Annotated in this window: 209 protein-coding genes, 2 tRNA genes and 3 pseudogenes (2 of these 214 running past the window's edge); 137 read left to right on the plus strand and 77 right to left on the minus strand. The window is 71.3% G+C overall.

The genetic code is table 11. The features are described from left to right. Together AMK11_RS12845 and AMK11_RS12850 are read right to left on the minus strand one after the other, a co-directional pair. On the minus strand, nt 1-192 hold the 5' end (the start) of the coding sequence (locus AMK11_RS12845) for a helix-turn-helix transcriptional regulator (protein WP_073726391.1). Its footprint begins 792 nt before the window's first position; 192 of the gene's 984 nt are visible here — the first part of the coding sequence; the start codon lies at nt 190-192; its stop codon lies beyond the left edge, outside the window. Nucleotides 193-217: 25 nt separating this feature from the next. Then, complete coding sequence (locus AMK11_RS12850; RefSeq protein WP_073726393.1) at nt 218-1228, minus strand: helix-turn-helix transcriptional regulator; 1011 nt, start codon at nt 1226-1228, stop codon at nt 218-220. A 277-nt stretch (nt 1229-1505) separates the two neighbouring features. On the opposite strand from AMK11_RS12850, the gene AMK11_RS12860 reads away from it, so the two are divergent. Next, on the plus strand, nt 1506-1841 hold the full coding sequence (locus AMK11_RS12860; RefSeq protein WP_073726397.1) for a hypothetical protein: 336 nt from the start codon (nt 1506-1508) through the stop codon (nt 1839-1841). 324 nt (nt 1842-2165) lie between these two features. Continuing rightward, nucleotides 2166-4766: an ATP-dependent chaperone ClpB gene (clpB, locus tag AMK11_RS12865; protein ID WP_073726399.1), complete on the plus strand. Its 2601-nt coding sequence runs from the start codon at nt 2166-2168 to the stop codon at nt 4764-4766. Nucleotides 4767-4811: 45 nt separating this feature from the next. On the opposite strand, the gene AMK11_RS12870 is transcribed toward clpB, so the two are convergent. Further along, nucleotides 4812-5348 (minus strand): hypothetical protein, encoded by a 537-nt coding sequence (locus AMK11_RS12870; RefSeq protein ID WP_073726401.1) that lies wholly within the window; start codon nt 5346-5348, stop codon nt 4812-4814. A gap of 147 nt (nt 5349-5495) precedes the next feature. On the opposite strand from AMK11_RS12870, the gene AMK11_RS12875 reads away from it, so the two are divergent. After that, nucleotides 5496-6032, plus strand: coding sequence for a YbjN domain-containing protein (locus tag AMK11_RS12875; RefSeq protein ID WP_073726403.1), 537 nt, complete (start codon nt 5496-5498; stop codon nt 6030-6032). A 77-nt stretch (nt 6033-6109) separates the two neighbouring features. On the opposite strand, the gene AMK11_RS12880 is transcribed toward AMK11_RS12875, so the two are convergent. Continuing rightward, nucleotides 6110-7333, minus strand: a complete 1224-nt coding sequence (locus AMK11_RS12880) for a pyridoxal phosphate-dependent aminotransferase (RefSeq protein WP_383579964.1) — start codon at nt 7331-7333, stop codon at nt 6110-6112. A gap of 918 nt (nt 7334-8251) precedes the next feature. Here AMK11_RS12880 and AMK11_RS12890 point away from each other — a divergent pair. The 21 genes from AMK11_RS12890 (at nt 8252) to AMK11_RS12990 (ending at nt 29743) form a co-directional block, all read left to right on the plus strand. Continuing rightward, nucleotides 8252-8788 carry a DUF2617 family protein gene (locus AMK11_RS12890; RefSeq protein ID WP_073726405.1) on the plus strand — a complete coding sequence of 179 codons (537 nt, stop codon included), beginning with the start codon at nt 8252-8254 and terminating at the stop codon, nt 8786-8788. 119 nt (nt 8789-8907) lie between these two features. After that, a complete protein-coding gene (locus AMK11_RS12895; protein ID WP_073726407.1) occupies nt 8908-10596 on the plus strand; it encodes a polyamine aminopropyltransferase in 1689 nt (562 codons plus the stop codon). Nucleotides 10597-10848: 252 nt separating this feature from the next. After that, nucleotides 10849-12021, plus strand: coding sequence for a sensor histidine kinase (locus AMK11_RS12900; RefSeq protein WP_073726409.1), 1173 nt, complete (start codon nt 10849-10851; stop codon nt 12019-12021). Beyond that, on the plus strand, nt 12018-12725 hold the full coding sequence (locus AMK11_RS12905; RefSeq protein WP_073726410.1) for a response regulator: 708 nt from the start codon (nt 12018-12020) through the stop codon (nt 12723-12725). Before AMK11_RS12900 ends, AMK11_RS12905 begins: the two co-directional genes overlap by 4 nt. A 64-nt stretch (nt 12726-12789) precedes the next feature. After that, nucleotides 12790-13644 (plus strand): SRPBCC family protein, encoded by an 855-nt coding sequence (locus tag AMK11_RS12910; protein WP_073726412.1) that lies wholly within the window; start codon nt 12790-12792, stop codon nt 13642-13644. Nucleotides 13645-13695: 51 nt separating this feature from the next. Beyond that, complete coding sequence (locus tag AMK11_RS12915; protein WP_073726414.1) at nt 13696-14484, plus strand: aldose epimerase family protein; 789 nt, start codon at nt 13696-13698, stop codon at nt 14482-14484. A gap of 10 nt (nt 14485-14494) precedes the next feature. Continuing rightward, nucleotides 14495-15043, plus strand: coding sequence for an orotate phosphoribosyltransferase (pyrE, locus tag AMK11_RS12920; protein WP_073726416.1), 549 nt, complete (start codon nt 14495-14497; stop codon nt 15041-15043). Nucleotides 15044-15178: 135 nt separating this feature from the next. Next, nucleotides 15179-16210 (plus strand): class II fructose-bisphosphate aldolase, encoded by a 1032-nt coding sequence (gene fbaA / locus AMK11_RS12925; RefSeq protein ID WP_073726418.1) that lies wholly within the window; start codon nt 15179-15181, stop codon nt 16208-16210. A 70-nt stretch (nt 16211-16280) separates the two neighbouring features. After that, nucleotides 16281-17741 carry an MFS transporter gene (locus AMK11_RS12930; protein ID WP_073726420.1) on the plus strand — a complete coding sequence of 487 codons (1461 nt, stop codon included), beginning with the start codon at nt 16281-16283 and terminating at the stop codon, nt 17739-17741. Nucleotides 17742-17797: 56 nt separating this feature from the next. Next, complete coding sequence (locus AMK11_RS12935) at nt 17798-18211, plus strand: DUF3151 domain-containing protein (protein ID WP_073726422.1); 414 nt, start codon at nt 17798-17800, stop codon at nt 18209-18211. Nucleotides 18212-18362: 151 nt separating this feature from the next. Further along, nucleotides 18363-19178 carry a tryptophan 2,3-dioxygenase family protein gene (locus AMK11_RS12940; protein ID WP_073726424.1) on the plus strand — a complete coding sequence of 272 codons (816 nt, stop codon included), beginning with the start codon at nt 18363-18365 and terminating at the stop codon, nt 19176-19178. Between the two features lie 28 nt (nt 19179-19206). Next, entirely contained in the window at nt 19207-20442 is a 1236-nt protein-coding gene (gene kynU / locus AMK11_RS12945; RefSeq protein WP_073726426.1) for a kynureninase, read from the plus strand. A 45-nt stretch (nt 20443-20487) separates the two neighbouring features. Beyond that, nucleotides 20488-20829 (plus strand): hypothetical protein, encoded by a 342-nt coding sequence (locus AMK11_RS12950; RefSeq protein ID WP_073726428.1) that lies wholly within the window; start codon nt 20488-20490, stop codon nt 20827-20829. A gap of 152 nt (nt 20830-20981) precedes the next feature. Then, complete coding sequence (locus AMK11_RS12955) at nt 20982-21890, plus strand: alpha/beta hydrolase (protein WP_073726430.1); 909 nt, start codon at nt 20982-20984, stop codon at nt 21888-21890. Nucleotides 21891-22065: 175 nt separating this feature from the next. Then, nucleotides 22066-23055, plus strand: coding sequence for an alpha/beta hydrolase (locus AMK11_RS12960; RefSeq protein WP_073726432.1), 990 nt, complete (start codon nt 22066-22068; stop codon nt 23053-23055). Further along, nucleotides 23048-24253: an acyltransferase family protein gene (locus AMK11_RS12965; RefSeq protein ID WP_073726434.1), complete on the plus strand. Its 1206-nt coding sequence runs from the start codon at nt 23048-23050 to the stop codon at nt 24251-24253. Before AMK11_RS12960 ends, AMK11_RS12965 begins: the two co-directional genes overlap by 8 nt. Continuing rightward, nucleotides 24246-25640 (plus strand): sensor histidine kinase, encoded by a 1395-nt coding sequence (locus AMK11_RS12970; protein ID WP_073726435.1) that lies wholly within the window; start codon nt 24246-24248, stop codon nt 25638-25640. The genes AMK11_RS12965 and AMK11_RS12970 overlap by 8 nt, the downstream gene beginning before the upstream one ends. After that, nucleotides 25637-26326, plus strand: coding sequence for a response regulator (locus tag AMK11_RS12975; RefSeq protein ID WP_073726437.1), 690 nt, complete (start codon nt 25637-25639; stop codon nt 26324-26326). The genes AMK11_RS12970 and AMK11_RS12975 overlap by 4 nt, the downstream gene beginning before the upstream one ends. A gap of 14 nt (nt 26327-26340) precedes the next feature. After that, nucleotides 26341-27768: a sensor histidine kinase gene (locus tag AMK11_RS12980; protein ID WP_073726439.1), complete on the plus strand. Its 1428-nt coding sequence runs from the start codon at nt 26341-26343 to the stop codon at nt 27766-27768. Then, nucleotides 27765-28439, plus strand: a complete 675-nt coding sequence (locus tag AMK11_RS12985) for a response regulator (RefSeq protein ID WP_073726441.1) — start codon at nt 27765-27767, stop codon at nt 28437-28439. The genes AMK11_RS12980 and AMK11_RS12985 overlap by 4 nt, the downstream gene beginning before the upstream one ends. A 74-nt stretch (nt 28440-28513) precedes the next feature. Further along, a complete protein-coding gene (locus tag AMK11_RS12990) occupies nt 28514-29743 on the plus strand; it encodes a cytochrome P450 (RefSeq protein WP_073726443.1) in 1230 nt (409 codons plus the stop codon). 25 nt (nt 29744-29768) lie between these two features. Here the strand turns inward: AMK11_RS12990 and AMK11_RS12995 are convergent, their stop codons facing one another. Continuing rightward, nucleotides 29769-31442, minus strand: coding sequence for an ABC transporter permease (locus AMK11_RS12995; protein ID WP_073726445.1), 1674 nt, complete (start codon nt 31440-31442; stop codon nt 29769-29771). Beyond that, nucleotides 31439-32356: an ABC transporter ATP-binding protein gene (locus tag AMK11_RS13000; RefSeq protein WP_073726447.1), complete on the minus strand. Its 918-nt coding sequence runs from the start codon at nt 32354-32356 to the stop codon at nt 31439-31441. The genes AMK11_RS12995 and AMK11_RS13000 overlap by 4 nt, the downstream gene beginning before the upstream one ends. Before the next feature lie 73 nt (nt 32357-32429). On the opposite strand from AMK11_RS13000, the gene AMK11_RS13005 reads away from it, so the two are divergent. Together AMK11_RS13005 and AMK11_RS13010 are read left to right on the plus strand one after the other, a co-directional pair. Next, nucleotides 32430-32936: a GbsR/MarR family transcriptional regulator gene (locus tag AMK11_RS13005; RefSeq protein WP_198941346.1), complete on the plus strand. Its 507-nt coding sequence runs from the start codon at nt 32430-32432 to the stop codon at nt 32934-32936. Between the two features lie 52 nt (nt 32937-32988). Beyond that, nucleotides 32989-33579: a Uma2 family endonuclease gene (locus tag AMK11_RS13010; RefSeq protein WP_073726449.1), complete on the plus strand. Its 591-nt coding sequence runs from the start codon at nt 32989-32991 to the stop codon at nt 33577-33579. A 9-nt stretch (nt 33580-33588) separates the two neighbouring features. Here AMK11_RS13010 and AMK11_RS13015 read toward each other — a convergent pair whose 3' ends face one another. Further along, entirely contained in the window at nt 33589-34515 is a 927-nt protein-coding gene (locus AMK11_RS13015) for a diacylglycerol kinase (RefSeq protein WP_073726451.1), read from the minus strand. 185 nt (nt 34516-34700) lie between these two features. On the opposite strand from AMK11_RS13015, the gene AMK11_RS13020 reads away from it, so the two are divergent. The 5 genes from AMK11_RS13020 to AMK11_RS13040 all read left to right on the plus strand — a co-directional run bounded on the left by AMK11_RS13020 (nt 34701) and on the right by AMK11_RS13040 (nt 38172). Continuing rightward, nucleotides 34701-35984 (plus strand): adenylosuccinate synthase, encoded by a 1284-nt coding sequence (locus tag AMK11_RS13020; RefSeq protein WP_073726453.1) that lies wholly within the window; start codon nt 34701-34703, stop codon nt 35982-35984. Between the two features lie 141 nt (nt 35985-36125). Continuing rightward, nucleotides 36126-36617: a DUF3515 family protein gene (locus tag AMK11_RS13025; RefSeq protein ID WP_073726828.1), complete on the plus strand. Its 492-nt coding sequence runs from the start codon at nt 36126-36128 to the stop codon at nt 36615-36617. A gap of 70 nt (nt 36618-36687) precedes the next feature. Next, the gene (locus AMK11_RS13030; protein WP_073726455.1) at nt 36688-36906 is read left to right on the plus strand and encodes a hypothetical protein; all 219 of its coding nucleotides are present in this window, start codon (nt 36688-36690) and stop codon (nt 36904-36906) included. 85 nt (nt 36907-36991) lie between these two features. Further along, nucleotides 36992-37843: a sigma-70 family RNA polymerase sigma factor gene (locus AMK11_RS13035; RefSeq protein ID WP_198941361.1), complete on the plus strand. Its 852-nt coding sequence runs from the start codon at nt 36992-36994 to the stop codon at nt 37841-37843. Nucleotides 37844-37881: 38 nt separating this feature from the next. After that, a complete protein-coding gene (locus AMK11_RS13040) occupies nt 37882-38172 on the plus strand; it encodes a hypothetical protein (protein WP_073726459.1) in 291 nt (96 codons plus the stop codon). A gap of 15 nt (nt 38173-38187) precedes the next feature. On the opposite strand, the gene AMK11_RS13045 is transcribed toward AMK11_RS13040, so the two are convergent. From AMK11_RS13045 to AMK11_RS13055, 3 genes are all read right to left on the minus strand, one after another. Then, nucleotides 38188-38838, minus strand: a complete 651-nt coding sequence (locus AMK11_RS13045; RefSeq protein WP_073726461.1) for a hypothetical protein — start codon at nt 38836-38838, stop codon at nt 38188-38190. A gap of 139 nt (nt 38839-38977) precedes the next feature. Further along, entirely contained in the window at nt 38978-39679 is a 702-nt protein-coding gene (locus tag AMK11_RS13050; RefSeq protein WP_073726463.1) for a GntR family transcriptional regulator, read from the minus strand. 127 nt (nt 39680-39806) lie between these two features. Continuing rightward, the gene (locus tag AMK11_RS13055) at nt 39807-41162 is read right to left on the minus strand and encodes an aspartate aminotransferase family protein (protein ID WP_073726465.1); all 1356 of its coding nucleotides are present in this window, start codon (nt 41160-41162) and stop codon (nt 39807-39809) included. Nucleotides 41163-41390: 228 nt separating this feature from the next. On the opposite strand from AMK11_RS13055, the gene AMK11_RS13060 reads away from it, so the two are divergent. Next, the gene (locus tag AMK11_RS13060; protein WP_073726467.1) at nt 41391-43118 is read left to right on the plus strand and encodes a serine/threonine-protein kinase; all 1728 of its coding nucleotides are present in this window, start codon (nt 41391-41393) and stop codon (nt 43116-43118) included. 113 nt (nt 43119-43231) lie between these two features. Here AMK11_RS13060 and AMK11_RS13065 read toward each other — a convergent pair whose 3' ends face one another. Further along, complete coding sequence (locus AMK11_RS13065; protein ID WP_073726469.1) at nt 43232-43990, minus strand: SLATT domain-containing protein; 759 nt, start codon at nt 43988-43990, stop codon at nt 43232-43234. 247 nt (nt 43991-44237) lie between these two features. Here AMK11_RS13065 and AMK11_RS13070 point away from each other — a divergent pair, with 247 nt between their 5' ends. The 3 genes from AMK11_RS13070 to AMK11_RS13080 all read left to right on the plus strand — a co-directional run bounded on the left by AMK11_RS13070 (nt 44238) and on the right by AMK11_RS13080 (nt 45918). Then, nucleotides 44238-44579 (plus strand): YbaB/EbfC family nucleoid-associated protein, encoded by a 342-nt coding sequence (locus AMK11_RS13070; RefSeq protein ID WP_073726471.1) that lies wholly within the window; start codon nt 44238-44240, stop codon nt 44577-44579. An 87-nt stretch (nt 44580-44666) separates the two neighbouring features. Beyond that, nucleotides 44667-45266, plus strand: coding sequence for a recombination mediator RecR (recR, locus tag AMK11_RS13075; protein ID WP_073726473.1), 600 nt, complete (start codon nt 44667-44669; stop codon nt 45264-45266). Then, nucleotides 45259-45918: a DUF5063 domain-containing protein gene (locus AMK11_RS13080; protein WP_073726475.1), complete on the plus strand. Its 660-nt coding sequence runs from the start codon at nt 45259-45261 to the stop codon at nt 45916-45918. Before recR ends, AMK11_RS13080 begins: the two co-directional genes overlap by 8 nt. Here the strand turns inward: AMK11_RS13080 and AMK11_RS13085 are convergent. Then, nucleotides 45911-46546 carry an ankyrin repeat domain-containing protein gene (locus tag AMK11_RS13085; RefSeq protein WP_073726477.1) on the minus strand — a complete coding sequence of 212 codons (636 nt, stop codon included), beginning with the start codon at nt 46544-46546 and terminating at the stop codon, nt 45911-45913. The two genes, AMK11_RS13080 and AMK11_RS13085, sit on opposite strands and share 8 nt — an antisense overlap. Before the next feature lie 363 nt (nt 46547-46909). Between AMK11_RS13085 and AMK11_RS13090 the strand changes: the two genes are divergently transcribed. From AMK11_RS13090 to AMK11_RS13115, 6 genes are all read left to right on the plus strand, one after another. Beyond that, a complete protein-coding gene (locus AMK11_RS13090; RefSeq protein WP_073726479.1) occupies nt 46910-47899 on the plus strand; it encodes a hypothetical protein in 990 nt (329 codons plus the stop codon). A 50-nt stretch (nt 47900-47949) separates the two neighbouring features. Then, nucleotides 47950-48528 (plus strand): Uma2 family endonuclease, encoded by a 579-nt coding sequence (locus tag AMK11_RS13095; RefSeq protein WP_073726481.1) that lies wholly within the window; start codon nt 47950-47952, stop codon nt 48526-48528. A 198-nt stretch (nt 48529-48726) separates the two neighbouring features. Then, a complete protein-coding gene (locus AMK11_RS13100; RefSeq protein ID WP_073726483.1) occupies nt 48727-50004 on the plus strand; it encodes an aspartate kinase in 1278 nt (425 codons plus the stop codon). Further along, entirely contained in the window at nt 50004-51080 is a 1077-nt protein-coding gene (locus AMK11_RS13105) for an aspartate-semialdehyde dehydrogenase (RefSeq protein ID WP_073726485.1), read from the plus strand. The genes AMK11_RS13100 and AMK11_RS13105 overlap by 1 nt, the downstream gene beginning before the upstream one ends. 410 nt (nt 51081-51490) lie before the next feature. Further along, nucleotides 51491-52063: a SigE family RNA polymerase sigma factor gene (locus tag AMK11_RS13110; protein ID WP_073726487.1), complete on the plus strand. Its 573-nt coding sequence runs from the start codon at nt 51491-51493 to the stop codon at nt 52061-52063. Next, a complete protein-coding gene (locus AMK11_RS13115) occupies nt 52060-53199 on the plus strand; it encodes a hypothetical protein (RefSeq protein WP_241846958.1) in 1140 nt (379 codons plus the stop codon). Before AMK11_RS13110 ends, AMK11_RS13115 begins: the two co-directional genes overlap by 4 nt. Before the next feature lie 40 nt (nt 53200-53239). On the opposite strand, the gene AMK11_RS13120 is transcribed toward AMK11_RS13115, so the two are convergent. Continuing rightward, the gene (locus tag AMK11_RS13120) at nt 53240-54058 is read right to left on the minus strand and encodes an SURF1 family protein (RefSeq protein WP_338012645.1); all 819 of its coding nucleotides are present in this window, start codon (nt 54056-54058) and stop codon (nt 53240-53242) included. A gap of 143 nt (nt 54059-54201) precedes the next feature. Between AMK11_RS13120 and AMK11_RS13125 the strand changes: the two genes are divergently transcribed. Beyond that, a complete protein-coding gene (locus AMK11_RS13125; RefSeq protein WP_073726491.1) occupies nt 54202-56061 on the plus strand; it encodes a S9 family peptidase in 1860 nt (619 codons plus the stop codon). A gap of 64 nt (nt 56062-56125) precedes the next feature. On the opposite strand, the gene AMK11_RS13130 is transcribed toward AMK11_RS13125, so the two are convergent. Continuing rightward, nucleotides 56126-58015, minus strand: coding sequence for an NAD-binding protein (locus AMK11_RS13130; protein WP_073726493.1), 1890 nt, complete (start codon nt 58013-58015; stop codon nt 56126-56128). 254 nt (nt 58016-58269) lie between these two features. Between AMK11_RS13130 and AMK11_RS13135 the strand changes: the two genes are divergently transcribed. Continuing rightward, nucleotides 58270-58779: an NfeD family protein gene (locus AMK11_RS13135; protein ID WP_073726495.1), complete on the plus strand. Its 510-nt coding sequence runs from the start codon at nt 58270-58272 to the stop codon at nt 58777-58779. A 65-nt stretch (nt 58780-58844) separates the two neighbouring features. Further along, nucleotides 58845-60377, plus strand: coding sequence for a flotillin family protein (locus tag AMK11_RS13140; protein ID WP_073726497.1), 1533 nt, complete (start codon nt 58845-58847; stop codon nt 60375-60377). Nucleotides 60378-60407: 30 nt separating this feature from the next. Here AMK11_RS13140 and AMK11_RS13145 read toward each other — a convergent pair whose 3' ends face one another. The 4 genes from AMK11_RS13145 to AMK11_RS13160 form a co-directional block, all read right to left on the minus strand. Further along, the gene (locus AMK11_RS13145; protein ID WP_073726499.1) at nt 60408-61535 is read right to left on the minus strand and encodes a PucR family transcriptional regulator; all 1128 of its coding nucleotides are present in this window, start codon (nt 61533-61535) and stop codon (nt 60408-60410) included. A gap of 122 nt (nt 61536-61657) precedes the next feature. Next, nucleotides 61658-61963 (minus strand): zinc-ribbon domain-containing protein, encoded by a 306-nt coding sequence (locus AMK11_RS13150; protein WP_073726831.1) that lies wholly within the window; start codon nt 61961-61963, stop codon nt 61658-61660. Between the two features lie 110 nt (nt 61964-62073). Next, on the minus strand, nt 62074-62322 hold the full coding sequence (locus AMK11_RS13155) for a helix-turn-helix domain-containing protein (RefSeq protein ID WP_073726501.1): 249 nt from the start codon (nt 62320-62322) through the stop codon (nt 62074-62076). Beyond that, on the minus strand, nt 62322-62819 hold the full coding sequence (locus AMK11_RS13160) for a DUF2975 domain-containing protein (RefSeq protein ID WP_073726503.1): 498 nt from the start codon (nt 62817-62819) through the stop codon (nt 62322-62324). Before AMK11_RS13160 ends, AMK11_RS13155 begins: the two co-directional genes overlap by 1 nt. A 142-nt stretch (nt 62820-62961) precedes the next feature. Between AMK11_RS13160 and AMK11_RS13165 the strand changes: the two genes are divergently transcribed. The 5 genes from AMK11_RS13165 to AMK11_RS13185 all read left to right on the plus strand — a co-directional run bounded on the left by AMK11_RS13165 (nt 62962) and on the right by AMK11_RS13185 (nt 73872). Beyond that, nucleotides 62962-64092 (plus strand): amidinotransferase, encoded by a 1131-nt coding sequence (locus tag AMK11_RS13165; protein ID WP_073726505.1) that lies wholly within the window; start codon nt 62962-62964, stop codon nt 64090-64092. Between the two features lie 265 nt (nt 64093-64357). Then, nucleotides 64358-64657 (plus strand): DUF3040 domain-containing protein, encoded by a 300-nt coding sequence (locus AMK11_RS13170; protein WP_073726507.1) that lies wholly within the window; start codon nt 64358-64360, stop codon nt 64655-64657. 198 nt (nt 64658-64855) lie between these two features. Next, complete coding sequence (locus tag AMK11_RS13175; protein WP_073726509.1) at nt 64856-66376, plus strand: potassium/proton antiporter; 1521 nt, start codon at nt 64856-64858, stop codon at nt 66374-66376. Between the two features lie 452 nt (nt 66377-66828). Then, a complete protein-coding gene (locus AMK11_RS13180) occupies nt 66829-68868 on the plus strand; it encodes an SPFH domain-containing protein (RefSeq protein WP_073726511.1) in 2040 nt (679 codons plus the stop codon). A gap of 120 nt (nt 68869-68988) precedes the next feature. After that, entirely contained in the window at nt 68989-73872 is a 4884-nt protein-coding gene (locus AMK11_RS13185) for a DNA repair ATPase (RefSeq protein WP_107429675.1), read from the plus strand. 98 nt (nt 73873-73970) lie between these two features. Here AMK11_RS13185 and AMK11_RS13190 read toward each other — a convergent pair whose 3' ends face one another. Continuing rightward, complete coding sequence (locus AMK11_RS13190) at nt 73971-75509, minus strand: alanine/glycine:cation symporter family protein (protein WP_073726512.1); 1539 nt, start codon at nt 75507-75509, stop codon at nt 73971-73973. Nucleotides 75510-76256: 747 nt separating this feature from the next. On the opposite strand from AMK11_RS13190, the gene AMK11_RS13195 reads away from it, so the two are divergent. Continuing rightward, nucleotides 76257-76715: an ATP-binding protein gene (locus AMK11_RS13195; RefSeq protein ID WP_073726513.1), complete on the plus strand. Its 459-nt coding sequence runs from the start codon at nt 76257-76259 to the stop codon at nt 76713-76715. Nucleotides 76716-76779: 64 nt separating this feature from the next. Further along, complete coding sequence (locus AMK11_RS13200; protein ID WP_198941347.1) at nt 76780-77592, plus strand: hypothetical protein; 813 nt, start codon at nt 76780-76782, stop codon at nt 77590-77592. A 47-nt stretch (nt 77593-77639) separates the two neighbouring features. Here the strand turns inward: AMK11_RS13200 and AMK11_RS13205 are convergent, their stop codons facing one another. From AMK11_RS13205 to AMK11_RS37795, 5 genes are all read right to left on the minus strand, one after another. Then, nucleotides 77640-78881 (minus strand): MFS transporter, encoded by a 1242-nt coding sequence (locus AMK11_RS13205; RefSeq protein ID WP_073726515.1) that lies wholly within the window; start codon nt 78879-78881, stop codon nt 77640-77642. Between the two features lie 99 nt (nt 78882-78980). Continuing rightward, nucleotides 78981-79583 carry a TetR/AcrR family transcriptional regulator gene (locus tag AMK11_RS13210; RefSeq protein WP_073726516.1) on the minus strand — a complete coding sequence of 201 codons (603 nt, stop codon included), beginning with the start codon at nt 79581-79583 and terminating at the stop codon, nt 78981-78983. An 85-nt stretch (nt 79584-79668) separates the two neighbouring features. Next, nucleotides 79669-80373 (minus strand): nucleotidyltransferase domain-containing protein, encoded by a 705-nt coding sequence (locus AMK11_RS13215; RefSeq protein ID WP_073726517.1) that lies wholly within the window; start codon nt 80371-80373, stop codon nt 79669-79671. A 339-nt stretch (nt 80374-80712) separates the two neighbouring features. Continuing rightward, nucleotides 80713-80961 (minus strand): hypothetical protein, encoded by a 249-nt coding sequence (locus AMK11_RS13220; RefSeq protein ID WP_073726518.1) that lies wholly within the window; start codon nt 80959-80961, stop codon nt 80713-80715. 189 nt (nt 80962-81150) lie between these two features. Beyond that, nucleotides 81151-81609 (minus strand): hypothetical protein, encoded by a 459-nt coding sequence (locus tag AMK11_RS37795; RefSeq protein ID WP_143194574.1) that lies wholly within the window; start codon nt 81607-81609, stop codon nt 81151-81153. A 494-nt stretch (nt 81610-82103) separates the two neighbouring features. Between AMK11_RS37795 and AMK11_RS13230 the strand changes: the two genes are divergently transcribed. From AMK11_RS13230 to AMK11_RS13240, 3 genes are all read left to right on the plus strand, one after another. Further along, a complete protein-coding gene (locus AMK11_RS13230) occupies nt 82104-82793 on the plus strand; it encodes a hypothetical protein (protein ID WP_073726520.1) in 690 nt (229 codons plus the stop codon). Between the two features lie 61 nt (nt 82794-82854). After that, complete coding sequence (locus tag AMK11_RS13235; RefSeq protein WP_073726521.1) at nt 82855-84279, plus strand: transcriptional regulator; 1425 nt, start codon at nt 82855-82857, stop codon at nt 84277-84279. Beyond that, nucleotides 84280-86106, plus strand: coding sequence for a DEAD/DEAH box helicase (locus tag AMK11_RS13240; protein ID WP_073726522.1), 1827 nt, complete (start codon nt 84280-84282; stop codon nt 86104-86106). It abuts the gene before it with no gap. A 9-nt stretch (nt 86107-86115) separates the two neighbouring features. Here the strand turns inward: AMK11_RS13240 and AMK11_RS13245 are convergent, their stop codons facing one another. Next, entirely contained in the window at nt 86116-86304 is a 189-nt protein-coding gene (locus AMK11_RS13245) for a hypothetical protein (RefSeq protein ID WP_073726833.1), read from the minus strand. A gap of 69 nt (nt 86305-86373) precedes the next feature. On the opposite strand from AMK11_RS13245, the gene AMK11_RS13250 reads away from it, so the two are divergent. Beyond that, entirely contained in the window at nt 86374-87342 is a 969-nt protein-coding gene (locus AMK11_RS13250) for a NaeI family type II restriction endonuclease (protein WP_073726523.1), read from the plus strand. Then, a complete protein-coding gene (locus AMK11_RS13255) occupies nt 87339-87878 on the plus strand; it encodes a very short patch repair endonuclease (protein WP_073726524.1) in 540 nt (179 codons plus the stop codon). The genes AMK11_RS13250 and AMK11_RS13255 overlap by 4 nt, the downstream gene beginning before the upstream one ends. Here AMK11_RS13255 and AMK11_RS13260 read toward each other — a convergent pair. The 3 genes from AMK11_RS13260 to AMK11_RS13270 form a co-directional block, all read right to left on the minus strand. Next, nucleotides 87871-89160, minus strand: coding sequence for a DNA cytosine methyltransferase (locus AMK11_RS13260; RefSeq protein ID WP_073726526.1), 1290 nt, complete (start codon nt 89158-89160; stop codon nt 87871-87873). The two genes, AMK11_RS13255 and AMK11_RS13260, sit on opposite strands and share 8 nt — an antisense overlap. Nucleotides 89161-89627: 467 nt before the next feature. Beyond that, complete coding sequence (locus AMK11_RS13265; protein ID WP_073726528.1) at nt 89628-90326, minus strand: 8-oxoguanine DNA glycosylase OGG fold protein; 699 nt, start codon at nt 90324-90326, stop codon at nt 89628-89630. A 250-nt stretch (nt 90327-90576) separates the two neighbouring features. After that, entirely contained in the window at nt 90577-91932 is a 1356-nt protein-coding gene (locus AMK11_RS13270) for a hypothetical protein (protein ID WP_073726530.1), read from the minus strand. 297 nt (nt 91933-92229) lie between these two features. On the opposite strand from AMK11_RS13270, the gene AMK11_RS38475 reads away from it, so the two are divergent. Together AMK11_RS38475 and AMK11_RS13280 are read left to right on the plus strand one after the other, a co-directional pair. Next, nucleotides 92230-92931, plus strand: a complete 702-nt coding sequence (locus AMK11_RS38475) for a hypothetical protein (protein ID WP_241846959.1) — start codon at nt 92230-92232, stop codon at nt 92929-92931. A 54-nt stretch (nt 92932-92985) separates the two neighbouring features. After that, nucleotides 92986-93549, plus strand: a complete 564-nt coding sequence (locus tag AMK11_RS13280; protein WP_073726837.1) for an HD domain-containing protein — start codon at nt 92986-92988, stop codon at nt 93547-93549. On the opposite strand, the gene AMK11_RS13285 is transcribed toward AMK11_RS13280, so the two are convergent. Next, nucleotides 93537-94004 carry an NUDIX hydrolase gene (locus AMK11_RS13285; protein WP_073726534.1) on the minus strand — a complete coding sequence of 156 codons (468 nt, stop codon included), beginning with the start codon at nt 94002-94004 and terminating at the stop codon, nt 93537-93539. The genes AMK11_RS13280 and AMK11_RS13285 overlap by 13 nt on opposite strands. Beyond that, nucleotides 93991-94764 (minus strand): XRE family transcriptional regulator, encoded by a 774-nt coding sequence (locus AMK11_RS13290; RefSeq protein ID WP_198941348.1) that lies wholly within the window; start codon nt 94762-94764, stop codon nt 93991-93993. The genes AMK11_RS13285 and AMK11_RS13290 overlap by 14 nt, the downstream gene beginning before the upstream one ends. Before the next feature lie 98 nt (nt 94765-94862). Here AMK11_RS13290 and AMK11_RS13295 point away from each other — a divergent pair, with 98 nt between their 5' ends. From AMK11_RS13295 to AMK11_RS13325, 6 genes and pseudogenes are all read left to right on the plus strand, one after another. Beyond that, entirely contained in the window at nt 94863-95588 is a 726-nt protein-coding gene (locus tag AMK11_RS13295) for an HAD family hydrolase (protein ID WP_073726835.1), read from the plus strand. A gap of 72 nt (nt 95589-95660) precedes the next feature. Beyond that, nucleotides 95661-96563, plus strand: a complete 903-nt coding sequence (locus AMK11_RS13300; protein ID WP_073726537.1) for a radical SAM protein — start codon at nt 95661-95663, stop codon at nt 96561-96563. 61 nt (nt 96564-96624) lie between these two features. Continuing rightward, nucleotides 96625-97197: a hypothetical protein gene (locus tag AMK11_RS13305; RefSeq protein ID WP_073726839.1), complete on the plus strand. Its 573-nt coding sequence runs from the start codon at nt 96625-96627 to the stop codon at nt 97195-97197. Beyond that, entirely contained in the window at nt 97115-97777 is a 663-nt protein-coding gene (locus AMK11_RS13310) for a class I SAM-dependent methyltransferase (protein WP_073726539.1), read from the plus strand. Before AMK11_RS13305 ends, AMK11_RS13310 begins: the two co-directional genes overlap by 83 nt. An 11-nt stretch (nt 97778-97788) precedes the next feature. Further along, the gene (locus AMK11_RS13315; protein ID WP_073726541.1) at nt 97789-98376 is read left to right on the plus strand and encodes a class IV adenylate cyclase; all 588 of its coding nucleotides are present in this window, start codon (nt 97789-97791) and stop codon (nt 98374-98376) included. A 582-nt stretch (nt 98377-98958) separates the two neighbouring features. Next, nucleotides 98959-99911 (plus strand): annotated as a pseudogene (locus AMK11_RS13325) (FAD-dependent oxidoreductase). Between the two features lie 48 nt (nt 99912-99959). Here AMK11_RS13325 and AMK11_RS13330 read toward each other — a convergent pair. Further along, nucleotides 99960-100664: a nucleotidyltransferase domain-containing protein gene (locus AMK11_RS13330; RefSeq protein ID WP_073726545.1), complete on the minus strand. Its 705-nt coding sequence runs from the start codon at nt 100662-100664 to the stop codon at nt 99960-99962. Between the two features lie 182 nt (nt 100665-100846). Between AMK11_RS13330 and AMK11_RS13335 the strand changes: the two genes are divergently transcribed. Together AMK11_RS13335 and AMK11_RS13340 are read left to right on the plus strand one after the other, a co-directional pair. Further along, entirely contained in the window at nt 100847-101209 is a 363-nt protein-coding gene (locus tag AMK11_RS13335) for a DUF317 domain-containing protein (protein ID WP_073726547.1), read from the plus strand. A 164-nt stretch (nt 101210-101373) separates the two neighbouring features. Beyond that, nucleotides 101374-102195 (plus strand): DUF317 domain-containing protein, encoded by an 822-nt coding sequence (locus AMK11_RS13340; RefSeq protein WP_073726549.1) that lies wholly within the window; start codon nt 101374-101376, stop codon nt 102193-102195. Between the two features lie 92 nt (nt 102196-102287). Here the strand turns inward: AMK11_RS13340 and AMK11_RS13345 are convergent, their stop codons facing one another. From AMK11_RS13345 to AMK11_RS13370, 6 genes are all read right to left on the minus strand, one after another. After that, complete coding sequence (locus AMK11_RS13345) at nt 102288-102677, minus strand: hypothetical protein (protein WP_073726551.1); 390 nt, start codon at nt 102675-102677, stop codon at nt 102288-102290. Between the two features lie 230 nt (nt 102678-102907). Next, nucleotides 102908-104644 carry a relaxase/mobilization nuclease domain-containing protein gene (locus AMK11_RS13350; protein ID WP_073726553.1) on the minus strand — a complete coding sequence of 579 codons (1737 nt, stop codon included), beginning with the start codon at nt 104642-104644 and terminating at the stop codon, nt 102908-102910. Then, complete coding sequence (locus AMK11_RS13355; RefSeq protein WP_073726555.1) at nt 104641-105132, minus strand: plasmid mobilization protein; 492 nt, start codon at nt 105130-105132, stop codon at nt 104641-104643. The genes AMK11_RS13350 and AMK11_RS13355 overlap by 4 nt, the downstream gene beginning before the upstream one ends. Nucleotides 105133-105314: 182 nt before the next feature. Next, entirely contained in the window at nt 105315-106604 is a 1290-nt protein-coding gene (locus AMK11_RS13360; RefSeq protein ID WP_073726557.1) for a hypothetical protein, read from the minus strand. Nucleotides 106605-106832: 228 nt separating this feature from the next. Next, the gene (locus AMK11_RS13365; RefSeq protein WP_073726559.1) at nt 106833-107534 is read right to left on the minus strand and encodes an ATP-binding protein; all 702 of its coding nucleotides are present in this window, start codon (nt 107532-107534) and stop codon (nt 106833-106835) included. Then, nucleotides 107531-108463 (minus strand): hypothetical protein, encoded by a 933-nt coding sequence (locus AMK11_RS13370; protein WP_073726561.1) that lies wholly within the window; start codon nt 108461-108463, stop codon nt 107531-107533. Before AMK11_RS13370 ends, AMK11_RS13365 begins: the two co-directional genes overlap by 4 nt. Before the next feature lie 511 nt (nt 108464-108974). Here AMK11_RS13370 and AMK11_RS13375 point away from each other — a divergent pair. From AMK11_RS13375 to AMK11_RS13385, 3 genes are all read left to right on the plus strand, one after another. After that, entirely contained in the window at nt 108975-109232 is a 258-nt protein-coding gene (locus AMK11_RS13375) for a helix-turn-helix domain-containing protein (RefSeq protein ID WP_041824705.1), read from the plus strand. A 71-nt stretch (nt 109233-109303) separates the two neighbouring features. Then, nucleotides 109304-109660: a helix-turn-helix domain-containing protein gene (locus AMK11_RS13380; protein WP_073726563.1), complete on the plus strand. Its 357-nt coding sequence runs from the start codon at nt 109304-109306 to the stop codon at nt 109658-109660. Between the two features lie 51 nt (nt 109661-109711). Further along, nucleotides 109712-111229: a LacI family DNA-binding transcriptional regulator gene (locus tag AMK11_RS13385; RefSeq protein ID WP_073726565.1), complete on the plus strand. Its 1518-nt coding sequence runs from the start codon at nt 109712-109714 to the stop codon at nt 111227-111229. An 85-nt stretch (nt 111230-111314) separates the two neighbouring features. On the opposite strand, the gene AMK11_RS13390 is transcribed toward AMK11_RS13385, so the two are convergent. Next, entirely contained in the window at nt 111315-112340 is a 1026-nt protein-coding gene (locus tag AMK11_RS13390) for a helix-turn-helix domain-containing protein (protein WP_073726567.1), read from the minus strand. Nucleotides 112341-112535: 195 nt separating this feature from the next. Between AMK11_RS13390 and AMK11_RS13395 the strand changes: the two genes are divergently transcribed. From AMK11_RS13395 to AMK11_RS13405, 3 genes are read left to right on the plus strand one after another with little or no spacing between them, the layout of a single operon-like run. Next, a complete protein-coding gene (locus AMK11_RS13395) occupies nt 112536-113504 on the plus strand; it encodes a CBASS cGAMP-activated phospholipase (RefSeq protein ID WP_206745202.1) in 969 nt (322 codons plus the stop codon). Between the two features lies 1 nt (nt 113505). Further along, the gene (locus tag AMK11_RS13400) at nt 113506-114642 is read left to right on the plus strand and encodes a nucleotidyltransferase domain-containing protein (RefSeq protein ID WP_241846960.1); all 1137 of its coding nucleotides are present in this window, start codon (nt 113506-113508) and stop codon (nt 114640-114642) included. Continuing rightward, nucleotides 114614-115051, plus strand: coding sequence for a hypothetical protein (locus AMK11_RS13405; protein ID WP_073726571.1), 438 nt, complete (start codon nt 114614-114616; stop codon nt 115049-115051). Before AMK11_RS13400 ends, AMK11_RS13405 begins: the two co-directional genes overlap by 29 nt. Before the next feature lie 152 nt (nt 115052-115203). On the opposite strand, the gene AMK11_RS13410 is transcribed toward AMK11_RS13405, so the two are convergent. The 3 genes and pseudogenes from AMK11_RS13410 to AMK11_RS13420 form a co-directional block, all read right to left on the minus strand. Next, a tRNA-Pro gene (locus AMK11_RS13410) sits at nt 115204-115277 on the minus strand. 33 nt (nt 115278-115310) lie between these two features. Continuing rightward, a pseudogene (locus AMK11_RS13415) lies at nt 115311-116073 on the minus strand (Pr6Pr family membrane protein). Nucleotides 116074-116171: 98 nt separating this feature from the next. Further along, nucleotides 116172-117098 carry a metallophosphoesterase gene (locus tag AMK11_RS13420; protein ID WP_073726575.1) on the minus strand — a complete coding sequence of 309 codons (927 nt, stop codon included), beginning with the start codon at nt 117096-117098 and terminating at the stop codon, nt 116172-116174. A 121-nt stretch (nt 117099-117219) separates the two neighbouring features. On the opposite strand from AMK11_RS13420, the gene AMK11_RS13425 reads away from it, so the two are divergent. After that, entirely contained in the window at nt 117220-117684 is a 465-nt protein-coding gene (locus tag AMK11_RS13425) for a GatB/YqeY domain-containing protein (RefSeq protein WP_073726577.1), read from the plus strand. A 91-nt stretch (nt 117685-117775) separates the two neighbouring features. Here AMK11_RS13425 and AMK11_RS13430 read toward each other — a convergent pair whose 3' ends face one another. After that, nucleotides 117776-120058 (minus strand): transglycosylase domain-containing protein, encoded by a 2283-nt coding sequence (locus AMK11_RS13430; RefSeq protein ID WP_073726579.1) that lies wholly within the window; start codon nt 120056-120058, stop codon nt 117776-117778. 460 nt (nt 120059-120518) lie between these two features. Between AMK11_RS13430 and wblA the strand changes: the two genes are divergently transcribed. After that, a complete protein-coding gene (gene wblA / locus AMK11_RS13440; protein WP_019329806.1) occupies nt 120519-120857 on the plus strand; it encodes a transcriptional regulator WblA in 339 nt (112 codons plus the stop codon). A gap of 61 nt (nt 120858-120918) precedes the next feature. Here the strand turns inward: wblA and AMK11_RS13445 are convergent, their stop codons facing one another. After that, nucleotides 120919-122283 (minus strand): ArsA family ATPase, encoded by a 1365-nt coding sequence (locus AMK11_RS13445; protein ID WP_073726581.1) that lies wholly within the window; start codon nt 122281-122283, stop codon nt 120919-120921. Beyond that, nucleotides 122280-123257, minus strand: a complete 978-nt coding sequence (locus AMK11_RS13450; RefSeq protein ID WP_073726583.1) for an ArsA-related P-loop ATPase — start codon at nt 123255-123257, stop codon at nt 122280-122282. The genes AMK11_RS13445 and AMK11_RS13450 overlap by 4 nt, the downstream gene beginning before the upstream one ends. Before the next feature lie 106 nt (nt 123258-123363). Between AMK11_RS13450 and AMK11_RS36815 the strand changes: the two genes are divergently transcribed. The 5 genes from AMK11_RS36815 to AMK11_RS13470 all read left to right on the plus strand — a co-directional run bounded on the left by AMK11_RS36815 (nt 123364) and on the right by AMK11_RS13470 (nt 127393). Beyond that, nucleotides 123364-123525 carry a DUF4177 domain-containing protein gene (locus AMK11_RS36815; RefSeq protein ID WP_003975360.1) on the plus strand — a complete coding sequence of 54 codons (162 nt, stop codon included), beginning with the start codon at nt 123364-123366 and terminating at the stop codon, nt 123523-123525. Further along, nucleotides 123522-123989 (plus strand): RidA family protein, encoded by a 468-nt coding sequence (locus AMK11_RS13455; protein WP_073726585.1) that lies wholly within the window; start codon nt 123522-123524, stop codon nt 123987-123989. Before AMK11_RS36815 ends, AMK11_RS13455 begins: the two co-directional genes overlap by 4 nt. A 547-nt stretch (nt 123990-124536) precedes the next feature. Then, nucleotides 124537-125550, plus strand: a complete 1014-nt coding sequence (locus tag AMK11_RS13460; RefSeq protein ID WP_073726587.1) for an alpha/beta fold hydrolase — start codon at nt 124537-124539, stop codon at nt 125548-125550. An 80-nt stretch (nt 125551-125630) separates the two neighbouring features. After that, complete coding sequence (locus AMK11_RS13465; RefSeq protein ID WP_073726589.1) at nt 125631-126566, plus strand: NUDIX hydrolase; 936 nt, start codon at nt 125631-125633, stop codon at nt 126564-126566. Next, nucleotides 126563-127393: an MBL fold metallo-hydrolase gene (locus AMK11_RS13470; RefSeq protein ID WP_073726591.1), complete on the plus strand. Its 831-nt coding sequence runs from the start codon at nt 126563-126565 to the stop codon at nt 127391-127393. The genes AMK11_RS13465 and AMK11_RS13470 overlap by 4 nt, the downstream gene beginning before the upstream one ends. Before the next feature lie 20 nt (nt 127394-127413). Here the strand turns inward: AMK11_RS13470 and AMK11_RS13475 are convergent, their stop codons facing one another. Continuing rightward, the gene (locus AMK11_RS13475; RefSeq protein WP_073726592.1) at nt 127414-128088 is read right to left on the minus strand and encodes a Crp/Fnr family transcriptional regulator; all 675 of its coding nucleotides are present in this window, start codon (nt 128086-128088) and stop codon (nt 127414-127416) included. 252 nt (nt 128089-128340) lie between these two features. On the opposite strand from AMK11_RS13475, the gene nth reads away from it, so the two are divergent. The 3 genes from nth to AMK11_RS13490 are packed head-to-tail and all read left to right on the plus strand — an operon-like array spanning nt 128341 to nt 131388. Beyond that, nucleotides 128341-129381 (plus strand): endonuclease III, encoded by a 1041-nt coding sequence (gene nth / locus AMK11_RS13480; RefSeq protein WP_383582580.1) that lies wholly within the window; start codon nt 128341-128343, stop codon nt 129379-129381. Between the two features lie 52 nt (nt 129382-129433). Continuing rightward, a complete protein-coding gene (locus tag AMK11_RS13485; protein WP_073726842.1) occupies nt 129434-130141 on the plus strand; it encodes an NUDIX hydrolase in 708 nt (235 codons plus the stop codon). 47 nt (nt 130142-130188) lie between these two features. After that, nucleotides 130189-131388 (plus strand): MarP family serine protease, encoded by a 1200-nt coding sequence (locus AMK11_RS13490; protein WP_073726596.1) that lies wholly within the window; start codon nt 130189-130191, stop codon nt 131386-131388. Nucleotides 131389-131439: 51 nt separating this feature from the next. Here the strand turns inward: AMK11_RS13490 and AMK11_RS13495 are convergent, their stop codons facing one another. The 6 genes from AMK11_RS13495 to AMK11_RS13520 all read right to left on the minus strand — a co-directional run bounded on the left by AMK11_RS13495 (nt 131440) and on the right by AMK11_RS13520 (nt 139697). Further along, entirely contained in the window at nt 131440-131631 is a 192-nt protein-coding gene (locus tag AMK11_RS13495) for a hypothetical protein (protein WP_073726598.1), read from the minus strand. A 127-nt stretch (nt 131632-131758) separates the two neighbouring features. Continuing rightward, nucleotides 131759-132727: an alpha/beta fold hydrolase gene (locus AMK11_RS13500; RefSeq protein ID WP_073726600.1), complete on the minus strand. Its 969-nt coding sequence runs from the start codon at nt 132725-132727 to the stop codon at nt 131759-131761. Continuing rightward, the gene (locus tag AMK11_RS13505) at nt 132724-133212 is read right to left on the minus strand and encodes a phage holin family protein (protein WP_073726602.1); all 489 of its coding nucleotides are present in this window, start codon (nt 133210-133212) and stop codon (nt 132724-132726) included. Before AMK11_RS13505 ends, AMK11_RS13500 begins: the two co-directional genes overlap by 4 nt. A gap of 114 nt (nt 133213-133326) precedes the next feature. Further along, on the minus strand, nt 133327-134751 hold the full coding sequence (gene nhaA / locus AMK11_RS13510) for a Na+/H+ antiporter NhaA (protein WP_073726604.1): 1425 nt from the start codon (nt 134749-134751) through the stop codon (nt 133327-133329). Between the two features lie 215 nt (nt 134752-134966). Then, on the minus strand, nt 134967-136922 hold the full coding sequence (gene acs / locus AMK11_RS13515; RefSeq protein ID WP_073726844.1) for an acetate--CoA ligase: 1956 nt from the start codon (nt 136920-136922) through the stop codon (nt 134967-134969). Nucleotides 136923-137138: 216 nt separating this feature from the next. Continuing rightward, nucleotides 137139-139697, minus strand: coding sequence for a SulP family inorganic anion transporter (locus tag AMK11_RS13520; RefSeq protein WP_073726606.1), 2559 nt, complete (start codon nt 139695-139697; stop codon nt 137139-137141). A gap of 336 nt (nt 139698-140033) precedes the next feature. On the opposite strand from AMK11_RS13520, the gene AMK11_RS13525 reads away from it, so the two are divergent. Further along, entirely contained in the window at nt 140034-141317 is a 1284-nt protein-coding gene (locus tag AMK11_RS13525; protein ID WP_073726607.1) for a polysaccharide deacetylase family protein, read from the plus strand. A gap of 59 nt (nt 141318-141376) precedes the next feature. Here AMK11_RS13525 and AMK11_RS13530 read toward each other — a convergent pair whose 3' ends face one another. Continuing rightward, nucleotides 141377-142357 (minus strand): ATP-binding protein, encoded by a 981-nt coding sequence (locus AMK11_RS13530; RefSeq protein ID WP_073726608.1) that lies wholly within the window; start codon nt 142355-142357, stop codon nt 141377-141379. A gap of 111 nt (nt 142358-142468) precedes the next feature. On the opposite strand from AMK11_RS13530, the gene AMK11_RS13535 reads away from it, so the two are divergent. Beyond that, on the plus strand, nt 142469-143293 hold the full coding sequence (locus AMK11_RS13535) for an oxidoreductase (RefSeq protein ID WP_073726609.1): 825 nt from the start codon (nt 142469-142471) through the stop codon (nt 143291-143293). A 327-nt stretch (nt 143294-143620) separates the two neighbouring features. On the opposite strand, the gene AMK11_RS13540 is transcribed toward AMK11_RS13535, so the two are convergent. Then, a complete protein-coding gene (locus AMK11_RS13540; protein WP_198941350.1) occupies nt 143621-144481 on the minus strand; it encodes an HAD family hydrolase in 861 nt (286 codons plus the stop codon). A gap of 608 nt (nt 144482-145089) precedes the next feature. Here AMK11_RS13540 and ssd point away from each other — a divergent pair. The 12 genes from ssd to AMK11_RS39210 all read left to right on the plus strand — a co-directional run bounded on the left by ssd (nt 145090) and on the right by AMK11_RS39210 (nt 157118). Next, nucleotides 145090-146262 (plus strand): septum site-determining protein Ssd, encoded by a 1173-nt coding sequence (gene ssd / locus AMK11_RS13545; RefSeq protein ID WP_073726611.1) that lies wholly within the window; start codon nt 145090-145092, stop codon nt 146260-146262. Nucleotides 146263-146732: 470 nt separating this feature from the next. Then, on the plus strand, nt 146733-147914 hold the full coding sequence (locus AMK11_RS13550; protein ID WP_073726613.1) for a TadA family conjugal transfer-associated ATPase: 1182 nt from the start codon (nt 146733-146735) through the stop codon (nt 147912-147914). Beyond that, the gene (locus AMK11_RS13555; RefSeq protein WP_073726615.1) at nt 147898-148776 is read left to right on the plus strand and encodes a type II secretion system F family protein; all 879 of its coding nucleotides are present in this window, start codon (nt 147898-147900) and stop codon (nt 148774-148776) included. The genes AMK11_RS13550 and AMK11_RS13555 overlap by 17 nt, the downstream gene beginning before the upstream one ends. Continuing rightward, nucleotides 148773-149570, plus strand: a complete 798-nt coding sequence (locus tag AMK11_RS13560; protein WP_073726617.1) for a type II secretion system F family protein — start codon at nt 148773-148775, stop codon at nt 149568-149570. The genes AMK11_RS13555 and AMK11_RS13560 overlap by 4 nt, the downstream gene beginning before the upstream one ends. A gap of 325 nt (nt 149571-149895) precedes the next feature. Continuing rightward, complete coding sequence (locus tag AMK11_RS13565) at nt 149896-151473, plus strand: recombinase family protein (RefSeq protein WP_241846962.1); 1578 nt, start codon at nt 149896-149898, stop codon at nt 151471-151473. Then, on the plus strand, nt 151470-151649 hold the full coding sequence (locus AMK11_RS38480; protein WP_241846963.1) for a hypothetical protein: 180 nt from the start codon (nt 151470-151472) through the stop codon (nt 151647-151649). The genes AMK11_RS13565 and AMK11_RS38480 overlap by 4 nt, the downstream gene beginning before the upstream one ends. Before the next feature lie 951 nt (nt 151650-152600). Further along, nucleotides 152601-152852 (plus strand): hypothetical protein, encoded by a 252-nt coding sequence (locus tag AMK11_RS13570; protein WP_073726619.1) that lies wholly within the window; start codon nt 152601-152603, stop codon nt 152850-152852. Further along, entirely contained in the window at nt 152852-153346 is a 495-nt protein-coding gene (locus AMK11_RS37800) for a hypothetical protein (RefSeq protein WP_143194575.1), read from the plus strand. Before AMK11_RS13570 ends, AMK11_RS37800 begins: the two co-directional genes overlap by 1 nt. A 397-nt stretch (nt 153347-153743) precedes the next feature. Continuing rightward, nucleotides 153744-153986, plus strand: a complete 243-nt coding sequence (locus tag AMK11_RS37805; RefSeq protein ID WP_143194576.1) for a hypothetical protein — start codon at nt 153744-153746, stop codon at nt 153984-153986. After that, nucleotides 153983-154285, plus strand: a complete 303-nt coding sequence (locus AMK11_RS37810; protein ID WP_143194577.1) for a hypothetical protein — start codon at nt 153983-153985, stop codon at nt 154283-154285. Before AMK11_RS37805 ends, AMK11_RS37810 begins: the two co-directional genes overlap by 4 nt. A gap of 136 nt (nt 154286-154421) precedes the next feature. Beyond that, nucleotides 154422-156050, plus strand: coding sequence for an HK97 family phage prohead protease (locus AMK11_RS37945; protein WP_073726621.1), 1629 nt, complete (start codon nt 154422-154424; stop codon nt 156048-156050). Nucleotides 156051-156893: 843 nt separating this feature from the next. After that, the gene (locus AMK11_RS39210) at nt 156894-157118 is read left to right on the plus strand and encodes an HNH endonuclease (RefSeq protein WP_073726623.1); all 225 of its coding nucleotides are present in this window, start codon (nt 156894-156896) and stop codon (nt 157116-157118) included. 283 nt (nt 157119-157401) lie between these two features. Here AMK11_RS39210 and AMK11_RS13585 read toward each other — a convergent pair whose 3' ends face one another. Then, the gene (locus tag AMK11_RS13585; RefSeq protein WP_073726625.1) at nt 157402-158616 is read right to left on the minus strand and encodes a helix-turn-helix domain-containing protein; all 1215 of its coding nucleotides are present in this window, start codon (nt 158614-158616) and stop codon (nt 157402-157404) included. An 836-nt stretch (nt 158617-159452) separates the two neighbouring features. Between AMK11_RS13585 and AMK11_RS13595 the strand changes: the two are divergent. The 3 genes and pseudogenes from AMK11_RS13595 to AMK11_RS13605 form a co-directional block, all read left to right on the plus strand. Further along, nucleotides 159453-159575: pseudogene (locus AMK11_RS13595) on the plus strand (DUF4244 domain-containing protein); the annotation flags it as partial. Continuing rightward, on the plus strand, nt 159562-159948 hold the full coding sequence (locus AMK11_RS13600; RefSeq protein WP_073726631.1) for a TadE family type IV pilus minor pilin: 387 nt from the start codon (nt 159562-159564) through the stop codon (nt 159946-159948). The pseudogene AMK11_RS13595 and the gene AMK11_RS13600, both read left to right, overlap by 14 nt. Next, nucleotides 159945-160391, plus strand: a complete 447-nt coding sequence (locus AMK11_RS13605) for an Rv3654c family TadE-like protein (RefSeq protein ID WP_073726633.1) — start codon at nt 159945-159947, stop codon at nt 160389-160391. The genes AMK11_RS13600 and AMK11_RS13605 overlap by 4 nt, the downstream gene beginning before the upstream one ends. A 2-nt stretch (nt 160392-160393) precedes the next feature. Here the strand turns inward: AMK11_RS13605 and AMK11_RS13610 are convergent, their stop codons facing one another. Continuing rightward, the gene (locus AMK11_RS13610; protein ID WP_241846964.1) at nt 160394-162940 is read right to left on the minus strand and encodes a DEAD/DEAH box helicase; all 2547 of its coding nucleotides are present in this window, start codon (nt 162938-162940) and stop codon (nt 160394-160396) included. Between the two features lie 82 nt (nt 162941-163022). Between AMK11_RS13610 and bldG the strand changes: the two genes are divergently transcribed. The 12 genes from bldG (at nt 163023) to AMK11_RS13670 (ending at nt 180478) form a co-directional block, all read left to right on the plus strand. Continuing rightward, nucleotides 163023-163364: an anti-sigma factor antagonist BldG gene (bldG, locus tag AMK11_RS13615; protein WP_003975386.1), complete on the plus strand. Its 342-nt coding sequence runs from the start codon at nt 163023-163025 to the stop codon at nt 163362-163364. A gap of 113 nt (nt 163365-163477) precedes the next feature. After that, nucleotides 163478-163909 (plus strand): ATP-binding protein, encoded by a 432-nt coding sequence (locus tag AMK11_RS13620; RefSeq protein ID WP_073726637.1) that lies wholly within the window; start codon nt 163478-163480, stop codon nt 163907-163909. A 292-nt stretch (nt 163910-164201) separates the two neighbouring features. Further along, entirely contained in the window at nt 164202-166607 is a 2406-nt protein-coding gene (locus AMK11_RS13625) for a sodium-translocating pyrophosphatase (RefSeq protein WP_073726639.1), read from the plus strand. Between the two features lie 206 nt (nt 166608-166813). Then, complete coding sequence (locus AMK11_RS13630) at nt 166814-167404, plus strand: small secreted protein (protein WP_073726641.1); 591 nt, start codon at nt 166814-166816, stop codon at nt 167402-167404. 46 nt (nt 167405-167450) lie between these two features. Further along, a complete protein-coding gene (locus tag AMK11_RS13635; protein ID WP_073726643.1) occupies nt 167451-168968 on the plus strand; it encodes a DUF7059 domain-containing protein in 1518 nt (505 codons plus the stop codon). A 181-nt stretch (nt 168969-169149) separates the two neighbouring features. Continuing rightward, complete coding sequence (locus tag AMK11_RS13640) at nt 169150-169347, plus strand: hypothetical protein (RefSeq protein WP_073726645.1); 198 nt, start codon at nt 169150-169152, stop codon at nt 169345-169347. A 270-nt stretch (nt 169348-169617) separates the two neighbouring features. Then, on the plus strand, nt 169618-172473 hold the full coding sequence (gene topA / locus AMK11_RS13645) for a type I DNA topoisomerase (RefSeq protein WP_073726647.1): 2856 nt from the start codon (nt 169618-169620) through the stop codon (nt 172471-172473). A gap of 134 nt (nt 172474-172607) precedes the next feature. Further along, complete coding sequence (tmk, locus tag AMK11_RS13650) at nt 172608-175928, plus strand: dTMP kinase (protein WP_073726648.1); 3321 nt, start codon at nt 172608-172610, stop codon at nt 175926-175928. A 130-nt stretch (nt 175929-176058) separates the two neighbouring features. Further along, a complete protein-coding gene (locus AMK11_RS13655) occupies nt 176059-177264 on the plus strand; it encodes a DNA polymerase III subunit delta' (protein WP_073726649.1) in 1206 nt (401 codons plus the stop codon). A gap of 109 nt (nt 177265-177373) precedes the next feature. Continuing rightward, nucleotides 177374-178993, plus strand: coding sequence for an alpha/beta hydrolase (locus tag AMK11_RS13660; protein ID WP_073726650.1), 1620 nt, complete (start codon nt 177374-177376; stop codon nt 178991-178993). 119 nt (nt 178994-179112) lie between these two features. Further along, a tRNA-Thr gene (locus AMK11_RS13665) sits at nt 179113-179189 on the plus strand. Nucleotides 179190-179341: 152 nt separating this feature from the next. Beyond that, entirely contained in the window at nt 179342-180478 is a 1137-nt protein-coding gene (locus AMK11_RS13670; protein WP_073726651.1) for a hypothetical protein, read from the plus strand. On the opposite strand, the gene AMK11_RS13675 is transcribed toward AMK11_RS13670, so the two are convergent. Then, the gene (locus AMK11_RS13675) at nt 180463-181041 is read right to left on the minus strand and encodes a hypothetical protein (RefSeq protein WP_073726652.1); all 579 of its coding nucleotides are present in this window, start codon (nt 181039-181041) and stop codon (nt 180463-180465) included. The two genes, AMK11_RS13670 and AMK11_RS13675, sit on opposite strands and share 16 nt — an antisense overlap. 201 nt (nt 181042-181242) lie before the next feature. On the opposite strand from AMK11_RS13675, the gene AMK11_RS13680 reads away from it, so the two are divergent. Further along, a complete protein-coding gene (locus AMK11_RS13680) occupies nt 181243-182160 on the plus strand; it encodes a glycosyltransferase family 2 protein (RefSeq protein WP_073726653.1) in 918 nt (305 codons plus the stop codon). A gap of 24 nt (nt 182161-182184) precedes the next feature. On the opposite strand, the gene AMK11_RS13685 is transcribed toward AMK11_RS13680, so the two are convergent. Together AMK11_RS13685 and AMK11_RS13690 are read right to left on the minus strand one after the other, a co-directional pair. Beyond that, nucleotides 182185-183879, minus strand: coding sequence for a bifunctional 3'-5' exonuclease/DNA polymerase (locus tag AMK11_RS13685; protein WP_073726654.1), 1695 nt, complete (start codon nt 183877-183879; stop codon nt 182185-182187). Between the two features lie 61 nt (nt 183880-183940). Continuing rightward, a complete protein-coding gene (locus AMK11_RS13690; protein ID WP_073726655.1) occupies nt 183941-184702 on the minus strand; it encodes a Clp protease N-terminal domain-containing protein in 762 nt (253 codons plus the stop codon). Between the two features lie 83 nt (nt 184703-184785). Here AMK11_RS13690 and AMK11_RS13695 point away from each other — a divergent pair, with 83 nt between their 5' ends. Continuing rightward, nucleotides 184786-185925 carry a DUF2786 domain-containing protein gene (locus tag AMK11_RS13695; protein WP_073726656.1) on the plus strand — a complete coding sequence of 380 codons (1140 nt, stop codon included), beginning with the start codon at nt 184786-184788 and terminating at the stop codon, nt 185923-185925. 24 nt (nt 185926-185949) lie between these two features. Here AMK11_RS13695 and AMK11_RS13700 read toward each other — a convergent pair whose 3' ends face one another. The 3 genes from AMK11_RS13700 to rpmB all read right to left on the minus strand — a co-directional run bounded on the left by AMK11_RS13700 (nt 185950) and on the right by rpmB (nt 187204). Continuing rightward, complete coding sequence (locus tag AMK11_RS13700; RefSeq protein WP_383582577.1) at nt 185950-186444, minus strand: hypothetical protein; 495 nt, start codon at nt 186442-186444, stop codon at nt 185950-185952. 218 nt (nt 186445-186662) lie between these two features. Then, nucleotides 186663-186968, minus strand: coding sequence for a 30S ribosomal protein S14 (gene rpsN / locus AMK11_RS13705; protein WP_073726657.1), 306 nt, complete (start codon nt 186966-186968; stop codon nt 186663-186665). Beyond that, the gene (gene rpmB / locus AMK11_RS13710; RefSeq protein WP_073726658.1) at nt 186968-187204 is read right to left on the minus strand and encodes a 50S ribosomal protein L28; all 237 of its coding nucleotides are present in this window, start codon (nt 187202-187204) and stop codon (nt 186968-186970) included. Before rpmB ends, rpsN begins: the two co-directional genes overlap by 1 nt. A 73-nt stretch (nt 187205-187277) precedes the next feature. Between rpmB and rpmG the strand changes: the two genes are divergently transcribed. From rpmG to AMK11_RS13735, 5 genes are all read left to right on the plus strand, one after another. Then, nucleotides 187278-187442, plus strand: coding sequence for a 50S ribosomal protein L33 (gene rpmG, locus AMK11_RS13715; RefSeq protein ID WP_019329852.1), 165 nt, complete (start codon nt 187278-187280; stop codon nt 187440-187442). Nucleotides 187443-187447: 5 nt separating this feature from the next. Then, entirely contained in the window at nt 187448-187702 is a 255-nt protein-coding gene (locus AMK11_RS13720; protein WP_073726659.1) for a type B 50S ribosomal protein L31, read from the plus strand. Further along, nucleotides 187699-188886: a CobW family GTP-binding protein gene (locus tag AMK11_RS13725; protein ID WP_073726660.1), complete on the plus strand. Its 1188-nt coding sequence runs from the start codon at nt 187699-187701 to the stop codon at nt 188884-188886. The genes AMK11_RS13720 and AMK11_RS13725 overlap by 4 nt, the downstream gene beginning before the upstream one ends. A gap of 6 nt (nt 188887-188892) precedes the next feature. Then, nucleotides 188893-189126 carry a 30S ribosomal protein S18 gene (gene rpsR, locus AMK11_RS13730; RefSeq protein WP_073726661.1) on the plus strand — a complete coding sequence of 78 codons (234 nt, stop codon included), beginning with the start codon at nt 188893-188895 and terminating at the stop codon, nt 189124-189126. A 306-nt stretch (nt 189127-189432) separates the two neighbouring features. Further along, entirely contained in the window at nt 189433-189711 is a 279-nt protein-coding gene (locus AMK11_RS13735; RefSeq protein WP_073726662.1) for a DUF397 domain-containing protein, read from the plus strand. 84 nt (nt 189712-189795) lie between these two features. Here the strand turns inward: AMK11_RS13735 and AMK11_RS13740 are convergent, their stop codons facing one another. After that, nucleotides 189796-190275: an ATP-binding protein gene (locus AMK11_RS13740; protein WP_073726663.1), complete on the minus strand. Its 480-nt coding sequence runs from the start codon at nt 190273-190275 to the stop codon at nt 189796-189798. Nucleotides 190276-190652: 377 nt separating this feature from the next. On the opposite strand from AMK11_RS13740, the gene AMK11_RS13750 reads away from it, so the two are divergent. The 5 genes from AMK11_RS13750 (at nt 190653) to AMK11_RS13770 (ending at nt 195494) form a co-directional block, all read left to right on the plus strand. Further along, nucleotides 190653-191477 (plus strand): helix-turn-helix domain-containing protein, encoded by an 825-nt coding sequence (locus tag AMK11_RS13750; protein ID WP_073726850.1) that lies wholly within the window; start codon nt 190653-190655, stop codon nt 191475-191477. An 82-nt stretch (nt 191478-191559) separates the two neighbouring features. Continuing rightward, complete coding sequence (locus AMK11_RS13755; RefSeq protein ID WP_073726665.1) at nt 191560-193020, plus strand: aldehyde dehydrogenase family protein; 1461 nt, start codon at nt 191560-191562, stop codon at nt 193018-193020. A gap of 31 nt (nt 193021-193051) precedes the next feature. Continuing rightward, nucleotides 193052-193693, plus strand: coding sequence for a PadR family transcriptional regulator (locus tag AMK11_RS13760; RefSeq protein ID WP_073726667.1), 642 nt, complete (start codon nt 193052-193054; stop codon nt 193691-193693). A 92-nt stretch (nt 193694-193785) separates the two neighbouring features. After that, entirely contained in the window at nt 193786-194736 is a 951-nt protein-coding gene (locus AMK11_RS13765; RefSeq protein WP_073726669.1) for an ATP-binding cassette domain-containing protein, read from the plus strand. Continuing rightward, nucleotides 194733-195494, plus strand: coding sequence for an ABC transporter permease (locus AMK11_RS13770; RefSeq protein ID WP_073726671.1), 762 nt, complete (start codon nt 194733-194735; stop codon nt 195492-195494). The genes AMK11_RS13765 and AMK11_RS13770 overlap by 4 nt, the downstream gene beginning before the upstream one ends. 6 nt (nt 195495-195500) lie before the next feature. Here the strand turns inward: AMK11_RS13770 and AMK11_RS13775 are convergent, their stop codons facing one another. Next, entirely contained in the window at nt 195501-196928 is a 1428-nt protein-coding gene (locus AMK11_RS13775) for a glutamate decarboxylase (protein WP_073726673.1), read from the minus strand. Between the two features lie 99 nt (nt 196929-197027). On the opposite strand from AMK11_RS13775, the gene AMK11_RS13780 reads away from it, so the two are divergent. Next, complete coding sequence (locus AMK11_RS13780; RefSeq protein ID WP_073726675.1) at nt 197028-197789, plus strand: MerR family transcriptional regulator; 762 nt, start codon at nt 197028-197030, stop codon at nt 197787-197789. Nucleotides 197790-197810: 21 nt separating this feature from the next. Here AMK11_RS13780 and AMK11_RS13785 read toward each other — a convergent pair whose 3' ends face one another. Next, nucleotides 197811-198176 (minus strand): YbjQ family protein, encoded by a 366-nt coding sequence (locus tag AMK11_RS13785; protein ID WP_073726677.1) that lies wholly within the window; start codon nt 198174-198176, stop codon nt 197811-197813. 132 nt (nt 198177-198308) lie between these two features. Here AMK11_RS13785 and AMK11_RS13790 point away from each other — a divergent pair, with 132 nt between their 5' ends. After that, nucleotides 198309-199160, plus strand: a complete 852-nt coding sequence (locus tag AMK11_RS13790; RefSeq protein WP_073726679.1) for a DedA family protein — start codon at nt 198309-198311, stop codon at nt 199158-199160. Nucleotides 199161-199200: 40 nt separating this feature from the next. Here the strand turns inward: AMK11_RS13790 and AMK11_RS13795 are convergent, their stop codons facing one another. Together AMK11_RS13795 and AMK11_RS13800 are read right to left on the minus strand one after the other, a co-directional pair. Further along, on the minus strand, nt 199201-200907 hold the full coding sequence (locus AMK11_RS13795) for a threonine/serine ThrE exporter family protein (protein ID WP_073726681.1): 1707 nt from the start codon (nt 200905-200907) through the stop codon (nt 199201-199203). A 126-nt stretch (nt 200908-201033) separates the two neighbouring features. Then, nucleotides 201034-201525, minus strand: coding sequence for an inorganic diphosphatase (locus AMK11_RS13800; protein ID WP_007452023.1), 492 nt, complete (start codon nt 201523-201525; stop codon nt 201034-201036). Between the two features lie 79 nt (nt 201526-201604). On the opposite strand from AMK11_RS13800, the gene dacB reads away from it, so the two are divergent. The 6 genes from dacB to folE all read left to right on the plus strand — a co-directional run bounded on the left by dacB (nt 201605) and on the right by folE (nt 209233). Continuing rightward, nucleotides 201605-203176 carry a D-alanyl-D-alanine carboxypeptidase/D-alanyl-D-alanine endopeptidase gene (gene dacB / locus AMK11_RS13805; RefSeq protein ID WP_198941352.1) on the plus strand — a complete coding sequence of 524 codons (1572 nt, stop codon included), beginning with the start codon at nt 201605-201607 and terminating at the stop codon, nt 203174-203176. A gap of 94 nt (nt 203177-203270) precedes the next feature. Next, nucleotides 203271-204398 (plus strand): zinc-dependent metalloprotease, encoded by a 1128-nt coding sequence (locus AMK11_RS13810; RefSeq protein ID WP_073726683.1) that lies wholly within the window; start codon nt 203271-203273, stop codon nt 204396-204398. Between the two features lie 191 nt (nt 204399-204589). After that, entirely contained in the window at nt 204590-205636 is a 1047-nt protein-coding gene (tilS, locus tag AMK11_RS13815) for a tRNA lysidine(34) synthetase TilS (RefSeq protein ID WP_073726685.1), read from the plus strand. Nucleotides 205637-205732: 96 nt separating this feature from the next. Further along, entirely contained in the window at nt 205733-206272 is a 540-nt protein-coding gene (gene hpt / locus AMK11_RS13820) for a hypoxanthine phosphoribosyltransferase (protein ID WP_229831030.1), read from the plus strand. 194 nt (nt 206273-206466) lie between these two features. Next, on the plus strand, nt 206467-208506 hold the full coding sequence (gene ftsH, locus AMK11_RS13825) for an ATP-dependent zinc metalloprotease FtsH (RefSeq protein WP_073726687.1): 2040 nt from the start codon (nt 206467-206469) through the stop codon (nt 208504-208506). 121 nt (nt 208507-208627) lie between these two features. Then, nucleotides 208628-209233, plus strand: coding sequence for a GTP cyclohydrolase I FolE (folE, locus tag AMK11_RS13830; RefSeq protein WP_073726689.1), 606 nt, complete (start codon nt 208628-208630; stop codon nt 209231-209233). 31 nt (nt 209234-209264) lie between these two features. On the opposite strand, the gene AMK11_RS13835 is transcribed toward folE, so the two are convergent. The 6 genes from AMK11_RS13835 to AMK11_RS13860 form a co-directional block, all read right to left on the minus strand. Further along, the gene (locus tag AMK11_RS13835; RefSeq protein ID WP_073726691.1) at nt 209265-209753 is read right to left on the minus strand and encodes a DUF3180 domain-containing protein; all 489 of its coding nucleotides are present in this window, start codon (nt 209751-209753) and stop codon (nt 209265-209267) included. A gap of 87 nt (nt 209754-209840) precedes the next feature. Next, nucleotides 209841-210452 (minus strand): 2-amino-4-hydroxy-6-hydroxymethyldihydropteridine diphosphokinase, encoded by a 612-nt coding sequence (folK, locus tag AMK11_RS13840; RefSeq protein WP_073726693.1) that lies wholly within the window; start codon nt 210450-210452, stop codon nt 209841-209843. After that, entirely contained in the window at nt 210449-210808 is a 360-nt protein-coding gene (gene folB / locus AMK11_RS13845; protein WP_011028954.1) for a dihydroneopterin aldolase, read from the minus strand. Before folB ends, folK begins: the two co-directional genes overlap by 4 nt. A 228-nt stretch (nt 210809-211036) precedes the next feature. Further along, nucleotides 211037-211573 (minus strand): nuclear transport factor 2 family protein, encoded by a 537-nt coding sequence (locus AMK11_RS13850; protein WP_073726695.1) that lies wholly within the window; start codon nt 211571-211573, stop codon nt 211037-211039. Further along, nucleotides 211570-212433, minus strand: coding sequence for a dihydropteroate synthase (gene folP, locus AMK11_RS13855; protein ID WP_073726697.1), 864 nt, complete (start codon nt 212431-212433; stop codon nt 211570-211572). The genes AMK11_RS13850 and folP overlap by 4 nt, the downstream gene beginning before the upstream one ends. A gap of 347 nt (nt 212434-212780) precedes the next feature. Further along, nucleotides 212781-214586, minus strand: a complete 1806-nt coding sequence (locus AMK11_RS13860) for a phosphatidylglycerol lysyltransferase domain-containing protein (protein WP_073726699.1) — start codon at nt 214584-214586, stop codon at nt 212781-212783. Between the two features lie 169 nt (nt 214587-214755). Here AMK11_RS13860 and AMK11_RS13865 point away from each other — a divergent pair, with 169 nt between their 5' ends. Then, complete coding sequence (locus tag AMK11_RS13865) at nt 214756-215880, plus strand: alpha/beta hydrolase (RefSeq protein WP_073726701.1); 1125 nt, start codon at nt 214756-214758, stop codon at nt 215878-215880. A 129-nt stretch (nt 215881-216009) separates the two neighbouring features. Then, the gene (locus tag AMK11_RS13870) at nt 216010-217233 is read left to right on the plus strand and encodes a hypothetical protein (protein ID WP_073726703.1); all 1224 of its coding nucleotides are present in this window, start codon (nt 216010-216012) and stop codon (nt 217231-217233) included. Between the two features lie 48 nt (nt 217234-217281). Here AMK11_RS13870 and AMK11_RS13875 read toward each other — a convergent pair whose 3' ends face one another. Both AMK11_RS13875 and AMK11_RS13880 read right to left on the minus strand, forming a co-directional pair. Next, nucleotides 217282-218607 (minus strand): PH domain-containing protein, encoded by a 1326-nt coding sequence (locus AMK11_RS13875; protein ID WP_073726704.1) that lies wholly within the window; start codon nt 218605-218607, stop codon nt 217282-217284. A gap of 299 nt (nt 218608-218906) precedes the next feature. Then, nucleotides 218907-219428, minus strand: a complete 522-nt coding sequence (locus tag AMK11_RS13880) for a PH domain-containing protein (protein ID WP_073726705.1) — start codon at nt 219426-219428, stop codon at nt 218907-218909. Nucleotides 219429-219459: 31 nt separating this feature from the next. Between AMK11_RS13880 and AMK11_RS13885 the strand changes: the two genes are divergently transcribed. Further along, nucleotides 219460-220611 (plus strand): NADH-quinone oxidoreductase subunit D, encoded by a 1152-nt coding sequence (locus AMK11_RS13885; protein ID WP_073726706.1) that lies wholly within the window; start codon nt 219460-219462, stop codon nt 220609-220611. Here AMK11_RS13885 and AMK11_RS13890 read toward each other — a convergent pair. Then, nucleotides 220576-221697 carry an SAM-dependent methyltransferase gene (locus AMK11_RS13890; protein ID WP_073726707.1) on the minus strand — a complete coding sequence of 374 codons (1122 nt, stop codon included), beginning with the start codon at nt 221695-221697 and terminating at the stop codon, nt 220576-220578. The genes AMK11_RS13885 and AMK11_RS13890 overlap by 36 nt on opposite strands. A 118-nt stretch (nt 221698-221815) precedes the next feature. On the opposite strand from AMK11_RS13890, the gene AMK11_RS13895 reads away from it, so the two are divergent. Both AMK11_RS13895 and AMK11_RS13900 read left to right on the plus strand, forming a co-directional pair. Next, nucleotides 221816-223021: a sensor histidine kinase gene (locus AMK11_RS13895; protein WP_073726708.1), complete on the plus strand. Its 1206-nt coding sequence runs from the start codon at nt 221816-221818 to the stop codon at nt 223019-223021. 71 nt (nt 223022-223092) lie between these two features. Next, the gene (locus AMK11_RS13900; protein ID WP_073726709.1) at nt 223093-223767 is read left to right on the plus strand and encodes a response regulator; all 675 of its coding nucleotides are present in this window, start codon (nt 223093-223095) and stop codon (nt 223765-223767) included. A 49-nt stretch (nt 223768-223816) separates the two neighbouring features. Here AMK11_RS13900 and AMK11_RS13905 read toward each other — a convergent pair whose 3' ends face one another. Beyond that, nucleotides 223817-224923: a DUF5937 family protein gene (locus AMK11_RS13905; protein ID WP_073726710.1), complete on the minus strand. Its 1107-nt coding sequence runs from the start codon at nt 224921-224923 to the stop codon at nt 223817-223819. Between the two features lie 158 nt (nt 224924-225081). On the opposite strand from AMK11_RS13905, the gene AMK11_RS13910 reads away from it, so the two are divergent. Continuing rightward, nucleotides 225082-225297 (plus strand): hypothetical protein, encoded by a 216-nt coding sequence (locus AMK11_RS13910; protein WP_073726711.1) that lies wholly within the window; start codon nt 225082-225084, stop codon nt 225295-225297. A gap of 499 nt (nt 225298-225796) precedes the next feature. Here the strand turns inward: AMK11_RS13910 and AMK11_RS13915 are convergent, their stop codons facing one another. Further along, nucleotides 225797-226725 carry the 3' portion of a threonine aldolase family protein gene (locus AMK11_RS13915; RefSeq protein ID WP_073726712.1) on the minus strand. 238 nt of this gene lie beyond the right edge of the window, so only the last 929 of its 1167 coding nucleotides appear in the window; its start codon lies beyond the right edge, outside the window; its stop codon occupies nt 225797-225799.

Raw genomic sequence — 226725 nt, forward strand, 5'->3', positions numbered from 1 at the left:
GACAGTCGGAGCGACGGGCTCCAGCCGGTCCAGGTCATCGATCGCGGGCTGGAGGATGCCGTTGTCGATCAGGCAGGGTGCCGTCGCCGCCTCGGCGCTGGGGAGGTGCCCGTCTCGTAGTGCGCGGGCGTAAAGCTCCAGGCCCGCATCACACAACTCCTCCGCTCCATGGTGGTGGACCTGTGGGGTCACGCGTGACTCTCTTCGTCGGTTGAGATCAGTGATCCTTTTCCAGGATCCCGGACTGGGCTATGAGGTAGCCGAGCTGGGCGCGGCTGCCGCTGCCCAAGGCCAAGGCCAGTTTCGCGATGTGCGCTCGGCACGTGCGGACGTTCATGCCGAGACGCCGGGCGATGGCTTCGTCGACGTGGCCCTCCACCAGGAGCTTGGCAATCGAGTGCTGAATGTCGGTAATGCCGTCCGAGGCGGTCTCGTAGGGTGTCCCCACCTTGAGTGGCACGGCGCGGGACCACATGAATTCGAAGACTTTGATCAGGTACCTGACCAGCCCTGGGTGGCGCAGCTCCAAGGCGACCTGGCGATCTTCCCGGGTCGGGATGAAGGCCACCGACTCGTCGCAGATGATGAGTCGCTCGACGAGTTCGTCAATGGTGCGCACTTCGACCTTGCCGTCAGCAATCTGGTCCACGTAGGCGAGGGTCTCGGGGCTGTGGCGGGCTGTGTGCTGGTACAGGGTGCGTAGCCGTACGCCTCGCTCGATCAGAGGTTTGTCGCGCTCCAGGCCTTTGAGGAGGTTGCTCTCCAGGCGTCGACCCCCGGGTTGCACGGTGAGTACCTCTGCCTGGCACTCCGAGGTGGCGAGGTTCAGCGCCGAGTTGATCCGGTCTCTGCCCTCCAGCACAGTGATGGCGTGAGTCGACGCGGTGCCCTGGGCGCTCGCAGCCATGAACGGCTCGAAGGCGTCGGCCAACTGGACGGAGAGGCGCCGACGCTCCGTGATCTCCCGTTCGATCGGATGGAGGCGCTGTGCGAGGGCGACCGTTGGCGGGACGGGACGCAGCCACGTGGCATCGTCGGGGTCGGGGTGGAGAAGTGCGAACTCCATCAGGCAGGGGGCCGACTCGACATCCGCGCGGGCGATGCGGCCGGCGCGCAGCGCGCTGACGTAGATTCGGCTGCCTTCGTCACACAGTTCGGTTATGGCGTGGGGATGTGCCGCTTGTGTCTCGTTTGTCCCCAATTTTCCACCCCCCAGGGTCCTGAACATGCAGGAACATGATGCACCGATTGTGTGGCCATGACGTGCCCGAATGAGCCATCGTCTTATTCGACGGGGGAAGAGGAGACCATCGAGTGAGGACGAAGCCGACTATGAGTAAGAGAATGCTTCGCTCGGTACTTGCCGCTGCTCTTTCCGCCGTCGTGGTGTTTGGGGCCGCGAGCGGCCTGGCCGGCAAGTCGAGCGACGTTCGTGCGGGCACCGGGGCGACCGAGGTTGTCGCGGGTGCGGATGGCACCGACGACACCTCCTGGAACTGATCGCGATGACGACGCCACCTGACGACCGCTCCTTCCGCCGGGAAATGGCCACCGCCTACCGCTCCGGCTGGCACTTCATCGACCTGGTCACCGCGATCCCCCACCCCGGTGACTCCCTGATGGTGACCGTCTTCGGCGAGCCGGTCGTCGTCACGCTGGACGAGGACGGCGACGTGCGGGCGTACCGGTGCCTGCGGCGGCCTCGGGGGGCGCCGCAGCCCGTGCGGTGCGCCATCCGTTACGGAATGATCTTTGTGAACCTGGACCAGAGGGACCACCGGCTCGCGCAGCCGGCGGACCCCGAAGTGAGGACCATCTCGGCCACCCCCCGCAGTGCCTGACGCGATTCCCCCGTCGTAACAGATCGCTCAGGTGCTTCCCCCCGGCAGCGGCGTCACCGTGACCTGAACACGGTGACGCCGCTGTCGTGCGTGTGGCGACATTTCGGGGTACCGACCCGTATCGCTTCCGACCCGGCGTGGCCGAAAAGGCTCGCGTGACGGTACTCACCGCGCGAGGTGACCGGCGGACCGGGAACCTGGTGCCATCCGGAGAACCGTCTGCAACCCTTGAGCGGAATAGACTCAACTTTGTGTACGTTGGATGAGTCAGCACCGGGAGACACGGCCGCCCGCCACGGCCGACGCTAGGAGGAGAGCCAGAACGTGGACGCCGAGCTGACCAACCGGAGCCGGGACGCGATCAACGCGGCCAGCAACCGGGCCGTGACCGAGGGGCACGCCGACCTCACCCCCGCCCACCTGCTCCTCGCCCTGCTCCAGGGGCAGGACAACGAGAACGTCACCGACCTGCTCGCCGCCGTCGAGGCCGACCTCGCGGCGGTACGGTCCGGCGCCGAGCGCATCCTCGCCGGGCTGCCCAGCGTCACGGGGGCCACCGTGGCACCGCCACAGCCCAACCGTGAGATGCTCGCCGTGGTCGCCGACGCCCAGGCTCGCGCCAAGGAACTCGGGGACGAGTACCTCTCCACCGAGCACCTGCTCCTCGGCATCGCCGCGAAGGGCGGCGCGGCCGGTGAGGTACTGGAGGGGCAGGGAGCCAGTGCGAAGAAGCTGCAGGAAGCCTTCCGCAAGGCCAGGGGAGGGCGCCGCGTGACCACGGCCGACCCCGAGGGCCAGTACAAGGCGCTGGAGAAGTTCGGCACCGACCTCACCGCCTCCGCCCGGGAGGGCAGGCTCGACCCGGTCATCGGGCGGGACCAGGAGATCCGGCGGGTCGTGCAGGTGCTCAGCCGGCGGACGAAGAACAACCCCGTCCTCATCGGTGAGCCGGGTGTCGGCAAGACCGCCGTCGTGGAAGGGCTCGCCCAGCGGATCGTCAAGGGGGACGTGCCCGAGTCGCTGAAGGACAAGCGGCTGGTGGCGCTGGACCTCGGGGCGATGGTCGCCGGGGCGAAGTACCGCGGTGAGTTCGAGGAGCGGCTGAAGACCGTCCTCGCCGAGATCAAGGACTCCGACGGACAGATCGTCACCTTTATCGACGAGCTGCACACCGTCGTCGGCGCCGGGGCCGGCGGCGACTCGGCCATGGACGCCGGGAACATGCTCAAGCCGATGCTCGCGCGCGGTGAGCTGCGCATGGTGGGTGCCACGACCCTCGACGAGTACCGGGAGCGGATCGAGAAGGACCCCGCCCTGGAGCGGCGCTTCCAGCAGGTGCTGGTCGCCGAGCCGACCGTCGAGGACTCCATCGCCATCCTGCGCGGGCTCAAGGGGCGGTACGAGGCGCACCACAAGGTGCAGATCGCGGACAGCGCGCTGGTGGCCGCCGCCAGTCTGTCCGACCGGTACATCACCTCCCGGTTCCTGCCCGACAAGGCCATCGACCTCGTCGACGAGGCCGCGTCCCGGCTGCGCATGGAGATCGACTCCTCGCCCGTCGAGATCGACGAGCTCCAGCGCGCCGTCGACCGCCTGAAGATGGAGGAGCTGGCGATCGGCAAGGAGACCGACGCCGCCTCCCTGGAACGGCTGGAGCGGCTGCGGCGCGACCTCGCCGACAAGGAGGAGGAGCTGCGCGGCCTCACCGCCCGCTGGGAGAAGGAGAAGCAGTCCCTCAACCGGGTCGGCGAGCTGAAGGAGAAGCTCGACGAACTGCGCGGGCAGGCGGAGAGGGCCCAGCGCGACGGTGACTTCGACACCGCCAGCAAGCTGCTCTACGGGGAGATCCCGACCTTGGAGCGGGACCTGGAGGCCGCCTCCGAGGCCGAGGAGGAGGTGGCCAGGGACACCATGGTCAAGGAGGAGGTCGGCGCCGACGACATCGCCGACGTCGTCGCCTCCTGGACCGGCATCCCCGCCGGGCGGCTGATGGAGGGCGAGACGCAGAAGCTGCTGCGCATGGAGGACGAGCTCGGCAGGCGGCTGATCGGGCAGACCGAGGCCGTGCGGGCCGTCTCCGACGCCGTACGGCGGAGCAGGGCCGGGATCGCCGACCCCGACCGGCCGACCGGGTCGTTCCTCTTCCTCGGGCCGACCGGTGTCGGAAAGACCGAGCTGGCCAAGGCGCTCGCCGACTTCCTCTTCGACGACGAGCGGGCGATGGTCCGCATCGACATGAGCGAGTACAGCGAGAAGCACAGCGTCGCCCGGCTGGTCGGCGCCCCGCCCGGATACGTCGGGTACGAGGAGGGCGGCCAGCTCACCGAGGCCGTGCGGCGGCGGCCGTACACCGTCGTGCTGCTGGACGAGGTGGAGAAGGCGCACCCGGAGGTCTTCGACATCCTGCTCCAGGTGCTGGACGACGGGCGTCTCACCGACGGGCAGGGCCGCACGGTCGACTTCCGCAACACCATCCTGGTCCTCACCTCCAACCTCGGCAGCCAGTACCTGGTCGACCCGGTGACCACCGAGGCCGAGAAGAAGGAGCAGGTCCTGGAGGTGGTCCGGGCCTCCTTCAAGCCGGAGTTCCTCAACCGCCTCGACGACCTCGTGGTCTTCTCGGCGCTCAGCAAGGAGGAGCTGAGCCGGATCGCGCGGCTCCAGATCGACGCGCTCGCCCGGCGCCTCGCCGAGCGCCGCCTCACCCTGGACGTCACCGACGACGCCCTGACCTGGCTGGCCGACGAGGGCAACGATCCGGCCTACGGTGCCCGGCCGCTGCGCCGCCTCGTCCAGACCGCCATCGGCGACCGGCTCGCCCGGGAGATCCTCTCCGGCGAGATCAAGGACGGCGACACGGTCCGTGTGGACCGCTTCGGCGACGAGCTCATCGTGGGCCCGGCGGCGGGCGGCAAGACGCTGTAGCCCCACCTGCGCGCGGCCCCTCGCCCCTGGGGGGCCGCGCGCGTGTCAGAGGGTGAACGCGGCGAACCGCACCAAGGCGGTGCCGGCGTCCTCGTACTCCACGCTCACCTGGACGGCGTGGGCGTTCACACCGTCCGGCAGGCCCTGCGCGTAGTCCAGATCCAGACACAGGTCCACGGCGGCGTCCCCGCAGAACTCCGTCTCGGGCGCGGGTGCGTCCGGGTAGGTGTGCGCGAGCCACTCGGCGACCCCGGCGCGCGGCATCCGGAAGACCGCGCTGTAGTGGACGTCCTGCCATCCCTGCATCGTGCAGGCCCCCACCGGCTCGGCGCCGTCCGGCAGCGCCGCCCCGCCGAAGCCCAGCGCCTCCGGGCAGGGACGCTGTTCGGGGCCGCCGCCGAGCGGGTACTCGGAATCGGACGCCACGAGGCCCACGGCGGCCACGAGGACGACGAGGACGGGGAGCAGCACCAGCGCGGCCAGGGCCACGAGGACCGCGGTCGGCCACCACTTGGTCCGCCCGCGCGGCACCTCCTCGCCCCTGCCGGCGTCCCCCGCGACCGTGCCCCGTGCCCGTCTCATGGCCCCGCCTCCGTCTGCCACACGTCCCACCCGTCCACCCGACCGGCCGGATCATGTCAGCCGAAGGCTGACAGGCCTCCGGCGGGCTTGCCACCCCCCTCCCCGCATGGGGGAGGATGGCCAGATCCGTACGAAGGGAAAATCACGGTGAGCATCGACCCGTCCTCGATTCCGAACTTCGGGGGCAAGCAGCCCGAGCCGCAGCCCCAAGGACCGGCGGGCCCCGTCGTCCCGGATCAGGATCTTGTGAAGCAGCTCCTCGAACAGATGGAGCTCAAGTACGTCGTCGACGACGAGGGTGACCTCGCGGCGCCGTGGGAGCAGTTCCGTACGTACTTCATGTTCCGCGGTGAGGGTGACCAGCAGGTCTTCTCGGTGCGGACGTTCTACGACCGGCCCCACCAGATCGACGAGAAGCCGCAGCTGCTCGAGTCGATCGACGACTGGAACCGGCGCACCCTGTGGCCGAAGGTGTACTCCCACACCCACGACGACGGCACCGTCCGCCTGATCGGCGAGGCGCAGATGCTGATCGGCATGGGCGTCAGCCTGGAGCACTTCGTCTCCTCGACGGTCAGCTGGGTGCGCGCCGCCATCGAGTTCGACCGGTGGCTCGTGGAGCAGCTCGGCCTGGAGCAGGAGGTCAACGAGGCGGAGAAGCCCAAGGAGGAGGGCGAGGAGTAGTCCGCCCCCCGCCAGCTGGGGAGCCCGGCCCGGACAGTGATGTCCGGCCGGGCTCTTCCTCGTTCCGTCCGGTACGTTCAGGCCTTCCGGCCCGCCGCCCCCAGTGCCTTCAGCCGGCCGACCGCTTCCTCCAGCACCTGGGTCCGCTTGCAGAACGCGAACCGGACGAAGGGGGCGCCCTCCTCCCGGTGGTCGTAGAAGACCGCGTTGGGTACGGCGACGACGCCCGCGCGCTCGGGCAGGGCGCGGCAGAAGGCGAAGCCGTCCTCCTCGCCGAGGGGGCGGATGTCGGTGGTGACGAAGTACGTGCCGGAGGGCCGGTAGACGCCGAAGCCCGCCTCTTCCAGCCCCGTCGCCAGCAGGTCCCGCTTGGCGCGCATGTCCTCCCGGTAGGCCGTGAAGTACGACTCGGGAAGGGCCAGGGCCTCGGCGATCGCGTACTGGAAGGGTCCGGCCGACACGTACGTCAGGTACTGCTTGGCCGAGCGGACCGCCGTGAGCAGGGCGGGCGCGGCGGTGATCCAGCCGACCTTCCAGCCGGTGAAGGAAAAAGTTTTGCCGGCCGAACCGATGGTCACCGTGCGCTCGCGCATGCCGGGGAACGTGGCGAGCGGGATGTGCTCGGCCTCGTCGAAGACCAGGTGCTCGTAAACCTCGTCGGTCACCACCAGCAGGTCCCGTTCGACGGCCAGCTCCGCGATCGCCGCCAGTTCGGCGCGGGTGAGGACCGTGCCCGTCGGGTTGTGCGGGGTGTTCAGCAGCAGCAGGCGGGTGCGGTCGGTGACCGCGTCGCGCAGCTCGTCGAGGTCGAGGCGGAAGGCGCCCTCGTGCGGGCGCAGGGTCACCGGTACGCGGGTGCCGCCGGCCATGGCGATGCAGGCCGCGTACGAGTCGTAGTACGGCTCCAGCGCGACGACCTCGTCGCCGGGCTCCAGCAGGGCCAGCAGGGAGGCGGCGATAGCCTCCGTGGCGCCGGCGGTGACCAGGACCTCGGTGTCGGGGTCGTAGGACAGGCCGTAGCGGCGGTGCTGGTGGGCGGTGACGGCGCCGCGCAGCTCGGGGACGCCCGGGCCCGGCGGGTACTGGTTGCCGCGTCCGTCGCGCAGCGCCCGTACGGCGGCCTCCCGGACCTCCTCGGGGCCGTCGGTGTCCGGGAAGCCCTGGCCCAGGTTGATCGCGCCGGTCCGCACGGCCAGGGCGGACATCTCGGCGAAGATCGTCGTCCCGAACTCGGCGAGCCGGCGATTGAGGAAGGGGCGGGCGCTGGAGCCCATGGGCGGCGTGGAGGTCATGGCGGCCATCCTGCGCCGAAGCTCTGAGCTTCCTCAACTCTGCTTTGGGGCGTGGCGGCGAGGGGCATCTCCCGAGCACACAACGAGAGCTTCACGCCGAGGACGTCGAGAACATCGAGAAGCCGAGTACGTGGCGCACGCCGGGTACGTCCTGGGCGCAGACAGCGAGGCACCCACGGGGGGTTGCTTCGGGGGACCTTCCGGGCGCGAGCCCGGACAGTGGAAGGAGGGTGACGCCATGGTCATCGGCCTCATCCTGATCGTGTTCGCCGCCCTGCTGATCGCCGGGCTCACGGCCGGAGCGCGCAGCGGCTCGTCCGCCGGAGGCGTCCGGCGCGGGAGCACGCGGTCGTCCGGCAGGGGCAGTTGGTGGGCCGGGGACGGCGGCTCGTCCCCGGGCGGACACGGCTCGAGCCACTCCTGCGGTGGCGGCTCGTCCTGCGGAGGCGGGTCGTCCTGCGGGGGCGGGGGAGGGGGCGGCGGCGGATGCGGTGGAGGCGGCGGCTGACACGGGGCAGCCGAGCTCCAGCAGGGGGAACCGCATCCGCGCCACGGGGCCCGCACCCGGGTCCCGCCACGGGGCCCGCGCCTGGGACCGGGCCCCGCCCCTCACCAGCGCCCGCCGGGGAACACACCCGGCGGGCGCTCCCACACACCGGCGCGCGCCGCGCGGGCGGAGCGTACGCCCTGGTTGAACAGTTGAGCTGAGGAGCCCCCTGAGGGATGGAAACCCCACGAAGTTGGGTAAAAACGCTGTGGCGGCGCCACAGTTCATGATTCGCTCTCCCTCACCAACGCAGCTCCTCGGACGACCTGTTGACCCCCCTCCTGACCGGCCGACTGGGCTGAGCGGGCCGCATCCCCGGCAGTGGCCGGGGTGCGCAGGCCCCACACCTTCCCTTCCTTGTGTGCTTGCGGAGCCGATCCATGCTCACCACCCTGACAACCGCCTACACCGACACGCGCGCCGCCGACCTGGCCTGGGCCCTGGGGCGCGAGCCGCTGCCCGCGCTCGCCAGTCTCGATGTCGAACTGACGGGAGCGAAAATGCAGTTGAGACTCCTGGGGGCCTCACACCAAGTGCTGCTCGAGGAGGAGCGGGGCACCTGCTCGGAGACGGTGGCGTGCATCCCGGGCAGCAGCACCCCTCTGCCCCTCGGCGTCGCCAAGCGGGTGGGCGACTGGGAGTACGAGTTCGCCGCCCGCGTGGAACGGCTGACGCCGGGCTCCTTCGCGGGGCGGGCGCAGGAGCTGCTGGCCCTGGTCTCCGACCACCCGCACGGTCTGGCCGGTGTCTTCCCCGGCAGTCCGCACGCCTTCACGGCGCTGCTGGCCCAGCGGTGCGAGGGGCAGGTGCACTGGCGGACCTGGCACGCCTATCCGCAGGACGGCCAACTGGTGGCGACCCGGACCCGGGTGGGTGTGCGGGTGCCGGCGTCCCGGCTCGCCCCGTCCACGGGGTGAGCCGCCGCGGTCCGGGCGGACGACGGGACGAACGGGATAAACCTGTGGTGCCCGACGGAACGCCGGTTTCACACGTGTGGGTGACGAACCGCAGTGCGGGAGTGACGTAACGTCACCCCGTGATCGAACCGCACGCGCCCGCCCCACCCGGCTCTCCGCCGTCCTGGGGCGGCTCCGGCGGCCCCGGCACGCCGTCCTTGCCGCCCACCCGGGGCGCGCCGGCGCGGCTGCCCGTCCGGCCGGCCACCGGGCGGTTCCTGGTGCTGGCGGGTGTGTTCGTCTGCGCGGCCTGCGGGCTCGTGTACGAACTCGAACTCGTCGCCCTCGCCTCGTACCTGATCGGCGACTCGGTCACCCAGGCGTCCGTCGTGCTGTCCGTCATGGTCTTCGCCATGGGCCTCGGTTCGCTCGCCGCCAAGCGGCTGCGCCGGTTCGCGGCGGCGGGCTTCGGCGCGGTCGAGGCCGCCCTCGCCCTCGTCGGCGGCTCCAGCGCGATGGTGCTCTACGCCGTCTTCGCCTGGACCGGCGGCTGGGGCGGGATGTGGGCCGACGGCCCGCGCTTCCTCCTGGTCGCCTTCTCGCTCGTCATCGGCGTGCTGATCGGCGCCGAGGTGCCGCTGCTGATGGAGCTGATCCAGCGGGTACGCCGCCAGGACGCGGGCGGTGCCGTCGCCGACCTGTTCGCCGCGGACTACGTCGGTGCGCTCGTCGGCGGCCTCGCCTTTCCTTTCGTACTGCTCCCGTTTCTCGGCCAGTTGACCGGCGCGCTGCTCACCGGCACCGTCAACGCGGTGGTCGGCGCCGCCCTGGTCCTCGGCCTGTTCCGCCGGGACATGTCCCGCAGGGCCCGCTGGCTGCTGCTGACCGCCAACGCCGTCGTCCTCGCCCTCCTCGCCACCGCGACCCTCCTCGCCGACGACTTCGAACGCGCCGCCCGGCACGCCGTCTACGGCCAGGACGTCCGCGTGGCCGTCCGGACCGGCGTACAGGAGGTGATCCTCACCGGCGACACCGACGGCCGGCCCCTCGCCCTGTTCCTGGACGGCCGGCTGCGGGTCGGGGCCGACGACGGGCGGCGCTACCACGAGGCGCTGGTGCACCCCGCCATGAGCGGGGAGCGCGCCCGCGTGCTGGTCCTGGGCGGCGGCGACGGCCTCGCCGTGCGGGAGGTGCTGCGCCACCGCGAAGTTCGCCGCGTGGACGTCATCGAGTTCGACCCGGAGCTGACCCGGCTGGCCCGGCACGACCCCGGCCTGTCAGCGCTGAACGAGCACGCCTACGGCGACGCCCGGGTCCGCGTCGTCGGGGCCGACGCCTTCCGCCGGCTGCGCACGACGCCCACCGGGACGTACGACGTGGTGATCTCGGACCTGCCCGACCCGGGCATCACGGCGGGCACCAAGCTGTACTCGCAGGAGTTCTACGGCCTGCTGCGCCGGGTGCTCGCCCCCGACGGGCGGCTCGCGGTGCACGCCGGGCCCGTGTCCGCCCGCCCCCGGACCTTCTGGACGGTGGACGCGACACTGCGGGCGGCCGGCCTGCGGACCGCCCCCTACCGCGTCGACGCCACAGCCACGGCCACCGGCGACGCGGCAGGCCCGGACCGCAGGACCGCCGTCGGCGGGCACGCCCCCCGCGACTGGGGTTTCCTCCTGGCCGCCCGCAGACCCCCCGGACCGCGCCTCGACCCGGCGGCTCCCCGCCCGCACACCCTCACGAACGAGTCCCTGGCCCGGGACGCCCGCGCCGCCTCCCGCACCCGCATCGCGGACCTGCCGCCGTCGACGCTGGTGCATCCCCGCTACTGACCCCGGCCCCCCGCTCCAGCGCGAACACCGCTCGTGCGACGGCCCGTCCCTCCCCCGGGCCACGGGACGGACCGCCACACCCCCCTGCGGATCGTTCGCACCGAGAACCTACGGCCGCCCCGCCCGTACCCGAATCCCGCAGCGGGTGGACATGGGGGTCGTCCCAGCGCGGTAGGCCGCGGGTTCCTGCAACTTCCGCGGTACGGCGAAAGGATGACGCCGCCGCCGGGCGGGCGGATCTACGCTGCGGCAATGCGCCTGCACCCCCTGGCCGCCGACGGCCTGATCGCCGCGGCGCTCACGACCGTGGCCGTACTGCTCGGCACCGAGGCCGTCGCCCAGGGGTGGCCCGCGCTCGACCCGGTCGCCTGGACCCTCGTCGCCCTGGTCACCCTCCCGCTCGCCCTGCGCCCCCGCGCCCCCGTCACCGTCTGCCTCGCCGCTCACGCCTGCTGGGCGCTCTACGTGACCCTCGGCTACTGGCCCGTGGTCGGCTCCTTCGGCCCCATGCTCGCCGTCTACACCGTCGCCTCCCTCCGCCCCACCCGCACCGCCGCAGTCTGCGCCGCACTGCTCGCGGGTGTCTGGATCTACGCCGGGGTGGTCAGCGACGCCGAGGCGATGGCGTCGGTCGTGGGGCAGGCCGTGGGCTTCCCGCTGGTGCTGTGGCGGTTCGGGTACGTCGCCCGGCGCACCGCCGAACTCACCCGGCAGCTGCGGGCCGAACAGGCCGACCGGGCCCGCCGTGAGGTGGCCGGGGAACGCGTGCGCATCGCGCGGGAACTGCACGACGTGGTCGCCCACCACATCGCCGTCATCAACGTCCAGGCCGGCCTCGCCCGTTTCGTCTTCCTCACCGACGCTCGCACCGCCCGCGACGCCCTCGACACCATCGAGGGGGCCAGCGGCGAGGCCCTCGCCGAACTGCGCCGCATGCTGGGCCTGTTGCGGGCCGACGGCGTCCAGGGCGCGGACGGCGCCCCCGCTCCCGGCCTCGACCAGCTCGACGAGATGGTCACCCGGGTGCGCAGCGGCGGCGTCGGCGTCGACCTGCGCGTCACGGGCACCCCGCGCCCCCTGCCGCCCGGCGTCCAGCTGTGCGTCTACCGGGTGGTGCAGGAGGCCCTCACCAACGTGCTCAAGCACGCGCCCGGCGCGCACGCCGCCGTCGAACTCGCCTACCGCGCGGGCGAGGTGACGGTGTCGGTGACCGACGACGGGCGCGGTGGGACGGGCCGGGAGGGGGTGGATTCGGACACAATCCCCGAGCGCGGCGGCCACGGCTTGATCGGGATGCGGGAGCGGGCCAAGCTCTACGGCGGGACGATCTCCGTCGGCCCGCGCAGCGAGGGGGGATTCGGCGTGCGCCTGACCCTGCCGACGCCGGTACAGACCGCACGCCGGGGAGACGTCGTCCACGAATGACCGAACCGGACCCGATCAGGCTGCTCGTCGTGGACGACCAGTTCCTCGTCCGCAGCGGACTCGCCGCGCTGCTGCGTGCGGCCCCCGGCATGGAGGTCGTCGGCGAGGCCTCCGACGGGGCCGAGGCGGTGGCGCTGGCCGCGCGGACCCGGCCGGACGTCGTCCTCATGGACATCCGCATGCCCGGCATGACCGGCATCCGGGCGACCGAGCACATCCTCGCCGAGGCGGTGGACCCCGCCCCCCGCGTCCTGGTCCTGACCACCTTCGACCTCGACGAGTACGTGTACGGCGCCCTGCGCGCCGGCGCCTCCGGCTTCCTGCTCAAGGACGCCGGCCCCGAACGGCTGCTCGCGGCCGTCACCGCGGTGCACGGCGGCGACGCGCTGTTCGCCCCCGCGGTCACCCGGCGCCTGGTGGAGGCGTTCACGCGGATGCCGGACACCGGACCGCGGAGTGCGCCGGACACCGCCCCGCCGCCCGGGCTGACGGCGCTGACCGGACGCGAGGCCGAGGTCCTGAAGCTGGTCGCCCGCGGCCTGACCAACGCCGAGGCCGCCGACCGGCTCTTCATCAGCGAGGCCACGGTCAAGACCCACCTCAACCGCACGATGACCAAGCTGGGCCTGACCAGCAGGGCCCAGGCGGTGGTGGTGGCGTACGAGACGGGACTGGTGACGCCCGGGGGCACGGGAGGTACGTGAGGCGGCGGACGACTTTGTGCCGACGGGGGGTGCGCCGGGCGCCCGCTGGGTAGGGTGCCGTGACATGGAGCATGAGGTGTTCGTTCCGGTTCCGGCCGAGCGGCTCGGGGACGTGCTGGCCGACCCCGCCCGGGTGGCGCGGGCCCTTCCGGGGCTCCAGCAGGACGCCGGTGCCGAGCCCGTCACGGGACGGCTGAAGGTGCGCGTCGGCAGCCACTCCATCACCTACCGGGGCGCGCTGCGCCTGACCGCCCGGGACGACGGCACGTACGCCGTCGAGGGCGACGCCACCGAGTCGCGCGGCACCGGCACGGTCACGCTCGCGCTCACGCTGCGGGTGGCGGACGCGGACGGCGGCTGCACCCTGGTGATCGCCGGTACGGCCACGGCGGACGGACGGGTCACGGAGCTCCCGGCGGACGCGGTGACGTCGGCGACGACGAGGCTGCTCACCCGGTTCGCGGAGAACCTGGGCAGGGCGGCGGAGCAGGAGGCGGCGAAGGCCGGGCAGGAGTCCGAGGCCGAGGCCCGGCCGGGGCAGGAGCCCGAGCGGCCCGAACACGTCTCCGTCTTCGACACCGACGTCCCTCCGTCCTCCCTCGCGGACGAGGCAGAGGCGGACGAGGCAGAGGCCGACGCCGACGCCCAGGCCGACACCGACGCCGTGGGCGGACGGCGGGCGCCCGGCCCCCCGCAAGCCGACGAGCCGCCCCCCGCCGAGGCCGCGCACGCGCGCCGCACGATGATCGGCCGCAGCGCCGAGGAAGTGGACCACGCCCCGCCGCGCGGCCGGTACGCCCCCGTCCCCGCGCCCCAGGCGGGCGTGGCCGGCACTTCCCTGCGCTGGGCCGCACCGGCGGCGGCGCTGGTGGTGGCGTCGGCGATCGTCGTGGGCCGCGCGCTGCGCAGGCGCCGCTGAACGGGCGCCGACCGGGTGGGGCGCCCTTGATCGCCCCAGTAGGGTCATGGCGTGAGCAACGAACCCATCACGCTGACCGCGGGTGACGCGGAGGCGACCGTGCTGCCGGGCAACGGCGGCCGGATCGGCGGGCTGCGCGTCGGCGGCACGGAACTGCTCCGCCAGGGCGAGCGCTACGGCTGCTTCCCGATGGTCCCCTGGTGCGGCCGCATCCGCGAGGGCCGCTTCCGGGACGGCGCCGTCGTCCACCAGATGCCGCTGAACTCCCCGCCGCACGCCATCCACGGCACCGCCCGCGACGCCGCCTGGCGCACCGCCCGCGTCACCGACGGCGAGGCGGTCCTCACGTACGACCTCACCGACCCCTGGCCCTACCCCGGCCGCGTCACCCAGGTGATCGCCCTCACCGGGGACGCGCTGTCGCTGACGATGTCGGTCGAGACGTACGAGTCGTCCTTCCCGGCGCAGCTCGGCTGGCACCCCTGGTTCAACCGCGCCCTCGACGGCACCGGCGTGCAGATCGCCTTCGACCCCGCCTGGCAGGAGGAGCGCGGCGACGACCACCTGCCCACCGGCAACCGGACCGACCCGAAGCCGGGACCCTGGGACGACTGCTTCGGCATGCCCGACGGAGTCGACGTCACCCTCACCTGGCCGGGCCGGCTGGAGCTGAGGGTGACCAGCCCCGAGCAGTGGGCCGTGGTCTACGACGAGCAGGAGGCCGCCGTCTGCGTGGAGCCGCAGACCGGCCCGCCCGACGGCCTGAACACCCTCCCGCGCCTGGTCACGCCGCTGGAGCCGCTGGAGGCCACCACGACCTGGCGCTGGACCCGGCTCTAAGCTGGTGGGCATGACGGACGTACGCGGCGAGCTGCTGCAGCAGATCAAGGACAAGGCCGTGGTGCACGGCAAGGTGACCCTCTCCTCGGGTCTCGAGGCCGACTACTACGTGGACCTGCGCCGCATCACCCTGGACGGCGAGGCCGCGCCGCTGGTCGGGCAGGTGCTGCTGGACCTGACGGCCGACCTGGAGTTCGACGCGGTCGGCGGGCTGACCATGGGCGCCGACCCGGTCGCCGCGAGCATGCTGCACGCCGCCGCCGCGCGCGGCCGGAAGCTGGACGCGTTCGTCGTCCGCAAGGCCGCCAAGGCGCACGGGCTGCAGCGCCGCGTCGAGGGCCCGGACATCAAGGGCCGCCGCGTCCTGGTCGTCGAGGACACCTCCACCACCGGCGGCTCCCCGCTCACCGCCGTCGAGGCGGTGCGCGAGGCCGGTGCCGAGGTCGTCGCCGTCGCCACGATCGTCGACCGGGCGACGGGTGCCGCCGAGAAGATCGAGCAGGGCGCCTCGGTGCCGTACCGGTACGCGTACGACAAGGACGAGCTGGGCCTCGACTGAGCCCCTTCCAGGACGTCCACTCGGAGTATCCCGGTTCGTCTGGAAGGATGGGGCCGACGATGACGTCGCCCCCCATGGTCTAGGTCAGGGCCGAAGCACGTATCAAGCCCACCCGCACATACAAGGAGCGGACAGATGCCCATCGCAACTCCCGAGGTCTACAACGAGATGCTGGACCGGGCGAAGGCAGGAAAGTTCGCCTACCCGGCCATCAACGTGACCTCCTCCCAGACGCTGCACGCGGCCCTGCGCGGTTTCGCGGAGGCGGAGAGCGACGGCATCGTCCAGATCTCCACCGGCGGCGCCGAGTTCCTGGGCGGCCAGCACAACAAGGACATGGTGACCGGCGCCGTCGCCCTCGCCGAGTTCGCGCACATCGTCGCCGAGAAGTACGACGTCACCGTCGCGCTGCACACCGACCACTGCCCGAAGGACAAGCTCGACGGGTACGTGCGTCCGCTGCTCGCGGTCTCCGAGGAGCGCGTCAAGGCCGGCCGCAACCCGCTCTTCCAGTCGCACATGTGGGACGGCTCCGCCGAGACCCTGTCCGACAACCTCTCCATCGCCCAGGAGCTCCTGGAGCGCGCCCGCGCCGCCAGGATCGTCCTCGAGGTCGAGATCACCCCGACCGGCGGCGAGGAGGACGGCGTCTCGCACGAGATCAACGACTCCCTCTACACGACGGTCGACGACGCGGTCCGCACCGTCGAGGCCCTGGGCCTGGGCGAGAAGGGCCGCTACCTGCTCGCCGCCTCCTTCGGCAACGTGCACGGCGTGTACAAGCCGGGCAACGTCGTGCTCCGCCCCGAGCTGCTCAAGGAGCTGAACGAGGGCATCGCGTCGAAGTACGGTCAGCCGGCCGGCAGCAAGCCGTTCGACTTCGTCTTCCACGGCGGTTCCGGCTCCTCCGCCGAGGAGATCGCGACCGCGCTGGAGAACGGCGTGGTCAAGATGAACATCGACACGGACACCCAGTACGCGTTCACGCGTCCGGTCGCCGACCACATGTTCCGCAACTACGACGGCGTCCTGAAGGTCGACGGCGAGGTCGGCAACAAGAAGACCTACGACCCGCGCACCTGGGGCAAGCTGGCCGAGGCCGGCATGGCCGCGCGCGTCGTCGAGGCCTGCGGGCACCTGCGCTCGGCGGGCCAGAAGATCAAGTAACACCCGGCCTGCACGGCCGTGTGCGGCGAGCCCGGCGCCCGAGCGCCGGGCTCGCTGTATACCTGGGACCATGCCCGACGTCCGGCTGGCCGCACCGCAAGGCAGATGGATTCTGCTGACCACCGTCCTCGGCTCCGGCATGGCGATGCTGGACTCGACCGTCGTCAACGTCGCGCTGCCCCGCATCGGCCGGGACCTCGACACGGACCTCGCCGCGCTCCAGTGGACCGTCAACGCCTACATGGTCACGCTGGCCGGGCTGATCCTCCTCGGCGGGGCGCTCGGCGACCGGTTCGGGCGGCGCCGGATCTTCGTGCTCGGCGTGCTCTGGTTCGCCGCCGCGTCCCTGCTGTGCGGTCTCGCTCCGAACGCCGGCGTCCTGATCGCCGCCCGCGCCCTCCAGGGTATCGGCGGCGCCCTGCTCACCCCCGGGTCGCTGGCCCTCATCCAGGCGTCCTTCCACCCGGACGACCGGGGCCGGGCGGTGGGCCTGTGGTCGGGGTTCGGGGGCGTCGGCGCGGCGGTGGGCCCGTTCGTCGGGGGCTGGCTGGTGGACGGTCCGGGCTGGCGCTGGGTGTTCCTCCTCAACGTCCCCCTGGCCCTGCTCTGCGCGCCGATCGCCGTGCGCCACGTGCCCGAGTCGTCGGACGAGCGCGCCCACGGCCGCTTCGACGTGCTCGGCGCCGTCCTCGGCGCCGCGGCTCTCGGGCTGCTCACGTACGCGCTGATCGAGGCGCGCACGGCGTCCTGGGCGGTGGCGGCCAGTGCCCTGGCGGGGGTGGCCGCGGCGGTGGCGTTCGTCGTCGTCGAGCGGCGCCGTCCCGATCCGATGATGCCGCCGGACATCTTCGCCTCCCGCCAGTTCACCGCGGTCAACCTGGTCACGCTGTGCGTCTACGCGGCCTTCGGCGGCTTCTTCTTCCTGGCCGCCCTCCAGCTCCAGGTGGTCGTCGGCTGGTCGGCGCTGGCCGCCGGTACGGCGCTGCTGCCCACCACCCTGCTGATGCTGCTGCTCTCCGCGCGCTCCGGCGAACTCGGCGAGCGCGTCGGCCCGCGCCTCCAGCTCACGGTCGGCCCGCTGCTGTGCGCGGCCGGGATGCTGCTGATGCTGCGGGTCGGTCCGGGCGCCTCGTACCTCGCCGACGTGCTGCCCGCGCTGCTGGTGCTCGGCCTGGGCATGGTCACCCTGGTGGCACCGCTGACGGCGACCGTGCTGGCCTCCGTGGACACCGCCCGCGCGGGGCTCGCCAGCGGCGTCAACAACGCGGCGGCCCGTGCCGCCGGGCTTGTCGCGGTGGCCGCGCTGCCGCTGCTCACCGGGATGGGGGAGGAGGCGTACCGGAGGCCGGACGCCTTCGACGACGCGTTCGGCCGGGCCATGCTGATCTGCGCGGGCGTGCTGGTGGCGGGCTCCCTCGTCGCCGTCACCACCGTGCGCCGCCCGGCCCCGGACTGCCGCAGGCCCGAGTGCCGCACGCACGGCTCGGTGGCGGTGCCGCCACTGGAGGGGGAGCGGGACGGTCGTCCCTGACCGGAACGTGCGCGACCGGCTCCGGCGTCCGCGCGGCCATGCCGCAGACTTGTGCCATGGCCATTCACGAGAACCTCCTCGGGGGACCGCCCCCGACCCACCTCCCCGACGACCCCGGTCCGCGCGAGCTGCTGGCCGGCGGGACCTCCGCCGCCGACGTCGCCGCGAAGTACCCGACGTCCTCGCTGGCCTGGGCCCGGCTGGCCGACGAGGCGTACGAGCGGGGCGGCGTCGTGGAGTCGTACGCGTACGCCCGTACGGGCTACCACCGCGGCCTGGACTCCCTGCGCCGCAACGGCTGGAAGGGCCACGGACCGGTCCCCTGGAGCCACGAGCCGAACCGCGGCTTCCTGCGCGCCCTGCACGCCCTCGCCCGCGCCGCCCAGGCGATCGGCGAGAAGGAGGAGTACGAGCGCTGCAGCCAGTTCCTGAAGGACTCCTCGCCGGAGGCGGCCGAGGTCCTGGGCTGAACCCGCGCCTGTGCCGGGAGGCCCGTCCGCCGTGCGCGGGCGGGCCTTGCGGTTTCCTGCGACGATTGCGGAGGATGCCGTGTGGGGACCGGGGCCCCGTGCCGGTAACGGCAGGGCGGACCGCTACCCGTAGTGCCATCAGGAGACAGAAATGTCCCACGACGCCCCGAATCTCGACTTCGAGGGCAGCACGCCGTACGAGGACTACGTCAAGGCGGACGTGCTCACCCATCTCCAGCACACCCTCTCCGACGATCCCGGAGAGATGGTCTTCCTGGTCACGACCCAGGTCATGGAGCTGTGGTTCACCGTCATCGTCCACGAGTGGGAGACCGCGGCCCGCGCCCTGCGCGAGGACCGGACCGACGTGGCGAGGGACGCGCTGAAGCGTTCGGTGCGGGAGCTGGAGGCGCTGAACGCCTCCTGGACGCCGCTCGCGGGCCTCACGCCCGCCCAGTTCAACTCCTACCGCAGCGCCCTCGGCGAGGGTTCCGGCTTCCAGTCGGCCATGTACCGCCGCCTGGAGTTCCTGCTCGGCGACAAGTCCGCGTCCATGCTCGTCCCGCACCGCGGCGCCCCGCGCGTCCACGCCGAGCTGGAGAAGGCGCTGCACGAGCCGAGCCTGTACGACGAGGTGGTCCGGCTGCTCGCCCGGCACGGGTACGACATCCCCGACGCCGTGCTCCAGCGCGACGTCACCAAGAAGTACGAGGCGGCGCCCGAGGTGGAGGCCGCCTGGACGGCCGTCTACTCCGGTGACCAGAACGGCGAGCTGGCCCGCCTCGGCGAGGCCCTCACCGACGTCGCCGAGCTGGTGTGGCGCTGGCGCAACGACCACCTGGTCGCCACCCGCCGCGCGATGGGCTCGAAGACGGGCACGGGCGGCTCCGCCGGGGTGGCCTGGCTGGAGAAGCGGGCCCGCGGCAACGTGTTCCCCGAGCTGTGGACGGCGAGGTCCTATGTCTGAGCGAGGTCTTACGTCTGAGCGAGGTCTTGTGTCCGAGGCGCTCGATCTCGCCGGCGAGGCCGGGAAGCTGGACGCCGCCGACGGGCTGGCCGCGGTGCGCGAGCGGTTCGTCCTCGACGACGTGACGTACCTGGACGGCAACTCGCTGGGCGCCCTGCCCGCGCACGTTCCCGACCGCGTGGCGGACGTCGTGCGCCGCCAGTGGGGCGAACTGCGCATCCGGTCCTGGGAGGAGAGCGGCTGGTGGACCGCGCCCGAGCGGATCGGCGACCGCATCGCCCCGCTGGTGGGGGCGGCGGCCGGGCAGGTCGTGGTGGGCGACTCCACGAGCGTGAACGTCTTCAAGGCCCTGGTGGCGGCGGTGCGGATGGCGGCGCAGGACGGAGCGGACGGAGCGGACGGTCCCGCGCGGGACGAGATCCTCGTGGACGCCACCACCTTCCCCACGGACGGGTACATCGCCGAGTCCGCCGCCCGGATGACGGGGTGCACCCTGCGCCCGGTCGCCCCGGCCGAGGTGCCCTCGGCGCTGGGGGACCGTACGGCCGCCGTGCTCCTCAACCACGTCGACTACCGCACCGGCCGCCTGCACGACCTGCCCGCGCTCACGGCCGCCGTGCACGCGGCGGGCGCGTACGCCGTCTGGGACCTGTGCCACAGCGCGGGCGCGCTGCCGGTCGGGCTCGACGAGCACGGCGTGGACCTGGCGGTCGGCTGCACCTACAAGTACCTCAACGGCGGCCCCGGCTCGCCCGCCTACCTGTACGTGCGCCGGGACCTCCAGGCCCGTTTCGACTCCCCCCTGCCGGGCTGGAACTCGCACGCCGAGCCGTTCGGCATGCGGCCGGGGTACGAACCGGCCTCCGGTGCCCTGCGCGGCCGGGTCGGCACGCCGGACATCCTGTCCCTGCTCGCCCTGGAGGCGGCGCTGGACGTGTGGGACGAGGACGCGGTGTCCGTGGCGGCGGTGCGGGCCAAGTCCCTGGCGCTGACGGACTTCTTCCTGCGCTGCGTCGGGGAGTACGTGCCGGACGGCCGGGTGGAGTCCGTGACGCCCGCGGCGCACGCCGAGCGGGGCAGCCAGGTCGCGCTGCGCTGCGAGGACGCCGGTGACGTGATGAAGCGGCTGATCGAGCGCGGGGTGGTCGGGGACTTCCGGGCCCCGGACGTCCTGCGGTTCGGCTTCACGCCGTTGTACGTCGGGTTCGCGGACGTGGAGCGGGCGGCGCGGGTGCTGGCCCGGGCGCTGGACGCTGCGGGCTGAGTGGGCTGAGGAACCGGTGGCGGGCTCCGGCGCGTGCACGCGGGTATGGACGATGTGGATCACCGGACCCGTGGCTGCGCCGGATGCCTGGCCGCGAGCGTCGTCGGCGTGCTGACGGCGCTGTTCGCCTGGGCGCCCAACGCACGCGTCAGTGTGACCGGCGGCTTCGAGCAGCAGCACCGCGATCTGAGTGTGCTGTACGTCGACCTGCCGCTCGTCGCGTTCGGCGGCGCGCTCGTGCCGGCCGTCGCGTGGCTGCTGGGTCTGCGTCTGCTGGGCGGCCGGGCGTGGGCCGCGGCGCTGGTGGCGGTGGCCGCGCTCGGGCTGGGGGTGTGGGGGCTGACGGCCTGGTGGACGCCGTACGAGCGGCCCGAGTTCATGGGGTAGGGCGCCTGCTGAACCGTTTGCTCCTCCCCATTGCCCTCACCCTGCGTGACATCCCCGTGTTCGCGCACGTCACCGGCCTGATACCGTCCCGCCAACGGCCGAATCCCCACTCCCGGTCCGCCAACACCGTGTCGTCGCTGAGAGGTTGCAGCATGCCGGACGCCGCCGCAGAACCGGGCACCTCGGCCGGGCGGGCCGCCGCGGAGGAGAAATCGGCCCTGTCCCGTCCGGCGGTCGACCCGGACAGCACCGCGGCGTACGGCGACCAGCCCGACCAGGTGATCGACTTCTACGCACCGCGGGGCGCCGGAGGGGCGGGCGGCCCGTCCCCCGTTGTCGTGGTGCTGCACGGAGGCTCGTGGCGGGCGCCGTACGACCGCCGCCATGTCAGCCCGTTCGCGGACTTCCTGGCCCACAGGGGATTCGCCGTGGCCAGTGTGGAGTACCGGCGCGGTGCTGAGGGGGAAGCCGGTGGCGGGGGCGTGGGCGACGGTCCGGTCGCCGGGCGTTGGCCCGACACCTTCGACGACGTGGCCGCCGCGCTCGACGCGCTGCCCGCGCTGGTACGGCAGCACCTCCCCGGGGCCGATCCGCGCCGTATGGCGCTCACCGGCCACTCCGCCGGGGGCCACCTCGCGCTGTGGGCGGCGGCCCGGCACCTGCTGCCCGCCGACGCGCCCTGGCGGCTTGACCGTCCGGCGCCCCTGCGCGGTGTGGTCGCCCTCGCGCCGATCGCCGACTTCGGGGTCGCCGGGAAGATGAACGTGTGCGGGGGCGCTGCCCTTCAACTCCTCGGCGGGGAGAGGTTCTTCGAGGAGCGACGGCCCTTTGCCGACCCCTCCCTGCTGCTGCCCACCGGTATCGCGACGACCCTCGTGCAGGGACGCGCCGACGTGGACGTGCCGCAGGCGGTCGCGGAGGCGTACGCCGACGCGGCGGCGAAGGCGGGGGAGGTGGTGGGCGTGACGCTGCTGGAGGACGTCGGCCACTTCCCGCTGATCGATCCGGCGGCGGACGCGTGCGCGGTGGTGGCGGAGGAGATCGCGCAGCTGGCCTGGTGAGTTCGGGACCCGGGGATCGGGGCTCTGGGCTATGAGCTCGCGGCCGGGGCATACCCGTAGTACCTGAGAGCTACGCGGCAGGTGAGCTCCGGAGCGGGACGCAGGTTACCCGGCTCGATCCATAACTTCCCTTTCAGACAAGCCCGATGGGCGGGCGAGCTGGAGGGGAGAGGCCATGGGGCCCGGGACGACGGTACGTTGGCGGCGGCGCGCGAGCAGATGGCGCCGTACCGTCCTCGCCGCGCTCATCTGCACTGCCGTGGTCCTCCCGCTCTCCGGCGCCGCACAGCCAGAGGTCCCCGCCCCGCCGCCCGCCGAGCTCGCGGCCCCGACGGCCGGCACGCTGGAGGAGGCGTACGCCGCCAACCGGGCCAACGCCGCCGAGGCGTCCCGGATGGCCGCCGCCCACGGCGACCGTCACCGCGCGGCGGCGGACCGCGCGATGGCCGACCCGTCCCGGCAACTGCTCGCCTTCGACGGCCGGGGCGCCGGCCTGGCCACAGAGGTCTTCGGCGACCTCGCCCACGCCGACCGCGTCGCCGTCCTCGTGCCGGGCTCCGACACCAGCCTCGACACCTACGGCAGGTTCCGCGCCGCCGCCCTCGCCCTGCACCGGCAGCTCGCCGCGAGAGCTCCCGAGGGCACAGCGACGACCGTCGTGGCCTGGCTGGGCTACGAGACGCCGGGCACCGTCAGCACCGCGGTCGCCACCACCGACCGCGCCGAACGGGCCGCTCCGGAACTGCGCGCCCTCGTCGACGACCTGCGTGACATCACCGGACCGGGCACCTCCCTCGCCCTCCTCTGCCACTCCTACGGCTCGGTCGTCTGCGCCCGGGCGGCGGACGGCCTGGACGTGACCGACATCGCCCTGCTCGGCAGCCCCGGCACCGGCGCCGACTCGGCCGCCGGGCTGCACACCAGGGCACGGGTCTGGGCGGCGCGGGGCGCCGACGACTGGGTGGAGCACGTCCCGCACCTCAGCGCCGACCTCTTCGGCACCACCGTCGGCTTCGGCACCGACCCGGTCTCCCCGGACTTCGGCGCCCGGGTCTTCGCGGCCGGCGACGGCGGCCACAGCGACTACTTCGAACCCGGCTCCCTCTCCTTGACGAACCTGGCCCGGATCGCCCTGGGCGAGACCACGGAGGTGACTCATGACTGACCCGCGCGTCCTGCGGACTCTGCGCCGCACCGCCGAGCACACCGCCGAGCGCGTCGACGCCGCCACGCCCGTGGATCGGGACCGCGCCGTGGACGCCCTGCGCGCCTTCGCCATCCTCGGTGTGGTCCTCGGGCACTGGCTGGTCACGGCCCTGGTCGCCGACGGCGCGAGCCTGCGCGCGGCCAGCCCGCTGGCGGAGATGCCCTGGCTCGCCCCGGTCTCCTGGGCCTTCCAGACCCTCGCCGTGTTCTTCCTGGTCGGCGGCCACGTCGCCACCCGGGGGTACGAGTCGGCCCGCACCCGGGGCGTTTCCTACCGCCGCTGGCTGTCCGCCCGGCTGACCCGGCTGTTCCGCCCGGTCGCGGCCGTCCTCACCCTGTGGACGGTGATCGCGGGACTGCTGCTCCTGACCGGCGCGGAGTTCGTGACCGTCCACACCCTGGTGAAACTGGCCCTGTCCCCGCTGTGGTTCCTCCTGGTCTTCGCCGCGCTGACCGCGGCGACCCCACTCCTCACCCGGCTGCACCCGCTGTGGCCGCTGGTCGTCGTCCTCCACGTCGACCTGCTCCGCTTCGGGCTCGGCGCCCCTGCCTGGCTCGGCTGGATCAACCTCGCCGCCGGCTGGCTGGTCCCCTACACCCTGGACGCCGCCTGGACCCGCGGCGAACTGGACCGTCGCCGCGCGGGCTGGATGCTGCTCACCGGCGGTACGGCGGCGACCGCGGCGCTCGTCGCCTGGGCGGGCTACCCGGCCTCGATGGTCGGCGTCCCCGGCGCGGAGGTGTCGAACCTGAATCCGCCGACGCTGGCCGCCGTCACCTTCGGCCTGGCCCAGTGCGGCCTGGCGCTGCTGCTGCGCGAGAGACTGCGGCGCACGATGCGGCGGCCCGTGGTGTGGGCGGCGGTCGCGCTGGTCAACCTCTCCGCGATGACGATCTTCCTCTGGCACCAGACGGCGCTGATGGCGACCACGGCCACCGGCCTCCTCGCCGGCCGCCTGCCCGGCCTCCACACACTCCCCGACGGGCTGGACTGGGTCGCCGCGCGGCTCATGTGGCTCCCGGTGTTCACGCTGGCCCTGGCGGGCTGCTGGGCCGCCTTCCGATCCTGCGAGCACGGACCCGGGCGCCGCGGCCGGGTGGTCCGCGCGCACCGTCCATCGGGACGGGCACGGGTGTCGGGGGCGCGTCATGTCTAGGGTGGACCAGGTGAAACGACGGGGGAATGGGCCGCGGGGCGCGGGCCGGGTCGAGCGCCTGCTGAAGGTGCTGCACGACGACCTGTGGACGTGGCGGGCGGACCCGCTGCCGCCGTCGGTGTGGCTGCGGTGGCTGCCCCACGGGATCGTCTGTCTGGCGGCGGTCGGGGTGCTGCTCGGTGATGCCGCCCAGCTCAACGACCACAGCAAACTGAGCCCGGAGTTCGCCTTCCTGATCGCGCTCGGGCAGGCCACCGCGATGGTTCTCGCGCTGTGGCGGCCGGTCCCGGCCTGGTGGCTGTCGCTGGCGGCCACGGTGGTCGCGGCCTCCGCCGTGCTCATGCAGCGCGAGGCCTTCAAATTCATGTGGCCGTGGACCTCCGCGGGGCTGATCGCGCACATGTTCGTCCTGCTGCTGCTCGCCCTGCGGGTGCGCACGCGCGTCGCGGTGGAGGTCCTGGCCCTGAGCGCGCTGGCCACCTACGTCCTGCAAGGACTGATCGGCGCGCGTGACTACCAGCCCACCGGCCAGCTCGCGGTCGTCCTGTTCGCCGTCGTCGTCGTGCTCGGCATCGCCCTGAGAGGCCGCCGCGAGGCCCGCGCGGAGCTGGTGCAGCAGACCTCCCTCACCGCCGAGGAGAGAGCCCGCCGCACCCTGCTGGAGGAACGCAGCCGCATCGCGCGCGAGCTGCACGACGTGGTCGCCCACCACATGTCCGTGATCTCCATCCAGGCCCAGGTCGCCCCCCACCTCGTCGAGAACCCTCCGGACGAGCTGAAGGAGAACCTCGCGGGCATCCGGGAGAACGCGCTGGAGGCCCTCACCGAGCTGCGCCGGGTGCTGGGCGTCCTGCGGTCCGAGCACCCCGACACGGGCGAACCGCTCGACGCACCCGACGCATCAGGCGAGCCCGGTACGGGCACGGCCCCGCACGCCCCGCAGCCCACCCTCGACCGGATCGACGCCCTGGTGGAGAACACCCGGGCGGCGGGGCTGACCGTGGCCGTCGAGATCAGCGGCGCCCGGCGGCCGCTGCCGCCGGGAGTGGAGCTGTCGGCGTACCGGATCGTGCAGGAGGCCCTGAGCAACGTGCTGCGGCACGCGCCGGGCGCCCGCGCCTGGGTCCACCTCACCCACCTGCCGACCGGCGTGCGGGTGGAGGTCGTCAACTCGCCGCCGGTGCGCAGGCCGCCGCCCTCGCAGGGCGCGGGCCACGGACTGCTCGGCATGCGGGAACGGGTCGCGATGCTCGGCGGCACCCTGACGGCGCACTCACTGCCGGACGGCGGCTACCAGGTGTCCGCCTTCCTGCCCGCCGACGGCACCGATCAGCCACCCCCCGACGACCCGAACATCAGCTACTACCCCGAGGACGGCAGCGCATGACGAGTGGGAGCGGCACCCCCGGCGTGATCCGCGTGGTGATCGCCGACGACCAGCAGATGGTCCGGCAGGGATTCACCGTGCTACTCAACACCCAGGCCGACATCGAGGTGATCGGGCAGGCGGTGGACGGGCTGGACGCCGTGTCCAAGGTCGCCGAACTCGTCCCGGACGTGGTCCTGATGGACATCCGCATGCCGGAGCTGGGCGGCATCGAGGCCACCCGTCGCGTCGTCGGGGCGAACCCGGACATCAGGGTGCTGGTGCTGACCACCTTCGACCTCGACGAGTACGTGTACGAGGCGCTGGTCGCGGGCGCCTCCGGGTTCCTGCTCAAGGACGCCTCCGCCGACCAGCTCGCCGAGGCGGTCCGGGTGGTGGCGGCCGGGGACGCGCTGCTCGCGCCGGGGGTCACGCGCCGGCTGATCACCGAGTTCTCCCGGATGCGTGACAGACCGCGCGCCCCGCTGAAGGAACGCGTCGGCGACCTCACCGAGCGGGAGACGGAGGTGCTCGCCCTGATCGCCCAGGGGCTGTCGAACGCGGAGATCGCCCAGCGGCTGGTGGTCGCCGAGCAGACGGTGAAGACCCACGTGGGCAGGATTCTGGTGAAGCTCGGCCTCAGGGACCGCACCCAGGCGGCGGTCTTCGCGTACGAGACGGGCCTGGTACGCCCCTCTGGGTACTGAGGAGCGCAGGCGTCGTGGCCCGCGTAGTACCTGAGACGGATACCGAAGGACCCCTCTCACTGGTGACGACCGCCCTCACCCGGTCGGCCTACGGTGTGAGCGTGACCGAGACGACTCACCCGCAGCACGGGGCCGGGACGACCCGCAGCCCGGAGTACCGGCTGTTCCGGAATGCCCTGCGGGGACTGCGCCAAGACCTGTTCCACGATCCCTTCGCCTACCGGCCGCTGCCGCCCCGGCGCACGGACGGCCCGTTCGTCCGCATGCTGCCCGGCCGGCTGCGGCAGCCCGCGCAGCACCTCCCGCACGCGGTGGTGGGTGCGACCGCGCTGCTCGCCCTGGCCGTCGGCTCGGTGTCGGGCGGTCTGCCCGGCGGTGACGCACCGGCCCTGCTGTCCGGAATCCTGTGCGCCCTCCCGGTGCTCGCCACGCTGGTCCGGCCCATCGGCGCCTTCTGGCTGTCCCTGGCGGTGACCCCGCTGGTCGCGCTCATCAACGGCGACGGTCTGGACTGGCCGTGGATGCCCGGCGCGTTCGTCTGCCACCTCGCGGTGCTGATCGTCGTGGCGCTGCGCACCCGCCCCCGCACCGCTGTCTGGATGTGGGCCCTGACCTGCGTGTACGGCTTCCTCTCGGACGTCGCCTTCGGCGGGTCGTACTACTACACGAACAGCGGGCCCATGATGGTGACGTCCGCGTTCGCCCTGCTCGTGGTCTGTCTCTGGCACGTCCGGCAGACCGCCCGACAGCAGGTGACCGCCCAGCAGACGGTCACCGCGCACGAGCGGTCCCGGCGCACCCTGCTGGAGGAGCGCACCAACATCGCGCGCGAGCTGCACGACGTGGTCGCCCACCACATGTCGGTCGTGGCCATCCAGGCCGAGGCCGCGCCGTACCGGGTGGAGAATCCACCGCCGGAGCTGGAGCGGGCCTTCGCCACCATCCGGGAGAACGCGGTCGCCGCCCTCACCGAGCTGCGCCGCGTCCTGGGCGTCGTCCGCGCCGAGGACTACGAGGCCCCGGACGCCCCGCAGCCCACGCTCGCCGACCTCGACGCCCTGCTCGCCAACGTCCGCGACGCGGGCCTGAGCGTGGACAAGGCGGTGACCGGCGCGGTGCGCGAGCTGCCGCCGGGCGTGGAGCTGTCGGCGTACCGGATCGTGCAGGAGGCGCTGAGCAACAGCCTGCGGCACGCGCCCGGTGCTACCGCCCGCGTGGAGGTCTCCTATGTGCTGGGCGGTCTCGGCCTGAGAATCGTCAACGGGCCGATGCCCGAACCGTCCCTGGTGAAGCCCTCACCGGGTGCCGGGCACGGCATCACCGGCATGCGGGAGCGGGTGACCATGCTGAACGGCGAGATGACGGCCGGCCTCACCGACGACGGGGGCTACGAGGTGGCGGTGTTCCTGCCGGTCACCGCGCCGAACGAAGGTGACGCATGACCGGCAGCACGATCCGCGTACTGATCGCCGACGACCAGATGATGGTCCGCGAGGGTTTCTCGGTCCTGCTCAACGCGATGCCGGACATCGAGGTCGTCGGCGAGGCGGTCAACGGGCGGGAGGCGGTCGCCAAGGTGCGCGAGCTCGCCCCCGACGTCGTCCTGATGGACATCCGCATGCCGGAGCTGAACGGCATCGAGGCGACGCGCGAGATCGTCGCCGCCGACGGGGCGGCGAAGGTGCTCGTCCTGACCACCTTCGACCTCGACGAGTACGTGTACCAGGCGCTGCGCGCGGGCGCCTCCGGCTTCCTCCTCAAGGACGCCTCGGCCCGTCAGCTGGCCGACGGGGTCCGGGTGGTGGCCGCCGGTGAGGCCCTGCTCGCCCCCTCGATCACCAAGCGCCTGATCACCGAGTTCTCGAAGCTGTCCGACGGCCCGCGCCTGATGCCCCAGGCGCAGGCGGCCTACGGCGACCTGACCGAGCGGGAGACGGAGGTGCTGGTGCTGATCGCGCAGGGCCTGTCGAACGGGGAGATCGCCGAGCGCCTGGTGGTCGCCGAGTCGACGATCAAGACGCACGTCAGCCGGATCCTGGTGAAGCTGGGCCTGCGCGACCGTACGCAGGCGGCGGTGTTCGCGTACGAGGCGCGGCTGGTGACGCCGGGCTGAGGGGGAGGGGCCGGGTGGTCGGGCCGTCACCCAGCCCCCTGTTCAGCCTGGGTGCCACCGGCTAGCGTCCGTCCATGGCCGCCTTCGACCGCGACAGCTTCGACAGCTTCGACCCGTGGGACCCGGATTTCGTCGCCGACCCGTACCCCGGCTACGCCGAGCTGCGGGATCGGGGCCGCGTGCACTACTACGAGCCGACCGACCAGTGGCTGGTCCCGCACCACGCGGACGTCTCGGCGCTCCTGCGCGACCGCCGCCTCGGCCGGACCTACACACACCGGTACACGCACGAGGACTTCGGCCGCACCCCGCCGTCCCCGGAGCACGAGCCCTTCCACACCCTGAACGACCACGGAATGCTCGACCTGGAGCCGCCGGACCACACCCGCATCCGGCGTCTGGTGTCGAAGGCGTTCACGCCCCGCACGGTGGAGCGGCTGAAGCCGTACGTCCGCTCCCTCGCCGACGAACTGGTCGGCCGTCTCGTCGAGGCCGGCGGCGGCGACCTGCTGACCGACGTCGCCGAACCGCTCCCGGTCGCCGTGATCGCCGAGATGCTGGGCATCCCGGAGCCGGACCGCGCCCCGTTGCGCCCCTGGTCGGCGGACATCTGCGGAATGTACGAGCTGAACCCGTCCGAGGAGACGGCGGCCAGGGCGGTGCGCGCGTCGCTCGAGTTCTCCGAGTACCTGCGCACACTGATCGCGGCCCGCCGCGAGAAGCCCGGCGACGACCTGGTCTCCGGTCTGATCGCCGCCCATGACGAGGACGACGACCGCCTCACCGAGCAGGAGATGGTCTCCACCTGCGCCCTGCTCCTGAACGCCGGTCACGAGGCGACGGTGAACGCCACGGTCAACGGCTGGTGGGCGCTGTTCCGCAACCCGGCCCAGCTCGCCGCCCTCCGCGCGGACCACTCCCTGGTCCCGACCGCCGTGGAGGAGCTGATGCGCTACGACACCCCGCTCCAGCTCTTCGAACGCTGGGTGCTGGACGAGATCGAGATCGACGGGACGACGATCCCGAGGGGCGCGGAGGTGGCGATGCTCTTCGGCTCCGCCAACCACGACCCGGCGGTCTTCACCGCCCCGGACCGCCTCGACCTCGCCCGCCGGGACAACCCGCACATCTCCTTCAGCGCCGGCATCCACTACTGCATCGGCGCGCCGCTGGCCCGTATCGAGCTGGCCGCCTCCATGACCGCCCTGCTGGAGCACGCGCCGGCGCTCCGGCTCGCCGCCGAGCCGGAGCGCAAACCGAACTTCGTCATCCGGGGCCTGAAGGGGCTGCCCGTCGAGGTGTGAACCCGGCGGCGGGCCCTCGCCCCGCCTACTTCGTCTCCAGGTCCCGGCGCCGGAAACCCGCCAGTCCCAGCCACGCCAGACCGGCCGCGACGAGTGTCAGCACCAGCAGTGGCGTCCAGTTCATGTCCGCGGCGGGGAGCCGGGGGACGTGGCCGAAGGGGGAGAGGTTGTTCATCCAGACGGGGAACTGGAGGATCTGGCCGAGGTAGCCGACGACGAAGGCGTACACCGGCACGACCCAGGCCGCCGCGCTCGCCTTCGGGAACCAGCCGAACAGCACCGCCGCCACCCCGACCGTGACCCACAGGGCGGGCGCGTAGGCGAGGGCGGCACCGACCAGCCTCGGCACCAGGACACCGTCGCCGGCTGAAGCGGCGCCCGCGATGCCGAAGCCGAGCCCGGCCAGGAGCAGCACGAGCGTGCCGCCGACCGCCGCCACGGCCAGGTGGCTGCCGGCCCAGCGGCCGCGTGACAGTCCGGTGGCGAGCAGCGGCTCGGCGCGTCCCGCGCTCTCCTCGGCGCGGGTCCGCAGCGCGGCCATCACGGCGTACACCGCGGCGACCACGGCGACGACCACCATCACCATCGACGCGAAGGCCTCCGCCATGCCGGAGCCGCCGATGCGCTCCAGGGCCTCCTGGAGCTGGTCGATGTCCTTCAGCATGTCCTCGGCCTGACCGAGGATCGACCCGTACATCGCGCCCATCAGGAACAGGCCCGCGCCGAAGCCGGCGAGCATGCCGCGGTGCAGGCGCAGCGCGAAGCCGAGCGGGGTGCCGAGTGCGGCGGAGGCGACCGGGCTGCCCAGTTTCTCCGGCCGGATGCCCGCGCCCACGTCCCGCCGGGTGGAGAGCACGAACCCCGTCACCGCGCACGCCGCCGCCAGGGCGAGGCAGAGCAGCAGCGGCCACCAGTCGTCGTCGACGTAGACGTAGGTGCGCTGCACCCAGCCGATCGGGGAGAGCCAGGACAGGGCGCCGCTCTCGCCGCTGTCACCGGCGGCGCGCAGCACGTAGGCGGCGCCGATGACCGCGAGGGCCATGCCGGTGGCGCCGCGCGCGTGCGCGGTGAGCTGGACGGTGACCGCGGCGACGGCGGCGAAGACGAGACCGGCGGCGGCGTGGCAGGCGCCGTACAGCAGCGACCCGCCCGCGTCGATGCCCTCGATGCCGAGACCGGCCAGGCCGAGCGCCAGCAGCGCGGCGAGGACGAGGTTGGCGAGGGCCGCGACCCAGAGAGCGGCGGCGAGGTGGGCGTGCCGGCCGACGACCGTGGAGCGCAGCAGTTCGGCCCGGCCGGTCTCCTCCTCGGCGCGGGTGTGCCGGGTGACGGTCAGGACGCTCATCAGGCCGACGAGGACGGCCATGAAGCCGAGCATCTGGTGGCCGAGCATGGCGCCGGAGGTGTAGGCGTCGAGGTAGTGGCGCGGGCCCGACATGGCGAGACCGGCCGGGCTGCCCATGGTCTCGACGGCGTTCGCCCGGTCCTCGGGTGTGCCGTACAGCTCGGCGTAGCTGTTCGCGGTCGACAGGGTGCCCAGCAGCAGGGCCAGAATCCACACGGGGAGGCGGACGCGGTCGCGGCGCAGGGCGAAGCGGACGAGCGTGCCGGTGCCGGCCAGGGCCCCCGAGCCGCCCGCGGCGGGTCCGGAGCGCGCCGGGGACTCGGCGGTGGTGGTGGCGGTCGTGGAGCCGCTCATCGCATGGCTCCACGGACGTCGTTCGGCGGCAGGGCGTCGTCGTAGTGGCGGAGCATGAGCTCCTCCAGGGTCGGTGGGTGGCTGACCAGGCTGCGGATGCCGAACTCGGTGAGCTTGCGGACCGCGCCCTCGACCTCGCCGCCGTCGACGGCGAAGCGGACGCGGCCGTCGTCGGTCCGCAGGTCGTGGACGCCGGGCAGCGCTTCCAGGCCGGACGCGGGGCGCTCGGTCTCCGCCTCGATGGTGGTGCGGGTCAGGTGCCGCAGTTCTCCGAGGGTGCCGGACTGCACGATCCGCCCGAGCCGGATGATGCTGACCCGGTCGGCGAGCTTCTCCACCTGGGCCAGGATGTGGCTGGAGAGCAGGACGGTCTTGCCCGCGGCCTTGGCCTCGGTGATGACGTCCTGGAAGACGACCTCCATGAGCGGGTCCAGGCCGGCGGTCGGCTCGTCGAGGAGCAGCAGTTCGGCGTCGGAGGCGAGCGCGGCGACGATGGCGACCTTCTGCCGGTTGCCCTTGGAGTAGGCCCGGCCCTTCTTGGTCGGGTCCAGCCCGAACCGCTCGACGAGCTCGTCCCGGCGCCGCCGGTCCAGCCCGCCCCGCAGCCGCGCCAGCAGGTCGATGGCCTCGCCGCCGGTCAGGTTGGGCCACAGCTCGACGTCGCCGGGGACGTAGGCGAGGCGGCGGTGCAGTTCGACCGCCTGTGCCCACGGGTCCATGCCGAGGACCTGGGCGGCGCCGGCGTCGGCCCGCAGCAGGCCGAGCAGGACGCGGATGGTGGTGGACTTGCCGGCGCCGTTGGGGCCGAGGAAGCCGTGGACCTCACCGGCCTCGACGGCCAGGTCGAGACCGTCCAGCGCGCGTGTCCGGCCGAACGACTTGTGGAGTCCGGAGACGCTGATTGCCTTCGTCATGCTTCGGAAAGTACGCTACTTTCACAAATTTGTGAAGTTAAGAAAGCGTCAGGATGTGAGGGATGATCGAAGCATGAGGGAAGCCACGGAGCCGACGGAACGGGAGCGCGATCCGGAGGCGGTGTCGCAGTTCGTGGAGGGCTTCGCCGCCCAGCTCGTCGAGGCCGGGATGCAGCGCATGCCCGCCCGGGTCTTCGCCGCGCTGCTGTCCTCCGACGCGGGCGCGCTGACCTCGGCCGAACTCGGCGCCTGCCTCCAGGTCAGCCCCGCCGCGGTCTCCGGAGCCGTGCGCTACCTCGCCCAGCAGCACATGGTCTCGCGTGAGCGGGAGCCGGGCTCCCGCCGGGAGCGGTACCGGGTGCACAGCGATCAGTGGTACGAGGCGCTGACCAACCGCGAGGCGATCCTCAAGCGCTGGGAGGGCGCCCTGCGCGACGGCGTGACCAGCCTCGGCGCGGACACCCCGGCGGGCCGCCGCATGGCCGAGACGCTGGCCTTCTTCGAGTTCATCGACGCGGAGCTCGCCGAGATGATGGAGCGCTGGCGGGTGCACCGGGAGGAACGGTTCGGGCGGGCGTGATCGGTCCGCTACGCTGAGTTGCCGCTGGTTCGTGTCACGGGGAGGGCGCATCATGACAGTCATGGCAGAGCGACCGACGACAAACCGGACCGAGGTCAACAGCTTCGAGGATCTGCTGGACACCCTCGACGAGTTGGACGTGCCCGACGGCTACAAGGCCGAGATCATCAGGGGGAACATCATCGTGTCGCCGTGGTCCAAGGCGTACTACCTCGATGTCATGGAGCTGGTCTGTGAGCAGCTTCGGCCGTATCTCCCCGAGGAACACCGGATCAGCTTCGGTCCCTTCCTGTACGTCTTTCCGGGGGTGGAGCGCGCTTACGGACCCGACATCCACGTGTCGCGTCGAAGCGTCAGCCGAAGCACCAGCACCCACATGGACGGGGAAGCCCTCGCCTTCGTCGCCGAATTGACCTCCTCGTCCACCCGCGACGACGACCTGACCGACAAGGTCGAGATGTACGGACGGGCCGGCGTCCCCGTCTACCTGCTCCTCGACATGCAGGAAGAGCAGGCCACCGTCCTGTGGACGCCGTCCGCCAAGGGGTACGAGTCGCGCATCACCCGGCCGTTCGGCGAGAAGCTCCCCATCCCCGCTCCGCTCGACTGCCTGCTGGACACCGCCGGTTTCCAGGCCCCCTGACCCGCGCCCCTACCCCGCGGGCAGCGTCAGCCCCCAGGCTCCCTCCCGCACCACCCACGTCCGCGTCCGCACCGGCCCCGACACCACCGCGTCGGCCCGGTACCGGAAGTGCGCCCCCGACACGGTCACCGTCCGCCCCCGCGCCGTCAGCGGCGACGCCTGCGCGCCCCACGCCGGCGGCCGCACCTCCACCTCGGCCACCCCGCCGGTACCCGGCACCACCAAGACCCCCTCGACCGGCTGGTCCAGGTCCACCAGCGTCACCCCGTCGACCTCCACCCGCAGCCGGGAGGGACCGGCCGCCCCCGGAGCCGCCGCCCGCACCGGCCGCGAGGACGCCAGCGTCCGGACGAGGGACTGGCAGGTCCGCAGCCAGGGCCGCGCCGGCGCGGACGCCGGGCGCGACCCGCCCGGCCCGGCGTCGTCGTCCGGGTCCGTGAACGCCCCCTCGTCCTGGTCCCCGGCGACCGGCCCAATCCCCACCGCCCCCAGCACCACCCCGTCACTGTCGTCGACGAGCAGGTCCAGGCGCCGTTCCGCCCCGTCCAGCACCGCCCGCGCCGCCGCCACCGCGCCCGACGGCAGCCCCAGCGACCGGGTCAGGCCCAGCACCGGCCCCACCGGCACCACGGACAGTCCGCACGCCGCCAGCTCCCGGTGCCGGTGCAGCAGGGCCACGGCACGCAGCAGGGCCCGGTCGTCGCCGACCACCACCGGCCGTCGCGAGCCCCGCCGCCGCAGGGCCCGCGCGAACTCCTCCGGACCGTCCGGCAGACACACCTTCGTGCTCGACGCACCCGCGCTGAGCACGTCTTTCGCGATCCGGACGGACTCCCCGTCCGCCCGCCGGGCGACCGCATCGACGACCACCAGAAGCTGATCGGACCTCGCGGAAGAGTTCGCGGAAGAGCTCGCGGAAGTCGCCACCTCGGCCATGCCTCGCTTCCTCGGGTAGCATCTTTGTGCAAGAGCCCCTTGCGCTATTGCGCCAGGGGCTTCGTCTATTCCGGGGCATCCGGTCCGACGGTTGGCGGCCAACGACGGTCGCGGTGTACGTGGCGGAAATCCACCGCGTACGCCCTCGACCATGGACATGCCCCGCCCGGAAGGGGTGTACGCGCGTGCCCGCACTTGTGCTGCTCGGTGCTCAGTGGGGTGACGAAGGCAAGGGAAAGGCGACGGACCTGCTCGGTGGCTCCGTCGACTATGTGGTGCGCTACCAGGGCGGCAACAACGCCGGCCACACGGTAGTCGTGGGCGATCAGAAGTACGCCCTCCACCTGCTCCCTTCCGGGATTCTCTCCCCCGGCTGCACGCCGGTCATCGGTAACGGCGTCGTCGTCGACCCGTCGGTCCTGTTCTCCGAGCTGAGCGGGCTGAACGAGCGAGGCGTCGACACGTCCAAGCTCCTGATCAGCGGAAACGCGCACATCATCACGCCGTACAACGTGACCGTCGACAAGGTGACGGAACGCTTCCTCGGCAAGCGCAAGATCGGCACCACCGGGCGCGGCATCGGCCCGACGTACGCCGACAAGATCAACCGCGTCGGCATCCGCGTCCAGGACCTCTACGACGAGTCGATCCTCACCCAGAAGGTCGAAGCGGCGCTGGACGTCAAGAACCAGATGCTCACCAAGCTCTACAACCGCCGCGCCATCGCCACCGGCCAGGTCGTCGAGGAGCTGCTGGGCTACGCGGACAAGCTCGCGCCGTACGTCGCCGACACCGTCCTGGTCCTCAACCAGGCGCTGGAGGACGACAAGGTCGTCCTGTTCGAGGGCGGTCAGGGCACCCTCCTCGACATCGACCACGGCACGTACCCCTTCGTCACCTCGTCGAACCCGACCGCGGGCGGCGCCTGCACCGGCGCCGGCGTGGGACCGACGAAGATCAGCCGGGTCATCGGCATCCTCAAGGCGTACACGACCCGCGTCGGCGCCGGCCCGTTCCCGACCGAGCTGTTCGACGAGGACGGCGAGGCCCTGCGCCGCATCGGCGGCGAGCGCGGCGTCACCACCGGCCGCGACCGGCGCTGCGGCTGGTTCGACGCGGTGATCGCCCGCTACGCCACCCGCGTCAACGGCCTCACCGACTTCTTCCTCACCAAGCTCGACGTGCTCACCGGCTGGGAGCAGATCCCGGTCTGCGTGGCCTACGAGATCGACGGCAAGCGCGTCGAGGAGCTGCCGTACTCGCAGTCCGACTTCCACCACGCGAAGCCGGTCTACGAGATGCTGCCGGGCTGGAGCGAGGACATCAGCAAGGCGAAGTCCTTCTCCGAGCTGCCGAAGAACGCCCAGGCGTACGTCAAGGCGCTGGAGGAGATGTCCGGCGCCCCGATCTCCGCGATCGGCGTCGGCCCCGGCCGCGACGAGACGATCGAGATCAACTCGTTCCTGTAGGGGACCGAGGAGACAGGCCGGTGGCCGGGGACCCGTTCGGGGCCCCGGCCACCGGCGTACGGGCGCCGGATACGCTGGCCGGTGTCAGCGGCGGCCACACAGCGCGGAGCGGATCGGAACATGCGGAAGCCCACCACCCGGATGGGGAAGCCCAGCACCCGGACGTGGATCTGGCTGGCCGTCGCGGTCGTCGCCGTCACCGGCGGGCTCCTCTACGTCGACAGCCACCGCGTCTCCGCCGCTCCGCACGCGGACGACGCCAAGTGCGGCAAGGTGGTCGACCGCCTCCCCGACGACATACCCGGCGCCTCGCGCGACTGGGCTCTCGGCGACGGCGTCGCCTCCTGGGGCGGCCAGAAGGCGGTGTTCCGCTGCGGCGCCGAGGAGCTGCCGCCCAACATCAACCTCTGCGTCACGGCCGACGGCGTCGACTGGGTGCTGGACGAGAAGCGGCTCAAGAGCGACGGCGTGAGCGTGCTGCGGACCTACGGCCGCTCCCCGGCCGTCGAGCTCACCTACACCGGGCCGCGCGAGGAGGTGGGCGGCGTCCTCGCCGCGCTGGACCCCGCCGTGAAGTGGATCTCGCAGGAGCGCAAGTGCGTCGGCCTCCAGGACGCCGAGATCGCCCCGTAGCCGGCCGCGCCGCGACCGTTCGGCCCACTTCCCCGGGCGCCGGCCCGGTGCGTGGTGTCGGATCGTCGGCATGACCGACCGTGACCGCCGTGACCGCGCCGCTTCCTGCCGGGGCCCGTACGGTGGCGAGGGCGACCCGGGCGTCCCGGACGGCTGCGGCGACCCGGCCCGCTTCGAGGTCGCCCGGCACCTCAGGACGCCGCTGCGGGTGTGCCCCGTACACCTGGGGCCGTCGCTGCTGCTGGCGGACGGGGTGCTGTGGCCGCCGGAGATCCGTCTGATCCGCTGAGGGCGCCGGGGTCCCGGTGATTCACTTGGGGACAGACCCCGAGGACGCGGAGGGAAGCCGTACGGTGCCCGGACGACCCGATGTGATGGCGCTCCACTTCGAGCGTGACCGCCCCCGGCTGCGCGCCGTCGCGTACCGCATCCTCGGCTCCCTCGGCGAGGCCGACGACGCCCTCCAGGACGCGTGGCTGCGCGCCGACCGCGCGGACACCTCGCAGGTGGAGAACCTCTCCGGCTGGCTCACCACCGTCGTCGCCCGCGTCTGCCTCAACATGCTGCGCGCCCGCGACACCCGCCGTGAGGAGCCACTGGAGGAGGGGCCACGGACGGGAACGAGCGCCACCGACCCCGCCGAGGAGGCCCAGCTCGCCGACGAGGTCGGCATCGCGCTGCTGATCGTGCTGGACACCCTAGGGCCCGCCGAACGGCTCGCGTTCGTCCTGCACGACATGTTCGACGTCCCCTTCGACGACATCGCCGCGATGCTGGACAAGACCCCCGCCGCCACCCGTCAGCTGGCCAGCCGCGCCCGCCGCCGGGTCCGGGGCGTCCCCGTGCCCGACGCCGACCCGCCCCGTCGGCGCCGCGCCGTCGACGCGTACCTGGCGGCCACCCGGGGCGGCGACTTCGACGCGCTGGTCGCCCTGCTCCACCCGGACGTCGTCCTGCGCGCCGACGCGGCGGTCGTCCCGACGCCCGAGCCCTTCGCGGTCACCGGCGTCGAGCCGGTCGCGCGGGGTGCGATGGCCTCGATGGCGCGGGCGCGGTTCACCGGCGTGGTCCTGGTGGACGGCCGGGTCGGCCTGGCGATGGCCGAGCACGGCAGGCTGCGCGTGGTGCTCCGCTTCACCTTCGCGGACGACGACCGCATCGCCGGCATCGATGTGATCGCGGAGCCGAACCAGCTGAACAAACTGCTCATTTCAGGCATAGGCTGAGGCTGTACACGCCGCGTCGGCAGAAGAAGGTGAGTGCGATGCGCGTGCTGCTCAAGGCGACGCTGGACACCGAGAAGTCGAACGAGGTGATCCGCAGCGGCAGGATGGCGGACCTGATCAAGGAGACCGTCGACCACATCAAGCCGGAGGCCGCCTACTTCGGCACCGTCGACGGACGGCGGACCGCCCTGATGGTCTTCGACATGCAGGACAGCTCGCAGCTGCCGCCGATCGGAGAACCGTTCCTCATGGAGCTGAACGCCGAGGTCGACGTCTGCCCGATCATGAACGGCGACGACCTGGCGAAGGGGCTCTCCCAGCTCCGCTGACCGCCCGTCGGCAGGTCAGCTGAACACGATCATCGACCCCTGCGCCAGGCTCCGGGTGGCCGCCGCGTGCAGCCCCAGCCACACGTGCCGTTCCCGGGCGAAGGGGCCGGCCTCGTACGGCGCGGGAACGGCCGGCTCCTCCAGCTCCGTCGGGCCGGGCGGCGGCGCGGGCGGTGCCGGGGGGTTGGCCGGGTCGATGCCGAGGGCCGGGGCGACGGCCTCCAGCTCCCGCAGCAGGGTGTGCGAGGAGCCCAGGGGGCCGCCACCCGCCAGGAGTTCGTCGCTGGAGAGCGGGTGCGGGAAGTCGACGGGGACGTAGGCGCCCGCGTGGTCGTAGTGCCAGACCAGATGCGACTGCTGGGCCGTCGCCTCGAACATCTCCAGCAACTGCTCGTAGTCGCCGCCGAGTTCGTCCACCGGCGTCACCGGCAGTCCGCACACCTGGAGCAGGTACGCCCGGCGCAGGAAGTGCAGGGCGTCGTAGTCGAAACCGGCCACCGGCGCGACCTCGCCGGACAGCCCCGGCATGTACTGGTACACCGGCACCGGCGGCAGCCCGGCCTCGGCCAGCACCTTGTCGTACTGCGCGAGTTCCTCGGCGAAGGGGTTGTCCGGGGTGTGGCACAAGATGTCGACGAGCGGTACCAGCCACAGGTCACAGGCCAAAAGAGGGCTCCTCACACAGCACGGTGGTCAGGGCAGCGTAGTCGGTACGTGGTGCGCGGTCGTGTGGTGCGTGCAGGTCACATACCCATCTGGGGCCCGCCCACGACACATCGGGCGTTGGTCGTTGCGGTCACCGCGGTCATCGCCGGGCGAGGCGCTCGATCAGGGCGAGCGAGTGGGCGTTGTACGCGTCGATCAGCGCACGGGCGGCCGGTGCGTCGCGGCGGGCGAGGGCGTCGACCAGTTCGGTGTGCCCCGACCACAGGGTGCCGCGCAGGTCGCTGAGCCGGCGCAGGTGCTGCACCGTGCACACCCAGCTCTGCACGCGCAGCCGGTGCAGGAAGTCGGAGAGGTAGGGGTTGCCGAACAGCACGGCCAACTCGCGCCAGTAGCGCAGGTCGTAGCCGATGAGGACGGTCAGGTCCCCCGCCGCGGCGGCGCGCTGGGCCTCCTCGCCCCGCCGGCGGACCCCGGCGAGGGCGGCGGCGACCCGCGGGTCGTCCGGTTCCGGCCCGCCCCGCCGGGCGCCCTCCAGGGCGAGGAACATCCCGCCGATGACGAGACTGCGGGCCTCGACCATCCCCCGGAAGTCGTCGACCGAGTACTCGTGCACCCGGAACCCGCGGTGGTGGTCGGCGTCGAGCAGCCCCTGCGCGGACAGGTCCACCAGCGCCTCGCGCACGGGCGTCGCGGACACGCCGTACTGCTCGGCGATCTCCTTGACGGTGAACTCCTGCCCCGGCTGGAGCCGCCCGGACAGCACCTCGTCGCGGAGCGCGTCGGCGATCTGCTGCCGCAGGGTGCTGCGCGTGACGGCACCGGTGCGGCTGGGGCCGGGCATGGTCGGGCGGTCTCCTCGTCGCGTGCGCGTACACACACCTGTGGCGTGCTCGTACACGTGTCTACGGTGTACGAGCACGCCACCTTACGCGCTCGGGTCGCTTTCCTGCCCGTAAGCGGGCAGGCCCTTACTCGGTGTACTCGTCCGCCACGGACAGTGCCGTGTCCAGGGCCGCCAGGCCCTCCTTCAGCTCGGCCTCGGAGACGTTGCACGGCGGGACGACGTGGGTCCGGTTCATGTTCACGAACGGCCACACGCCGTGCGCCTTGGCCGAGGCGGCGAAGGCGGACATCGGGGTGGCCGCCTGCCCGGTCGCGTTGTAGGGCACCAGCGGCTCCCGGGTCTCCCGGTTCTTCACCAGCTCCAGCGCCCAGAACATGCCGGTGCCGCGCACGTCGCCGACGCTCGGGTGCCGCTCGGCCAGCTCCCGCAGCGCGGGCTCGACGACCTCGGCACCGAGCCGCGCCGCGTGCTCCACGATGCCCTCCTCCTCCATCACGTTGATGGTGGCGACGGCGGCGGCGCAGGCCAGCGGGTGACCGGAGTACGTCAGACCGCCCGGGTAGGGCCGCTCGGCGAACGTCGCGGCGATCTCGGCACAGATCGCGACGCCGCCCAGCGGGACGTAGCCCGAGTTCACGCCCTTGGCGAAGGTCATCAGGTCGGGCACGACGTCGTACAGGCCGGCGGCGAACCACGTACCGGTCCGCCCGAACCCGGCCATCACCTCGTCCAGCACGAAGACGATCCCGTACTTGTCGCAGATCTCCCGCACCCCGGCCAGGTAACCGGCCGGCGGCATCATGATCCCCGCCGTGCCCGGGATCGTCTCCAGGATGATCGCGGCGATCGTCCCCGGTCCCTCGAAGGCGATCGTCGTCTCCAGATGCTCCAGCGCCCGCGCGCACTCCTGCTCCTCGGTCTCGGCGTAGAAGCGCGAGCGGTACAGGAAGGGCGCCCAGAAGTGCACGGCACCGGCGGTGCCGCTGTCCGAGGCCCAGCGGCGCGGGTCGCCGGTGAGGTTGATCGCCTGCTGGGTGCCGCCGTGGTACGAGCGGTACGCCGACAGCACCTTCGGCCGGCCGGTGTGCAGCCGCGCCATGCGCACGGCGTGCTCGACGGCGTCCGCGCCGCCGTTGGTGAAGAAGATCTTGTCCAGGTCGCCGGGCGTCCGCTCGGCGATCAGCCGCGCCGCCTCGGAGCGCGCCTCGACGGCGAACGCGGGCGCGAAGGTCGTCATCCGCGCCGCCTGCTCCTGGATCGCGGCGACGACCTTGGGGTGCTGGTAGCCGATGTTGGTGTAGACGAGACCGCTGGCGAGGTCGAGGTAGCGCTTCCCTTCGTAGTCCCAGAAGTACGACCCCTCGGCGCCGGCGACGGCGAGCGGGTCGATGAGCTCCTGCGCGGACCAGGAGTGGAAGACGTGCGAGCGGTCCGCCGCCTTCACGGCGGCGCCGGCCTGGGGATCGGGCTGAGGGGTCATGCGGCCGAGGGTAGATGTCCGCGATGCGGAAACGGAATCGGCGTCCTGTCTGTGGACGGCGGCTTTCCGCGACAGGTTGTCGACGCGGTGCCGGTACCGTTCCGGTACCGCACGGCGGGCCCGTTACGGAACCGTAGAGATGGACCCGCTCCCCCTGCGTCCGCCCCGCACTATCCTCGGTCTGTTGCTCACGTGGCGGTTCACGTGCGGGGGAAGGCGGCGCGAAACATGCAGAAGCTCGGGGACGGGGACCCGCGGCACATCGGGGACTACCGGCTGCTGGGGAGGCTCGGCGCGGGAGGCATGGGCCACGTCTATCTGGCCCGCTCGGACCGTGGACGCACGGTCGCCGTGAAGCTGGTGCGCGAGGAACTGGCCGCGCAGGAGGAGTTCCGGGAGCGCTTCCGCAAGGAGGTCGAGTCCGCGCGGCGGGTCGGCGGCCACTGGACCGCGCCCGTACTGGACGCCGACACCGAGGCGGCCGTGCCCTGGGTGGCCACCGGGTACGTCGCGGGGCCCAGCCTCCAGCAGGTCGTGGGGCACGACCACGGTGCCCTGCCGGAACGCTCGGTGCGCACCCTGGCCGCCGGGCTCGCCCACGCCCTCCAGGACATCCACGCCGCCGGGATCATCCACCGCGACCTGAAGCCGTCCAACGTGCTCGTCACCATCGACGGCCCCCGGGTCATCGACTTCGGCATCGCGCGGGCCCTGCAGACGGTGACCGACGGCGGTCTCACCCGGACCGGCGCGCTGGTCGGCTCGCCCGGCTTCATGGCGCCCGAGCAGGTGCGCGGCGACCGCATCACGCCCGCCTGCGACGTCTTCTGCCTCGGCTCCGTCATCGCCTACGCCGCCACCGGCCAACTCCCCTTCGGCACCGCCAACAGCGGTGTGCACGCGCTGATGTTCCGCATCGCGCAGGAGGAGCCCGACCTCGACCGGGTGCCCGAGGGCATCGCCGACCTCGTGCGCGACTGCCTGAAGAAGGACCCCGCCGCCCGCCCGGGCCTCGCCGACGTACTGGCCCGCACCGGCGCCCAGGACACGGTCGCCGACGGCCGCTCCCGCGACCCGTGGCTGCCCGGCGCGCTGGTCGCCCAGCTCGGCCGGCACGCCGTACGGCTGCTGGACACGGAGAACCCGGAGTCACCGGCGGCGGCCCCGGAACCGTCGGGCCCGCCGCCGCCGCGCGAACCGGGCTCCGGCGCCCCGCTGAACCACCTCCCCACCCTCGTCGCGGGCCAGAATCCCCCGGCACCACCGCCGGTCGCCCCTCACGCCCACGTCCACGCCCCGGTCTACGGCGCGCCGCCGCCGTACGGCACACCGCCCTACGGGCCGCCGCCGTACGGCCCGCCGCACGAGCGGTCCGGGAGAGGCCGTTCCACCGCGCTCCTGGTCGTGGTCGCCCTGGTGGTGGCGCTGGGCGCCGGAGGCTCGGTGTACGCGCTGATGAGCGGCAAGGAGGACGGCGGCGAACGGGCCGGCGGCGACTCCACGACCACCGCGACGGCCTCCGTGTCCCAGGGACAGGACCCGACCCCGGACGGCTCGTCCCCGACGACGGAAGCTGACCGGCCCACCACCCCGGCGCCCCGGGACGGCATGATCCCGACGGCGTACCTGGGCACGTGGACCACGACCATCGACAACGCCTCCGGCGTCCACACCCGGCGGCTGACCATCCAGCAGGGCGAGGTCGGCGACACGGTCCTGTCCCTCGTCGCCGACGGCCCGGCGGGCGGCACCACCTACCACTGCGTCTTCGAGGCCGACCTGTCCACCGCCCCGGACTCCGACGGCCCCCTGCGCATCGGCCCCTCGACGGTCACGGTGGGCCCCGCCACCTCCTGCGCCCCGGGCGAGTCCACCACGGTCACCTTGCTCCCGGACGGCAGCCTGCGGCGGGTGAACAACGGCAACGGTGAGAGCCTGACGTACACCCGCCAGTAATCCCGCCCGAGCTGCGCCCACCCGCGACACCCACCCCCGGCCCACACCCACGCCGGTCACCGGCGAACCCCGGACCAGTCACCGCCGCTCAAACGCTCACCGCAGGCTCACTCTCACCGAGGCTCCGGCGGCCGCTGCCTCGGCATGTTCGGCCGAGCCCCGTTCGGCGCCACGGAGAACCGCCCCGGCCCGGCACCCCCCGCCTCGGACCGCCCCCCGCCCCCACCGACCGCCCCCCACTGCAACCCCAACGGCGCGACCCCACTCCGGAAGTCCACCATCCAGTCCGCCGTCTCCGCCCGCACCAGCTCCGTGACGTCCTCGGAGAACCGCCGCAGCACCCCCAGGCACCGCTCGGCCGCCTCGCTCGCCGTCCCGTCCGCCGGACCCAGCACCTCCCGCACGCTCTCCGACGCCCAGTCGAACTGGAGCACCTGAAGCCGCCGCTGCACCGCCTGCGCCGTGGCCACGTCCCGCATCCACCCGGACGTCACCCCGAAGTACCGGTCCCCGGCCACGCAGGCCACCGCGCACAGCAGCGCCAGATACCCCCAGGGCGCGGCCCCGCCCACGACCCCCGACATGTCCAGCAGCGGCAGCACCGCCCCGGCCAGCGCCCCCGCCGCGGCCCCGCACCGGAGCGCCACCGCGCCCCGCCGCTTCCGCACACGGTCCGCGAGATACCACGCCGCCGTGTCCAGCGCGCCCCGCTCCACCCACCGGTACAGCTCGTCCAGCCGTTCCGCCGGCAGCGACCAGTCCCCGTGCGGAAACGCCCGCCCGGCCAGGTCGCCCGGCCGGAGCCCGGCCACCCCCTCACCACCCCGTCCGTCGTGCGGCGGCCTCTCGGGCTGCATCTCCGGCTGACCCACCCGGCACTCCCTACTGCTCACCGTCCGTGACGACCACATGCGCCGGGAACCTTCCTACCGCCCAATGGGTGGCGAGGGTCCGGGTTCCGAGGGTTTTCCGCCCGGAAGAGGTCGTTGATCAGGTATAGGGCTCCCGAGGTATCACTCGAAAGAGTGCTGGGGCGAGGGCCGCACGGACCACGTAGGCTCGTGCCGAACGGCAAAACCCGCGGTGACCCCGCGACGACAGCGGCGACAGGAGCTGAACGTGATCCCCGGTGGTGGCCAGCCCAACATGCAGCAGCTGCTCCAGCAGGCCCAGAAGATGCAGCAGGACCTGGCGAAGGCCCAGGAGGAACTGGCGCAGACGGAGGTCGACGGCCAGTCCGGCGGCGGCCTGGTGAAGGCCACCGTCACCGGTTCCGGCGAGCTGCGCGGCCTCGTGATCGACCCGAAGGCGGTGGACCCGGAGGACACCGAGACCCTCGCCGACCTGGTCGTGGCGGCCGTCCAGGCGGCCAACGAGAACGCGCAGAACCTCCAGCAGCAGAAGCTCGGCCCGCTCGCCCAGGGGCTGGGCGGCGGCGGCATCCCCGGCCTGCCCTTCTGAGCCCGCCTTTCCCGGTTCGCCTTTCTCAGACCGGCCGAAGCCATCTACCGTACGTAGTGCAGGAACCTCAGGAAGGACGGCAGTCCGTTGTACGAAGGCGTGGTCCAGGACCTCATCGACGAACTCGGGCGGCTGCCCGGCGTCGGTCCCAAGAGCGCGCAGCGGATCGCCTTCCACGTCCTCCAGGCGGAACCGACCGACGTACGGCGGCTCGCCCAGGCCCTCATGGAAGTGAAGGCCAAGGTCCGCTTCTGCGCGACCTGCGGAAACGTCGCGCAGGAGGAGCAGTGCAACATCTGCCGCGACACCCGGCGCGACCCCGCGGTCATCTGCGTCGTGGAGGAGCCGAAGGACGTCGTCGCCATCGAGCGCACCCGTGAGTTCCGCGGGCGCTACCACGTGCTCGGTGGCGCGATCAGCCCGATCGACGGAGTCGGCCCCGACGACCTCCGTATCCGTGAACTGCTCGCCCGCCTCGCGGACGGCACGGTCACGGAACTCATCCTGGCCACGGACCCGAATCTGGAGGGCGAGGCCACGGCCACGTACCTCGCCCGCATGATCAAGCCCATGGGCCTCAAGGTCACCCGCCTGGCCAGCGGCCTCCCGGTGGGCGGCGACCTGGAATACGCGGACGAGGTGACCCTCGGCCGCGCCTTCGAGGGGAGACGACTCCTAGATGTCTGACGCCACGCTGCACGCGACGAACCAGAACCCGGACGACTTCGCGGTCCAGATCGCCGACCAGATCGAGAGCTTCCTGGTCGCCGTCACCGAGGTGGCGAAGGGTGACGAGCCGGACTCCGCCGTCCCCTTCCTCCTCCTGGAGGTCTCCCAGCTCATGCTGGCCGGCGGCCGCCTGGGCGCCCACGAGGACATCGTCCCCGACGAGCGCTACGAGCCCGACCCGGGTCCGGAACTCGACGTGGACGAACTCCGCGAGAACCTCGCCCGCCTCCTCGACCCCATCGACGTCTACTCCGAGGTTTTCGACCCCTACGAGCCGCGCAAGGCGCCCGTCCCGGCCCGTATCTCCGACGACCTCACCGACGTCATCACCGACCTCCGCCACGGCATGGCCCACTACAAGGCGGGCCGCACCACGGAAGCCCTGTGGTGGTGGCAGTTCTCCTACTTCTCCAACTGGGGCTCCACCGCCTCCGCCACCCTGCGCGCCCTCCAGTCCGTCGTCGCCCACGTCCGCCTCAACCAGCCCCTGGAGGAGCTGGACGGCCTCGACACCGACCAGGGCCTCGGCGACGACACCCTGGAGACGGAGGCCGGCCGGGTCATGGTGGAGGAGATCGCGGGACCGCTGGGGCTGCGGCCGGTCAAGTAGCGGCCGTCCCGGCGCCGGGGGCGAGCAGCGCCCGCGCGATCCGTTCGTAGCGGGGCCGCTTCTCCTCGTTCCGGTCCGCGTGCCGTACCGCGCAGTCGCGGGCCTGGTCCGTCGCCTCGGCGCCCCGGTCCAGCAGCAGGAGCACCACCTCGAGCTGCCCGTGGCACGCGGCCCACTCGAGAGCCGTCCGGTTCTTCATGGCCCGGTCTTCGGGGTCCGCCCCACGGTCCAGGAGCAGGGCGACGGTCTCGGTATGGTTCCCGCCCGCCGCCAGCACCAGCGGGGTGTACGGAATCCTGTCCTGCGCTCCCATGGACACCCCGGCGTCGAGGAACGCCGCGACGGCGTCCGTGCTCCCGTACATCGCCGCGCACGTGAGCGGGGTGAGGTCGTGGTAGGGCCCGGCGTGCGCCGCCGTGTCCGCCCCGGCCGCGAGCAGGATCCGTACGACGTCGGCGTGATTCTCCTGGGCGGCCAGGTCCAGCGCGGGCCGCGCGTCGTCGTCGAGGGCACCCACGGGGACACCGGCGCCCAGCAGCCGGGTCACCGCCTCCGCGTCCCCGTCCCGCGCCGCCTGCGGCAACTGGTTGGAACGCGGCGCGGGCAGTCTGTTCGCTGGTTTCGTCATACGGCGATCATGCGGTGCCCGGCGTCTCCGCCTCTGCGTGGTCGGCCTTCATCGCCGCAGTTCAGCCCGGAGCTTGAGCCCCGGGATCCGAGCTTTTCCCTTGGTTTTGTGGTCTGGTTGAAACACCCAACCAACCAAGTCTGTACGTGAGTTGACGCGCCGTACCTCGTAAGGGTGACGTTCCGTGATCGGCTTGCGTCGCTGCGTCAAGCCGCCCTAGGTTCGCGGCATATGACCGGCAAATGAGTCGGCCCCGGCGGTGCGCCAACACCAATCCGGGACCTGACCTACGCATCGAAGGAACCAGCTCCGATGGTGGCTTGCGCCAACCTTAGTCCCGCCCTCCCCGCCCCGTCCCACCCCATGGCCAATCCGGGCTACGGAAAACGCCTCGCGGGCGACGAAGACCCGCACGCGGACCCGGACTTCGCACACCTGAGCCCGCGTGAGGCGGAGATCGCCGTCTTCGTGGACCACCTCGACGACGGTCACGCGATGGGCCACAAGGTCCTCGCGGCACAGCACCCCCGCTACGGCCAGCAGGCGGTGCGCACGTCCCTCGGCCGCCTCGCCGACGCCGGCCACCTGCGCTGGATCAGGGAGCACATCACCGTCGAGGACAACACCATGCGGTGGGTCACGCGGACGTACTGGTCGCGTACGCGCAGGTCGAATGAGTGGTGGGAGGAGTTCGCGCGGGAGCGGAAGGGCCGGATCGTGCCCGGCGACCTCGGTCCCGGCCTCGCCCGGACCGACGAGCCCGAGCTGCCGGAACCGGAGGCCGACCAGCAGTCCGAACCTGAGCCCGAGCCCGACTCCGAGGCCTCCACCTCGTACCTCACCTTCGCCGGAATCCGCGAGGCGGACCCCCGTATGTCCCTGTCCGCGTCCGACTGCCGGTCCCTCGCCTCGCTGGCGGGGGAGTGGCTGTCGCGCGGGGCGACGCCCGGGGACATCACCCGCGCGGTGACCGAGGGGCTGCCCTCGACCGTGAACAACCCGGGCGGACTCGCCCGCAACCGACTGGAGAACAAGATGCCCCCGAAGAAGGCGAAGATCCGCCAGAAGGCCGCCCCGCGCCGGGCCCGCGTGACCCGCGCGGTCATGGCCTGCATGGACTGTGACGCGGACGAGCGGACGACGGAGATCAAGGGCGGCATGTGCCCCGACTGCCGCGCCGAGTTCGAGGCGGCCGTGGCCGCCGAGGAGGCCGGTCTGCTGGACGTCGGCTACGTGCCGGACACGTTCCTGGCAGTCCCCGACGCGGTGTACGAGGTCGTGGACGTTCCCCGCCGCGCGGCGGAGGTGCGCGCGGCGGCCGGCCTGCCGCCGAGGGCGGAGCGGGCGCTGTGAGCGTGCAGGAGGCGCCGGCCGGGGCACCATGGTGTCGAGGAGGCGACGCCATGAGCCCTAGGACCGAGCACCGGCCCCAGATGTCCGTCGAGGAGTTCGAGGAGTTCGAACGCCATGCCCCGGAGTCCGTGTGGCTGGAGTTCATTCACGGAAAGGTCGTGGTCAAGCCCATGGCGGACGGCAACCACCGCGAGATGATCGCGTGGCTGCAACGGGTGTGCGTGCAGCACCGGCCGGACCTGTGGCTGCACGCAGAGAGTGGGCTGCAGACGGAGAGGTACCGAAAGGGGCGAGCCCGCGCGGACGGCGTGCTGGTGCGCGTGGGTGGCTTGAAGGGCCACGGTGAATGGTCCGAGGCTGAGGGAGCTCTCATGGCCGTGGAGATCACGTCCTACGACTCCGACACCAACCGGCGCGACCGAGTAGAGAAGCCCGACGCATACGCCGCCGCAGGCATCCCCGTCTATCTCCTCGTCGACCGGGACGACTGCACGGTCACGGTGTTCACCGAGCCGAAGGACGGCCGCTACCGCACGCAGGTGAACAGCGCCTTCGGCGCCCCCGTCCACCTCCCCGCCCCCGTCGACATCACCCTCGACACCGAGCCCCTCAAAGACCTGGCGGACTGACGTCTCTCACTTGTGAACGTGTGACACACGGCACTTTCCCGAGTGACCCGCGCCGCGATGGGCATGAGCCAGCCTGAGCGAGTACCCGGGTCTCACCATGCGATACCGCAGAGGCGAAACCCGGACGCTCGGTAAAATGAGCCGACCGCAGTACATATACGTACGTGCGGAAAGAGACGGATTGAGCGAGGAGCGCACGTGGGCCTTGTCGTGCAGAAGTACGGAGGCTCCTCCGTAGCCGATGCCGAAGGCATCAAGCGCGTCGCCAAGCGGATCGTGGAAGCGAAGAAGAACGGCAACCAGGTGGTCGCCGTCGTTTCCGCGATGGGCGACACGACGGACGAGCTGATCGATCTCGCCGAGCAGGTTTCCCCGATCCCTGCCGGGCGCGAACTCGACATGCTGCTGACCGCCGGGGAGCGTATCTCCATGGCGCTGCTGGCCATGGCGATCAAAAACCTGGGTCACGAGGCCCAGTCGTTCACCGGCAGCCAGGCCGGAGTCATCACCGACTCGGTCCACAACAAGGCGCGCATCATCGACGTGACGCCGGGGCGCATCAAGACCTCGGTGGACGAGGGCAACGTCGCCATCGTGGCCGGCTTCCAGGGCGTCAGCCAGGACAGCAAGGACATCACCACGCTGGGGCGCGGCGGGTCCGACACGACGGCCGTCGCTCTCGCCGCCGCGCTCGACGCGGACGTCTGTGAGATCTACACCGACGTGGACGGCGTGTTCACCGCCGACCCGCGCGTGGTGAAGAAGGCGAAGAAGATCGACTGGATCTCCTTCGAGGACATGCTGGAGCTCGCGGCCTCCGGTTCCAAGGTGCTGCTCCACCGCTGTGTGGAGTACGCCCGCCGGTACAACATCCCGATCCACGTCCGGTCCAGCTTCAGCGGACTGCAGGGCACGTGGGTGAGCAGCGAGCCGATCAAGCAAGGGGAAAAGCACGTGGAGCAGGCCATGATCTCCGGTGTCGCGCACGACACCTCCGAGGCCAAGGTCACCGTCGTCGGTGTCCCGGACAAGCCGGGCGAGGCCGCCGCGATCTTCCGGGCGATCGCCGACGCCCAGGTCAACATCGACATGGTCGTGCAGAACGTGTCCGCCGCCTCCACCGGCCTGACGGACATCTCCTTCACCCTGCCGAAGACCGAGGGCCGCAAGGCCATCGACGCGCTGGAGAAGAACCGCGCGGGCATCGGCTTCGACTCGCTGCGCTACGACGACCAGATCGGCAAGATCTCGCTGGTCGGCGCCGGGATGAAGAGCAACCCGGGCGTCACCGCCGACTTCTTCACCGCGCTCTCCGAGTCCGGCGTGAACATCGAGCTGATCTCGACCTCCGAGATCCGTATCTCGGTCGTCACTCGCAAGGACGACGTGAACGAGGCCGTCCGCGCCGTGCACACGGCCTTCGGGCTGGACTCCGACAGCGACGAGGCCGTGGTCTACGGAGGCACCGGGCGCTGATGGTCGACATCGCGGGTGCCGGGCGCACCGGGCGGCCGACCCTGGCCGTCGTGGGAGCGACCGGCGCCGTCGGTGCGGTCATGCTCCAGATCCTGTCCCAGCACGCGGACGTCTGGGGTGACATCCGTCTGATCGCCTCCCCGCGCTCGGCCGGCCGCAAGCTGGCCGTGCGCGGGGAGGAGGTCGAGGTCGTCGCGCTGAGCGAAGAGGCCTTCGACGGGGTCGACGTCGCCATGTTCGACGTGCCCGACGAGGTCTCCGCGCAGTGGGCGCCGGTCGCCGCCGCCAAGGGTGTGGTGGTGATCGACAACTCGGGCGCGTTCCGGATGGACCCGGACGTGCCCCTTGTCGTGCCCGAGGTCAATCCGCACGCGGTGCGGATGCGGCCGCGCGGGATCGTGGCCAACCCGAACTGCACGACGCTGTCCATGATCGTGGCGCTGGGCGCGCTGCACGCCGAGTTCGGGCTGCGCGAGCTGGTGGTCTCGTCGTACCAGGCGGTGAGCGGGGCCGGGCGGGACGGTGTTCAGACGCTGCGCCGGCAGCTGTCCCTGGTGGCCGGGACCGAGTTGGGGACCCACCCCGGTGACGTGCGGCGGGCCGTCGGCGACGACACCGGGCCGTTTCCGGAGCCGGTCGCGCTGAACGTCGTACCGTGGGCCGGCTCGGCGCGCGAGGACGGCTGGTCCTCGGAGGAGATGAAGGTCCGGGACGAGTCCCGGAAGATCCTCGGGCTGCCGCACCTCCCGGTGGCGGTGACGTGCGTACGGGTGCCGGTCGTCACCACGCACTCGCTGACCGTCCACGCCCGCTTCGAGGGCGAGGTGACGGTCGACAAGGCCCGGGAGATCCTGGCCACCGCGCCCGGTGTCGTCCTGTTCGACAACCCGGCCGCGGGGGAGTTCCCGACCCCCGCCGACGTCGTCGGCACCGATCCGACGTGGGTCGGACGGGTGCGGCGGGCCCTGGACGACCCGACGGCGTTGGAGCTCTTCGTCTGCGGGGACAACCTGCGCAAGGGGGCCGCGCTGAACACGGCGCAGATCGCGGAGCTGGTCGCCGCCGAGTTCGACTGAGATGTGATCCGGAAGTTGGTCCGGACTACTTGTATCGGACACCTGTGGCATCAGAGGATTTCCTCTCCGCCCTCCGCAACCATGCGGAGGGCGGCAAGCGTCATTGCGGTCACCCATCAGGGCGCGAAGGCGTGCGGTCGGCGTGGGGACGTCGAGGGCGGGCGTGGGGACGCTCGTTCACATGGGATATAGGGGAAGAGCGGGACAATGAGGGCCTATGACGCACCGTCAGCCGGGCTGCCGCCCGGCGGGCGCGGGAACGTGACGCCCGGCACGTACAACCCTCACGGGGGTGGGCGTGTCCAACTGGCGTGGCAGAGGTACTCGATTTCCCCGCGACAGCGCGTGGCCCCGCCGTGCGGCCACCCGTCCGGCCCGTCCGTCCCCGAGTGGCCGGTCCGGCCGGTGGCATGCCGGTGATCGCGCCCATGCCCGCAGCGCGGCCGGCCCGCATATCGAACCAGCGCGACGGCGCGGAGGACGCGGCGGCGGGTACCACCGTCGACCACCTCACCGAGACGTACCGGACGCACTACCGGTCGCTGCTCGGCCTCGCCGCCCTCCTCCTCGACGACACCGCCTCCTGCGAGGACGTCGTCCAGGAGGCCTTCATCCGCGTCCACTCGGCGCGCAAACGTGTCCGCGACCCGGAGAAGACCCTGGCCTACCTGCGCCAGACGGTCGTCAATCTCTCGCGCTCGGCGCTGCGCCGCCGCATCCTCGGCCTCAAGCTGCTCTCCAAGCCCATGCCGGACATGGCGAGCGCGGAGGAGGGTGCCTACGACCAGCTGGAGCGGGACTCCCTGATCAAGGCGATGAAGGGACTGCAGCGCCGCCAGCGCGAGGTGCTGGTGCTGCGCTACTTCGCCGACATGACCGAGGCGCAGACGGCCGAGGCGCTCGGCATATCCCTCGGCTCGGTCAAGGCCTACGGCTCGCGCGGCATCGCGGCGCTCAGGGTGGCCATGGAGGCACCGGCATGAGCGACGGTCACGACGCACGGCGCGGGGACCGCGACGAGTACAAGCACACGCACGCTGGGAACGGAACTGTGAATCACGGCCCCGACGGGGACGGCCCCGAACCCCGGGAGCCCGGCGGACTCGACCCCGACGAGCTGGTCCTGCGCAGGATGCTGCACCAGGCGGTCCGGGACGTGGAGCCGAGCGACGGCACCCTGGAGCACCTGCGCCGCGCGGTACCCGCCCGCAGGGCCCGCAAGCGTCAGGCCGTCGTCGGCGTGGCGGCCGCCGCCCTCTTCATCGGCACGGCGGTACCGGCCCTCGTGCACGTGTCCAAGACCACCGGCCCGGGGGCCGACCCCTCCGTCGCCGGTCACGCTTCGCAGGCGCAGGGCGGTGCCTCCCAGGGCAAGGACCCGGCCGGCGGCCAGAGCGGCATCGCCGGTTCCGGGGGGACGGCCGAGGGCAAGGAGAAGGGCGACCCCGAGAAGCAGCCCGAGGACAAGGAGAGCGGTGCCGCGACGGGCACCGCCCCCGGCACCGACCCGTCCGCGAGCGCCCCCGCCGATGTGCCCGTGTGCTCGGCCGACCAGCTCGGCCCGGCCGTCGCGAGCAGCGCGGGACCCGACTCGACGGGTGTGGTCTACGGCTCCTTCCGGGTCACCAACGTCTCCTCCCGGGACTGCACCGTCGGCGGCCCCGGCACTCTGCTCACCACCTCGCAGGGCGCGGCGGACGCCACCAAGGTCGGCACCGCACGGCACGTGGCCGGAGACCCGGCGGCCGGACTGTCCGACCCGTCCCTGGAGACCACCTCGCTGACCCTGGCGCCCGCCTCCGCCTACGAGGTGCAGTTCGCCTGGGTGCCCTCGGAGACCTGCCCCACCACCGGGACCACCACGGGCGGCAGCACCGGCAAACCCTCGCCCGACCCCTCGCCCACCGGCGAGACGACCGCGGCGGGCGGCACCTCCACGGGCGGCGACGAGGCGACCGCCTCCGGCACCACGACCCAGCTGCTCACCGCGGACGGCAAGGCCGACGGGAGCGTGTCGGTGACGTACACCCCGGAGGGCGGCTCGGGCTCGGCGACGGCGACGGTGACCGACGCGTGCGCGGGCACCGTGTACTGGACGGGCGTGCTGGCCGCGTCATAGCCGACGCGGCCCGGGCGCACCGTCCGGTGCCTGTCCGGCGTCAGACGCCGGACGGGCTGGGCTGCGGCTTGCGCTCGCCCTCCGCGTCCCGGTCCTCGTCCTCCGGGACCAGCCCCAGCTCCGCGTCCCTGGCGAGCTCGACCTCGCGGCGCAGCAGCCGGAACCACATGAAGATCACGAAGCCCACGAAGGCGAACCACTCGGCGGTGTAGCCGAGGTTCTGGAACGCCTTCAGGTCCAGCCCCGTGCCCTGCGGCGCGCTCACGGGCACGGCCCGCATCCCGGAGTCGCCCTCGTTGAGCGTCACCCACGCGTCGTAGACGTCGTACGGCACCAGGTTCAGCAGCGTCGCGGCACTGATCGCGCCGGTCTGCCCCTCCGGCCAGCCGGAGCGGCCGCTCACGCCGTTGCTGCCGACCGACTCGGCGGCCTGGAGGGCTCCGGTGACGGTCACCCGGCCGGTGGGAGGGGCCGGGACCTTCGCCGTGTCGGGATCGCCGGACAGCCAACCGCGCACGACCGGCAGTGCCTTGCCGTCGTCGGTGCGCAGCAGCGTGAGGACGTAGAAGCCCTCGCGGTCGTCCAGCTTCCGCTCCGGGACCAGCAGCTGGTCGGCGTAGCGGCCGCTCACCGTCGTCTGGTCGCCGACCGTGGCCTTGTCCACGGGCAGCAGCTCCGTCAGCGGCCGGGCCGCCTCCCGGCGCGCCGGATCCTGTGGGGCGGTGGCCGTCTCGTGGTCCTGGACCCGGTCCTCGAACCGGCCCAGCTGCCACGAACCCATGAAGATGCAGAAGGGGATGGCCAGGACGACGAAGACGTTGATCCCCCACCAGCGGGGCGTCAGCAGAAACCGGTACACGCCCTCCACGGTACGGGGCGCACCCCGGTGGCCCCGCCGCGGGGCTGTGGAAAACCTGGGGGAGTGCGGCGGGACGGGCGAGGTTGTCCACAGGCTGGGGACGTGGCCTGCGCGTTGTCGCCCGGTCGGGGCAGTATGGGGCCATGACTGAGAGCAACGGATCCGTTCCGTCGGACATGGGTGTGGACGAGCGGCGGACGCAGGGCGAGCGGACGCAGGACGAGCAGATGCCCGACTGGGAGAAGCGGTTCCGGGCGCCGAGGGTGTCGCTGCCCGACTGGGCCGAGGACGCGCCGGACCGCTCCCTGTTCGTGTCGAACGCGACGGGGACCTACGAGCTGTACGCCTGGGACCGGTCCACCGGCGAGCAGCGCCAGGTCACCGACCGGCCCAACGGCACGACGGACGGTGTGCTCTCGCCCGACGGCGACTGGATCTGGTGGTTCGACGACAAGGACGGCGACGAGTTCGGCGTCTGGCGGCGCCAGCCCTTCGCGGGCGGCGAGGACGAGCTCGCGGTGCCCGGCCTGGACGCGTCCTACCCGGCGGGTCTCGCCCTCGCCCGGGACGGGCGCACGGCGGTGATCGGCCGCTCCACCGACGAGGACGGCACGACCGTCCACCTCGCGCGCGCGGACGCCGCCCCGGCGGAGATCTACCGGCACCGCGAGTCCGCGGGCGTCGGCGACCTCTCCCACGACGGCACACTGATCGCGATCGAGCACACCGAGCACGGTGACGCCATGCACTCGGCGCTGCGCGTGGTGCGCCCCGACGGCACGACGGTCGCCGAGCTGGACGACACCCGGGGCGGCGAGGAGGAGCTGGGCCTGGAGGTCCTCGGCTTCGCGCCGGTCGACGGCGACACCCGCCTGCTCATCGGCCACCAGCGCCGGGGCCGCTGGGAGCCCCTGGTGTGGGACGTGGCGAGCGGTGAGCAGACCGACCTCGCCCTGGAGCTGCCCGGCGACGTCAGCGCCGAGTGGTATCCGGACGGCAGCGGCCTGCTGATCGTGCACGGCTTCGAGGCCCGCAGCGAGCTGTTCCGCTACGACTTCGCCGAGCGCGAGCTGGTGGAGATCGACACCCCGGCCGGCACGGTCTCCGGGGCGACGGCCCGCCCCGACGGCACCGTCGAGTACCTGTGGTCCTCGGCCGCGGAGCCGTCGACGGTCCGCTCGACGGACGGCCGGGTCGTCCTGGACCCGCCCGGCATGCAGTCGCCGCGCTCGGTCCCGGTGGAGGACGTGTGGGTGGAGGGCCCGGGCGGCCGCATCCACGCCCTGGTCCAGAAGCCGGCCGGCACCAGCGGCCCGCTCCCGACGGTCTTCGACATCCACGGCGGCCCCACCTGGCACGACAGCGACGCCTTCGCCGCGGGCCCGGCCGCCTGGGTCGACCACGGCTACGCGGTGGTCCGGGTCAACTACCGGGGCTCCACCGGCTACGGCCGCGCCTGGACCGACGCCCTCAAGCACCGGGTCGGCCTCATCGAGCTGGAGGACATCGCGGCGGTGCGCGAGTGGGCGGTCACCTCGGGCCTCGCCGACCCGGAGCGCCTGATCCTCACCGGCGGCTCCTGGGGCGGCTACCTCACGCTCCTCGGCGTCGGCACCCAGCCCGAGGCCTGGACGCTGGGCATCGCCGCCGTCCCGGTCGCCGACTACGTCACCGCGTACCACGACGAGATGGAGGGTCTGAAGGCCCTCGACCGCACCCTCCTGGGCGGCACCCCCGAAGAGGTCCCCGACCGCTTCGAGGCCTCCTCCCCGCTGACCTACGTCGACCAGGTCAAGGCCCCGGTCTACATCTCGGCCGGCGTCAACGACCCGCGCTGCCCGATCCGCCAGGTCGAGAACTACGTCGAGCGCCTTGAGGAGCGGGGAGCCGTCCACGAGGTGTACCGCTACGACGCGGGGCACGGCTCGCTGGTGGTGGACGAACGGATCAAGCAGATCCGGCTGGAGCTGGACTTCGCGGCACGGCACCTGCCGCGCGGCTAGCCGTTCGCCCGACGGTTGTAGGGGCGGCGGCGCCCCTACAACCGTCGGCCCCTGCGACCCGCCCCTACGATCCCGTCCCCCGCCGCGCCCCCCGCCGTCCCAGCAACTCCGCCAGCCCCCGCCGGGTCGCCGCCAGCACCACCCGGTCACTGCTCCGCAGGACATACGTGTCGGGCAGCTCCCACACCAACCTGGACCCCCGCCCCGCCTCACCGTCGGAGGCGGGGTCGGAGACCTCCAGCGCCAGCACCCGCCACGCCCCCGCCCGGAACGCCTCCCCGACCGTCCGCCCCTCCAGCTGCGGATGCCCCGCCACCCGTACCGCCGCGAACAGCAGCACCCGCCGTTCGACGGGGATCGCCCCCAGGATCTGGCGGCCCATCATCGCCCCCGCGAACGCCGGTGCGGACAGGTGCGTCACGCTGCGGCTGCGGGTCAGCGCCCCCGGGTGCGCCGCGCGCAGCGTCCGGTACACGGCGGTCGCGAAGTCGTCGTCGTACAGCCGCAGCACCACCCGCAGCCGCGCCCGCACGGAGCGGGCGTACAGCACCGCCTCCAGATTCGTGGTGTCGACACTCGTCAGCGCGAGCAGCGAGTGCGCCCGGTGGATCTTGGCGGCCTCCAGGACACCCTCCTGCGTGACGTCCCCGAGCACCACCGGTACCCGCAGCCGCCGCGCCGTCGCCATGCCGCGCGCCTCGGGGTCGGCCTCGACGCACACCACGGGGATGTCCATCTCCCGCAGGCGGGTCAGCACGCGTGTGCCGATCTTGCCGAGACCGAGCAGGACGACGTGCCCGCCGAGCCCGCGCGGCGGCTTCCGCAGCGCCGTCGCGCTCCGGAAGGTCCCCAGGGCCTCCAGTACGGCGGCGAGCAGCACCGGCAGCAGCAGCAACCCGACGAAGCCGGAGAGGAGTTGCAGCACCTGCCGTCCGGAGTCCGCGTTGTGCGCGGGTTCGTTGATGGCGAACAGGTCGAGGAGGGTCACGTACGTCGCGTGCAGCGGGTGGTCCTCGGTGACCACCATCAGCGCCATGGCGAGCGCGACCACGCACGCCCCCAGGCCCGCCAGCGACCACCGCAGCCGCCGCGAGAACAGCTCGCCGAACGGCGGGACACCGGCCCGCGCGGCGGGCAGCGGCGGACCGGAGTACGACACCTGCTCCAGGGCGACCGTGCCCCGTCCGGTGGCCGCCTCCACCGCCGCCGCGTCGGGCAGCAGTTGCGGTCCCTGCTCGCCGCTCTCCTCCGAACCGTCCGCCCCGGCCGGGTCGTTGCTCGTCGCGGAGAGCAGCGCCAGCGTGCACAGGCCCGGGTCGGCGACCTCGCCGGGGCGCGGCGGCTGCCGTTCCACCGCGCGCAGCAGCAGCCCGTCCGTCTCGACGACCTTGCTGGTGCCGACCAGCGCGGTCGCCGCCAGCGCGGGCGCCGCCGTGTCCGCGTCGGACAGCACGGTCGTGGACGTACCGGCGCCGTCCAGCCCGGCGTCCCGCGAGTCGCCGGTGGCCAGCGCGGCGCTCTGGTCGAGCAGTTCCTCGATGTGCCGGCCGAGCCGCCGGTTGTACAGACGCAGGACCAGGCGCAGCCGCGGGTTGAGCCGGCGGGCGGCCAGGGCGGCGCGGATGTTGGTCTCGTCGTCGTCGTACACGAGGGCCAGGGCCGCCGCCCGGTCCACGCCGGCCTGCGCGAGCACCTCGTCGGTCGGCTCGGCGGCCTCCAGTTCACGGCCGGCGCCGTTCGGGTCACCCGCCCCGGGGTCGCCGTTGCCCGCGCGGCCGACGGCCGCGCTGACCCTGTCCAGCAGCGCCGCGGAGGCCGCGCGGGCCCGCCCGACCACGGGCTGGCGCACCCGGCTCCCGGAGGGCGGGACGACGAGTGTGACCTGCTCGCGGTAGACGCCGCGCAGTTCGGCGGCCAGGCGGTGCGCCAGCCCGTCGTCGCCGCACACCACCATGTGCGCGTACGTGTCGCCCTGCCCGGCCTGGTGCGGAACGCTCCCCGTTGAAGTCCCCATTTGAGGAAGGACAGTACCGGCGCGAGCCGCGGTTCCAGGAGCGGCCGAGGAGTTGGAGGAGGGCCGGAGGAGAGCCGGAGGACGGCATTAAAGACGCGTTAAGACTGCCGGAAGACGGCAATGACGTGGTGCCGGTCCGGAGGTGAACATATGACTCACCGAAGCTCAGCGACGGGCGGGAGGGGGACGGCACGATGGCCTGGTTTCTCGGGCTGGGTATCACGGGGGTCGTGCTGCTCGCCCTGTCGCTGGTCTTCGACGGAGTGCTGGAAGGCGCGTTCGGGGGAGCGCTGGACGGCTTCCTGGAGGGGTGGCTGTCGCTGCCGGTCATCGCCGGGTTCACGGCGATGACCGGCTTCGCAGGCGCCATCGCCCTCGGTACCGGCTGGACCGGCCCGGCGGGCGCCACCGGGGCCGGCGCGGTCGCCGGAGTGGCGGCCGCCTGGCTGACGTACCGCTTCAGCCGTGCGCTGATGCGCGACCGGACCGCCGCCACGCCCAGCTCGGACGACCTGCTCGGCACGTCCGGCAAGGTCGTGACCGCCATTCCCGCCGACGGGTTCGGCGAGGTGCTGCTCCGGCTCGCGGGCCAGCCGCTGAAGTGCGCGGCGCGCAGCGCGGAGCCGGTGGCGCGGGGCACCGAGGTGTGGGTCGAGGCGGTGCCGACCGGGACGTCGGTCGTGGTCCGCCCGGTGGACCGCTGAGCGGCCCCGTGGGCCCTGCCCGACTTCTGTTCGTCTGCTCTGCCTAGTGATTCGGGGGCGTTGCCATGAGTCCTGTCGTCATCGCGGTGCTGGGGGTCGTCGTACTCCTGGTGCTGCTCGCGCTGGTGGTGGTCAGCCGCTACAAGGTGGCCGGCCCGAGCGAGGCGTTCATCGTCACGGGGCGGCGCGGCAAGAAGTCCACCGATCCGGAGACCGGCCGTGTCTTCACCGACAACAGCGGCCAGAAGGTCGTGGTCGGCGGCGGTGTGTTCGTCGTGCCGTTCGTGCAGCAGCGGTTCACGCTCGACCTCTCCTCCCGGCACATCCCGGTCGCCGTGCGCGGCGCGGTGACGCTGCGCGGGGTGAAGGCCAACCTCGAAGGCGTCGCGATCGTCAAGGTCGGCGGCACGGAGGACGCGATCCGCGCGGCGGCGCAGCGGTTCCTGATGCAGCAGGACGGCATCGTCGGCTTCACCCAGGAGGTGCTGTCCGGCGCGCTGCGCGCGATCGTCGGCCGGATGTCCGTGGAGGACGTCATCCGGGACCGGGCCGCGTTCGCCGGGCAGGTCGCCGAGGAGGCGGAGGCGAGCCTGTCCGGGCAGGGCCTGGTGCTCGACGCCTTCCAGATCCAGGACATCACCACCGAGGGCTCCTACCTGGAGGACCTGGGCCGTCCCGAGGCGGCGCGGGCCAAGCAGGAGGCCGACATCGCCGAGGCCGTGGCCCGGCGGGCGGCCGAGCAGGCGCGGCTGAAGGCCGAGGAGGAGATCGCGGTCGCGCAGCGGACCCTCTACCTGAAGCAGGCCGAGATCAAGGCCGAGACCGACCAGGCCGCGGCCCGCGCCAACGCCGCCGGTCCGCTCGCCGACGCGGCCCGCCAGCAGGACATCCTCGCCGAGCAGGAGAAGGTCGCCGAACGGCAGGCGGCGCTGAAGGACCGCCAGCTGGACACCGAGGTGCGCAAGCCGGCCGACGCCAAGCGGTACGAGGCCGAGCAGGAGGCGGAGGCCCGCCGGGTGGCGCGGGTCAAGCAGGCGGAGGCCGACCGGGCGGCCGAGATCGCGGGCGCCCAGGCCGAGGCCGAGCGGGCCCGGCTCACCGGTGAGGGCGAGAAGCAGCGGCGCGGCGCGCTCGCCGAGGCGGAGGCCATCGAGGGTCTCAAGCAGGGTGAGGCGGAGCGCTCGCGGCGTGCGGCGATCGCCGAGGCCGTACGGCTGGAGGGAGAGGCGGAGGCCGCCGCGATCGGCGCCAAGGGCGCGGCCGAGGCCGAGGCGATGCACAAGAAGGCCGACGCCTTCGAGCGGTACGGCGACGCGGCCGTGCTCCAGATGCTGGTCGAGGTGCTGCCGCAGGTGGTCGCCAAGGCCTCCGAGCCGCTGTCGGCCGTGGACAAGATGACGGTCATCTCGACGGACGGCGCGAGCCGCCTGTCCCGCACGGTCACCGACAACGTGGCGCAGGGCATGGAACTGCTGGGCTCCACCACCGGCGTCGACCTGGCGGCCCTGCTGAAGAACCTCACGGCGAAGGGCGCCGCTCCCGAGCCGCAGAGCGGCCCCGACCAGCGCGACAACGGCAAGGTCGAGATCACCGGCTGACCCGGGGCGGATACGGCCCGGCCGGACCGCTCAGATCTCCTGGGCGGGCCAGCCCAGCAGCCGGGCCCCGATCACCGCGGTCTGCAGGGTGTAGCGGTGCACCGGGTCGGCGGGGTTGGCCCCGGTCAGCTGGTGGATGCGGTCCAGCCGGTAGGTGAGGGCGCGCACGCTGAGCGTCAGGCGGCGGGCGGCCTCGGCCGCGGTGCAGCCGGCGTCGAAGTACGCCTCCAGGGTCCGCAGCAGCGGTTCGGCCCCGCCGCGGGCGTCGCGCAGCGGACCCAGCACGCTCACCACGAGGTCGGCCATGGCCTGCCGGTCGCGGGTGAGCACCGGGTAGACGAGCAGGTCGGCGGCGCGCAGCACGGGCTCGTCCAGCTCCAGCCGTTCGGCGAGTTCGAGGGTGCTCAGCGCCTCCTCGTAGCTGTGCACGACACCGCCCGCGCCGGTCTGCGGGCGCCCGATGGCGACCCGGCTGCCGTCGGTGGCGGCGTACGCCTGCTTGGCGAAGAAGCTGAGGACGTCGTCCTGGTCGCCGGGCGCGATGCAGATGAGCTGCCCGTTCTTGGTGGTGATCAGGATGCGTCGGTCGCCGAAGCGGGAGATGAGCGCGGTCTCCACGAGCCGGGTGACCGGGGCGGTGTCGTCGTACGCCTCCGGCCCCTCGGCCACCGCGACGGCGTGAGCGCGGGAGAGGACGAGCCCGAAACGCTCGGCCCGCTCGGCGAGCCGGCCGAGGTCGCTGCGCCCGTAGAGCAGGTCGTCGATGAACTCCCGCCGGGCGGCCTCCTCCTGCCGTACGGCGAGACGCTGCGCGCGCTCGTACCCCTCCGCGAAGGCGTCGACGGCCTGGGTGACGGCGGCGAGGACACTGTCGGCGGTGCCGGTGCCGGTGCCGGCGCCGGCACCGGCACCGGAGGCGGTCGTGGTGCCGGGCCAGGAGGTGCGGGTGGCGTCCAGGTGCAGCCGTACGAGGCTGCGCAGGCTGTGTCCGGCCTCCGCGGCCCGTTCCCCGAGGAGCCGTCGTTCCTCCAGCTCGTCACGGGTCAGCCGGCGCCCGGTGCCGGCGGCCCCGGCGAGTATCCCGGCGTACCCGTCGAGGTACGCCTCCTGCTGGTCCGACTGCTGCCCCGACCGCTGCTCCGTCTGCTGGTCCGTCACCCCGCGCCTCCCCTGCCGGTCACGCCCGGTGCGCGGTCTCGGCAAAGTGAGGGTAGTCAGGGCTGCCGGGACCCGGCAACGCGGTGGAGCGGTAAGCCGGTTCGACGGCGCGGGGTCCCGGCTCAGGGCCGCTGGTAGGGGTGCTGCGGCGACTGCCCGTACGGCTGTCCGCCGGAGCTTCCCGGGCCGCCGCTCACGGCCTGCCTCTGCAACTGGTCCGCCTGTTCCTTGCTGACCTGCTGTTCCGCGCCGCAGAAGGTGCACTGGGTCAGGTACTTCGTGGAGAACGGGAAGAGCGGCACGAAGAACAGGGTGAACTTGTTGACGCGCTTCCTGAGCGTGTGCGCGGAGGGATTGCCGCACCGGCCGCACACCAGCGTCAGTACCGCGAGCTGGTAGAGGTATCCCTTGGTGCCGAAGATGATCACGAGCGGGTCCTTCCGGGTCGGCGCCCGCGGGCGCGCGTGCACGCAGATCTTCTCCCAGACTGCGCCCGGTAGGGGGCGCGGAGCCACCCGCGGCCGGCACCGGCCCGGCGTCACCCCTCGTCGTACCCGCCCTCGTACCCGTTCTCGTACTTGTCCCCGGCCTCGTGGCGCAGCAGGTCACCGGGCTGGCACTCGAGTACGACGCAGAGCGCGGCGAGCGTCGTGAAGCGGACCGCCTTGGCGCGGCCGTTCTTGAGCACCGCCAGGTTGGCGGGGGTGATGCCGACGCGCTCCGCGAGCTCGCCCACGGACATCTTGCGCTTGGCCAGCATCACGTCGATGTCCACGACGATCGGCATCAGATCACCTCCGCCAGCTCGGCCCGCATCCGCGCCGCCTCGATGTCGCGGGCGACGGCCTGGGCGAGCAGCATCCGCAGGACGAGCACGACCAGCGCGACGCCCAGGACCGCCACGACCACGCCGCCCAGCATGAGGACGATGCCCGGCGCGACGGCCTCGCCCGGCGCGAGGAGGACCGCGAGGGTGAACACCAGGAGCGCGGCCGCGACGAAGGCGCCGATCACGATGTGCACGTACCGGAAGGCTCCGAGCGAGAACACGGTGCCCCGCCGCACCATCGTCACCAGCCGCCACACGCAGACCAGCACCACCTCGGCCGCCGCCGCCCCCAGGACGACGATCAGGAAGACCGGCGTGCGCACGGCCGCCAGGGCGGCGTCGGGATCGCCGGTGCCGGCCGCCAGCAGCCAGATCAGCACCCCCTGGACGAACGCCGCTCCGGCGAGCAACACCACCAGCACGCCGCGCAGCGCAAGCGTCATCAGTTGCCCCATCACCCCTCCTTCAATCGAACTACGATGGAAATCTATCGAGAAACGATAGGTTGAGCAAGCTTTGCGGGATACAGCGGTGTCGTTGGCCCGGTTCGGGGCACCGAGTACGTCACGGAGCCGTGTCGAGCGAGAGCGGTCAGTCATGGCGGTGGCGCAGGAACCCGGTGTCGGTGTCACGGAGGCGGCGGAACCCGCCGTCTCGCCGGTCGGGTCCCACAACGAGTGGGACCCGCTGGAGGAGGTCGTCGTCGGACGGCTGGAAGGCGCGACGATCCCCTCCGACCATCCGGTCGTGACCTGCAACGTCCCCCCGTGGGCGGCCCGGCTGCAGGGACTGGCCGCCGGATTCCGCTACCCGCGCGTCCTGATCGAGCGGGCGCAGCAGGAGCTCGACGGGTTCGTCGCCCTCCTGGAGTCCCTCGGCGTCACGGTCACCCGCCCCGAGGCGGTCGACCACCGGCAGCGCTTCAGCACCCCGGACTGGTCGTCCCGCGGCTTCTGCAACACCTGCCCGCGCGACTGCCTCCTGGTGATCGGCGACGAGATCATCGAGACCCCGATGGCGTGGCCGTGCCGCTACTTCGAGACGCACTCCTACCGCCCGCTGCTAAAGGACTACTTCCGCCGCGGCGCACGCTGGACCGCTGCCCCCAAGCCCCAGCTCACCGACGAGCTCTTCGACCCGGACTTCCGCATCCCGAAGCCGGGCGAGCCGATGCGGTACGTCCTCACCGAGTTCGAGCCGGTCTTCGACGCGGCGGACTTCGTCCGCGCCGGACGCGACCTCTTCGTCACCCGCAGCAACGTCACCAACCGCATGGGCGTCGAGTGGCTGCGCCGCCACCTCGGGCCCGGCTACCGCATCCACGAGATCGAGAGCCGCTGCCGCACGCCCATGCACATCGACACGACGTTCATGCCGCTGGCGCCCGGCAAGGTGCTGATCAACCCGGAGTACGTCGATCCAGACCGCCTGCCCGACGCCCTCGCCTCCTGGGACGTCCTGACCGCGCCCGAGCCCGACCCGATCCCCGACCGCATGCTCAAGATCACCTCGATGTGCGGGAAGTGGCTCAGCATGAACGTCCTCGTCATCGACGGCGAGCGGGTCGTCGCCGACCGGCACCACACCGGCATGCTGCGCGCCCTGGAACGCTGGGGCTTCGAGCCCGTCCCCTGCGACCTCCTGCACTACGCGCCGTTCGGCGGCTCCTTCCACTGCGCGACCCTCGACGTACGGCGCCGCGGCACGCTGGAGTCCTACGTCGACTGACGCACTGCCCGCCCCTACAGGTCTCGTACGCCCGCTTCTGGGCTCCGTACCGGATGGTGCCCGCCGTCGCGGACGGCGATCCTGGCACCGAGCCACTCCCCCCGGCCGGCGCCGGCCCGCCGGACCGGGGCGAACCGGCCACGTATGCGCGGCGGCGCCCCCTCGCCCTGGTGTGATCGTGGCGTACCCACCCGCAAGGAGAGCAGATGGCCCGCCCGACCGACCGCGACGCCCGCACCGGGCCCCGCGCCGGGAGGAGGACACCATGCCCGGACCCGACGACCAGCGACTCAGCGAGATCGAGTACCACCTGCACCGCCAGGACCCCCGGTTCGCCGACGCCCTGGACGCGGGCCGTCCCCGCCGCCCCCGCGAGTACCACCCCCTGCGCGCCTGGCTGCTCCTCGCCACCGCGCTGGTGGTCCTGGGCTCCGGCCTGTTCCTCGCCCACGGCCTGCTCATCGCCACCGGCCTGGTCATGGCCGGCATCGCCGCGGAACTCCTCGACCCACACCGCCGCGGCCGCCCGCCCCACCACCCACCACCCCGCTCCTGGCCCCGCTGACCGCCGGCCCCACGCCCTTGCTCCGGCCCCCGGGCCCCCGGCCGACGGATGCCCCCTTCCCGCCCCTGCTCCCGGCCCCACTCACCAACCCCCAGCGGGGCCGACCACCACGCACCGCCCCGTTCCCGGCCCCGCCGGCCGCCGCCCCGCCGGCCGCCGCCCCGCCCTGCCCGTCCCGCATCTCCCGGGACCGGGCCGATGACCCTGGCCGACCTCTATCTGACCCTTCTCGTCGGCGGCACGGTGCTGCTGGCCAGCATCGCCGCCGCCCGTGCCGCGCACCGCCTCGGGCTGCCCAGCCTGCTCCTCTTCCTCGCGGTCGGCGTGATCGCGGGGGAGGACGGGCTGGGGCTGGAGTTCGACGACGCCCAGCTGGCGCAGGCGCTGGGCACCGCCGCGCTGGCGGTCATCCTGGTCGAGGGCGGCCTGACCACCCGCTGGAGCGACGTCAGACGCCTGCTCGCCCCGGCCGGCGTGCTGGCCACCGCCGGGGTGGCCGTCTCCGTCGCGGTGACCGCCGCCGGCGCGCACTGGCTCCTCGGCATGGACTGGCACCTGGCCCTGCTGCTGGGCGCCATCGTCTCCTCCACCGACGCCGCCGCCGTCTTCGCCGTACTGCGCTCACTGCCGCTGCCGCAGAAGGTGACCGGCCTGGTGGAGGCGGAATCCGGCTTCAACGACGCCCCCACCATCATCCTGGTGCTGATCTTCTCCACCACCACCGCGGGCGACCTGCCGGGCCCGGCCCCGGTCGTGGGCAACCTGCTCTACCAGCTCGTGGTCGGCGGCACCCTCGGCGTACTGATCGGGCGCCTGGGCGCCGCCGCCCTGCGCCACATCGCCCTCCCCGCCACCGGCCTCTACCCGCTCGCCACGGTCGGCTTCGGCATCATCGCCTTCGCCGCCGCCGGCGCCGCGAACGCCAGCGGCATCATCGCCGCCTACCTGTCCGGCCTCGTCCTCGGCAACGCCAAGCTCCCCCACCGTGCCGCCACCCGCTCCTTCGCGGAGGGCGCCGGCTGGCTGGCCCAGATCGGCCTGTTCGTGATGCTGGGCCTGCTCGTCGACCCCAGCGAACTGCCCTCCGCGATCCTCCCCGCCCTCGCCGTCGGCCTGGTGCTCCTCCTGGCCGCACGCCCGGTCTCCGTCGCCCTCTGCCTCCTCCCCTTCCGCATCCCCTGGCGCGAACAGGCGTTCATCTCCTGGGCGGGCCTGCGCGGGGCGGTCCCCATCGTCCTGGCGACCTTCCCGATCGTCGAAGGCGTGGACGGCGCCGTCGACGTACTGAACATCGTCTTCGTCCTCGTCGTCCTCTTCACCCTCATCCAGGGCCCCGCCCTGCCCGCCGTCGCCCGTCGCCTGGGCCTGACCCGCCCGGACACCCTCCGTGAGATCCAGGTCGAGACGGCCCCGCTCGACGTCCTGGACGCCGACCTGCTCACCGTCTCCATCCCCCCGGGCTCCCGCCTGCACGGCGTCACCGTCGCCGAACTACGCCTGCCGCGCCCGACCGTCCTGACCCTGATCGTCCGCGACGGCATCACCCTCGTCCCCGACCGCGACACGGCCCTGCGCACCGACGACGAACTCCTCCTCATCACCACGCCCGCGGTCCGCGAGGCCACGGAACGCCGCCTGCGCGCCGTCGGCCGCCGCGGCAAACTGGCCCGGTGGCTGGGCGAACAGGGGGCGCCGGAGGGCGGGGCGAGGGCGGGCTGACGACGCCCGGCACCGACGCGGTGCGCGTCGAAGCAGGCATCAAGGGGTCGTAAAGATTGCCGCATTACGGCAATGCGGCGCGGGGTGCGTCCGGGGGAGGATGAGGGCGGCAGCAACAGGGAGACGGCCCTGGTGCCAGAGCCCGGCAACGGGCGTCGGCACCGGGGCCCGGGGACCGCATCGGGGGTGAGGACGTGGCACGGATCGACACCGTCTCCGCGCGGACCCTCAGTCCCCTCGGTTTCCTCGGTCCCCTCGGCGACACGCTCCGGCGGCCGGTTCCCCGTAGGACTCCGGCAGCAGCCCCGTACGACCCCGGCAGTAGCCGCCGCCGCGGCTGAGCCGTGGCCGACGCGCGTCCCACGCGCTGCCTCTTCCCGCCGGCGCCGACTCTCCGCCTACGCCGCCTACTTCGCTCACTCCGCTGACTTCGCAGACTCAGAGGACTCCCTATGGATTACACCCTGGGCATCGGCGTGCTCGTTTGCCTCCTGCTCGCCGCCGCCGTGCTGTTCGTCGTGGCCCGGCTCTTCCGCAAGGTGGAGCAGGGCAAGGCACTGATCGTCTCCAAGATGCGCAAGGTCGACGTGACCTTCACCGGGCAGGTCGTGCTGCCGGTGCTGCACAAGGCCGAGGTGATGGACATCTCGGTGAAGACGATCGAGATCACCCGGGCCGGCAAGGAAGGGCTGATCTGCCGGGACAACATCCGTGCGGACATCCGCATCTCGTTCTTCGTCAAGGTGAACAAGACCGTCGAGGACGTCGTCAAGGTCGCCCAGGCCGTCGGCACCGCGCGGGCCAGTGACCGCAACACGCTCCAGGAACTGTTCCACGCGAAGTTCTCCGAGGCACTGAAGACCGTCGGCAAGCAGATGGACTTCACCGACCTCTACACCAAGCGCGAGGAGCTGCGGTTCCGGATCATCGAGGTCATCGGCGTCGACCTCAGCGGCTACCACCTTGAGGACGCGGCGATCGACTACCTGGAGCAGACGCCGCTCACCCAGCTCGACCCGGCCAACGTCCTGGACGCGCAGGGCATCCGCAAGATCACCGAGCTGACGGCCGTGGAGCACGTGCGCACCAACGAGGCCCAGCGCACCGAGGAGAAGGAGATCACCCGGCAGAACGTCGACGCCCGGGAGGCCATCCTGGAGCTGGAGCGCCGGCAGGTCGACGCCGAGAGCAAGCAGAAGCGGGAGATCGAGACCGTCCGGGCGAGGGAAGAGGCCGAGACGGCACGGGTGGTGGAGGAGGAGCGGCTGCGGGCGCAGTCGGCCTTCCTCAAGACCGAGGAACAGCTCGGTATCCAGCGCGAGAACCAGGGACGCGAGGTCGCGGTCGCGCAGAAGAACCGCGAGCGGGTCATCGCCGTCGAGAGCGAGCGCATCGAGAAGGACCGTCTCCTGGAGGTCATCGCCCGCGAGCGGGAGACGCAGCTCACCCGGATCGCCGCCGAGAAGGAGGTCGAGGCGGAGAAGCGGGAGATCGCCGACGTCATCCGCGAGCGGGTGGCGGTGGACCGCACGGTCGCCGAGCAGGAGGAGGCCATCAAGAAGCTGCGTGCCGTGGAGGAGGCGGAGCGGCAGCGGCAGGCCGTCGTCATCGCCGCTGAGGCCGAGGCGCAGGAGCGGCTGGTCAAGGACATCAAGGCCGCCGAGGCCGCCGAACAGGCCGCCACGCACCGCGCCGCCGAGGAACTCACCCTCGCCGAGGCCCGCCTCAAGAGCGCCGACCTCGACGCGCGGGCCAAGCTGCGGCTCGCCGAGGGCATCCAGGCGGAGAGCGCGGCCCCGGGGCTGGCCGAGGTCCAGGTCCGCGACAAGGAGGCCGAGGTCGTCGAGAAGGCCGGCCGTGCCGAGGCCGGGGCCACCGAGGCCCGGCTGCGGGCGGAGGCCGAGGGAGCCAAGGCCAAGGCCCTGGCGGAGGCCGCCGCCGTCGGCGAGAAGCTGAAGGCGGAGGCGGCCGGTCTCACCGAGAAGGCGGCGGCGATGTCCGCGCTGGACGAGGCGTCCCGCGGCCACGAGGAGTACCGGCTGCGGCTGGAGGCCGAGAAGGACATCCGGCTGGCCGGGCTGGACGTCCAGCGGCAGGTGGCCGAGGCGCAGGCGACGGTCCTGGCGACCGGGCTGGAGAACGCCGACATCGACATCGTCGGCGGCGAGTCGGTCTTCTTCGACCGGCTGGTCGGGGCGATCGCCCTCGGCAAGGGCGTCGACGGCTTCGTGCAGCACTCCGAGACCGCCCAGGCGCTGGCGCAGCCCTGGCTGGACGGGACGTCGAGCTTCACCGACGACCTCGGCCGCGTCCTCGGCTCGGTCTCCACGGCCGACGTGCGGGACCTGACCGTGTCCACCCTGCTGATGAAGCTCATGAAGTCGGGCGGCGCCGACTCCGCGGCCCTGGAGCAGCTGCTCGGCAAGGCCGGTGAGCTGGGCCTGGCCGACACCCGGCTGACGGCCGCCGTGAACGGCAGCGCCAAGGGCTGACAGACCGCGGTCGTGGAGCCGCCGCGCGGGGGGCGGCAGCTCCACGACCGCTCTTTTCCGACTTCCTGAGCAGGCCTTCCCGAGTAGGCCTCCTGAGAGGGACTTCCTGAGAGGGACTTCATGACCACCGCCCTGGACACGGGTACGTACGAGGTGCTGCGCGACCGCCTCACCGCGCAGGCCGCCGAACTCGCCCGCCGCGCCGAGGCGCTGAACGCCCGCCGCGTCGAGGAGTTCGGCTCCCTGCGCCTGGAACTGGCCGGTACCGAGCAGCTGCGCACCGGTTCGGCGTGCGTGCCGCGTGACCTCGTGTCCGTCGGCGGGGTCCTGCTCTTCGGCTACAACACCGTCCCCGGCCGGGGCCCGGACACCGCCGTCGGCGACGTCCTCGCCCTGCACGGCCGGGACCTGGACCGGCTGCCCGGGGACGCCGTGCCCGGCCTGCTGGACGACCCGGCCTTCGTCCGCGAGTTCGCCGCCCTGCACCGCTACTTCCACCAGGCGCGCCTCCTGCGCCTGAGCCGCGTCGAGGACAAGCTGCTCGCCGTCTTCCGGACCGGCGAGAAGGCGGACGACATCCGGGTCCTGCGCTGGGCGCTCACCGACGACGGCCGGGCGTCCTTCCTGGACGCGCGCGGCGACCGCGACCACGTCCTGCCGCCCGCCCACGACTTCATCTGGACGGCGACGACCCGCGAGGACCACGTCCTGGGCCGCCACCCGCACGTCTCCATCGAGGGCGAGGTGTTCGTCGAGACGCTGAACGGCACCCTGACCGTCAAGGCCGAGGACGACACGGAGACGGACGAGGGCGTGTACGCCGAGCCGGTCGACGAGCCGCTCCAGTCGCTCGCCGACGCGCACATCGCGTACGCGCGCGTGGGCGCCCTGATCCTCCTGGACGTCCGCCCCTACAAGGAGGACGCCCACCGCTACCTGGTGTTCAACACCCTCACCAGGACCGCCGTCCGCCTCGACGGCATCGGGCGGGCCTGCCGCCGGCTGCCCGAGGACCAGGGCATCGTCTTCGCGGGCGGCTACTGCCTGGCCACCGGCGCCCACCGGACGTTCGACGGCGTCGACACCGAGGGCATGGAGTTCGAGCGGGCGGTCCGCTCACCGAACGGCGAGGACGTCCTCTTCGCCTTCCACGCCCGCGCGGCGGGCCGCCACCTGCTGCTGCCCTACAACGCCATCCGCAAGGAGGTCGCCACCCCGCTGACCTGCCACGGCTGGGCCCTGTCCGACGACGGCACCCTCCTCGCCCTGCGCGCGGCCGGCGGCGAGCCGCAGCGCGTGCACCCCGTCCAGCGGTGGACCTCCCCCTACGTCTCCGACACCCACGCCGCCGCCCGCCCGCCCGGCACCGGCCCGCTCGCCCGCGTCGGCAACCCCGACCTGGTGCGCGGCATCTCCGACTGCCTGTCCGTCACCCGCGCCGTCACCGAAACCACCCCGACCGGCGAGGTGTACGAGGCGCTGGTCGCGGCCTGCGTGCGGACCGCCGACACCCACCACTGGCTGTCCGAACCGGACCTCGGTGCCCTGCACGAGCCGCTCACCCAGGTGCGGGCCACCGCCGAGCAGGTGCTGGCCGAGTTCGAGACGGTCCAGGCCCTCACCCGGCAGGCGGCCGACGCCCTCAACGAGGCGACGGCCCGCGTCACCACCGTCGTACGGCGCCTGCGCGGCGAGACCCCGCGCTCCGCCGCCGCCTGGGTCGCCGGACTCACCGAACTCCGCCAGGCCCAGGGGCAGCTGCTCACCCTCAAGGACCTGCGGTACGCGGACACGGACCGCGTCGACGAGCTGGCCGCGGACGTCGCACGCGACCTCGCCTCCTTCGCGCAGCGCGCCGTGACCCACCTGGCGCACGAGGACGCCTTCGCCGAGCACCGGGCCGACGTCGAGCACCTCGTCGCCGACGCCGAGGCGATCACCACCGTCGCCGAGGCGGAGCCCCTCACGGCCCGCCTCGACGAGCACGCCGAGAGTCTGCGCACGGTCACCGACGTCGTCTCCGGACTCGACATCGGCGACGCCACCGTCCGCACGTCCGTCCTGGAGCGGATCGCCGAGGTCCTGGGAGGCGTCAACCGCGCCCGTGCCACGCTGGACGGCCGCCGCCGCGCGCTCCGGGACCGCGAGGGCCGGGCCGAGTTCGCCGCCGAGTTCGCGCTGCTCGGCCAGGCGGTCACCGCCGCCCTCGCGGCGGCCGGCACCCCCGAGGAGTGCGACGAGCAACTGGCCCGTCTGCTCGTGCGGGTGGAGAACCTGGAGTCCCGGTTCGCCGAGTCCGACGACTTCCTCGCCGAACTCGCGGACAAGCGCGACGAGGTCCACGAGGCGCTCTCCGCCCGCAAGCAGACCCTCGCCGACGCCCGCGCCCGCCGCGCCGAGCGCCTGGCCGAGTCGGCCGACCGGGTGCTGGCCACGATCGTGCGCCGGGCCTCCGCACTCGCCGACGCGGACGCCGTCACCACGTACTTCACCTCCGACCCGATGCCCGCCAAGGTCCGCCGCACGTCGGACGAACTGCGGGCACTCGGCGACGAGGTCAGGGCGGAGGAGCTGGACGGCCGCCTGAAGTCCGCCCGGCAGCAGGCCCTGCGCGCGCTGCGCGACCGCACCGACCTGTACGCCGACGGTGGCCGCACCGTCCGCCTGGGCGGCCACCGCTTCGCGGTCGGCGCCCAGGCCCTCGACCTCACCCTCGTCCCCCAGGGCGACGGCCTCGCCTTCGCCCTGACCGGCACGGACTACCGCGCCCCGGTCACCGACCCCGAGTTCGCCGCGACGCGCCCCTACTGGGACCGCCCGCTGCCCTCGGAGTCGCCGGACGTCTACCGCGCCGAGCACCTCGCCGCCCGCCTGCTCGACGAGCACGGCCCGGCCGCCCTCGCCGCGGCCGACGACCTGCCCGCCCTGGTCCGGCAGGCCGCCCAGGAGGCCTACGACGAGGGCTACGAGCGCGGAGTGCACGACCACGACGCGGCCCTGGTCCTCGCCGCCCTCCTGCGCCTGCACGAGGGCGCCGGGCTCCTGCGCCACGAGCCGTCCGCCCGCGCCGCCGCCCAGCTCTACTGGGCGCACGGCACGACGGCCGGGGAGCGCGACGCCTGGACCCGCCGCGCCGTCTCCCTGGCCCGTGCCCGCGACACCTTCGGACTCGCCCCCGCCATCGCCGACCTGGAGACGGAACTGGCCACGGCGACCGGCACCCGGGCGGCGGCCGCCTACCTCTTCGAGGAACTGACCTCCGCCCCCGACGGCTTCGTGATCAGCGCCGGCACCCGGACCCTGCTCGACAAGTTCCGCCGCACCACGGGCGACTCGGCCTACGACGACGACCTGACCGCCCTCACGGACCCGGCCGCCCGCAGACAACTCGTCGAGGCGTGGCTGACGTCGTACATCACCGCGACCGGCGCCGACCTCGCCCCGGGCGACCTGGCCGAGGCGGTGGCCGCCGAGCTGTGCCCCGGACTGCCCCGCTACGAGTCGGACGCACCCCTGACCGAGACCGTCCCGGGGATGCTCGGCAGCCACCCCCGCATCCACACCGACGACCGGACCCTGACCGTCCGGATCGACGAACTCCTCTCCCGCACCCACGACTTCCGCGCCCGCGAGGTCCCGGCCCACCGCGCCTACCAGCGCCGCCGCACGGCACTGGTCGCCGCCGAACGCGGCCGCCTCCGCCTGGACGAGCACCGGCCGCGCGTGATGTCGTCCTTCGTGCGCAGCCGGCTCATCGACGAGGTCTACCTCCCGCTGATCGGCGACAGCCTCGCCAAGCAGCTCGGCACCACCGGCGACAGCAAGCGCACCGACACCGGCGGCCTGCTGCTGCTCATCTCCCCGCCGGGCTATGGCAAGACGACCCTCATGGAGTACGTCGCCGACCGCCTCGGCCTGCTGCTGGTCAAGGTCAACGGCCCCGTCCTGGGCCACACGGTGACCTCCCTCGACCCGGCCGAGGCCCCGAACGCCACGGCCCGGCAGGAGGTGGAGAAGATCAACTTCGCTCTCCAGGCGGGCAACAACACCCTCCTCTACCTCGACGACATCCAGCACACGTCCCCCGAACTCCTCCAGAAGTTCATCCCGCTGTGCGACGCCACCCGCCGCGTCGAGGGCGTGCGCGACGGCGAGCCGCACACCTACGACCTGCGCGGCAAACGGTTCGCGGTGTGCATGGCGGGCAACCCGTACACCGAGTCGGGCAGCCGCTTCCAGGTGCCCGACATGCTCGCCAACCGCGCCGACGTGTGGAACCTCGGCGACGTACTGACCGGCAAGCGGGACGCGTTCGCCGCCAGCTTCGTCGAGAACGCCCTGACCGCCAACCCGGTCCTCGCCCCGCTCGCCGGCCGCGACCGCGCGGACCTGGAGCTGCTGCTCCGGCTGGCCGGGGGCGACCCGGACGCGCGCGCCGACCGGCTGACCCACCCGTACGAGCCCGCGGAGCTGGACCGGATCACGGCCGTCCTGCGCCATCTGCTCACGGCCCGCGAGACCGTCCTCGCGGTCAACGCCGCGTACATCGCCTCGGCCGCCCAGTCGGACGCCACCCGCACCGAGCCGCCCTTCCGGCTCCAGGGCTCCTACCGGAACATGAACAAGATCGCCCAGCGGATCCAGCCGGTCATGAACGACACCGAACTGTCCGCCCTGCTCGACGACCACTACGCGGCCGAGGCCCAGACCCTGACCACCGGCGCCGAGGCCAACCTGCTGAAGCTCGCCGAGCTGCGGGGCACGCTGACCGCCGGCCGGGCCGCCCGCTGGGCGGAACTGAAGGCGGCGTATGTCCGCACCCAGGCCCTCGGCGGCCCCGAGAACGACCCCCTCACCCGCGCCGTGGCCGCCCTCGGCCTGCTCGCCGACCGGGTGGCGGCCGTCGAGTCGGCGATCAACCGGGCCACCGACCCGCGCCACCTCGTCGCTAATCCGTCCGCCCGTCACGCGGCCCGACCGGCCCCGGAGCCCGGAGGGGACTGACGAGGAGCACCACCGAGGACGGACGGCGAACGGCCCAGTACTCACCAAGGCGCGAGGTGAGCACTGGGCCGTTCCGGAGCCGGGCCGCGTGAGGGCGGTCAGACGGTGGTCTTCGCCGACTCCTGGTCGTCGTCGCCGTCCCCGGTGCTTCCACCGGCCTTCCGGACGCGGACGTACTCCAGGAAGCTGTTGAGCTCCCGCTTGACGACGGGGGCGAGCAGGTAGAGGCCGATGATGTTGATGACGGCGAGCGAGAAGAGGAAGGCGTCCGCCAGGTCGATCAGGGTCTGCAGCGTCAGCAGCGAACCCGCGATGGCGAAGAGGGTGTAGACGACCTTGTACGTGATCTCGCTGGCCCGGCTGCGGCCGAAGAGGTACGTCCACGACTTGAGGCCGTAGTAGCCCCAGGTCAGCACCGTGGAGATCGCGAACAGCAGCACCGCGAGGGTGAGGATGTACGGGAACCAGGGCAGGACCGTCTCGAAGGCGTCGGAGGTGATCGTGACGCCGCCGATGTCCTCGCCCGCGCGGGCCTCGCCCCAGCTGTCGGGGTTGGCGATGACGATGGTCAGCGCGGTCATGGTGCAGACGACGACGGTGTCGATGAACGGCTCCAGCAGCGCGACCAGGCCCTCGCTGGCGGGGTGCTTGGTCTTGACCGCGGCGTGCGCGATGGGGGCGGAGCCGAGACCGGCCTCGTTGGAGAAGGCGGCCCGCTTGAAGCCGATGATCAGCGCGCCCAGCACACCGCCGACGACGCCCTGGGGGTTGAACGCGCCCTCGACGATGCGGACTACGGCGTCCGGCACGGCGGTGATGTTGACCAGGATCACGATCAGGCAGGCGAGGATGTAGATGCCGGCCATGGCGGGCACGAGCCTGCTGGTCACGTTGGCGATGGAGCGGATGCCGCCGAGGAGCACGACGCCGACGACTGCGGCGACCAGGATGCCGAAGAACAGGGCGCCGGCGGAGGAGCCCAGCGCGCCGTCCTCGCCGCCGGCGACCGAGACCAGCTGCGCGTAGGACTGGTTGACCTGGAAGAGGTTGCCGCCGAAGAGGCCGAAGAAGAGGATCAGGAAGGAGGCGAGGACCGCGAGGATCTTGCCGAGGGTCTTGCCGTTCTTGCCGAAGCGCTCGGCCAGCCCCTTGGGCAGGTAGTGCATCGGACCGCCGGAGACGGTGCCGTCGGCGTGCACCTCGCGGTACTTCACACCGAGGGTGACCTCGACGAACTTGGTGGCCATGCCGAGCAGGCCGCACAGGACCATCCAGAACGTGGCACCGGCACCGCCGATGGAGACGGCGACGGCCACACCGGCGATGTTGCCGAGTCCGACAGTGCCGGAGACGGCGGCGGTCAGCGCCTGGAAGTGGTTGACCTCACCGGCCGACCCCTTCTCGTCGTACTTGCCCCTCACCACGTCGAAGGCGAGTTTGAACTTGCGGAGCTGGATGAATCCGAACCAGCTGGTGAAGACCAGACCGGCCACGACGAGCCAGGCGACGATGAGGGGCAGGTCGGCATCACCGACGGGGACGGTGTAGAAGACCACCTCCCCCAGCCACTCGGCTATGGGCTCGAAGAATCCGCTGACTGCTTCGTCCACGGACTGGGTGACGGAGTCGAGTGACACTTGGCTACCTCGATGACGCGGGGGTGGCGGGCTGGGGTATCTCGCCGGATGAGCGGTCTCTGAGCGAACTTCGTTGTCCGTTGAGCGAACCGGTACGCACGGCCCGGCTTCGGACCGTGATCGTCCCGGGCTGTGGTGCGCGTGCGGGCCGACCTTCCGCAGATCGAAATCCAGTCGATTTACCTGCGGGGTTGCGCAGTTCTACCACGTCTTTGCCTCATGTTTAGTGACGCATCTCACATAACGGGCCGTGACCAGCGGATGTCCCAGCCGGTGAGATCGGACCGTTATCCGGGACGCGAGATGGGTGCCGGGGGCACGTATATACGGGCCGATCCGGCTCAGCCGTTTGTGCCGCCTGGCGCAGTGCGTCGCCTGCGCCAGGCGTGCAGGCCGGCAGGCCTGGGCTGAGACGCGGCAAGGGTCTGATCCATCGGAATCCCAGGCCGCCCACCGGCTCAGCGGGCCGCAGGCAGGCGTTCCCCGACGGGCTGGTCCCGGTAGCTCCGGCAGTGCCCTGGCTCCTCGGCACCGAAGGCACGCTCGCAGCCGTCACAGGTCTGGAACGGCAGCAGCGGGTAGTTCTTTCCCCGGTTCTTTGGGGAGGTCAGTGGCCCACCTGCACCTCGCGAACGAGGCACCGGCGGGCCCGGAGCGCACTCCGCGGTCAACACCAAGCACCCCGCCAGTGAGGGCCTGGTCGCGCTGCTGGAGCCGTTCATCGACACCGTCATCGGCGGACCGACCGTGCTGCCGCAAACCTCCGCCCCAGGAGCCGACCTCACCGCCCAGTTCCCGTCGACCCCGAGAGGCGCCCAGCTGGCCCGGCACCACGCCGTCCGGTGGCTGGAGGCCCTGGGCCACACACCGGCGTCGGACGTCTCCCGCACCGTCGCCCTCGTCGTCGGCGAACTCGCGGCGAACGCCGTACGGCACGGGCGCGTCTTCGGCCGCACCGTGAGCGTCCGGCTCGCTGCGGACGTGGCGGCGGAGCTGGTCCGCATCGAGGTGTCGGACGCCGCCACGGATCGACGTCCGCCGACCGTGCCGCCCTCGCCCTGCCCCGAAGGGGAGTCGGGCCGTGGACTGCTTCTCGTGGACGTCCTGGCCCTGCGCTGGGGCTGGACACCGCGCCGGCCGCTGGGGAAGACGGTGTGGGCGGAGCTGCCGCTGAAACCGACGGAGGAAACGACGCCCGACGCCTGACGTGCACGCGTCGCTCTATAGTCACCGTGGACCGAAAACGTCGGGGGCGGGATACGCGGGACACATGGGACGTACAAGACCGTTGCTCACGGTCCTTCTGCTGAGCGCCGTCGGCGTGCTGCTGCTCGGCGCGTGCGGGACGCTCCGTGCCGGTTCCGACGGCGCGGCGACTCCGACGGAGCCGACGGAGTCGCCGCGCTGGCAGACGTTCGCGCCGTTCAGGGTGACCGCCGCCCGGCTCGCCGACGACCGGCGCACGCTCAGCGTCGACGCCGAAGTGCCCGGCGGCGGGAAGACGTGCGCGCGCGACGTGAAGGCGGTCGTCACCGACACCTCGGATCGCACCGTGTGGGTGCAGGTGACGTTCTCCGCCCTGTCGGGCGGCACCCCGCGCGCCGACTGCCGTACGACCGCGACGGCCACGGCGAAGGTGCGGCTGCCGTCCCCGCTCGGCCACCGCGTACTGTCCGTGGACAACTTGACGACGTTCACGGCGGACGGCGCCGCCCCGCCCCACCTGCGCCTGTGCGGTGAACTCGGCTGCCACCCCGCGCCCACCGGCTGCACCCCCGCCTCCTACGACCAGGCCGTGATGGCCCTCGACGTGCCGAACCACACCTCCCGCGGCGATGAGCGCTGCGACGGGAAGTGGCTGGTGTTCGACGTCTCCTCGCGCATGGGCCCGGCCTGCCCCGAGGGCGCCGGGCCCGGCTGCGGGGCGAGCCACAGTGATCGCTGGTTCTTCCGGGCCGAGAAGTCGGGCTGGAAGCCGATCGCCCGCAGCACGAAGGGCGGATGCGCCGACGTACACGGCATCGAGCCCGCCTTCCCGTCCATCCTGTGCGCCGACCTTCCCCCGCTCAAGCGGTCGAACTAGGTGTATGAGGGGCGGACATGGGCGACGCCAGTGGTCTCCCGATCGGTTCAGATGTCTTCGGTCAAGGCCGGCAGGCGGAACTGGTCCGATTCCGCTGCTGCTGCGTCATCGGGTGCACCGCGTCGCAAGTACGGGCTGGCCAGGGCGGGCAAGATGACGGCGATCGACAGGATTGCCAGGCCGATCCCGAGGACGACCGGTGCTCGCAAGCCGTGCAGCGGGATGAGCGCGGAGCCGACAGCAGACCCGATGATGACGCCGAGGGTGATGAACGAGCCGTGGATCGTGTTCACCAGTGGTGCGGTGCTTCCCGCACGCTGGATGCGGACAGCCATGGCGGGGTTCATGGTGACGCCGACCAGGCCGATGCCGAGCATGAACGCCAGCGCCAGTGACGGAATGCCGGTGAAGAGCGCGAAGCCGGTGAGGAAGAGGGCGTTCAGCGCGGTGCCGAACAGTTGCGTGGAGATCGTGTGCTTGTCGGCCAGGCGGCCGACGATGAGATTCCCAACCAGGGTCGCCACTCCGTAGACGAGCAGAAGAACGGGCACGAGGCTGTCCGAGAAGCCGGTCACTTCGGTGAGGATCGGAGTGAAGAAGCTGAACGCCGAGAACGTCGCTCCGATGATGAGCGTGCTGGAGGCGAGGGCGAGCAGGAACTGGGGCTTTCGCAGTACGGCGGAGGCCGAACGGGCCGATGCGACGGGCTCGACACCGCCGTCGGCCGGTGCGGCGGGGTTCGACACGAAGGCAAGTGTCAGGATGGCGGCGACCAGGGTGATCGCTGAGATCGTCCAGAACGCGGTCTGCCAGCCGAACCGGCCACCGACGAAGGTCGCGAGCGGCAGGCCGAGCAGAGTCCCGAGCATCAGCCCGTTCATGACGACGGCGACCGCGCGTCCGCGCACCCGCTCGTCGACCAATTGGACGCCCATCGAGACCGCGATACCGAAGAACGCCTGCGAGGCGGCCCCGCTGATGACCCGGGCGAGGACCATCATCGGATACCCGGTCGCGAGCGCTGCGATGACGTTGCCGACGAGGAAGATCGCGAAGATGGTCATGAGCGCGTTCTTCGGCGGAACCCTGAGCAGGGCGAAGGTGAGCGGTGGGCCTCCGAGGGCCATTGCGACGGCGAAAATCGTCACGAGGTAACCGATCTGCGGGATCCCGGTGCCGAGGCCTTCCGCGAGCTGGGGCATGAGGCCTGCGACAGTGAACTCGCTGGTCACCATCGCGAACACCCCGGCGGCGAGGACGTACACCGCGGGCGGGACGGCCTTCTTCACGGCTGGTGCTGGTGCTGGTGCTCTGCTCAACAGAGAGCCTTTCTGTACTCACTTATCCAAAACTCGGGCATGAGGAAGCGCCGCCGGGCAGCGGCGCTGTCAGTGCAGGAGGGAGCTCAATCCGGCCAGGGCGATCCGGCGGAGCGTATCGACGTCGACGCCGGTCTGGGCTGTCACGCGCAGGCCCGAGATGACGGTGCTGGCGAGCACCGCCCCGTCGTCGGGATCCACGCTTCCGGAAATCGACCCGTCGATCTGGCCGGCCCGGATCGCTCCGGACAGAAGGGACAGTCTCGCTCGTAGGTCGCGGTCGAGGATGCGGGCCACGCGCTCGTCCCGCTCACGCAGGTCCGGGTCCATGAGGCTCTGTACGACCATGCAGCCGGCCGCATGGCCGCGGTTCGCCGCCTGCAACTCCTCGTCCACGATGACGTCGACAAGCGTGCGCAACCTCTCGGCGCCCGTCAGTTCGTCGTCGGCGAGGATCGTCGACTGGCGCGCTCCGGTCGTCGCGACGTAGTGCTGCAAGGCCCGCACGAACAGCTCATCCTTGGAGACGAACGCGTTGTACAGGCTGCTGCGACGCACGCCCGCCGCCTCGCAAAGCTGCTCGGTCGAGGTCTCGGCGAAGCCGTGCACGCGGAACTCACGCGCCGCGGCGTCAAGTACTGCGGTCTCGTCGAACGTGCGCGGTCTGGCCATGGGGCGAAGCTAGCACGTTTTGGATGCCATAATCCATAACGCTCGCCTCGAAGCTCGAGACCCCTCGCCGACCGTCACCGACCGTTCAGGTGGTGCCGGCACGTTTGTAGCCGACCCACATTCGGCCGCCAACCTGCCCGAGCACCTCGTCGACGGTGGTCACGAGGGGCTCTGCCCTTCCGCTCAGTACTTCCTGTAGACCGTGATGGAGGCGTGTGCTGAGCCCCGGCGCGGTTGTCTCGAGGCGGCGTGCCAGCCACTTCCCACCGCCGTTCCAGGAGCCGGAGACGGCCAGCGCCAGCTCACCGGTCCGACGGACCAGTTCGGTCGCGATGAACAGGCGCTCGTTCTGGTCGGTGCTTCCCGCGAGGTCGTCGAGGAGGTCGGTGATCGCGTAGCGGCGGTCGTCGACCTCTTCCGCCGGCGCCGGGGGCGGTCCTGCGGCGGTCAGCTTCCGCGCGTGCGCGGCGAGGCGTGCTCCGAGCCCGTCGGTGTCGAACAGCAGCAGCCCGGCGGCACACATCCACAGCAGCGGCGAGCGGCGCGTGGGCAGCTCCCGTTCGATGTAGGCGTGCCACGTGGCTTCGGTGTGTACGAACATCTCCACCGGCCAGTCGGCGTACTGGAGGCTCTCACGGTAGGGGGCGGGGGCTCCGTGGAGCAGCACCACGACGTCGAGGTCCGACGTCGCCGTACGGCGGCCCGTGACGACGCTGCCGCCCAGGAACGCGGTGCGCGCTCCGGGGTGCTGTTCCTCCACGACGGCGCGTGCGGCCTCGATCGCATCCATGCGGCAACTATCAACATTGCGTCCACCGCGCGCACGCTCTTTTCCAGAAACCCGGAAGGGACCCGACCCGCTATGCGGATCAGGCCCCTGACCTGGTACTTCACTGTCGGGGTGGCGGGATTTGAACCCACGACCTCTTCGTCCCGAACGAGGTTCGGGCGCGGCCCGCACCTGCTGCCTTGCTGTTTCGCCTGGTCAGGAGGCTGGCGTGGGGTGGCCTCGGAGGGTTTGGGAGGGGCTAAGGGAGCGGGTCGGCTCCCAGATGGCTCCCGGGAAGACCGCCGCCAGCATCAGGCGCCTATCGCTGCCGGCAGTCCGCCCTTCCTGCCCCTCCTCCGGTCAGAGGTGCAGGATCAAATCGATGGAGGACCGCAGCAGCCAGAGGGCTGCTACACCCGCTACGGCTGACACCGCGCCCTTGAGCGCCTGGACGGTGAGCACCCAGCGGAGGGACCGCAGCCGGCGCCGTGCCCGCGGCGAGGGCCACCCCTGCCCCGCCTCTTCGGAGGCGCCGCCGACGCGGGGAGGGCGGTGCAGGGCAGCCTTGATCTTCCTGGCAAGGAGTGCCAGGACAGCCTTACACTTCACGCGAAGCTCCTGATCAGTGAACTAGTCGGGATGTTTCCGCGGGGAAGGCACCGGCTCAGGTTGGTAGCCAGGCGGCCGGGCCTTTCCCGCGTTGTGACTGACGATATGCAATGGCGCGCATGGAGCGGTGGAACCGAATGAAAACGCACTCGGACTCATTTTGTCACCTGTGAGGATTTGCGACGCAGATCATCCTAGCCGAACGCGGCGCATGGCGAGGGCGACCGCAACCTCCGTCGAATCCTTTCCCGCCCGTCTCGCGTAACGGATAAGTGCCTCCATTTCCGCCTCCATCCCGGCGCGTGCCAGTTTGTCAGCTGCGTGGGCGATCTCGGATTCTTCCCATGAGGCGGCCAGGTCGGCAAGTAGGGCGATCCTCTGGTCGGCCTTCATTTCGGCCAGCAGTCCGGGGAGGTCTGGAGGGGCTTCGAGCTGATCGGTACCGGCCGGTGAAGCGCTGTGACTGTTGCGCCGGTCCCCCTTTCTGGATGCCGCGCCGTTGCGCCGGTCCCCCTCCGAACAGGTGCAGTCGACTGAAGGGTGCCCCTTCGACCGCCGGGCCGCACACAGCAACGCTTGGAGTTCGGCGGGTTCGAGTTCAAGCGCAACTCCCATGCGGTGGGCGCCCTGTTGTGCCAGATCGGACATGAGGCGGACCGACTCCCTGTCGGGAAGCCGCCGCCCGTGGAGCCAGTGGGACAGTTGGGATGGTGAAATGCGCAGGGCCTCCGCTGCGACATGCAAGGCGGCGCCCGGCTGGACGTACTGGATAACGATCCGCAGGGCTGCAGCGAACTCCTTTACCTCGCCAGTGGTGCCGGACGCGTAGGAACTTCCGATATGGCCTGAAGCTGGCACAGCGAAGGGACCCCTTCCGGTTGCCGGGGCTGCGCACGGAGACGATCAATCGGACTGAGCCTATCCGTTCGCGGGGTGCGAGGTCTCGGGTTCTTCGGTCATCGGGCGGACTATTTTCGACGAGGGATCGAAGTGGCTCAAACGTCGCATCCCGGGCATTTCGGATGGCCGTCTTTACTGATGCTGTAAAGATGCCTGATCACTGGAATCGATAGCACTTTCTGTGCTAGTAATGGGTGGTTGTATGGCGCCTTTCACTGCCCTCCCGAGGAGGTTTTGCTCGAATGGAAGCACCCCTGCCCTCTTGGCTGGATCCCGGCCTGGGGACGATGAAGCGTGCTGCGCTGTGGCTCGTGTCCGAGGTCGGAGTGGGCAAGACGTTCACCAAGGAGCAGCTCCGTGCCGCCTTCCCCGGCGTCTCGCAGGTCGACCGCCGCATGAGGGACCTGCGGGACTTCGGATGGCGAATCCACACGAACCGCGAGGACGCGACGCTGGACTCGCACGAGCAGCGCTTCGTCGAGCAGGGCGATCCGGTCTGGTTGCCTGGCCGGGCAACACGCAGGGCCGGCACTGCAGCCATCGGCGCCGGACGGCGGCGGGAGGTTCTGGCGAAGGACGGGAACATGTGCCGCTCCTGCGGTATCACCCCCGGCGAGCTGTACGACGGCACAGACGAAGCCGCCCAGCTCGACATCGCTCGGAGAGAAGTCGTCAAGCCCGGTGGAGTCCGGACGACGGAGTTGGTCACTGAGTGCCGGCGATGCAGAGTCGGCGGCCGTGCGCTAGTGGCGGATCTTGGCGAGGTCATCAGGGCAGCGGCGGCGCTCAGCCCTTCGGATCGCCGCGTCCTGGAGGGCTGGTTGGATGACGACCAGCGGGAGTTCACCGCGCTGGATCGGCTCTGGAGTGCTTACCGCTCCCTGCCTGAGGAGTCGCGAGCGCAGCTGCGCTCGCAGCTTGGTGCTACCTGAAGCCGATCTCAGCACACAGAGGCCCCTGGACAACAAGACGTAGGGAAGCAGGAACAAGGAAATGGCACAGGACTACGGTCTGCCGCCGATTGCTGAGGAGAACCGCGCGCTGGTCCGGTCCCGTTTGCGGGAAGTCGAGGCCGGCAGCGGTCCTCGCGAGACGCTGACGGTGGAGTGGCGCGGGCAGCCTGAGCACCTGGAAGTCATTCAGATGCCGGCGGGGAACCTCTACTACAACCCTGCCACCCATCGCATCCGCGCTCAGTCCAGCCACGACCCCAAGCAGGCGGCGGCACTGGCTGACGACCCCTGGAGCAGCGAGAGCCAGGCGTACTTGGACCGGCTGCTGCAGGTACTTCCCGCGGATCCGGCAAGGACGGATCCGGAGTTCGACGAACTGGTCGCCAGCCTGAAGGAGTACGGCCAGACAGATCCCGGCCTGATCACCCGTGAGGGCATCCTCGTCAACGGCAACACCCGCCGCGCAGGTCTGGTGCAGTTGTACGGCCCCACGCACGAGATGCGCGTGGCCGTCCTGCCAGAAAGTTGCGACTGGCAGGACATCGCGGCAATCGAGCTGTCCCTGCAGCTGCGCAAGGAGCACCGCCGCGACTACTCGTACATCAACCGGCTCCTTGCGGTGCAGGAACTCGTTGACCAGGGAACGCCCTTGGCGGTAATCGCCTCGATTTTCCGTACAACAGCGGAGCGGTGCCGACAGGACCAGTGGGTGCTGGCGAACATCGAGTCGCTGATCGAACGCAGCCGGTCGACTGGCGGTCAGCTGTCTCTGGTGGCGTTCGAGGACCAGGCGGAGAAGTTCCGCGAGCTCCACCGCGCCTACGTCAAGCAGTACGCGACGAACCCTGAGAAAGCCGAGTTGCTGCTAGAGAACCGGCTTGCTGCCATGATGCTCGGGTTTGCCAAGACTGACGTGCGCTTCATCGACCACGACTTCAACAAGCGCTACCTGTCACGTTACCTGTCAAAGGTGCTTCCCGAGGACAGTGCACCGGCCGGGCCTTCTGCGAGTACCGCCATCCCGGGGTTGGGCAGGGCGGTTAAGGGCCCCTCTGCCGACGTCAGTACGGCCAAATCGCTGACCGACACCGTCCTGCGCCTGCGGGTCGCTACCCAGCCTGGATCTGTTGCGCAGGATGCTGCCGATGAAGCGCAGAAGAAGGCAAAGAGACTGCGCGATGCGATGGATGAAGCCATCACATTGGCCGGCCGTGATGCGCGCATCCAGAAGCGCAAGCAGGCAGCGCCTGCCCGCCTAGCCGATGCAGGCCGGGACATCGAGCAGTGCATCACGGATCTCGTCATGTCCCGGGCTCAGAGCAGCCTTGACGAGGACGCCTTCGACGACGCCGTCACCGACCTCCGGAAGAAGCTGCAGAAGCTCGCGCTTGAAGCCAAGCGCACTGTGCAGGATCCCGGCGAAGGAGTGACTTGGCTCATCGAGACCCTCGGGAGGGCTCGCTAGATGGCTGGCGAGCCCAGTCTGACGATCGGGTTCGACATCACGCGTACCCAGGCGTCACTGAGGACGGTGCCTGCCTGCCGCAGTGCTCTCGGGCAGATGATCGCCAACTTTCCCAGCGGACGGATGACAGACCGGTTGTCGGCGGCAGTCCCCGTAGACAGCTTCCTTGCGAGCATCAGTGCGTTGGCTTCCTGGCCTGAACCGGAAAGCGTTGTCTGGGAGGACGACTTCCGGCGTCTCGTCACGGAGATGCTCGACACCGCTGACGCGGCCGAGAGGCTGCTCAGCGGTGAGGTCGGTGAGGACGCTGTCACTGCCGACCAACTCCCCGCTCTGCTCGGGGCAAACTGGAAAGCCCCCCTGGCCCCATTCCAGCTACGAGACACGGCCCGGCTGCTCTCCATGGGCAACGGAGCCAACTTCAGCGTGCCCGGAGCTGGGAAGACCCGGGTCTCCCTGGCCGTCTTCTCAGCACTGAGGGAGCGGGGCGAGGTGTCCCGCATCCTCGTGGTCAGCCCGAGGTCGGCTTTCGAAGCGTGGCGGTACGAAGCCGAGGCGTGCTTTGCTGAGCCGCTCCAGGCGCATGTGATGGGCAAGGGCGCTCCGCCTTCTGCCGATCTCCTAATTGTTAACTACGAGCGCCTCCACGGGGCGCTGCCTGCGCTCTCCGATTGGCTCAGAGCAGCTCCTGCAATGCTTGTCGTCGACGAAGCTCACCGGATGAAGCTGGGAGGCGCCGGCGTCTGGGGCGCAGCTTGTCTCGCGCTCGGTCCGCTCAGCCGCGTTCGGCTGATCCTCAGCGGCACGCCGGCGCCGAACGGTGCCAAGGATCTGGAGAACCTCCTGTCCTTCGTCTGGCCAGGCCACGGGCGCAGGGTGGTGACCCAGGCTGTCGACGGCGGCAACCTCGCCTATGCGAGCAAAGTGCTGAGGCCCATGTTCACGCGCACGACGAAAGCGGAGCTGGGGCTGCCGCCGGTGGAGGTCCGACTGCGGCGGCTTGCGATGCCGCCTCTGCACGAAGAGATCTACGAGGCTCTCAAGGGCGGAGACAGGGTTTCTGCGAGAGCCGCTGCGGACCGAATGGACTTCCAGACTCTCGGCAAAGCTGTGCTGCGCATGTTGATGGCTGCGACCAGCCCCGCCCTTCTGGTGGGCGGGTCCACTCGGTACGAGCCTCTCGAGTTCCGCGTCCCGCCGTTGCAGGCTTCGGAGAACGCCCCACTGTCGGAACTCCTCCACCGCCTTCCGGAGTACGAGGTGCCACCCAAGTACAAGGAAGCCTTGGCCATCGTTGCGGAGAATGCCTCCCTAGGGCGGAAGACTTTGGTTTGGGCGAGCTTCGTCCGCAGCATTACCTCTCTGCAGCGGCTGCTGGCGCCCTTCCAGCCTGCTGCGGTTCACGGTGGCACCCAGGACCGAGAGGCAGAGCTCCGCCGGTTCAGGGAGGATCCTGCCTGCTCCGTCCTCATCTCGAACCCTGCGACCCTCGGCGAGGGCATCAGCCTGCACCAGGATTGCCACGACGCGGTCTACATCGATCGCGATTTCCAGGCCGGCCGCTTTCTGCAGAGCCTGGACCGCATCCACCGCCTCGGGCTGAGCCCTGACATCGAGACCAGGATCACCGTGCTCGCAGCCGTGGGCACGGTCGACGAGATCGTCGCCATGAGGCTGGCGAAGAAGCTGGAATTCATGGGCAGGATCCTGGACGACTCGGCAGTGCGCGAGCTCAGCGATCCCGAGGAAGAAGCCTCTGTTGCCGCAGGGATGGATGCGGCCGATATGCGGGCCGTCCTCGAGCATCTTGAAACGGGCGCGCTGTAGGGGTTGAGCTCATAGGGTCCCGTCCTGCAGCAGCTTCTCCATGGCATCGGCCTCCCGTTGGAGCACGATGCGGCCGTCCCCGTCGCTGAACGCCATGATGCGGGCCCCGGTGCCAAGGCCGGCCTCAGCCAGGAGGCCGATAGGCAGCGAGACCTTTCCGTCTTCGTCGATGCTGAGCTCAGCTGGTTCCCGAATCACAGCCGAAGTGTGCCACTGCTGTGGCGGATGGGACTGCCCTGCCCGGCTGCGCACGGATAGAGTCCCGGCGTGGATGGCGACGGAACGAGTACGCAGGCGCCGCTGTGGCTTCTCAGTGACGACGGCAATGAGGCAGACCCCGACCCCGACCTGGCTGCTGTGAGGCGTTACCTCCTTGCGGCCGATCCGGACGGCCGCAGGATGGCCGCAGCTGTCCGGCGGAGCATCGACATGCTGCTGGACGGCCAGCACACAGGCCGTTACCGCTGGGATCAGCTGTACAAGACGGAGAAGGCGCACCTAGGCACGCTGATCGAGATCAACCTGCAGCGCGAGTTCGGGTTCGCCGACGGCCGCGACATGGACTACTCGATCGTCGGGACCGACGTCGACTGCAAGTACTCCCAGACCCTGGGCGCCTGGATGATCCCCCCGGAGGCGCTCGGCCACCTGCTGCTTGTGGTGTGGGCCAGCGATGAGCGGTCGAGCTGGTCCGCCGGCTTGGTGCGCGCCCTGCCTGAGCGGCTGAACAACGGCGGCAACCGGGATGCCAAGAAGACGCTGAACGCAGCGGGGCGCCAGGCAGTGACGTGGCTTTTCGACCGGGCTCCGCTCCAGGAGAACATGCTGCTGAGGTTGTCCGAACCGGATATCGACGCGATCTTCTCCCACAAGAGCGGGCAGCGGAGGGTGGACGAGCTCTTCCTGCGTGCCCATGGACGGCGCGTCAGCCGGACCGTCGTCGCGACCGTGGCCATGCAGGAGGACTACATGAAGCGGGTCCGCTACAACGGAGGGTCGCGTTCGCGGCTCCAACCCCGTGGCATCGTTATCCTTGGCCACTACTCCAGCCACGGCCGGATCGCTGAAGCACTCGGTTTGCCGGTGCCCGGACCGGGCGAGTCTGTAAGCGCTCGGCTCGCTGAGGCGCGGCCCGAGCACGGTGCGGCTCCGCGGGTGGAACTCGATGGGCGGGAGTGGGTCCTCGCCGGGCCTGCCGATCCAGAACAGGCTGTACCGAAGCTGCCGGAGATATGAGCGAGAAGGAAGCAGCGGGCGAGCTCCCGCAGTGGCAACCCCCTAAAGGTTCGTGGGCCTCGTCGGCGGCGAACCGGAGGAGCATGCTCGGCAACCGGAACCGCGACACCGCGCCGGAGCTGCTCCTGCGCTCCTTGGTGCATGCTGCGGGGCTCCGCTACCGCGTCGCTGCCAAACCGCTTCCGAAGATGCGCCGGACGGCTGACATGGTCTTCCGCCCAGTGAAGGTGGCTGTCTTCATCGATGGCTGCTTCTGGCACGCCTGCCCGGAGCACTTCGTCATGCCCAAGACCAACCGGCCGTATTGGGAGGACAAGATCGGCCGTAACGTCCAGCGCGACCGCGATACGGACGACCGCCTCAGTGAGGCCGGCTGGCTGGTGCTCCGCTTCTGGGAGCATCTCGACCCGGAGACGTGCGCCCGCACTGTCGTCGACGCGGTCACCACGCGGCGGCAGGAGGCTGCGGCGCTGAAGGGCCGAGGCAAGCCGACCCTGCCGTCGGGCGGCGAAGGGCGTGGCGCAGCGGTCAGCTGATCTTTGCCTGGTTCACCGCGAAGAGCTCATGCCGCTGATGGCCTTCCTGCCCGACGAATGCCCTGAATTCACCGAGTTGGTAGCCCAGCGCACCGCTGGAGCGCGGGACGCGCGTGATGATGAAGTCCCGCTCCAAGTGGGCGAGATGCCTTTCGACTTCTGGCTCGGACAGGTGCTGCCCGTACTTCTCCAGCCGCTTGATGATCTGATCGATGCCGAGCGGACGCTCCATGCCGCGGAGCAGCTTGTACACCGGGTCGTGGACCGTCTCAGTCGTCTCCACGAGCTGATTCCGCTCGCCTTCCTTCCGCAGAGCTCGGGCGATGGATCGGCCGACAGCCTCCGCGACAGGCGGCGGGAAGGCGTTGCCCACCTGCCGGTAGGTGGTTGTCTTGCGCCCTTCGAAGAACCACTTGTCTTCGGGCTTCCACCCTTGGATGCGCGCGACCATCTCGACGGTGAGTTTGGGCCCGGGCTTGCCTGCGGCAGGCTTCCAGCCTGGTTCGGGGGCTTCGTTTGCGACGCCCATGGCATCTACCCCGAGTTTTGCCCAGGCTGCCTTGGCCCGGGTCGGGCCGAGGTCCGCGCCACCGTGCTTCTTCGAGCCGCCCACGATGGTGGGCGCGATGTCGTCTGCTCCGTTGGCCCAGGCTTTGGCACCTTCCCAGCCCTTGGCCGCCATCAAGCCCTCAAGCGCCGCCCCCACGGTCAGACGGGCATCGGGGCGTTCCTCCGGCCAGGCGAAATACTCTGCGTACTCAGGGAGAAGCGCTACGAGCACGAAGCGCGGGCGGAGCTGGGGGACGCCGAAGTCAGAAGCATGGAGCAGCTTCCACTGCGCTGCATAGCCTGCACTCTGCAAGGTGTCCAGGACGTTCTGGCGATATGCCGCGAAGCGGTTGGCGCTCAGCCCTCGGACGTTCTCCAGCAGGAGCGCCTTAGGCCGAACCCGCTCGGCGAGGTTGACCGCCCAGGCGAACAGATCGCGCTCGTCCGTTGCACCGAGCTGCTTGCCCGCGATGGTGAACGGGGGGCATGGGACACCGCCTGCGAGCAGGTCCAGCTGCTCGCCGTTCACGGTGCGATAGTCCTCGGGGGTCCACGTTCCGGGATCTGCTACATCACCTTCCACCACGTGCCAGGCCGGACGGTTCCGGCGAAGCGTGGCGGCGGCATTTGCGTCGAGCTCTACCGCCAGGGCGTGCTCGAAGCCTGCGCGCTCCAAACCGAGCGCCTGGCCACCCGCTCCCGCGCAGATCTCGACCACATGCAGATCCGTCATTCGTCCTCCATACACGCGCACTGCCCACCGCCTGCTCGGCTGCCCTCGGCAGGCCGGACTCGAACGTGCGAACGAGTCCGTCTGTCGCACGAACATCCCAGCTGCGCGGCAGGAAGTCCACCGAGACTGGGATGTACAGCTGACCGCGAACGCGACCAGTGGGAATGGCCAGTGTAAAGGGCTGGAACCCTGCGGTCCGGGGCTCGCAGGACGGTTGTGCAAGAGAAGTAAAGGATCGCCGTCCGGAAGCGGCTCACCTGCGGCTTTCCCGCTTCGCGCCGCGGTTCGGCGATCGCTGCTACCAGTGCGCAGGCCATTCGCCGTGGATACCCGCGGTAGCGGGGCAGGCTGCCGCACCTTGCGCAGTGGGGTGCAGTCAGGCGCAGCGGTCCAGATGCATGGCGGGCATCCTCGGTGAGGGCGGCACCGTAAGCCCTGCGAAAGGCTGGGAGCAGGCGGTCCTCTAGTCAGGTCCCGAACAGCCAGCGCTCGATCTCATCGGCGCCAATGCGGCGCCCGAGCTGCTGACTTTCCTCCTGGGCCCAGCGCTGCAGCAGTGCGCAGTATCGGGCGTAGGTACTGGTCGGCCATTCGCTGCTGCCGAGCGAGTCCCACTGGCAGGCCGTTCTGAGCGTCTTGGCGACACGGGAGTCCAAGATCGAGCACGGGTGGTCCAGGGCGCCGCCGCCGACGAAATACAGGACCTTGGTCGAGAAGGCCGGGCCCAGGTGTGCGATGGCGTTGCGGCCTCCTGGGCGCAGAGCTTCGTAAGCCTGCCCCGGATCTTCGCGGGCCGCCAGTAGGGCCTGGCGAAGAGCCGCCGTAGCCGATGGCAGGCCATCCGCCACAGCTTGGATGCGCTTGCGGTTGTGGCGGAGCTTCATGCCGCTGCCCCAGGCAAGGATCCGCCACAGGAATCGCAGCAGCTCCTCCTCCGACTCCAAATCGAGGCTGGCTGCATGCGCGAAGAGGTCGCCCCGGCTGAGATGCGTGGTGCCTGGGCCGGTTACGGGAGCGCCAGGCAGGTGAGCGGCGGCTACCTCGGAGTTCCACCAGTGGGCAGGTATGGCAATGGTGTGATCGTCGATCCGCTCTGACCGCTGCTGGGCAAGAGCCTCACGGCACGCGTGTGGCAACTGCAAGCGAGACAGGTCGGTGGGTGTCATGCAGCCATCCTGCCCGGCTACGGGCGGGCAGGATGGCGACTCTGGTACTCCCGCTTGCTGTGGGCTGCTCCTGCTGGATCCATCTGCGGGAAGCTCTGCGTAAGGCGCTGCCGGACGGATTCGGCTGTTGTCACCGCGATCAGGAGGCGGCTCAGCTGCACGGACTCTCTTCGCCAGCGTATGCGCGGCTGTGTGCACCTCCGCTCGGCAGGCCGCGGGCGCGGATCTGGAGCTTTCACGGGCTCCTGGGTCACTCGTCCCGGAGGCGGATGGCCAGGACTGTTCCGTCGGCTCGGACCGACACCGTATTCCAGTACTTCGATGTGCTGCGCGGCGGCCACTGTCCTCGCAGGTCGTGTACCTGGCGACGGTACTCGTTGACGTGTCCGCGGTGGAGATGCGTGTAGAGGCTTCTCTCCAGGCCGGAGAAGGCTTCTACCCGGGTGCCGTTGAGGCGGTAGATGTGATCGGTGCCGACGAAGTCGATGTCGTGGATGCGGTGCTCCGCGTCTCGCAGTCTGGCCGTGCCGGCATGGGTGTCGTGCTGGAAGTACCGTCGCCCTTGTTCCTTGGTCAGGTACTGAGCAGTGGGTTTGCCACCGCCGGTGAAGGCGGTGAGTGTGGCTGCTTCCGTCCGGGCCAGCACGACGCTGAACCATGCGAAGGACTCGGGCTGTACCTGGAACCCGGGGATGGTCGCCATGTCGCCGTCGGTGGGCAGTACGACGTCGGGCATGAACTCTTCCTGCGTGAGTGCGAGGTCGAGGTCGATTCCCGGTTTCCCGTCGGGCGGGCGGAGCAGAGTTGTGCCCGGCGCTTCCAGAACGTGCAGGGCGAGACTCTCCTTGGCTGGGATTTCGGTACCTATGAGGAGGTAGGGGACAGTGCCGTAGGGGCCGATGTGGACTGACTCCACGTGGGCACTGGCGGTGCTGAGTTGCTTGTACACCTGGTGGATGCTGCTGTGCGTCCCCTTCGAGGACATCAGGAAGATCTTGGACGGCTGTCCGGGTTGCCAGGCTTCGACGAAGAAGTGGGGGCGTCGCTGCAACGGTTCCGGGCGAGGCCCGGTGCCGGAGCTGCGCAGTGTCCAGCCGGCTTTGAGGGCGATGTCCGCCGGTATCACGGAGACCGAGTGGTCGGGGTATCGGGACCTGACTATGTGCTCGGCCAGCAGCGAGGCGAAGCCGGTGCCGATCTCTCCGGACTGCGTGGCTTTGTAGAAGCGCAGGAGGTCGCGTCCCTCGGACGACAACTGCAGGAATCGCCCCCTGTTCGCCTCGAGTGCCTGGCTGTAGCGCAGGCTGCCCCAGTGCTCGGCGAGTCCTCGGCCGGCTCCCTGACGGGCCGCGGCAGAGCCAAGGCCGATGGCGTGCAGGACTTGCCAAGGGGTGAGTGACAGGGATCGCGGCGCTTTCCGGACGGCTCTGTAGTCGGTGCGCCTGCGCAGCGGGCCCCGGCCGTCCTCCGCACGCTTCTTGTCTTCGTCTGAAGCCGCCTTGTTGACCTCGGCAGCGAGTTCGTGAGACGAGCGGACCTGAATGTTGGAGGTGGTGCTCAGTTCGTCCAAGATCTCGGTGACGGTTTTGGTTCCGTCATCGTTCACCGGCGCCCCCTCTGTCGAAGCCGTGTGGTGTGAGCCGTTGGACGTTAGGAAAGTGCCGGGGAGCGCAACAAGTACGCACTAGGGGCGCACGAACGGATTCGGCCACGTCCTCCGGCTCAGTGCCATGTATCACCCGCAAGGCGCAGGTGCGTCGGCGCGTGAGGCCAGCGCCTGTCCCTTGTCCAGGTGTCCGAGCGAACGAAATCGGTCATTAGGTGAACGGCATCCCACTCGTAGTGCGGCGTGGATAGGGTTGATCGCGCTAGGTAATCGATGGATCCTCGGACGGATGCCGAAGTGACAGTGCCCAACCCTTTCGCGCCGCCGCCGGAGAACGCGAACCGGTCGGCGTGGTCCCCGCTGGACGAGTATCTGTGGCACACGTGCGACATCCTCGCCGACCTGCTCGAAGGCTGCCTGGCTGACCGCCCCCTCGTCGCCACAACCGCAAGACTGGACCAAGGGGACCGTGCGCTTGCCGTGGGCCCCGGTCAGCGCTCGACTTGGCGAGCCCTGGGAGACGGTCGTTACCAGCACAGCAATGTGGTCGCCGTCGGCAGTCCTGCACTTGTCATCGGGAGTCTGGTGGGCTCAGCGTTGGGCAACTCCACGAGGCGCCGGCAGGCGGCGCGTGACGCGCAGCCACGGTGGGTGGTGGACGGATCAGGTGCAGTGACGCTCACGCCACGCAGGCTGCATTTCGCGAACTCGACGTGCGAACTCGACCTCGACTGGAGGGCGCTGAGCGCAATCGAACTCGTTGCTCCGGACACCTTCCAGACAAGCTTTATCAGCACGCGCGGCCAGCAGGTGATGACACGCGTGCACACGCCGTGGGCATCGCTCGCTTTCGTCGTTGCCGCGATCACGGCGTTTCCCGCACACCCGCGCTTGCTGAGCCGCGGCTGGCTACCGTCGGACTTTGAGCAGAGATGCGCCCTCTTGGGCCGGCCCTGTCGTCCGGCGGCTCAGCTCACTGCCGAGCGACGGGCCCACTGAGGCGGGATGGGGACCAATGCGACTGGCAGGCACTCGGCTGGGGATGTAGAGGCCATGGGCGAGGAGATGGTGGGCTGGGCCACGCGAGTTGCGGCGGCTGAACTCGGGAATGTGCTCCCACGACGGTGGGCGCACAGCTGTGGAGTCGCAGCCCGGGCGGCCGAGGTCGGTCTGATCTTGGGGAAGGACGCTGACCTGCTGACCTCGGCCGCGATCCTGCATGACGTGGGATATGCGCCTCGCTTGGCGACCACCGGGTTCCATCCGCTCGATGGCGCGCGCTTCCTACGGGACGAGCACGGTGCCGACGAGAGGCTGATCTGCTTGGTAGCGAACCACTCGTTCGCGCTGCTGGAGGCGGAAGAACGGGGGCTGCGGGAGGAGTTGGCTAGGGAGTTCCCGTTGCTGGACGATCCGCTGTTGGTGGACGCCCTCGTGTATTGCGACATGACGACGACGCCCGACGGCGGCCGGACGATCGCGCGGGAACGGGTCGCGGAGATCGTCGGCCGTTATGGCGCGGACAGCGTGGTCGGTCGGTTCATCCGGCGGGCGGCGCCGGAGATCTTCTCCTCTGTCGAGAGGATCGAGGCCGCTCTGGCGGCTCAGCCGAGGTAGGGATAGGTGCCGGCGAGGTAGTCGCCGATCTGCTGGCGCATGCTGGGGTGGATGTCGTACTGGTCCAGGTCGGCGGGTTGGACGAAGCGGACGCCGTCGGCCTCGTTGTTGATTGTGGGCTCACCGCCGACAGGGCGGCCGATGTAGGTGTTCTCGTACTGCTGGCGGATCTCGCCGTCGGTGTAGGCGACGATGTGGTTCGGGTTGGTGTAGACGCCGAGGAAGCCGGTGATCTCCGCGATGATGCCGGTCTCCTCCAGGCACTCGCGGACCGCGCACTGGGCCGCGGTCTCGCCGATGTCCTGGGCTCCGCCGGGGAGTGCCCACTGTCCGGTGTCGCGGCGGCGCTGGAGGAGGATGGCGCCGGTCTCGTCGGCGACGAGCAGGTTGCTGGCCGGGATGAGGGTGTTCGCTTTCGGCGCGGCCGGGTCGTTGTAGTACTCAGTCCTGCCCATGGTCGGCGGTCCTCTCCTGGTCGGGTGCCCATGGCCGTGCGGTGGCCCAGACGGCGTCGAAGCTCTGAGCGTAGTTGTCGAACCACCCCATGCCGTCGGCTCTCCTGAGGTGGAGGAGGGGGTTGGCGCTGGCCGGCTGCCCCCAGATGTGGGGATTGACGAGGAGGTCGTCGTCGTAGCGGAACATGGACGTGTAGAGCGTGGTGTCATGCAGACGCACCGCGCACCCGGCCTCGCCCAGCAGGGGGCGGTAGTACGTCAGCGAGGCGCGGATCTTGGCGGCGAGTGTGTCGCCGATTCCCTCTTCGCGGCCCCGGACGGCGACCGCCTGTCCGTCGGGGTCACCGAAGCACAGGCGGACCCGGACGCCCTCGGCGGCGCGTTCGGAGAGCATCTTGGCGACGTGCGGGTTGGACTGTGCGAAGAACGTGCCGGAGAAGACGAGGACGCTGATCTCCTGCCGTGCCTCCCGCAGCAGCGAGAGCCATACGTCCCGCGGCACGCTGGCTCGGTTCTGGTAGGTGCCGACCAGTTCGGTGCCTAATCCGTCGCGGGGTGGACCGGGCCGCTTGGAGGGCGTCGGCCAGAGGAAGGTCTCCTCCACGCGCAGATGACCGGCCACGCGAAAGCGATGCCGCGCGTGAGGTACCCGTCCTCCCAGCCACCGGCTCACTGTCTTGGGGTCGACCTCGCAGATCGCCGCGAGCGCATCGGGTGAGACCCCTCGTTGGGCGAGCACGGTATGCAGTCGGTCGTTCACAGAAACCATGCAAGCGGTGCAACGCGTGATCGCGCAAGGACGTTGTGGGACGTTGTCGCGGAATCACAGTGTCTCCGGCTGCTGCTTACGCTGGCGTCATGGAGCTCATCGTCCTGTGGGACATCGACCACACCCTCATCGAGAACGCGGGGGTGAGCAAGGAGATCTACGCCGCCGCCTTCTCGGAGCTTGCGGGGTTTGAGCCGTCGGAGCCGGCACGCACCGAGGGGCGTACGGACCGACTGATCATGCGCGACATGTTCGTTCGGGATGGGCTGCCCGTACCCGACTGGCCCGTCATTGAGGCCGCCCTCGAACGGGCAGGGAGTGAGCGCCGGGACGCTCTGCGTTCGCGCGGATGGGCCTTGCCAGGAGCCCATGAGGCATTGAAGGCCGCCTCGGCACGGAGCGGCTGGGTCTCCTCTGCCCTGACCGGCAACATCGCGGCCAACGCCCGTGTGAAGCTGTCCGCGTTCGGCCTCGACTCCTTGCTGGATCTGCCGGTGGGCGCCTACGGAGCGGACGCCGATCTCCGCTCCGATCTGGTCGCGGTCGCCCGCGAGCGAGTGCGGCGGCTTCGTGGCGTCCGGACCGACACGCCCATCGTCCTGGTCGGGGACACCCCTCGTGATGTGGAGGCTGCCCTGGCCACGGGGTGCGGGATCGTCGCCGTCGCCTCCGGTCTGCACGATCACGCGGAACTCGCAGCGGCTGGCGCCGCCGAGGTCCTGCCGGACCTGGCAGACGCCAAGCGCCTTCTAAGCATCCTGGAGTCGCTCGCAGGTGACGGAAAACGTCCCAGGACGTCCTCGGGCCGTCCCTGAACGCGGTGACGAGGTCCCCGGGCAGACAGCCAGGATCGGGTTCCCGAAAGGCAGCCAGCCGAAGGAGCCCAAGTGATCAGGGAAGTCACCGGGATCAGGAAGATCCGGATGCTGTACCTGCAGCTGCTGTACCGCTGCAACTTCACGTGCCTGCACTGCTTCCACGGCAAGCGGCTTCAGTACGCGGACGCCTTCACCGCCGACGAAGCCAGTCGCCTCCTCACCCTGATGCGAGACGAGTACGGCACGGAGGAAGTCACCCTGCTCGGCGGGGAGCCCTTCGTCCACCGGGACCTCCCGCAGGTCGTCCGCCACGCCAAGGAAGAACTGGGCCAGCGCGTCGAGATCTGCACCAACGGATACCGGATCGAGCGACGCCTGACAGAGATCGCGCCGCACCTGGACCTCCTCAGGGTGTCCCTGGAGGGCGTCGGATCCACCAACGACGGCATCCGCAGGCACGGCAGCTACCAGAGCGCCCTCAACGCACTGAGCCTGGCACGGGACCTCGGAGTGCCGACCGGCGCGACCATGACCGTGACTTCACGAAACATCGGTGAGGTGCTTCCCCTCGCCGGCATCCTGGCCCGACTCGGGGTCCAGCAACTCAAGCTCCACCACCTGCGGCCTGTAGGCAACGCCGCCGACCACCCCGAGCTACTGGTCACCGAGCCTGCCGCCTACGGCCGGCTCCGCGAAGAACTTGCGGCGGCCGACCTGCCCCTGGAAGTGATCGTCGACGAGGACCTCTCCGAGCACGGCGCCCCACAGCTCTGCGCCCCGACCGGCGGGCCCCGCGAGATCGACCGCATCGAGGCCGACCCGCGTGGTGCCCTGACCATGTCCTGCAAGGCCGTGGGCAAGGACTCTCACGCCTTCTGGTACGAGAAGAGCGGTGGCCGCATCGTCCACCAGCCCTCGGCCAGCGACGAGCTCACGCTCACGGTGCCGGACGTGGTGTACGCCCGTGCCTGACCACCCGCGATTCGAGAGCCTGGAAGGCTTACGGGGCACCGGCAAGTCGACCATCGCCCCGATGCTCGCCGCTGCCCGGCAAGCCGTCCTCGTCCCCACCGTGCCCGCCCTGTACCAGCCCCTCAGAGCGGCCATGGACCAGCGCACCAACGTCGACGCGCGGATGTGCCTCTACCTCTCCGCGCTATTCACCGCGACCGAGGAAATCCAGAGCCACCTCGACGCCGGCGTCCCCGTAGTCGTCGAGAGCTACTTCGCCCGGTGCCTCGCCACCCACCAGGCCATGGGGGCTCGGCTCGGCGTCACGCTGCCGCGCCGGCTCCCGACACCCGTCACGTACTACCTCGTCTGCGGCGACGACGAACGCTGCCGCCGTCTGGCCGCCCGGGACAAGCCAGCGACGCAGTGGGACGCACTGATCGAAACCGTCCCGGACCAGGTGACCGACGCCTACGCCTCGTTCCCGATGCGTCGCGTCGACACCACGGGGCGCAGCCCCGAAGAGGTCCTCCGTGTGATTACAGAAACCGACAGGCAAGGAGCGAACTCCCATGCAGACCCAGAGCCTGTGGGAGCACACCCTCACGTTCTTCCCCCAGTTCCTCGGCACACTGCGCGAGCGAGTCGCCCCTGACGCCACCGTCGCGGTTATCGGGGCGAGCGACGGCAAGTTCGTCCTGCCGTTGGCCGCCGCCGGCTACCACGTGGTCGCCATCGAACGCGACGCGCTCGCCCTGCACGGAGGCGAGGTACGCCTTCCGGGTGACAGCGAAGCCCACGCGATGGGCCTGATCGACCGGCTGAAGCTCGAAGAACTCCATGCCCGCGTCCACGTGGTTGAGGACGACTTCCTTGAGGGCGAGTCCCTGGGCATGCAGTGCGAGGCAGTCTGGACGAGCTGCTCGTGGCATTACAGTGCCAACCACCACCGCCCGCTCGCCGAGTTCGTCGACCGCATGCAACGCCTGGTCCGCCCGGGCGGTGTGTTCGGTGCGGAGTTCATGATGCCCGTCGAAAGACGCCACCACATGACCGAGCACTACACCTCCCCCGAGCGCCTGCTCCCTCACTTCATCGGTGACTGGGAAGTCCTGCTCACCCTGCGCACGAACGAGTTCACGGAACGGGCCCACGTCGGCCAGCCGAACGACCACACCCACCGCATGGGCCTGCTCATGGCAGCCCGAACGTCCCCCTTCATCGACCACTTCTGAGAGAAGGACACATGAAGCACGAGTACGAGGCGAAGTTTCTGGCCGTCGACGCCACCGGCCTCCAGGCCAAGCTGACCGCCCTCGGAGCCGTCCAGGCGTTCCCGCGCACCCTCCTCACCCGCAAGATCTTCGAGAACGACTCCCTCGACGGAGGGGCCTGGATCCGCCTTCGGGACGAAGGCACCCGGTCGACCCTCACCCTCAAGCAGGTCATCGACGCCACCACGATCGACGGCACCAAGGAGATCGAGACCGAGGTGTCCGACCTGCACGCCATGGCCGACATCCTGCGGCGGGTCGGCCTCACCGAGGTGCGCTACCAGGAGAACTACCGAGAGGAGTGGCGCCTGGGCGAGGTCGCCTTCGACTTCGACACCTGGCCCGACCTCCCCACCTTCCTGGAGATCGAGGGGCCCGACGAGGCGTCGGTCCGGCAGGCCGCCGCGCTGCTGGACCTCGACTACTCCGAAGCCCGCTTCGGCAGCGTCGACGAGATCTACAAGAGCGAGGCCGGCCGCGACATCCTCGCCGAGCCCACCCTCCTGTTCTCCGACGCCGAGAAGCAGGAGGACGCTTCCTCCGCTGCCTGCAGCCACTGATCAAGGGGGCGGACAAGCCATGCTCACGGAAGCCGCATTACGGCACAGGGTGATCCCGGGGATCGCCGAGTTCGCACGCGGCGGACTGCCCGCACCGGCAGCCACCGATGACGGCAACGAGTGGGTCGACGGATCGTGCTGGCTCTACTGCGGGCAGCGGTGGACTCGCGTCCTGTGGATCGGCCCCGCCCGTGTCGCAGGCGCCCAGGCGCCGATGTACGCCTGCGGGCCCTGCATCCGAGCCCTCCAGGAGCGGGTCTGGCAGTCTCTCCTCAGCCGGGACGAACCAACTCGTCGTGCTCGGCCGAGCGATGCGACCTCCCCTGCGTCGGCCTCAGCACGGCGGGCCGGCAGACATCGGGGCCGACGAGGATCTCTCCGCCGCGGCTAAGCCCCCGCCCTGGTCACGGAAGTGCCTACCGTCCCCCGCGGTATGAGCCCCGCGACCAGGGCGGGCCTGCGGGGTACTACATCCCGCTTGGAAGGTCCTCACGATGCCCTGTGGTCAATCCCGCGGCGCATGTGTTGGAGGACAACCTCGCCCACGCACCGCCGCCACGCGCAGGCCGTTACGGTCGGCTCATGACAGCAGGGGAGCGCGTTGTCGTTGTCGGGGCTGGGGTGGCTGGGCTCACCACAGCCGTGGTTCTCGCCGAGGCCGGGGCTGCCTGCACGTGATCGCCGAGCAGGTGCCGGGGACCACGTCGCTGGCTGCTGGGGCGGTGTGGGGGCCTTACCTGGTCGAGCCGAAGGACAAGGTCGACCAGTGGGGACAACGGTCCTTGGAGATCTTCCGGGAGCTGGCCCAGGATCCGGCGACGGGCGTCCGGCTCACCAGTGGCATCGAGGCATCCCGCACGACCGAAGCCGCGCCGGACTGGGCCACCACCTTGCCAGGTTTCCGACCGTGCGAGCGGGCCGAACTTCCGGCCGGGTTCATGGCGGGCTACCGGTTCACTGTGCCACTGATCGACATGCCCACCTACCTCGACTATCTCCTGTGCCGGCTCCGCGATGCCGGCGGTGTGGTCGAGCAGCGAGGGCTGACCTTGCTCTCGGACGCCGGTCCGGCATCGGCGATCGTCAACTGCGCTGGCCTCGGTGCGCGCGACCTAATTCCGGACCCTGACCTCCGGCCCATCCGCGGCCAGCACGTCGTCGTCACCAACCCCGGGCTGACCGAGTTCTTCTGCGAGGACACCGGCCTCTCCCCGGACCTGCTGTGCTTCTACCCGCACGGGGACACCGTCGTACTGGGCGGCACGGCGATCGACGGCGAGGGCGATTTGGCCCCCGACGACAAGGTGGCGGCCGGTATCCTCGCCCGCTGCGCCGAGGTCGAGCCCCGCCTCGCCCAAGTCCGCGTCCTGGAACACCGGGTCGGCGCTCGACCGACCCGCGCCACGGTCCGTGTGGAGGAAGAGGTGGGGGAGGACGGCACCGTGGTCGTGCACAACTACGGCCACGGAGGCGCCGGCGTCACGCTGTCGTGGGGGTGCGCCGAGGAGGCTCGGGCGTTGCTCTCCGTCAAGTGATCTGCACGTGGAAGAACAGACGTTGCGACGTCCGCAGCGCGAGATCGCTCAAGGCGCCCCGACACGCTTGTAGCCGACCCACAACCGGCCACCGGTCTGCCCAAGCACCTCGTCCACGAGGGCCACGAGGGTCTCGGCTCTCCCGTCCAGTACCTCCTGTAGGCCGTGGTGGAGGCGCGCGCTGAGCCCTGGCGCAGTCGTCTCAAGACGGCGTGCCAGCCACTTCCCACCGCCACCCCACGAACCGCCAACGGCCAGTGCCAGCTCGCCGGTGCGTCGGACCAGTTCGGTCGCGATGAAGAGACGTTCGCTCTGGTTGTCGCTTCCTGCGAGGTCGTCCAGCAGGTCGGTGATCGCGTAGCGGCGGTCGTCGATCTCTTCCGACGACACCGGTGGTGGTCCGGCGGCGGTCAGCTTCCGGGCCTGCGCGGCGAGGCGGGCCCCGAGTCCGTCGGTGTCGAAGAGCAGCAGTCCGTCGGCACACATCCACAGCAGCGGTGACCGGCGCTTGCGCAGCTCCCGTTCGACGTAGGCGTGCCACGTTGCCTCGGTGTGCACGAACATCTCCACTGGCCAGCCGGCGTACTGGCGGCTTGCCCGGTAGGGGGCTGGGGCTCCGTGGAGCAGGACCACGATGTCGAGGTCCGACGTGGCCGTTCGGCGGCCCGTCACGACGCTGCCGCCCAAGAACGCGGTGCGCGCTTCGGGGTGCTGTTCATCTACGACGGCGCGTGCGGCCTCGATCGCATCCATGCGGCAACTATCAGCACTGCTCCCACCGGGTGCACGCCGTTTTCCGCGGCTGGACAGCGAGGTCTCGCGCCCTGCGTGTCAGTTCGCCGGGGGCAGACAGCAAAGATCCACGAATGACTGGTCAGCGTCGCATGGGCATGTGAACCTGGACGACCTACTCGCAAAAACACCAGGTCAAAGAGGTGATTGCCGTTACTGCGGCACCCCAGGGTCCCGGATTCTCCACCAGCGTCGAGGCCCTGCGGCTGCGTGAGTGGCTGCTCGGCCCGGGCCAGGCGACACTCGTGATGGATCAGTTCTCCGCCGACGACTTCCACCTGGTCGTCGACGACCGCGCGGACGTACACGTCAACTCGAGGGACGGAACCTTCTATCTCGGATGGTTTCCGTCCGGCCGCCCTGGTACCGACGGCGAGGGGTGGAAGATTGCCGTCACCGGTACGGCCAAGGTGCGCGGCTACCAGATCTCCTTCGACACCGAGACGCCGGCCGATGTCGTCGCTGCCGCAGTCGAGCGCGTGCTGAAGACGTCCCAGCGCGTGTGACAGCCAGAGACACGAGTCGGCGCCCTGGGGAACCTGTCGTCTGCCTGGTGAGAGCGTGACGGAGTAGCCCCGCATCTGCCACCCGAGGTCGCCGGAAGGCCAGTCCAGCACGTCCATTCAGTTGCACGCACCGCTGGCGGCATCAAGCCCCAGCCCCCAGCCCCTTGGAGGCGTACCTGCATCCCGAATTCCCGATCGATCCACCCGCTCCGGCCTGCGTCCCGTCCGCGTACTGGGTCGGTCCCCGGCACCTGGCCGGTGACGACGGGCGCCTCTACGATGCCGTCGCTGACACGCTCGCCAACCTGGGTTGGACTAGCTTGACGCTCGTCCGCGGGCCCCGGGAGCCGGATGAGGCGCCGGAGGACCGGCAGGTCCTGCGCAGCACCGTCCTGCATATCAGCCCCGACTCCCTGCGGTGGGCGCAATGGGTCCTGCCGGACGAGCCGTTCCACCTGGGCAACCTGCCGGTCGCCTGGCAAGTGTCCGCTCATACGGACCCGAGCAGTCCGTTCGCCCAGTGGTCGGCCTACTTCACCCCCGATATCCCGGGGGAGATCCTCGCCGGCTTCCTGGCCGCGCTCGACTCCCGCGCTCAGCCAGCCCTGCCGTGCGGTGGACCCGAGCTGGTCGTCGACGCGGTAACGGCTCACGGGTGGCTGCGTGACGTCGACCAGCCCAGGTTGGGCGCGGTGGATGCGATGTTTGCCTCCCACATCCGCCTCGGTGATATGCCGCCCCTCATCCAGGACGGCGACCCGCTCGCGCTGGTGGCTGAGGCGGATGAGGCGGCTCTGGCCGGGTGGCAGGCGTGGGCCGAGCCGGTGCTCGGTGCGGGCTACCTGTGGGCGGCTTCGTTCAGCAGCAGCGTGCCGCACGACCTCGTCGCCGCGTTCGCCGACTCCCTCAGTTCCAGTGCGCCGGTGCTGCGCCGGGTGCTGCCGGAAACCACACGCGATCGGCTGCTGCGCGCTCCGGCCTGCTGAGGGCCTGTCCAACGCATGGAAGCCGGGCCTCCCCTCCGGGGAGGCCCGGCTTCGTGTACCCGCCGAGTGGGCCACCGTGGGTGTGCGGCCGGTCAGCTTCCTTCGTACAGGGCGCGGAATTCGAGGGTGTCTTCCGCGGTGGCGATCTCGGCCAGGCGTTCGAACTCCGCGTAGTCCTCGTCGGTCATGATGGCGACGGCGTCGCTGACCACGGATCCGTCGGGGAGCTTGGCGAAGTACTTCGTGAGCAGGTCGACGAAGGCGGCCTTCATCTCGTCGAGCTCGCGCTGCCATTCGTCTTCGAGCTGTATCTGCGCAATCGCGGCGGCCTTTTCCTCCGGGGTGAAGGTGATCAGCAGGTCGCGCTCGGCACGGGTGAACGGGCGTCCGTCACGGTGGTAGGGGCGCTTCCGGATGTCGGGGTGGTCGAGGTCCAACGTGATGAGCAGGAGGACGACTTCGGGGCGAACGGAGGAGCGCATGGGTGGTTCCTTGTGTGGTGTCGTGAGATCGGTTTGTGCTGGCGAGAAGCAGGGTGTTCGCGGAAGGGTGGTTCTGAGCGTGGGCCGGTGGCGGGGGCGCCGCGCGCTCGACTGCGGTGGGGACGAAGGTGCCAAGCGAAGTTGTGGGGCTTCTGGGCACCAATGGTCCGGAGGACCGCCGGTTTGGCCAACCGGCGATCGTCGGCTATGTTCCGGCCAGCTTTCGCTGGTCAGCGCCGTCGGCTGGGGTCGTTCACGGCGCTGGTGGCCGGTTGCGTGACGGGCGCGAGGGGTGCGGTGCGGCGAGTGCCCATCGTGGCCGCTCCGTCGGGGCTTGCGGGTAGGGCAAGCAGGTGTGCACTGCGGCGCAGGCGCCACACCAGGACATCGCTGATGGAGTCGGCGGTGTCGAGCTCACGTCGTCGGGCGGCGTCGGCCAGCAGAACGGCCGGGTCGTGGCCAGCCTTCCGGACGTCGTCGAGGGTGGCGGCCAAGGCGGCCCAGCCGGCCTCGGCGCGGATCCGCTCGGCAAGCTCCGGCAGCACCTGCTGGAGCAGGGCGGCGTGCCGCTGCCGAACACGCGGCGCCAGACGTTGGCCTCGCCGCTGCAAGACGGCTCTCGGCTCGGCTGCTGCGGTTTCGTAGGCGGCGCGAAGGTGTTCAGCTGCCTGCTGGGCTGCGGCGGCCTGCTGACTGTGATTCCTCCGAGCGTGCCAGTTCGACGCGGCGATGGCGAGGAAGAAGGCCATGTCGATGAGCATGGCGGTGGTGGCGCCGCCTTCCCCACGACCCAGGACTGGGCCGCTGTGGACGAGGTCACGGGCGGCCTGGCGCAGAACGCGGTCGCGCTCGCGTACAGCCCTCACGTGGGAGCGGCTGGCCCGCTCGAACACGAAGGCCGCCTCGCGCAGCTCCCTGCGGGTGTGGGCGGCGGAGGTCTGGGCCAGTGCGTCCAGGATCTCCCCCGCCGCTGCGATCTGGGCCGCTGCCGCGCCGTCATCACCGTGATCGATGACCAGGAGGGCCTGCCAGGTGGCTGCGGTGGCCCGGCGCCGCGCGAACGCGGGACCTGTCACATCCGGCAGGACCGGCTGATCCCGCCCGGAGCCGCCCGCCGAGGCCACAGCCTCCACGGGCAGGGCCCAGCGTTCGCGGATGCGGGGCAGGGACAGATCGGGTGCGAGCGTGGAGCCCGCGTAGAACACCGGCTCCTTCTCACCGTTGCGGTCATCGGGCAGGGCTACCTTGTAGCCGAGCAGGTCACCTGAGGGCGCGACGCGCTTACGGATCAGAAGACCGGCGGCGGCCAGCCGGTCAAAGAACTCACCCTCGCTGCCGGCGCCGGCGACAGCGTGCCGTACGGTCTCCCGCAGCTCCTCCCGCGCCGGACGCGGCCTGCCCGTGCGTTCGGCCTTGTGCCGCTCCGCGCTGGTGGTCCGCTTGGCGGCGGTGCCGTCCCCGGGCGCGACCTGGTGCAGGCCGAGTTCCTTTTCGATCAGGCGGCACTCGGCCTGGGCGCGTTTGCCGGAGCGGTGGTGGTCGGGGCGGCGGCCGTCCTCGCGGACGAGGGTGGCGATGATGTGGATGTGGTCGTCGGCGTGCCGGACGGCTGCCCAGCGGCAGCCGGCGCCGTCGCCGGGGTCGATGCCGGTGGCGGCGACCATACGGCGGGCGATGTCGCCCCACTGCTCGTCGGACAGGATCGGGTCGTCGGGCGCGGCGCGCACCGAGCAGTGCCAGACGTGCTTGTCGGGACGCCGGTCCGCGTCGAGGAGGGACAGGGGCTGGTCGAGGAGGTGCTGGAGGTCCTTCTTCGTCGCCGAGGGGTCGCGGCCTGGGTCGGGGGCCATATTGTCGAAGGAAGCGACCAGGTGCGGGTCGATGTGCTCCTCGTGGGTGCCCTTGCCGTACAGGTAGTGCAGGAGCCCGAGGGTGTTGCTGCCCTGCTGGTGGATCCGGGGGATCAAGCCGCTCGGCCCTCCTGCCCGTTGGCGACCCTGTCGGCTGCCCGCTGGACGGCCTGCGCGGCACGCTGCAGGTCGGCGAGGGCGGCGGCGAAGTGTGGTACGTCGGCATCAGAGTTGAGTGCCTTGGCGATCTGGTTGACGTTGCTGCCCGCCCAGCCGAGCTGACGGCGCACACCGAACAGGGCCGTCAGAATGTCCCGCTCGGTGGCGATGGCCGCTGCGGTGCGGGACTGGTCGCGGGCGGCGGTCAGGGCGGAGTGGGCCAGGAATCCGGCCACGCTCATGCCGACGTGGTCGGCGCTGGACTGGATGATGGCGAGTTCCTGGTCGTTGAGGCGGACGCTGTGAGCGGGGCGCTGCTTCTTGTCACGCGGACGCGACTTCCCCTTGCTGGCTTCGCCCTTGCGGCTGGCCTTGCCTGGCTGTGGTCCGCCCTCGGTCGCAGCCTTCCCGTCCGGTGCCCCCTGGTGCCGGACGGGCCCCGCCACCCCCGGGGCGGGATCGGGTTCGGGCGCTCCCCCTGCGGGGGAGTGTCCGAACCTCCAACTTGCTCCCGACGGGGCGGGGGCGGTCGGCAGGGATTCCTCGTGAGGCATGGGATTTTCGTGGTGCTGGGTGTGCATGGGGCCCTTCGGGTCGGGGTCTGGTTGGGAGTGCTGGTGCTGGGGGATCAGCGGGGTGGTTCGCCGGGCGTGGCCTTGAGCTGGGCCTTGAACTCGCGGACGACTCCTCCGACGTCGTCGCTGGAGACGGTGTAGCCGACCGCGCGCAGAGCGGTCTCGACCCGGTCGCGTCCGACGCTGCCGGTCTCCTCGTAGATGCGGCGAGCGTGCTTGAGGATGACCTCGTCGGAGGCGCGGGCTTTGCCGGTGTGCCGCTTCTTCCGGGCAGTCGGTTTCCGCTCGCGCCTGCCCGACACGCTGCCCGCGCTGTTGCCCGTAAGCGCGGGGCCGTCTTCGGCATCTGCCCGTGCGGGCAGCCCGGGCACCGGGCGGGCAGGCTCCGAGCGGGCAACCGGAGGCGCCTCGTCGTCACCCGGGTCTGATGGGCGTGGGCGGGCAGCGTCCTCTGTCCGAGGCAGTGGTGCCGGGCGGGCGGAGCGCGGGCGGCTGTGCCCGCCTTCATGAGCGGGGGCCGAGGCCGGAGTCTGCCAGCGCGGAGGCAGCGTGATGGAGGCGAGGCCGAGGGCCTGCTTGCGCGTGGCGAGCTTGCGCAGCAGCAGTTCGTCCTGGAGCGGGTCGCCATCGACGTCGGCCCGCTCCAGCGCCTCGTGCAGGCGTTCCGTCAGGCATTGTTGCCGCCGCTTGCTGCGCCGGCGGGCGGTCATCGACTCGGCGCGCAGGATCAGGGCGACGGCTTCGCTCAGCGCGCGGTCGCGGATGAGGCGGGCGGCATCGGCGTCCTGGTCGGCGATCCCGAGCCGGGCCAGGAGGCGTTCGCGTGCCTGGCGGACGAGGACGGCGGCCAGACCGCGTGAGGCGGCGTCGGGGGCGCGGTGGCGCAGCTCGATGCCCATGGCCAGGTGCCACAACATCGCGGCCATGACCGGGCCGACAAAGGCCCGCACGGTGCCACCGACTAGCCCGGACTCGGCATAGGCGGGCAGGATCTGCACTGCGGTGATGACCCAGGTGAGGGTGCCGGGCAGGCCGGGTGCCTGCTTCGGGCCGTTGAGGTTCTGCCGGGCCATCAGGGCAGTGGCGAACAGGGCCAGCTCGGCGGCGGCGAACATCGCGACGCGCTCGGCGGTGCCGCCCATGTCGAGATAGTCGGCGGCGAACCGCCAGCTGGTGTCCGCGCTGTAGGCGGTGCAGCCGAGCGCGGCCACGGCCGCGACCGGCACCGCGGCGGCTCCACGCCAGCGGTTGGTGTGATGCCGCCGGCGGCGCTGCTGGCGGAGAAGCCACCCGGCGAGCAGGCCGAGCAACACGGGCGACACGAGGAGCGCCGCGGTTATCACCGGGGAGGTGGCCCAGTCAGGGAGGAGCGTCGTGCCGCTGATCCGTATGGCGAGGGGAACGGCGTCGAGAGGAGGCAGGAGGGGGCTCCAAGGCGTCGGGGGGGTGAAGGCGAAGGGGAATCGACGGCGCGCTGAGCAACCGCCCACGCGAGTGGCTGGCGCGGGCGGGGCTGGTGTGAGCGCGGGTGATGCGGCGGGGCCAGCCAGGAGAGGGTGCTAAGGCGCCAGTCAGGCGGCGGGCGCTGTGCGGCGTCGTCGGTCGGGGCCGTCGAGGATGACGCGCTCCGTCATCTCGGCGAGGCGGGAGGCGACGCGGTCACCGAGGGTGACGCGCAGCTGCTCCATCGGAAGGTTGGTGGTGATGAGGGTTGGGAGCATGTGCTCGTACCGGTGGTTGATGAGCCGGTAGGTCAGCTCCTCGGTCCATTCGCTGGTCTTGGCCGCGCCGAGGTCGTCCAGGAACAGCAGCGGGCAGCGCGCCAGGGTCTGCAGCTCCCGTTCGGCGTCGTGGCCGACGCGGGGGCGCAGGCGCGCGTGGAAGTCGGCTGTGGTGGTCGCTTCCCAGCGCAGACGGACCCCTCGGGCGAGCAGGGTGCGGACGGCGCCGTACGCCTGGTACGTCTTGCCCGTGCCCGTGGGGCCGGCGATCAGCAGCGACGGGCCCTCTGCGATGCCCGGCCCGCCGGGGCCGGGGCGTCCAGCGCGGGCGATCTCGTCGGCCCAGGCTGTGGCCTTCGGGTGGTCGGCCAGGGCTCGGCGGTAGCGGGCGGGGATCCTGGCGTCGGCGAGTTCCAGCGCGGTGACGGGCTCGGCGTGCCCGTCCTCGACGGCGGCGGTGGCGAGGTCGATGCCGCGACTGGCAAGGATGGCGTTGAGCCGGTCGGCGAGCGGGCCGACCCGGTGGGGCTCGCGGGTGAGGGTGGCGGTCAGAGGTCACCTCCGTAGGCGGCTTCGACATCGGCGGGGTTTGTCCACGCCCTGTGGACAACTGGCGCGGTGGGGGCCGCGTTCATGGCCTCGTGCACGAGGCTCGGCAGAGTGCTGGGATGCAGGCCCTTGGCGCGGTGCCGTTCCAGGCCGGCCCGGATGTGGGCGGGGGCGATGCCCTCGCCGAGCAGCTTGCGCACCTCGCGAGCGAGATGGCCCAGGACGTCCTTGGGCGGACGGTGTGTGCAAGCGGCGGCGTACTCGGCGATGAGCTCGTTGGCCGAGACGGCGTGGGGTGCGGGGGCGCTCGCGCCCCCCGAAGGGGTATTTCCTAGATCCATGATCCTAGGTCCTAGATCCGGACGCTGAGGCGTCACCGCTCCCTCACTGAGCCCTCCCTGGTGCCTCACGGAAGGCTCGCCGAAATCGCTCTGACCTGCTATTTCGTCATCAGTGACCGGATTCAGCGCAGGCTCGCGTATTCGCCCGGAGCCCTCACGGAGGACTCCGTGAGGCTGCGGTGCGGGCTCCGTGATGCCGACTTCCGCAGCCAGCGCATCGACGCCGGGCGCGGTGCGAGCCTGCGTGTCGTGGTGCGGGCAGGCGGGAAGACGGCTCGCGCTGGGGCGGTTGATCTTCTGATGCTGCCGCCAGGTGACGATGTGCAGGTAGCGCTTGTCGCCCGGGCCCTTGTAGCGGCATATCAGCCCAGCGTCGGCGAGCTGGGCGAGGTCCTGCTCGACAGCTCCAGGCGTGTGTTCCGGGCGCAGTGCCCACAGCTGCCCGGCGATGATCGCGGCGTGGTCGCGGTGCCGGCCCTGGTCGTCAGCCTGGGTGAGCAGGCCGAAGAAGGTGCGCTCGGCGGTCAGGGAGACGGCGGCCAGGGACTCGGAGACGAAGGCTTCCGGCTTGATGGTGCGGATTCGTGCCAAGAGGGGCGGTCCTCACTCGGTGGCCGGTAGGCGGGATGCCCACGGTTCACCGTCGGTCGGGGCGGGTCGGGCGTGAAGGGGCGTGGGATGTCTGGCCGTTGACGCGGGAGCGTTGATGGCCGCTCGTGCTTTCCGGGGTGTCGTCAACATAGCCACACCCAGGTCGCGCAAGTCCAGCCCTATCCGGCGCAATCTCTCACGGCAGAAATGCCGCTGGAAATAGAGTCGGCGAGGGCGGTGCGAAAACGGTAGGGCACGATCGGCGGTTGACCAAATAGTTGCCGCGCATCCCGAGCCAGAAGGATCATATCGGGAAGCCGTTGACGTCCTGCGAGTGACGAAGCTACAACACAACACCCCACGTCAGAGAGGGTCTGCGGTGTCGGTTCCCGTTCGGGGGATCCGGCCTTGCGCAGCACCCCGACCGCCTCGCTCACCGATTGAGCGCGGCGCAACATAGCCGACGATCGGCGGTTATCCAAACCGCCGAATGCACGCTACAACTGGAGCTATGGCAGCACGATCCCTGGAAATAGGACCCGCAGGATTGACGGTGGCCCGCACCATCGAAAACCTCCGCATCGAACGCGGCCTTGGGCAGCGCCAACTCGCGGCGCGCTGTACCGCCTTGGGCCGTCCTATGTCCAACACGATGCTGTCCCGCATCGAACTCGCCAAGCGGCGATGCGATATCGACGACCTCGTCGCCATCGCCGCAGCCCTGCAGGTGTCACCCGCCGCCCTCCTCCAGGGACCGGGCGCCGCCTGAGCCGCTCACGCAGCCCCTCCCCGACCTCCCGACCAGGAGCCGCCCCCTTGCACCGATCCACGCCCGCGCCCATGCCTCACAGGCCGTCCGACGCCCCTCCACCCCGCCTCTACCGCCCCGAGGAGATCGCCGACACCCTCGGCTGCTCGGCCTGGTGGGTCAAGGACCGAGCGCGACGGCGCCTGATACCGCACACCCGGGTCGGCCGCGCCTACCGCTTCACCGCCGAGCACCTCGCCGACATCATCCGCCTCTACGAGCAGCGGCGGGCACAGCCCGCGCAGACAGCCGCACGGGCGACCGAACCGCTCTCCGAGCCCGGTACGCAGACCGGCGCCGCGCAACCTCGCCGCCCTGCCGTGGCGCCGACTACCCGCCTACGGGCCCGCCCGCCGCGTCGGCAACAGCAGTACGGCACTGCCGCGTGACCCGATCGAATCTGCCGTAGACGAGGACAAGGAAGAGAGGGGCAGCGGGACTTGGGTTTCGCGGAGAAGCGCGGAAGCTACTGGCGCGGCCGGTACAAGGTCGCGCCCGGCAAGCACAACACGGTGGTCGACGAGAACGGCAAGGCGCTCAGGTTCGCCACCAAGGGCGAGGCCCAACGGGCCGCGGCCGAGGCCGAGAACGCGTACCGTCGCGGCGACTGGCGCGACCCGGCCCTTGGCCAGGAGACCTTCGGCGAGTATGCGAACCGCTGGTACGAGTCCCAGGACCTGGCCGCCTCGACCATGCAGAACTACAAGCGCCACATCGAGGAGCACCTGCTCCCCGAGTTCGAGGACAAGGCGCTCGCCGGCATCCTGCGCACGGACGTCGACCTGTGGGAGAAGAAGGAGAAGGCCCTCTATGCCGCTTCCAGCGTCAAGACCTGGCGCTCGACGCTCCACCTGATCTTCGAGGACGCGATCGACGAGGGCCTGATCACGTCCAACCCGGCCGCCCGGCGGCGCGGACGCGGCAAACGCGCTGGCCGCTCCCGAGACCGTGGTCCGGAGAAGGTGGTCACCGACGCGCTCGGCATCCTGCTGACCGCCGAGCGCGCCGCCCTGCTCTCCGGCCGTGACGACGAGTTCGTCGCCGTGGTCCTCAAGGGGTACACCGGCATGCGCTGGGGCGAGATCGTCGGCCTGGAGACCGCGTTCGTCCGCCCTGGAGCCGTCCGGGTCGAGTGGCAGCTGTACGAGCTCGACTCGGGGGAGTTGGTGCGCTGCCCGCCGAAGGACGACAGCTACCGCACCATCGACTCGATGGACTGGCTGTCAGCGCTGGTCGCGAACCACATCGCCCGCACGAAGCCCAAGCCGTGCCCCTGTCACGGCAAGACCTACGTCTTCCGAGGACAAGGCGCGGCCCGTACCGGGGGCCACCAGGGCGCGAAGCTCGTCGACGTCGCCCGTCGTGCCGACGTTTCGACCGGCACGGTGTCTAACGTGCTCAACCACCCCGAACGCGTCACCGAGGCCACGCGAGCGAAGGTCGAGCAGGCCATCGCGGACCTCGGGTTCGTGCGGGGCGGCGTCGTGCCGGAGCATGCCGCCCACTGGCGCAGGAACGGTTTTGCGACCTGGCTGTTCACGCCGGCGGTCTCCGGCTGGTACCCGAAGAAGGCGCCGCAGGAGCCACGGCCGGTGCCCTTGCTCGGCGAACCGTGGCCCGGCGTCCCGGCCCGGGGACGGGGTGCCAGCGATCGGGCTGACGCCTGCTGGCTCCCGATAGCCAAGGGGCTCACGCCCCACGGCCTTCGCCACACCCACCGGACGATGATGGAGGACTTGGGAACCGAGAAGGTGCTCATGGACGAACGCATGGGCCACATCGACGGCTCGGTCTCGGCGCGCTACGCCCACGTCACCCCGGGAATGCGACAGCGCCTCAAACTCGGGCTGACCGAGCAATGGGAGGCGGCGCTCGACGTCCGACTGGCGCTGTGCCCGACGTCGCCAGTGCGCGTGCTCAGCGATCTCCTACGCGCTCGCGCGATCGCCCTTCGGTAGCTCTACGTTGCCCCGCAGCATGCCTGCGGGGCATGCTGCGAATGTGGGGAGCCATACCGTTCGTCGGCTCGTGGCTCACGGAGCGCTATGCCGCTGACGCGACCTCGATGCTCTCCACGATCCGCGGTGGCAGGACAGCACGGGCCGCGCCGCTTTCAGGGGAGGCGAGGTACCGCAAAAGCCCTACCGGCTGTTCCGGCCGGCCTAGGGGAACGGGCTCCACACGTCGCCACCCTCTGGCGGATGCAGCCTTGATTGCCGTCAAGTACGTGCTCTCGCTCATGCGGCCTAGTGTCCGTGCACGCATCAGCAGGGCAGCCAAAGACACCTGCCAACGCCGCTTCAGTTCGAACAGGGTTGGCCACTCAACCGTGGTCGGCAGCTGGTCGTAGATGTCCTCGGCGGGCATGAGGAAGGCTGCCGCGAACTGGTGGGCCTGCGTCTCGACCTCTTTGACGCCCCAGATCTGCTCACCATGCAGTACGAGATGGGCGAGTTCGTGTGCGGCATCGAACCGGGATCGGGCACGGTCGTCCTTGTCGGTGCCCAGAACGACGACAGGGTGGTCGGCGAAGGGTAGAGAGAAGGCATCGACGTCTGCGCTGTCGAGGGGAAGACGGATCACGGCGACCCCGTGTGCTTCCAGTAGCTCAACGACATTCCCGACCGGGCCCGAGGGAAGCTCCCATAGGGACCTGACGCGGGCGGCGGTCTGCTCGATCTCGGCTGCAGGGACGTCCAGCCCGCTCACGGGGATCACGGGTACGTCGCTTGCGTGGAACCGCTGCGCAGCTGAGGCCCGGACGGCCAAGTCGTGTGCGACATGAGCGATCGCTCGGGCGCGGCGGCGGTCAACCACCGATGTTCGGCGGAGCGACCGGAAGAAGCCCTCGTGGCTCTCGGTCATCGCCTCGTGGAAAAACGCGGGGGGTACCGCGAGGATCTCGGCCAGAGTGCCGACAGACTCTGGGCTCGGGCGCGCCGCCCCGCTCTCGAACTGACTGATTGCGGCAGGTGTGAGGCCAGCCTCTCTGGCCAGCTGTGCCTGGGTCAGCCCGGCCAACTCGCGGGCTGTTCGAAGTCGAGTGCGCTCGAACGCCTGCGTGCTCATCTCTCCCCTTGTCTGTCCTTGCTTGATCTCGGCCCCCACATCTTGGCGGATCGCGGAAGCCACGCACGCCCCAGGGGGCGCCACCGGCATAAGCACTACGATCTGAGTGTAGAAGGCCGCGCGGAAAGTCGTGCCGTGATATTAAGTACTCTCGAAAGTGAAGATCCGGCTCGGGGGCCGGATCTTCTGGGAGCCGTGGCGCCGGGGGCGGTTGAACTGACAGAGCGTTTCCAGATCTTGGCCTTGGACGGCGGCGGATTTCGCGGCATGTTCTCCGCAGCGGTCCTGACCCGCTTGGAGGAGGATCTCGGCACCCGGATCGTCGATCACTTCGATCTGATCGCGGGCACCTCTACGGGTGGCATCATCGCGCTGGGCCTCGGCCTCGGGCTGTCGCCCCGGGAGATCCTCACCTTCTACACCGGCCACGGCCCGCGGATCTTCCGGGATCGCAGCCGGATGCGCGGTATCCGGCACCTGGTGCGGGCGAAGTACGGCGCCGAGCCTTTGAAGGCAGCGCTCACCGAGGTGTTCGGTGACCGAACCTTCGGGGAGAGCACCAAACGACTCGTGATCACCTCGTACAACGTCGCCGCCGATGACGTTTACCTGTTCCGGACCCCGCATCTGCCCACCCTGAAGCGGGACTGGCGCGAGAAGGCTGTGAACGTCGCACTCGCCACCTCTGCCGCACCGACCTACCTGCCCGGGATGCCGTTGGACGGAGCGCGCCTCATCGACGGCGGCGTGTGGGCGAACAACCCGACCATGGTCGCGCTCACCGAGGCGGTGGGCCCGCTCTCGGTTCCGCTCAAGGCGATCCGGGTGTTCAGCCTGGGGACCACGATCGACGTCCGCAGCCGCCATCGCCGTTTGGACCGCGGCGGCATGCTCCCTTGGGCTCGCGACGCCGTGGAGGTGCTTATGCGGGCACAGAGCGAGAGCGCCGCCAAACAAGTGAAGCACTTCGTCGGGAAAGCCAACGTGCTCCGCCTCAATCCGACGGTACCGACCGGCGCCGTCGCGCTGGACAAGGTCGACACCGACACCCTCTACGGGCTCGCCGGCCATGTGAGCCGCGACGCTTCGCCCACCGTCCATCGCATGTTCTGCGATCACCGCGCTCCGGTGTTCGCGCCCTTCTACCCCGCACGTGAGGAATGACGTGGACTCGCTCGATGAGATGCTGTCGATGCTGCTCGACGGCGCGGTGGAGGTGCTCGACATCTCCCCCGAACTGCATGACAACGCTGTTGAACGCTACGAGGAGGTCGGCACCTGGCTCGCCGAGAACGGCAGCCCGGGGTGGCAGATTTATCCCCAGGGCTCCTTCCGCCTGGGCACCGTGGTGCGCCCAGGCTCACCCCGTGGCGAGTACGACATCGACTTGGTCTGCCGCCTGCCCTTGCGCCCGGAGAGCACTACGCAAGAGCGGCTCAAGCAGCGGGTCGGCGATCAGCTGACTGCCTACCGTAAGTGGAAGCAGGACCGAGGCCACACCGACGGCCCGGAATCCATCGAGTCTCGCCGCCGCTGCTGGACCCTGGGATATCCGGGGTTCCACCTCGATGTCCTGCCGGCCATCCCGGACGAGGACCGCCCACCCACCGGCATCCGCCTGACGGACAAGGATCTCTGGCAGTGGCAGCGCAGTAACCCAATCGGTTACGCGGACTGGTTCCGGCGTCGCTCGGAACTGTCCCGCCAGATTCTGGAGAAGCGACACGCCAACGTCGCGGACGTTCCCACCTGGCCAGTTCGCAGTCCCCTGCAACGCGTCGTGCAGATCCTCAAGTGGCACTGCATGATCATGTTCGCGAAGGACGTCGACAACCGGCCGCCGTCGATCCTCATCACCACGCTCGCCGGACACGCGTACAGCGGTGAGGATGATCTGTTCACTGCCGTGCGCAGCGTGCTTGACAACATGCTGACCTTCATCGAGAGGCGCGAAGGCCAGTGGTGGGTGCCCAACCCGGCGCATGAGGCAGAGAACTTCACCGACAAGTGGAACGAGTACCCCGAGCGCCGGAAGGCTTTTCACGCCTGGTACGACGAGATCGCCACGACGGTGATCGAACTCGCCGGCATGGAGACCAAGGGCCTGGACGCGGTCTTCGAGCGACTCGCAAAGTCCTTCGACCCCGCCCCTGTCCGCCGGTCCTACGAGCGCTACGCCGCCCGCGTGAGTGCATCCACCAACAACCGAATGGGCCCCACCGGACTGCTCTCCCCGACCACGGCCGGCCCCCGCAAGCCGAAGAACACCTTCTATGGCCAGCATTCCTCACCGCGCAATTAACCTCGGTCGGCAACTGGCCGCGATCAAGGCCGTCCTTCCCGAGGCTAAGGGAACGGTGCGGGGCGGTGAGCTCGTCTGCACGGCCTTCCTCCAGCCCACCCCCGCCAGCAGGCGCTACACGGTACGGATCACCTACCGGCACCGACACCGACCGCGCGTGATGGTCATCGACCCGCCCCTGACTTTGCATCCGCGTGCCACCGCCTTGCCGCATGTCTATGCCGACGGCGACCTGTGCCTGCATCTGCCTGGGGAGTGGAAGGAGGACATGCTCCTTTCACACACGATCCTGCCGTGGGCCTCGGAGTGGCTCCTGCACTACGAGGTGTGGCGGGTCGTGGGGCGCTGGACTGGCAGCGGCCACGACTATGCCGTGCCGCCGCCCGCTGAGCCCGACGATGGGGAGTAGCCGACCGTCGGGCGGCGTGAGCCGACCAGCTCCTGATCCCAGGGGAGCCGCATTCCGAAGTCGGCTCCCAAATGGCTCCCAAAATGGCCCCCGGAACCACTCAGGGGCCCGACCCGCTAAGCGGATCAGGCCCCTGACCTGGTACTACGGCGTCGGGGTGGCGGGATTTGAACCCACGACCTCTTCGTCCCGAACGAAGCGCGCTACCAAGCTGCGCCACACCCCGATCGTCGCCGCTCTCGCGGCGACGTCGTTTACTTTAGCCCACCCGGAGCCGGAGACGAAATCCGGTTTTACCAGCGGCGGCGCAGTGGGTTCGGGCGGATGTGGTCCAGGGCCACGAGGAGGACGCCCAGGGCGTAGAGGGAGAGGCCCAGGAGGAGGGCGTTGCCGAGGACGCCCCTGTAGCCGTGCTGGTCGACGTCGAGGAAGGGGTAGAGGTAACGGTCCTCGGTGCCGGGGAGGAGGAGCTCGCCGCGGGCCAGGGAGAAGGCCAGGTAGGCCAGGGGGTAGAGGAGCCACGCGGCGGCCTGGCGCAGGTGGAGGCGGCCGGGGGTGGTGAGGAGGAGCCAGTCCAGGGCCGCGGCGGCGGGGACGGCCGTGTTGAGGATGTGGGTCGCGGTTGCCTGCCAGCCGTTGGCGGCGACCGCCCCGTCGGTCAGGAGCAGGTGGTGCACCAGGCCGGCGGCGACGACGTAGAGCAGGGCCGCGCCGGTCAGGGCGCCCGGCAGGGGGCGGCGGGCGGACCAGGCGCGGCGGGCGGAGGCGAGCATGACCAGGGTCAGCAGGATGCCGCTCTGGAGTGTGAAGTGGCTGACCGTCCGCGTGGCCGGGCCGCCCGTCACCAGGGTGAGCGTCACGCCCGTCAGGGCCAGCAGCGCCGTGACGATTCGGTAGGCGGCGACCAGGGGGCGGCGTACCGGGGTGATCACGGCGGTCGCCGGGACGGGGGAGGGGAGCAGCGTGGGCGGGCCCGGGACCGCGGGGAGGTCCGGGATGTCCCTGGGTATCGGGGCTGTCATGGGCTCAAGCTAGACAGACCGGATATATGCGGCTACGTGAGTGGGCCGTGTGGGTTACCCGTTACCCGTTACCCGCCCGTCCCATGGCCCGCCCGGCGTCAGTCCCGTCCCACCAGCGTCAGCAGCGTCGCCTCCGGTGGGCAGGCGAAGCGGACCGGGGTGTAGCGGTTGGTGCCGCAGCCCGCCGAGACGTGGAGGTAGGAGGTGCGGCCCTCGGCCGTGTGGGTGGACAGGCCCTTCACGCGGTCCGTGTCCAGGTCGCAGTTGGTGACCAGGGCACCGTAGAAGGGGATGCAGAGCTGGCCGCCGTGGGTGTGGCCGGCGAGGACCAGGGGGTAGCCGTCCGCCGTGTAGGAGTCCAGGACGCGCAGGTACGGGGCGTGGACGACGCCCATCGAGAAGTCCGCGGTGCCGGACGGGCCGCCGGCCACCTCCGCGTACCGGTCGCGCTTGATGTGCGGGTCGTCCAGTCCCGTCAGCTCGACGGAGACGCCCTCGACCTTGAGCGTGCCGCGCGTGTTCGTGAGGTTCTGCCAGCCGGCGGCGTCGAAACCGTCGCGCAGGTCCTCCCACGGGTTGTGGACGGCGCCCACGGCGGGCGCGTTGCCGTTGAGCCCGTGGCGGCCCTGCACCTTCTCGATCAGGTACCGGGCGGGATTGCGCAGCTTGGGGCCGTAGTAGTCGTTGGAGCCGAAGACGTAGGCGCCCGGGAACTCCATCAGGGGGCCCAGCGCGTCCAGGACCTCCGGGACGCCGTCCGGGTCGGACAGGTTGTCGCCGGTGTTGATCACGAAGTCGGGGCGCAGGCCGGCCAGGGAGCGCAGCCAGCGCTGCTTCTTGCGCTGGCCGCCGACCATGTGGATGTCGGAGACCTGGAGCACGCGCAGCGGGCGCATCCCGGAGGGCAGGACGGGGATCGTCACCCGTCGCAGGCGGAAGGACCGGGCCTCGAAGCCCGCCGCGTAGACCAGACCGGCGGCGCCAACCGCCGTGATTCCCAGGGGTACTCCGTATCGCGCGCGCATGTGTCCATCGTGTCAGAAGCGGGTGCGGGAGTCGGGTGCGGGAGCCGACCGCGCGCCTGTCCGCCGGGGCGCCCTTTAATCGGCAGGCGCCCCTTCCCCGGTACCTGCGACAATCATCACCATGACCACGCTCAAGTCGAAGCTGCAGGACGACCTCAACGCCGCGATCAAGGAGCGCGACGAGCTCCGCTCCTCGACGCTCCGGCTGACGCTCGCGGCGATCACCAAGGAGGAGGTCGCGGGGAAGGAGAAGCGGGAGCTCTCCGACGACGAGGTGCAGAAGGTGATCACCCGCGAGGCGAAGAAGCGCCGCGAGGCCGCTGACGCCTTCGCCCAGGGCGGTCGCGCCGAGAGCGCCGAGCGGGAGAAGGCGGAGGGCGAGGTCCTCGCCGCCTACCTGCCCAAGCAGCTGTCCGACGACGAGCTGAACGCGGTCGTCGCGCAAGCCGTCGAGGAGGCGAAGGCGGCGGGCGCGGAGGGGCCGCGGGCCATGGGCGCCGTCATGAAGATCGTGAACCCGAAGGTGGCCGGGCAGGCCGAAGGCGGCCGGGTCGCCGCCGCCGTCAAGAAGCTGCTGGCGGGCTGATCGCCGCACTTGGTCCCAAGTTGCAGGGAGAAGGCCGGTGGCCCCCACCTTTCGGTGAGGGCCACCGGCCTTCTCGCGTACCGGGGCGAACTCAGTCGCGCCGTCCGCCGATGCCGTTGCCGCCGTTGCCCTGGCCCTGGATGAAGTTGCCCCAGCCGCCGTCGTTGCCGCCGTTGCCCGTGCCGCCGTCGATCAGGCCGCCGATGACGCCACCGGGGTCGCCGGCACCGGGGTCGCCGTCGCCGTTGCCTCCGTCGTCCCGGTCGCCGTCTTCGTCCCCGCGGCCCTTGTCCTTGTCGGCCGCGTCCGGGATGTGGACGATGTTGAACTCGTCCGCGGGCTTGCCCTCCAGGGCGCCCGACATCATGTCCCGCCAGATCGGACCGGGAACCGCGCCACCGAAGACCTTGGCGTGCGGGACACCACCGATGGTGATGTCGATCATCTTCCGCTCGTGCTTCGGGTCACCGACCCACACGGCGCCGGCCAGGTTCGGCGTGTAGCCGACGAACCATGCCGCGAAGCGCTCGTCGGTCGTACCGGTCTTGCCCGCGCTGTCGCGGCTGTCGAGGCCGGCCTGGGTACCCGTACCGTCCTCGACGACGCCCTGCAGGAGCGTGTTGATGGTGTCGGCCGTGGTCTCCGACATGGCCCGCGAGCAGGTGGACTTCGGGACCTCGAGGGACTTGCTCTTGTTGCCGATCCGCTGGGTGATCGACTCGATGGCGATCGGCGTGCAGTGCATGCCGCGCGAGGCGAAGGTCGCGTACGCGCTCGCCATGGTCAGCGGGGAGACCTCGGTGACGCCGAGGGCGATGGACGGGGTCTGCTCCAGCTTGTTGCCGTTGGCGCGCTCGACGCCCATCTTGTCCGCCATCTGCGTCACCGGGCAGATGCCGATGTCGCTGATCAGCTGTACGTAGTAGGTGTTGACCGAGAGAGCGGTCGCCTCCTTCATGTCGTACGGGCCGACCTCGGTCTCGTTCTCGTTGGCGAGCTTCGCGCCCTCGGTGTTCACCCAGTTCTTGCCGCCGCAGACCGGGACCGGGCTCGGGTACTCCATCTCGTACGGCGACGAGTACGACTGTGTCGCCGGGGTGCCGCCCTCGAGCGCGGCGGCGGCCACGATCGGCTTGAACGTCGAGCCGGGCTGGTAGCCGGCGCCGCCGCCCATGTCGTTGTTGACCGACAGGTTGAGGGTCGTCTCGCCCTTCTTGATGTCGACGCCGTAAGGGCGCGACTGGCCCATCGCCACGATCTTGCCGGTGCCGGGCTCGACGATGGTCGCCGCGGTCGCCACGTCGTCGCTCGTGTAGACGTGGTCCTTGATCGACTGCTGCACCGATTCCTGGGCCTGCGGGTCGAGGGTGGTGCGGATCGTCAGGCCGCCCTGGTTCCAGATCTTGGCCCGGTCCTCCTTCGTCTTGCCGAAGACCGGGTTGCTCAGGAACACCTCGCGCACGTAGTCGCAGAAGAAGCCCGCGCCCTTGACGGCCGTGATGCAGCCGTTCTTGGGCCGGCTGACCTTCAGCCCGAGCGGTGCCTCCTGCGCCTTGTCGGCCTCCGCCTGGGAGATGTCGCCGACCTGGGCCATGCGCGCCAGGACGACGTTGCGCCGCTTGGTGGCCTCCGCCTCGTCGTTGACCGGGTCGTACCGGCTGGGCGACTGGACGATGCCGGCGAGGAGGGCGGCCTCCTGGAGGTTGAGGTCCTTGGCGGACTTGGAGAAGTAGCGCTGGGAGGCGGCCTCGACGCCGTAGGCCTGCTGGCCGAAGAACGTGATGTTCAGGTAGTTCTCGAGGATCTTCTTCTTGCCCAGCTCCTCCTCGACCTGGATGGCGAGCTTCAGCTCGCGGATCTTGCGGCCGAGGGTCTGCTGGGTGGCCTGGGCGACCTTCGTCGGGTCGTCGCCGGCCTCCTCCACGAAGACGTTCTTGACGTACTGCTGGGTGAGCGTGGACGCGCCCTCGGAGACCTCGCCGCTGCGCGCGTTCTTGTTGAGCGCGCGCAGGACGCCCTTGAGGTCGATGGCGCCGTGCTCGTAGAAGCGCGAGTCCTCGATCGCGACGATCGCCTTCTGCATGTACGGCGAGATCTCCTTGAGGGGGACCACCGTGCGGTCGCGCGAGTAGACCGTGGCGATGGTGCCGCCCTCGGCGTCGAGGATCGAGGTGCGCTGGCTGAGCGGGGGAGTCTTCAGGTTGGCCGGGAGAGCGTCGAAACTCTCCACCGACCCCTTGGCCGCCAGCCCCAGCGCGCCCACGGCGGGCAACGCGATGCCGGCCAGCACTGCTCCCGCGAGCACACTGACACCGAGGAACTTGGCGGCCTGCTGCGTTGGTGACAGACCACCGCCCGAGCGCTTCTTTGGCATGGAGGCAGCCTACGTTCTCATTCGCCGGACACGCGTATATGCCTTGGCCTAAGCTGCACTCAACTGTCACAGCAGTGAGGCCACGTATCAATACGTCCGGCGACCCCGAATCGTTCCGGATCCGCTCGACTTTTTTCCGAGAGGCCCCGCTGGGGGGCGCGTTGGTGTGTACCGGCGTGCGTCACGGCGTGTGGGATGCGTGTCCGAATCCGCCTTGTGTGTCAATCGGTGTCCGTTGTGGCGCAACAAGAATGACCCTTATGCCGGGATAATCACGCATGTCGCCAGCTCACTCCCCCGGGTGATCTGCCGCTTACCCATAGTCCGTTCGGGCCATTCAAGATTGGGCCCGAAGGGGGTGTTGCGCTGTGTCCGCCTTCCGTAACGTCCTCAACTGGCGGCGGTGAATATGCCGCTGCCGCCGTGGGGGAGCCTCGATTCGGGAGAGGACGGCGCCGGTATGGGCTGGGTAACCGACTGGAGTGCGCAGGCCGCCTGCCGCACTACCGATCCGGACGAACTGTTCGTTCAAGGAGCAGCGCAGAACAGGGCCAAGGCGGTGTGCACCGGATGTCCGGTGCGGACCGAGTGCCTGGCCGACGCGCTCGACAACCGCGTCGAGTTCGGCGTGTGGGGAGGCATGACGGAACGGGAACGCCGCGCACTGCTGCGCCGGCGGCCCACCGTGACCTCCTGGCGCCGGCTCCTGGAGACGGCGCGGACGGAGTACGAACGAGGGGCCGGCATCGTGCCCCTCGACGACGAAGAGGTCTACGAGAACTACGCGGCCGTGGGCTGAGCGGGCCCGGAGCTTCCCCAGGGCCACGAACCCATGGGTCCAGGCGTCCGTCCAGGCCGGATCAGGCGCCCGGCTCGGGCAGCTCCGGCCGGCTCGTCGCGAGACGGGCCCCGATGTCCCGCAGCCCCGCGAGGTCGTGCACGTCGCCGGGGAGCGCGGCCACTTCGGTGACCGCCACCTCGGGGTGACGCGCGGTGAAGCGGTCACGTGTGCGCTGCTCGCGGGCGAGCAGGTGCATGCGCTCCGCGTGCAGACGCAGCAGGCCCGCGGTGAGCCGGTCGACGGACCGCTCCGGTGTGTCCTCCACAGGGTCGGTGGCTTGGGGGGCCTCGGGTGCCTCCGCAGGAGGCTCGGGAGTGTCTGAACTGTCTTGCGGGCCGGGGGAGTTACGAACTCCAGCTTTCCCGTCGTCCTGATCCACAATGCGGGGATCCTCAAGATTTTCCGCGGCGGCGAGCGCCCGCTCGGCCGACAGCCGGTCGGCGCCGCTGCCGTGGACGCGGTTGAGCACCAGGCCCGCGAGCGGCATGTCCTCGGTGGCCAGCCGCTCCACGAAGTACGCGGCCTCGCGCAGTGCGTCCCGCTCCGGGGCCGCGACCACCAGGAACGCCGTCCCGGGCGCCTGGAGCAGCTTGTACGTCGCGTCCGCGCGGGTACGGAAGCCGCCGAACATCGAGTCCATCGCGGCCACGAAGGTCTGCACGTCCTTCAGGAACTGGCCGCCCAGCACCTTCCCCAGGACGCCGGTCATCATCGACATCCCGACGTTCAGGAACTTCATGCCGGCCCGGCCGCCGACCTTCGCCGGGGCCAGCAGGACGCGGATCAGCTTGCCGTCCAGGAAGGAACCGAGGCGCTTGGGGGCGTCCAGGAAGTCCAGCGCCGAGCGGGACGGCGGGGTGTCCACCACGATGAGGTCCCAGTCGTCCCGGGCCCGCAGCTGCCCCAGCTTCTCCATCGCCATGTACTCCTGCGTGCCCGCGAAGCCCGCCGAGAGCGACTGGTAGAAGGGATTGCCCAGGATCGCCGCCGCCCGGTCGGGGTCCGCGTGCGCCTCGACGATCTCGTCGAAGGTCCGCTTCATGTCGAGCATCATGGCGTGCAGCTCGCCGCCCGCCGCGTCGTCGACGCCCTTCACCCGGCGCGGGGTGTTGTCCAGCGAGTCGATGCCCATCGACTGGGCGAGCCGCCGGGCCGGGTCGATGGTGAGGACGACCACCTTGCGGCCGCGCTCGGCCGCGCGCAGGCCCAGGGCCGCCGCGGTGGTCGTCTTGCCGACCCCGCCCGAGCCGCAGCACACCACGATGCGGGTCTGCGGGTCCTCCAGCAGCGGGTCGACGTCGAGCACCCGCGCGGGGGACAGGTGCCGGGCACCCTCCTGGTGGCGGGCGCTCTCCTGGTGGCGGCCGGCCGGGTCCGGACTCATGCGATCCCCTGCTTCCGCAGCTCGGTGGCCAGTTCGTACAGGCCCGCCAGGTCCATGCCCTCGGCGAGCAGCGGCAGTTCGTGCAGCGGAAGGTCCAGTCCGGTCAGGACGGCCCGCTGCTCCTCCTCCAGGGCGTACCGCTCGGCGTACTCCTCGGCCTGCGCCAGCAGCGGGTCCACCAGGCGCTCGGCGTGCCCGCCGCGCCGCGCCCCGCCGAGCCCGGCGGCGGACAGGGAGCGGGCGAGCGCCGTACGCGGTGTGCCCCGTACGAGGTCCAGCCCGGCCGCGTCCAGCACCGCGGGCCGGACCATGTTGACGACGACCCGCCCCACCGGGAGCCGCGCCGCCCGCAGCTCGGCGATGCCGTCCGCGGTCTCCTGGACCGGCATCTCCTCCAGCAGCGTCACCAGGTGCACGGCGGTCTCCCGCGACTTGAGCACCCGCATCACCGCCTGTGCCTGATTGTGTATCGGGCCGACCTTCGCGAGCCCGGCCACCTCGTCGTTGACGTTGAGGAAGCGCGTGATGCGGCCGGTCGGCGGGGCGTCCATGACGACGTAGTCGTACGCGAACCGCCCGCGCTTGTCCTTGCGGCGCACCGCCTCGCACGCCTTGCCGGTCAGCAGGACGTCTCTGACCCCGGGCGCGATGGTGGTCGCGAAGTCGATCGCCCCGAGCTTCTTCAGCGCTCGTCCGGCGCTGCCCAGTTTGTAGAACATCTGGAGGTAGTCCAGAAGCGCCAGTTCGGGGTCGATGGCCAGGGCGTACACCTCCCCGCCCCCGGGAGCGACGGCGATCTTCCGCTCCTCATAAGGCAGCGCCTCCGTTTCGAAGAGCTGCGCGATGCCCTGGCGACCCTCGACCTCGACGAGAAGCGCGCGCTTCCCCTCGGTGGCCAGGGCCAGCGCGAGGGCCGCGGCCACCGTGGTCTTGCCGGTTCCGCCCTTGCCGCTGACGACCTGGAGCCTGCTCACGTATTCGAGCGTAACCAGTCCGCCCGCCGAGTACGCCGGAGGCTGTGGACAACGTCGCCCCGGGCGACCGCCGGAAGGGCGGTGGGCAACGGCTAGAGTCGGCCACATGACCAAGTGGGAATACGCAACCGTGCCGCTGCTCGTCCACGCAACGAAGCAGATTCTGGACACCTGGGGCGAGGACGGCTGGGAGCTCGTCCAGGTGGTGCCCGGACCGAACAACCCCGAGCAGCTCGTGGCCTACCTGAAGCGGGAGAAGCAGGCGTGAGCGCCGTCGAGGCCAAGCTGGCCGAGCTCGGTCTGACGCTGCCCGAGGTCGTCCCTCCGCTGGCCGCCTACCAGCCGGCCGTGCAGTCCGGCCCCTACGTGTACACCTCCGGCCAGCTGCCCATGCTGGACGGCAAGCTTCCGGTCACCGGCAAGGTGGGCGCCGAGGTCACCCCGGACGAGGCCAAGGAACTGGCGCGCACCTGCGCGCTGAACGCCCTGGCCGCCGTGAAGTCCGTCGCCGGTGACCTCGACCGCGTCGCGCGCGTCGTGAAGGTCGTCGGCTTCGTCGCGTCCGCGTCCGACTTCACCGGCCAGCCGGGCGTGATCAACGGCGCCAGCGAGCTCCTCGGCGAGGTGCTGGGCGACAAGGGCGTCCACGCCCGCAGCGCGGTCGGCGTGGCGGTCCTGCCGCTGGACGCGCCGGTCGAGGTCGAGGTGCAGGTGGAGCTGACGCAGGCGTGACGCGCCACCGCGCGTGACACAGGCGTAGCGGCCACCCGCGCGGGTGCGGCGGCGCGGGCGTGCGGCTCCGGGCGTGCCCCCGTGCCGTGGGGCTCACCTGCGCCGCGCCCGCCGCGCCGTGCGGGGCCGGAAGCGTGGGCGGGTGTTGCGGGCGATCCGGCAGCAGAGCTTGCTTCCCTGGGCACGGCGCCGCAGGCGTAATGGCCACCCGCGCGGGCGTGCCCCCCCGTGCTGTGCGGGTCCTGCGGCGCCCGCCGCGCCGTGTGGAGCCGGAAGCGTGGGCGGGTGTTGCCGGCGATCCGGCAGCAGAGCTTGCTTCCCTGGGCACGGCGCCGCAGGCGTAATGGCCACCCGCGCGGGCGTACCCCCCCCCGTGCCGTGCGGGTCCTGCGGCGGCTTCCGCGCCGGGTGCGGCCGTAAGCGTGGGCGGGTGTTGCCGGGCCGGCAACAAAGCTCGCCTCCCCGGGCGCGTCGCCGCAGGATCGCCGCGGTGCCCCCGCGCGGAGCGGTGCCGGCACCGGACCGACCGCACGTGCCAGGAGGAGCCATGCCGCAGCCGCCCGCGACCGACCGACACCTTCCCGTCCACCGTCTGGTGCCCTCCCCGGCCGGGCGGACCCACCTGGTGGAGCAGGGCAGCGGGCCGCTGGTCCTGCTCGTGCACGGCTTCCCGGAGTCCTGGTACTCCTGGCGCCGCCAGCTGCCCGCGCTCGCCGCCGCCGGCCACCGCGCGGTCGCCGTCGACGTACGCGGCTACGGGCGATCCTCGCGGCCGGAGGCGGTCGAGGCGTACCGGATGCTCGACCTGGTGGCGGACCAGGTCGCCGTGGTGGAGGCCCTCGGGGAGCGGTCCGCGGTGATCGTCGGCCACGACTGGGGCGCGACCGTCGCCGCGCACTGCGCGCTCCTGCGGCCGGACGTGTTCCGCGCGGTGGGCCTGCTGAGCGTGCCGTACACCCCGCCGGGCGGCCCGAGGCCGAGCGAGGCCTTCGCCGCCATGAGCGATCCCGCCGGGCCGTTCGCCGGGCAGGAGTTCTACGTCTCGTACTTCCAGGAGTCCGGCCGAGCCGAGGCCGAGATCGAGCCGGACGTACGCGGCTGGCTCGCAGGCTTCTACGCCGCCCTGTCCGCCGACACCATGCCGGGCCCCGACGCCCCCGACCCGCACTTCGTCGCCCCCGGCGGCCGGCTCCGGGACCGTTTCCCGGCCCACGGGCGGCTGCCCTCCTGGCTGAGCGAGGAGGAGCTGGACGTCTACGCGGGGGAGTTCGAGCGCACCGGCCTGACCGGGGCCCTCAACCGCTACCGCAACATGGACCGCGACTGGGCCGACCTGGCCGCTCACCGGGGCGCCCCGATCACCCAGCCGTCCCTCTTCCTGGGCGGCGGCCTCGACGCCTCCACCACCTGGCTGTCCGACGCGATCGCGGCCTACCCCGACACGCTGCCCGGCCTGACCGCCTCGCACCTGATCGACGGCTGCGGGCACTGGCTCCAGCAGGAGCGCCCCGAGGAGACGAACCGGCTGCTCACCGAGTGGCTGGCCGCCCTCCCCGGCTGACCCGAGCCCGCCCCCGGCCGGCGCACACTCCGCCCCGGGGGCCACTCGAACATCCGCCCGTCACCGGATAGCCTCCGGCCATGGCGAACGGTCACGCGAACGAGCAGGCGAACGGCCAGTGGTACCCCCCGGAGTGGCCGGACCGCATCCGCGCGCTGGCGGCCGGCACCCTCTCGCCGGTCACCCCCAAGCGCGCGGCCACCGTCATGCTCCTGAAGGACACCGACAGCGGTCCGGCCGTCCACATGCTGCGCCGCCGCACCTCCATGGCGTTCGCGGGGGGCGCGTACGCCTATCCGGGTGGCGGTGTCGATCCGCGCGACGACGACCGTGACATCGGCTGGGCGGGCCCCACGCGCGCGTGGTGGGCGGACCGGCTCGGCGTCGACGAGGCGGGCGCCCAGGCGATCGTCTGCGCGGCCGTCCGGGAGACCTTCGAGGAGGCCGGCGTGCTGCTGGCCGGCCCGACCGGCGACTCGGTGGTCGGCGACACGACCGGTGCCGACTGGGAGGCCGACCGGACCGCCCTGGTCGGCCGTGAGCTGTCCTTCGCGGAGTTCCTGGACCGCCGGGGCCTCGTCCTGCGCTCCGACCTGCTGGGCGCCTGGGCGCGCTGGATCACCCCGGAGTTCGAGTCCCGCCGCTACGACACGTGGTTCTTCGTGGCCGCCCTGCCCGAGGGCCAGCGCACCCGCAACGCCTCCACGGAGGCCGACCGCACGGTGTGGATCACCCCGGCCGACGCCGCGTCCGGGTACGACAAGGGCGAACTGCTGATGATGCCGCCGACCATCGCGACCCTGCGCGGTCTGGCGGAGTGCGCTACGGCGGCCGGGGCGCTCGCGTCGGCCCCGGACCGTGACATGACGCCGGTACTGGCGCGGGCCCGGCTGGAGGGCGGGGAGATCGTGCTCTCCTGGCCGGGACACGACGAGTTCACCAAGCACGTGCCGGGCACAGCACCGGACAGCGCACCGGCGACACCTTCCGACCCGACCCCGGGAGCCCCCGCATGACGAACGCGGCAGCACTGCCCGGCCAGCCGAGGGGCGGCGTCCTCTCGGGGCCCGCCACCGCGCGCGCGGTGAACGTCCTCGCGCCCAACGCCTCCGCGATGACCCTGGACGGCACGAACACCTGGATCCTCGCCGAGCCCGGCTCCGACCTGGCCGTCGTCGTCGACCCGGGGCCGCTGGACGACACCCACCTGCGGCACGTCGTCGACACGGCAGAGCGGGCGGGCAGGCGTGTCGCCCTCACCCTGCTGACGCACGGTCACCCGGACCACGCGGAAGGCGCCGCCCGCTTCGCCGAGCTGACCGGAACGAACGTACGGGCGCTGGACCCGGCGCTGCGGCTGGGCGACGAGGGGCTGGCCGCCGGGGACGTGATCGAGGTCGGCGGCCTGGAGCTGAGGGTCGTACCGACCCCCGGCCACACAGCGGACTCCCTGTGCTTCCATCTCCCGGCCGACCAGGCGGTCCTGACGGGCGACACCGTCCTGGGGCGCGGTACGACCGTGGTGGCCCACCCCGACGGGCGGCTCGGCGACTACCTGGACTCCCTGCGCCGCCTCAGGTCGCTCACGGCCGACGACGGGGTACACACGGTGCTCCCGGGGCACGGGCCGGTCCTGGACGACGCCCAGGGCGCCGTCGAGTACTACCTCGCCCATCGCGCCCACCGCCTCGCGCAGGTCGAGACGGCGGTGGAGGACGGCTGCCGGACTCCGGCGGAGGTCGTCGCCCGCGTCTACGCGGACGTCGACCGTTCACTCTGGCCGGCGGCGGAACTGTCGGTGCGGGCCCAGCTGGAGTACCTGGGCGAGCACGGGCTCATCTAGCCACGCCCCCCTGGGGCGCGTCAGCGGGAGCGCTTGGCCAGCCGCTCCACGTCCAGCAGGATCACCGCGCGGGCCTCCAGGCGGAGCCAGCCGCGCTGGGCGAAGTCCGCCAGCGCCTTGTTGACCGTCTCGCGGGACGCGCCGACCAGCTGGGCCAGCTCCTCCTGCGTCAGGTCGTGCACGACGTGGATGCCCTCCTCGGACTGCACGCCGAAGCGGCGGGACAGGTCCAGCAGGGCGCGGGCGACACGGCCGGGGACGTCCGAGAAGACCAGGTCCGACATGGCGTCGTTGGTCTTGCGCAGGCGGCGCGCGACGGCGCGCAGCAGGGCGGTGGCCACCTCCGGACGCACGTTCAGCCAGGGCTGGAGGTCGGGGTGGCCGAGGGCGAGCAGCTTCACCTCGGTCAGCGCGGTGGCGGTCGCCGTGCGCGGGCCCGGGTCGAAGAGCGACAGCTCGCCGATCAGCTCGCTGGGACCGACCACGGCCAGCATGTTCTCGCGGCCGTCGGGGGACGTGCGGTGGAGCTTCACCTTGCCTTCGGTGACCACGTAGAGGCGGTCTCCGGGGTCGCCCTCGTGGAACAGCGAGTCGCCCCGGGCGAGGGTCACCTCACTCATGGAGGCGCGGAGCTCCGCGGATTGCTCGTCGTCGAGCGCCGCGAAGAGCGGGTTGCGCCGCAGAACGTCGTCCACGAGTTCTCTCCTTGTCGACCGGCTCAGAGGATCTTGTTCCCCCGGTGTACCAGGGGTCCGTGGTGCCCATTTTGCCGGACAGTCCAAACAGTGTGATCTGTCACAAGGATGCCGCACTGGTGTCCCGGGGTACGCGGCAGGGGTCCAATTGGGCGCCGATCTTCGAGGTCCGGGGCGGATGTCGGTGGCGGGCCGTAGGCTGGCCGGGTGTCCAAATCGCCGGTGAGAGCACAGGCAGAGGGGGCTGCACGGGTGGGTGCACGTCGCGATTCCGCTGTGGGCGAACAGGGCCCCGATGGCGGTAGGAAAACGGCGAAAGCGACAAAGAAGGCGGCACCTGCCAAGAGGGTGACCGCGGAGAAGGGTGCCGTGAAGAAGTCCGCCGGGAAGAGCGTCGAGAAGCAGGCGGCCGTCAGGAAGCAGGCGCCCGCCAAGAAGCCCCCCGTCGCCCCCAAGAAGGCCACCGCCGCCGTCAAGGGCGTCGCCCCGGCGAAGACCGTCGCCGCGAAACCGGCGCGCGAGGAGTCCCGCACCGCGCTGGTCCGCCGCGCCCGCCGCATCAACCGCGAGCTCGCCGAGGTCTACCCGTACGCCCACCCGGAGCTGGACTTCGAGAACCCCTTCCAGCTGGTCGTGGCCACCGTGCTGTCCGCCCAGACCACCGACCTGCGCGTCAACCAGACGACACCCGCGCTCTTCGCGAAGTACCCGACCCCCGAGGATCTGGCCGCGGCCAACCCCGAGGAGGTCGAGGAGATCCTGCGCCCCACCGGCTTCTTCCGGGCCAAGACCAAGTCGGTCATAGGGCTGTCCAAGGCGCTGGCGGAGGACTTCGGCGGCGAGGTCCCCGGCCGCCTCGAAGACCTCGTCAAACTGCCCGGCGTGGGCCGCAAGACCGCCTTCGTCGTACTGGGCAACGCCTTCGGCCGCCCCGGCATCACCGTGGACACCCACTTCCAGCGCCTGGTGCGCCGCTGGCAGTGGACCGCCGAGACCGACCCGGACAAGATCGAGGCCGCCGTCGGCGCGCTCTTCCCGAAGAGCGACTGGACCGACCTGTCCCACCACGTCATCTGGCACGGCCGCCGGATCTGCCACGCCCGCAAGCCCGCCTGCGGCGCCTGCCCGATCGCCCCGCTCTGCCCGGCGTACGGCGAGGGCGAGACGGATCCCGAGAAGGCGAAGAAGCTCCTGAAGTACGAGAAGGGCGGCCTCCCCGGCCAGCGGCTGAACCCACCGCAGGCCTACCTGGACGCGGGCGGGAAGCCGGCGCCGCCGCTGGGGGCCGGGTGACGGAACGATCTCGGGGGCGTCGGGCGTTGGAATCGGCAGGACGGGGGTGGAGATGACTCGGGCGAGTGACACGCAGGGCGGCACACGCGGCGCCATGCTCAGCACGGAGGGCCTGCCCGGCTGGCTGGACCCGGTGGTGCGGGCCGTCGCGACGGTGCGGCCCACCCAGCTGAGCCGCTTTCTGCCCCCCGAGGACGGCGCCGGACGCCAGTCCGCCGTGCTGATCCTGTTCGGTGAGTCGGAAGGCGGCCGGGGCCCGGAACTGCTGCTGATGGAGCGGGCCGGCACCCTGCGCTCGCACGCCGGGCAGCCGGCCTTCCCGGGCGGTGCCCTCGACCCCGAGGACGGCGACCCGCAGGGCGAGGGGCCGCTGCGGGCCGCGCTGCGCGAGGCCGAGGAGGAGACCGGCCTCGATCCGTCCGGCGTGCAGCTCTTCGGTGTCCTGCCCAAGCTCTACATCCCGGTCAGCGAGTTCGTCGTCACCCCGGTCCTCGCCTGGTGGCGCGAGCCCACCCCCGTCGGTGTGGTCGATCCGAACGAGACGGCGCGGGTCTTCACCGTCCCCGTGGCCGATCTCACGGACCCCGCCAACCGGGTCACCACCCTCCATCCCAGCGGCCACAAGGGCCCCGCGTTCCTGGTCGAATCGGCGCTCGTCTGGGGCTTCACGGCCGGCATCATCGACCGGTTGCTGCACTTCGCGGGCTGGGAGCGGCCCTGGGACAGGGAGAAGCAGGTCCCGCTGGACTGGCGGTCATGACAGGGTGACCGGTGTGAGCGTAGGACGACGAGGCGGGGCCTGAATCGGTGAACGTGCTGGACATCCTCTTGCTGCTGGCCGCCGTCTGGTTCGCGATCGTCGGCTTCCGCCAGGGCTTCGTCGTCGGCATCCTGTCCGTGGTCGGCTTCCTCGGCGGCGGCCTCGTCGCCGTCTATCTGCTGCCGGTGGTCTGGGACGCGCTGACGGACAACGCGGAGGTGAGTACGACCGCCGCCGTCGTCGCGGTCGTCGTCGTCATCGTCTGCGCCTCCGTCGGCCAGGCCCTGACCACGCACCTCGGCAACAAGCTGCGGCGCTACATCACCTGGTCCCCGGCCCGCGCTCTGGACGCCACCGGCGGCGCGCTGGTCAACGTGGTGGCGATGCTGCTGGTCGCTTGGCTGATCGGTGCCGCCCTCGCCCAGACCACTATGCCGACGATAGGCAAGGAGGTCCGGCAGTCCCACGTGCTGTCGGGCGTGCAGGAGGTGCTGCCGGACCAGGCCGACACCTGGTTCAACAGCTTCAGCTCCGTCCTCGCGCGCAACGGCTTCCCACAGGTCTTCAGCCCGTTCGCCAACGAGCCGATCACCGAGGTCCAGCCGCCCGACCCCGCACTGGCGAACAGCCCGGTCGCCGTCCGCGCCAAGCGCTCCATCGTCAAGGTCATGGGCACCGCCCCCGACTGCGGCAAGGTCCTGGAGGGCACCGGCTTCGTCTTCGCCGAGCGCCGCGTCATGACCAACGCCCACGTGGTGGGCGGCGTCGACGAGCCCACGGTGCAGATAGGCGGCGAGGGCAGGAAGTACGACGCGACGGTCGTCCTCTACGACTGGCGGCGCGACATCGCCGTACTGGACGTGCCGGAACTGGACGCGCCCGCGCTGCGGTTCAGCGAGGATGACGCGGTCCGCGACGACGGCGCGATCGTGGCCGGGTTCCCGGAGAACGGGGCGTACGACGTCCGCGCCGCGCGCGTGCGCGGGCGCATCACGGCCAACGGCCCGGACATCTACCACCGCGACACCGTCGGCCGCGACGTCTACTCGCTGTATGCGACCGTCCGTCAGGGCAACTCCGGCGGCCCGCTGCTGACGCCCGAGGGCGAGGTCTACGGGGTGGTCTTCGCCAAGTCCCTGGACGACCCCGACACCGGCTACGCGCTCACCGCCGACGAGATCCGCGAGGACATCGCCGAGGGCCGCACCGCCAACCAGCAGGTGGACAGCGACAGCTGCGCGCTCTAGGAGCCGGCTTCCGGTTCGGAGCCCGGGGAGGTCGCGGCGGGCGCGCGGGTGTCAGCCGACGCCGCGTGGATGGCGCAGGCGTACGGAGACCCAGCGGGCCCGGCGGCGCAGGATGCGCGGAATGCCCACCCGGAGGTCCGCCGCCGCGAGTTGCGGGGTGTCTCCTCGTCGGTGGGTGCTGCTCACGCCGCTCGTGGAGCGGCCGTCGCGTGCTACGTCACTGTAGTCGTGCGTCCAGCCCATACCCCGACGTGTGCCCCCGCCCGAAGGTCGATAACCGTTCCTGGGGCGCCCAATTGGCCTATGCGCCGGGCAAGTGGCCGTTCATAGGACAAGCGTTCCGGTTCGGGTACCGGGCGCGTCCGTACGGTCACCGATCGGGTTCGGGATCCTTCAGCCAATTGATCAGTTCGGTGGAAAAGGCGACCGGATCCTCTTCGTGCGGGAAGTGCCCGAGGCCGTCGAACAGCCGCCACCGGTAGGGCGCTTCGACGTACTGCCCGGACCCGGCCGCGCTCCGGGTCCGCATCACCGGGTCCAGCGAGCCGTGCAGGTGCAGCGTCGGCACCCGCACCGGCCGCTTCATGCGGCGGTAGAACTGGATGCCGTCCGGACGGGCGAGCGAGCGCACCAGCCAGCGGTACGGCTCGACGGAGCAGTGCGCCGTGGAGGGGATGCACATGGCGCGGCGGTAGGCCGCCACCGCCTCCTCGTCCAGCGGCCGGGGGCCCGACCAGTCGTCGATCAGCCGCCCGACCAGCGCGCCGTCCTCCGCGGTCAGTTGGCGCTCCGGGATCCAGGGGCGCTGGAACCCCCAGATGTAGGAGCCCGCGCGGGTCTGGCGGACGTCCCCGAGCATGGCCGAGCGCCAGCGCCGCGGGTGCGGCATCGAGGAGACCGCGAGCCGCCGTACGAGCTTGGGCCGCATCGCGGCGGCCGTCCAGGCCAGGTAGCCGCCCAGATCGTGGCCGACCAGCGCGGCGTCCGGCTCGCCGAGCGAGCGGACCACGCCGGTGATGTCGAGGGCCAGGCCGGCCGGGTCGTAGCCGCGCGGGGTGCGGTCGCTGCCGCCGACGCCGCGCAGGTCCATGGCGACGGCGCGGAAACCGGCGTCCGCGAGCGCCGACAGCTGGTGCCGCCAGGTCCACCAGAACTGCGGGAAGCCGTGCAGCAGCAGTACCAGCGGTCCGTCCCCCGCCTCCGCGATGTGGAAGCGGGCGCCGTTGGCGGCGACGTCCCGGTGGGTGACCTCGCGCCCGCCGGGGATGTCGAGGCGTACGACCGAGGCGGGGTTCTGCGCCGACGGGGATGGCTCCATCGGGGTGGCGGGGTCCGTCATGAGGACGAGCGTGCCACAGCCTCGATGGCTTCGGGGGACCGGTCCGCGGGCAGCTCGGGACGCGGGTGCGGCTTGGCGTTCTGCAGCACGCCCGCCGACTGCTTCACCGAGGCGGCGACCTTCTGCGGGCCCTTGCCCTTCTTGGCCTTCTTCGCGAAGACGACGCCGATCAGCGCGAGCAGGCCGGCGACGAGGACGTTCGCCGCGAAGGACAGCAGGAAGCAGACCGCCATGTTCCAGCCGCTCCAGGTCCGGATGCCGTAGGCCAGCGCGAAGCTCAGCATCGGCAGCGAGAACACCAGGAGCAGGCCCGCGAGCGAGAACGCGCCGCCGCTCGTCGCCCCGCGCTTGACGTCCTGCCGCAGCTGGGCCTTGGCCAGTGCGATCTCGTCGTGCACGAGCGCCGACAATTCGGTGGTCGCCGAGGCGAACAGCTGGCCGATGCTGCGTTCGGTGCCGACCGGGCTGCCGTCGGGTGCGCTCATCGCGTCTCTCCCTCTTCCGCTGGCTGATCTGCGTACGGTTCCGTGGCTGTCGGACGCCGCCTGACTGCCGCGGCCCGACCGTGTACGGTCCGTCTTTTGTACCGTCTCGTCAGATCATGCCGGACCGTCGCCCTCATCGCCTGCCCCGCCCGGCACTTCGGCAAGCCGCGCCGACTCCATCTCCTCGGCGATCCGGCGGTGCTCGGCGGCCTTCTTCTCGTAGATGGCGGCCACCCGCAGGTGGTACGCCGGGTCGTCCTCCTCGTAGATGTCCGGCACGCCGCTGAGGTCCTCGTCGCGCTCCTCGGCCTCGGTCAGCTTGCGGTACTTGGCGTTCCGAATCTTCAGCAGCACGGTGGCCAGCAGCGCCGCGACGACCGAGCCGGTCAGGACGGCGGCCTTGACCTCGTCGGTCATCGCCGCGTCGCCCTCGAAGGCCAGCTCGCCGATCAGCAGCGACACGGTGAAGCCGATGCCGGCCAGCGTGGCCACCGCGAACACGTCGGCCCATTGGAGGTCGTCGCTGAGCGAGGCCCGGGTGAAGCGCGCCGTCAGCCAGGTGCCGCCGAAGATGCCCAGCGTCTTGCCGACCACGAGCCCGAGGACCACGCCCAGGGTCTCCGGCTTGGTGAACACGTCGGCCAGCGCCCCGCCCGAGATCGACACACCCGCGCTGAACAGCGCGAACAGCGGCACGGCCAGACCTGCCGACAGGGGGCGGACCAGGTGCTCGATGTGCTCGCCGGGGGAGTGCCGCTCGCCCTCGCGGGTGTGGCAGCGCAGCATCAGGCCCATCGCGACGCCGGCGATGGTGGCGTGGACGCCGCTGTTGTACATCAGCCCCCAGACGACGAGGCCGAGCGGGACGTACACGTACCAGCCGCGCACCCCCTTGCGCAGCAGCAGCCAGAAGACGACGAGGCCGACGACGGCGCCGCCGAGCGCGGCGAAGTTCAGGCTGTCGGTGAAGAAGACCGCGATGATCAGGATCGCGAAGAGGTCGTCGACGACGGCGAGCGTCAGCAGGAAGGCGCGCAGGGCGCTCGGCAGGGAGGTGCCGATGACGGCGAGCACGGCGAGCGCGAAGGCGATGTCGGTGGCGGTGGGCACGGCCCAGCCGGCCAGCGAGCCACCGCCGGAGGTGGCGGTGACGGTGTACACGAGGGCCGGCACGGCCATACCGCACAGCGCCGCGACCACCGGGAGCGCGGCGGCCTTCGGGTCCTTCAGGTCGCCGGCGACCAGCTCGCGCTTGAGCTCGATGCCGGCGACGAAGAAGAAGATCGCCAGCAGTCCGTCGGCGGCCCAGTGCGCGACCGACAGGTCGAGGCCGATGGACTCGATCCCGAAGTGGAAGTCGCTGACGCTCTCGTAGCTGTCGCCGAACGCCGGTATGTTCGCCCACACCAGTGCGGCGATCGCGGCGACGAGCAGCAGCACGCCACCGACGGTCTCGGTGCGCAGCGCTTCGGCGACGTAGTTCCGCTCGGGGAGGGACAGCCGTCCGAAGGCTTTACGGGGGGTGCGGGGCGCGGTCACGGAAAGGTCCTCCGGTCTTTGGGCAGCACGGACACGCTTGCCGACCAGACTTCCCGGCACACCATGAGGATCTTGTTGAGCTTCTTACGCGTTCCTTAGCCTACCTAAACTGCCGTGGTGCTGCCGGGTGACCTTCGTGACGGTACGTAACCGGACGAAGCGCATGAAAAGGGCACCCGGCCGGGCGTGCGCCGGGTGCCCTTCGCGTGGGCGTCTCAGTCCTCGCTGGGTGCCGCGGGGAGCTTCGACTGGATGAGGTCCATCACGGTGGAGTCCGCCAGCGTGGTGACGTCGCCGACCTGACGGTTCTCCGCGACGTCGCGCAGCAGGCGGCGCATGATCTTGCCGGAGCGGGTCTTGGGGAGCTCGCCCACCGGCAGGATGCGCTTGGGCTTGGCGATCGGGCCGAGTGTGGCACCGACGTGGTTGCGCAGTTCGGTGACGAGGTCCTCGGACTCCGCCGCCGCACCGCGCAGGATCACGAAGGCCACGATGGCCTGCCCGGTGGTCTCGTCGGCCGCGCCGACCACGGCCGCCTCGGCGACCGACGGGTGGGAGACGAGGGCCGACTCGACCTCGGTGGTGGAGATGTTGTGGCCGGAGACCAGCATCACGTCGTCGACGCGGCCCAGCAGCCAGATGTCGCCGTCCTCGTCCTTCTTGGCCCCGTCGCCGGCGAAGTACTTGCCCTCGAAACGCGACCAGTACGTGTCGATGAAGCGCTGGTCGTCGCCCCAGATGGTGCGCAGCATCGACGGCCAGGGCTCGGTGAGGACCAGGTAGCCGCCCCCGCCGTTCGGCACCTCGTTGGCCTCGTCGTCCACGACGGTGGCCGCGATGCCGGGCAGCGGGCGCTGGGCCGAGCCGGGCTTGGCGTGGGTGACGCCCGGCAGCGGCGTGATCATCATGGCGCCGGTCTCGGTCTGCCACCAGGTGTCCACGACCGGGGTGGCGTCCGCGCCGATGTTCTTGCGATACCAGATCCACGCCTCGGGGTTGATCGGCTCACCGACCGAGCCGAGGACCCGCAGCGAGGACAGGTCGAACTTCGCGGGGATGTCGTCGCCCCACTTCATGAACGTCCGGATCGCGGTGGGCGCGGTGTAGAGGACGGAGACCTTGTACTTCTGCACGATCTCCCAGAACCGGCCCTGGTGCGGGGTGTCCGGGGTGCCCTCGTACATGACCTGCGTCGCGCCGTTGGCGAGCGGGCCGTAGACGATGTACGAGTGGCCGGTGACCCAGCCGACGTCGGCGGTGCACCAGTAGACGTCGGTCTCCGGCTTCAGGTCGAAGACGGCCCAGTGCGTGTACGCGGTCTGCGTGAGGTAGCCGCCGGAGGTGTGCAGGATGCCCTTCGGCTTGCCCGTCGTACCGGACGTGTACAGGATGAACAGCGGGTGCTCGGCGTCGAACGCCTCCGGCGTGTGCTCGGCGGACTGCCGGTCGACCGTCTCGTGCCACCACTTGTCGCGGGAGTCGTCCCACGCCACTTCCTGGCCGGTGCGGCGTACGACGAGAACGTGCTCCACGGTGCCGGCGCGCTCGGCCGCCTCGTCGACGGCGGGCTTGAGGGCGGACGGCTTGCCGCGCCGGTAGCCGCCGTCCGAGGTGATGACGACCTTGGCGTCGGCGTCCTGGATGCGGGTCGCGAGGGCGTCGGAGGAGAAGCCGCCGAAGACCACCGAGTGGGCGGCGCCGATCCGGGCGCAGGCCAGCATCGCGATCGCCGTCTCCGGGATCATCGGCATGTAGACGGCGACCCGGTCGCCCTTCTGCACGCCGAGCTCCAGCAGGGCGTTGGCGGCCTTGGAGACCTCGTCCTTGAGCTGGGCGTAGGTGATGGCGCGGCTGTCGCCGGGCTCGCCCTCGAAGTGGATGGCGACGCGGTCGCCGTTGCCGGCCTCGACGTGGCGGTCGACGCAGTTGTAGGCGACGTTGAGCTTGCCGTCCTTGAACCACTTGGCGAACGGCGGGTTCGACCAGTCGAGGGTCTCGGTCGGCTCCTCGGCCCAGGTCAGCCGGCGGGCCTGCTCGGCCCAGAAGCCGAGCCGGTCGGCCTTGGCCTGTTCGTACGCCTCCGCCGTGACGTTGGCGTTCGCGGCCAGGTCGGCGGGGGGCGCGAACCTGCGCTCTTCCTTGAGCAGGTTGGCCAAGGATTCGTTGCTCACGACATCTCCCATTCTCAGGGTTGTCCGTTGTGTCCCAGGCCACAGCTCATCAGACCCGGGGGGCCGATGACAAGGGTCGACGGGCAACTGGTTTAGACCTGTGCGGCGGGCCGCTGTCCTCGTGGCCAGTGGTCATCAGTACCCACGGACGCCGAAGGCGCGGGGTTCAGCGTCTGTAACGACGCTCACACTCCCGCGCCTCGACCCTTGTGCCGTTCAGGCGGTCAGGTCGGTCTCCAGGACCAGCTCGAACACGCCGTCCCCGGCGTCGCCCGGGTCCGGGGAGAGCAGGTACGCCTGGGCCTCGCCCACGTGGAAGTACATGCCGTGCAGCTCCAGGTCCCCGGTTCCCAGGGCCCGGGCCACCGCGTCGTGGGCCCGCAGGTGCTCCAGCTGCTGGACCACGTTGGCCAGGCAGAGCCGCTCGGCCGCGTCGGCGGGCGGGCGTCCGGCCAGCAGGGGCCGGGCCCCGGCGTCCTCGGACGGGCCTCCCGGCGCTCCGGGGAGCCGCTCCAGACTCGGCAGTCCGTGCCGCAGCCAGCGCTTGAGCGGCGTCTGCGCACCGCCCGTATCGGTGCTGAGCAGCGCCTGCATGGCCCCGCACCCGGAGTGCCCGCACACGGTGATGGACCGCACCTTCAGCACGTCCACCGCGTACTCGATCGCGGCGGCCACCGAGTCGTCGCCGCTCTCCTCGCCGGGCAGCGGGACGAGATTGCCCACATTGCGCACGACGAAGAGGTCACCGGGACCGCTGGAGGTGATCATCGAGGTGACCACCCGCGAGTCGGCGCAGGTCAGGAAGAGCTGGGAGGGTTGCTGTCCCTCACGGGCCAGCCGGGCCAGCTCGCCGCGCACCAAGGGCGCGGTGTTGCGCTGGAACGCGCTGATGCCACGCGCCAGCTCACGTCCGCTGAGTCCGCCGGGGGTGCCCGCGACGACCGGGCCGGTGGTGCCGGTGTGTCCGCCCGGTGCGACGGTCCGGTCGGGTCCGTGCCCGTCCGCCGTGCTCCGTGCGCCTTCCCCGCTCCGTACGCTCCCTCTGCTCTGTGGGCCGTCCCCGCCCTGTCCGCGCGATCCGCCGGGAGCGGGTGCGGTGTCGGCGTCCGCGGAGGTCCCGTCCCGCCGGTCGGTGCCGGGCGGGGGCGTCGGCTGCGAGGGCTCGCACTGGTGGTTGCGCCAGGGGGTCCAGGGGCGGCAGCGGCAGCCGTCCGTGTCGGCCGGCTCGGAGATGCGGGTGCCCGGGCGGCGGCCGGTGATGTCGACGCGGCCGCCCTGCGCGGTGTGTGTCTTCTGCCAGTCCTGCAAGGTTTCGTACGCCGCGTGGTCCATGAACGACCCGTCCAGCTCCACGACGGTGTCCGAGCCCTGGGGCACCTGGTGCAGGACCCGGCTGAGCCGCGGCACCGCGAGGAACGTCAACTGGCCCCGCACGTGCACATGGTGGACCCCTGCCGTCTCGACGTGCCTGATCCGGGTGCGGGTCAGCCGGTGCAGGGCGACGCCGACGGCCACGGCGATGCCCAGCGCGACGCCCTCCAGGACGCCGAAGAACACCACGCCGCCGGTGGTGACGGCGTAGACCAGCACCTCGCGGTGGCGGGTCACCGTCCGGATGTGGTTCAGCGACACCATCTTCAGGCCGACGGCCATGACCAGGGCGGCGAGCGAGGCGAGCGGGATCAGCTCCAGGGCCGGGACCAGCAGCAGCGTGGCGATCAGTACGAGAAGGCCGTGCAGCATCGTGGAGTTCCGGCTGACGGCGCCGGCGGACACGTTCGCTGTGCTGCGTACGGCCACACCGGCGATGGGCAGTCCGCCGAGCGAGCCGGAGAGGATGTTGCCGGCGCCCTGGCCGAGCAGCTCGCGGTCGAGGTCGGAACGCTTGACCCGGCCGGTCAGGCCCGGCCGGGCGGCGACCAGCTTGTCCACGGCGACCGCGCCGAGCAGCGACTGCACACTGCACACCAGCGTGGTCGTGAGCACGGCGGCGAGCAGGCCGAGGACCGGTCCGTCGGGCAGCGTCGCCAGGGCGTGGCTGCTCCAGGAGGGCAGGTCCACCTTGGGCAGGCGGAGCCCGGCCAGCGCCGCGACCGCGGTGGCGCCGGCGACGGCGATGAGGGCGGCGGGGAGCTTGCCCAGCAGCCGGCCGGCCCGGCCGGGGACGCGCGGCCAGAGCAGCAGCAGGGTCAGCGTCAGGACGCTCGCCGCCACGTCGGCGGGGCGCAGGTTCGCCAACTGGGCGGGCAGCGCGAGCAGGTTGTCCGGCACGGAGCTCTGCGGGGTGCCGCCGAGGACGATGTGCAACTGGGCGACGGCGATGGTGACGCCGATGCCGGCGAGCATGCCGTGCACGATGGCGGGGCTCACGGCGAGCGCGGAGCGTGCCACGCGCAGGCAGCCGAGGCCGAGTTGGGCGATGCCGGCGAGCACGGTGATGGCGCAGGTCGTGCGCCATCCGTACTGCTGGATGAGGTCGGCGGTGACCACGGTGAGCCCGGCGGCGGGCCCGCTGACCTGGAGGGGGCAGCCGCCGAGCCGTCCGACGACGATCCCGCCCACCGCGGCGGCGACGAGGCCGGCCTGGAGGGGGGCGCCGGTGGCGAGGGCGATGCCCAGGGAGAGGGGCAGGGCGATCAGGAAGACCGCGATCGAGGCCGACACGTCGGCGCCCGTGACGCGGAAGCGCCGGGAGCCGCCGGGCGGCGGACTGTGCGGTGGGTGGATGTGCTCGGTCCGGGCCGAATCGGCGCGGGCGGGGACGCAGGACGACATGTTTCCCGTCTCCTACAGCGGCGGGATGCCGAGCGCCCGGCGGACGCTCGGTGCGTGCGTGATGAGCGCTGGTGAACGCGCTGGCGATTGCGCTCAGTAAATAGATCGTAATTCAGAGTAAAGACGAGGCATAGACTTTTCGCGCAAATGGAGTAATGCACCGCTCAAGTGAGTGAATCAATACATTTCATCGGCTTGTCGTACTAATTCCCTCTCGCATTCGTGCCACCTTGACGGCGCTGATGCCACGTCCCCGGCTCAGCGGCTCAGCACGCGATTCATCCGACATCGCCGTCGTCGGCGTTGGCCCGAGAGAAGGAAGAAGGTGGGCGGAACATGGCCGCCACCCACAGGATCGCCGCGCGCACCGTGGTCGCCGCCGCGGTGTGCGCCGCGTCGCTCGCCGGTTGCGCGATCGGCAGCGGTACCGGTTCCGGTGAAGGGACGCAGGGTCCGGAGAAGGAGAAGGGGAAAGCGGCGCCGGCGCCCAAGAACGCGGTCCGGCTGATCGGCGACGGTTCCACCGCGTACACCGGGGCCCAGCCGCATCTGCCCCGGCCCGAGCGCCTGAAGCCCGGCCAGAAGCCGCCGCAGTTCGTGGTGTTCTCCTGGGACGGCGCGGGCGAGGACAGTCAGAAGCTGTTCTCCCACTTCCGTGAAGTGGCCAAGGAGAACGACGCGACGATGACGTACTTCCTGAGCGGCGTGTACATGCTGCCCAAGGAGAAGCGGGACCTGTACCGGCCGCCGCAGCATTCCCCGGGCCGCTCGGACATCGGCTTCAACGACGAGCAGGGCATCGCCGACACCGTCAAGCAACTGCGGCTGGCGTGGCTGGAGGGCAACGAGATCGGTACCCACTTCAACGGACACTTCTGCGGCCCCGGAGGCGGGGTCGGCGAGTGGTCCGTCGAGGAGTGGAAAGAGGAGATCAGGCAGGCCAAGCAGTTCGTGAAGACCTGGAAGACCAACACCGGGATGAAGAACGCGGCGCCGCTGCCCTTCGACTACGACAAGGAGCTGATCGGCGCCCGCACTCCCTGCCTGGAGGGCCAGGAGAACTTCGTGAAGGCCGCCAGTGACATGGGCTTCCGCTACGACAGCAGCGGCGTGAACAACCAGGTGTGGCCGGAGAAGAAGCAGGGCCTGTGGGACCTGTCGATGCAGCTCGTGCCCTTCCCCGGGCACACCTTCGAGCAGCTCACCATGGACTACAACTTCATGGTCAACCAGTCGGGCACCACCACCCAGGGCGATCCGGCCAAGCACGAGTTGTGGGGCGACCAGATGCGCGACGGCCTGCTCCAGGGCTTCCAGCGGGCCTACGACGGCAACCGCGCACCCCTGATCATCGGCAACCACTTCGAGTCCTGGAACGGCGGCACCTACATGCGCGCCGTCGAGGAGGTCATCGAGACGGTGTGCACCAAGGACGAGGTGCGCTGCGTCTCCTTCCGGCAGCTCGTGGACTGGCTGGACGCCCAGGACCCGAAGGTGTTGAAGAAGCTGCGCACCCTGGGCGTCGGCGAGGCGCCGAAGAAGAGCTGGGCGTCCTTCCTGTCGGCCCAGCCCGCGCCGGCTCCGAAGGGCGTGCCCGGCGCCCCTGCCGCCAAGCAGTAGCCGTCGGGCGGGCGCGGACGTACGCGTGGCTCAAGCGCTCACCCTGCCGGGCGCCGGTGTCACGCCGGGGCGGCGACCGTCTCGCCGAGCACGAAGCCGGGGTCGACCTGCGCCGCCAGGTCGGCCCCGGTGCGTTCGTTGCCCCAGCTGCGGGCGTTCTTCAGGTGGAAGTGGACCATCTGGCGGGTGTACCGCTCCCAGTCCCGCGACTCGTACGTCGCGTCGGCGGCCGTGCGCAGCGTACGCAGCGCGCGGTGGTTGGCCTCCTCCAGGAGCTCGAACCGGGGCGGGCGGCCCTTCTCCATGGCGCGCACCCAGTCCGAGTGGCCGACGGTCGTCAACAGGTCGTCCCCGGCCTCTTCGCGGAGGAAGTCGAGGTCGTCCGGCCCCTGTACCTTGTTGCCGACGACCTTGAGGGTGACGCCGAAGTCGCGGGCGTACTCCTTGTACTGGCGGTAGACGGAGACTCCCTTCCGGGTCGGCTCGGCGACGAGGAACGTGATGTCGAAGCGGGTGAACATGCCGGAGGCGAACGAGTCCGAGCCGGCGGTCATGTCGACCACGACGTACTCGTCACGGCCGTCGACCAGGTGGTTCAGGCACAGCTCCACCGCGCCCGTCTTGGAGTGGTAGCAGGCGACTCCGAGGTCGGCCTCCGTGAAAGGCCCGGTGACCATCAAACGGACGGCCCCGGCGTCGAGTTCCACCGGCCGGGCGCAGGCGTCGTAGACCGGATTGTCCTCGCACACCCGCAGCAGGCGCGAGCCCTCGCCGGGCGGGGTGGTCTTGATCATCGTCCCCGTGGAGGCGATCCGCGGGTTGGTACCGCGCAGATGCTCCTTGATCAGCGGCAGGTGCTCGCCCATCGCGGGCAGTCCTGCGGCCTCCGTCTCGTCGAGGCCCAGCGCGGCGCCCAGGTGCTGGTTGATGTCGGCGTCGACGGCGACGACGGGCGCACCGGTGGCGGCGAGATGGCGGATGAAAAGGGAGGACAGGGTGGTCTTGCCGCTGCCGCCCTTTCCGACGAAAGCAATTTTCATGTTCACCAAGCGTAGTGCCGCTCTGGCTGTGCGTGACGCGGAGGTCCGGGCGCACGTGAAGAAGACCACTCATTCGTGGGGCGGGGCCCAGGGGTGCGTAATGTCGTACTCATGAGTACGACAGGCGCGACCGCCGACCCGCTCGCGGCCCTGGGCGAACTGCCCGGCGTGGCCGAGTCCGTGGAGTCCGTCCGCAAGGCCGTGGACCGGGTCTACGGCCACCGGATCATGCGGCGCCGCAGCAACGCGATCACCTCGGAGGCGGCACTGCGCGGCGCCCGGGGCTCGGCGGCGCTGTCCGGAGCGGACTGGGCCCTGGAGGAGGTGCGCCGGCGCAGTGACTTCAGCGTCGACGACGAGGCGCGTGCCGTGGGCGCGGCCCTGCGGCTGACCGCCGAGGCGGGACAGCTGCTGTCCATCTGGCGCCAGTCGCCGCTGCGGGTGCTGGCCCGGCTGCACCTGGTGGCGGCGGCGGACAAGGACGGCCGGGTGGGACGGCCCCGCCAGGAGGGCGAGCCGGTGGAGGAACCCCTCGTCGAGCTGCCACTGCCGGGCGCCCGGGAGGCGCACGGGCGGCTGGAGGGACTGGCCGGGCTGGTCATGGCGGGCGGTGCCGCGCCGGCGCTGGTGACGGCGGCCGTCGTGCACGGCGAGCTGCTGGCGCTGCGGCCCTTCACCTCGCACAACGGCCTGGTCGCGCGCGCGGCCGAGCGAATCGTCCTGGTCGGCAGCGGTCTCGACCCGAAGTCGGTCTGCGCCGCCGAGGTCGGCCACGCCGAGCTGGGCCGCGCGGCCTACCTGGCGGCGCTCGACGGTTACGTGTCCGGGACGCCGGAGGGCATGGCCGCCTGGATCGCGCACTGCGGCCGGGCGGTCGAGCTGGGCGCGCGCGAGTCGACGGCGGTGTGCGAGGCGCTGCAGCGCGGGGCGGCGTGAAGATGCGGCGGTACGAGGATTCGTACCGCCGCTGGCATGACCACCGGGTTACCAAGCGTCCTCGATATGTTGCCCATCAGGTCGGGAGCTTTGCCCGTCACCTGGTGCGGCTGGCCCGTAATCGACGGGTCGACGTCGCGTGGGTGCTCGATGTCCATGCTCGGTCCGTGGGGCCAAATGCGTTTCTTAAGGTGATCCTTTCGGATGTCCTTGGTCTCGCGGGCCGTTGAATCCTTTGTACTCCTGCGCCGGAGCAAGCGGAAGTGCCGGCCGCACTTCTTTACATTTGCACTCATACGCGGGTGAAAGGGCGGGCCGGGAGAGAGGTCAGGCCGCCGTCGCGGACCGCCGCCGGCTCGCGTACCAGACGAGGCCCGCGGTGGCCGCCGCGGCGCCTATCGCGGCCGCGGCGACCAGAGCGGGGCGCGGCGGTACGGAGAGCCCCCGGATGCGCTGCTTCAGGCGTACCGGGCGGTGGAAGTCGAGGATCGGCCACTCGCGCGCGAGAGCCTCCCGGCGCAGCGCCCGGTCCGGGTTCACCGCGTGGGGGTGGCCGACGGACTCGAGCATCGGCAGGTCGGTCGCCGAGTCACTGTAGGCGTAGCAGCGGCTCAGGTCGTACCCCTCGGACTCGGCCAGCTCGCGGATCGCCTCCGCCTTGGTGGGCCCGTACGCGTAGTACTCCACCTCCCCGGTGAAGCGGCCGTCGTCGCCGACGACCATGCGGGTCGCCACCACCCGGTCCGCGCCGAGGAGCTCACCGATGGGTTCGACGACCTCGGCGCCCGACGTGGAGACGATCACGACGTCGCGGCCGGCGGTGTGGTGCTCCTCGATCAGGGAGGCGGCCTCGTCGTAGATGATCGGGTCGATCAGGTCGTGCAGGGTCTCGGCGACGAGCTCCTTGACCAGCCGGACGTCCCAGCCCCGGCAGAGGGCGGAGAGGTACTTGCGCATCCGCTCCATCTGGTCGTGGTCGGCGCCGCCCGCGAGGAAGACGAACTGGGCATATGCGGTACGCAGCACGGCCCTGCGGTTGATCAGCCCGCCTTGGTAGAACGACTTGCTGAACGTGAGTGTGCTGGACTTCGCAATGACCGTCTTGTCCAGGTCGAAGAAGGCCGCCGTGCGGGGCAAGGAGTGCGCCATGGAGTGGGGCGAGGAGTGGTTTTCCACGACCCCGAGCATAGGCGCAGCCCATTCGGCGTAAGGTGGGGCGCGTGGGTTTGCCTGAGAGGCCTCTCGGGTACACCATGGAAGTCACGGATCGTTCGCGACCGTGCTAACCCGGCCCGACTCCTCCCCCCCCGAGTCGGCCGTGGAGACGACCCCCGCTCTCCCCCCCGGCGGGGGTCGTCGCATGTCCGGACGGGTTTTCTCCCTCCGGCCGACCCGGAGCCCGTGTCGTGGCGGGGTCGGAGGGAATGGTTTGTCATGGGCATGATTGGCTACGGAACGTAGTCGTCGGACTGCTCTGCGGACGTCGCACACGGGGAGGAGCGCTGCGGGGCGGGCCTCACCGGTTTGAGTGACGGCGATATTCACATCCATCGAGTTGTCCACAGTTTTTGACCAAGATCCACACGATTTCCCGGATCACTGCACCGTGATTCCCACGCGTCCGGGCCGCGCCGAGTTCCATGGCCGGTTCCCTTTGCCGGACGCGTATGGCCGGCCGGTTCTCCATCGGTTCTCAACCGGTTCTCCGGCCGGCCGGAAACGCGGGGTCGCAGGGGCCGCGCGAGTTACGGGACACCGGCCGCGGCCCGAAGCCGCGGTGAAGGGGGACGCAGACCATGACCGGGACCATCACCCATGACCCGCCGCACTCCGCCGGAGGGGGGCAGAGCGGACCCCTGATCGTCACCGAGGACACCGATCTCCTCGACGATCTGCTGCGCCTGTGCGCGGCGGCCGGCGCGACACCGGAGGTGCACCACTCGGTGCCCGCGACGCCCGCGGCGTCCACGGGCACCACGGGCACGTTGGGGACTTCGGGGCCTGCCGGGGCCCGGTGGCCGGGCGGCTGGGAGGCCGCGCCACTCGTCCTCGTCGGCGACGACGCCGCGCGGCGCGTGCGCGGGGCCGTGAGGAGACGGGGTGTGGTCCTGGTGAGCCGGGATCAGGACGATCCCGGAGTGTGGCAGCGGGCCGTCGAGATCGGCGCCGACCACGTCCTGGTGCTCCCCGACGGCGAACAGTGGCTCGTCGACCGCATCGCCGACGTCGCCGAGGGCGTCGGCCGGCCCGCCCTCACCGTGGGCGTCATCGGCGGCCGGGGAGGGGCCGGGGCGTCCACCCTGGCCTGCGCGCTCGCCGTCACCTCCGCGCGAGAGGGGCTGCGCAGCCTCCTGGTGGACGCGGATCCGCTGGGCGGCGGCCTCGACGTCCTCCTCGGCGGCGAGACGGCCGAGGGTCTGAGGTGGCCCGCGTTCGCGGCCTCGCGCGGCCGGGTCGGCGGCGGCGCCCTGGAGGAGTCGCTGCCCGAGCTGCATTCACTTCGGGTGCTCAGCTGGGACCGCGGCGACTGCGTCACGGTGCCGTCCCAGGCCGTACGCGCCGTGCTCGCCGCGGCCCGGCGCAGGGGCGGCACGGTCGTCGTGGACCTGCCGCGCCGGATCGACGACGGCGTCGCCGAGGTCCTCGCCCAGCTCGACGTCGGGCTTCTCGTCGTCCCGGCCGAGCTGCGGGCCGTCGCGGCGGCCGGCCGGGTGGCGGCCGCGGTCGGCATGGTGCTGCGCGATCTGCGCGTCGTGACACGGGGACCGTACGACTCGGGCCTCGACGACCGCGAGGTGGCCCGGCTGCTCGGACTGCCGCTGGCCGGCGAGGTGCCCGTCGAGTCCGGCCTCCTGCGCGCCACCGACGGCAAGCGTCCTCCCGGCTCGTCCGCCCGCGGACCGCTGGCGCGCTTCTGCCGGGCGTTCTGGGAGCGGGCGTTGGTGGAGACGGGGGGTGGGGCGGCGTGAAGGCGTCAGCGGGGCGTGAGAGGGCGGTGCGGCGGCCGAACGGGCGGGGCGGTGTGCCGGGCTGGGCCGTCCGGGCGGCCCCTGGGGTCGTGCCGGTCTCGCGGGCGGCTGTGGGGACGACGGTCGGAGTACGGGCTGGGCGGGAGGCGGCCGAGGGCCGGACCGCCGGGCTCGGCTCGGGGTGGCCCCAGGGGGTGACTCCGGGGGTTGCTGGGCGGCGGTCTCAGGCGGCGGTCCCGGGAGCCGTCGGGGGGCGGTCTCCAGGGGTGACTCCCGGGGTCGCTGGGGTGCGGTTTCGGGGGACGGTCTCAGGACTTGCTCCAGGAGGGGAAGCGGGAGCGGAAGTGGTGCCGGGGCCGGCTTCGGGGCTTGCCTTCGGCCTGCGTGCAGGGCGGGCCCCGGGGACGGCCGCCGAAGGGGTGCCGGCAGTCGTCGCCCCCGTGGGCTCCGTTCCCGGCCCGGCTCCCGGGATGCTCGACGGAGTGCGGCGGTGGCTCGCCGAGAGCGGGGCGGAGCCGACGCCCGCGCGTGTGGCGCAGGCCCTGCGGCAGCAGGGGCGGGTGCTCGGCGACGCCGAGATCCTCGCGGCCGCCGGACAGCTGCGTTCGGAGCTCGTCGGCAGTGGGCCACTGGAACCACTGCTCGCCGACCCGTCGGTGACCGACGTACTGGTGTCCGCCCCGGACCGGGTCTGGGTGGACCGGGGCGGCGGCCTGGAGCTGACGTCGGTCTCCTTCCCGGACGCCGGTGCGGTGCGGCGGCTCGCGCAGCGCCTCGCCACGGTCGCCGGGCGCAGGCTGGACGACGCCCGGCCCTGGGTGGACGCACGGCTGCCCGACGGCACCCGGCTGCACGCGGTGCTGCCCCCGGTCGCCGTCGGCTGCACCTGCCTGTCGCTCCGGGTGGTACGGCCGCGTGCGTTCACGCTCGACGAACTCGCGGCCGCCGGCACCGTGCCGCCCGGCGGTGACCGCGTGCTGCGCGCGCTGCTGCGGGCACGGCTGTCCTTCCTCGTCAGCGGCGGCACCGGCAGCGGCAAGACGACGCTGCTGAGCGCGCTGCTTGGCCTGGTCCGGCCGGACGAGCGCATCGTGCTGGCCGAGGACTCGGCGGAGCTGCGGCCCGACCATCCGCACGTCGTCCACCTGGAGACCAGACCCGCCAACCAGGAGGCCGCGGGCCTGGTCACCTTGGAAGACCTGGTGCGGCAGGCGCTGCGCATGCGACCGGACCGGCTGGTCGTCGGCGAGGTGCGCGGCCCCGAGGTGGCCCATCTCCTGGCGGCGCTGAACACCGGCCACAGCGGCTGCGGGACGGTGCACGCCAACGCCGCCGCCGACGTACCGGCCCGGCTCGAAGCCCTGGGTACGGCCGCAGGGCTGGACCGCGCGGCCCTGCACAGCCAGTTGGCGGCGGCTCTCTCGGTGGTTCTGCACCTGGTCCGGGACCGGGCGGGACGGCGCCGGATCGCCGAGGTGCACGTACTGGAGCGCGACCCGTCCGGGCTGGTGCGGACGGTGCCGGCGTTGCGGTGGGAGCCGGAGGCCTTCGCGGCCGAGCGCGGGTGGGAGCGGTTGCGGGAGTTGCTGCGCGGAGACGGGCTCGGGCGCGAGTACCTGGATCGGAGGAGTACCGGTGACGGTGACGGGTGAGCTGTCGACGGGCGTCGCCCTGGGATGCCTCGGGGCGGCGGCCTGGCTGACGGGGAGCGGATGGCACGCCGGAGTGCGGCGCGCGCGGCTGGTGTGTGCCGGCGGCGTGACGGCCGGCACCGGGCCGCCGCCACCGGGGCGTCGGCCGGCGGACGTGGTACTGCGTGTCCGTGGCCGGCTGAGGCCCGAGTGGTGGGCGCCGGTGGCCGGGCTGGTGCTGGCCGTGCTGGGCGACTCGGTGCTGCCGGCCGTCGCGGGGGCGGCCGGGGTGCCGTTGCTGCGGCGCACACGCCTCGCCGGCCGGGAGAGCCGGGCCCGGGAGGGCCGGCGGGACGCGGTGATCGCCCTGTGCGGGTCGCTCGCCGGGGAGGTGCGGGCGGGACGGCAGCCGGGCGAGGCGCTGCTGTGCGCCGCGCACGACTCCGGAGGGCTCGGCGACGGGCAGGCCGCCGTGCTGGCGGCGGCACGCTTCGGCGGGGATGTGCCGGGGGCCCTCACGGCGGCGGCGCGGCAACCGGGGGCGGAGGGGTTGCGGGGCCTCGCGGCGTGCTGGCGGGTCGCCGCCGACCAGGGCGCCGGACTGGCGGCCGGTCTCGACCGGCTCGAGGGCGCCCTGCGTGCCGAACGGGACCAGCGCGCCGACCTGCGGGCCCAGTTGGCGGGCGCGCGGGCCACGGCCGTGATGCTCGCCGGTCTGCCGGTCTTCGGCCTCCTGCTCGGCGCCGCCCTCGGGTCCGACCCGCTGCACGTGCTGCTGCACACCGGAGCCGGGCTGGGCTGTCTGCTGGCCGGCGGGGCCCTGGAGGGCCTGGGCGTGTGGTGGGTGGCGCGGATCGTGCGCAAGGCGGAGGCGGCGTCGTGACCGGGGACGTTGTCCACAGGCTGGGGGCGGTGATGGGGGCGGTGCTGATCGCCGGCTGGCTGGCCCACGGATGCGCGGCCTCGCGGAGGGCGCGGACCGCGCGCAGACGGCTCGCCGTGCTCCTGGCCCCGCCGGCGGTGCGCCCGGGCCCAGGACGCGCCGAGCTGCTGGGCGCGGTGCGTGACCGGCTGCCGTTGGTGGCCGCGGTAGGGGCCGGCTGGGCCCTGGTCGGGGGCGTCACCGGTCTGGTGGCGGGTTTGGTGGGCGCGGTGGTGCTGTGGCGCCTGCGCGCCCGGCGGGCGGCCGACGGCACGGCCGAGGAACAGAGCCGCGCCGCCGAGGCCGCTCGCCAACTGCCGCTGGCGGCCGACCTGCTGGCGGCGTGCGTCGCGGCCGGTGCCGGACCGGTGACCGCGGCCCACGCGGTGGGCGAGGCCCTCGGCGGGCCCGTGGGGGACGCGCTGGGCCGTGGTGCGGCGGAGGTGCGGCTCGGCGGTGAGCCGGGCGGTGCCTGGCGGGCACTCGCCGCGCTTCCGGGCGCCGCTCCCCTGGCGCGGCTGCTGGAACGGGCCGACGTGGCCGGGCTTCCCGCGGCCGGCCCCGTCGCCCGGCTGGCCGTCCAGGCCCGTACCGACTGGGCCCGCACCTCGACGGCACGGGCCCGCCGGGCGGCCGTCATGGTCACCGCGCCGGTGGGGCTGTGCTTTCTGCCCGCGTTCATCGCCGTGGGCGTACTGCCGGTGGTGATCGGGCTCGCGGGCGGGGTGCTGGGAGACGGGGGAGGTGGTGGCTGACGGGAGGGGCGGGCCGGCGCGGGCCGGCGCATGACGGACCGATGGACCAGTGAGCGAACAAGCAGCAAGCGAACAAGCAGCAAGCGAACAACGGGAAAGAACCTCACGGGGGTTGTGATGTATCAGGTGGTACGGGCGCGGCTGAGTGCCCTGATGTGTGCGATGTGGCCGGCGCGGCGCAGGCGGGCCGCTGCGCCGCGGGACGCGGGAATGGTCACGTCCGAGTATCCGAAGGGTGCCAACTCACCCACCTTCGGGAGTGGCCCCAGTGGCACCAAACTTGCAGGTCAGCGCCGTCGCGTCGCCGACGACCTTCAGCGCAGGCATGAACGACCACACCCCCCTGCGTGGCCTCAGCGTCCTACGCCTCAGCGTCCTCACGGACGAGACGACAAGCCCGGAACGGCAGCGCGCAGCGAACGAAGAAGCCGCCCGTGCCCTGGGCATCGAGCTTTCGCCCGAACGGGAAGCCGTCGACCTGGGCGTGTCCGCATCCAAGACAACTCCCTTCGAGCGTCCGGAACTTGGCGCATGGCTTGAACGCCCCGCTGACTGGGACGCGCTTGTCTGCTGGCGATTTGACCGGCTCGTGCGCAGCATGGCCGACGTATTCGCACTGGCCGAATGGGCGAAGGCGCACCGCAAAATGATCGTGTTTGCGGAAGGTCCGGGCGGACGGCTCGTGCTCGACTTCCGTAATCCGCTGGACCCGATCACCCACCTTTTGGTGATGGTCTTTGCCTTCGCCGCAGAGATGGAAGCTCAGGCAATCCGCGAACGAGTCAACGGCGCTCAGGCAGCAATGCGCACGATGGAGCTTCGTTGGCGGGGCGCCCGTCCGCCGTACGGGTACATGCCGCAGGAACTCGAAACGGGCGGATGGACCCTTGTCCAAGACCCGAAAGCCGTGAAGGTCATTGAGCGCATCATGCGCGACCTATTCGCCGGAAAGACCGCTAGCACCGTATCGACGGAGCTGAACGCGGAAGGCGTGCCCAGTCCGCGTGACCACTGGAGTCTTCGCCAGGGGCGGAAGACCGGCGGGAAGACCGGCGCCACAAAGGGCAAGAACGTGAGCCGCGAAAAGTTCTCATGGCGCCCCGCCATGCTTTCCCGACTCATGCGCAGCTATGCGCTACTGGGCTGGAAGACGCACGACGGAAACCCGGTGCGTGACAGCAACGGCGCGCCGGTCATGTCGACCACTGAGCCGATTCTGACTCGCGAGGAATTCGACGCAATCGGCTCCCTGTTGGACTCGCGCAAGACGAAGCAAACGCCCCGGAAGGACAGTAAGGCGCTCTTGCTGGGCGTGATCTTCTGCGCTTCGTGTGGGGGACGCGTATACGCCGACCTTCAAAAGGGAACCTACAAGTGCGGCTACTCGTCACGCGGGCAGCAATGCGAGCGCCCCGTAAACGTCCGCATGGATTGGGCAGAATCCCGGGTCGAGGAAAAGTTCCTTGCCGCTGTGGGCGGACTGCGCGTAACGGAAATCAAGGTGACCGCCGGATACGACCCGGCTCCGGAGATTGCCGCCACGCTGGCGGAGTACGAAGAGCACCAAAAGCAGGAAGGCAGGCAGCGGAGTCAGGCAGCGCGCGACGCATGGCAGCGACGGGCAGACGCTCTTGACTCGCGATTGGCTGAACTGGAGTCACGAGAAAAGGTCGAGCCGAAGCGCGAAGTCGTCGCGACGGATCGCACCTACGCCGACGAATGGGCAAGCGCTGGCGTAACGGCACGGCGGGACATGCTCACTGATGCTGGGGCACGATTCGTAGTCAACCGGCTTGAGCCGAAGAAGCCTGCTCACCGTTCTCGCTTCACAATCAACGCCGACTTCTACTCGGACGCTGCGGCGGAGCTTGCCGCTATCGCTGAAGTGGAGCTTTCCGCATGAGCGACGAAGAGCGCCGGTTCCTGGCAGCGGAGATCCGTTACACGACGGTCCGGCTTGACGTCCTTTACCGGCGTCAGCACAAGGGCGACCGCACCGTGTTGACCCGGCAGAAAGTAGAGCGGCTGGAGTCGCTTCTGAGCGCCCTTCAGGGACACCCCGAAGCCCTGGGCGCCTAGCGACCCGTACGCCCCTGAGAACGGCACACAGCGCCCCGGTTCCCCACAGTGGAGCCGGGGCGCTTCTCTGTGCTCACGTACGGCGCTGTGAGGGGCGCGGAGCTATCGGCGGACGGCGGAGCGCTCAGCGGGGCGGAGACGGGCGCTCAGTGCGTTTCGCGGGGTGCGCTTCGGCAGCGTGGTCGAGCCGGATTCCGGCGTGACGGAACAGCGGGCACGGGGCGCCGCCAATACCGAGTGATGTGATGCCGGTCACGAGAACCTGTGACGGAATCATGTTGTCATGTACGCGACTGTTTCTAAATGACGTTTCGAACGGCACACAGCATCACAGCGCCACAAGGCCGTAACGGCTTCTGACCTGGGATGTTCCTTATCTCAGTGACCCAAACTCTTTATCAATATCCCAATGAGTTTTCCAAAGGACTAGGGGCGAGAGTTCGGAAGGGGACGTTTAGGAACACCCCAGCGACGACGGCACCCCTTCGCTGTAGGCGCTGCCGGACCAGGTTGCCGACTCCCTTCATATAGATAGAGGCGCTTTACGGCGCCCTACTGCGGGACTGCGACAGTGCTTAGCCACTTCCCGCCCTCATGACTCCCCCGCACGCTGGGACTGGCCACACTCCGGGCCAATGCGTGCACGACTAAAGCCCCTGGGCGTGGTCGAGAATCCTTCAGCGTGTCGCAGCGCTGCGGGTGACTCCCACGCCTGGGGGCTTTCTTCGTATCTGCGACTACGAAAAGAGCCTGGCCGTGCCTCACCTCCCTTACGACCTTCACACGACCCAATGTGCCCGTTGCGGCGGCCGGTTGGGCGATAACCAAGAGCGCTACTGCTCCGCTGCCTGCCGTTCCTCAGCGTGGCGCATTGCCCGCTGGGAGACGGAGCGTCAGAAGCTCGGCCTTCCCGCGTTCGGCACCTGCAATCTTTGCGGCGAACGAATCGTCATGACGTCGAAGACGAAGAGCACGTGCGACGAAAACGACCGCAACGACGATTGCGTTGATTCGCAAGCGGGCGCCCGGCTCGACGCCATGAACGCGCGGGACGAAGCCGAAGAGATGCGCGAGTGTGCCGAGTGTGAGCTGTGCGGCAAGGACGTCGCCTACAGCGGTAAGGGTCGACCGCGCCGCTTCTGTGCTCCGCGCTGCAAGACGGCTTTCTATCGCGCACAGCGCGCGCTGAAGGCGGGTGCCTGATGATTACGCACACGGGTTACGCGGACGCGCTGAAGGCCGTTGAAGCTCATTACGGGCCAGTGACCGACTTCCGTTGCGTCCATTGCTCCGACAAGGCTTCCCGCTGGGTGGTCGACAACACGGCTACTGCCATCGTTGATCCGCAGTTCCGCCGTTACAGCGACAAGCCGACCGACTATTGGCCGTTCTGCGCCCGCCATGCACACGATTACGAAACGTACGCGGGTGAATGGCCTCCGGTTGTCGTCCGGTACGTCAACACGTTCACGGAACGGCATTGGTTCGCGGATTGCTTCGCTGTAGACCCGGACGGCTCAGTATTGCTCCGCGACGCGTACGCAACGTATCTCGACTTCTGCCGCGAAGAACAAATTTCGTCACGGGAAGTGATGACGCGAAACACGTTCAAGGCGGCTTTGGTACGCCATGGCGCGACTCAGAAACGTACGTCGGCGGGCGTTTCGTTGAGCGGTGTAAAGCTCCGCTCGAATTAGTGGCTTAGGTCACAGGCCGGCTTCGACCCCCCAATTTTCCTTTGAAGGCGCACGGCAATTCACGCTGTGCGCCTTCGCTATTCCTGCACTCGAAGGGCAACATCATGATCCCTACCATTCACGAATTCCTCGACCGCCGCACCGTTCCCGGTAAGAGCGTGCCCCTGTACGTGCTGCGGGGCGTGTGTTTCCGCTGGGCGCGTGAGCATGGCGGGCCATTCATTGAGGCCGGAGCGCTTGAAGACGTTGTGCGGCAGCGTGGTTCGCGTATCGGACTCCGGGCCGACGGTAAGCCCCAGGTTCTCGGAATCACCCTTCTGCCCGCTGAGGCGCCGGACAACGTCATTCCGGACGCTGCGGGTGCCGCTGCCGCTATGCGCGATATTGCGGGTGCTCGATGACCGCCGCTGAAGACTTCATTGCCGCGAAGCTCACTCCGTCGCGCACAAGACGCACCCCCTACGAACTGACGCTTCGTGTCTTTCACGGGTGGTGCCGTGCCAACGGATACGACTTTCCGGATGACGACGAATTCATGGACGCCCTAGAAGCTGCCGGAGTTTCCTTCGTGGTTGGCGACCGTGGTGATTGGCTCATATCCGGGGCAACTCTTCTGCCGATCGGGCGGGAAAACCCATGAGTGAACTCCGCGATCAGGTGTGGGACTTCCTACGCAGCGAAACGGCAGACGACGCCGAACAGTGCCTTTGGTTTGACATGTTTATGCGCTGCCTGGGCGGATGGTCGGCCAGGCACGGAATGCCGCACCCGCAAGGAAACGACGTCATTCCGTTGGTTCGGGCCGCCGGATATCACCTTGCCGTTTCGCACAACGGCTCAGTCGTAATCCTGGGGCTGACCATGCGCGGCACAAGGCGACCGCTTTTCACAAACAGTCTCGTCCCGCCGAGCGCAATTCCCGTCGGCGCAATGGACTGAGCGCCACAAGGGCGCACTCAACCTACTCACGTGAGTAGGTAACCCGCTGTGGATTGTGGGTTAGGCACGGGGTTTCGTCGCTCCGCGCCCTTCCCAGGATTCACAGCGCCCACTTCTACTAAGGGAGTTTGGCCATATGGTCGACATTCAAACGCGGAGCGCGCCACACGGCGTGAATTACCGCAGTGCCGGGGGGACCCGCACACTCAGCGGATACGCAATCCGCTTCAACGAACTGAGTCACGACCTGGGCGGCTTCCGGGAACGGATTCTTCCGGATGCGTGGGACCCGGCGGACGGCGGGGCCGACGTGATTGCCACGTTCGGGCACAACACGGATCAGCTTCTAGGGCGGGTTTCCTCCGGCACGCTGAAGCTGAGCCGAGACACCTACGGAATTCGCTACAGCGTCGCCCTGCCGGACACGACGACCGGCAATGACGTTGCTGAGCTTGCCGCGCGGGGCGACCTTGCCGGTAGCTCCTTCACATTCCGTGTGAACGCGGGCGGTCAGCGTGTGGCCGACGAGAAAGCGCCGGATGGATTGCCTATCCGGGAAATCACGTCGATGACCGTTTTCGAGCTGGGTCCGGTTGTGAATCCGGCCTACCCCACCACTGGCACGCCGTCTGCCCGCGCGATTGCCGCTTACGAGAAAGAGATACGCTCCATGTCCGCTACTGCCCCCATCAACACTGGCGCCGGTTTCCTGCCCGTGAATCGCCGCAGCATTGACGACGTGTCCACCTGGACGGCGACCAACGTTGATGCGCTGTGGCGCGAACTGATTGGGCCGCGTAGTACGTTCCTGAGCGCGCTGCCGGATGACAACAAACTCCCCTTCGACGGGTACAAGTTCCTTATGCCCGCTGTGGATTCCGGCGAAGGCGCCTTCGTCGTTCCCGGCATGGCACTTCCCCAGCCTGAGACGTCCATTACCGGCCGTACTCAGCTTGCGGGCAAGTTCGGCGCGCTCCGGTATGCGTCGCTCGAATTCATTCAGGACGTCCGCCCGGACCTTGCCGCCGGTATCAACAAGTCGTTGGGCACGTCCATTGCCCGCGCTATCGACCGGACCATGTTGAACGGGGCGAGCAACCCAAACAACGTCAGCGATCCGCGAAAGATTACCGGAGTGCTCGAACAGTCGGTCGTTACCGCGCTTGCTGGGGCTTCCGTTGCCGTCGCCGATATCAGCGCTGCGATTGGGCGGATTGAGGACGAAGGCGGGCAAGCGAACGTTCTGTGGGTCGACCCGCTTGCAGCGAAGAGCCTTCGTGACGAGATTGGAGCCGCTGACTGGCCGAACGGCGTTTACAAGCTTCAGCCGATTGTCAGCAACTACCTTCCTGCCAATACGGCAATCGCGGCGGACGCTTCGCACATCTTCGTTGCGCTGAACCGTAAGGTGAACGTCTCTGTTTCTGAGACCCTGCCCCAGGGCTTCAAGACGGCTCAGGCAGCGTTCCGCGCGACGGCTTACGCTGTGGGCGCCTTCGTTCAGTCTGTGGGTGCTGTGCAGACCGTTTCCGGCACGCTGACGCCGGGCACTCCGAACCTTCTCGCCTACGGCGACACTGAGACGCCGGACGTGCAGGTTATGAACGCCATTGCCGACGAAGAGAAGCTTTCCGCCTACCGGGCCGCGCGGACTTCGGGTGTTTCGGCTACCGAATTCGCATTCTCCGCCCCGAAGCTGAGCGACGCTGAGGCTCAGGCGCAGGCGTTCAATACGGGTCCGCTGAGCCGTTCGGCGGGTGCGTAGTGCCGAAGTGCGCAACGGCGATCGTGTGCAACGGTGGTGAGATTGGTGAAGGGTTCGTTCGCACCTTCAACGTCTCCCACCTACGCCGCTGGTTTCCGAAAGCGCCGGTCACCGTTGACGGTTACTGGTGTGCATGGTGCAAGAGTTGGGCGAATACCCGGGTGGAAGGATTGGCGACAGATGCGCAACCCCCTTCGGACAGTTGGCGGGCAGCTTACGAGTTTCCGCGAAAGAGTGGCTGACGCTCGAATGCGCAGCGACACGGAACTAATCGATTTCGGCGCACGGCTCGCCGTACAGAATCCAATTCGCTGTGCGCTGTGCGATACCTGGGGTAATCCGAAGGGTGCGGGTGTCGCGCGTATGCCCGGCGGAATGACGGTTTCGTGTGACGACTGCGCCGACCTACATAGCGTGCGCGTTCTCTCTTTCGCTGCATGCGTGGCATTGGCGCGTGCAGCGGAGCCGAAGGAACGCAGCGCGGTAATGGTGCTCGACGTGCACGAACGGCGCGGGTAACCAACCTACTCACGTGAGTAGATTGATTGGGGCCTGACCACATGTCAGGCCCCTTTCTCATTTGCGAATTTGGCCGCTCGCCGGCTGGGCCATAAACCCAGGTCAGCACCCATAGGGGGGTGTTCCTGGCGATTAGGTCCCGCAAACGGGGTAGGGGGGGCCTTCCTCTACCTGACTACCAATCAGGAAGGGGGTGTCCCTCGTATGCGCACCCGTTGCCTTGACTGCCGGGACTGGGCAGTAACCGCCGGTCGTTGCCGACTGCACCACTCTGCGAAGGAAGCCCAGCGGAATGCGAAGAGCACCGCGAGACGGCGAGAGCGAATGGCTTCCGGCGATGGCGCACAGTCACGTTGGCGCAAGCGACTGAATAAGGCTGGGGCTGGGCGCTGCAATGGATGTGGCCGTGATTTCCTGGCCGCTGAACTTGCAGTCGACCACATCACGCCGCTATTCAAGGGCGGACGCGACCTTGACGCCAATGTGCAATTGCTTTGTCACGACGTCTGCCACAAGGCGAAGACTCGAAGGCAGCGACGGGAGGGGTAAGCGGCTCCGAAGTTGAGCTGAAGGCCCTTTTCCGACCCCGGTCCCAGCACGGAAAACGCACGCTAGGTGTGACGCCGGACCCCGGCCCCCCAAAGCTGTAGAGGCCAGTAACCCCAACGGTTATCGTCATTCTGACGCGAAAGAATGCGTGAGTTAGTGGGGCGCTAAGGGGTCTCTAATGGACGCTAGCCGTTCCCCATGTTCTTCTAACCGCCCTGCACCGCTACGAAGCCCCGTACGCGCCTGGGATCAATCCTGGGTCGCCTACGGGGCTTCTGTGCGTTCACGCGGCGTGGTCTGCAAGTAGGGACGCGACTTCGGGAACGTCGGCAAAGTCCTTCAGTCGGGCGAGCACGACGCGCACCCGTTCCGCTGTGCGTTCCGAAGCGACGTCGGCGGAAATGCTGATCACCCGTTCTGCCACTGCCGCCGCTTCTTCCGGCTCATTGGCGTCAGCAAGGGCGACGGCGAGCCATGACAGGTACAGCGCCATTTCGCGTGTGTGCGTGGCGTCGTATTCGCTGAGCACTTCCCGGAGCAACGGCACAGCGCGCAACGGGCGGTGAAGCTCCGTGTAGACGCGCGATTCCATGACACGAAGTTCGCCAGCGTCCACCCAATACAGGTAGTCGGGTGATTCTGTGCCTTCGCTGTCTTCGCTGAGTGCCTGCCCAGCTTCCCCCAGTGCGCGCATTGCCCCCTGCCCGTGCTCGACGCCCCCGGCTTTCGTGTGCGCCCAGGCGACACGGTCCAGGTACAGCGCGCGGGCTTTCGGGGGCGCTTCGGCCCGCGCGTCGTTGAATGCCGCCTGGGCGAGCGTGAGCCCTTCGGCTTCGCGTCCTGTGTTGCTGAATTGGTAGGCGAGTGACCCGGCAATGTTCCCGGCAAGGGTGTGGTCTTCCGCCTGCCGTGCGGCGCTTATGCCCAGCCGGTAAATACGCTCCGCTTCGTCGTGCTGCCCGGCGTCGCTTGCAATCCATCCGGCGATCTGCGCCAACTCCCCGATTTGGAGCAAGAGTTGACGCCCGACGTCGGCAGTGTGCACGCCTTCCCGATACAGCTTCACGGCGGAGCGAAGTTCCCGGAGTGCCGGGCGGATCAGGTCGCCACCCGCTAACACGTCGTCGGCGAGTCTGAGCCCGTGTACGCGCTGTCGAAGGTCGCCCACTTGCCCAATGCCGATACGTCGCCCCGTGCGGGCGCTGAGGGGCGCTAGCGGGTCGTCGTCGGGCAGGAAGTCGCCCAGTGTCGGCAACGGGGGCTCAGCGGGCTTCTGTGGCGTTTTCAGCGCGTCTACGGGAACGCCGAAAGCGGCAGCGATGAACGGCAGCCATTCTCGGGGCGTGCGCTTGCCGGTTTCCCAGCGGCTCACCTCCTGCCGCCCGACCGGTTCACCCTGCACCCGCGCTGCCCCACACACTTCGCGCGCTAGGCGTGCCTGACTCCACCCGCGCTCTTCGCGAAGGCGTCGGATGTTGGCCCCGATTGCGCTGCTCATAAGTCCAGTCTGGCCGACAGTTGGCCTACAAGGGGCCGCTAGTCCTAGATCCACTTCGGGCGGACGCTGGGGCGCATGACGGAACCGAGGAGATACCCGAGCGCGCCGGTACAACTCCCGCTCCGGCAAGTGGAGTTAGAGCCGACGCCGGTTGAAGGGTGCGCCGGTTGCGCCGAGCTTGCCGACGTTCGGGACCGTGCGCGCGCTGGCCACGACTGGACGACGGTTGCCGACTGCAACGTCCTCTTGAGACGGCACCCGAAGGGACACGGGATCGATGGGCACGGATAGGGACTCCGAACGGCCGAACGGCGCGGAGACGGACGCTGACGGCCCGTGGTGGCTGGCGTACGGCGGAAAGCTCGATGACCGGTCCGGCGTGATCGCGTTCGCGGCTGGCTCGCTGCCTCCGTGTCCGCTCTATCCGGACTGCACGGCGTGTGTTCGCCGACGGCGGGAGACGGCGAATGCGGGACGTTGATAGGTGGCTACGTGAACCCCGGCGGGGGCCGGTTGATCCGTCGTCCTGCGTGGTGTGTGCGGCGCTGCGCGGGAACATCGTTGCGGCCAATCGCACGGACGATTTGGCGCTCGGGTTGGCCACGCTTTCCGCCATGCGCGTTCACAAGCAATTCGGGCATCAGGATTGGGTGAGAGAACCGGCACCCGCCGACCGGCCCGCGTGAATCTCCGCCCCTCCCGTGTTCCGTGTCGGTGCGGCGCGGTAGGGGCGGCCCCGGCCCCGTTCGTGACGCTCCCCCGTGGCGCGCGAACGGGGCTTCGTCTGTGCGTAGTTGCTGGTCAGCGGTACTGTGGGGGAGTCATCACCCTTTGGATACGCGATGGGGATCGTCGCGGCGGTGGCCTTCGCCGTGGTCCTCTACAAGGTGGTGACGAGCGGGGCGGTCAGCGCGGAGCTGCAGGGCATCGTGAAGCAGGCACTCGATGCGCGGATGTGAGCGGCGTGCGAGGGCACGGCCCCGCGACTCGGACCGGGGCTTTGTGACGGCGGAGACCGCCGTGGTGCTGCCCGTGCTGGTCGTGTTCGCGATGGCGCTGGTGTGGGGGCTGCTCGTGGTGGCAGCGCAGATCCAGTGTGTGGACGCGGCCCGGACGGGCGCCCGCGCGGCGGCCCGCCAGGACCCAGCCGACGCGGTCGCCGAAGTCACCCGGGAGGCGGCGCCTCGCGGGGCGCGGGTCACGGTCAGCCGGGAGGGGGACCGGGTCCGTGTGGTCGTGGTGGCCGAGCCACCGGCGCTGCGCGGGCTGCCCTTCGAGGTACGGGAGGAGGCCGTGGCGTCGGTGGAGCGGACGGCGGGGGGCGAGCCGTGAGGAACCGGGCCGGGGACGCCGATCGGGGCTCCGCCACTGTCTGGAGCGTCGGTGCCGTCGCCGTTCTGTGTCTGGTGTTCGGCGTCGTGCTGGCCCTGGGCCAGGCGGTGGTGGCCCGGCACCGTGCGGCCGGCGGCGCCGATCTGGCGGCGCTCGCGGCGGCGGACCACTGGGACCGGGGCGGTACGGCGGCGTGTGCCCGGGCGGCACGGATCGCGGCGGCCCAAGGGGCGCGGTTGGTGAGCTGCGTGCTCACGGGGCAGGTCTCGGACGTGACGGTGGCATCGGGCCGGGGTCCGTTCACGGCGGAGGTCCGGGCGAGGGCGGGCCCGGCGGCGGAGGTCCGCCCGGCGGGGGGCGCGGTGCCGGAAGCACGCTCGGCGGGGGTTACGGCGATGGAGGTTGCGTCGGAAGAGCCGCCCCCACGGGGGTTGCTCTCATGAGGCTACCGACGGGCATCACGCGCCGGGTTTCCGGCGTCCGCCTCCGCCTGGCCCGCATCGAACGGGCCTGTTTCCCCTCCCGCCGCACGGTCCCCAGCCCCGTCCGCGGCTCCCCGCAACAGCACCGTCAGGAGCCGTACGGCCCCCCGCTTGTGCAGCGGTTCGTTGCCGTTGCCGCACTTGGGGGACTGGATGCAGGACGGGCAGCCGGCGTCGCACTCGCAGGAGGCGATGGCCTCCCGGGTGGCGGCGAGCCAGTCGCGGGCCGTGTGGAAGGCCCGCTCGGCGAAGCCCGCCCCGCCCGGGTGGCCGTCATACACGAAGACCGTCGGCAGCAGCGTGTCCGGGTGCAGGGGGACGGACACGCCGCCGATGTCCCAGCGGTCGCAGGTCGCGAAGAGGGGCAGCATGCCGATCGAGGCGTGCTCGGCGGCGTGCAGGGCCCCGCCGAGGATCTCCGGGTTGATCCGGGCGGCGTCCAGCTGGTCATCGGTGACCGTCCACCACACCGCCCGCGTACGCAGCGTCCGGGGAGGCAGGTCGAGCTTCGTCTCGCCCAGGACCTCGCCGGTGATGAGGCGGCGGCGCAGGAAGGAGACCACCTGGTTGGTGACCTCGACGGAGCCGTAGCACAGGCGCCCGTCGCCCCAGGGGACCTCGGTGTCGGTCTCCAGGACCGAGATCGCCGTCGTGTCACGGGCGACCGTCGAGTACGCGGGCGTGGCCTGCTCGACCAGCGCGACGGAGTCCTCCAGGTCCAGGGACCGGACGAGATAGGTGCGCCCCTGGTGGAGGTGGACGGCGCCTTCGTGGACGGTCGTGTGGGCGGCCCCGGCGTCCACCGTGCCAAGGAGCCGGCCCGTGCCGGCCTCGACGACCTGGACCGGCCGTCCGCCCTCGCCGCGGATGTCGGTGAGGTCGGCGGCCCGTTCCCGGCGCGTCCAGTGCCAGGCCCTGGTCCGGCGGCGCAGCAGCTTCGCCGCCTCCAGCTGGGGAAGCAGCTCCTCGCAGGCGGGACCGAACAGCGGCAGGTCCTCGTCGGTCAGGGGCAGCTCGGCCGCCGCCGCGCACAGGTGCGGGGCGAGGACGTACGGGTTGTCCGGGTCGAGGACCGTGGACTCCACGGGCTGGTCGAACAGGGCCTCGGGATGGTGGACGAGGAAGGTGTCCAGCGGGTCGTCCCGGGCGACCAGCACCGCCAGCGCCCCCTGCCCGGCCCGTCCCGCCCGGCCCGCCTGCTGCCACAGCGACGCGCGGGTCCCCGGATAGCCGGCGATCACCACGGCGTCCAGGCCGGAGATGTCGAGGCCGAGTTCGAGGGCGTTGGTCGCGGCGAGGCCGAGGAGTTCGCCGGAGTGCAGGGCGCGTTCCAGCGCGCGGCGCTCCTCGGGGAGGTAGCCGCCGCGGTAGGCGGCCACCCGCCCGGCCAGCGAGCGGTCGACCTCGGCGAGGCGCTCCTGGGCGATCACCGAGATCAGCTCGGCACCGCGCCGGGAGCGCACGAAGGTGATCGAGCGCATGCCCTGCACGGTGAGGTCGGTGAGCAGGTCGGCGGCCTCGGCCGTGGCGGTGCGGCGGACCGGCGCGCCCTTCTCGCCCTCCAGCTCGGTCAGTGGCGGCTCCCAGAGGGCGAACACCAGTTCACCGCGCGGTGAGGCGTCGTCGGCGACCTCGACGACCGGCAGCCCGGTGAGCCGGCGGGCCGCCACGGAAGGTTCGGCGGCGGTGGCGGAGGCGAGCAGGAAGACCGGCGACGCGCCGTAGCGGGCACACAGCCGGCGCAGTCTTCGCAGCACCTGGGCGACATGGGAGCCGAAGACGCCCCGGTAGGTGTGGCACTCGTCGATGACGACGTACTTCAGCGCCTTCAGGAAGGAGGACCAGCGGGGGTGGGACGGCAGGATGCCGCGGTGCAGCATGTCCGGGTTGGTCAGCACGTAGGTGCCGTACTGGCGGATCCACTCGCGTTCCTCGAACGGCGTGTCGCCGTCATACACCGCGGCTCGAACGGACGTGCCCAGCGGTCGGACGAGTTCCTTCACGGACCGGCACTGGTCGGCGGCCAGCGCCTTCGTCGGCGCCAGGTACAGGGCGGTGGCGCCCCGCCCGTTCGGCGCCTCGGAGCCGTCCAGCAGCGTCGACAGCACCGGCACCAGGTACGCCAGGGACTTGCCGGACGCGGTGCCCGTGGCGACGACCACCGAGTCGCCGTCGAGGGCGTGCTCGGCGGCGCGTGCCTGGTGGGCCCAGGGGTGTTCGATTCCGGCCGCGCGCACGGCCGCGACGACCTCCGGGCGAATCCGGTCCGGCCAGACGGCATGACGGCCCGCACGCGGGGGCAAGTGCTCCGTATGAGTGATGCGCGCAGCCCGGCTCGGTCCCGCGCCGAGCCGGTCCAGGACCATGCCCGGTTCCGGCCGGGAGCCGGGCTCCGCCGGGGGTCGATCGGGTCGGTGATTGTTGGCCATCGGCACCGAGTCTGTCACTGGCGTGACGGACAATGGGACCAAGGCGTCGTGCACGCCTGCCGGTAAGTGATTGAATGCCATCGCGGCTGGCGAACCGTCCTGGGGGCTTCAAGCCGAGGTGTCCCGAGGGACGACCGCTCGATAGCAAGGTGCTGGAGGATCCGTGGACCTGTCCCTGTCGACCCGTACCGTCGGCGATCGTACGGTCGTCGAGGTCGGTGGCGAAATTGACGTATACACCGCGCCCAAGCTGCGTGAGCAGCTGGTCGAGCTCGTGAACGACGGGAGTTTCCACCTCGTCGTCGACATGGAGGGCGTGGACTTCCTCGACTCCACCGGGCTCGGCGTACTGGTCGGCGGACTGAAGCGGGTGCGTGCCCATGAGGGCTCGCTGCGCCTGGTCTGCAACCAGGAGCGTATTCTCAAGATCTTCCGTATCACCGGCCTGACCAAGGTGTTTCCCATTCACACCTCGGTCGAGGAAGCGGTGGCGGCCACCGACTGACGACCGGCCCCGGGCAGCCCTCGGGCCGCCCGGGGCCGCAGTAGAACGACGGAGGTCCGGGCTGTCGGCGGCCCGGGCCCCCGACAGCACGCCCGTAGTTCCGAGGGGGATGCATGGCCACCGTCGAACTCCGCTTCAGCGCGCTGCCCGAGCATGTCCGTACCGCCCGTCTGGTGGCGGCCGCGGTGGCACGCCGGGCCGGAGTGGACGAGGCCGTCCTCGACGAGGTCAGGCTCGCCGTCGGCGAGGCCTGCACCCGGGCTGTGGGCCTGCATCAGCACGTCGGCATCACGGCGCCGGTCAAGGTGTCGCTGATCGAGGAGGAGAAGCAGTTCTCCATCGAGGTCGGTGACGAGGCGCCGCACGCCGTGACCGGGGCGGCGGCCCCGGGTTCCGCCGCCGACGAGGCGGAGGCCGAGGAGGACGAGATGGGCCTCGCGGTCATCAGCGGACTCGTCGACGACGTGGAGGTCACGGCGGGCGAGGACGGCGGACTGATCCGCATGACCTGGCCGACCGCGCCGGCGGTACTGCCGCCGGTCTGACCCACCCCCGCATCACCCGAAGGGCCCCACCTGGTGGGGCCCTTCGCCGTGTGCGCACTTACATTGGGTTCGTGCGGCCGTTAAGTGAATTCATTCACGATCAAGCATGAAAACCGATCACAAAAACCGATCACAAAAAGGATCACTGAATTAATGCCGGAGGGGCATTACTACTTGCCTCGTCCTTCCGGTTGACAGGTCGATTCCATTTGTCGTGCACTGTTTTGATCAGGTTCCGGTACCTACAATCCCGTCCACATCTTGAGCTCAGCCCAAGCGTCAAGGAGGACGAATGGCGGAGCTTTCCACCCCTCATCAGTTGGGCGATCCCTCCACCCTCGCGGCCGCCGTGCTGACCGACGGAAACCGTGTCCTGGTCGCGGTCATCGCCGTCGTCGCACTGGCCGCGCTGGTGCTCGCGGGCGTCCTGGTGCGCCAGGTGCTCGCGGCGGGCGAGGGAACCGACAGCATGAAGAAGATCGCGGCGGCCGTCCAGGAAGGTGCGAACGCCTATCTGGCCAGGCAGCTTCGCACGCTCGGCGTATTCGCCGTCGTCGTGTTCTTCCTGCTCATGCTGCTGCCCGCGGACGACTGGAATCAACGTGCCGGGCGATCGATCTTCTTCCTGATCGGCGCGGCGTTCTCGGCGGCCACCGGATATATCGGCATGTGGCTCGCCGTACGCAGCAATGTGCGCGTCGCCGCGGCCGCGCGGGAAGCGACACCGGCACCCGGAGAGCCGGAAAAGGATCTCACCGTCGTCTCGCACAAAGCGACCAAGATCGCTTTCCGTACGGGCGGCGTCGTCGGCATGTTCACGGTGGGGCTCGGCCTGCTGGGCGCCTGCTGCGTGGTGCTGGTCTACGCGGCCGACGCGCCGAAGGTCCTGGAGGGCTTCGGCCTCGGTGCCGCGCTGATCGCGATGTTCATGCGCGTCGGCGGCGGCATCTTCACCAAGGCCGCCGACGTCGGCGCCGACCTGGTCGGCAAGGTCGAGCAGGGCATTCCGGAGGACGACCCGCGCAACGCCGCGACCATCGCCGACAACGTGGGCGACAACGTCGGCGACTGCGCGGGCATGGCGGCCGACCTCTTCGAGTCGTACGCGGTGACCCTGGTGGCCGCGTTGATTCTCGGCAAGGTGGCCTTCGGCGACTCGGGGCTGGCCTTCCCGCTGCTGGTGCCGGCGATCGGCGTGCTCACCGCCATGATCGGCATCTTCGCCGTGGCGCCGAGGCGGTCCGACCGCAGCGGCATGAGCGCGATCAACCGGGGGTTCTTCGTCTCCGCCGTGATCTCGCTGGTGCTGGTGGCGGTGGCCGTCTTCGTCTACCTGCCCGGGAAGTACTCCGAGCTGGACGGCGTCACCGACGCGGCGATCGCCGCCAAGGACGGCGACCCGCGGATCCTCGCGCTCGTCGCGGTGGCCATCGGCATCGTGCTCGCCGCCCTCATCCAGCAGCTCACCGGTTACTTCACCGAGACCGCCCGACGCCCCGTCAAGGACGTCGGCAAGAGCTCCCTCACGGGGCCCGCCACCGTCGTCCTGGCCGGGATCTCCCTCGGCCTCGAATCCGCCGTCTACACCGCCCTGTTGATCGGCCTCGGCGTCTACGGGGCGTTCCTGCTGGGCGGTACGTCCATCATGCTGGCGTTGTTCGCCGTGGCGCTGGCCGGCACCGGCCTGCTCACCACGGTCGGCGTCATCGTCGCCATGGACACCTTCGGCCCGGTCTCCGACAACGCGCAGGGCATCGCCGAGATGTCCGGCGACGTCGAGGGCGCCGGCGCCCAGGTCCTCACCGACCTGGACGCGGTCGGCAACACCACCAAGGCCATCACCAAGGGCATCGCCATCGCCACCGCCGTCCTCGCGGCGGCGGCCCTCTTCGGGTCGTACCGCGACGCCATCACCACCGGCGCGGCGGACGTCGGCGAGAGACTCAGCGGCGAGGGCGCGCCGATGAGCCTGATGATGGACATCTCACAGCCCAACAACCTCGTCGGCCTCATCGCGGGCGCCGCGGTCGTCTTCCTCTTCTCGGGGCTGGCGATCAACGCGGTGTCGCGGTCGGCGGGCGCGGTGGTCTACGAGGTGCGGCGGCAGTTCCGGGAACGGCCCGGAATCATGGACCACAGCGAGAAACCCGAGTACGGCAAGGTCGTCGACATTTGCACCAGGGACGCCCTGCGGGAGCTCGCCACGCCCGGACTGCTCGCCGTGATGGCACCCATCTTCATCGGCTTCACGCTCGGCGTCGGCGCGCTCGGCGCGTTCCTGGCGGGCGCGATCGGCGCGGGCACCCTGATGGCGGTGTTCCTCGCCAACTCCGGCGGTGCCTGGGACAACGCCAAGAAACTCGTCGAGGACGGCCACCACGGCGGCAAGGGCAGCGAGGCCCACGCCGCCACCGTCATCGGCGACACGGTCGGCGACCCGTTCAAGGACACCGCGGGCCCGGCGATCAATCCGCTGCTGAAGGTCATGAACCTGGTGGCGCTGCTCATCGCGCCGGCGGTCATCAAGTTCTCCTACGGTGCCGACGAGAGCATCGCCGTGCGGGTGCTGATCGCCGTCGTCGCGTTCCTCGTCATCGCCGTGGCGGTTTACGTCTCCAAACGGCGCGGCATCGCGATGGGCGACGAGGACGACGGCGAACGGGATCCCAAGTCGGCCGATCCGGCGGTGGTTTCGTAGACCCCTGCACCGAGCCTCGTCGGAGGCGCTGGTCAAAGGCCGGGCGGACGGCGCGCGTTGACGCGTCGTCCGCCCGGTCCGTGCGTGCGCGCACCGTTCACCGTGAGCCTTCTCTCTCTTGGTGCAAATGGCTTCAATACGGTCTTAACGGATGTTCGTCCTGCGGATGTCCTCCATCCGGCGTGTATGTTCCGGGGCCGAGAGCCATGGAAGGGACCAATCCGGTGAACAAGAAGCTCGCGGCCGCACTGTCCGGCGGTGCGGTACTGGTACTGGCGCTGACGGGATGCGGCAGCAGCGACGACAACGAGAAGCTGGACGCCTGGGCGAAGGAGGTCTGCGACGCGGTGCAGCCGCAGGCCAAGAAGATCGAGGCCGCCAACGCCGCGATCCAGAAGGAGACCTCGGACAACAGCACGCCCGCCGAGGTCCAGAAGACCGACGCGCAGGCGTTCCAGGACATGTCCGACGCCTACAAGGCGATGGGCAGCGCCGTCCAGAAGGCCGGCGCCCCGGACGTCGAGGACGGCGAGAAGAAGCAGAAGGACGCCGTCACCGAGCTCAACAGCCTCTCCTCGTCGTACGCCTCCCTGAAGAAGCAGGTGGAGGAGCTCGACACCAAGGACCAGGCGAAGTTCGCCGACGGCCTCAAGGACATCGCCACCGAGCTCAACAAGCTCAGCAAGAGCGGCAGCGACGCGCTGAAGACCCTGGAGGAGGGCGACGTCGGCCAGGCGATGGCCAAGCAGGCCAGCTGCAAGTCGGCCTCGGTGACGCCGTCGGCCACCAACGGCTGACGTCCGCTCCGGAGGCAGGGGGCGCGAGGCGGGCCACAATGGGGGTGTGAGTAACGCCAGCCTGTCCCCCCTGCCCTCCGCCGACCGGCCCGACGTCTCCGCCCGGCTGCGGGACGCCCTGCTCGGGGCGTCCTTCACCGCCGACGGACTGCTGGAGCTGCTCGGCGCCCCCGCCTACGCGGCGCTGTCCCGCAGCGAGACCGTGCCCGCCCTGCGGGCCACCCGCGGCGACACGCCGCTCGAACGGCTCGTCAGGCTGTTCCTGCTCCAGCAACCCGTGCCCCACGCGCGCGCGGCGGACGTCCTGCCCGTCGACGCCTGCCTGGAGAGCGGCTGGCTCGTCCGCGCGGGCGACGACGAGGTGGCCGCCACCGTGGACGTACGGCCGTACGGCGGACCCGACGGCGAGGACTGGTTCATCGTCTCCGACCTGGGCTGCGCCGTCGGCGGCGCGGGCGGAATCGGCCACCGCGCGGAGGGCGTCGTCCTCGGCGTCGGCGGCGCCTCCATGACGCTGGCCGGCCTCACCGTCCGTACGCCCGTCTCCGCCGCCCTCGACCTCGGCACCGGCTCCGGCATCCAGGCCCTGCACGCCTCCCGCCACGCCACGCGCGTGACCGCGACCGACGTGAACCCGCGCGCGCTGCACATCACCGCGCTCACCCTCGCCCTCTCCGGCGCCCCGGCCGCCGACCTGCGCGAGGGCTCCCTGTACGAGCCCGTCCGCGACGACGAGACGTACGACCTGATCGTCTCCAACCCGCCGTTCGTGATCTCGCCCGGCGCACGCCTCACCTACCGGGACGGCGGGATGGGCGGGGACGATCTGTGCCGGTCGCTCGTTCAGGAGACGGGGGAGAAGCTGAACGAGGGCGGGTTCGCGCACTTCCTCGCCAACTGGCAGCACGTGGAGGGGGAGGACTGGACCGACCGGCTGCGCTCCTGGGTGCCGCGCGGCTGCGACGCCTGGGTCGTGCAGCGCGAGGTGCAGGACATCACGCAGTACGCCGAGCTGTGGCTCAGGGACGCCGGCGACCACCGCGCCGGCCCGGCCGAGTACCAGGCGCGGTACGACGCGTGGCTGGACGAGTTCGAGGCGCGCAAGGTCAAGGCTGTCGGCTTCGGCTGGATCACCCTGCGCCGCACCGGGGCCGCGGAGCCCTCGGTCACCGTCGAGGAGTGGCCGCACCCCGTCGAGCAGCCCCTCGGCGAGACGGTGCGCGAGCACTTCGACCGCGTCGACTACCTGCGCGCCCACGACGACGCGGCACTCCTGGAGGCGCGTTTCACGCTGGCCGGCGAGGTCGTCCAGGAACAGGTCGGCCTGCCCGGCGCCGAGGACCCCGAGCACGTCGTGCTGCGCCAGAACCGCGGCATGCGCCGCGCCACCCGCGTCGACACGGTCGGTGCCGGCTTCGCGGGCGTCTGTGACGGCACCATGAGCGCCGGCCGCATCCTGGACGCCATCGCCCAGCTGGTCGGCGAGGACCCGGTGGCGCTGCGCGACCGCACGCCCGCGCAGATCCGGCTGCTGGTGGAGCAGGGCTTCATCGAACCGGCGTAGCGGGACGCGGACCGGCCCCGGCGGCTCCCGGCTCCGCGAGGGCGGGGCAAACGAGCCACGGGCACCGAGCCGTCGGACCCGGCGGCTCCCCGTTCACCTCGGGTTCGCCTCCCCGCCGCCCGCGCGTGACACCCTCCCCGGGGCTGGACACGCGCGGGCTGGAGAAAAGGGGCACGGGGCCATGGAGAGCGGACCGGCGATCTTCGCGGGATTGGTGTTCGCCCTGTTCGGGGCCGGTCTGCTGGTGTGGACCGCGACACGGCTGCGGCACGGCCGCCCCGTCGCGCTCGGTGTGAGCCCCGTCGCATCGGCGGCCGTCGCGAGCCTCGCCGGAGTCGTCGCGCTGGCCGTCGGGGCCTGGTGCCTGACCCGCGTCTGAGGGGCCGGTTCCGGACCCCGGCCGCCCCCTCGCCCGGGTAACCGGCGGGTCGCGCTCCGGATACGCGCGTCAGGGCCGGTCAGCACTCCGGGCGGCAGGAACAGGGTTCGTCGGGTTACCGTTCGAGTGGCCGTTGCGGGCTTTTCCCGTTTGACACGGGGGCGGGAGGTACCGTCACACTCCGCAGCGTCACGACCGAAACGCAGCATGACCCGACCCCGGGAGCACTGCCTGGGGAGGCCCCAGCGTCGACCGGAGAGAAGAGCGAAGTTGTCCCCGATCAGCGAGACCGCGAACGGCGGCCGCCGACTCGTCATCGTCGAGTCGCCTGCCAAGGCGAAGACGATCAAGGGCTATCTCGGCCCTGGTTACGTCGTCGAGGCGAGCGTCGGGCACATCCGCGACCTTCCCAGCGGCGCGGCGGAGGTGCCGGAGAAGTACACCGGCGAGGTCCGCCGCCTCGGTGTGGACGTCGAACATGACTTCCAGCCCATCTATGTGGTCAACGCCGACAAGAAGGCGCAGGTCAAGAAGCTCAAGGACCTGCTGAAGGAGTCCGACGAGCTCTTCCTCGCCACCGATGAGGACCGCGAGGGCGAGGCCATCGCCTGGCACCTCCAGGAAGTCCTGAAGCCGAAGATCCCGGTCAAGCGCATGGTGTTCCACGAGATCACCAAGGACGCCATCCGGGCCGCCGTCGCCAACCCGCGCGAGCTCAACCAGAAGCTCGTCGACGCCCAGGAGACCCGCCGCATCCTCGACCGCCTCTACGGCTACGAGGTCTCGCCGGTCCTGTGGAAGAAGGTCATGCCGCGCCTGTCGGCCGGCCGCGTCCAGTCCGTCGCCACCCGGCTCGTCGTCGAGCGGGAACGCGAGCGCATGGCGTTCCGCTCCGCCGAGTACTGGGACCTGACCGGCACCTTCGCGACCGGCCGCGCGGGCGACGCCTCGGACCCGTCCTCGCTGGTCGCGCGCCTCCAGACGGTCGACGGCCGGCGTGTCGCGCAGGGCCGCGACTTCGACTCCCTGGGGCAGCTCAAGAGCGCGAACACCCTCCACCTCGACGAGGCGAACGCCCGCGCGCTCGCCGCCGCCCTGGAGAACACGCGCTTCGCGGTCCGCTCGGTCGAGTCCAAGCCGTACCGCCGCTCGCCGTACGCCCCGTTCCGTACGACGACGCTCCAGCAGGAGGCCTCGCGCAAGCTCGGCTTCGGCGCCAAGGCGACGATGCAGATCGCGCAGAAGCTGTACGAGAACGGCTACATCACCTACATGCGTACGGACTCGACGACGCTGAGCGACACGGCGGTCGCCGCCGCCCGCGCCCAGGTCACGCAGCTGTACGGCGCCGACTACCTGCCCGCCCAGCCGCGGACGTACGCCGGCAAGGTCAAGAACGCGCAGGAGGCGCACGAGGCGATCCGCCCCTCCGGGGACCGCTTCCGCACGCCCGCCGAGACCGGGCTGACCGGCGACCAGTTCAAGCTGTACGAACTGATCTGGAAGCGGACCGTCGCCTCCCAGATGAAGGACGCGACCGGCAACAGCGTCACCGTGAAGATCGGCGGCGCCGCCTCCGACGGCCGGGACGTCGAGTTCAGCGCCTCCGGCAAGACCATCACCTTCCACGGCTTCCTCAAGGCCTACGTCGAGGGCGCCGACGACCCGAACGCCGAGCTGGACGACCGCGAGCGCCGCCTGCCGCAGGTCGCCCAGGGCGACGCGCTGACGGCCGAGGAGATCACGGTCGACGGCCACGCCACCAAGCCCCCGGCCCGCTACACCGAGGCGTCGCTGGTCAAGGAGCTGGAGGAGCGCGAGATCGGCCGCCCGTCGACGTACGCGTCGATCATCGGCACCATCCTGGACCGCGGCTACGTCTTCAAGAAGGGCACGGCACTCGTCCCGTCCTTCCTCTCCTTCGCCGTGGTGAACCTCCTGGAGAAGCACTTCGGGCGGCTCGTCGACTACGACTTCACCGCCAAGATGGAGGACGACCTCGACGCCATCGCCCGCGGCGAGGCCCAGGCGGTGCCGTGGCTGCGGCGCTTCTACTTCGGTGAGGGCGACGGCGCGGGCGACGGCGGCGCCGCCGACGCGGGCAACGGCGACGGGGACCACCTCGGCGGCCTCAAGGAGCTGGTGACCGACCTCGGCGCCATCGACGCCCGCGAGGTGTCCTCCTTCCCCGTCGGCAACGACATCAAGCTGCGCGTCGGCCGCTACGGCCCGTACGTCGAGCGCGGCGAGAAGGACGCCGAGAACCACCAGCGCGCCGACGTCCCCGAGGACCTGGCCCCGGACGAGCTGTCCGTGGAGCTGGCGGAGGAGCTGCTCGCCAAGCCGAGCGGCGACTTCGAGCTGGGCACCGACCCGGCCACCGGCCACGCCATCGTCGCCAAGGACGGCCGCTACGGCCCGTACGTCACCGAGGTGCTGCCCGAGGGCACCCCGAAGACCGGCAAGAACGCCGTGAAGCCGCGTACGGCCTCGCTGTTCAAGTCGATGTCCCTGGACACGGTGACCCTCGACGACGCCCTGAAGCTCATGTCGCTGCCGCGCGTCGTCGGCACCGACGCGGAGGGTGTCGAGATCACCGCGCAGAACGGCCGCTACGGCCCGTACCTGAAGAAGGGCACGGACTCGCGGTCCCTCACCTCCGAGGAGCAGCTCTTCACGATCACGCTGGAGGAGGCGCTGGCGATCTACGCCCAGCCCAAGCAGCGTGGCCGGGCCGCGGCCAAGCCGCCGCTGAAGGAGCTGGGCACCGACCCCGTCAGCGAGAAGCCGGTCGTCGTCAAGGACGGCCGCTTCGGCCCGTACGTCACCGACGGCGAGACCAACGCGACCCTGCGCTCCGGCGACAGCGTCGAGGACATCACGCCGGAGCGCGGCTACGAGCTGCTGGCCGAGAAGCGTGCCAAGGGCCCCGCCAAGAAGACGGCGAAGAAGGCCACGAAGAAGACGGCCGCCAAGAAGGCGCCCGCCAAGAAGACCGCCGCCAAGAAGACGGCGGCGGCCAAGACGACGGCCGCGAAGAAGACCACGGCCAAGACGGCGGCGAAGAAGACGGCCACCAAGACGGCCGCCAAGAAGGCGACCGCCGCCAAGGGTTCGGAGGACTGAGCCCGCCTCAGCAGTACGCCTCGGCGGTCTTCGTCGTTCGCTGAGCGAACGCCCCGGCACCATCGCGGTGCCGGGGCGTGCGTGCGTTCGGCCGGGAACGCCGGACTGTCCGCGCCGACCTATAGGCTGAACGCATGACGCGAGCCGAGCAGCCAACGGCCCCTCACCCCGCCCCGGACGACGCCCTCGTCGCGGACTCCCGCGAGCGTGCCGTCCGCGCCCTGCTGCGCCGACCGCAGCTGAGGCGGTTGTGGAGCGCACAGCTGGTGGGGGGTGTCGGCGACATCCTCGCCCTCCTGGTGCTGGTCCTCCTCGCCGTGCAGGCCGCGATCGGCGCGGGCTCCTTCGGCGGTGGGTACCGGGGCGTGGCGTTCGCAGTGGCGACCGTTTTCGGCGTACGCATCCTCGCGACGCTCCTCTTCGGCGCTGTACTGCTCGGCCCGCTCACCTCACTCACCTCTCCCGAGGGTCCGCTCGACCGCCGCTGGACCATGGTCGGCGCCGACGGGCTGCGGGCCGCGCTGCTGATCGTGGCGCCGCTGTGGATCGACTGGACGCCGGACGACGCGCTGGCCTACCTCCTGGTGACCGCCTTCGTCACCGGGGTCGCCGAGCGCTTCTGGACGGTGTGCCGGGAGAGCGCGGCGCCGGCGCTGCTGCCCGCGCCGCCCCCGGAGGGCGCGACGGTACGCCCGCTGCCGGACCACATGGACGCGCTGCGCCGCCTGTCGCTCCGCACGGGCTTCGTCGCGGTCCCGCTCGCCGGTGCCGCCCTGGTCGTCGCGGGCCTGCTGAACAACCTGCTGGGCGCCGGTGTCGACTGGTTCGCCGAGCACCAGGCGGCCCTCGCCTCGTACGTGGCGGCCGGGCTGTTCGCCGCGTCCCTGTCCGTGGTGACCTTCCTGGAGCTGCCCTCGGTGCGCACCCCGCGCGCGCGGTCGCCGCTGGAGGGCGCGCGCCGTCCGAAGAGCGGCACGGGCGTCGACAAGGGCCGCACGGGTGCCCTGCCCCTGCTGGTCTTCGCCTGCGCCGCGGTCGCCGCGGTGGTGGCCGCCGCGGTCGCCGTGGCGGTGCTGCACGCCAAGGACCTCGGTGGCGGCCCGGTGCTGTACGGGCTGATGGTCGGCGCGCTGACCGGCGGCGTCGTCGTCGGCATCCGCACGGCGCCGGCCCTGCTGCCGTCCCTGTCGCGCCGGCGGCTGCTGGCGCTGGCCATCGCCTTCGCCGGCGTCGCCCTGCTGGCCGCCGGGCTGGTCCCGGACGACACCACCGTCCTGCTGCTCCTGGCGCTGACCGGCGTCGCCGCGGGCGTGGCCGCGAACACCGGGCACACCCTGCTCGACCAGGAGACCGAGGACCACCGGCGGGCGCGGACCACCGAGCACCTGCACGCGGTGGTCCGGGTGTACGTGGCGCTCGGTGCGGTCGTCGCCCCCGTGGTGGCCGCGTCGATCGGGCCGCACCGGCTGGAGAACGGCAAGTTCGTCTTCGCGCACGGCGGCGCCGCGTTCGTGCTGATGCTGGCGGGCGCGCTGCTGCTGCCGGTGGCCGCGCTGGTGCTGGCCAAGGTCGACGACCGCTCCGGGGTGCCGCTGCGGCACGACCTGCGCGACGCGCTGCTCGGCGGCGACGACCCGGTGCCCACGCCCGCCGCGAACGGATTCTTCATCGCCCTGGAGGGCGGCGACGGCGCCGGCAAGTCCACCCAGGCCGAGGCCCTCGCCGAGTGGATCAGGGGCAAGGGCCACGAGGTCGTGCTGACGCGCGAGCCCGGGGCGACCCCCGTCGGCAAGCGCCTGCGCTCCATCCTGCTCGACGTGTCGAGCGCCGGTCTGTCGCACCGCGCGGAGGCGCTGCTGTACGCCGCCGACCGCGCGGAGCACGTCGACACCGTGGTCCGCCCCGCCCTGGAGCGCGGCGCCGTGGTCATCTCCGACCGGTACATCGACTCCTCGGTGGCCTACCAGGGCGCCGGGCGCGACCTGTCGCCGACCGAGATCGCCCGCATCAACCGCTGGGCGACCAATGGGCTCGTACCGCACCTGACCGTCCTGCTGGACGTCTCGCCGGAGGCCGCGCGCGAGCGGTTCACCGAGGCGCCGGACCGGCTGGAGTCGGAGCCCGCCGAGTTCCACACGCGTGTGCGCTCCGGCTTCCTCGCCCTGGCCGCCGCCGACCCCGGCCGCTACCTCGTCGTGGACGCCGGCCAGGAGCCCGAGGCCGTCACCACCGTCGTACGCCACCGGCTCGACCAGGTGCTGCCGCTGTCCGAGGCCGAGATCAAGGCCCAGGAGGAGGCACGGCGCAAGGCCGAGGAGGAGGCGCGCCGCAAGGCCGAGGAAGAGGCCGCGCGCAAGGCCGAGGAGGAGCGGCTGGAGCGCGAGCGCCTCGAACAGCTGGAGCGGCTGCGCGCCGAGGAGGAGGAGCGCAAGCGGCGCGAGCTGGAGGAGGCGCAGCGGCGCGAGGCCGAGCGGCAGGCGGAGGAGGCCCGGCAGCGGGCCGAGGAAGCGCGCCGCAAGGCTGAGGAGGAGCGGGCCCGGCTCCTCGCCGAGGAGAAGGCGCGGGCCGAGGAGGAGGCGCGTCGCCGGGCCGAGGAGGAGCGGCGGCGCAAGCAGGCCGAGGAGGAGGAGCGGCTGCGGGCCGAGGCCGAGGCCCGGCGCCTGGAGAAGCAGCGCAAGGCCGAGGAGGCCCTGATGCGGGCCGAGAAGGCACGCCGGGCCGCGGAGCAGGCGGCGGCAGCGGCCGCGACCGGCCCGAAGCCGACGGCTCCCCCCGCGGCCGACGCGCCCCGCCCGGCACCGCCCGCACCGCACCACTCGGACGCGGCGACCGTGCCGACCCCGATCGTGACCCCGACGAACGCGTCCGGTGGTCCGGTGGAGGACACGGCGGTACTGCGGCCGGTGCGGGACCCGGAGGACTCGTACGGCGACGCCGGTGAGGACGGCCCCCGTGACGGCGGGGAGTCCGAGTCCGAGGTGACGACCGAGCTGCCCAAGCCGCCCGCTCCGGCGGGCGCGGCGGACGAGACGGCGGTCCTGCCGGCGGTGGAGCCGCGCGCCGAGGACGAGACGGCGGTACTGCCGCCCGTCACGCCGTCGGCCGCCGAGGAGACGGCCGTGCTGCCGCCCGTCCGCGCGGAGGACCCCGCCGACCGGGTGCCGTCGGACTACTTCCGCAAGGAGGACCCGGCCGCCGGTTCCGACCGTTCCCCGGAAGCCCCGGACCGCACCCGCGAACTGCCCCGCGTCGATCCCGACCAGGCACCGCCCCGCAGGCGGCGCTCCGACTGGGCCGAGGAGACCCCGCTGGACGACCTGCCGACGCTGGCGGACGAGCTGCTCGGCCCGCACGACGGGGACGCCCCCGAGCCGGACGGCCGCGGCGACGAAGGTCGCGACGGTCAGGGCGGCGACGGAGGCCGCCGCGGCAAGGGCGGCCGGGGACGGCGCTGAGCCCCCGGCGCCCCGCGCCCCGGGCCCGGCGCCCGTTGTCAGTGCCGCCCCGCACAATGGAGGGCGCGACGCGGAGTGCGGGGCGCGGCGCGGTACGACGGCGGAGTGTGACGGAAGGACGGCGTGACCCATGAGCGTGTGGGACGACCTCGTCGGGCAGGAGAAGGTGAGCGAGCAGCTCGCCGCCGCCGCCCGGGACGCCGACGCCTTCGTCACCGCCGCCGCGGCCGACGGTCCGCTGCCCGAGGCGTCGAGCATGACCCACGCCTGGCTGTTCACCGGGCCGCCCGGCTCCGGGGTGACGCAGACGGCACGCTCCTTCGCCGCCGCACTCCAGTGCGTGAGCCCCGACCGGGCGCTCGGCGGAGTCCCCGGCTGCGGCTTCTGCGACGGCTGCCACACCGCCCTCATCGGCACCCACGCGGACGTCAGCACGGTCACCGCCGTAGGCGCGGAGATCCGCGTCGCCGACATGCGGGACACCGTCCGCAAGTCCTTCACCTCACCGGCGAACGGCCGCTGGCAGATCATCCTCGTCGAGGACGCCGAGCGGCTGAACGAGAAGTCCGCCAACGCCGTCCTCAAGGCCGTCGAGGAGCCCGCCCCGCGGACGGTGTGGCTGCTGTGCGCCCCGTCCATCGAGGACGTCCTGCCCACCATCCGCTCCCGCTGCCGCCACCTGAATCTGCGCACCCCCTCGGTGGAGGCCGTGGCCGACATGCTCGTACGCCGCGAGGGCATCGAGCGGGACGTCGCCGCCGCGGCGGCCCGCGCCACTCAGGGGCACGTCGACCGCGCCCGGCGCCTGGCCACCGACCCCACCGCCCGCGATCGCCGGGCCGCCGTCCTGAAGCTGCCGCTGCGGGTCGAGGACGTCGGCGGCGCGCTCAAGGCGGCCCAGGAGCTGGTGGACGCCGCGGCCGCGGACGCCAAGCAGCTCGCGGAGGAGATGGACACCAAGGAGACCGAGGAACTGAAGGCGGCCCTCGGTGCGGCCCAGGGCGGCCGGCTGCCGCGCGGCACGGCGGGCGTGGTCAAGGAGCTCGAGGACAACCAGAAGCGCCGCCGCACCCGCACCCAGCGCGACAGCCTCGACCTCGCCCTGACCGACCTCACCGCCTTCTACCGCGACGTGCTCGCCCTCCAGCTCGGCTCCCGCGTGGCGATCGCCAACGCCGACGCCGAGGACGCCCTTGAGCGCATCGCCCGCGGCAGCTCCCCGGAGGCCACCCTCCGCCGCATCGAGGCCATCGCCGCCTGCGGGGAGGCCCTCGACCGCAATGTGCCGCCGCTGCTGGCGGTGGAGGCGATGACGATGGCCCTGAGAGCGGGCTGACCGAGCCGCCCGGCAGAGACCGGCGTCGGCCCGGTTGACCGCGTAACTCGTACGAGGCACGTCGAGCACGCTGAGCGTCGAGGCGATCGCGGAGAGTTACGCTCGCTGAATGCACACAAGGCGCACCCACCGCAGGACCCGCATCGGCAGGACCCGTACCGCAGCCACGCTGCTCGCCACCGCGCTGCTCGCCACCGCCTGCTCCGCCGGGGGCGCGTCGACGTCCGCCGGCCCGGCGGCGGCCGAGGCGGCCGGGTCGACGGAGGCGGCCAAGACCTCGCTGACCGCGCTGCCGAAGGCCACCCCCTCCGAGCTGGCGCCGTACTACGAGCAGAAACTGAACTGGCGCGACTGCGGCGTCCCCGGCTTCCAGTGCGCCACGATGAAGGCCCCGCTCGACTACGCGAAGCCGACCGAGGGCGACGTCCGGCTCGCCGTGGCCCGCAAGAAGGCCACCGGCCCGGGCGAGCGCCTCGGCTCGCTGCTGGTGAACCCGGGCGGCCCGGGCGGCTCGGCGATCGGCTATCTCCAGCAGTACGCGGGCATCGGCTACCCGGAGGAGGTCCGCGCCCAGTACGACATGGTGGCGGTGGACCCCCGGGGCGTGGCCCGCAGTGAGCCCATCGAGTGCCTCGACGGCCGCGAGATGGACGCGTACACGCAGACGGACGTCACCCCGGACGACGAGGGCGAGACGGACGAGCTGGTCGACGCGTACAAGGAGTTCGCCGAGGGCTGCGGGGCGGACGCGCCGAAGCTGCTGCGGCACGTGTCGACCGTCGAGGCGGCCCGCGACATGGACATCCTGCGGGCGGTGCTCGGCGACGAGAAGCTGACCTACGTCGGCGCCTCGTACGGCACGTTCCTCGGGGCGACGTACGCCGGACTGTTCCCGGACCGGGCGGGCCGCCTGGTCCTGGACGGCGCGATGGACCCCTCCCTGCCCGCGCGCCGCCTGAACCTGGAGCAGACGGCCGGCTTCGAGACGGCGTTCCAGTCTTTCGCGAAGGACTGCGTGACACAGCCCGACTGCCCCCTCGGCGACAAGAACACCACCCCCGACCAGGTCGGCAAGAACCTGAAGGCCTTCTTCGACGACCTCGACGCCAAGCCGATCCCCACGGGCGACGCCGACGGCCGCAAGCTCACCGAATCCCTCGCCACCACCGGCGTGATCGCCGCGATGTACGACGAGGGCGCCTGGCAGCAGCTGCGCGAGTCCCTGACCTCGGCGATGAGGGAGAACGACGGCGCCGGCCTGCTGGTCCTGTCCGACAGCTACTACGAGCGCGACGCCGACGGCAGCTACAGCAACCTGATGTTCGCCAACGCCAGCGTGAACTGCCTCGACCTCCCCGCCGCCTTCACCTCCCCGGACCAGGTGCGCGACGCGCTCCCCGACTTCGAGAAGGCGTCCCCGGTCTTCGGTGAGGGCCTCGCCTGGTCCTCCCTGAACTGCGCGTACTGGCCGGTCGAGCCCACGGGCGGGCCGCACCGCATCGAGGCCGCCAGCGCCACCCCGATCGTCGTGGTCGGCACCACCCGCGACCCGGCCACCCCCTACCGCTGGGCCGAGGCCCTGGCCGGCCAGCTCGCCTCCGGCCGCCTCCTCACCTACGAGGGCGACGGCCACACCGCCTACGGCCGCGGCAGCGCCTGCATCGACTCCGCGATCAACACGTACCTCCTGCGCGGCACCGCGCCGGAAGACGGCAAGCGCTGCTCGTAGCCGCCCCGGACGCCCGTCCCACCCGCCCCGGAACCCACGCCTCCGGGGCGGGTGCGAAGCACCCCCGGAAACTGTGTAGACTTACCGACGTTGCTGATCGCACCATGGGTGCCCAGCGCGCCGCCTTAGCTCAGATGGCCAGAGCAACGCACTCGTAATGCGTAGGTCTCGGGTTCGAATCCCGAAGGCGGCTCCATCGAACCCCAGGTCCGGCCCCGCCGACCTGGGGTTTCCTCGTTGCATCGCCGGGGAGTCGGCGTGGAACCGTGATCGGCGTGTGATCGCTGACGCGTAGTGTCCCTTTGGCCAAGGGGGCGCGGTGCGTGTATCGGGGGGGGCGGGCAGGGCATGGAGTGGCGGAGGGCCGCGATACCAGCGGTGGTCGGTGGGCTGCTGCTGACCGCGATGCTGTGGTGGGCGGGGTCGAGCGCACAGGCACTGCACCTGCGGGGGACGGCCGACGCGCTGGGGGGCCGGGTCGTCGCCGACCTGGAGCGGTGGCTCCTTCCCTGGTCGTACGACCCCCCGGCATCGGTTCGGTTCGGTACCGGGGTGATCGGCGAGATCGCCGATCCGGGCGGGGGCGACGCCGACCGCTACCTGGGCCTGTACCGGACGGCCCTGCAGATTCGGTTCACCGCGGTCTTCGTCTTCTTCGTACCCGGGGCGGTGTTGCTGGTCCGCAGGCTGCCCCCGGTACGCGGCCGAGTGCCGGCGGCGCTGCTCGCGCTGTGGGCGTGGGGCCTGGTGGCCGGGATGTTGGCGGTGACGGTGTCCGCACCGTGGCTGATCGCCGCGGAGGGACGCGGCAGTTACCGCTTTCTTCCGCAACTGGCCGCGGCCATCGCCGCGGGCCGGCAGATCCTGGTGCTGTGTGCGGTGGTGGCCGCGCTGGGGACGGTGCTCGTGGCGCGTTTCACGAGCGAGGCGTCCGAAGCACCGGCGCGGCAGCGCGTCTCGGTGCCCGCCGGTCGCCTGTCCGCCTCCGTAGGCACAGCCGTTGTCGCGCTGTCCCTGGTCGTTCTGTCGTACGAGTCCGTGGCCGCCACTGTCCAGACGGCCTTCGCGGGCAGCGGACTGTTCGCCGAACCCGGCGAACTGCTGCGCCAATGGCTGCTGCTCGGAGGCTGGGCCGGCCCGGGCAGCGGTACCTCCGTCGGTGACTGGCTCCTGCAGCGCACTCCCGACGTGCTGTTGCTCGCCGTGGTGTGGTGGGCGTTGCGGCTGCTGCCCGGACTGCTCACGCGTGCCACCCTTCCAGCGATGGCGGTCGGCGCGGTCTGTGCGACCGTCCTGGGTCTGCTGGCGAGCCAGCTGCTACGTGCGCTGATCGTGGACGGTGGGCTGCGCTGGGGACTGACATACCTGTCCGCCGGTTTGGGAAGCGGCGTCCCCGCCGCCCTGACCTTCGGCCTGGTGGCGGGGGCAGCGGCCACCCTGGCCCTGCGGATGTCGCCGGACCGGAGTGCTCACGGCGGCGACTGATCCGGCGGTCCGAGCACGCGCTCCACTGCCTCGAGCCGACGCCGCTGCCGCCGCAACGACAGGGGAAGGGCCAGGAAGGCCAGCACGCCGAGCAGCATCAGTGCTGCGGGAAGGTATGAGCCGTCCGCGAAGTGGGCGGCCGCTATCACCAGCCACAAGCAGATCAGGGCCACGCGCACCCATCGGTACCGGCGATCGCCTTGCCACTCGAGCATCCGGCGCTGGCGCTCGACGATGTCCACGACCGCGGGCCGCACGGCCGGGTCGGTGGGCGGCCTGCCCCGGCGTATCGCTTGTCCGAGCCGGGTGTACTGACGGGCAGTCAGCCCGAACCGCCGTGCCGCGCGGCGCTGCCACCGCCATGCACCTACGAAGGACACCACCGCGGCGACCACCGCCAACGTGAGCACCGTGAGTCCGGACCGGATCCAGGGTTCCGAGTCGGCCGTCAGGGCACCGACGGCGACTCCCGTGAGCGTCACCGCCAGGCAGACCACGCCGAGCAGCGCGATCACCCGCCGCCGATCCTTCTTCTCGAGCCCTTCCCACAACATGCCCGACACGCGGCCCCTCGCTCGAGGATTCTCCGGAGATCCCGTCTACCCTCCCGGCCCCTGAACATCCGTGTCCTCGCAGTGGGCTGCCGGGCGGGCAGACGCCGCCAGTGCGGCGAACCGTGGAGCCGCCGACGGGCGTACGCCGTGAATCGTGGTCGTGAACGGTTAGCATCGCGCACACGCTGTCGGCCGGAACGAGGTGAGGGCATGGGCGAGGGCACGGGCCGGGACGTCGGGGCGCCGAGGATCGCCGTCGCCGTGGTCACCATGGGGAACCGGCCCGCCGAGGTCGACGCCCTGCTGGAGTCCGTGGCCAAGCAGGACGTGCCGCCCGCCCGGATCGTGATCGTCGGCAACGGCTGCCCGCTGCCCGAGTTCGCCGCACGGCTGTCGTTGCCCGGCGAGGTCACGGCGATCGAGGTCGACGAGAACCTCGGCTGCCCCGGCGGACGGAACGTGGCGCTCGCGCGGCTGCGGGAGTTCGGCGACACCGACGTGGTCGTGGAACTGGACGACGACGGGCTCCTCGTGGACGCCGATGTGCTGCGTCGGGTCGGGGAGCTGTTCGCGGCCGACGAGCGGCTCGGCATCGTGGGCTTCCGGATCGCCGACGAGCACGGCGAGACACAGCAGCGGCACGTCCCCCGGGTCGGCGCCTCCGATCCCATGCGGGGCGGGTACGTCACCGGGTTCCTGGGCGGCGGGCACGCGCTGCGGTCGGCGATGCTCGACGAGGTCGGCGACTGGCCCGCCGAGTTCTTCTTCGCGCACGAGGAGACCGACCTCGCCTGGCGTGCCGCCGACTCCGGCTGGCGCATCCTCTACGCGCCCGAGCTGCTGCTCCAGCACCCGAAGACCTCGCCCGCGCGGCACGCCGTCTACTTCCGGGTCAACGCCCGCAACCGTGTCTGGCTGGCCCGGCGCCGACTGCCGCTCCCGCTCATCCCCGTCCACCTCGGCGTGTGGATACTGCTCACGGTGGCGCGCCACCGGTCGCTCGGTGGGCTGCGGGCCTGGTTCGGCGGGTTCGTGGAGGGGATGCGCAGGCCTGCGGGGGAGCGGCGGCCGATGCGGTGGCGGACCGTGGGACGGCTCACGCGGCTGGGACGGCCGCCCGTCATCTGACGGCGGGCGGGGTGCGCGCGCCGCTCACTTGGCGTCCGCGTAGCACTCCACCACCGCCGTCGTGAACGGGAAGCGCACCGGCGTCCGGCCGAACGTCAGCCGCCCCGCCAGTTCCGCCGATTCCCGTATCGCCGCGACGACGGCGTCGGCCTCCTGCCTCGGACAGTGCACGATCACCTCGTCGTGCTGGAAGAAGACCAGCTCCGCCGCCCTCCCCGCACAGGCCTGCCGCAGCGCGGCGAGCAGCAGCAGGGCCCAGTCGGCGGCGCTGCCCTGGACCACGAAGTTGCGGGCGAAGCGGCCCCGGGCGCGGGCGTTGGTGGAGGCGTAGCCGGGCACCCACTCCTGCGGGCCGGGGTCGTCCGGCTGCCGCTCCTCCTGCGGGATGCCGGCCTCCTCGGGCGCGTCGTCGGAGGAACCCGCGGCCGGCGGGCAGGTGCGTCCCAGCCAGGTCCGCACGAGCCGCCCCTCCTCTCCCGCGCGGGCCGCGTCGTCGACGTACGCCACCGCGCGGGGGAAGCGGCGTCTGAGCGCGGCGAGGTTCTTCAGGCCGTCGCCGGAGGTCTGGCCGTAGACCGCGCCGAGCACGGCGAGCTTGGCCTGGTCGCGGTCGCCGGAGAAGGCGCGGTCGGAGACGGACTGGTAGAGGTCGGTCTCCCGGCCGCCCACCTCCATCAGGCCCGGGTCCCGGGAGATCGCCGCCAGCACCCGCGGCTCCATCTGGTCGGCGTCGGCGACGACCAGGACCCAGCCCGGGTCGGCGACGACGGCCCGCCGGATCACCTTGGGGATCTGGAGTCCGCCCCCGCCGTTGGTCACCCAGCGCCCGGTGACGGTGCCGCCGGCCAGGAACTCGGGGCGGAAGCGGCCCTCGCGCACCCAGTCCTGGAGCCAGGACCAGCCGTGGGCGACCCAGATCCGGTACAGCTTCTTGTACTCGATCAGCGGCTTCACGGCCGGGTGGTCGACGGACTCGATCTCCCACCGGCGGGTGGAGCCGACCTTGATCCCGGCCTGCGCGAACGCCTTGACCACGTCTGCGGGCAGGTCGGGCCGTACCCGGCGGCCGAAGGCGGCGGACACCTCCTCGGCCAGCTCCGCCAGGCGGCGCGGCTCGCCCCCGCCCGCGTACCGCTCGCCGAGCAGGTCGTGCAGGACCTCGCGGTGCACGTCGGTCCGCCAGGGCAGCCCCGCGCGGTTCATCTCGGCGGCCACCAGCATCCCCGCCGACTCGGCGGCCGTCAGCAGCCGCAGCCGGTCGGGGTGCGCGGACCGGTCGTGCCGGCGCTGCTGCTCGGCGTAGACGGCGAGCAGGTCGTCCAGGGGCAGGTGGACGGCCTGGGGTTCGAAGAGCGAGGACTGGGCGCCTGGCTCGGCGGAGCGCTGCGGCGGGTCGGGCGGTACGGGTCCGCCGTGCAGCCGGGCCAGGGCGGCGGCGGCCGAGCGGGGCTGCCCGTAGTGCCCCTCGTGGCCCAGCAGGAGGGTCTCGGCGGCCTCCACGTCGTAGCACCGCTCTACCCGGACCCCTTCGGCGAGCAGGCGCGGGTAGATCTCGGAGGTGGACCGCCACACCCAGCGCGAGACGTCCGGCCGGGCGCGCACCGCCTCAGCCGGTCCCGGCTCTCGCCGCACCGGTCCCGCGGGCAGCCCGCCGGGGCCGAGGGGGGCGACCTCCACGCCACCGTCCTCGGCCACGGCGAGCGCCCACCGGTCGGCCATGTCGCGAGTGTCGCAGCAGGGACTGACAACGGCCCCTCGCCGTGACCACCGGGGCGTCGGCTCAGCCCTCCTGCCGGCCGGTCTCCGCCCCCTCCGGCTCCTGGGCCATCTCGATGAACTGGGCCAGCGCCTCGGTGATGTACCGCTCGGTGGCCTCCTTGCCGAGCCCGAGCCCGCTGAGCACGCCCTCGCCGTTCTCGTGCTCCAGCAGGGCGAGCAGGATGTGCTCGGTGCCGATGTAGTTGTGGCCGAGGCGCAGGGCCTCGCGGAAGGTGAGTTCGAGGACCTTCTTGGCGGCGGGGCCGTAGGGCACCAGCTCCGGGACCTCCGCCGCGGCGGGCGGGAGCGCCGCGGTCGCCGCCTCCCGCACCGCGTCCGGCGCCACGCCCTGTGCGGCGATCGCCTTGGCGGAGAGGCTCTCGCTCTCGGTGAGGAGGCCGAGGACCAGGTGCTCGGGCAGGCCCTCGGTGTTGCCGGCGGTCTTGGCCGCGTTGTGGGCGGCCATCACGGCGTTGCGGGCACGGGGCGTGTAGCGGCTGAAGCCCTGGTTCGCGTCCAGGTCGGCGGACTCCTTGGGCACGAACCGCTTCTGCGCGGCCTGCCGGGTGACGCCCATGCTCTTGCCGATGTCCGTCCAGGACGCGCCCGAACGCCGGGCCTGGTCCACGAAGTGGCCGATGAGGTGGTCGGCCACCTCACCGAGGTGTTCGCCGGCGATGACGGCGTCCTGGAGCTGTTCGAGGGGCTCCGCGTGCACCTTCTTGATCGCCGTGATGAGTTCGTCGAGGCGTACGGATGACGTGATGCTCGGGTTCGTCGTCATGTGTCAACCGTAGGTTGCGGCCCATTCGCTGTCAACCGATAGTTGACAGCCTGGGTGTCCGGTGGTCGTGGCACCATCGCCGGGTGAGTACGCCCCGCACCGTCGACCGTGCCTTCGAGACCGCCCTGTACGACACCGGCGACGCCGCCCTCGACGGCGCCGCCTCGCTGCTGGCCGCCGACCCGGCGGCGGACGCGGAACTGGCCCGGCGGGGCGAGGAGTTCGTGGCGGCTGCCTGGCGGCGCGGCTGGCAGCCCGCCGACCTCGTACGGATCGTGCGGCGCGAGCTGGACGACACGCACGTGCGGCTGGTGGCGGCACTGATCCGCGCCCAGGCGCCGGACGACCGCCCGCGCGGGCCCCGCTGGACCGCCCAGCTCGACGCCGTACCGGACCAGGCACCGCCCCGCACCGACCGCTTCTCGCACGCCACCGCCGTACTGGAGCTGTACCGCCTGCTGCTGCGGCTGCCCGTGCTGGAACCGCTGGAAGCGCCGCGGGCGCCGGGCGCGCCGCGCGGCGAGGCCCGGCCGGAGTCCCGCGCCCTCGCGCGTATCCGCGCACTGCTCGCCAAGGCGGAGGCGACCGGGTTCCCGGAGGAGGCTGAGGCGCTGAGCGCCAAGGCGCAGGAGCTGATGGCCCGGCACAGCGTCGACGAGGCGCTGCTGGCGGCCGGCGCCCCCTCGCCCGACGCGCCGGGAGCCTGCCGGATCGGGGTGGAGCCGCCGTACGAACAGGCCAAGGCGGTGCTGCTGGACGCGGTGGCCGACGCCAACCACTGCCGCGCGGTGTGGAACGAGGCCCTCGGCTTCTCGACAGTCGTCGGCTTCGAGGGCGACCTGGAGTCGGTCGAACTCCTCTACACCTCGCTGCTGGTGCAGGCCGAGGCCGCGATGGCGAAGGCGGAGGCGGCGCAGCGTGCCGGCGGGCGCAAGCGGACCAAGACCTTCCGGCAGTCGTTCCTCGCCGCGTACGCACACCGCGCGGGCACCCGGCTCCGGGCGGCGGCCGAGGCGGCCACCGCCGAGGGCGGGGCGGCGGCGGGCGTGGACCTGCTGCCGGTCCTGGCCTCCCGCGAGGTCGCGGTCACCGACCGGCTGGAGCGCCTGTTCCCGGAGACGACCACGACCCGCCTGCGCGGTGTCTCCGACGCGGCGGGCTGGACGGAGGGCACCCGCGCGGCCGACGACGCGCGGGTCGAGCGCCGACGGCCGCTGCGGTAGCGCACCGCGCGGTGGCGGCCCGGCTCAGGAACCGAGGCCCTCGGTCGGCAGGCCGGGCGGCAGCGAGCCGCCCTCGGACCGGGTGTACGTCTCCTCGCCGACGCCGCCTTCCCACGTCACCTTCAGCGAGGTGTCGTCGACCGACTCGACCGTGCCCCTCGCCCGGTCGTCGCTGCCGGCGGTGCACTTCAGGCGGATGGTCCGGGTGCCGGACTCCTCACCGGCGGTGCCGCTGCACACGGTCCCGCCGGTGGCGAAGAGGGCGGCCTGGTCGCCGGTGACCATCAGCGCGACCGCCTGGCCGTCGGCGGTGGCGAGCCAGCTGCCCTCCAACTCCCCGGCCGCGGAGGGCGATCCGCCTGTTCCGCCGCCGGTCTGCGAGCTCGCGCTCGCGGAGGCGCTGGGCGCCGCCGACGACTTGTCCCCGCCCGAGCCGCCGTCGTCGGAGTCGCCGCTGTCGGTGCACGCGGTCAGCGCCAGGGCGCCCATCAGCCCGACGGTCACGGCCGCAGCCCGCAGGGACCGCCGGGCCGACCGGGCCGACCGCCCGCGCGGACCCCCGGTGCTTCCGGGCACACTCACAGCAGTACTCGCAGCCGTACTCACAGCCGTACTCCTAGCCGTGCCAGTCGCGTTCGCCGTGCTTGCCGTGCTCGCCGTGCTGTCCACCCTCACCCGTGTCACCGGAAGCTCCAAGCTGTTGCCGGACGGCCGTTCGGCCCCAAGACAGCCGCAAGCTACCAGGAGGCCTTGCGCACCCCGGGAAGATTCCCGGCGTGTGCCTGCTCACGCAGGTTCACCCTGGACAGTCCGAAGGTGCGCAGATAGCCGCGCGGGCGCCCGTCGACCTGGTCGCGGTTGCGTACCCGCGTGGGGCTCGCGTCGCGGGGCTGCCGACGCAGTTCCCGCTGGGCGGCGAGCCGTTCGGCCTCCGTGGCGGACGGCCGGCGGACGATCTCCTTCAGCTCGGCCCGGCGCGCGGCGTACCGCGCGACGGTCCGCTGCCGCTGCTCGTTCTTCGCGATCTTGCTCTTCTTCGCCATCAGATCCTCACTCCCCGGGCGCGGATGCGCGCCACCGCCGCCTCGACGCCGATCGCGTCGACGGTCTTGATCCCCTTCGCGCTCAGCTTCAGCCGGACGTGCCGGTTCTCGCTCGGCAGCCAGTAGCGCCTGGTCTGGACGTTGGGGTCGAAGCGGCGGGAGGTCCGCCGGTGGGAGTGCGAGATGCGGTTGCCGAAGCCGGGCCTGGCCCCGGTGAGCATGCAGTGGGCGGACACGGTGACGTACCTCTCCTTCGGGTCGGTCGACCCCTAGCTGTTAATGGAATTCATTTTCAGTAAGATACCAGCCATGGCACGCAACGAACTCCGCCCGGTCATCAAACTCCGGTCCACCGCCGGGACCGGCTTCACCTACGTCACCCGCAAGAACCGGCGCAACGACCCCGACCGGCTGGTCCTGCGCAAGTACGACCCGGTGGCCGGCCGCCACGTCGACTTCCGAGAGGAGCGCTGACCCCCGTGCGCAAGGGAATCCACCCCGAGTACCGCCCGGTCGTCTTCCGCGACCGCGCCGCCGACTACGCCTTCCTCACCCGCTCGACCATGACGAGCGAGCGCACGATCGAGTGGGAGGACGGCAACACCTACCCGGTCGTCGACGTCGAGATCTCGGACGTCAGCCACCCCTTCTACACCGGCACCGCCCGCGTCCTGGACACCGCCGGCCGCGTCGAGCGCTTCGAGCGCCGGTACGGGAAGCGGGGCGGGGCATGAGCGGGCCGGAGCGCCCGGCCCTGCCCGTGGTGATCGTCGGCGGACTGCACGCCGACGCCCGCAAGGCGGCCGTGGCCCGGCTCCTCGCCGACGTGCCCGGCAGTGTCGTACTCCACCACGACCTCGCCACGGCCACCGCGGGCACGGTCGTACGGACCGTGCGGGACGCCACCGGCATCCGCTCCGCCGGCGAGGCGCCGCTCGTCAACGACTGCGCCTGCTGCGCCCTGCGCGAGGACCTCGTCCCCGAGCTGGCACGGCTCGCGCACGCCGGAGGCACCCCGCTGGCGGTCGTCGAGCTGTGGGACTCCGTGGAGCCCAAGGCGATGGCCGAGGTGGTGACGGCCGGCGGCTTCACCGTCACCGGCGTGATCACCGCCGTCGACCCGGCCCTCGTGCTGCCCTACCTCGGCAACGGCGACGACCTCGCCGAGGGCGGCCTCGCCGCCGCGGCCACCGACCAGCGCACCGTCGCCGACACCTTCGCACGCCAGCTGGAGTACGCCCCCGTCCTCGCCCTCGCCGACTCCCCGGAGGCCGACGACGAGGACCGCGAGCTGCTGGCCCAGCTCCACCCGACGGCCCGCCGGGTCCCGATCGGGCAGGGCGGCCCGGCGAGCGGCCACGGCGACCGGAACGGCTCCTCCTCCCCGCTGGCCCGTGCCGCGCGGGCCGGCTTCGACGTCGAGGCCGCGGCCGCCGCCCAGCACCCGGCCTGCGCCCTGCTGCCCGCCGAGGCCGACGCGCACGGCGTCTCCACCCTGGTGTGGCACAGCCGCCGGCCCTTCCACCCGGAACGGCTCTACGCGGCGCTGGAGGACCTGACCTGCGCCGCGGCCCGCAGCCGGGGCCGGTTCTGGCTCGCCGACAAGGCGGACACGCTGCTGCACTGGGACGCCGCGGGCGGGGCGCTGTGCGTGGAGAGCGCGGGGCCCTGGCTCGCCTCGCTGCCCGACGCCGCGTGGGAGATGGTCCCGCCCGTACGCCGCGCCGCCGCCGCGCTGGACTGGCACCCCGAGCACGGCGACCGATGCCAGCACCTGGTCTTCACGTCCCCCGGCCTCGACCGCGACGGCCTCGAACGGCTCCTGGAGTCCTGCCTGCTGACCGACGCCGAGTACGCCGCCGGGCAGGCCGCCTGGGAGCGCCTTCCGTCCGCCTTCGACACCCTCCTGGAGGTCTGAGACCCCATGCCCCGCAAGAGCGACCGCAAGCCCGCCAAGCAGCGGCCCAATCCGCTGGACCAGGCCAAAGTGACGTACATCGACTACAAGGACACCGATCTGCTGCGGAAGTTCATCTCCGACCGAGGGAAGATCCGCAGTCGCCGCGTCACCCGTGTGACGTCCCAGCAGCAGCGGCAACTGGCCAGGGCGATCAAGAACGCCCGGGAGATGGCGCTGCTGCCGTACTCCGTGCGCTGACCTGCGCCGCCGGGCCGTCCACCGGCGCCGGGACCCGGGGGCCCGCTCGACCGAGCGGGCCCCCGGTGTTGGTGCATGTTGTTGCATGTTCTCCGAATTCGGGGGCATACGGGGGAACGAGTTCTTCGGAGCGGGCGTCAAAGAGTGCAGGACTCGGTAAAGCGGTCGTCAAAGCTGTAACTGAGGGAACACCCCGCGTGCACGTGCATTTGCTCATGCATCTGCACGTGAACAGGGATATGATCCGGATCAGTTGACCACTGCATCAATGGCCACATCAGCCAGTGCACCACCGGGGAGCGACCTGTGGACCACGACGTGTACGACGTGTACGCCGCTGACGACGCGTCCGGCGTGTACAACGGCATGGCCGCCGCGCAGTTGCACGACGTGGCCTGGCAGAAGAGCCGGCACAGCAACTCGCAGGGGTCGTGCGTGGAGTTCGCGCGGCTGCCCGACGGCGCGGTGGCGGTGCGCAACTCCCGCTTCCCCGACGGGCCCGCCCTCGTCTACACGCGTGCCGAGATCGAGGCCATGCTGCTGGGCGTCAAGGACGGCGAGTTCGACCACCTGGTCACGAGCTGACACGCGTGCGACCGCGGCGCGGAAAGGCGCTGCGGGCGCTGCGGTCGCTGCGGGCACAACAGGTGCCGCGTGCACCGCTGCGGATCACGCGCCGGGTTGCGGGAGCCGGAACAGCGCCCAGACCACCTTCCCGTCGAGCGTCCCGGCGAGCGGGTGCCAGCCCCAGCCGTCGCTGAAGGAGTCGACGAGGAACAGTCCCCGGCCCGACTCCGCCGAGAAGTCATCCGTCTCGCGGGCCACCGGGCTGTCGTGACTGGGGTCGCGCACCGCGCACACCAGCCGCTCGGGCCAGCGCATCAGATGCAGCCGGACGGGACCGTTCTGCTCGGCGGTGCGCGGGGTGTCGGCGGGCAGCGCGTGGCGCAGGGCGTTGGTGACGAGTTCGGAGACCACGAGGCAGACGTCGTCGAAACGGTCGCTCATGCCCCAGCCGTCGAGCGTCCTGCGGGTGAACCCCCGGGCCTCGCGCACCGCTTCGAATCTCGGTGGCAGGGCGCAGGATGCGGCGTTGGAGACGGCCGCGGGGTCGAGTGGCGGAAGGCCCTGCCGTAACGGCTCGAGCATGGTCGATCCATTCGTCCCCATGCGAGGCACTCCCGAAATTCGCGGTCCGAGGCGATGCGGCGCGGTGGTGCGGGACCATGGTTTCGGATGCGTACCGCAGATGCAAGGGCAGATGCACGTGCACGTGACCGAAATGGACCTGCCCGTACCGCTTGTTGGTCAATTTTTCCGTCATCTTCGCCTCCTCTTCATCTCTCTCCGCGGCCGGTTCCGAGCCCTTCCGTGCATGATCCTGTGCGTTTCCTTTGGCTCGATTCCGTTTCCGTAACCGGACGAGTACTGCTCGGAGTGTTTTAGTGGCAGACTTCGGCCCCTGAAGACGGTTGGGGAGGCTGGCGAACGTGAGCGCGGGAGAGCCCGGATCGGTGGTGCGGCGCATGCTGCTCGGATCACAACTCAGGCGACTGCGTGAGACGCGGGGGATCACGCGGGAGGCGGCGGGCTACTCGATCCGCGCCTCCGAATCGAAGATCAGCCGGATGGAGCTGGGCCGGGTGAGCTTCAAGACGAGGGACGTCGAGGACCTGCTGACGCTGTACGGCATCACGGACGAGCAGGAGCGCAACTCCCTGCTCTCCCTCGCCAAGGAGGCCAACGTCGCGGGCTGGTGGCACAGCTACTCCGACGTGCTGCCCAGCTGGTTCCCCACCTACGTGGGCCTGGAGGGCGCCGCCTCGCTGATCCGGGTCTACGAGGTGCAGTTCGTGCACGGCCTGCTCCAGACCGAGGAGTACGCCCGCGCGGTCGTCCGGCGCGGCATGAAGGGCGCCGGCGAGGCGGACGTCGAGCGGCGGGTGACGCTGCGCCTGGAGCGGCAGAAGCACCTCGTCGCGGAGAACGCGCCCGAGTTCCACATCGTCCTGGACGAGGCCGCGCTGCGCCGTCCGTACGGCGACCGCGCGGTGATGCGCGGCCAGCTCCAGCACCTCATCGAGATGTCGGAGCGGCCCAACATCCGGCTCCAGGTCATGCCGTTCGGCTTCGGCGGGCACTCCGGCGAGAGTGGCGCGTTCACGATCCTCAGCTTCCCCGAGTCCGACCTCTCGGACGTCGTGTACCTGGAGCAGCTGACCAGCGCCCTGTACCTCGACAAGGGCGAGGACGTCACCCAGTACGAGACCGCGCTGAAGGAACTCCAGCAGGACAGCCCGGGGCCGGACGAGAGCCGGGACCTTCTGCGGGGGCTTCTCCAACTCTCCTGAAACGTAAGTACGATGACGCTCAATCAGGCCGTCGGCTCACGGACGTGACGGCCGGCGGCAGCTATGGGGATTGAGGGATCACATGTCGTCGTACTTCACCGACCTCGCCCAGCAGTACATCGACGGCGAGTGGCGCCCGGGCACCGGCTCCTGGGACATCATCGACTTCAACCCGTACGACAACGAGAAGCTGGCCTCGGTCACCATAGCCACCGTCGACGAGGTCGACGCCGCCTACCGGGCCGCCGAGCGCGCGCAGAAGCCGTGGGCGGCTACCAACCCGTACGCCCGCCGCGCGGTGTTCGAGAAGGTGCTGCGCCTGGTCGAGGAGCGCGAGGGCGAGATCAGCGACGCGATCGTCGCCGAGCTCGGCGGCACCCGCCTGAAGGCCGCCTTCGAGCTGCACCTCGCCAAGGAGTTCCTGCGCGAGGCGGTGCACCTGTCGCTGGCGCCCGAGGGGCGGATCATCCCGTCGCCGGTCGACGGCAAGGAGAACCGCGTCTACCGGGTGCCGGTCGGTGTCGTGGGCGTCATCAGCCCCTTCAACTTCCCCTTCCTGCTCTCCCTCAAGTCGGTCGCCCCGGCCCTCGCCCTCGGCAACGGCGTCGTCCTCAAGCCGCACCAGAACACGCCGATCGTGGGCGGCACCCTGGTCGCGAAGCTCTTCGAGGACGCCGGTCTGCCCGGCGGTCTGCTGAACGTGGTCGTCACCGACATCGCGGAGATCGGCGACGCCTTCCTGGAGCACCCCGTCCCCAAGGTCATCTCCTTCACCGGCTCGGACAAGGTCGGCCGCCACGTGGCCACCGTCTGCGCAGCGAACTTCAAGCGCTCGGTGCTCGAACTGGGCGGCAACAGCGCGCTGGTGGTCCTCGACGACGCGGACGTCGACTACGCGGTCGACGCGGCCGTCTTCAGCCGGTTCGTCCACCAGGGCCAGGTCTGCATGGCCGCCAACCGCGTCCTGGTCGACCGCGCGGTCGCCGACGAGTTCACCGAGAAGTTCGTCGCCAAGGTCGCCGGTCTCAAGGCGGGCGACCCCCGCGACCCGTCGACGGTCATCGGACCGGTGATCAACTCCTCGCAGGCGGACGCCCTGACGGCCGTCGTCGAGCAGGCGCTGGCCGAGGGCGCCACCGCCCTGGTGCGCGGCACGGTCACGGACAACCTGGTCGAGCCGTCGGTGCTGACCGGCCTGCCCGCCGACTCCGCCCTGCTCCAGCAGGAGGTCTTCGGGCCGGTCGCCTTCCTCGTCCCCTTCGACGGCGAGGAGGAGGCCGTACGCCTGGTCAACGACACCCCGTACGGCCTGAGCGGCGCCGTGCACACGGGGAACACCGAGCGCGGCGTCAACTTCGCCAAGCAGATCGACACCGGCATGTTCCACGTGAACGACGGCACCGTGCACGACGAGCCGATCGTGCCGTTCGGCGGCGAGAAGCACTCCGGCATCGGCCGCCTCAACGGCGACACCATGCTGGACGCCTTCACCACCCAGAAGTGGATCTCGGTGCAGCACGGGCGCAGCGGGTTCCCGTTCTAATACGGGTCCCGGGTCCCCCTAGTCTGGACCCATGTCAGTGATCCGACTCCTGGTGCTCGGCGCGGTCCGCCAGCACGGGCGGGCCCACGGCTACCAAGTGCGCAACGACCTGGAGTACTGGGGCGCGCACGAGTGGTCCAACGCCAAGCCCGGCTCGATCTACCACGCGCTGAAGCAGATGGCCAAGCAGGGCCTGCTGCACGCGCACGAGATCGCCCCGTCGACCGCCGGCGGCCCGCCGCGCACCGAGTACGAGATCACCGAGCGGGGCACGGAGGAGTACTTCACCCTGCTCAGGGAGTCCCTCACCGCCTACGACCAGAAGCCCGACGTGCTCTCCGCCGGGCTCGGTCTCATGGTCGACCTCGGGCGCGAGGAGGTGCTGGGCCTCCTGGAGGAGCGGATCCGGGCCATCGAGAAGTGGCGCAGGTCCGTCACCGAGTACTACACGCCCGAGGACGGCCCCGCGCAGCTCGGCCACATCGGCGAGATCATGAACCTCTGGGTGCACTCCGCCGACCACGGCGCCGAGTGGACCCGTGCGCTGATCGAGCGCATCCGGGGCGGCGCGTACACCTTCGCCGGAGAGGGCGAGCCGTTCGTCGGGGTCCTGGGCGAGGGCGAGGAGAACCCGTACGGGGCGGGGGAGCCGCATCCCGGAGACCGCGGCTGATGGATTCTCTCAATTAATCAAGTTTGACTAAACGTCTCGGCGGGCATACTCTCCTCCGCCGGTAGTCAAGTTTGACTAATTGGGAGGTCTCAGTGACCGACGCGGCGATCACCGTCGAAGGGGCACGCAAGAGGTACGGCGACAAGCACGCGCTGGACGGTCTCGACCTCACGGTCACGCGAGGCACGGTGCACGGGATCCTGGGCCCGAACGGCGCGGGCAAGACCACCCTGGTCCGCATCCTGTCCACCCTGCTCCGCCCGGACTCGGGACGCGTCGAGGTGGCCGGCCACGACGTCGTCACCCAGGCGTACGCCGTACGGCTGCGCATCGGCCTGCTCGGCCAGCACGCCGCGCTCGACGAGGAGCTCGGCGGCCGGCAGAACCTGGAGCTCTTCGGCCGCCTGCACCACCTGGGCGCCCGGCGGGCACGCGCGCGTGCCGACGAACTCCTGGCCCGCTTCGACCTCACCGACACCGGACGCAAACCGGTCAGCGCCTACAGCGGAGGCATGCGGCGCCGCCTGGACCTGGCCGCGTCCCTCATCACCGAACCGGAGGTGCTCTTCCTGGACGAACCGACCACCGGCCTCGACCCGCGCGGCCGGGCCGAGGTGTGGGACTCCGTCCGCTCCCTGGTCGGCGGCGGTACGACGGTCCTGCTCACCACCCAGTACCTGGAGGAGGCCGACCAGCTCGCCGACCGCATCTCGGTCGTCGACGCCGGCCGGGTCGTCGCCGACGGCACGGCCGACGAACTGAAGGCCGCTACCGGCGGCGACCGCGTCGACGTCGTCCTGCGCGACGCCGGACAGCTCGGCGCCGCCCTCGCCCTGCTGCCGCTCACCGACGCCCGCGTCGACCCCGACCGCCGGCTGATCAGCGCACCCGTCACCGACCGGATGACGGCCCTCGCGGGCGTCGTACGGGCGCTGGAGGAGGCCGGTCTGGAGGCCGAGGACGTGGCTCTGCGCCGCCCGACCCTGGACGAGGTCTTCCTGCACCTCACCGACCGCCCTGACCGCATCAAGGAGGCCGTGTGACCACCTACGCCCTGACCGACTCCTGGACCATGACCCGCCGGGAGCTGGCCCGCTGGGCGCGGCAGCCGGTCGCGGTCGTCGTCAACCTGGTCTTCCCGGTCATGCTGCTGCTGATGTTCGGCTACCTGGTCGGCGGCGGCCGGGGAGTGACCGGCGAGTACGTCGACTACCTCGTCCCCGGGATGCTCGCGCTCACCATGGCCTTCGGCCTGGAGGGCACGATGATCGCCGTCACCCGGGACCTCGACAAGGGTGTCGTCGACCGGTTCCGCTCCCTGCCCATGACCAACGGCGCGGTGCTGGTGGGCCGCTCGGCCGCCGACATGCTCCAGTCGGTGGCGGGCCTCACGGTGCTGATCGCCGTCGGGTACGCGCTCGGCTGGCGGGCGCACGGCGGCGCCGGCGCCTTCCTGGGCGCGGTGGGCCTGCTCCTGCTCTTCCGGTTCGCGATGCTGTGGGTCGGCATCCATCTGGCCCTGGTCGCGGGGAAGCCGGAGATGGTGCAGGCGGTGCAGATCCTGGTCTGGCCGGTCGGCTTCCTCTCCAACGCCTTCGCCACCCCGGACGCCATGCCGGGCTGGCTGGGCACGCTCGTCCAGTGGAATCCGATGTCCCAGACCGCGACCGCCGTACGCGACCTGTTCGGCAGCCCCGGCGGCGAGAGCGGCCATGTGTGGGCGGCGATCGGGTGGCCGCTGGCCATCCTGACGGTGTTCTTCCCGCTGGCGGTGCGGCGGTTCTCCCGGCTGAGCCGGTAGAAGCCCCTAATGGTGGAATCCGGTCGCCGCACCCCTGTCCCGGGTCAGCGGGTGCGGCTGCCGGCGCAGCTCCGGAAGGAGCCGCTCCAGCTCCTCGACCAGGAGGTCCGCCATGTCGGCCGAGAAGCCGTTGCGGCACACCACGCGCAGCACGGACAGGTCCTCGCGGTGCGGCGGGAAGGTGTACGCGGGCACCAGCCAGCCGCCTTCCCGCAACCGCCGCGAGACGTCGAACACGTCGTACGCCGTCACGTCACGGGCCGTCGTGAAGGCGAACACCGGCAACTGGTCGCCGCGCGTCAGCAGCCGGAAGTCGCCGAGCGCCGCCACCCGCTCGGCGGTCGACCGCGCGATGTCCCGCGACGCCTGCTGCACCGCCCGGTAGCCCTCCCGCCCCAGCCGCAGGAACGTGTAGTACTGCGCGACCACCTGCGCGCCGGGGCGCGAGAAGTTCAGCGCGAAGGTCGGCATGTCGCCGCCCAGGTAGTTGACCCGGAAGACCAGCTCCTCGGGCAGCGCGTCCGCGTCCCGCCACAGTGCCCAGCCCACGCCCGGGTAGACCAGCCCGTACTTGTGCCCCGAGGTGTTGATCGACGCGACCCTCGGCAGCCGGAAGTCCCACACCAGGTCCTCGTCGAGGAACGGGGCGACCATGCCGCCGGAGGCGCCGTCGACGTGCACCGGGACGTCGAGTCCGGTCCGCTCCTGGAGGGCGTCCAGGGCGGCGCACAGGTCGGCGACCGGCTCGTAGGACCCGTCGAAGGTGGAGCCGAGGATGCCGACGACCCCGATGGTGTTCTCGTCGCACAGCTCGGCGGCGGCCTGCGGGTCGAGGTGGAAGCGGTCGCCCTCCATCGGGACCTGCCGGGCCTCCACCTCCCAGAAGTTGCAGAACTTCTCCCAGCAGACCTGGACGTTCACGCCCATCACGAGATTGGGCCGGGCGTCCTTGGAGGGGTACCGGTCGGCGTTGCGCAGCGCCCAGCGCCGCTTCAGCGCCATCCCGGCCAGCATGCACGCCTCGCTCGACCCGGTCGTCGAGCAGCCCACGGCCGCCGACGGGTCGGGCGCGTGCCACAGGTCGGCGAGCATCGCCACGCAGCGCCGCTCCAGCTCGGCGGTGCGCGGGTACTCGTCCTTGTCGATCATGTTCTTGTCGCGGCACTCGCCCATCAGTACCCCGGCCTGCGGTTCCATCCAGGTGGTGACGAAGGTGGCCAGGTTCAGGCGCGCGTTGCCGTCCAGCATCAGCTCGTCGTGGACCAGCCGGTACGCGGTCTGCGGCGGCAGCGGGGAGTCGGGCAGGCGGTGCGTGGGCGGGGCCTCGGTCATGCCGCCGAGGGGGTTCGCCTGGCCGTGGAACGGGTTCACGGCGAGCCGGCGCCGGGCGCGCTCAGCGTCCTGCGGCGGGTGGGGCCCGTGATGCAGTGGCATGCGACCGACGGTAGGTCCGGGACCCGGGCCGCGCACCCGGGCTTGCACCTCACGTCGCGTGAGGCGGCAGCGTGGAGGGCGTCAGAGAAGGGAGCGGAAGTGAGCTACTCCGTGGGACAGGTGGCCGGCTTCGCCGGAGTGACGGTGCGCACCCTGCACCACTACGACGACATCGGCCTGCTCGCACCCAGCGAGCGCAGCCGTGCGGGCCACCGGCGCTACAACGACGCCGACCTCGACCGGTTGCAGCAGATCCTGTTCTATCGGGAGCTGGGCTTTCCGCTCGACGAGGTCGCCGCCCTGCTCGACGACCCGGACGTGGACCCGCGCGCGCACCTGCGCCGCCAGCACGAGTTGCTGACCGCCCGGATCGAGAAGCTGGAGAAGATGGCGGCGGCCGTGGAGCACGCCATGGAGGCACGCAGCATGGGCATCAACCTCACGCCCGAGGAGAAGTTCGAGGTCTTCGGCGACTTCGACCCCGACCAGTACGAGGAGGAGGTCCAGGAGCGCTGGGGGAACACCGACGCCTACCGCCAGTCCAAGGCGAAGACCGCCTCCTACACCAAGGAGGACTGGCAGCGCATCAAGGACGAGGTCGACGAGCTCACCCGGCGCTTCGTGGCCCTGATGGAGGCCGGTGAGCCCGCCGAGTCCGAGGCAGCCATGGACGCCGCCGAGGCCCACCGGCAGGGGATCGCCCGCAACCACTACGACTGCGGGTATGAGATGCACACCTGCATGGGCGAGATGTTCGTCTCCGACGAGCGCTACACGCGGAACATCGACGCCGCCAAGCCGGGCCTCGCCGCCTACATGCGCGACGCGATCCTCGCCAACGCCGTCCGGCACACCCCCTGAGTGGTGGTCGTGGCCCGGATCTCACTCCCGGGCCACGACCACCGCCGTCCCGTACGCGCACACCTCGGTGCCCACGTCCGCGGCCGCCGTCACGTCGAAGCGGAACGCCAGCACCGCGTTGGCGCCACGCGCGCGTGCCTGCTCGACCAGCCGCTCCATCGCCTCGTTGCGGGTCTCGACCAGCGTCTTCGTGAGCCCGCGCAGCTCACCGCCGACCATCGACTTCAGCCCGGCGCCGATCTGGCTCCCCAGGTGCCGGGAGCGGACGGTCAGCCCGAAGACCTCCCCGAGCACCTCCTGCACCCGGTGGCCCGGCAGGTCGTTCGTGGTCACGACGAGCACCTCGGGCCCGGGGCCCTGTCCGCCGCCGTATTCTTCAATACCCATGGTTCTCAGGTTTCCCCGGGCAAGGTCACAGTGCACCCCGAGGAAGCCCTTGGAACCTGGAACCCGACGGCTGCGTTGTACGTTTGGGCAGCCAGGTCCCGCCCGCCCCCCAGCAGCAGGAGCCACAATCCCGTGACCACGCTTGCGCTCGGCCCCGAGTGGCTGAGCCCGGACTACCTGATCGAGACCTTCGCTCTGCCGGGCATCCTGCTCATCGTCTTCGCCGAGTCCGGACTCTTCGCGTTCCTGCCCGGCGACTCGCTGCTGTTCACGGCGGGCCTGTTCGTCGCCCAGGGCGAGTACATCAGCCAGCCGCTGTGGCTGGTGTGCACCCTGATCGTGCTGGCCGCCGTCATCGGCGACCAAGTGGGCTACATGATCGGCAAGTTCCTCGGCCCCAAGCTCTTCAACCGCCCCAACTCCAAGCTCTTCAAACAGGAGAACCTGGACAAGGCGCACGAGTTCATGGAGAAGTACGGCCCCAAGGCGATCGTCCTGGCCCGCTTCGTGCCGATCGTGCGCACCTTCGCCCCCATCGTGGCGGGCGCCGGCCGCATGCAGTACCGCACCTTCCTCACGTACAACGTCATCGGCGGCGTCGCCTGGGGCTCGGGTGTCACCCTCGCGGGCTACTGGCTCGGCCAGATCGAGTTCATCCGCACCAACGTCGAGCCGATCCTCGTCCTGATCGTCGTCCTCTCGGTCGTCCCGATCGCCATCGAGTACCTGCGCGAGCGCAAGAAGAAGAAGCAGCAGCCCGCGGCGGCCCCCCAGCCCGCGGCGCCGCAGTTCCAGCAGCCGCAGCAGCAGCCCGCGTACCCGGTGATGGACGACGCCACGACCCAGCTCCGCAGGGTGGACCCGTACCAGCAGCCGCAGCAGTACCAGCAGCCCCAGCAGTACCAGGAGCCGTACGCCCAGCAGTACCCGCAGCCGCCGTACGACCAGCAGGCCGGCCAGTACCCCTACAACCAGGGCCGCTGACGCGCCCTGAAGGGGCGCGGGGCTGTGCAGGCGCCCGGCGCTAGAACCCCCGCGTCCGCTTCGCCGCCCGGCGGCCCGCCGCACTCGCCGCGCCCGGCACCCGCAGGAACAGCCGCGAAATCTCCCCACCGAGGTTCACCCCGATGGCGATGGCCATGGCGAGGGCCACCGCCGTCGACAGGTACACCAGCCCCCGGTCGACCTCGCTCTGCGCGATCGCCAGCAGCCCGAAGTACGTCGCGGAACCGGGCAGCAGCGGCCCGATCGCCGCGGTCGTGTACGGTAGCGCCGACGCGAACCGGTACCGGGACATCAGCTGCCCGAACAGACCCACCAGCCCCGCCGCGGCGGCCGTGGAGGCCACCGGCGAGATGTCGCCGACGTAGTGCATGGCGCCGTACACGACCCAGGCGACGCCCCCGTTCAGGGTCACCGCCAGCACGGTGGATCGTTCCTGCTGGAGCAGGATCGCGAAGGCCAGCGACAGCATCATGGACGCGCCGATCTGCACGACCGGCTGGTCGCCCGTGCCCAGCTGGGCGTCGGGATTGAGATTGGCGCCCAGCTGGACACCGAAGTACAGCACCACCAGCACCCCGGCGACGATGCTGACGAAGAAGTACATGACCTCCAGCAGGCGCGCCGCGGCGGTGATGTAGAAGCCGGTCAGGCCGTCCTGCACCCCGGCGACCAGCGCCCGCCCGGGCAGCAGCGCGAAGAGGCCACCGGTGATGACCGCCGACGCCTTCACGTCGACGTGGATCAGCGTGAGCACGATCCCCATCGCGGCCGGCGGCATCGCGGCCACCGCGAACTGGTAGAACTCCGGCAGCCCCCGCCCGGCGCACAGCCAGGCCAGCCGGTCGCCGAGCATCGAGCCGAGCATGGCGGCGACGAACACGGTCAGACCGCCGCCGACGAGCACCGAAGCCGAGCCGGCGAGCAGGCCGCTGGCCGCGGTCAGCACCCAGGTGGGGTACGGGTGGCGGTTGCGGCGGATCTCCGCGAGGCGCCGGTAGGCCTCCTCCAGGGAGATCTGCGTGTCCGGGTCGCTGAGATCGTCCACCAGGTGGAACACGGCCGCGAGCCGCGTGTAGTCGGTGCCGCGGCGGCGCACCGTCCGCGACGCCGTCACCGGGTCCTCCACCAGGGACGGCTGGTGGGAGATCGACAGCAGGGTGAAGGTGACGTTCGGTTCGCAGCGGTCCAGGCCGTAGGAGCGGCAGACGGCGAACATCGCCGCCTCCACGTCCTCGGCGCCCTCACCGCCCGCCAGCAGCAGCTCCCCGATGCGCAGCGTCAGGTCGAGCACGCGCGGCACGGCGGGGCCGGTCTCGTCGTCGTGCTTCTGCGACGGCTCGGGCGCCGGCCGGTCGGCCACCGGCATGCGCAGCATCGCGCGCATCCGGTCCTGCCAGGGCACGTCCGTCAGGTTGACCGCCGGGAAGCCGCTCGCCGGGGTGAAGACGGCCGGCGACCACGCGTGGTACGTGCTCGGCATGCTGAACGCCGAGCCCTCGAACTCGGCGGGCGCTCCCGACGGCGCGTCCAGCCCCTCCGGCAGCGCGAACTCGGAGGTCGTCTCGGACTCCGCGCCGGTGTGCCGGGACACCGCCAGTCCCTGCGGAATCTCGAACTCGGACGTCGTCGACGACTCGTCGTCGACCGGCGCGCCGACGCCGACGGGCGGCCGGAACGCACTGCGCGCCTCGTCCGACTGCGGTTTGCGGTCCTCCGCCTCCGTCACCTGCGAAACGCTCCCTGGGCCCTCGTACGACACACCCTCCTGTAGCCCTCAGTATGCGCACCCAAACGTGAACGGGCCGCACGCGTGCGCGTGCGGCCCGTTACGGAAGGGATTCAGGAGGCGTGCTCAGTGGCCGCCCTGGTCCTTGAAGCGCTTGTAGGACCGCTCGATCTCGGCCTCGGCGTCGGTGCGGCCCACCCAGTCGGCGCCCTCGACGGACTTGCCGGGCTCCAGGTCCTTGTAGACCTCGAAGAAGTGCTGGATCTCCAGGCGGTCGAACTCCGAGACGTGGTGGATGTCACGCAGGTGCTCCACGCGCGGGTCGGTCGACGGGACGCACAGCAGCTTGTCGTCGCCGCCGGCCTCGTCCGTCATCCGGAACATGCCGATCGCGCGGCAGCGGATCAGGCAGCCCGGGAACGTCGGCTCGTCCAGGATGACCAGCGCGTCCAGCGGGTCGCCGTCCTCGCCGAGGGTGTTCTCGACGAAGCCGTAGTCGGTCGGGTAGGCGGTCGAGGTGAACAGGCGGCGGTCCAGGCGGATACGACCGGTCTCGTGGTCCACCTCGTACTTGTTCCGCGAACCCTTCGGGATCTCGATCGTGACGTCGAACTCCACCGGACGCTCCTCCATGATCAGCACATAGTTCTGGTGATTAAGTGTCCCTCACGCAGGTGTGTGATCGCGAAAGGGGCTGGTGGTAGTGCCAGAGCTGAGGCCTTGGCGGGCCACGGGACCGCGTGTGGCGCGTGCCGCGCGTGCCGTCCGACCGCGGGTCGCACGGTTCGCACGGGCCACGGCGCCGCAGCTCGACCGGGTCACGAGGCCCAAGACCTGGCAGTACACCGCCGGTGCCGCCACGGCCGGGCTGGCACTGGCCGCCGGTGTGGTGACCGCCGCCGGCCCCTGGGACTCCACGGGTCAGCGTACGGCCGAGCGGGACCGGGCCGTCGCCCTGGAGCGCACGGGTGGCGCAGATCACGGCCGCGGACCGGTCGGTTCCGGTACGACGTCCGGCTCGCCGCGCCCCGCGCCCAGCGCCCCGTCCGTCCTCACCGGCCTCGGCGGTACGGCGGGCGGAGTTCCGCGCGGCGCCGAGGCCGTGCCCGGCGGCACGGCCCTGGCGGACGTCCTCGGACCGCTGATGGAGGACCCGGCGCTCGGCGGCAGCCGCGGGGCGGCGGTGGTGGACCTCACCACCGGCAAGCGCCTGTACGGCCGCGACGCCGGCACGGCGCTCACCCCCGCCTCCACCACCAAGATCGCCACCGCCGTCGCCGCGCTCACCGCCCTCGGCCCCGACCACCGCCTCACCACCCGCACCGCCCTGGAGGCCGACACCGGCGAACTCGTCCTCGTCGGCGGCGGCGACCCCACCCTCACCGCGCGGAAGGACGCCCGCGGCCTCGCCAGCCTGCGCACTCTCGCCGAGAAGACCGCCACCGCCCTCAAGAAGCGGGACGTGCGCGAGGTGACGCTGTCGTACGACACGACGCTCTACGCCGGTACGGAAATGCACCCGATCGGAGTCAACGAGAACCTCGCCCGCGTCACCGCCCTGATGGCCGACGAGGGCCGCACGGACGACTCCACCAGCGGCCCCGCCCCGCGCGTGCCCGACCCGGCCGCCGACGCCGCCCGCACCTTCGCCGGGTTCCTGGAGCGGCACGGCATCACCGCGTCGGCTCCCGGCCCCTCCAAGGCCACCGACCGCGCGGACACCCTCGCCACCGTCTCCTCGCCCCCGCTGACCGCGCTGGTCGAGCGGATGCTGACCAACAGCGACAACGACCTCGCCGAGGCCCTGGCCCGCCACACCGCCCTGGCGAGCGGCGAGAGCGCCGACTTCGACGGCGTCTCGGCGGCGATCACGGCCCGCCTGCGGCAACTGGGCCTGCCCGTGGACGGCGCCCGCTTCCACGACGGCAGCGGCCTGGACCGCACCGACCGCATCACCGCGGACCTCCTCACCGCCCTGCTCGCCGAGGCCGCCGATCCGTCCCGCCCCGAGCTCCGCCCGGTCCTCACCGGTCTCCCCGTCGCCGGCTTCACCGGCACCCTGAGCGGCCGCTACACGGACGGCGCGGCCGGTGTCGTACGCGCCAAGACCGGCACCCTGACGGGCGTCAACACCCTCGCCGGCACGGCCGTCACCCCCGACGGCCGCCTCCTGGGCTTCGCCTTCCTGGCCTCGGACACGACGAACGCGTGGGAGGCCCAGGCGGCCCTGGACCGACTGACTACGGCCCTGGCGTCCGGAGCGCCGTAGCCACGAGCCGCCGTCCAGCGGCCCCACCCCGAGCCCCCACCCCACCGCCCGCCACAGCCTGCCCCCAGCGGCAGCGCTCACGTACGGTTGAGGAATGACGAGCATCGGCGCATCCTCCGGCATGGTCGACTGGAATCTCGCGGTGGCGACCGCGACCCGGCTCGTACGGCCGGGCCCCGAGGTGAGCCGCGACGAGGCCAGGGCCGTCGTCGCGGAGCTCCGCCGCCACGCCAAGTCCTCCGAGGAGCACGTCCGCGGCTTCACCCGCCTGGCCACCGAGGAGGCCCACGCCACCCCCGTCCTCGTCGTCGACCGCCCGGGCTGGGTCCGGGCGAACGTCGCCGGGTTCCGGGAGATCCTCAAGCCGCTGCTGGAGAAGATGGAGGAGCGGCGCGGCGGCGGCGCGGGCAACGCGGTCCTCGGTGCCGTCGGCGGCAAGGTCACCGGCGTGGAGCTGGGCATGCTGCTGTCGTTCCTGTCCTCACGGGTCCTCGGCCAGTACGAGACCTTCGCCCCGGCCACCCGCGAGCTGCCCGCGGGCGCGAACGGCGGCGGCCGGCTCCTGCTCGTCGCGCCGAACATCGTGCACGTCGAGCGCGAACTCGACGTCGACCCGCACGACTTCCGCCTCTGGGTGTGCCTGCACGAGGAGACGCACCGCACGCAGTTCACCGCGGTGCCCTGGCTGCGCGACCACCTGGAGGGCGAAATCCAGTCGTTCCTCTCGGAGACCGACGTCGACCCCATGACCGTGCTGGAGCGGGTCCGCGAGGCCGCCCAGACCCTCGCCGGGGGACGCCCCGAGGGCGAGGAGGACGACGGCGGCCGGTCGCTGGTGGAGCTGGTGCAGACCCCGGCCCAGCGGGAGGTCCTCGGCCGGCTCACGGCCGTGATGTCGCTCCTGGAGGGGCACGCCGACTTCGTGATGGACGGGGTCGGCCCGGCGGTCGTGCCGAGCGTCGGGGAGATCCGCGAGAAGTTCCAGCAGCGCCGCGCCAAGGGTGCCTCGCGCCTCGACCTGGCCCTGCGCAAGCTGCTCGGCCTGGACGCCAAGCTCCGCCAGTACCGGGACGGCGAGCGCTTCGTGCGGGCCGTCGTCGAGGAGTGCGGCATGGACGGCTTCAACCGCGTCTGGACCTCGCCCAACACCCTCCCCACCAAGGCGGAGATCTCCAAACCGGCGGACTGGATCGCGCGGGTGCACCGCAAGCCGGAGTCGTGAGCCCCGGGGATCGGGCGTGAACGAATCCGGCCGACGGCAGTCGAACGCCCCTCCAATCACCCGTCCGAGGGACCGTGGGCTCTCGACAGGCGTGCGATGCTCGGGGAACGGCCCGTTTCTGTCACCATCTACACACTCTGCGTGACCGAACCTCGGGCTCACCCCCGACAACTTCATGAAGGGCACCGGACATGGGTCCCCATCCTGCGGTCGCGGCGATACGCCTGGCGGTCCGCCGCGTCCTCCACGACATCCTCACCGAACTGAACACCACGGCCGGCGTACCCGCCGCGACGGCCGCCGAGCGCATGCCCGAGCGCCCGCCGTCGCCGCTCGTGCTCGTGGCCTGCTCCGGCGGCGCCGACTCCATGGCGCTCGCCTCCGCCCTCGCCTTCGAGGCCCCCCGCCTCGGCGTCCGCGCCGGCGGCGTCACCGTCGACCACGGCCTGCAGAGCGGCTCCGACCTGCGCGCCGAAGAGGTCGTCCTGCGCCTGCGCGAACTGGGCCTGGACCCCGTAGAGGCCACCGCCGTGAGCGTCGGCCGCGCGGGCGGGCCCGAAGCCGCCGCCCGCGACGCCCGCTACGCCGCCCTGGACGACGCCGCCGCCCGCCACGGGGCCGCCGCCGTCCTGCTCGGCCACACCCGCGACGACCAGGCCGAGACCGTCCTGCTGGGCCTCGCCCGCGGCTCCGGCATCCGCTCCCTGTCGGGCATGGCCGCGGTCTCGGGGGCCGGCGGCCGTTACCGGCGTCCCTTCCTCCAGGTCGACCGGCAGACCGCCCGCAAGGCCTGCATGGTCCAGTCCCTGCCCGTTTGGGACGATCCGCACAACGCCGACCCGGCCTACACCCGCTCCCGGCTGCGCCACGAGGGCCTGCCCGCCCTGGAGAAGGCCCTCGGCAAGGGCGTCGTCGAGGCCCTCGCCCGTACGGCCCAGCTCTCCCGGGACGACGCCGACGCCCTCGACGCCTGGGCCCGGCAGGCCGAGGCGGGCGTCCGCGACGCCTCCGGCGTGCTGGAGTGCGCCAAGCTCTACGCCCTGCCGCCCGCCGTACGCCGCCGGATCCTGCGCCGCGCCGCCGTCGACGCCGGTGCTCCGGCCGGCGCCCTGTTCGCCCGCCACATCGAGGAAGTCGACCGGCTGATCACCGGCTGGCGCGGTCAGGGAGCCATCAACCTCCCCGGCAAAGTCGTCGCCCGGCGGCAGGGTGGCAGACTGGTGATTCGGCAAGGCTGAATCCGGACCCTCCCACCGATCCCGTACACGGATCGCCGGGGCGCTCCGGAGTGGCCGGTGGGACGACCGAAAGTGATGCGGGTGGACGCGAACGACATGGGTGCCGACCTCGAGAAGGTACTCATCACCAAGGAAGAGATCGACGCGAAGCTGGCCGAGCTGGCCGCGAAGATCGACGCGGAGTACGCGGGCAAGGACCTGCTCATCGTCGGCGTGCTCAAGGGCGCCGTGATGGTCATGGCCGACCTCGCGCGCACGCTGTCCACCCCCGTCACGATGGACTGGATGGCGGTGTCCTCGTACGGCGCGGGCACCCAGTCCTCCGGCGTGGTGCGGATCCTCAAGGACCTGGACACCGACATCAAGGGCAAGCACGTCCTGATCGTCGAGGACATCATCGACTCCGGCCTGACCCTGTCCTGGCTGATCTCCAACCTCGGCTCGCGCGAGCCCGCCTCCCTCAAGGTGTGCACGCTGCTGCGCAAGCCCGACGCCGCGAAGGTCGCCATCGACGTGGAGTGGGTGGGCTTCGACATCCCCAACGAGTTCGTCGTGGGCTACGGCCTCGACTACGCCGAGAAGTACCGCAACCTGCCGTTCGTCGGTACGCTCGCGCCCCACGTCTACGGCGGCTGACACGGCCCTGTGGCGCGCTCCGCGGCGTTTCGGGGGGCGGCCGGGAACCCCGGAGGCCCCCGCGCCGTTGGAGCATGCAGACGGGACGTCAGCGGTCCCGTGCGGCTGAGGGCCGCCCCGCTGGGGTACCGTCAGAAGAACTGTCTTATCAAACTCACTATGGCAGGAGGGACGGGGCGCCACCGCTCCGGAGGATGGACGTGAAGCGATACTTCCGTGGGCCAATCATGTGGATCGTGCTGGCCGTCCTTGCCGTGGTCGTGTTGATGCAGGTCGTCGGCTCGTCCGGCGGCTACAAGACGGTGGACACGGGCCAGGTCGTCCAGGCGATCAACGACAACAGGGTCGAGTCGGCCAAGCTGACCACCGGCGACGAGCAGAAGATCCAGGTTCAGCTCAAGGACGGTCAGAAGGTCGAGGGCAGCTCGAAGATCCAGGCGAGCTACATCGGCAACCAGGGTGAGACCCTCGCCGGCACCCTGCAGAACAAGTACCAGGACAAGCAGATCCCCGACGGCTACACGGTGTCGCCGTCGAAGCAGAACCCGTTCGTCGGGATCCTGCTCTCCCTGCTGCCGTTCGTCCTGATCGTGGTCGTCTTCCTGTTCCTGATGAATCAGATGCAGGGCGGCGGCTCCCGGGTCATGAACTTCGGCAAGTCCAAGGCCAAGCTCATCACCAAGGACACCCCCAAGACGACGTTCACCGACGTCGCCGGATCCGACGAGGCCGTCGAGGAGCTCCACGAGATCAAGGAGTTCCTGCAGGAACCGGCCAAGTTCCAGGCCGTCGGCGCCAAGATCCCCAAGGGCGTGCTGCTGTACGGCCCGCCCGGTACCGGCAAGACCCTGCTCGCGCGAGCCGTCGCGGGCGAGGCGGGCGTGCCGTTCTACTCGATCTCCGGTTCCGACTTCGTCGAGATGTTCGTCGGTGTCGGTGCCTCCCGGGTCCGTGACCTGTTCGAGCAGGCCAAGGCGAACGCCCCGGCGATCGTCTTCGTCGACGAGATCGATGCGGTCGGCCGCCACCGCGGCGCCGGCCTCGGCGGCGGTCACGACGAGCGCGAGCAGACCCTGAACCAGCTGCTCGTCGAGATGGACGGCTTCGACGTCAAGGGCGGCGTGATCCTCATCGCCGCGACGAACCGGCCCGACATCCTCGACCCGGCGCTGCTGCGCCCCGGCCGTTTCGACCGGCAGATCGCCGTCGACCGTCCGGACATGCAGGGCCGTCTGGAGATCCTCAAGGTCCACCAGAAGGGCAAGCCGGTCGCCCCGGACGTCGACCTGTCGGCCGTCGCCCGCCGTACGCCCGGTATGACCGGTGCCGATCTGGCCAACGTGCTGAACGAGGCCGCCCTGCTGACGGCCCGCAGCGACCAGAAGCTGATCGACAACCACATGCTGGACGAGGCGATCGACCGCGTGGTCGCGGGCCCGCAGAAGCGGACCCGGATCATGTCGGACAAGGAGAAGAAGATCACCGCGTACCACGAGGGCGGTCACGCCCTGGTCGCGGCGGCCTCACCCAACTCCGACCCGGTCCACAAGATCACCATCCTGTCCAGAGGCCGGGCCCTCGGCTACACGATGGTGCTGCCGGACGAGGACAAGTACTCGACCACGCGCAACGAGATGCTCGACCAGCTCGCCTACATGCTGGGCGGCCGGGCGGCCGAGGAGCTCGTCTTCCACGACCCGACGACGGGCGCGGCCAACGACATCGAGAAGGCCACCGGCCTCGCTCGCGCGATGGTCACGCAGTACGGCATGACCGAGCGCCTCGGTGCGATCAAGTTCGGCGGCGACAACAGCGAGCCGTTCCTCGGGCGTGAGATGGCCCACCAGCGCGACTACTCGGAAGAGGTCGCCGCGCTGGTCGACGAGGAGGTCAAGAAGCTCATCGAGACGGCGCACAACGAGGCCTGGGAGATCCTGGTCGAGAACCGCGACGTCCTCGACAACCTCGTCCTCGCGCTGCTGGAGAAGGAGACGCTGGGCAAGGAGGAGATCGCCGAGATCTTCGCGCAGATCGTCAAGCGCCCGTCCCGGCCCGCCTGGACCGGCTCCTCGCGCCGCACGCCGTCGACCCGTCCGCCGGTGCTCTCCCCCAAGGAGCTCGCCCTGACGAACGGAGCCAACGGCGCGCCGGCGGCGATCTCCACGGCCAAGAGCGCGACGCCGGAGCCGGCCCCGGCACCGGAACGAGCCCCGGAGGACCGTCCGGAGAGCTGACTCAGCTGCTCCCGGCGGCCCCACCAGGCCCGGAATGTATGCCGCGCCCCCCAGGTTCTAGCCTTGGGGGCGCGGCATTTCCGTATGCCGACCGCAGGACAGGACAGGAACGAGGCACTAGATGACCGACCCCGTGACGCTGGACGGCGAGGGCCAGATCGGCGAGTTCGACGAGAAGCGGGCCGAGAACGCCGTACGCGAACTGCTGATCGCGGTCGGCGAGGACCCGGACCGCGAGGGGCTGAGGGAGACGCCGGCGCGGGTGGCGCGGGCGTACAAGGAGATATTCGCGGGACTGTGGCAGCAGCCCGAGGACGTGCTGACGACGACGTTCGACCTCGGGCACGACGAGATGGTGCTGGTGAAGGACATCGAGGTGTTCAGTACGTGCGAACACCATCTCGTCCCGTTCCGCGGGGTGGCGCACGTCGGCTACATCCCGTCGAACAACGGCAAGATCACCGGCCTGTCCAAGCTGGCCCGCCTGGTGGACGTCTACGCCCGCCGGCCCCAGGTGCAGGAACGTCTCACCACGCAGATCGCCGACTCCCTGATGGAGATCCTGGAGCCGCGGGGCGTGATCGTGGTCGTGGAGTGCGAGCACATGTGCATGTCGATGCGCGGCATCCGCAAGCCCGGCGCGAAGACCCTCACGTCGGCGGTGCGCGGGCAGCTGCGCGACGTCGCCACGCGCAACGAGGCGATGAGCCTGATCATGGCTCGCTGACGCCCGTCGGCGGGCGTCCGGCGGCCGGGCGTCAGGCCGCCGTGGCCGTGCCCGGGTGGTCGTCGTCCTCGTCCTCCGGGAGGCGGCAGACGCGCTCCAGGAAGAGGGCGGCCGCTATGACGGCGATGCCCGCCAGCACCGAGAAACCGGCGTAGACGGCCTGGTCGCGGCGGGCGGGGACGTCCAGGTACTCCAGCAGGAAGACCCCCGTGCCCCCGTACATCCCCGCGACCAGGGCGGCCACCAGGGCGCTGGCCTGGCCGAAGACCACCGCGCGGGCCGCCATCATCGGGTCGACGCCCTTGGCGCCCGGCACACGCTCCCGCTGGGCCTTCAGGCGGGCGCGCAGCGAGAGCGCGGTGGCGAGCAGGATCACCGCGATCAGGGCGAGGACGATGGGGGCGGCCAGGGGGACGCTCGGGAGGCTCCCGATCGAGTTCCACAGGCGGGCGCCCGCCCAGGACAGGATGCCGGCGACGAGGAACACGCCGACCAGCACCCTGATGCGCAACTCTTTCACGCTGTTCCGTGTCCCTTCGGTCCCCGGTGCCGGTCTTCGGCGTGGCCGTCGGCCTTGTCGTCTGCTCGGCCTTCTCGACCTTAACGACTACTCGGGCAGCCGGAGTTCCAGGTCGGCGCGGGGCGCGACGCCCTCCCGGGTGACGGCGTCCAGGAGATCGGCGATCGCGCCGTGTCCCGGCAGCTGCGCCTCCGGGTCCACATCGTGCCAGGGGGCGAGGACGAAGGCGCGTTCGTGGGCGCGCGGGTGGGGAAGCGTGAGCTGCGGGTCGTCGGAGACGACCTCCGCGTAGGCGACGATGTCGACGTCGAGGGTGCGCGGGCCCCAGCGCTCGTCGCGGACCCGGTGGAAGGCCTCCTCGACCGCGTGCGCCCGCTCCAGCAGGGAGGACGGGGGCAGGGTGGTCTTGAGGATCACGACCGCGTTGAAGTACGACGGCTGGCTGTCCGGGTCGACGCCCCAGGGCTCCGTCTCGTACACCGGCGAGACCTCTTTGACTCGCACGCCGGGGGTGTCCTCCAGGGCGTCGATCGCCCCCTGGAGGGTCTCCAGGCGGTTGCCGAGATTGGCGCCCAGGGCGACCACGGCGCGCTTGGGGTTGGACAGCGTGGTGTCGGCCGCGTCGACCTGCTCGATGACGGAGGCGGGCACCGGCTGTACGGTCGGGTCGCTGGGACCCTTGGTGAAGGGGGCGCTCATACACGGCTCCGGATGATGGTGACGGTCACGTCGTCGAAGGGGACGGTGATGGGTGCGTCCGGCTTGTGGACGCAGACCTCGACCTCCTCGACCCCTTCGTGCTTCAGGCAAACCTGGGCGATGCGCTCGGCGAGCGTCTCGACGAGGTTGACGGGCTCGCCCTCGACGACGGCCACGACCTCCTCGGCCACGATGCCGTAGTGCACGGTCTTCGCCAGGTCGTCGTCGGCCGCGGCCGGCCGGGTGTCCAGGCCAAGGACGATGTCCACGAGGAAGGTCTGGCCGTCCTCGCGCTCCTTGGGGAACACACCGTGGTGCCCGCGGGCCTTCAGGCCGCGCAGCGCGACACGATCCACGCGAATCACTCCTGCAGTCGTCGGTCTCGGCCGGTGCGTACCACGTGCGGGCGGTACGGCGGCCTCAGTCGAATCTACCCGCGGGCACCGACAGCGCCGGGACACGGGGTGCGTGGGGGAGGGCGCACGCCGGGAGGTTTCATCCCGCGTTTGCCCTGGCGGCCCCGGTGGATCACGGGTTGGTAGCCGCCCATACCCGGTGGTCCGTGATTCCAACCACTTCCGGGATCAGGGTTCACCCGGACCGGTCAGGGGCGGGTTTCCGGGGCCCTCGTCGTCCTCGTCCTCGGTTCCGGTCTCGGCGAGTACCGGGGAGGCGTGGTGCGACCAGAGCTTCCAGCCGGCGGGCGTGCGCCGGTACGTGTTGGTGGCGACCACGAGCTGGCCGACGAGCGGGCCGAGCTCGTCGTCGCCCTCGGGGGCGGGGCCGCCGCTGAGGATGTTCTCGGTGCAGGTCACCAGGGCGGTGTCACCGGTCACGGAGACGTGCACGTCGGTGAGGAAGAACTGGATGTAGTCGGTGTTGGCCATGATCAGGGCGTAGGAGCGCAGGACCTCGCCGCGGCCGGTGAGGACCGGCCAGCCGGGGTGTACGCAGGAGACCACGCCGGCGTCGGCCGGGTCGTGGTACGACTCGTCGACGCCCAGGTCGGACGGGGTGAGCCAGAACTCGGAGACCTTTTCGAAGTCGCCCTGTTCGAGTGCCTCGTAGAAGGCGGTGTTGGCCGCCTCGACCTGCTCGACGTCGACGTGCGGGGCGTTCACCGGGCTCCCTCGACGGCGCGGGCGACGCGTACGGCGTCGGCGGTGGCACGGACCTCGTGCACGCGTACGGCCCACGCGCCGGCGTGTGCGGCGAGGGCGGAGACGGCGGCGGTGGCCGCGTCGCGCTCCCGCGCGGGGGGCGGAGCGGCGTCGGGGCCTGCCAGGACCCGGCCGAGGAAGCGCTTGCGGGAGGCGGCGACGAGGAGGGGGTGGCCGAGGGCGTGGAGGCGGTCGAGGTGGGCGAGGAGGACGAGGTCGTGCTCGGCGTCCTTGGAGAAGCCGAGGCCGGGGTCGACGACGACGCGGTCGGGGGCGACGCCACCGTCGAGGACGGCCTCCACGCGGGCGCGCAGCTCGTCGACGACCTCGGCGACGACGTCGGCGTAGGTGCCGCGGACGTTGCCGCCCTCCAGGAGGCCGCGCCAGTGCATGACGACGAAGGGGGCGCCGGCGTCGGCGACGACCGGGATCATGCGGGGGTCGGCGAGGCCGCCGCTGACGTCGTTGACCAGGGCGGCGCCGGCGGCGAGTGCCTGGTCGGCGACGGAGGCGCGCATGGTGTCGACGGAGATCGTGACGCCCTCGGAGGCCAGTCCGCGCACGACCGGGACGACGCGGCGGAGCTCTTCGTCCTCGTCGACGCGGGTGGCGCCGGGGCGGGTGGACTCGCCGCCGACGTCCACGAGGTCGGCGCCTTCGGCCACCAGGTCGAGGCCGTGCTTGATGGCGGCCGTGGTGTCGAAGAAGCGACCGCCGTCGGAGAAGGAGTCGGGGGTCACGTTGACGACTCCCATGACCGCGCAGCGGTCCCATGCGGTCAGTCCCGCGAGGTGGTGGCGGTGGGCGGTCTGCTTGCTCATGTGTTCAGCGTAGGCCTCCGGCGGTGGGGCGGGGTGCCTGCGGCGCCTGTGCGGGTTCGGTGGGGGTGCGGGTAGCGCGGTGCGTGGTGTTGTGGGTCGGGGCCGCGCCGGGGGGTGTCCGTCCTCGGAACGGCGCGGAATCGGTCGGCTACGGGGGTGGCCGGCGCGGACGCGCCAACCGCTGCGGGCGGACACCCCCCGACACGTCCCCTTCCCGCCGTACGCGGCTTTCCCGCCGTCCCGCCCAGCTACGGGCAGTCGTGCCGCTGGGGCGGCACGGCCTGCGCGACCCACCCCCTGCGGCCACCCGAACGCCGGGTGACCTGCAAACCCCGGACCGCGGAGCCCTACGCCGCCCGCGCCCCCCGCTCCGACAGCCCGTGCGGACACGGCCGCCGCGTCGGCGTACCCCGGCGCAGGAAACGCGGCGGCGTCAGTGTGACGAAGCCCTCGGCCTGCATCGCGGCGAAGCCGATGCGGGGGAGGTCGGCGGAACGGCGGTAGACGACGAAGCGCGGTTCCCAGCTGGGGCGGAACTTGGCGTTGAACTTGTACAGCGACTCGATCTGGAACCAGCGGGAGAGGAACACCAGCAGACCTCGCCAGGCACGGAGCACCGGGCCCGCGCCGATCTTCTCGCCCCGTGCGAGCGCCGCGCGGAACATCGCGAAGTTCAGGGAGACGCGGGCGATGCCCAGTTTCGGGGCGGCCTGGAGGGCGGCCACGATCAGGAGTTCGTTCATGCCGGGATCGGCCGCGCGGTCGCGGCGCATGAGGTCGAGGGACGCCCCGTCAGTGCCCCACGGCACGAAGTGCAGGACCGCCTTGAGGTCGCCGAACTCACCGGGTTCGGTGTCCTGCCGGTGGGCCGTCGCTATCAGGCAGTCGCCGTCGGAGGGGTCGCCGACGCGGCCGAGGGCCATGGAGAAGCCGCGCTCGGTGTCCGTGCCGCGCCAGGCGTCCGCGGCGCGGCGGACGCGGTCCAGTTCGGCGTCGGAGAGGTCAGCCACGCGTCGTACGCGGGTCTCGTAACCGGCGCGCTCGATGCGCTTGACCATCTGGCGTACGTTGCGCATCGCGCGGCCGGTGAGGGAGAAATTTGCCACGTCCACCACCGCCTCGTCGCCGAGTTCGAGGGCGTCGAGTCCGGTCTCGCGGGTCCAGACCTCGCCGCCGGTCTCGGAGCAGCCCATGACGGCCGGGGTCCAGGAGTGGGCGCGGGCCTCGTCCATGAAGCGTTCGATGGCGCCCGGCCACGCCTCCACGTCGCCGATCGGGTCGCCGCTGGCCAGCATCACGCCGGAGACGACGCGGTAGGTGACGGCCGCCTTGCCGCTGGGGGAGAAGACGACCGCCTTGTCGCGGCGCAGCGCGAAGTGGCCGAGGGAGTCGCGGCCGCCGTGCCGGGCGAGGAGGGCGCGCAGGCGGGTCTCGTCGTCCTCGGTGAGGCGGGCCGCGGGGTGTTCGGGGCGGAAGGCCAGGTAGATGGTGGTGACGGCGGTCAGGAGGCCGAGGGCGCCGAGGGAGAAGGCCACCGTCCAGGAGGTGGTGCCCCGGTAGTCGACCGGGCCCTCGACGCCGAACAGGCCGTACAGGACGTGGGTGATGCGGTCGGCCAGGCTGGGGTCACCGATCATGCGGTGCGGGTGGGCGTTGACGACGAGCAGGCCGAGGATGACGGAGCCGGCGGACATGAGGACGAAGTTGGCCAGCGCCCGCCAGCGGCTGCGGGGGTCGGGGAGTGCTGCGAACTGGTCGCGGTGGCGCAGGAGGGGGGCGAGCAGGGCCAGGGAGATGAGTACGCCGACGAGGGAGTGGCGGTAGCCGAACTGGGCGACGGCGCCTAGGGGGAGCAGCGCCACGGCCGCTCGCCACGCCCGGCGCTTGCGGCGCTTGAGGCCGTGGGCGAGCAGGAGGAGCAGGACGCCGGCACTGAGGGAGAGGGCCGCGGCGAAGGGGCCGAAGGAGCCGGGGAGGACCTCGGCGAGGGCGTGCACGCGGCTGTGCCGGAAGCGGGGGAAGACGCCGCCGGCGATGTCCAGGAGGCCCACGAGCGCGCAGGCGCGGCCGACGAGGAGGGGGACGTTCTCCGGGCGGGGGCCGCGCAGTACCCGTCGTAGGCCGGTGGATTTGGCCGGAACCGCGCCCGACATTTCCTCATCTGTCCTGACAGACATCGCACCTGTGGTTCTGCGAGAGATCGTGGATCCGGGCCCGTTTCGGGCATCCGGCGACATTGCGCCCTCTAGGACGGTGTCTCGGGTGGAGAGGTTCACTCCACCTGTCGGAAAGCCCCTTGAAAGCACAGGCAGGTAGCAACGCATGGGTCTCACGAGCGACAAGGTGCTGGCGCTGGCGGTGGTGTCGGGCGTGCTGCTGTTCGCCGGCACGGTGTGGTGGTGGCCGCGGCTGGGGCGGCGGAGTGTGCGGGCCGTGCTGGGGCGGGTGGGGTTGTTGCTGGGTACTCAGGTGGCGGTGTTCGCGGCGGTGGGGCTCGCCGCCAACCAGGCCTTCGGGTTCTACGGGAGCTGGGCCGACCTGTTCGGGCGCGTGGACGGCCAGGGGGTGGTCGTGGACCACTCGGCGGGCGGGGGCGGTCCGTTGCGGGTCGTGGGCGAACGGCGGGTGACGCCGGCGGGCGGGGGGCGGCCGGAGGTTGCCGGGCGGGTGCAGGAGATACGGGTCGTGGGCCGTACGACGCGGATCGCGTCGCCCGCGTACGTGTATCTGCCGCCCGAGTACTTCCAGGCGCGGCACCGTGCGCGTACCTTTCCCGCCGCCGTCGTACTGACCGGCTATCCGGGGACCGCCTCGGCGCTGGTGGACAAGCTCCGTTATCCGCGGACGGCGTTCGATCTGGCCAAGGCGGGGCGGATGCGGCCGATGATTCTGGTGATGCTGCGGCCCGCCGTGGCGCCGCCGCGCGACACCGAGTGCGTGGACGTGCCGGGCGGCCCGCAGACGGAGTCCTTCTTCGCCAAGGACCTTCCCGAGGCCGTGAGCGCGCACTATCGCGTCGGCAAAGGCCGGGGGAGTTGGGGTGTCGTCGGCAACTCGACCGGAGGCTACTGCGCTCTGAAGCTCGCCATGCATCACCCCGAGGTGTTCGGAGCGGGGGCCGGACTGTCCGCCTACTACGACGCGCCCAGCGATCCCACCACGGGTGATCTCTTCCAGGGAGATGAACGTGCCGAGAATCGGGCCAGTCTGTGGTGGTGCATCAAGAACCTTCCGGCGCCGGACACTTCATTGCTCGTCAGCAGTAGCCGGTCCGGTGAGACGAACTACAAGGACACGGTGAAGTTCATCGATCTGGTGAAGGAACGGAAGCCGACGCGGATCTCGTCGATCATCCTGGAAAGCGGCGGGCACAACTTCAATACCTGGCGGCGCGAGATTCCCGCGACGCTGGAGTGGCTGAGCGGGCGGATCGGCGGACGGCCCTGAAATGATCTTGCAGTAATTCAGGCGTCGGCGGCCTTGTGGAATGCCGGTGGCGTGTGAACACCTTCGAGATGGCTGTGTTTTTGCGGGGCGGGGCGCCAAGATTCGCCTACGCGCGGTAAGTTTCTGGCCATGCCACGTGGACGTCACCGCCATTCCCCGCCCCTGCACAGGCTGCTGCCGCCGTCGGCGATCGCAGGCGTCTCCGTCGTCTGTGCCCTCGGCCCCTGGGTGTTCAGCGAAGCGACGGTCCTGCGCGCACTGGCCGCGGCCGCCGCGGTGACGGCCGTCGTCGGCGCGGTCGTCATGCGGCACTGGGACGCCCAGGCGGGCAAGCGGGTCGCCGACCTCACGCGCGCGCGGGCGAGCGACGAGTGGCGCTACGAGGAACGGGTCGCCGAACTGGAGTCCGACCTCGAGGAGTCGCGCGAACTGCGCCAGAAGCTGGAGCACCGGCTGCGGGCCAAGCGCACCGAACTGGCGGGGCTGCGCAACGAGCACGCCTCCCTGCTGCGGCGTTACGCCACCGCCGAGACCGAGCGGGCCAGCGCGCTGGAGGGCCGTCGGCTGCTGGAGATAGAGGCCGTGCCGCAGGCGCCCGCGCTGCCGGCCGCCCGCCCGGCTCCGGACGAGGCTCCGGTGGCCGAGGAGACGGTGGCCGAGGAGGTGGCGGTCGCGGACGCGGTGACGGACGAGGCCGCCGGGGAAGGGGAAGCCCCCGCGGTCTTCTCTCCCGAGGGCTCCCGGTTGTTCCTGCGGGCGAACGCGGCACTGGCCCGTTTCGCCGAGGACGCGCCCGCCGGCCACCGCGACTCCGGCGACGGCGACTCCGGCGACTCCCGTGACGGCGGAGACGACGACGGGAACGGTGGCGGGGAGCGCGCGTCGGCGGACGCCACCGCGCGGGAGGACGAGGCGCAGGGGCAGCCCGAGGCGGCCGACGGACACGAGCGCACCGCCGCCGCCTCCCCCACGGCCCAGCACGACGAGCGGCCCGCGCAGCCCACCGCGCCCACCGGACAGGCCACCGGTCACTACACGGTGCCGGCCGCGGTGGCGGTCGTACCGTCGGCCCCGGCGCGGCGCCCCCTGGTCGAGGGCGGCTTCGACTTCTTCGGCACCAAGGACGACCAGGACGGCACGTCGTCGTCGCCCAAGGCCCTGGAGACCGTCCAGAACGAGGACCTCGCCGACGTGGTCGGCCAGGAGGCCCTCGCCCTGCACAAGGCGGAGAAGGAGGCGGGCTTCAAGCAGGCCGGCGAGGAGTCCCGGGGCGTGGGCCAGGTGATCGACCTGACCGCCCACGACGAGACGGAGCAGATCGACGTGCAGGGGCTGCGCAGCGCCGTGTCCTGACCGGACGGGGCGGGGCGGGACGGGGCAGCAGGGCAGGGGTGTGGCCTCTCAGGCCATCCACCGGTCCGGCAGCGCGTCCCGGCGGCCGGTCCGGGAGTGTTCCGCCTGGGCCCGCAGGAGGTCCGCCGCCTCGTCGGCGTCGCGCAGACGCGCGGTCACGGTCTTGTTCGCCCCCGTGTCCACCCGTACGTCGGCCAGCCGCAGCGCCCGCTGCCACGGCCCCTGGGTGCGGCGGACGCTCTGCACCTTGGCGTGCGGCACCAGGGCCAGGCTGCGGCGCAGCAGCCCGTACCGGACGGCGAAGACCGTGTCGGTGACGGCGAGTCCGTAGCCCCGCCACCACAGTGGCCGGCAGCGCGCGGCCCGGCGCGGCGGGCGTGACAGCTCCGGGCCCGTCGGCACCGTCACCCCGGGCAGCACGCGCGCCACGACCGACTCCGCGATCTCGCGCGGGGCGACCGGCAGCAGCACGGAGTTCGACGACCCGGCCACGTCCAGCTCCACCCGCACCCAGCCCCGCCGCCGCCACAGCAGCGGCTCCACGATCCGCACGGTCTGCACCCGGCCCGGCGGCACCGTCTCGTGCGCGCGGTCCAGCAGCCCGTGGTCTAGGCGGAGCCCGTCCGGGGACTCGGCCACCGTCCAGTCGTACTCCCCGACGAACCGGCCCGCGCTGCTCGCGCCCGCGGCACCCAGCAGCGGCAGGACGGTCGCCAGCACCGTCCACAGGTTGTGGGTGGCGAGCCACAGGAGCGTGGGTACGACGACGGCGGCGATCAGCGTGCCCCAGGTGGCGCCGGTCAGCAGCAGCGAGACGGCCAGCACGCGCGGTGGTACGCGCAGCAGTTGCCGGGAGGGTGCCTCGCCGACCTCGTGGGCGGTCTCGGGGGCGAGGCCGGCGGCGCGGGCGAGCAGCTCGGCCCGCAGGGCGCGGGCCTCGCCGGCGCCCAGGAAGGCCAGTTCGTCCTTCTTGCCGGTGCCTATGACGTCGAGCTTGAGTTTGGCGACCCCCGCGACGCGGGCGAGGAGGGGCTGGGTGACGTCGATGGCCTGGACGCGTTCGAGCCGGATGTGGGCGGTGCGCCGGAACAGCAGCCCGGTGCGGATGCGCAGCTCCGTGTCGGTCACCGCGTAGTGGGTGAACCACCAGGTCAGGAAGCCGTACAGGGCAGCGGCCGGGATCAGTACGGCGAGGCCGATCAGCAGGTGGGTCGTGGTCAGCCGGGTCAGCTGGCGCTGCGCCTGGTCGGGGTCGTGCACGGCCCACCCGACCAGCACGGCCACCGGCGCCCACGCCCGCCGCAGCGGCGTGACGGGGTGCAGCCGGCGCTCGGTCGTTCCGTCTCCGGGCGAAGGGGAGTCCGTGCCGGACACCTCCGGGGTGGGGGCAGTGCCGGACGACTCCGGTGCAGGCGCCGCCGGGCCCGGGCCGGCCGTTTGCGTCGTGGGTGCGGCGGGACGCGGGGCGGAGTTTGCCGTCCCGAAGGGGGCGGGGCGCCGACGGGGTCCCTCCGGGCCCTGTGTGGCGGAGCGCGGGCTGGAGGTGTCCGTCTCGGGTGGCACCGTCGGGCCCGCGCCGGCCGTTTCCGGTGCGGGGGGCGCGGGGCGCCTGCGGGAGTCCTCCGCACCTGGCGTCACCGGGTCCTGGCCCGTCTCCTCCTCCCCGGGCGTCGTCACAGCCCCGCCGATCGGGCCTCGCCCAGCTCGGTGAGCCGGTCGCGGAGCCGTTCCGCCTCGGCCGGGTCGAGGCCCGGGATGGTCGCGTCGGTCGCGGCGGCGGCCGTGTGCAGCTGGACGCTGGCCAGGCCGAAATGGCGCTCGACGGGACCGGACGTCACCTCGACCAGCTGCATGCGCCCGTACGGGACGACGGTCTCCTCTCGCCACAGCACACCCCGGCTGATCAGCAGGTCGTCGGCGCGCTCGGCGTACCGCCAGGAACGCCAGTTGCGCTCCAGCATCACCCAGCCCCACACCGCCAGAGCCGGCGGCAGCAGTGCGAGGAACGCCCAGGCCGGTTCCAGGAACAGGCCCGGCAGCAGGCCCGCGGCGAGGGTGAGCAGGCCCAGCCACACCACCAGCAGCAGGCGTCGCATGCGCAGCAGTCCCGGCGGCAGGCCGGTCCACACCGGTTCCTCCCGCGCGGCCTTCGCCGTCCCCGCCGCGCCCGTGTCGTCAGGGCTCCCCGTCTCCATGGGGCCAGCGTACGTAGGGGAGACTGTGTGCATGACTCCCACGACGGAGACCATGGTCGGCATCGGCGGCGCCGCGGAGAGCACCGACATGGTGCTCAACATCGGGCCCCAGCACCCGTCCACGCACGGAGTGCTGCGGCTGCGGCTCGTCCTGGACGGCGAACGCATCGTCCGCGCGGAGCCCGTGATCGGCTACATGCACCGCGGCGCGGAGAAGCTGTTCGAGGCCCGTGACTACCGTCAGATCATCGTGCTCGCCAACCGCCACGACTGGCTGTCGGCGTTCTCGAACGAGCTCGGCGTGGTCCTCGCCGTGGAGCGCATGCTCGGCATGGAGGTCCCCACCCGCGCGGTGTGGCTGCGCACGCTGCTCGCCGAGCTGAACCGGGTGCTCAACCACCTGATGTTCCTCGGCTCGTACCCGCTGGAGCTGGGCGGCATCACCCCCGTCTTCTACGCCTTCCGGGAGCGCGAGGTCCTCCAGAACGTCATGGAGGAGGTCTCCGGCGGGCGTATGCACTACATGTTCAACCGCGTCGGCGGCCTCAAGGAGGACCTGCCCGCCGGGTGGACCGCACGCGCGCGCGGTGCCGTCGCTGCCGTGCGCTCGCGCATGGACGTCTTCGACGACCTGGTGCTCGGCAACGAGATCTTCCGGGGGCGCACCCGCGGGGTGGGCGCGCTGAGCCCCGAGGCCGTGCACGCGTACGGCGTCAGCGGGCCCATCGCCCGTGCCTCCGGCGTCGACTTCGACCTGCGCCGCGACGAGCCCTACCTGGCGTACGGCGAGCTCCAGGACACCCTGAGGGTCGTCACCCGCGCGGAGGGCGACTGCCTGGCCCGCTTCGAGTGCCTCTTGGAGCAGACGCACAACGCCCTCGACCTCGCCGACGCCTGCCTGGACCGCCTGGCCGAGCTGCCGCCCGGGCCGGTCAACCAGCGGCTCCCGAAGGTGCTCAAGGCGCCCGAGGGCCACACGTACGCCTGGACCGAGAACCCGCTCGGCATCAACGGCTACTACCTCGTCAGCAAGGGCGAGAAGACCCCGTACCGGCTGAAGCTGCGCTCGGCCTCGTACAACAACATCCAGGCGCTCGCCGAGCTGCTGCCCGGGACGCTGGTCGCCGACATGGTGGCGATCCTCGGGTCACTGTTCTTCGTGGTCGGGGACATCGACAAGTAGAGCCCCGGCGTCGACGGGCCCGACCGGCTGGAGCAGCCACCGGAAGTCGCCGAGCCCGCCCGTCGCGGTCAGCTCGGCGGCCTCGGAGGCGCCCGCCAGCGCGCGCACGTACGCCGCCGGGTCGGTGGCGGCCAGCGCGAGCGGAGGGCGTACGCCTGTGATGCCGAGGGCGCGCAGGACCTCCCGCTGGGGGCGCAGCAGCGCCTCGGGGAGCGTGCGCTCCGGAGTGCGCTTCCCGGCGGCCTCGCACGCGTCAGGGCGTTTCACGGCGGCCGCGCACGCGTCCAGTGCCACGTGCGCGGTGATGTCGCGGGAACCGTCCGGCACGGGCGGCTCCTGACGCCCCTCCCGGAAGCCCGTCAGCGTCCCGAAGGGCGGGCGGGTGGCCGTGGTGTGCGCGTAGTCGGCGGCCACGGCGAGCCCGGCGTCCAGGGCCGCGACGGCGGTGGCCCAGGCGGCGTCCCGGGGGAGCCCGATCTCCGCCCGCAGCCCCTCCTCGCCGGTCAGCGGCCACCACCGGGCCAGCCACCGGGCCTCCGCCCCGGCCACCGGCTCCCCGAGCCGCTCGGTCCCGTCGTCCCTCACGAGCACCCGCCGGGCCACTCCGGCGGAGTCCACCTCCGCGACGTCCACCGGCACGTTGTCCAGCCACTCGTTGGCGAACAGCAGCCCCGTCGCCCCGCGCGGCGGCTCGGCGAGCCACTCGATCCGGTGGTCCAGCCCGTCCGGGCGGTCGGCGATCTCGACGGCGTACGCGCGCGTGCGGGCGGCCACGCCGGCGGGCAGCGCGGCCAGCACCCCGGTGACCAGCTCGCCGCGGCCGGCCGCCATGTCCACGAAGTCCAGCGACGCGGGCCGTCCCAGTGCCTCGTCGACCCGGCACAGCAGCCGCGCCACCGCTCCGGCGAACAGCGGCGACGCGTGGACGGACGTCCGGAAGTGCCCGGCCGGTCCGCCGGGTGCGGCGCGGTAGAAACCGGCCGGTCCGTAGAGGGCGTCCCGTGCGGCCTCTCGCCAGCCCCGCCACTCCTGCCAGTCCTCGTGCGTCCCGGAGGCCCCTTCGGCCCCGCTCGTCCCAGCTGTCACAGACCCAGGCTAGGGGTACAGAGGAACGGAGCCTCCACCTTGCGGAGTATGCGTGGAGGCTGCGGATCGGCCCTCCGGTTGACCCCTGCACCTATCCCCCTTCCCTACGCTGGGTTACGTGCAGCGCCTCTACGACTTCATCCGCAGACACCCGACCGGGGTCGACTGTTTCTGGGCTCTCGTCCTGCTCGGTATCTCCCTGGTGTCCCTGTCGGCCCCGCAGCCGCGGGGCGAGGGCACGGACACCACGGCGCTGCTCGTCGTCTTCTCCGTCCTGCTGTGCCTCGTGATCGCGCTGCGGCAGCGGATGCCGGAGAGGATGCTGATACTCGCCATCGTTCTCGGCGTGGGGCAACTGGCGCTGGACGTCTCAACGCTCCCGGCCGACTTCGCCTTCCTGGTGATCGTCTACACCGTCGCCGCGACCGGAGCCCGCTGGGCCTCCCGGACCGCGCTCGCCGTGGGCCTGTGCGCGGCCCCCGTCGCCCAGCTGCGCTGGGCCGACGGAACGCTGAGCATAGGGGCGAACATCGCCATAACGGTCTTCCAGGCGGTGCCTTTCGCCCTCGCCTGGGTGCTCGGCGACTCCATCCGCACCCGCCGTGCCTACTTCGCGCAGCTGGAGGAGCGGGCCGCCCGGCTGGAGAAGGAGCGCGAGGCGCAGTCCAAGGTCGCGGTCGCCGCCGAACGCGCCCGGATCGCGCGCGAGCTGCACGACGTCGTCGCGCACAACGTCTCCGTGATGGTGGTCCAGGCCGACGGCGCCGCCTACGTCATGGACGCCGCCCCCGACCAGGCGAAGAAGGCCCTGGAGACCATCTCCTCCACCGGCCGCCAGGCCCTCGCCGAGATGCGCCGCCTGCTCGGTGTGCTGCGTACCGGCGAGCACCAGGAGGCCGGCGAGTACGTGCCGCAGCCCGACGTCCAGCAGATCGAGGACCTCGTGGAGCAGTGCCGCAGCTCCGGCCTGCCCGTCGACTTCAAGGTCGAGGGCACCCCGCGCGAGCTGCCCAGCGGTGTCGAGCTCACCGCGTACCGCATCGTGCAGGAGGCGCTCACCAACACCCGCAAGCACGGTGGCCCCAACGCGGGCGCGAGCGTGCGGCTGGTCTACTTCGACGACGGCCTCGGTCTGCTCATCGAGGACGACGGCAAGGGCGCCCCGCACGAGTTGTACGAGGAGGGCGGCTTCGACGGCCAGGGCCACGGCATGATCGGCATGCGGGAACGGGTCGGCATGGTGGGCGGCACCCTGGACGCCGGCCCGCGGCCGGGCGGAGGATTCCGCATCAGCGCGCTGCTGCCGCTGAAACCGGCACACTGAACCACCACGCCCGCACGCGCGTACCGCGTTGACACCTGTAAGACCGCAAGCACCGCATGGAAGAGGCCCCGATGACGATCCGCGTAATGCTCGTCGACGACCAGGTGCTGCTGCGCACCGGGTTCCGGATGGTGCTCGCCGCGCAGCCGGACATGGAGGTCGTCGCGGAGGCGGGCGACGGCGTCGAGGCCCTCCAGGTGCTGCGCTCGACCGCCGTGGACGTCGTCCTGATGGACGTCCGCATGCCCAAGCTCGACGGCGTCGAGACCACCAGCCGGATCTGCGTGGATCCGGCGGCGCCGAAGGTGCTGATCCTGACCACCTTCGACCTCGACGAGTACGCCTTCTCGGCGCTGAAGGCGGGCGCCTCCGGCTTCATGCTCAAGGACGTGCCGCCGGGCGAACTGCTCGCCGCGATCCGTTCCGTGCACAGCGGGGACGCGGTGGTCGCGCCCTCGACCACCCGTCGGCTCCTGGACCGCTTCGCGCCGATGCTGCCGGCCACCGGTCAGGAGCCCCGGCACAAGGAGCTCCAGCGGCTCACCGAGCGGGAGCGCGAGGTGATGGTGCTGGTCGCGCAGGGCCTGTCCAACGGGGAGATCGCGGCGCGGCTGGTGCTGTCCGAGGCGACGGTGAAGACCCACGTGGGCCGCATCCTGACCAAACTGGACCTGCGCGACCGGGTGCAGGTGGTGGTCCTCGCCTACGAGACGGGGCTGGTGCGGGCGGGCGGCGGGCAGGGCTGAGGGGCGTGCGGGGCCGGCCGGGCCCCGATCGGACCGCCACACCCCGTGATCAGCGGAGTATGCCCTCCAGGAAGTCGCTGCCCAGCCGCGCCACCACCGTCACGTCCAGCTGGTGCAGCACGTACCGGCCGCGGCGGCGGGTGGTGATCAGCCCCGCCTTCTTCAGCACCCCGAGGTGCCGGGATATCTCCGGTGCCGTCACGCCGTGCGCCTGCGCCAGCTCGCTCGTGGTGTACGCGCTGCGGGCCAGGTGGCGGCAGATCCGCATCCGGACCGGGTGGGACAGCGCGGTCATCCGCAGGGTGAGCTGCTCGACCGACGGCGGCGAGGCCAGCTCCGGGGAGCCGACCGGGTAGTGCAGCACCGGCTGCCAGTCGTGCCGGTGCAGGACCATCAGATGCGGCCAGCCCAGGCTGGTCGGGACGAGCAGGAGGCCGCCGCTCCCGGTCGCCGAGCGGCCGTCGCCCAGTTTGTCGACCGTGATCCGCGCGGCGTCCTCGTCCAGGGAGACGGCCGGGGACACGGCGGCCAGCGCCTCGGCCAGGCCCTTGCGGCGCAGCAGCTCCGTCTTGTGCCGGGCGTCGGCCGCGAGCTGGTGGCGCAGCCGGGACCAGGCCTCCGCGAAGAACGCCTCGTCGCAGTCCTGCGCGAACTGCCGCAGCCAGCCGCGGATGCGCGGCGGGTCGGCCAGCAGCCGCTCGCTGAACCGCAGCTGCTGCGGGCCCCGCGCGGCGGCCAGGTCCAGCGCGCGGCGGCGTGCCTCGGGGTCGGCGAGTGCCGAGACGCCACCGGTGCTGTACGGCAGAGCGCAGGTGAACTCCAGGGCCGCGTCCACGAACTGCTCGTCGGACAGCTTGTCGAGCAGGTCCAGGTCCTCGGCGAGGGTGGCGCCGGGGAGCGTGCCACGGCCCGGCACGCCGGCGAAGGGCATGAACAGGTCCGAGAACGTCGTCCGCCACAGGAAGTCGGCCTCGCACATCCGGTCGGCCAGATGCGAGTCGAGCCGCGCGGTCACGCCCGTCGCCCAGCCCTGCAGTCCCGGGTGGTGCCCCGGCTCGGACAGGGCGTGCAGTGCCATGCCCAGCTCGGCCAGGGGCGAGGGCACGACGGCGACCCTCTCCGGCCGCAGCCCCGCGATGTCGATGCGCACGCTCATGCCCTCATGGTGCACCCCGCCACTGACAACGCCGCCGCCGATTGACCGTCGCCGTCAATCGACTGCGCCCGCGGCTCGCCGCGGGCGCAGTCTGGAGCCACGGGGCAGCCGCGGAGCCCGACTTCCACTCCTACGTCCCCTGGAGAAGGCGATCCGTCATGAGCATCACGCAGCAGTACCTCCTCGACACCTACCGCGCCCGGCAGCTCGGCGAGCCCGCGCCGCCGGCACCCGGGACCCTGGACCGGCAGGTCGTGCGCGAGTGGCGCGACCACCGCCGGTTCCGGGCCGTGCTCGCCGGCCGCCCCGCGCACGGCCGCCTGCGGCGCACCCTGCGCCGGTGGTGGTCCCTGTGGCCGCGCGCCTTGGGCTGACCCCAAACCCGGGGACCCGGGCCCGGTGGCCCGGGCGCCCAGCGCGTGGCCGGTCAGGCCCGTGGACCGGCTGTGGGTGGTCGGGCCAGCAGGGTGGTCGAGGACGTTCGGTTCTGGAGACCGGCCGTGAGCGGTCGGACCCGCAGCCTGGTCGAGGTCGGTCGGGAGTCACAGGCTGGCTTCGGGCGGTCGGAGTCGCAGTCTGGTGCCGTGAGGGGTGGCGGGTCCGCGGGGTGGTTGCGGATGGTTGGGCCTGCGGGTCGGCCGCGGGCGGTCGGAGCCGTGGAGGGCCGGACCCGGGCGCGTGTCGATCAGTGTGCTGGTGCCGCTGCGCGCCGCCGGTGCTTCCGGCCAGACTGCGGGCGGTCGGAGCCGCGGTCTGGCCGCGAAGGGCCGGCCTGCGCTCTGGCCGTAAGCCGTCGGGCCTGCGGTCTGGTCGTGGGCTGTCGGGCCCGCAGCCTGGCCGTGAGCTGTCGGCCCGGGGCCGGGCCGCGAGCGGTCAGAGCCGCAGCCTGGCCGTGAAGTCGGCGACCGCTGCCTTGACGTCGTCGGCCGTCCACTCCAGGCCCGCCGCCTCCACCCCGATCTCGGTGAAGGCGATCCCCGGACCGCGCGGGTCCCAGGGCTGGGAGAAGAGCAGCGTCCCGGTCTCCTCGCCCTGTCGCAGCGCGGCCTCGCCCGCGTCGTCGGCGTCGCAGGGCAGCCAGACCTGGAACTCGTGGGTGTGCGGCACCTCCGGGTACACCCGCGCCCACGGGAGCCCGGCCGCCGCAAAGCCCTCGCCCAGCGCGGCGGCCACCACGCGCGCGTGGGCCACGTACTCGGGCAGCCGGGGCAGCTCCCGCTCCAGTCCCGCGAGCGCGGACAGCACCGTCGGGAACTGCTGGAACAGCAGGCCGCCGTACCGGTGCCGCCAGGCCTTCGCCTCCTCCACCAGTGTCCGGGGACCGGCCAGGGCGGCACCGCCGTAGCCCTTGAGGGACTTGTAGTACGAGACGTACACGCTGTCCGCCAGGGCGGCGATCTCGGTGAGCGGGCGGCCGAAGTGGACGGTGCACTCCCACAGGCGGGCCCCGTCGAGGTGGACGACCGCGTCGCGCTCCCGCGCGGCGGCGACGACCTCGGTCAGCTCCTCCCAGGTGGGCAGCAGGAAGCCGGCGTCCCGGAGCGGCAGTTCCAGCATCAGCGCGCCGAACGGTTCGTCGAAGCCGCGCACCTCGTCGGCGGTCGGCTGCCTGGGCTCGTCCGTCAGCCGCACCGGGCGCAGGCCGCCGACCCGGCTGAAGGCGTCGCGTTCGTGCCCCTCGGGGTGGGCCAGCCCGTGCAGCGCGACGGCCGGGTTGCCGGTGCGGCCCGCCCAGCAGCGCAGGGCCACCTGCTGGGCCATGGTGCCGGTCGGGAAGAAGGCGGCGGCCTCGGTGCCGAGCA

The sequence above is a fragment of the Streptomyces sp. CB02414 genome (genome assembly GCF_001905385.1).
Taxonomy (GTDB): Bacteria; Actinomycetota; Actinomycetes; order Streptomycetales; family Streptomycetaceae; genus Streptomyces.

Bases quoted from the DNA above. Each gene is read 5' to 3' on its own strand.
- AMK11_RS13215 (WP_073726517.1), bottom strand. From the start codon at position 80,373: ATGGATGCGATCGAGGCCGCACGCGCCGTCGTGGAGGAACAGCACCCC.
- AMK11_RS13105 (WP_073726485.1), top strand. From the start codon at position 50,004: ATGGTCGACATCGCGGGTGCCGGGCGCACCGGGCGGCCGACCCTGGCC.
- AMK11_RS37795 (WP_143194574.1), bottom strand. From the start codon at position 81,609: ATGTCCGATCTGGCACAACAGGGCGCCCACCGCATGGGAGTTGCGCTT.
- AMK11_RS13660 (WP_073726650.1), top strand. From the start codon at position 177,374: ATGCACACAAGGCGCACCCACCGCAGGACCCGCATCGGCAGGACCCGT.
- AMK11_RS13160 (WP_073726503.1), bottom strand. From the start codon at position 62,819: ATGGGGCAACTGATGACGCTTGCGCTGCGCGGCGTGCTGGTGGTGTTG.
- AMK11_RS13540 (WP_198941350.1), bottom strand. From the start codon at position 144,481: ATGCTCGGGGTCGTGGAAAACCACTCCTCGCCCCACTCCATGGCGCAC.
- AMK11_RS13130 (WP_073726493.1), bottom strand. From the start codon at position 58,015: ATGGTGGTGTGCGGCGACGACGGGCTGGCGCACCGCCTGGCCGCCGAA.
- AMK11_RS13375 (WP_041824705.1), top strand. From the start codon at position 108,975: ATGGCAGCACGATCCCTGGAAATAGGACCCGCAGGATTGACGGTGGCC.
- AMK11_RS13010 (WP_073726449.1), top strand. From the start codon at position 32,989: ATGACAGTCATGGCAGAGCGACCGACGACAAACCGGACCGAGGTCAAC.
- AMK11_RS37805 (WP_143194576.1), top strand. From the start codon at position 153,744: ATGACCGCCGCTGAAGACTTCATTGCCGCGAAGCTCACTCCGTCGCGC.
- AMK11_RS13865 (WP_073726701.1), top strand. From the start codon at position 214,756: ATGGGTCTCACGAGCGACAAGGTGCTGGCGCTGGCGGTGGTGTCGGGC.
- AMK11_RS13885 (WP_073726706.1), top strand. From the start codon at position 219,460: ATGACTCCCACGACGGAGACCATGGTCGGCATCGGCGGCGCCGCGGAG.
- fbaA (WP_073726418.1), top strand. From the start codon at position 15,179: ATGCCCATCGCAACTCCCGAGGTCTACAACGAGATGCTGGACCGGGCG.
- AMK11_RS36815 (WP_003975360.1), top strand. From the start codon at position 123,364: ATGACCAAGTGGGAATACGCAACCGTGCCGCTGCTCGTCCACGCAACG.
- AMK11_RS13685 (WP_073726654.1), bottom strand. From the start codon at position 183,879: ATGGCCGACCGGTGGGCGCTCGCCGTGGCCGAGGACGGTGGCGTGGAG.
- AMK11_RS13430 (WP_073726579.1), bottom strand. From the start codon at position 120,058: ATGCCAAAGAAGCGCTCGGGCGGTGGTCTGTCACCAACGCAGCAGGCC.
- AMK11_RS13200 (WP_198941347.1), top strand. From the start codon at position 76,780: ATGGGACGTACAAGACCGTTGCTCACGGTCCTTCTGCTGAGCGCCGTC.
- AMK11_RS13405 (WP_073726571.1), top strand. From the start codon at position 114,614: ATGGCCAGCATTCCTCACCGCGCAATTAACCTCGGTCGGCAACTGGCC.
- AMK11_RS13465 (WP_073726589.1), top strand. From the start codon at position 125,631: ATGGCGAACGGTCACGCGAACGAGCAGGCGAACGGCCAGTGGTACCCC.
- AMK11_RS12935 (WP_073726422.1), top strand. From the start codon at position 17,798: ATGGCCATTCACGAGAACCTCCTCGGGGGACCGCCCCCGACCCACCTC.
- AMK11_RS13630 (WP_073726641.1), top strand. From the start codon at position 166,814: ATGGAAGGGACCAATCCGGTGAACAAGAAGCTCGCGGCCGCACTGTCC.
- AMK11_RS12910 (WP_073726412.1), top strand. From the start codon at position 12,790: ATGGAGCATGAGGTGTTCGTTCCGGTTCCGGCCGAGCGGCTCGGGGAC.
- AMK11_RS13520 (WP_073726606.1), bottom strand. From the start codon at position 139,697: ATGTCGTCCTGCGTCCCCGCCCGCGCCGATTCGGCCCGGACCGAGCAC.
- folE (WP_073726689.1), top strand. From the start codon at position 208,628: ATGACCGACCCCGTGACGCTGGACGGCGAGGGCCAGATCGGCGAGTTC.
- folK (WP_073726693.1), bottom strand. From the start codon at position 210,452: ATGAGCGCCCCCTTCACCAAGGGTCCCAGCGACCCGACCGTACAGCCG.
- AMK11_RS13750 (WP_073726850.1), top strand. From the start codon at position 190,653: ATGCTGCTCGGATCACAACTCAGGCGACTGCGTGAGACGCGGGGGATC.
- rpmG (WP_019329852.1), top strand. From the start codon at position 187,278: ATGGCACGCAACGAACTCCGCCCGGTCATCAAACTCCGGTCCACCGCC.
- AMK11_RS13280 (WP_073726837.1), top strand. From the start codon at position 92,986: ATGGGCGAGGAGATGGTGGGCTGGGCCACGCGAGTTGCGGCGGCTGAA.
- AMK11_RS13460 (WP_073726587.1), top strand. From the start codon at position 124,537: ATGCCGCAGCCGCCCGCGACCGACCGACACCTTCCCGTCCACCGTCTG.
- AMK11_RS12955 (WP_073726430.1), top strand. From the start codon at position 20,982: ATGCCGGACGCCGCCGCAGAACCGGGCACCTCGGCCGGGCGGGCCGCC.
- AMK11_RS12850 (WP_073726393.1), bottom strand. From the start codon at position 1,228: ATGTTCAGGACCCTGGGGGGTGGAAAATTGGGGACAAACGAGACACAA.
- AMK11_RS13445 (WP_073726581.1), bottom strand. From the start codon at position 122,283: ATGAGTCCGGACCCGGCCGGCCGCCACCAGGAGAGCGCCCGCCACCAG.
- AMK11_RS13550 (WP_073726613.1), top strand. From the start codon at position 146,733: ATGCTCGACGGAGTGCGGCGGTGGCTCGCCGAGAGCGGGGCGGAGCCG.
- AMK11_RS39210 (WP_073726623.1), top strand. From the start codon at position 156,894: ATGGCTTCCGGCGATGGCGCACAGTCACGTTGGCGCAAGCGACTGAAT.
- AMK11_RS13610 (WP_241846964.1), bottom strand. From the start codon at position 162,940: ATGGCATTCAATCACTTACCGGCAGGCGTGCACGACGCCTTGGTCCCA.
- hpt (WP_229831030.1), top strand. From the start codon at position 205,733: ATGGGTGCCGACCTCGAGAAGGTACTCATCACCAAGGAAGAGATCGAC.
- AMK11_RS13810 (WP_073726683.1), top strand. From the start codon at position 203,271: ATGACGAGCATCGGCGCATCCTCCGGCATGGTCGACTGGAATCTCGCG.
- AMK11_RS13080 (WP_073726475.1), top strand. From the start codon at position 45,259: ATGTCTGACGCCACGCTGCACGCGACGAACCAGAACCCGGACGACTTC.
- AMK11_RS13255 (WP_073726524.1), top strand. From the start codon at position 87,339: ATGAGCGAGAAGGAAGCAGCGGGCGAGCTCCCGCAGTGGCAACCCCCT.
- AMK11_RS13625 (WP_073726639.1), top strand. From the start codon at position 164,202: ATGGCGGAGCTTTCCACCCCTCATCAGTTGGGCGATCCCTCCACCCTC.
- ftsH (WP_073726687.1), top strand. From the start codon at position 206,467: ATGGACGTGAAGCGATACTTCCGTGGGCCAATCATGTGGATCGTGCTG.
- AMK11_RS13495 (WP_073726598.1), bottom strand. From the start codon at position 131,631: ATGGGCTGGACGCACGACTACAGTGACGTAGCACGCGACGGCCGCTCC.
- AMK11_RS12870 (WP_073726401.1), bottom strand. From the start codon at position 5,348: ATGAGACGGGCACGGGGCACGGTCGCGGGGGACGCCGGCAGGGGCGAG.
- AMK11_RS13015 (WP_073726451.1), bottom strand. From the start codon at position 34,515: ATGGCCGAGGTGGCGACTTCCGCGAGCTCTTCCGCGAACTCTTCCGCG.
- AMK11_RS13030 (WP_073726455.1), top strand. From the start codon at position 36,688: ATGACCGACCGTGACCGCCGTGACCGCGCCGCTTCCTGCCGGGGCCCG.
- AMK11_RS13240 (WP_073726522.1), top strand. From the start codon at position 84,280: ATGGCTGGCGAGCCCAGTCTGACGATCGGGTTCGACATCACGCGTACC.
- AMK11_RS13210 (WP_073726516.1), bottom strand. From the start codon at position 79,583: ATGGCCAGACCGCGCACGTTCGACGAGACCGCAGTACTTGACGCCGCG.
- AMK11_RS13060 (WP_073726467.1), top strand. From the start codon at position 41,391: ATGCAGAAGCTCGGGGACGGGGACCCGCGGCACATCGGGGACTACCGG.
- AMK11_RS13900 (WP_073726709.1), top strand. From the start codon at position 223,093: ATGACGATCCGCGTAATGCTCGTCGACGACCAGGTGCTGCTGCGCACC.
- AMK11_RS13040 (WP_073726459.1), top strand. From the start codon at position 37,882: ATGCGCGTGCTGCTCAAGGCGACGCTGGACACCGAGAAGTCGAACGAG.
- AMK11_RS13135 (WP_073726495.1), top strand. From the start codon at position 58,270: ATGGCCTGGTTTCTCGGGCTGGGTATCACGGGGGTCGTGCTGCTCGCC.
- pyrE (WP_073726416.1), top strand. From the start codon at position 14,495: ATGACGGACGTACGCGGCGAGCTGCTGCAGCAGATCAAGGACAAGGCC.
- AMK11_RS13000 (WP_073726447.1), bottom strand. From the start codon at position 32,356: ATGACGAAGGCAATCAGCGTCTCCGGACTCCACAAGTCGTTCGGCCGG.
- AMK11_RS13775 (WP_073726673.1), bottom strand. From the start codon at position 196,928: ATGCCACTGCATCACGGGCCCCACCCGCCGCAGGACGCTGAGCGCGCC.
- AMK11_RS13585 (WP_073726625.1), bottom strand. From the start codon at position 158,616: ATGAGCAGCGCAATCGGGGCCAACATCCGACGCCTTCGCGAAGAGCGC.
- AMK11_RS13285 (WP_073726534.1), bottom strand. From the start codon at position 94,004: ATGGGCAGGACTGAGTACTACAACGACCCGGCCGCGCCGAAAGCGAAC.
- AMK11_RS13305 (WP_073726839.1), top strand. From the start codon at position 96,625: ATGCTCGCCGCTGCCCGGCAAGCCGTCCTCGTCCCCACCGTGCCCGCC.
- AMK11_RS13680 (WP_073726653.1), top strand. From the start codon at position 181,243: ATGGGCGAGGGCACGGGCCGGGACGTCGGGGCGCCGAGGATCGCCGTC.
- AMK11_RS13095 (WP_073726481.1), top strand. From the start codon at position 47,950: ATGAGCCCTAGGACCGAGCACCGGCCCCAGATGTCCGTCGAGGAGTTC.
- AMK11_RS13175 (WP_073726509.1), top strand. From the start codon at position 64,856: ATGACCCTGGCCGACCTCTATCTGACCCTTCTCGTCGGCGGCACGGTG.
- AMK11_RS13470 (WP_073726591.1), top strand. From the start codon at position 126,563: ATGACGAACGCGGCAGCACTGCCCGGCCAGCCGAGGGGCGGCGTCCTC.
- AMK11_RS13180 (WP_073726511.1), top strand. From the start codon at position 66,829: ATGGATTACACCCTGGGCATCGGCGTGCTCGTTTGCCTCCTGCTCGCC.
- AMK11_RS13655 (WP_073726649.1), top strand. From the start codon at position 176,059: ATGAGCGTGTGGGACGACCTCGTCGGGCAGGAGAAGGTGAGCGAGCAG.
- AMK11_RS13670 (WP_073726651.1), top strand. From the start codon at position 179,342: ATGGAGTGGCGGAGGGCCGCGATACCAGCGGTGGTCGGTGGGCTGCTG.
- AMK11_RS37945 (WP_073726621.1), top strand. From the start codon at position 154,422: ATGGTCGACATTCAAACGCGGAGCGCGCCACACGGCGTGAATTACCGC.
- AMK11_RS13055 (WP_073726465.1), bottom strand. From the start codon at position 41,162: ATGACCCCTCAGCCCGATCCCCAGGCCGGCGCCGCCGTGAAGGCGGCG.
- AMK11_RS13260 (WP_073726526.1), bottom strand. From the start codon at position 89,160: ATGACGGATCTGCATGTGGTCGAGATCTGCGCGGGAGCGGGTGGCCAG.
- AMK11_RS12960 (WP_073726432.1), top strand. From the start codon at position 22,066: ATGGGGCCCGGGACGACGGTACGTTGGCGGCGGCGCGCGAGCAGATGG.
- AMK11_RS12985 (WP_073726441.1), top strand. From the start codon at position 27,765: ATGACCGGCAGCACGATCCGCGTACTGATCGCCGACGACCAGATGATG.
- AMK11_RS13785 (WP_073726677.1), bottom strand. From the start codon at position 198,176: ATGGGTATTGAAGAATACGGCGGCGGACAGGGCCCCGGGCCCGAGGTG.
- AMK11_RS13315 (WP_073726541.1), top strand. From the start codon at position 97,789: ATGAAGCACGAGTACGAGGCGAAGTTTCTGGCCGTCGACGCCACCGGC.
- AMK11_RS13880 (WP_073726705.1), bottom strand. From the start codon at position 219,428: ATGGAGACGGGGAGCCCTGACGACACGGGCGCGGCGGGGACGGCGAAG.
- AMK11_RS13140 (WP_073726497.1), top strand. From the start codon at position 58,845: ATGAGTCCTGTCGTCATCGCGGTGCTGGGGGTCGTCGTACTCCTGGTG.
- AMK11_RS13530 (WP_073726608.1), bottom strand. From the start codon at position 142,357: ATGAAAATTGCTTTCGTCGGAAAGGGCGGCAGCGGCAAGACCACCCTG.
- AMK11_RS37800 (WP_143194575.1), top strand. From the start codon at position 152,852: ATGATTACGCACACGGGTTACGCGGACGCGCTGAAGGCCGTTGAAGCT.
- tilS (WP_073726685.1), top strand. From the start codon at position 204,590: ATGGGTCCCCATCCTGCGGTCGCGGCGATACGCCTGGCGGTCCGCCGC.
- AMK11_RS13125 (WP_073726491.1), top strand. From the start codon at position 54,202: ATGACTGAGAGCAACGGATCCGTTCCGTCGGACATGGGTGTGGACGAG.
- AMK11_RS12900 (WP_073726409.1), top strand. From the start codon at position 10,849: ATGCGCCTGCACCCCCTGGCCGCCGACGGCCTGATCGCCGCGGCGCTC.
- wblA (WP_019329806.1), top strand. From the start codon at position 120,519: ATGGGCTGGGTAACCGACTGGAGTGCGCAGGCCGCCTGCCGCACTACC.
- ssd (WP_073726611.1), top strand. From the start codon at position 145,090: ATGACCGGGACCATCACCCATGACCCGCCGCACTCCGCCGGAGGGGGG.
- AMK11_RS13740 (WP_073726663.1), bottom strand. From the start codon at position 190,275: ATGCTCGAGCCGTTACGGCAGGGCCTTCCGCCACTCGACCCCGCGGCC.
- AMK11_RS13910 (WP_073726711.1), top strand. From the start codon at position 225,082: ATGAGCATCACGCAGCAGTACCTCCTCGACACCTACCGCGCCCGGCAG.
- AMK11_RS13600 (WP_073726631.1), top strand. From the start codon at position 159,562: ATGCGCGGATGTGAGCGGCGTGCGAGGGCACGGCCCCGCGACTCGGAC.
- AMK11_RS13535 (WP_073726609.1), top strand. From the start codon at position 142,469: ATGAGTACGACAGGCGCGACCGCCGACCCGCTCGCGGCCCTGGGCGAA.
- AMK11_RS13640 (WP_073726645.1), top strand. From the start codon at position 169,150: ATGGAGAGCGGACCGGCGATCTTCGCGGGATTGGTGTTCGCCCTGTTC.
- AMK11_RS13165 (WP_073726505.1), top strand. From the start codon at position 62,962: ATGGCGGTGGCGCAGGAACCCGGTGTCGGTGTCACGGAGGCGGCGGAA.
- AMK11_RS13170 (WP_073726507.1), top strand. From the start codon at position 64,358: ATGCCCGGACCCGACGACCAGCGACTCAGCGAGATCGAGTACCACCTG.
- AMK11_RS13330 (WP_073726545.1), bottom strand. From the start codon at position 100,664: ATGGATGCGATCGAGGCCGCACGCGCCGTCGTAGATGAACAGCACCCC.
- tmk (WP_073726648.1), top strand. From the start codon at position 172,608: ATGACGCGAGCCGAGCAGCCAACGGCCCCTCACCCCGCCCCGGACGAC.
- AMK11_RS13090 (WP_073726479.1), top strand. From the start codon at position 46,910: ATGGCCAATCCGGGCTACGGAAAACGCCTCGCGGGCGACGAAGACCCG.
- AMK11_RS12965 (WP_073726434.1), top strand. From the start codon at position 23,048: ATGACTGACCCGCGCGTCCTGCGGACTCTGCGCCGCACCGCCGAGCAC.
- AMK11_RS13620 (WP_073726637.1), top strand. From the start codon at position 163,478: ATGGCCACCGTCGAACTCCGCTTCAGCGCGCTGCCCGAGCATGTCCGT.
- AMK11_RS13025 (WP_073726828.1), top strand. From the start codon at position 36,126: ATGGGGAAGCCCAGCACCCGGACGTGGATCTGGCTGGCCGTCGCGGTC.
- AMK11_RS13155 (WP_073726501.1), bottom strand. From the start codon at position 62,322: ATGCCGATCGTCGTGGACATCGACGTGATGCTGGCCAAGCGCAAGATG.
- AMK11_RS12880 (WP_383579964.1), bottom strand. From the start codon at position 7,333: ATGGCCGCCATGACCTCCACGCCGCCCATGGGCTCCAGCGCCCGCCCC.
- AMK11_RS13425 (WP_073726577.1), top strand. From the start codon at position 117,220: ATGACCACGCTCAAGTCGAAGCTGCAGGACGACCTCAACGCCGCGATC.
- AMK11_RS13050 (WP_073726463.1), bottom strand. From the start codon at position 39,679: ATGCCCGGCCCCAGCCGCACCGGTGCCGTCACGCGCAGCACCCTGCGG.
- AMK11_RS13860 (WP_073726699.1), bottom strand. From the start codon at position 214,586: ATGTCGGGCGCGGTTCCGGCCAAATCCACCGGCCTACGACGGGTACTG.
- AMK11_RS12890 (WP_073726405.1), top strand. From the start codon at position 8,252: ATGCTCACCACCCTGACAACCGCCTACACCGACACGCGCGCCGCCGAC.
- AMK11_RS13115 (WP_241846958.1), top strand. From the start codon at position 52,060: ATGAGCGACGGTCACGACGCACGGCGCGGGGACCGCGACGAGTACAAG.
- AMK11_RS13380 (WP_073726563.1), top strand. From the start codon at position 109,304: ATGCCTCACAGGCCGTCCGACGCCCCTCCACCCCGCCTCTACCGCCCC.
- AMK11_RS13390 (WP_073726567.1), bottom strand. From the start codon at position 112,340: ATGAGCACGCAGGCGTTCGAGCGCACTCGACTTCGAACAGCCCGCGAG.
- AMK11_RS13760 (WP_073726667.1), top strand. From the start codon at position 193,052: ATGTCAGTGATCCGACTCCTGGTGCTCGGCGCGGTCCGCCAGCACGGG.
- AMK11_RS12905 (WP_073726410.1), top strand. From the start codon at position 12,018: ATGACCGAACCGGACCCGATCAGGCTGCTCGTCGTGGACGACCAGTTC.
- AMK11_RS12950 (WP_073726428.1), top strand. From the start codon at position 20,488: ATGGACGATGTGGATCACCGGACCCGTGGCTGCGCCGGATGCCTGGCC.
- AMK11_RS13725 (WP_073726660.1), top strand. From the start codon at position 187,699: ATGAGCGGGCCGGAGCGCCCGGCCCTGCCCGTGGTGATCGTCGGCGGA.
- AMK11_RS12995 (WP_073726445.1), bottom strand. From the start codon at position 31,442: ATGAGCGGCTCCACGACCGCCACCACCACCGCCGAGTCCCCGGCGCGC.
- AMK11_RS13035 (WP_198941361.1), top strand. From the start codon at position 36,992: ATGGCGCTCCACTTCGAGCGTGACCGCCCCCGGCTGCGCGCCGTCGCG.
- AMK11_RS12970 (WP_073726435.1), top strand. From the start codon at position 24,246: ATGTCTAGGGTGGACCAGGTGAAACGACGGGGGAATGGGCCGCGGGGC.
- AMK11_RS13265 (WP_073726528.1), bottom strand. From the start codon at position 90,326: ATGACACCCACCGACCTGTCTCGCTTGCAGTTGCCACACGCGTGCCGT.
- AMK11_RS13110 (WP_073726487.1), top strand. From the start codon at position 51,491: ATGCCGGTGATCGCGCCCATGCCCGCAGCGCGGCCGGCCCGCATATCG.
- AMK11_RS13905 (WP_073726710.1), bottom strand. From the start codon at position 224,923: ATGAGCGTGCGCATCGACATCGCGGGGCTGCGGCCGGAGAGGGTCGCC.
- AMK11_RS12975 (WP_073726437.1), top strand. From the start codon at position 25,637: ATGACGAGTGGGAGCGGCACCCCCGGCGTGATCCGCGTGGTGATCGCC.
- folP (WP_073726697.1), bottom strand. From the start codon at position 212,433: ATGAGCAAGCAGACCGCCCACCGCCACCACCTCGCGGGACTGACCGCA.
- AMK11_RS13570 (WP_073726619.1), top strand. From the start codon at position 152,601: ATGACGTCGAAGACGAAGAGCACGTGCGACGAAAACGACCGCAACGAC.
- AMK11_RS13565 (WP_241846962.1), top strand. From the start codon at position 149,896: ATGAACGACCACACCCCCCTGCGTGGCCTCAGCGTCCTACGCCTCAGC.
- AMK11_RS13345 (WP_073726551.1), bottom strand. From the start codon at position 102,677: ATGCGCTCCTCCGTTCGCCCCGAAGTCGTCCTCCTGCTCATCACGTTG.
- AMK11_RS13505 (WP_073726602.1), bottom strand. From the start codon at position 133,212: ATGAGCGCACCCGACGGCAGCCCGGTCGGCACCGAACGCAGCATCGGC.
- AMK11_RS13485 (WP_073726842.1), top strand. From the start codon at position 129,434: ATGACTCGGGCGAGTGACACGCAGGGCGGCACACGCGGCGCCATGCTC.
- AMK11_RS13295 (WP_073726835.1), top strand. From the start codon at position 94,863: ATGGAGCTCATCGTCCTGTGGGACATCGACCACACCCTCATCGAGAAC.
- AMK11_RS13310 (WP_073726539.1), top strand. From the start codon at position 97,115: ATGCAGACCCAGAGCCTGTGGGAGCACACCCTCACGTTCTTCCCCCAG.
- AMK11_RS12860 (WP_073726397.1), top strand. From the start codon at position 1,506: ATGACGACGCCACCTGACGACCGCTCCTTCCGCCGGGAAATGGCCACC.
- AMK11_RS13420 (WP_073726575.1), bottom strand. From the start codon at position 117,098: ATGCGCGCGCGATACGGAGTACCCCTGGGAATCACGGCGGTTGGCGCC.
- AMK11_RS13230 (WP_073726520.1), top strand. From the start codon at position 82,104: ATGGAAGCACCCCTGCCCTCTTGGCTGGATCCCGGCCTGGGGACGATG.
- AMK11_RS13005 (WP_198941346.1), top strand. From the start codon at position 32,430: ATGAGGGAAGCCACGGAGCCGACGGAACGGGAGCGCGATCCGGAGGCG.
- AMK11_RS38480 (WP_241846963.1), top strand. From the start codon at position 151,470: ATGAGCGACGAAGAGCGCCGGTTCCTGGCAGCGGAGATCCGTTACACG.
- AMK11_RS12940 (WP_073726424.1), top strand. From the start codon at position 18,363: ATGTCCCACGACGCCCCGAATCTCGACTTCGAGGGCAGCACGCCGTAC.
- AMK11_RS12990 (WP_073726443.1), top strand. From the start codon at position 28,514: ATGGCCGCCTTCGACCGCGACAGCTTCGACAGCTTCGACCCGTGGGAC.
- rpsR (WP_073726661.1), top strand. From the start codon at position 188,893: ATGCCCCGCAAGAGCGACCGCAAGCCCGCCAAGCAGCGGCCCAATCCG.
- AMK11_RS13185 (WP_107429675.1), top strand. From the start codon at position 68,989: ATGACCACCGCCCTGGACACGGGTACGTACGAGGTGCTGCGCGACCGC.
- AMK11_RS13870 (WP_073726703.1), top strand. From the start codon at position 216,010: ATGCCACGTGGACGTCACCGCCATTCCCCGCCCCTGCACAGGCTGCTG.
- AMK11_RS13085 (WP_073726477.1), bottom strand. From the start codon at position 46,546: ATGACGAAACCAGCGAACAGACTGCCCGCGCCGCGTTCCAACCAGTTG.
- AMK11_RS37810 (WP_143194577.1), top strand. From the start codon at position 153,983: ATGAGTGAACTCCGCGATCAGGTGTGGGACTTCCTACGCAGCGAAACG.
- AMK11_RS13500 (WP_073726600.1), bottom strand. From the start codon at position 132,727: ATGACGGACCCCGCCACCCCGATGGAGCCATCCCCGTCGGCGCAGAAC.
- AMK11_RS13755 (WP_073726665.1), top strand. From the start codon at position 191,560: ATGTCGTCGTACTTCACCGACCTCGCCCAGCAGTACATCGACGGCGAG.
- rpsN (WP_073726657.1), bottom strand. From the start codon at position 186,968: ATGGCGAAGAAGAGCAAGATCGCGAAGAACGAGCAGCGGCAGCGGACC.
- AMK11_RS12930 (WP_073726420.1), top strand. From the start codon at position 16,281: ATGCCCGACGTCCGGCTGGCCGCACCGCAAGGCAGATGGATTCTGCTG.
- AMK11_RS13690 (WP_073726655.1), bottom strand. From the start codon at position 184,702: ATGACGACGAACCCGAGCATCACGTCATCCGTACGCCTCGACGAACTC.
- AMK11_RS13235 (WP_073726521.1), top strand. From the start codon at position 82,855: ATGGCACAGGACTACGGTCTGCCGCCGATTGCTGAGGAGAACCGCGCG.
- AMK11_RS13525 (WP_073726607.1), top strand. From the start codon at position 140,034: ATGGCCGCCACCCACAGGATCGCCGCGCGCACCGTGGTCGCCGCCGCG.